We start from the raw sequence: 229,160 nt of genomic DNA, 5'->3' as shown, positions 1-229,160 counted from the left end.
ATATCACCTCCACCGGCTCGACGCTGCGTGCCAACCACCTGAAAGTGCTCCAGGACGGCGTCATCCTGCATTCGCAGGCCTGCCTCGTGCGCGCGCGCCGGGAAAACCATTCGGACGAGCCCGCCGTGCAGGCGATCATCGAAGCAGTGCGCGCGGCCCTCTGATCCCGGCCATCCAGGCACAAGAAAACCCGCCGTCGGATGACGGCGGGTTTCGTATTTGCGGGAGGATGTCTGCTGGTATCAGGCGGCCACGTAGGCGCCGCGGCGTGCGTCGATCGAATAGGCACCGGCACCGACGGTGGCGAGCAGGATGTACGCACCGGCCAGCGTGATGTTCTTCATCACCATGATCTGGTTGAGAATATTCACGAGTTCCGTGCCGCTTGCGTAGGGCAGGTGGAAGGCAACGCCCGTGAAGACACAGAAGGCGGCGAGCAGCCAGCCGGCAATGCGGACCTGGAAGCCTGTGAGAACCGCAAGGCCGGCCAGCAGTTCGAAAAGGCCGGCGGCATAGGCCAACAGGCTTGCTGCCGGCAGCCCGGCGCCGGCGATCATGCCGGCAGTACCGGCAGGATCGGTGAGCTTCATGAAGCCGGAAAGGATGAACATGAAGGAAAGAAGAATGCGGGCAATCAGGATGATGGCGTTCGACATGGATGGTCTCCGTTTGAAGGACTCTGGAGATCTGGGTGCCCCGGCACCGGTGGACCTCGTATGCCACCTATGTCGCCTTTTTCTTCTTTTATGGAAAGATAAACGAAAGGGGACAGTTCGTTCAATAATATGAAACGATGTCCTGCCCGCCGTCGCTTGCCCTTTCACGAAGCCGGTCTCTTATGGTCGGCTGATAACATGGAGAATCCAATGGCAGATCTGTCCGCATTTCCGATCACGACGCGCTGGCCAGCGAAAAATCCCGACATCATCCAGCTCTATTCCCTGCAGACCCCGAATGGGGTGAAGGTCTCGGTCGCCCTCGAAGAGCTCGGGCTCGCCTATGAGCCGCATTATATTTCCTTCGCCGCCAGCGAGCAGAAATCCCCAGAATTCGAATCCCTCAACCCGAACGGCCGCATTCCGGCGATCATCGATCCGAACGGCCCGGACGGCAAGCCGATCGGCCTGTTCGAATCCGGCGCCATCCTGCTTTATCTCGCCGAAAAAACCGGCAAGCTCATCCCTGCAGGCGCCGCCGGCCGCTACGAATGCATCCAGTGGGTGTTCTTCCAGATGGCCGGCATCGGCCCGATGTTCGGCCAGTTCGGCCATTTCTACAAATTCGCCGCCGACAAGGTCGCCAACAATTCCTATCCGGTGGAGCGCTATCGCGATGAATCCAAACGGCTGCTCGGCGTGCTGGAAGGCCGGCTGAAGGGGCGTCAGTGGATCATGGGCGATCAATATACGATCGCCGACATCACCACTTTCACCTGGGTTCGCGGCGCCGACATCTTTTATGGCGGCCGCGAGGTTCTCGACTATGCGAAATTCCCCGCCGTCATGGACTGGCTGCAGCGCTGCATCGCCCGTCCGGCAAGCGAAAGGGGCCTGAATATACCCGTCAAGCCGGAGTAGCGGACGGATCACCGGAAAATACACAGAGCGGGCCCGGGAAGGGCTTAAGATTGCTGACTGAGCCCGCGACCTTCTCGGCGAGGACGTCGCATTCGCGCGGATGCCTGCCCCTCACTCCCTAACCCTCTCCTATCGCGAACTTATGATCTGCCTTGCGTCTTCGAGCTTGAAGCGCGGAAAGAGAAAGACGCCGACCAGGCTGCCGCTGTATTTTTCCTCGAGCCCGTTCGACTCGCCCATGCAGAAGAGCGGTTGGCGTAAGCCGTTCGGCATGATGATCGTCGTCGAAAAACAGAAGGAGGAGCAGAGCGTCGCTGCCTGCTCGAACAGTTCCAAGACGTGGCTGCGGTCTTTGCGGTCATAGCAGCGGATCAGGCTCAAGAGCCCGCATTCCCGTGCGGAGAGGCCGTGCAGCATCGCGCTCCACTCGCCGAGACGGAGCATGCCGCTCGACAAATCTCCGGTCCAGGCTTCGGAAATCGAAAACTGAGCCACCATCTCGTCATTTTGATTGTGATGCTCAAGCGAGCCGGGTGTCAAAGGTACGGCTGCATTGGCTTTGGCGATCTTAAACAAGGCGTTCCCCCGTTCGCATGCAGCTCCGCCGCCGCACGTTCGGTAAACACAAAAACAGGATCACGCAGCAGCAGGCATGATGCCCGTGCTTTTACCGGCGATCGTTGCCGCGGCCATCAGGCCTGCGGAACGTCACGGATCGTCTTTCCGCGCCCGTCTGATGGCGAGTTATCGCCGGGCGCGTCGATGGCAGCGCGGATTTATAGGAGCTTTTAAACAAACGGCAACGGCTTTTTAAGGGGTGTTCGCATCGGCATTTGTGCTCGGATGCCGGCCTCTTCATGGTACTTCTCGAGGAAGCAGCGCCGAAACACCAATTTTGCGGGCTTTGGGAGCGGTTTCCCTGCCGGTCGAGCCGCAAATCATGCCTTCACCGGCGATTTCCCGCATATTTTTGCCGACGGAAAATACGCGACGACGCAAGCCTCGCGAAAGCTTGCGACTGGGGAACGGCAACGCCGTGCTGTTAAACGGTTGCGCGGCATAAAATAGGGCGCAACGGATCGAATCGCTTGGGGCAAAAAAGAAAAGGGCGACCCGAGGGCCGCCCTTCCTGTTCCGGATGCCGGAATGGTATCAGTGCAGGCTTTCGCCTATCACATCATGTCCATTCCGCCCATGCCGCCCATGCCGCCAGGCATGCCGGCAGGGGCATCCTTCTTCGGCAGTTCGGCAATCATGGCTTCGGTGGTGATCAGCAGCGATGCGACAGAAGCAGCGTTCTGCAGCGCGGTACGAACGACCTTGAGCGGGTCGACGATACCCATCGAGATCATGTCGCCGAATTCGGACGTCTGGGCGTTGTAGCCGTAGTTGTCTTCATTCTTGTCGAGCACCTTGCCGACAACGATCGAGGCTTCGTCGCCTGCGTTTTCAGCGATCTGACGAACGAGCGACTGCAGGGCGCGGCGAACGATGTTGATGCCGGCTTCCTGGTCGTCGTTTGCACCCTTGACGTTGATCTTCGTGGAGGAGCGGAGGAGAGCGATACCGCCGCCGGGGACGATACCTTCCTGAACGGCAGCGCGCGTCGCGTTGAGAGCGTCGTCGATGCGGTCCTTCTTTTCCTTCACTTCGACTTCCGTCGAGCCGCCGACGCGGATGACGGCAACGCCGCCGGCGAGCTTGGCAAGACGTTCCTGCAGCTTTTCGCGGTCGTAGTCGGAGGTGGTTTCTTCGATCTGGGCCTTGATCTGGGCAACACGGCCTTCGATGTCGGACTTGGCGCCCGAACCGTCGACGATCGTGGTGTTTTCCTTGGAGATCGAAACCTTCTTCGCACGGCCGAGCATGTCGAGCGTAACGCTCTCGAGCTTGATGCCGAGGTCTTCGGAGATCACGGTGCCGCCGGTCAGGATGGCGATGTCTTCGAGCATGGCCTTGCGGCGATCGCCGAAGCCCGGCGCCTTGACAGCAGCGATCTTGAGGCCGCCGCGCAGCTTGTTGACGACGAGCGTTGCAAGAGCTTCGCCTTCGACGTCTTCAGCGATGATCAGGAGCGGCTTGCCGGTCTGAACGACAGCTTCGAGAACCGGAAGCATCGACTGCAGGTTCGAGAGCTTCTTCTCGTGAAGGAGAATGAAGACGTCTTCGAGGTCGGCGATCATCTTTTCCGGGTTGGTCACGAAGTAGGGGCTGAGGTAGCCGCGGTCGAACTGCATGCCTTCGACGACTTCGAGTTCGGTTTCGGCGGTCTTGGCTTCTTCAACCGTGATGACGCCTTCATTGCCGACCTTCTGCATGGCTTCAGCAATGTCGAGACCGACCTGCTTGTCGCCGTTTGCTGAAATCGTGCCGACCTGTGCAACTTCCTCAGAGGTGGAGATCTTCTTGGCCTTGGCCTGGAGATCCTTCACGACGTCGGCAACAGCGAGGTCGATGCCGCGCTTCAGGTCCATCGGGTTCATGCCGGCTGCAACGGCCTTGTTGCCTTCGCGAACGATCGCCTGGGCAAGAACGGTTGCAGTGGTGGTGCCGTCGCCGGCGATGTCGTTGGTCTTCGAAGCGACTTCGCGGACCATCTGGGCGCCCATGTTTTCGAACTTGTCTTCGAGTTCGATTTCCTTGGCGACGGAAACGCCGTCCTTGGTGATGCGCGGAGCGCCGAAGGACTTGTCGATGATGACGTTACGGCCCTTCGGGCCGAGCGTTACCTTGACTGCATCGGCGAGAATGTCGACGCCACGCAGCATCTTTTCGCGCGCGGTACGACCAAACTTGATTTCTTTAGATGCCATGATTGAAACTCCTCAATTCGAGTGTCCGGGTTCTGGACCCGTCGGCTACGTCGGAAAGGCCAGCGGCTGATCAGCCGATGATGCCCATAATGTCGGCTTCCTTCATGATCAGAAGGTCTTCGCCGTCGATCTTGACTTCAGTGCCGGACCACTTGCCGAACAGGATGCGGTCGCCAGCCTTGACGTCGAGTGCGACGACCTTGCCGGACTCGTCACGAGCGCCGGAACCGACGGCGACGATTTCGCCTTCCTGCGGCTTTTCCTTGGCGGTATCGGGAATGATGATGCCACCCTTGGTCTTGGCTTCGGACTCAACGCGGCGAACAACGACGCGGTCGTGAAGGGGGCGGAAGTTGGTGCTTGCCATTGTCTAATCCCTCGATCGAATGACATTCGCGGGCCGGAGCGGCCCACATGGATAGATGTTAGCACTCCCTTGCGGTGAGTGCTAGCGACGAGCATTTAGGGATGGCTCCAAGAGGAGTCAATGAGAGCAATCACGAATTTTTGTGCCGGAATTGTGAAGAGGCCGGAGAAATGCGGAGATTGTTGCCGAAACCCGGTGTGCTGGGCCGGCAGCGAAGAAAATTGCCTTGCCATCGCCTTGCGCCTTTGCAATGTCACCGGTGACTGAGGCAAATCGGGAATTCGGAATGGCGAGGCGCATAGAAAACTTCTCGGAGATAACAGGTCATTATGACGTGGTGCTCTGCGATGTCTGGGGCGTTGTTCACAACGGTGTCGATCCGTTTCCAAAGGCGGCGGCTGCCCTTGAAGCGGCACGCGAGAGCGGCGTCGCTGTCGTCCTCATCACCAATTCGCCGCGCCTTTCCTGGCAGGTGGTCGAGCAGCTGCGCCAGATCGGGGTGCCCGACAGCGCCTATGACCGGATCGTCACCTCAGGCGACGTCACCCGCCGGCTGATCGCCGAAGGGCCGAAGACGGTCTTTCTGCTCGGTCCTGAGCGCGACAAGGCACTGCTCGAAGGCATTGGCGTCGAGCGCACCCCCGCGGGCGAAGCACAATCGCTCGTCTGCACCGGCTTCTTCGATGACGAGACTGAGAAGCCGGAGGATTACACCGACATGCTTCTGGATTTTCAGGCGCGCGAGGTGCCGATGATCTGCGCCAATCCCGACCTCGTCGTCGAGCGCGGCCATCGCATCATCCCCTGCGCCGGCGCCATGGCCGCCTATTACGAGCAGCTTGGTGGCAGCACCCGGATCGCCGGAAAACCGCACCGGCCGATCTATGAGGCGACGTTGGCCGCTGCCCGCGAGCTTCGCGGCGATTTCCCCATCGACCGTGTGCTGGCGATCGGCGACGGCATGCCGACCGATGTTCGCGGCGCCTTGAATTACGGCCTCGACCTTCTCTACATCAGCGGCGGTATCCACGCCAAGGAATACACCTTGAACGGCGAGACCGACGAGGCGATTCTCCACGCCTATCTCGATCGGGAAAAAGCCGCGCCGAAGTGGTGGATGCCACGCCTTGCATAAAGAGAAGCCTGCCGATGACCGTCTTCCACCGCAATGAAACCCGGGAACCCTTGCCTGCCCATCTGAAGGGCGGCGTCATTGCCATCGGCAATTTCGACGGCGTGCACCGTGGCCACCAGTCTGTGCTCAACCGCGCGCTCGAAATCTCCAGGGCGCGCGGCATCCCCGCCTTGGTGCTGACCTTCGAGCCGCATCCGCGCACGGTCTTCCGGCCTGAGACGCCGGTCTTCCGCCTGACGCCGGCGCCACTCAAAGCCCGCATCCTGGAGACGCTCGGTTTTAGCGCCGTCATCGAATATCCCTTCGACTACGAGTTCTCGCAGCGCTCGGCCGACGATTTCATCCATTCGATCCTCAAGGATTGGCTCGGCGCCTCCGAAGTCGTCACCGGCTTCGATTTCCATTTCGGCCGCGGCCGCGAGGGCGGTCCGGCCTTCCTGATGAACGCCGGCCAGACCTATGGCTTCGGCGTCACCCTGATCGATGCCTTCCGCGACGAAAACGCCTATGTCGTCTCTTCGAGCCATATCCGCGCGCTTTTGAAGGAAGGCAGCGTCAGCGAAGTCGCCGGCATGCTGGGTTATCGCTATACGGTCGAGGCCGAGGTGATCGACGGCGAAAAGCTCGGCCGCCAGCTGGGTTTTCCCACCGCCAACATGCGCCTGCCGCCGGAGGTCGAACTTGCCGCCGGCATTTATGCCGTCCGCTTCCGCCGCCAGGACGGCACGCTCCATGATGCCGTCGCCAGCTACGGCCGCCGCCCGACGGTCACGGAAAACGGCGCGCCGCTGCTCGAAACCTATCTTTTCGATTTCAGCGGCGATCTCTACGGCCAGCGCTGCGCCGTCTCCTTCTTCGGCTATCTTAGACCCGAACTGAAATTCGATGGCCTCGATCCGCTGGTCGCCCAGATCAAGCGCGACGAGGAAGAGGCGAGGGCGCTGCTGGCTGGTGTCAAGCCGCTTGGCGAACTCGATCGGAAGCTTTGTTTCTCCTGAGGTCGCGTCGGTCCCGAATTTTTCGGACGCAATCGAAAATTTCGCTCGCGCCGAGGGATCGCTTGCGGCGAATTCTTCTCTTCCTTTTCCCAGCAAAAACGCCTATGAACCGGCGCTATGACGAAATTTCGGCTGGCGATCACGATGCGAATTATCGGCCCGGCCTTCCGCGCGCGCTAAGCGGCCGGGAGGTCCGGGTTTTTGGCGCTCTCACATGAGCGCTTCCGTCACCAGCTTTTTCACGCCCGCAGCGCCCCTTTCCGGGCCGCCAGAAACGATTGTCCCGATATGACCGACACAGCCGAAAAGATCGATTATTCGAAGACCCTCTATTTGCCCGAAACCGATTTCCCGATGCGCGCCGGCCTGCCGCAGAAGGAGCCGGAGCTCGTCAAGCGCTGGCAGGAAATGGGTCTCTACAAAAAATTGCGCGCTTCGGCCGCCGGCCGCGAAAGGTTCGTGCTTCACGACGGCCCGCCCTATGCCAACGGCAACATCCATATCGGCCACGCGCTGAACAAGATCCTCAAGGACGTCATCAACCGCTCGTTCCAGATGCGCGGTTACGACGCCAATTACGTGCCCGGCTGGGATTGCCACGGACTTCCGATCGAATGGAAGATCGAGGAGAAGTATCGCGAGAAGGGCAGGAACAAGGACGAGGTTCCGGTCAACGAGTTCCGCAGAGAATGCCGTGAATTCGCCGCCGGCTGGATCAAGGTTCAGGCCGAAGAGTTCAAGCGTCTCGGCATCGAGGGCGACTTCGACAATCCCTATACGACGATGAATTTCCATGCGGAATCGCGCATTGCCGGCGAACTCCTGAAGATCGCCGCCAGCGGCCAGCTTTATCGCGGCTCCAAGCCGATCATGTGGTCGGTCGTCGAACGTACGGCGCTGGCCGAAGCCGAGGTCGAGTACCAGGACTATGAGAGCGATACGATCTGGGTGAAATTCCCAGTCGTCGAAGGTCCATCCGCGCTCAAGGACGCCTTCGTGGTGATCTGGACGACCACGCCCTGGACGATCCCCGGCAACCGCGCGGTCTCCTTCTCTGCACGTGTCTCCTACGGCCTTTACGAGGTGACGGCGGCCGAGAATGATTTTGGTCCGCGTCCCGGCGAAAGGCTGATCTTTGCCGATAAGCTCGCCGAGGAATCCTTCGCCAAGGCCAAGCTGCAATACAAGCGTTTGAGCGATGTTTCTGCGGCGGACTTCGCGGCGATGACCTGCGCCCATCCGTTCAAGGGTCTCGACGGCGGCTATGAATTCACTGTACCGCTGCTCGATGGCGACCACGTCACCGATGACGCCGGCACCGGCTTCGTGCATACCGCTCCGAGCCACGGTCGCGAAGACTTCGATGCCTGGATGTCGGCCGTCCGCACGCTGGAGGCGCGCGGCATCGAGACCAAGATCCCGTTCCCGGTCGATGACGGTGGCTTCTATACATCCGACGCCCCCGGCTTCGAAGGCGCCCGCGTCATCGACGACAACGGCAAGAAGGGCGATGCCAACGACCGCGTCATCAAGGAGCTGATCGCCCGCGGCGCGCTCTTTGCCCGCGGCCGGTTGAAGCATCAGTATCCGCACTCCTGGCGCTCGAAGAAGCCGGTCATCTTCCGCAACACGCCGCAATGGTTCGTCTATATGGACAAGACCCTTGCCGACGGCACGACGCTGCGTTCGCGCGCGCTGGGAGCGATCGACGACACCCGCTTCGTGCCCGCCGCCGGCCAGAACCGGTTGCGCGCCATGATCGAGGGCCGCCCGGACTGGGTTCTTTCCCGTCAAAGGGCATGGGGCGTACCGATCGCCGTCTTTGCCGACGATGAGGGCGAGGTCCTGGTCGATGACGCCGTCAATGCCCGCATTCTCGAAGCCTTCGAACATGAGGGCGCCGACGCCTGGTTTGCCGAAGGCGCCAAGGAGCGGTTCCTCGGCAATGACCACGACCATTCCCGCTGGACGCAGGTGATGGATATCCTCGACGTCTGGTTCGATTCTGGCTCGACGCACACCTTCACGCTCGAAGACCGCCCCGACCTGAAGTGGCCGGCCGATCTTTATCTCGAAGGGTCCGACCAGCACCGCGGCTGGTTCCATTCCTCGCTGCTGGAATCGGCTGCCACCCGCGGCCGTGCGCCTTACAACGCCGTCCTCACCCATGGTTTCACCATGGACGAGAAGGGCGAGAAGATGTCGAAGTCGAAGGGCAACGTCACCGCACCACAGGAAGTGATGAAGGATGCCGGCGCCGATATCCTGCGCCTCTGGGTGATGACCTCGGATTATGCCGACGACCTGCGCGTCGGCAAGACGATCATCCAGACCAATGTCGACGCCTATCGCAAGCTGCGCAACACCATCCGCTGGATGCTCGGCACGCTCGCCCACGACAAGGGCGAGGAGATCGCTCTTGCCGATCTGCCGGAGCTGGAGCAGCTGATGCTGCACCGGCTGGCCGAGCTCGACGATCTGGTGCGCGAGAATTACGACAGCTTCGACTTCAAGAAGATCGCCCGCGCATTGATCGATTTTGCCAATGTCGAGCTTTCGGCCTTCTATTTCGATGTCCGCAAGGATGCGCTCTATTGCGACGCGCCCTCGAGCCTGCGCCGGCGCGCCAGCCTGCACGTCATCCGCCAGATCTTCGATTGCATGGTGACCTGGCTTGCGCCGATGCTGCCCTTCACCACTGAGGAGGCCTGGCTGTCGCGCAACCCGGCCGCCGTTTCGGTGCATCTGGAGCAGTTTGCCCCTGTTGCCAAGGAATGGCGCAACGATGCCCTGGCCGAAAAATGGAAGAAGATCCGCGCCGTCCGCTCGGTTGTCACGGGCGCTCTGGAAATCGAGCGCAGGGATAAGCGTATCGGCTCCTCGCTGGAGGCCGCTCCCGTCGTCCACATCGCCGACCCGGAACTCGTGAAGGCGCTGGAAGGCCAGGACTTCACCGAAGTCTGCATCACCTCGGGCATCACGATTAAGGCGGACGCCGGCCCGGCTGAAGCGTTCCGCCTGGCAGAAGTGGCTGATGTCGCCGTCGTTCCGAAGCTGGCCGAAGGCGTGAAATGCGCCCGATCCTGGCGCATCACCACCGACGTCGGCGCCGATCCGGACTATCCCGATGTTTCCAAGCGTGATGCTGCCGCATTGCGCGAACTCGGCATCGGCGCCTGAAGATATTTACCGGGTGAATTGCGTTTTCGCGGTTCATCCGGTAAAAGCTGCCTGAAAATGGCCGGATTTTTGCGTCAGGGGGACGGTTGTCCGGTTGGGCAACGATTGCACCGGTGGCTGGAAGGGTTTTCATGTTCGCAACGCATTGGTTCCGTATGGGCGCCTGCCTGTCTGTTGTCATGGCGGGATGCTCCCTGGTCTCCAGCTGCGCCAGCAGCCCGACCTACGGCACCGACAAGACCGCCATGGAGCAATTGACCGACGATCTCGGCCAGTCCGTGTCGTTGACCGGGCCGGATCCCAAGAACAAGGGCGTCAAATACACGCCGCGCCCGACGCTGGTGCTGCCGGCCCAGGCGCAGAAGGAGACCCTCGTTGCGCCGCAGCCGACGGTCGCCAACAAGGACAATCCGCAATGGATTGAATCGCCGGAGGAAACTCGCGCCCGCCTCGTCGGGGAAGCTGATGCGAACTCGGACAATCCGAATTACCGCTCCCCACTCGCCAGCTCCGCCATCGAAGGCGGCCGGCGCACGACGGAAGCCCAGACCAAGGCCTATCGTGAAGCCCGCGCCCTGCAGAAGGGCTCCTATATCGATCAGCGCCGCTATATATCCGATCCGCCGCCCGGCTACCGCACCGTCGACGATCCGGCCAAGCTCGACGATCTCGGCGAACCCGAGCTCAAGAAGGCGAAGAAGCGCAAGAAAGATGCCGCAGTCGCCAACACCGGCAAGCAGTGGTGGAACTTCCTGCAATAGCAGCTTGTCCGAGCGCATTGAAGGCTGCCCCTCACCCTAACCCTCTCCCCGTAAACGGGGCGAGGGGACGTGCCACGGGAGAGCTTCGAGCGAGGGACGGAGAAGGCTGCGCCTTATCCCCTTCGCCCCGTTTACGGGGAGAAGGTGGCGGCAGCCGGATGAGGGGCTGGTGCCGACAATCTCCCCGCACCGAGATATCTTAAGATTGGCACGCGTAACGGTATGCAGGGACGCCACGCATTACGGCGCCTCTCGCTTTTGCGAAAAGAATGTCCGCAAGATCTCGGCCGACTGGACCTCGTTGAAGCCGGAGTAGACCTCCGGAGCGTGGTGGCAGGTCGCCTGCGCATAGAATCGCACGCCATTGTCGACGCCGCCGCCCTTCGGGTCCTCGGCGCCGTAATAGAGCCTGCGGATACGCGCAAAGGAGATGGCTGCCGCGCACATGGTGCAGGGTTCGAGCGTCACGTAGAGATCGGCGCCGACAAGGCGCTCCTGTCCGAGCGCGTCGCAGGCAAGCCGGATCGCGGCGATTTCGGCGTGCGCGGTGACGTCCTTGAGCTCGCGTGTGCGGTTTCCCGCGCGTGAAACGGCGATATCGTCGATGACGACGACGGCGCCGATCGGCACCTCGCCGCGGTCTCCGGCGGCACGCGCCTCTACAAGCGCCATCTCCATGAAACGATTTGTCTTCACGATCGCAAGAATTTCCACTTAACCGCAGATGCGTGACCTGATAGACAGGCCCAAAAGGCAGGCAAACAACAAATGACACCTAAAGACAAGCCAAAACGCCCGGGCGCAAAGCCGTTTTCACGGGACACCGAGCCGAAGACCGGCGGCAAGCCGCGCGGTGACAAGCCGGCAAAGGCTGCAATCGCCGCCGAGAGCGATGGCGACGCGAAGGCCGAACGTATTTCCAAGGTGATGGCGCGCGCCGGCGTTGCCTCCCGCCGCGACATCGAACGCATGATCATGGAAGGCCGGGTGACGCTGAACGGCGCGGTTCTCGACACGCCCGTAGTCAATGTCACGCTTGCCGACCGCATCGAGGTCGACGGCATGCCGATCCGCGGCATCGAGCGCACCAGACTGTGGCTCTATCATAAGCCGGCCGGCTTGGTGACCACCAATGCCGATCCCGAAGGCCGCGCGACTGTCTTCGACAACTTGCCGGAAGAACTGCCGCGCGTCATGTCGATCGGCCGCCTCGACATCAATACCGAAGGCCTGCTGCTGCTCACCAATGACGGCGGCCTTGCCCGCGCGCTCGAGCTGCCGGCGACCGGCTGGCTGCGACGCTACCGTGTCCGCGCCCATGGCGAGATCGATCAGGATGCACTCGATAGACTGAAGGACGGCATCGCCGTCGACGGTGTGCTCTACGGTTCGATCGAGGCGACGCTCGACCGCACGCAAGGCTCGAACGTCTGGATCACCATGGGTCTTCGCGAAGGCAAGAACCGCGAAATCAAGAACGTGATGGGCGCGCTCGGTCTCGACGTCAACCGCCTGATCCGCATTTCCTATGGCCCGTTCCAGCTCGGCGACCTGCCGGAAGGCCATGTCATCGAGGTGCGCGGCCGCACCTTGCGTGACCAGCTCGGCCCGCGCCTGATCGAGGAAGCCAAGGCGAATTTCGACGCGCCGATCTACAATGCGCCAGCCGTTGCCGCCGAGGAAGAGGCTGAAAGCGCAGTGCCGGAAAAGCGCGAACAGCGTCCGCGCCGCGACGAGGATAAGCGCGAACGGGCGCTAAGCCGTCTCGACACCAAGCGCGACGATCGCCGCGGTGGCGGGCGTAGAGATGACGACCGCCGCGATGGCGGCCGCTTCGACGACGAAAAGCCCAAACGTCCCCAGCCGCTCGGCCAGCGCCGCAGCGCCAATGTCTGGATGGCGCCGGGCGCCAGGCCGCTCGGCGAAAAGGCTGCGGCGAAAGCCGCCAAGAATGAGCAGACCGCGCGCCGGCGCGGCGAGCAGGCGGGGGCAAAGGGCGCCGGTTCCCACCATATCGAGGATCGCCCGCGCACGCCGATCAACCGCGTGCGCGAGGAGGACGGCGAATGGATCCGCTCGAGCGAGGAGCCCCGTCGCAAGGATGAGGGCGAAGGCTTCGGCCGCAAGCGCTCTTTCGGGGATCGTCCGTTCGGCGACAAGCCGCGGGGTGATCGCAAACCGCGTGGCGAAGGTGACGAACGTCCTCGTGCCGCCAGAGCCTCTGCCGGCGAGGGCCGTTCTGAGCGCCCGCGCGGCGACCGGCCTTACGGTGATCGCCCCTCGCGTGGCGACCGGCCCTTCGGCGACAAGCCGCGGGGTGACCGCAAGCCGCGTGACGATGGTGACGAGCGTCCACGGGCTGCCAGAACCTCCACCGGCGAGGCCCGTTCGGAGCGTCCGCGCGGCGATCGGCCTTTCGGGGATCGCCCTTCGCGTGGAGATCGTCCATTCGGCGACAAGCCGCGGGGTGATCGCAGGCCGCGCGAGGACGGTGATGAGCGCCCGCGGGCAGCCAGAAGTTATACCGGCGAAGGCCGCTCCGAGCGCCCGCGCGGCGAAAGATCATTCGGCGACAAGCCTTCGGGTGATAAGCCGCGCGGCAAGAGCTTCGGTGCCAAGCCGGGTGGGCCCAAGAATTTTTCCGGTAAGCCGAAGGGCGCCAAGTCGGGTGGTAACAAGCCGGGCGGTGAAAGGCCGGGCGGCGACAGGCCTGCGGGCGGGCCGTCCAGAGGTGGTGGCAAAGGAAAGGGAATGACGCGCGGTGCGGATCGTCGGCGGTGAGTTTCGCGGACGGCCTCTCGCCGTGCCAAAATCCAACGAGATCCGGCCGACTGCCGACCGGACGCGCGAGAGCCTGTTCAATATATTGAGCCATGCCTATCCGGAATGCGTCGACGGCACCCGGATCCTCGATCTTTTTGCCGGAACCGGCGCCGTCGGCCTCGAAGCCGTTTCGCGCGGCTGTCGCCACGCGCTCTTCGTCGAAAACAGCGTCGAGGGCAGGGCGCTGCTCTGGGAGAACATCGATGCGCTCGGCCTGCATGGCCGCACGCGCATCCTGCGCCGGGATGCGACCGATCTCGGCAGCGTCGGCAATCTCGAGCCCTTCGACGTGCTGTTTGCCGATCCGCCCTATGGCAAGGGCCTCGGCGAGAAGGCGATGGCTGCGGCCGCCGTCGGCGGCTGGCTGCGGCCGGGCGCGATCGCGGTGCTCGAAGAGCGCGGCGATATTGTCGTTTCCGTGCATCCTTCATATGTCTTCCTCGAAAACCGCATCTTTGGCGATACGAGGGTGCATTTCTTCCGGTATCAGCCGCAATAAGCGGGGCGGGGCGTGCAGCAGGCAGAGATCATTAGCCCGAAACTGCCTGCGATCAGCGATCTTCCAACGGTCGCTGTCGCTTTCGGCGGCGGCGGCGCGCGCGGGCTTGCCCATATCCATGTCATCGAGACGCTCGACGAACTGGGCATTCGCCCGGTGGCGGTATCAGGCTCGTCGATGGGGGCGATCATGGGGGCCGGCATGGCCGCCGGCATGTCGGGGGCCGAAATCCGTGAACATGCGTTGGCCACCGTCGGCAACAAGACGGCCGTTGTCAGCCGCATCTGGGGCTTGAGACCGACGACGGTGCGCGATGCCGTCGCCAAGGGCATCCGTATCGGCCAGTTCAATCTGGAGCGGATCCTGAAAGCCTTTCTGCCGGCCGAGCTGCCGGCCCGTTTCGAGGATCTGCTGGTGCCGATGAAGGTCATCACCACGGATTATTACGGGCAGTGCGAAGTCATCATCGAAGAGGGCGAGCTGTTTCCGGCACTCGCCGCTTCTTCCGCCATCCCTGCCGTCTTCATGCCGGTGCGCCTGCGCGGCCGGGTGATGATCGACGGCGGCATCAGCAATCCGGTGCCCTATGAACCGCTGATGGACCTTGCCGACATCGTCGTCGGCATCGATGTCGTCGGCGCACCGGAAGGCGACGGCACCCATATTCCGAACCGCATGGAGAGCATCTTCGGCTCCGGCCAGCTGATGATGCAGACGGCGATCACGTTGAAGCTGAAGCTGCGCCAGCCGCAAATCTTCCTGCGCCCGGCCGTCGGCCGCACCGGCGTCATGGATTTCCTCAAGGCCCGCGAAGTCTTGGCCATGTCCGTCGGCGTCAAGGACGAGCTGAAATTCGCCCTCGACCGGGAAATCGAGGCGCGGCTGAAGCGCTGATGCCCCCTTCGGTTTACGCGTCCGCCGTCGCATCCGCGGTTCCCGCCAGCGGATCGTCCTCGAAGGCATCGGCGGCGCGTTTGGGCTTGACCAGCGGTTCGGGCCGGACGGGGTGGGAAAACAGCATGTCGCGCCCGGCCTGCAATCCTTCAGACACCTGCAGCACCAGACGCGCCTCGTCGCGCTTGCGGATATCTTCGCCGATTTCATAGGCGTCGACCTCGGGAACGCCGAGCGCCTCCAGCGTCCGCCGTCCGAAGAGCAGGCCCGATTCCAGCGTTTCGCGCAGCTCGTAGTCGACGCCCTTGTTACGCAGTTCGATCGAATGGAGACGGTCGTAGGATCGCACGTAGAGCCTTGTGTGCGGATAGTCCGCCTGCACCAGCTCCACAACCTTGTCGGTGAGTTCCTTTTTCTGCGTGCAGACGAGCACGATCTTCGCCCGCTCGATGCCGGCCGAGCGCAGCACGTCCTTGCGCGCGCCGTCGCCGAAATAGATGCGGAAGCCGAAGGATGAGGCCTGGCGAATGCGGTCCGCCGAAAAATCGATGACGGTGACGCTACGCCCGCCGGCCAGCAGGATCTGGGCGGCGATCTGGCCAAAACGGGAAAAGCCGACCATCAGCACGTCGGCGCCGGCGCCCTCGAAATCCTCGTCCAGTTCCTCATGCTCATCGCCGTGCAGGAGCCGCTTCGACAGGGCCGACCCGATCGGCGTCAGGGCCATGGTCAGCGTGACGATCGCCACCAGCAGTGAGGCCGTGCTCGTCGACATCAGCCCGGCCGCACCTGCCGTGGTAAACAGCACGAAGCCGAATTCGCCGCCCTGCGGCAGCAGGAAGGCGATGCGGATCGCGTCGTCATGTGGAGAACCCGATATCCGGCAGAGCCCATAGATGATGATCGCCTTGACGGCCATGACGATTGGCACGGCGAGGATGACGAAGAGCACGTTGTCGGCGAGAACATCGAGCTCCAGCGACAGGCCGACGGCGATGAAGAAAATGGCGAGCAGCACGCCGCGGAAGGGCTCGATGTCAGCTTCCAGCTCGTGCCGATAAGAGGATTCGGCCAGCATCACGCCGGACAGGAAGGCGCCCATCGCCATCGAAAGTCCGGCAAGCTGCATCAGGCTCGCCGACCCCATGACGACGAAGAGGGCGGCCGCAATCATCGCTTCGCGCGCGCCGGTCCGGGCGATGATCTGGAAGAGCGGTGTCAGCAGGTAGCGCCCCATGACGATCATCGCCGCGACGGCGCCGATGGCGACCGCGAACCCGAGCAGCGGCGCATTGCTACCCCGGCCGCCATCGAGAATGGTGATCAGCGCCAGAAGCGGCACTATCGCCAGGTCCTGGAACAGGAGCATCGAGAAGGAACGCTGTCCGTATTTGGTGTTGACGTCGCCGTCGCCCTCGAGGATCTGCATTGCGAAGGCCGTCGAAGACAGCGCCAGGCCGAAGCCGGCGACGATGCTGCCGCGCCAGTCGAGAACCTGGGAAAACCAGGCGAGCGCGGTCAGCGCCAGCCCGGTCACCACCACCTGCGCCGTGCCGAGGCCGAAAATGTCACGCCGCATCTGCCAGAGGCGGCTGGGTTTCAATTCCAGCCCGATGATGAAGAGCAGGAAGACCACACCGAGCTCGGCGACATTGAGGATCTGTTCGCCATCGGTGATGCCGTGAAAAACCGGCCCGATGACGATGCCGGCGGCGAGATAGCCGAGCACGGTGCCGAGCCCGAGCTTTTTGAAGATCGGTGCGGCCACAACCGCTCCGCCGAGCAGCAGGATCGTTTCGGAAAAAAGGGCATTGGGCGCGGACATCAGGGCATTTTCTTTCGACGGCGGGGACAGGCAGGCCGCCCCGACAAAGAATCGGCGGCGGCGGCCTTGATGCTTGGGAGAGTGCACAATAAATGGAAGCCGAAGGAAAGGCCAAATCATGTCCTCTGAAATCGATTCCTCGACACTTCTTTCCCGCGCAAGTCAATTGATCGATCTGGCCAGGAAGGCAGGGGCGGACGCCGCCGACGCCGTCGTCGTCCGGTCGCGCTCGCAATCGGTCAGCGTCCGTCTCGGCAAGGTCGAGGGCACGGAATCCTCCGAAAGCGACGATTTTTCGCTGCGCGTCTTCATCGGCAAACGCGTCGCCAGCGTTTCGGCCAATCCGGGCTTCGATCTGCGGGCGCTTGCCGAACGCGCCGTCGCCATGGCCAAGGTCTCGCCGGAAGACCCTTTCGCTTGCCTCGCGGATGAGGCGAGCCTTGCGAAATCCTATCCCGACCTGCAATTGCTCGATACCACCGAGGTCTCCTCCGAGATGCTGCGCGAGGCAGGCCTTGCCGCCGAGGCGGCGGCCCTTGCGGTCAAGGGTGTCACCAATTCCTCCGGCGCCGGTGCCTCGGCCGGCATGGGCGGCCTGGTTCTTGCCACCTCACACGGTTTCGAAGGCAGTTACATGGCCTCGCGTTTCGGTCATTCCGTCAGCGTCATCGCAGGCGAAGGCACCGGAATGGAGCGCGATTATGATTTCGACAGCCGGCTCTATTATGCGGAGCTCGACGATCCCGCCGAGATCGGCCGCCGCGCTGGCGAACGGGTGGTCAAGCGCATCAATCCACGCCAGGTGCCGACCGGCAAGGACGTCACCGTCATCTTCGACCCGCGTGTCGCCCGCGGCTTCGTCGGCCATATCGCCGGCGCGATCAATGGCGCTGCCGTCGCCCGCAAGTCCAGCTTCCTGCGCGACAGGATGGGTCAGCAGGTGCTGAAATCAGGCCTGTCGATCACCGACGATCCTCTGATCGTGCGCGGCCCCTCCTCGCGGCCTTTCGACGGCGAGGGCGTATCGGGCGAACGGCTGGTCATGATCGAGGACGGCGTCTTGAAGCATTGGTTCCTGTCGACCTCGGCGGCTCGCGAACTTGGCCTTCAGACTAACGGCCGCGGCGTGCGCGGCGGCACCGCCGTCTCGCCGTCCTCCACCAACCTTGCCCTTGAACCTGGCGACATCACGCCGGAGGAGCTGATCCGCAGCGTCGGCAACGGTTTTTACGTCACCGAATTGATCGGCCACGGCGTCAATATGATCACCGGCGAATACAGCCGCGGCGCCACCGGCTTCTGGATCGAGAACGGCGAACTGACCTTCCCGGTCTCCGAGGTGACGATCGCCTCGAATCTGAAGGACATGTTCATGCGCCTGACGCCGGCAAACGACATCGACCGCAAGTTCGGCGTCGCAGCTCCGACCTTCGCCATCGAAGGCATGACGCTCGCAGGGCGCTAGAGCAATTCCAGCAAAAGTGTGTGAGCGGTTTCGAGCGACAGCATGCTCCCACGATTGAATTGAGAAACGGATTGATAGGATGAGCGATAGCAACAAGGACCGCTGGCAGAGCGATCTGACGCTGATCGCCGATGCCGCCAAAGAGGCGGGTGCGGTCGCTTTCGGCTTCTTCAACCAATCGCCGGAGGTCTGGTGGAAGAACGGGGATCGCTCCCCCGTCAGCGCCGCCGATTTTGCCGCCAACAAGACGCTCGAGACCATTCTGCGCAAGGCCCGGCCGGATTATGGCTGGCTGTCGGAAGAAACCGACGACGATTCTGATCGTCTCGCGCGCGAGACGACGTTCATCATCGATCCGATCGACGGCACGCGCGCCTTCCTCGGCGGGCAAAAGGTCTGGTGCGTCAGCGTCGCCGTCGTTCATCGCGGCCGGCCGGTGGCCGGCGTGCTCTATGCGCCGGCGCTCGAAGAACTCTATCAAGCCGTCGACGGCGGCGTGGCGACGAAGAATGGCGTGCCGCTCGCCGTCTCCGCCGCACGACCGGAGGAGACGAGCCGCCTTGCGATCGGCGAGGATCTATTGGCGACCTTGCCGCCGGAGTTCCGTGCCCGGGTGACGCGTCAGAAATACATTCCCTCGCTCGCCTATCGTATCGCCATGGTGGCGGACGGTCGTCTCGAAGGCACCTTCGTCAAGGGTAATTCGCACGATTGGGACCTGGCCGCCGCCGATCTCATTCTGGCTTGCGCCGGCGGTGGCCTCGTCGACCTCGAAGGCCGGCCGGTCGTCTACAACAGCGCCGACGTTACCCACAAGGTCCTCTGCGCAGCACCTGCGTCCCGCATCGATGAATTTCTCGCGGCCTTTGCGGTACGAAGAGACAGTTGACGTTTCCGTCAAAATCCCGCAGATGGGATGGCGGAGGAGAACAGGCAGAAAGAGAACAAAAAATGACTGAATCCGGTGACAAGAAGCAGCTTTTGCATCTGGTGTTTGGCGGCGAACTGGAAAGCCTCGATGACGTCCAGTTCCGTGATCTGAAAGATCTCGATATCGTCGGCATTTTCCCGGATTATGCCACGGCGCTGACGGCCTGGAAGTCGAAGGCGCAGCAGACGGTCGACAATGCGCATATGCGCTACTTTATCGTCCATATGCACCGTTTGCTCGATCCGCAGGAAAAGGCCGGAGGCAACTGACCTCGGCTAGCGATCTCGGCCAGGACCATCCGCAAGTGCTGCCGGCGACCGTTCGGCGAGCAGGGCTTTCGCGCATCGGGCGCCCGTCGTTCCGGATTGTCTGACGCATTCTGAACAAATTGATCGGTCATTGCGGCCGCAACGATAATGAGGGAATGGGTTTGATGTCGATCTTGGATCGGAGGCTGGCGCAATGAGCTCCCGGATGGCTCGGTTCGGTCTGAGCGCATACCGTCTGGCGGGAACCGTGGCCTCTCCTGTTGTCGGCCTCTACATCACCTACCGCACGGCCAAGGGCAAGGAGGACCGGGCGCGCCGCCTGGAACGCTTCGGCTATCCGAGCGCCAACCGGCCGCAGGGCCCGCTCGTCTGGTTCCATGCCGCAAGCGTCGGTGAAACCAATGCCGTCATCCCGCTGATCCGCGAAATCCGCCGCCGCGACATCCATGTCATCCTGACCACAGGCACCATCACTTCCGCCAGGCTCGCGGCCGAGCGCCTCGGCAATGAGGCGATCCACCAATACGTGCCGCTCGACCTCAAACCCTCGGTCAGCCGCTTCCTCGACTATTGGCAGCCGGACTGCGCGATCATCGCCGAATCCGAGATCTGGCCGGCAACCGTGCTGGAGCTCGGCCGCCGCCGCATTCCGCAGATCCTGATCAATGCCCGCATGTCGGACCGCTCCTTTGCCCGCTGGCGCCGCCGCCCGGCAATCGCTGAAGCCTTGTTCGAGAATCTCGCTTTGGTCATCGCCCAATCGGATATGGATGCCGAACGTTTCCGCGATCTCGGCGCCGTCCCTGTCATCACCTCCGGCAATCTGAAGGTCGATACCGACGCACCGCCCTACGACAGTGCAGTCCTTGCCCGCTACAAGAAGCAAATCGGCGACCGTAAGACCTGGGCGGCGATCTCGACCTTCGACGGCGAAGAGAATGCCGCCGCCATCGTTCACCGGGCGCTCAGGGAGCGCGATCATCAACTGACGATCATCGTGCCGCGTCACCCGGAGCGTTGCGACGAGATCGAGGCGGCTCTGGTCAAGCTGGGGCTGAAGGTCGCCCGCCGCACCCGCGACGATGTCTTGTCGGCCGATGTCGACATTTTTCTCGGCGACACGATCGGCGAAATGGGCCTTTATCTGCGCCTGACGGAAATCGCTTTCGTCGGCCGTTCGCTCTTTGCCGAAGGCGGCCAGAACCCGCTGGAGCCTGCCATGCTCGGCTGCGCCGTTCTTTCCGGCGGCCATGTGCAGAATTTCCGCGATGCCTATCAGAAGCTCGCCCGCAGCGGCAGCGCCCGCATGGTGCGCGACACCGAAATGCTGGCCAAGGGCGTGCATTACCTTTTGATCAATGACGAAGCCCGCCGCAATATGATCGAGGCCGGCATTGCCGCCGTGCACGAGATGCGCGGTGCGCTGACCGCGACCGTCAAGGGGCTGGAACCCTATATCAATCCGCTAACGGTGAAGGCGCGCCTGTTGCCCAAGGCCGTGGCCCAGCTCTGAGGATAATCATGTCGGCAGCGCCCCTTATCAAAGGCATCCTCTTCGACAAGGACGGCACGCTGCTCGATTATGACGAGAGCTGGCTGCCTGTGAACCGCGAGCTTGCCCGCATCGCCGCTGAAGGCGACCCGCTTCTCGCCGACCGATTGCTATCGGCCTGCGGCATGGATCCCGTCACCGGCCATATCGTTCCCGACAGCCTGCTAGCCGCCGGCAATACCCGACAGATTGCCGAGGGTCTGGTTGCCGCCGGTTCGATGGTCGATGTCGGCGAACTGACGCTCCGCCTCGACGACCTGTTTTCCAATGCCGCCGAATTTTCCGTGCCGGTGACCGATCTCGCCGGCTTCTTCGCAAGGCTGCATCGGCGCGGCTTCAAGCTCGGCGTCGCCTCCAGCGACAACGAGCGTTCAATCCGCCAGACAGCGGAACGCTTCGGTTTTGCCCGCTATGTCGATTATATCGCCGGATATGACAGCGGTTTCGGCGTCAAGCCGGAGCCGGGCATGGTGCTCGGCTTCTGCGCCGCAACCGGTCTTTCGCCGGAAGAGGTCGCGATGGTCGGCGACAACAATCACGATCTGCACATGGGACTGAACGCTGGAACGGGCCTCAGGATCGCGGTGCTGACCGGCACCGGTTCGCGCGATTCGCTTGCCGCCGCCGCCGATCATGTGCTCGACGATATCACCGCGCTCGAGGCGCTGCTGCCGGACTTGCAGCCGGCCTGACTGGTAAGGACTTGCATTTTCATCGGTTTTGGCTTCTCAATCCGGCCTGTCGAGAAAAGCAGGGGTCTGGCCGCAATAAAGGCGGGCAGGGGAGCAGGACGGCAAGATGATATCCGAAGCGCCGCCGTTCTGGTGGAGGAAAGCCGATTGGCGGGCATGGCTGCTGCTGCCGGTTTCCTTTCTCTACGGTCGTATCGCCGGCCATCGAATGGCGCATGCGCGCCGCGCCTCCGTTCCCATTCCGGTCATCTGCGTCGGCAATTTCACCGTCGGCGGCGCCGGCAAGACGCCGACGGCGCTGACCATCGCCCGTGCCGCGAAGGCAAAGGGGTTGAAACCGGGTTTTCTCAGCCGGGGTTACGGCGGTTCGCTCGATGTGACCACAGTGGTCGATCCCGATCATCACCGGGCGGTTGCCGTCGGCGATGAACCGCTGCTGCTGGCGCAGGAGGCGCTGACGGTGATTTCCCGAAGGCGCGTCGACGGGGCTCAGCGTCTGGTCGCCGAGGGCGCCGATCTCATCATTATGGACGACGGTTTCCAGAGCGCCCGCCTGGCGATCGATTATGCCCTGCTCGTCATCGACGCGACCCGCGGCCTCGGCAACGGCCATATCGTGCCGGGCGGCCCGGTCCGCGCGCCGATCCGCCAGCAATTGCGTTTTGCCACCGCCCTGTTGAAGGTCGGCGGCGGCAATGCCGCCGACAGGATCGTCCGCATGGCGGCTCGCGCCGCGAAACCTTATTTTACCGCATCGCTGAAAGTGCGCGGCGACAACACGCTCGCCGGCGTCAAGGTGCTCGCCTTCGCCGGCATCGCCGATCCCGCCAAATTCTTCCGCACGGTCGAATCGCGCGGCGCCGAAATTGCCGTCGCCAAGAGCTTCGGCGACCACGTGCACCTGACCGAGGACGAGATCGACGATATCCTGACGACCGCCGAGCGCCAGGGCCTGTTGATCGTCACCACCTCCAAGGATTTCGTCCGCCTCTCCGGCCATCCCGGCAAGGCGGCGCAGCTTGCCGAAAAAAGCCGAGTGATCGAGGTCGAAATGGTCTTCGAGGATCACCTCGCCGCCAGCCTGATCATCGACCGGGCAATCGTCGCCTGCCGCGAGCGGCGTCTGAAGGAAATAAAGGCTGGCGGTAAAGCAATTTCAGGAAAGGCTCAGCCGCTCTAACAGGCGGCAAAAGGTCTCCTGCACATCGGGTCTGCAGCGCTATCACGTAATCGAGTTAAGCAAAGTTTCGCGGGCGGAAGTCAGATGCAGCCGACATGCGCGGTCGATCGACGCGATATTGCGGCTTTTGAGGGCGTCGATCAGCGCGAGATGTTCCTTGATAGCGACCTCATTTCGCGCGCGTTCATCACGTTTGTTCCATTGATAGTGATAGTGGAAGACCATGGTTATCACGTCTTGGAAGCTCTCGATAAAGCGGTTTGGCGCGACGGCTGTAATCAGCCGGTGGAATCGGCTATCCAGTTCCGAGAAATCTTGAAATCGAGCGTCGATATCCGCGAGCAGTTCCAAATGTGCGGCCTGCATGGATTGGATCTGCTTCCAGACGGGCGAGTTGTCGGGCAGGGCAGCGAACAGCCGTGCCGAGCGCATTTCGAACATCTCTCTGATCTCGAACAATTCGAGTGCGAAATTGGCTGTGAACCCTTTAAAAACCCAGCCTGCATTCGGACGTTTCTCGATCAGCCCATATTTCTGAAATCGATTGAGAAACTCACGGACGATCGTTGTCCCGGCGCTGAATTGCCGAGCTAACTCTGCCTCATTGATTTCTGTGCCCGGACAGATGTCGCCGCGCAGCATCCACTCCATGAAGCTTGTCTCGACCTGTTCCGAAATTGCTAAGGTCTCTTGCTGTGGATAGCGTTCTGTCTGCAACGGCTGTTCGCGTACGATCCGCCTGTGCGCTTCCGACACGATGATGCCACGTGCCGACATCCCTGCGAGCACCTTCCGCACCGTTGTCCGGCTGACGCCAAGCTGCGCCCGCAAGGCATTTTCGGACGGCAATTCCGTTCCAGGATCGAGCGTCCGAATGATATCGATCATATCGTTGAATGCCCGCTTAAAGGTCGTATCAGTTCTCATGGCGCAACTCCCTGTATGGTTTTCTATCCATAAAAAACAAGTTGACGTACGTGTATCATATGTTTCTTATGTATAAAAAACAGGGGAGGCTAGGGGAATTTGGAAAACTCCGGAATTATGCCTCAGAATTCGTCTCGGCCTGACGGTTCGCAGGATGCAACCTTCCATCCGAGACAATCAGGCGTCACACTGGGACTGAAGCTATTGAGCCTTGGCCCGCTGCTGATCCTCATTATGCTCATCGCCGTCGTCAGTTTGATCACGCCGGCTTTCCTGAAGCCCGTTAACCTGGGGAACATCCTGGCGCAGACAGCAGTGATCGCTGTCGTGGCGATGGGTCAGCAACTCGTTATCCTGACGCGCGGCATTGACCTGTCCGTAGGCTCGAATCTTGCCCTGGCGACGGTCATCGGCGGACTTGTCTACCAGCAGGTTGATTCCTCATTCATCGTCATCATGGCCATGCTGCTGGCAGGTGCTGCGATTGGTGCAATTAACGGACTGGTCTTCGTCTATGGTCGGCTGCCACACCCCTTTATCATTACACTGGCAACCCTGAGCATCTGCCGCGGCGTGGCACTAGCATTGGCGCCCGGTCACACGACCATGCGCGGGATGCCCAATGCAGTGACCGCGATCGGTGGCAGTACCACGCTTGGTGTGCCCAATTCCTTTTTTGTCGTCGGGATGTTCGCGCTTCTTTTTCTGATCCTGACGAAGTCGATGGTCTGCGGCCGATGGATCTATGCGGTCGGCGGCTCGCCCAACGCCGCCAGAAGCATGGGCATACCGGTAAGGGGCGTTCTGCTCTCGACCTATGTCGTTTCCGGTTTTTGTGCCGGTGTCGGCGCGGTGCTGCTTGCCGGCCGGACCGGCGCCGCCTCGCCGATCTACGGCAATCTCCTGGAACTCGACACGATTGCTGCGGTGATTATCGGTGGCGCCAGCTTCCTTGGCGGACGAGGCCACCTCGGCCACGCCCTGATCGGCGCCGTGCTGATCGGCGTCATCCGCAATGCCCTTAACCTTCTCGGCGTCGACGTTTTCTTTCAGATGATTGCGATTGGGCTTGTCATCGTCATCGCCGTAGAGGCTGACGTGCTTCGTAACCATCTCGAGGCGCGTGCACGCGTGCTTCAGGCGGCGGCAGTACAATGAACCCGACATCCACCACACCGGCACTTTCGGTTCGGAACGCCCAGAAGCGCTTTGGCGCAATCCACGCCCTGAAAAATGTGAGCTTTGATGCTTATTCAGGTGAGGTAACTGCTCTCCTGGGTGACAACGGCGCCGGCAAGTCGACGCTCGTCAAATGCATTAGCGGGCTTCATAGTCTCGACGAAGGAGAGATCCTCGTGGATGGTTGTCCGGTATCGCTCCATTCAACGGCCGCTGCCCGCCGCGCCGGCATTGAAACCGTCTATCAGGACCTGGCGCTTTTCGACAATCTGACCCCCGTGCAGAATTTCTACTGCGGGCGAGAAATCTCTTTCCCCTCCTGGTTGCCGCGTCCGCTCCGCTTTCTGAGCTCGGGCGAAATGAAGCGGGAAGCAGCGAGCGTCATCGATCGCTTGAAGGTTAAGCTGCCGAGGTTCGATGCACCGGTCGCGCTGATGTCTGGGGGCCAGCGGCAAGCGATCGCGGTCGCGCGCGCCATTGTTTTTGCGCGCAAGCTGGTAATTCTTGACGAACCAACGGCAGCCCTCGGCCTTCGCGAGTCTCGCCAGGTTCTTGATATTATCAGTCAGCTCAAAGCCGACGGCAATGCCGTGATCATCATCACTCACAATATGGAGCACGTGGTCGAAATCGCTGATCGGGCGGTTGTCCTGCGGCAGGGTCGCAAGGTGGGTGAAGTGAAGCCAACGGAAGCGAACAAGCAGGACATTGTCGCGATGATTGTCGGCGCCGAGGCTTGAGGAGATCGCTGCTTCGTTCGGGCAGCGGACAACGAGATCGTTCTAGAGGAGGGCGGTCGAAACATGGGAGGTGTAATCATGAAATCGCAATCTCTTCTGGGAGCTGTTGCGCTCCTGGTCGTCGCTGTAGTCCCGTGCCTGGCGCAGGAGCCGGTGAAGCTCGGCTTTATAACCAAATTCCCTGTGCCGTTCTTCGCAACAATGGAGAACGCCGCCAAAGATTATGCAAAGAGAAATCCCGGCGTTGAGATCATCTATGGCCAAGGTACATCAGCAACCGACATTGAGGGCCAGATTGCACAGATCGAGTCCATGGTAACACGCGGCGTGCATGGCATTGCCCTCACGCCCGTCGATCCGACCGTATCCACCGCTCTGGACAAGGCGGTGGCGGCCGGTATCAAGGTCGTGCTGATGGATAATAATATTCCGGATTGGAACGGCAGAACGGCGCTGGCCACGACCAATAACTTCGCGGCAGGCAAAATCGCCGGGGAATATCTCAAAACTGTTCTTAAAGCTGGCGACACGCTCGGTATTCTCGAAGGTGTGCCTGGTGTGCCGGCGCTTGATGACCGTGTGAAGGGCATGCTTGAAGGACTAAACGGACTTGACGTCAAGATCGTCGGGAAAGGCGCAACAAACTGTACCGAGGAGCTCGGGATCAGTGTCGCCGAGGATCTGTTGACGAAAAACCCGGATCTCAAGGCCATTTATGCCGCCTGCGGCCCGCCCGCTGCGGGCGCGGCACGCGCGATCAAGAACGCTGGCACTGCCAATGACAAGATTGTCCTGGTCGGTTTCGATTTTTGCTGCGGCGAAGAGGAAGCGCTGAAGAATGGAATCGAGGATGCATCCGTAGCGCAGTTTCCCACCAAAATGGCTGAACTCGGTGTAGATGCGCTGGTAAAATCGATCCGCGGAGAGAAGGTTGAGTCTTTGATCGACTCCGGCGCTGCGCTCGTGACGCCTGAGAACATGGCAAAATTCAAGTAAGCCGTTGCCGTTCTGTGCGATTTTGCATAGGGCGCCTATGGACCTTTGTTAGACAAACGGCCCGTCCTTGATGGGGCGGGCCGGACCCCTCGAGCACGGCCGCGCTTTAGCGCCGCTGGTTCGGCAGCACGCCGGCGCGTTTGTCGGCTTCGATCGCTGAGATCACGTCGGCATAGGGTTCCTGGCGGGCGACGCTCCAGTAGCGCAGCTCGTCGAGCGGGACCTGTTTTCCCGTCATCGCGCAGACGACATAGGAGCCGGGCGAGAGAATCTGGAAATCGCCATCGAGATACCGGATCTTCGCTTCGCGGTTTCCATGCCCTTCGAACAAATTCATGCGCTCCGTTCCCTGCAGTCTTTCAAGCATGTCGCGCAAAAATGTGTCGCGGTTTTGCGATCACGACATGCGGAAAACTAAATCCTAAAGCGTAGGCCAACCGAATTTGAAAGATCGCGACACCGCTTTCGTCTGCCTTACTCCCGAACAGGCTGCTTTTCCAGCTTTTTTAGCTTCTGCCGAAAAGCCGCTCGATATCGCTGAGCTTCAATTCGATATAGGTCGGCCGGCCGTGATTGCACTGGCCGGATCCGGGCGTCACTTCCATTTCGCGCAGCAGCGCGTTCATTTCCTCCGGCCGCAGCCGCCGCCCGGAGCGCACCGAGCCGTGGCAGGCCATCGTCGCCGCCACATATTCGAGCTTGGCCGACAGGCCTGACGCCGTGTCCCATTCGGCAATCTCGTCGGCGAGCTGGCGGATCAGGCCATGCGCATCGACCTCGCCGAGCATGGCCGGCGTCTCGCGCACGGCAATCGCCCCGGGGCCGAACCGTTCGATCGCCAGGCCAAGTTCGGAAAGCTCGGCCGCATGCTGCATCAGCCGGTCGCAATCCTCTTCCGGAATGTCGATGATCTCGGGGATGAGCAGCACCTGCGAGGCCAGCCGCTTCGAATGCAGCGCCTTGCGCATCGCTTCGAACACCAGCCGCTCGTGGGCGGCATGCTGGTCGACGATGACAAGCCCGTCTTCGGTTTGGGCGACGATGTAATTGGCGTGGATCTGCGCCCGCGCGGCGCCGAGCGGATAGCGCGCGGTTGTATCGGGTGCGGCCGGCTGCGGCGAAAACTGCTGCTCGGCCCGCGCCGTCGGCATCGACAGCCCGTCGAAAGAGGCCTGCGGCCGTTCACCGAAACCTGTTGCCGGCTGGTAGGGCCGCGACGGCGAGGTCTCGGCCGACCATGCCGTCTGCGGCCGCGGCGTGTATGGCTGAAAGCCGGGGCGGAAGGAGCGCAGCATATCGCTCGCCCCGGTCGTTGCCGCCCGGCTGCCGTCGCGCGCCAGCGCCTCGCGGACCGCACCGACGATCAGGCCGCGCACCAGGCCGGGGTCGCGGAAGCGCACGTCGGATTTTGCCGGATGCACGTTGACGTCGACAAGAGCGGGGTCGAGTGTGATCGACAGCACCGCCACAGGATGGCGTCCCGATGGGATCGTCTCGGCATAGGCGCCGCGGATCGCCGACAGGATCAGCTTGTCCTGCACCGGCCGGCCGTTGACGAAGGCATATTGATGGGCGGAGTTGCCGCGGTTGAAGGTCGGCACGCCGGCAAAGCCGGTGAGCGAGATCTCCTCGCGCACGGCGTCGAGTGCGATGGCGTTGTCGCGGAATTCCTTGCCGAGCACCTGCGCCATGCGCGCCAAGTGGTCGTCGCCGGTTGCCGGAAATTCCAGCGTCGTGCGGTCGGTGCCCGACAGCACGAAGCGCACCGCGGGAAAGGCGATCGCCATGCGCTTGACGATCTCGGTAATGGCGCCGGCCTCGGCCTTCTCGGTCTTGAGGAATTTGAGCCGGGCGGGTGTGGCGAAGAACAGGTCGCGCACTTCGACGATCGTGCCGGGATTGGCGGCGGCCGGGCGCAAATGCGCGATCTTGCCGGCGTTGACGGCGATCTCGTGACCGCCGGCGCTGTCACGCCTGCGGCTGGCGATGCTGAGCCTTGCCACCGAGCCGATCGAGGGCAGCGCTTCGCCGCGGAAGCCGAGCGTGCGGATATCCTCGAGCGTGTCGGATAATTTTGAGGTGCAGTGGCGCCTGACCGCCAGTTCCAGATCGGCCGCATCCATACCCGAGCCGTTGTCGCTGACCCGCAGAAGCGCCTTGCCGCCGCCCGACGTGGCGATCTCGATGCGCGTCGCCCCCGCATCGAGCGCGTTTTCGATCAGTTCCTTGGCAGCACTCGCCGGCCGTTCGATGACTTCGCCGGCGGCGATCTGGTTGATGAGCGTTTCGGAAAGCTGTCTGATGGCCATGGGCTATTTTCAAGGATTCGTGAGCCGGAGGGAAGGGGCTTCGATAGGCTTTCCCAAAGCGCGATCCGAGGCTCCCGCAAACTTGGGGGTCGCTAATGTTAAGCCGGTTTTAACATAAAAATGGCATTTCTAATCATATACCTCCGGAAGCTTTCGAAATCGAACAGATGTGGGACGCAACAGAATGAGTGCCGGCTTCGAAAAGGCGGACACGTCATCGGAAACCGACGGGATTTCCGCCGGGGCCGATCTGCAGACGGCGCTTTTCGATGTGGTGTGCGACAGCCTTTCGGCAGCTTTCATCATCTATGACAAGAACGATCATCTGATCTTTGCCAGCCGCCAGACGCTGGAATTCTTCCCGCTGCCGCCTGAGATGCTGAAACCCGGCACGCGGCTTCGCGATTTCCTCGGCGCGGTCTACGACACCGGCATTCGCCAGCAATATGATGTGAAGCAGCGTGGCTCGCTGAGCCGTGAGGACTGGCTGTCGCAGAAAATCGCCTCGCATTGGCGCGAGCGCTTCGACGTCGTCGAGCGCCACGCTGCCGACAGCTGGGTGCGTTTCGTCAAACGCAGGCTGCCCGGCGGTTACGGCGTCACCATCATTTCCGATATTTCCGAGGACAAGAAGCGCGAAGAGCAATGGCGCTCGGATCTGGAGCGCGTGCAACTGACCGAGGACATTCTCGACAATCTGCCGTTCCCACTCTTCGTCAAGGACCGCAACCTCACCTATGTCGCGGTCAACCTCGCCTTTTGCGAGAAATATCAGACCACCGCCGACGAGGTGCTCGGGCGCAAGAGCGCCGATCTCTTCTCGGAAGAGATCGCCAAGCGCTTTGAGGAAAGCGATCGTCATGTGCTGGAGACCGGCGAGATGTCCGTCTCCCGCCAGCGGCAGATCTCCCGTGACGGCATCGAGCGCGACATTGTCAGCCGCAAGCACCGCATCGGCAAGCCGGGCCGCTATTTCCTGGTGTCAACAATGCAGGATCTGCCGCGCGAGGGCGCCGACCTCGACGAGTTCGGCCGGGCATCGGCGATCACCACCTCAAGCAATCAAAGCTATCGCCGCGCCTATGTGCCGGTACCGAGCGCCGTCGAGCGCCGCGAGCCGGCGGCTATGGAAGCGATCGTTCCGGAAAATTTCTCCGGCCGCAAGGTCCTCGTCGTCACCGCCGATCTTGCCGCCGAGACCGCCGCGCTGCGAACGCTGTCGAAATACGGCTTCGAATCCTGCGCGGTCCGCGGCGAGGACGAGGAGGAGCGGTTCCTGGAAATTGCCACGTCCTCCGGCATTTCGCTCGATCTCGTGATCATCGACAACCAGATGGGCATGCGCTGTCTTGAGCTTGCCGAGCAATACGGCATCCCGGCGCTTGTCATGGACGGTTTCCAGATCGCCAACGAGCTCACCTTTCAGATCGCCCGCCATTTCAACCGCAACAGCCGCAACGGCGGCGCCGGTCAGGATACGGATTGGGAAATCAGTATCTCCGACGACATCGTCGGCCTGCAGGTTCTCGTCGCCGAAGACAATGATATCAACCAGATCGTATTCTCGCAGATCCTCGAAGGCCTTGGTTATCGCCATATGATTGCGGCGACCGGCGACGAGGCCGTGCGCCTCTGGGCCGAGCACCGGCCTGAGATCGTGCTGATGGACATTTCGCTGCCGGGCTTCAACGGCTTCGAGGCGGCCCGCCTCATCCGGCAGATGGAAGAGACCGGCGGCACAAGCCGCACCCCGCTCATCGGCGTGCTCACCCAGGCCTTCGAACGAGACCGCGCCGAATGCGTCAAAGCAGGCATGGACGATGTCATCATGAAACCCGTCAGTCCTGATATGCTCGAGGCCATCTTCCAGAGGCATCTGATGGATGAGGCCATGCGCGCGCGCGGCTGATGCTTGTCATCCGGACGAGTGCAGCGGTTCCGACCTAACGACATAAAAGCCAGAGACTTTAGCGGGGACCCTCGTCAACTCCTGGATTCTGGGGTGGATCTAGCGGCAATGCCTGCTGATTTACTATCAAATTGTTAAGACATCGCGGTCATTCTTTGCCTGGCGCGGGAAAGCTCGGGTGGATGATGAAATCGGCGGACTTAGCTTTCTTGACCGTCGGTCAGAATGAGCTTCAGGCGATGGCCTATACCGATCCGCTGACCGGATTGGGAAACCGCAATCGCATGCGGGACAAAGTCTTGCAGATCTCTTCCGAGCGCGCCAGCGACCCGGCCCCCTTCACCATCGGCATCGCCAATCTCGATAGTTTCAAACCGATCAACGATCTTTTCGGCTCGGCCGCCGGCGATGAAATCCTGTGCCAGGTCGCCCATCGCCTCAGGGCCTGCATTCCCGATGGCGCGCTGGTCACCCGCCATGACGGAGATGAATTCGCCTTCGTGCTGCCGCTGATCTTCGAGCGGGCGAGTGCCGAGAAATTTGGCCAGATGATCCGCGAGGTGCTATCGGCACCCTATGATCTCGGCGACCGCAACGTTCGTCTCTCCGCCTCCCTCGGTTTTGCCATATATCCCTTTGCCGGAGAAGATTGCGAAGAACTGCTGAAGAGCGCTGAAACCGCGCTTTACCGCTCCAAACGGCGCGGCCGCGGCCAGGTCACCGTCTATTCGCGCGAGATCGCCCAGGAAATGAAGCGCGCGACGCAGCTGGAACAGGCGCTCAGAAATGCCATCATCTCCGACGCGATCGATGTGCATTTCCAGCCGATCGTCTCGCTCTCCAACAACCAGGTCGTCGGCTTCGAGGCGCTCGCCCGCTGGAACGATGCCGATCTCGGCTTCGTCTCGCCCGGTGTCTTCGTGCCGCTCGCCGAAGAGCGCGGTTTCATCGATGCGCTGTCGGAGGCCCTGCTGCGCAAAGCTGCCGAAGCAGCCCTATCCTGGCCGCGCGAACTCTTCCTGTCGTTCAATCTCTCCTCGGCCCAGCTGATGGATCCGGGCACCAGCGGCAGCATCCTGTCGATCCTCGGCCGCGTCGGCTTCGATCCGCATCGCCTGGAGCTTGAAATCACCGAGACCGCGGTGATGAGTTCGGCCGATACCGCCCACCGAATCATCGCCGATCTGCGCGCCGCCGGAGTGCGTATTTCGCTCGACGATTTCGGCACCGGCCAGTCGAGCCTCGGGCGCCTGCGCGATTTCATCTTCGATAAGATCAAGATTGATCGCGCCTTCGTCTCCCGCATCAATTCCGACCGCGCATCCGAACATATCATCAAGGCGATCTTGACCATGTGCGACGGCCTGGAACTGGAAGTGGTAGCTGAGGGCATTGAGGATTATGCCGAGGCGGTGAAGCTGCGCACTCTTGGCTGCGGCATGGGCCAGGGCTATCACTTCGGCCGTCCGGCGGATGGCATCGCTACGCTGCGCTTCCTGCACGAGAACTATTACGACCCGGCCATGGCGGAACGCGTCAGCGCATAAAACGACCGCACGGAAAAAAAACGATGGCGCCCCTAGGAGCACCATCGCCTACGCTATACTACCGCGCGTGGTTACGCGTGGTTTACTCGGCCCAGCCTACTTAGGAGTGGTCGAGCCGGTTGCCGTGGTGTCTGTGCCGGTCGCAGCGGGAGCCTTTTCGGCCGACTGCATGGCCAGCGTCTTGAACTCAGGTGCGGCCTTCAGCGATTCAGCCGTTTCACTGGTGGTCAGCTTGACGCTGCCGTCCTGGGTATTCTGAGCGACGGTGATCTTTTCCATCGGGACGGCGACGTTCTTTTCGCCGATACCGAGGAAGCCGCCGACACCGACGATCGCTGCAACGAAACCGCCATCCTTCTTGAGGATCAGGTCGTTGACGCTGCCGATGCTTTCATTGTTGCCATTATAGACCGACTGGCCAATATAGGTATTGGCGCTGACCTGGTCCGGAGCCTGCTCCGTGATGTAACCGGCCTGGGCCGTGTCTGCCGTCGGTGCTGCGGCGGGAGCCTGTGCGGCATCGCCTGCTGGCTTGGTGACATCAGGGTGATCGGCGGCTTCGGTGCTGCCGGATCGGCGGGAGCCGCCGTTGTCGGAGCAGCAGGATCGGCCGGCTGCGGGGTTGTCTGCGAGAATGCCGCCGGTGCGAAAGCCGTGGCAAACAGTGCGCCAGCGGCAACGGTCGTCAAGAGTTTGCGTGTCATTTCGAACCTACCTTCATTTCCCTAGAGTGGTCGTTGACCCGGCAAGGTCTGTGTCATTGCCGCGCCGGTTCGAAAGGAAAATGACTGGTGCGCCGATTGGTTCCGGTTGAAAACACGGAAAATTTCTCGATTCTCACGGAACTTTTATTGCGGAACCGCCACGAAAACGAGAAAAGGCGCCTCCGGTCGGAAGCGCCTCTGATTGTCACGGCAAGCTCTCCTCAGATCACATAAACCGGATCGAACACGCCTTTGACGTCGATGCCGAGTTCGAGCAGCGCGCCGGCGCTGGGCTGCGCCGAACGGGCGTCCTCGTCGAGGCCCTCCCAGGCGGTCGTCACCGCCAGCCGGTCGGCATTGACGCCGATGAAGGCGGGGCAGGAGGGCTGGACGGCGGGAACCTTGTAGCGCGAGATGCGCAAGCCATCGGGATTGTAGCGGTCGACGACCCCCGCACCCCAGCGCGAATTCCAGATGTAACCGTCGGCATCGACGACCGAGCCGTCGATGTCCCCGGGCTCATCGGCGCTGTCGACCAGCACAATCGGCTCGCCCGAGGGCAGGCCGGTATGCGGATCGACCATGACGCGCATCAACCGGTTGAGGCGGGAATCGGTATAATAGCCGATCGTGCCGTCAGGCGAGAAGCAGATCGAATTGGGGATGCTGATGCCGTTGAAGATCTTCGTCACTTTGCCGTGTGCGACATGATAGATGGCGCCGGCTTGGTTTTCCGCCCGCTTGCTCATCGTGCCGATCCAGAGCGCACCGGAAGGATGGGTGCGACCGTCGTTCGAACGGTTTTCCGGCCTGTCGTTTTCGAGCGCAGCGTAGAAGGTGAGGTTGCCGCTCGCTATATCGCGGACGAAGAGCCCTTCCTCCGTCGCGATCAACTGCCGTTTGGCGTCTATACGGGCAAGCACGCTCGCCATGGCAGGCAATGGATGCACCTTTTTCGCGCCCGTCGAGAGATTGAGTTCGTGCAGTTCCTTGCCGAGGATGTTGAACCACCAGACGATGTTGCTGTCCGGATCATAGGTCGGGCCTTCGCCGAGAACGGAATTGGTGTTGCAAAGGGTCTTGCCCTCGAACTCATAAATATCGGTCATAGGCTCACGCTCCCAATGGCTGCATCATAGGCGTAAATGGTCGCCTTGGCGCGGTCGGCAACCTCCGATGCGGTCATTCCCGGCTTGTAGAGGCTGGTGCCGAGGCCGAAGGCGAAGATGCCGGCCTTGGTATAATCGCCGAAATTCTTGTCCGACACGCCGCCGACGGCGGCAATCGTCAGTTCCGGCGGCAGGATCGCCCGGATCGCCGTGATGCCGGAAGGACCAAGCACGCTTGCCGGAAAGAATTTGAGACCGGTGGCGCCGGCACGCGCTGCGGCGAGCGCCTCTGTCGGCGTGAAGACGCCCGGCATCGTCACCATGCCGTATTGGCGCGCCCGGATGATCACCTCGGGCTCGACATTCGGCGTGACGAGCAGCGTGCCGCCGGCGGCATTCAGGTTGTCGACCGCCTCGACGGTCAACACCGTGCCGGCGCCAATCAGCACCTCGGCCGGCGCCATCTTGGCGGCGATCTCGATGGATTTGAACGGCTCCGGCGAGTTGAGCGGGATCTCGATCGCCGTCAGGCCATTGTCGATCAAGGCGCCGACCACGCTCTCGGTTTCGTCGGGCCGGATGCCGCGAAGGATGGCGATCAGCGGGCGTTTCATGTCGGGGAAGGGGATACGGTTCATCGTGTCGGCTTTCTCAATTCGGCCAGATGGCTTCGGCGGCGGCCGAAAGCCCGCGGCGCACAGCGGCGTCGGCATCTATGGCGGTGAAGGTCAGGGAGAGGGTTTTGAAGGCCTGTTCGTAGAGCGTCTGCAGGCGCCCGGAAGCGACCAGGGTGACGCCTGAGTTGGCCGCATCCTGCAGTGCGCCGGCGATTTCGAGGCCGATCAGCGTACCGGAGAGCCGGGCCTGCGCTGATGCGGCGGAGATCCCGTGCAGGAGCTGGCCCGAGCGGGCGGTAAAGAGCAGGTTGGAGGCAAGCGCGGGCCGCGCGAAAGCGGCCGAGACCGCCGCCTCGAAGGCTGCTGCATCGGCCGGCTGCTCGTCGGCGCCGGCGACGGCATGCGACAGGATCGTGTGTTTGCTGATGACGTCGAAAAGTTCGCCGGTCATGAAGGTCGAAAAACCGGCGACCTTGCCGTCGCTGACATGCACCCACTTCGAATGGGTTCCGGGCATGCAGACCGCCTGCGCGCCCGAGCTTGCGCTGCCGAGCGCGCCGAGAAGCTGGGTTTCCTCGCCGCGCATCACATCGGGCGTCGCCATATCCCGCTGGGCAAGGCCCGGCAGGATGCGGATGTCGCGGCTTTCGCCGCTCACGGAGACCGCTCCGGTGAGAATCGCGGCGAGCGGCGCCGGAACGTCGATATAACCCGCCTCGACCCAGCCCTGCCGTGCGCCGGCCATGCCGCAGACGATCACCGGCAGATTATCAGGCGCCTCGACAGCGGCGAGGTGGCCTGAAAGCACTTGGGAAAAGCCGGTCTTTGCAGCACTCGTCATGCCTTCGCCGCTGCGGCGCTCGGCAAGAATGCTGCCGTCCCTGGCGATCAGCCAGAGCCGGAAACTGCTGGTGCCCCAGTCCACCGCAACATAAGCGGGATGTGCCATTACAGAATGCCTCCATCGACAATCAGGGACTGGGCAGTCATTCCAGCCGCGCAGTCGGATGCAAGAAACAGGCAAGGACCGACAATCGCCTCGGGCTTGAGCGCGACCTTCAGGCACTGCTGCTCGACCGAGCGCGCAATGCTCTCTTCGGTCAGCCAGAGCTGCATCTGCCGTTCCGTGAGGACCATGCCGGGCAGGATGCAGTTGACGCGGATATTCTCCGGCCCGAGCCTGCCGGCCAAGCTCTTCGTCAGTCCGACGACCGCAGCCTTCGCCGCTGCATAGGAGGGAAAACCGCCCATGTTTAGTTTAAAGGCGATCGACGACATATTGATGATCGCACCGCCGCCGGCCGCCCGCATCGACGGTGCTGTTGCCTGGGAGGTGAAGAACACATGCTTCAGGTTGATCGCCTGATTATTGTCCCAATAGGCCTCGGTCACCGCGTCGAAATCATGACGGTCGTCCCAGGCGGCATTGTTGACCAGCACGCGGATCGGCCCTGAACTCGCAACAACGGTATCGACGGTGCGCCGGATCGCCTCGATGTCACGCAGGTCGGCATGGTGAAAGGAGACGGGATGAACCGTCTCTCGCGACAGGTTTTCGGCGAGCGCGCGGCCCGTGGCCTCGGCGATGTCGATGAAGGAGACCTTGGCCCCCTGGCGCGCGAAACCTTCGACGATCGCAGCACCGATGCCCGATCCGCCGCCGGTCACCAGCACGGTTCGGTCTTTGAACTCCGGAAATCGTGCTGGCATGACGTTGCCCTTTGAATCCCGCGATGTTCCATTATTTGGAACTATATTTGACTATATGGAATTATCAAATTATGCTGGCCTTCCTGTCAAGGGCGGATGAGACGATGACATTAAATAGCGATAGCATGGCGCAGACCCGCGAGACCGGCACGCTCGGCAAACTGATGGTTCTGCTCGATCTCGTCACCCATGCCGACGCGCCGCTGCGTTTCACCGACATCCTGGCGCTTGCCGGCCAACCGCGAGGCACCTTGCATCGCCAGCTCAGCCATCTGGTCGAGGAAGGGCTGCTTGAGTTTGAAGGCGACGGCCGTTATGCGCCGGGCCTGCGCCTGCTCGAGTTTGCCGCGCGCAGCTGGGCGCGCAACGAATTCCGCCTGATTGCCGAGCCGCACCTTGCCGATCTGCAGCAGGCAACCGGCGAAACCGTGCATCTCGGTGTTTTGAGGGGGCAGTCGATCATCTATCTCGACAAGGTCGACGGCCGCCAGCCGGTGCGCATGTATTCGCAGATAGGCAATGCCTCGCCCTGTTACTGCACCGGCGTCGGCAAGGCCGCCCTTTCGCTGCTTCCGGCCGATCTCCTCGCCGATCTTCTCGCTGGCCTAAGCTTTATCCGATTCACCGCCTCGACCCATCTCTCGGCTGAATCGCTGCTTGCCGAAATCCGCGAGATCGCCAACCAGGGCTATGCTTTCGACCGCGAGGAGCATGAGGCCGGCATCCGCTGTGTCGCCGCCCCCCTCTGGTCGCAGGATCGGACTTTTATTGGTGGCATCTCGATTACCGGCCCGGCCTACCGTCTGTCGATGGAACTTCTCAGCCAATGGGCCGTTCCAGTTCAGCTGGCGGCTGGGAGGATCATGGAAGACATGCGCATTCGGCTCGGCCCGCGCCGCTAAATGCGATCAGAGAGCATGCTTATGATGAGGGCGATATTGAGATTTGCCTGCGAATCACGACAACTGCAGATAGTCCGCGAAATCGATAACCACCCACCGGCCGACGCTGCACGCCGAGGCCGTTTCCATGTGATCCAGTCAGCGATCGTCATTCCCCGTTGCAATCGAGCCGGCCGCAGTGCCGAAGATGAAGAAATGTGATGGCACCCTTGTCGCAAACATCCCCGGAAGACGACGACTACATCAATGAAATAGCCGGCCTGAAGACCCAGTTCGACATTTTCCGGTTCCTGAAACGCGTGACGGAAGCCTATCGCAGCCGGGCCTTCATGGTTCTCAATCTGCCGCCGGTCACATCGCTGGATATCCAGGGCAGCACCGTCATCACCAGCTGGCCGGCCGAGCTTCTGGCGCTCTACGACCAGGAGAGTTTGCTGGTGAACAGCCCGGTTCTGAGGCGCTTGAGAACATCGGCGCGGCCCTTCCTTTACGACATGACGCGCGAGAACTGGTCGCGTGACGACGGCAAGTCGGTCCTCGTCGCCGCGCTGTTCGAACGTTTCAGGATGATGCGCGGCGCCTATTTTCCGACGCATGAGCCATCCGGCCTGCGCGGCGCCATCTCTTTCGCCGGCGACCGGGAGTCCTTCAGCCCGGCCGAGATGCGTGAACTCTGCTACATCGCCATCCACGTCTATGACAGGCTTGCCGAGATCCGCAACCTCGATACGCGCATCACCGAGACGCTGACCGATCGGGAAATTGATTGCCTCAACTGGACGGCAGCCGGCAAGACCAGTGCGGAAATCGCCGAAATCCTCACCCTCTCCGAGCACACGGTCAATCATTACCTCAACCGTGCCACCAAGAAGCTCGATACGGTCAACCGCACCCAGGCGGTCGCCAAGGCGCTGCGGATCGGCCTGATCAAATAAGATGCAAAAGGCTGGGCGGGCTTTCGCCGGGCGCCCAGTGCGTGGGCATATGCTGGCCGCTGGTGGCTGTCCTCATGCCGCGCTTGTGCCATTTGCGGCGATTCTCCGTCTGGCACGCTTTCTGCTTCTCTTTTGCCAGAGGCCCAGAGGGGACTTGGACCAGCGCCAGGGAAATGGCGCGGCCGGCATACCGCTGACCGACGCCGATGCCGCTTTTGCCAGGCGCCGGCGTCGGTGGCGGTTGTTGCGTTTTGGCACCGCTCGTTTCGCAGCTGTTTGCGATTCGCCCTTTTCCCGTCATTTTTCGCTGGCCTTTTTGTCGGCTTGCGCTAGTTCGCCCCGGATTGCGCCGGTTCTCGGGGAGACCGTTGCGGCCATCAGGGCGAAAGCCCAGCGGACTTGATGGCCGCAACGGATCGCCAGTTCTCTGCGGCGCTTTTTGCAAGCCGGCAAATCGATTTTCCCGCCGATGATTTTGTTTGGCGAAGGCGTCCGGCTCCACTATCTCTACTGCAAGATTTTAGGTGCTACAGCGTCCTTTGCGCGTCTTGAGAGACGTGCGGCGCAGTCGTGCGAGAAGAAGCAGTGAGGGTGGAATGACCGACGTTACCAAGGAACAGGTTCTCGAAACATTGAAGACCGTGCGTGGACCGGATCTCGAGCACGATATCGTTGCGCTCGGCATGGTGTCCGACGTCTTCATCTCCGACGGCAAGGTCTATTTCTCCATCACCGTTCCGGCTGAACGCGCCAGGGAGCTGGAGCCGCTGCGGCTCGCCGCCGAGCGCGTCATCAAGGAAATGCCGGGCGTCAAGGGTGCCCTTGTTACACTAACGGCGGACAAAAAGGCGGCCGCCGCCGCTCCCGCCTCCCGTCCAGCGCCGAACCCGCCCCATGGCCATGCCGGCCACGATCACGCCGGTCATGATCACGCCGGTCATGATCACAGGGGACACAACCACGGGGGCCCAGCGCACGCGCCGCAGCAACAGCCGTCGCGCGCCGGCAAGATCGGCGTCCCCGGCATCGGCGCCATTATCGCCGTCGCCTCGGGCAAGGGTGGGGTCGGCAAGTCGACCACCGCGGTCAACCTGGCGCTCGGCCTGCTCGCCAACGGTTTGCGCGTCGGCATCCTCGACGCCGACATCTATGGTCCCTCGATGCCGCGGCTGCTGAAGATATCCGGCCGCCCAACCCAGATCGATGGCCGGATCATCAATCCGATGGAGAATTACGGCCTTAAGGTCATGTCGATGGGCTTCCTCGTCGACGAGGAGACGGCGATGATCTGGCGCGGGCCGATGGTTCAGTCGGCGCTGTTGCAGATGCTGCGGGAAGTCGCCTGGGGTGAGCTCGATGTGCTGGTCGTCGACATGCCGCCCGGCACCGGCGACGCGCAGCTGACCATGGCCCAGCAGGTGCCGCTGGCTGGCGCCGTCATTGTTTCGACGCCGCAGGATCTGGCTCTGATCGATGCCCGCAAGGGCCTCAACATGTTCCGCAAGGTCGAGGTGCCGGTGCTCGGCATCGTCGAGAATATGAGCTATTTCATCGCGCCGGATACCGGCACCCGCTACGACATCTTCGGCCATGGCGGCGCCCGCAAGGAGGCCGAGCGCATCGGTGTGCCCTTTCTCGGCGAAGTGCCGCTGACGATGAATATCCGTGAAACCTCCGACGCCGGCACGCCGCTCGTCGCCTCCGAGCCGAACGGTATCGTCGCCGGCATCTATCGCGGCATTGCTGCCAAGGTCTGGGAGCAGGTCGGTGGCCAGCCGCAGCGTCCTGCCCCGGCGATCGTCTTCGAATAAGATCTGTCATCGGCAACGGTTCGGCATTCCGAGCGACACTCTTGGTGGCCGAATCATGTCCGCCAGTACCCCAAATTGTGGGGGAAGCGTGGTGAAAAGCCGCGCTTCACGGAAGATGTCTTGATTATTTCACGGCTTTGCTGCATATGCCGCGGCGCCATGATGGCATTTGCTGCAGATGCTCAATGACGGCCGTCCTCGTTTGGAAGATCTCGGCCCGCCTGCAAGTTCGGAGTAGTCTTGTCGATCGAAGGATTGGTCGCTGCGATGCGGTGGAGCACAATGTGCATGCCGGCCTTCGAGGTTGGATGCAGCCGGAGTTGTATGAACTTTTTTGATCCGCTTCCGTTGGGACCCGGGACGAGCGACCCTCGCTTTGCCGCGCTGGCCGCCGCATGGAAAGGCTGCCGGTGATCACCGCTTACTGTTCCAATTGCAGGTCGGTCGAGATCCGCGATCTGTCGCATGCCGGATCCTTCCCCGAGGATGTCGTATGGATCGACATGATCGAGCCGAGCCGCGACGAGGAACTCTATGTTGAGAGGGTTCTCGGCATCGAGGTTCCGACCCGGGACGACCTCAAGGATATCGAGCCCTCCGCCCGTCTCTATGTCGAAAACGACGCCGTTTTCATGACTGCCTCGCTGCTCTGGAAGGCGGAGACCGACGCGCCGACGCTGACCGATGTCGCTTTCATCCTGGCCGGAAACCGGCTGGTCACCATCCGATACGCCCATCCCAAATCCTTTGCGCTGTTCATCGCCGCCCTTCACCGTCTGCCGGAAAACTGGCGCAGCGGCGCTGCCCTTCTCGCCAAGCTGTTGGAAACGATCGTCGACCGCACCGCCGAGATCCTCGAGGTCTCCATCTCGCGCCTCGACATCTTGTCGATGCACGTCTTCGGCGACCGGGCGAAGAAGACGCGCAAGCCTTCGAACTATCTCGAGGAGAAGCTGCGCGATATCGCCGGCTATCACCGGATGATCAGCAAGGTGCGCGACAGCCTCGGGTCGCTGTCCCGCCTGCTGACCTTCTTGCACACGATCCCGGCGGTCCAGCAGGACCGCGAGACGAAGGACCTCTGCCGCACTGTCTCGCGTGATATCCAATCGCTGTCGGAGCATGCCGCCTTCGTTGCTGGCAACATCACCTTCCTGCTTGACGCTTCGCTCGGTCTGATCAACATCGAGCAGAATTCGATCATCAAGATCTTTTCGATTGCCTCCGTGGTGTTCCTGCCGCCGACATTGGTCGCCTCCATCTATGGTATGAATTTTCAGGTCATGCCGGAGTTGGCCTGGGCCGCAGGTTATCCCTATTCGCTGGCCCTGATGGTGATATCCGCCGTCGTCCCGTTTTTCTTTTTCCGCTGGAAAGGCTGGCTCTGAGGAGCCTGTTGCAACTTCATGTCCGCAGAGAGCCATCCGAACGAATCCCAGATGACGCCGAAGAAGCTGTTCTATCTCACGCTCGGTTCCGTCGGCGTCGTCTACGGCGATATTGGCACCAGCCCGCTCTACGCCTTTCGCGAGGCGCTGAAACCTGTTGCCCATGACGGCCTCACCCGTTTCGAGGTCATTAGCCTGATCTCGCTGATGATCTGGGCGCTGACCATCATCGTCACCATCAAATATGTGCTGTTTTTGCTGCGCGCCGACAATGAGGGCGAGGGCGGCACGCTGTCGCTGCTTGCTCTTCTGATGAAGACCGCCAACGGCCATACCGCCATACTGATGCTGCTCGGCCTGATGGGCGCTGCCCTCTTCCTCGGCGATGCGATGATCACGCCGGCGCTGTCGGTGCTCTCGGCCGTCGAGGGCCTGAAGCTCGTCACCCCGACCCTCTCTGAATATATCGTGCCGATCTCGGTGGTGATCCTGGCGCTGCTCTTCGTCGTGCAATCGCGCGGCACCGGCGCGGTCGCGAAATTCTTCGGCCCGATCACCGCCGTCTGGTTCCTCGTCATGGCTGCCGCCGGCATTTCCCATATTTCGGATGATTTCGGCATCCTTGCCGCCTTCAATCCCTATTATGCCGTCAGCTTCCTGCTGCATGAGGGCTTTTACGGCGTCGTCGTGCTCGGCGCCGTCTTCCTGACGGTGACGGGCGCCGAGGCGCTCTATGCCGATCTCGGCCATTTCGGCCGGCGTCCGATCCAGTGGGCCTGGTTCCTGCTGGTCTTTCCGGCGCTGACGCTGAACTATCTCGGGCAGGGCGCTCTCGTTCTCGGCAATCCCTCGACGATGTCCGATCCCTTCTATCTAATGTATCCGAAATGGGCGCTGCTGCCGGTCGTCATCCTGGCGACTGCCGCGACGATCATCGCCAGCCAGGCGGTCATCACCGGCGCTTTCTCGATGGTGCGCCAGGGCATCAACCTCGGCTTCCTGCCGCGCATGGAAATCCTCTTCACCTCGGAAACCAATACCGGGCAGATCTTCGTTCCCTCGGTCAATGCCGTGCTGTTCATCGGCGTCATCTTCCTGGTCCTGAGTTTCAAGACCTCGGACGCGCTGGCGACCGCCTATGGCATCTCGGTCACCGGTGCCATGGTCGTCACCTCGATCATGGCCTTCGAATTCGTTCGCGCCCGGTGGAACTGGTCGCTTCCGGTTGCGGTGATCGCGCTCGCGCCGCTGGTCGTGCTCGAACTGATCTTCCTCGGTGCCAACCTTTTGAAGATCCACGACGGCGGCTACATCCCGATCCTGATCGCCACCGCCTTTACCGTCGTCATGTGGACCTGGCGCCGCGGCACTGCGATCCTGATGGAAAAGACCCGCCACACCGATATTCCGCTTCCCTCCTTCGTCAGCTCGATCGAGCGCAAGAGCGAACATTCGCCGGCCCAGGTTCCGGGCACCGCGATCTTCCTGACCAGCGATCCGGAATCGGCCCCCGCCGCCTTGCTGCATAATCTCAAGCACAATCATGTGCTGCACGACCGCAACGTCATCCTGACGATCCGCACCGTCAACAAGCCGCGTGTCCCGAGCCAGGACCGCTACAAGGTCGAGCAGATTTCCGAGCGCTTCTCCCGCGTCGAGCTGCTGTTCGGCTTCATGGAATCCCAAAATGTCTCGCAGGCGCTGGCGACGCTGCGCAAAACCGGCCTGAAGTTCGACATCATGTCGACCTCCTTCTATCTCGGCCGCCGCAAGCTGGTGCCGGATGCCAAGTCGGGCATGCCCTACTGGCAGGACCGGCTCTACATCGCGCTTGCCAACGCCGCCGCCAACCCCTCGGACTACTTCCGCCTGCCGGCCAACCGCGTGGTGGAACTGGGCTCGCACGTCATTATTTGATGTGTGCGGACGCGATTGCTGACGGGGGTGGCCGCGCTTTGATGGCCCTTCCGCCATCTCAATCTCCGTCATGCTCGGCCTTGGGCCGAGCATCCACACCCCACCCACCAGCAGCTGTGGCATGGGTCCTCGGCTCAAGGCCGAGGACGACGGAGATTGAGGATGCGTTCCTGCTGAACTCGCCCTCCGATGCCACATCAATAGGTATAGGGGCAGGGGGGGCATAGCCGCTCCGTGTGGCGAAAATATCAGCCACATTAGAACATTGCAAAACTGGCATGGTCACATTCCGGCACGCCTCGTTAACCGGGCGTCAAGGTTAATGCGGGATTTATTATGGAATGTTCCCGCGTCCCATGCCCGGAGTTTGTGTTGCGTCGAAAGAGCTCTTCCCGTAGCAAGCTGCGTCTTCTTCCCGAGAATTGGGTGTCGCCCGCAATCTTCGGGCTCGCCGGCTGGCTGATCTTCCCGAGTGTCGCATCTCATGCCGATCTCGCCGCCATGCTGGCCGGTCTCGACCGGGAGGGGGAGAACTGGCGCATGGTGCTGACCAATTCGCCGGCCGGCTCCATCCATCAGGCTGAACTTGCCTTCGCCGATCCGGCGGTGACGGGTTCGATCTCCTCAGGCGCCGGCATGGTGCTTCCCGATGGTCGCAAGGTTGCCTTTAACGCCAAGGACAAGGGCCACGAGGACACGCCGGACGAGGATCGCGTCAACCGCGGCACCAAGAAAGGCCGCGTCGTCGCCGTCGAGAAGATGCAGCCGCCGAAGGATTTTTCGGCCGGCTCGATCCTCGAACGCACGAAGCTGCTCTTCACCCCGAACTTCGATCTCAAGGAGCGGTCGGCTTTCGTCAAGCCGAAGATCCAGGGCAAGGAAATCGAGATCGCCACTTCTTTCTATAAGAAGCAGCCGGTGGTGATCGATAGTGGCGTGCCGGCAATGCTCGCGAGCCTCGTCACAAGCGACAAGGCCGATGTGCTGGCCACAGCCTATGGGCCGGCGGCACCCGACTATTCCCGACAGTCGCCCTTTGATTCGATCCTGACCGATCAGGACAGCGGACGCTTCGTTCCGGAGATCGGTCCGCGCGACCATGCCTGGGCCGCCAGCATATTGTCGCCGAGCGTCTTTTCCGCCCGCGAGCAGCAATGCTTGGCCTCGGGCATCTATTTCGAGGCGCGCGGAGAATCGGTGAAGGGCCAGGCGGCCGTCGCCCAGGTCATCTTGAACCGCGTCCGCAACCCGTCCTATCCGAAAACCATTTGCGGCGTCGTCTACCAGAACGAGGATTGGCGCAACCGCTGCCAGTTTTCCTTCGCTTGTGACAGCATCAAGGACAGGGTGAACTCGCAATATCACTGGCGGATGGCCCGCGATGTGGCGATGGCGGTGACATCAGGCAAGATCTGGCTGCCGCAGGTGGGCTCGGCGACGCATTACCATGCCGTCTATGTCCGGCCGAAATGGGCAAAGACAATGGAAAAGGTCGGCCGCATCGGTCTTCACGTCTTCTATCGCACCTACGGCGGCGGCTGGAGCTGAGATACATCGCTCGGGCAAGGCGATTTCCGTGGCTTAAAAGCGGATTCTTTCCATCGAATTTAAGAGATCGACCCAAAATCGCCTTATCTCTTTGATTCGACAAAATTATTTTCTGGCTGGACAGAAGCTGTCTACGCCTTGACTATACCAATCCCTAAAACTATGTTGCGCGCGACTTCAGAACGGGCCGGAAGGGTCTCAACCTTCGCGTCCGGGGTCCGAATGACCGGGGTAGCGGGAGTGCGGGCGACGGGCAGGCGAGGAGAGATCCATGGCGGATGACCGCGAGGAAAGTCTTGAGAAGCGCCGCGCGCAACTGGAAGCGAAACTCGCGTCCAAGCGCGCTGAGGCGGGAGTGGAACATGCAAGCGAGGCCCAAGCCGAGGTAAGCCGCAAAGGTTATGCCCAGGCGATGAAGCTTTCCAGCGAGTTCATTGCCGCGATCATCGTCGGTGCCGTTCTTGGCTATGTTCTCGACCGTTTTGTTGGCACGGCGCCCTGGGGGATGATTGTTCTTCTGCTTCTCGGATTCTGTGCCGGCGTTCTGAACGTGCTGCGTTCTGCGGGGGTGGTGGCCCATCCTCTGGATGACGACAAGAAATAAGGACCGGTTCCCGGTCCAGTGCAATGACCCCGCGTCCTGCGGGCCAAAGAGAGAGAACAAGCGGTGTCCAACGATCCGACTCATCAGTTCCAGATCTTCAAGATTGTGCCGATCGAAATCGGCGGAATTGATTTTTCGTTCACCAACGCATCGCTCTTCATGGCAGCTTCCGCTGCCGTGGCTGTAGGCTTCCTCTATTTCGCGACCTCGAACCGCGCCATCGTACCGGGCCGTTCGCAGTCGATCGCGGAAATGTCTTATGAATTCATCGCCAACATGCTGAAGGAAGGCGCCGGCAAGCAGGGAATGAAGTTCTTCCCGCTGGTCTTCTCGCTCTTCATGTTCGTTCTGACGGCGAACCTGCTCGGCATGTTCCCGTATTTCTTCACGATCACCAGCCAGATCATCGTCACCTTCGCGCTGGCGATCCTCGTCATCGGCACGGTTCTCGTCTACGGCTTCTATAAGCACGGGTTCCACTTCCTGAATGTTTTCGTGCCCTCGGGTGTGCCCGGCATATTGCTGCCGCTGGTCGTCTCGATCGAAATCATTTCCTTCCTGTCCCGTCCGATTTCGCTCTCCGTTCGTCTTTTCGCCAACATGCTCGCCGGTCACATCACGCTGAAGGTGTTCGCAGGCTTCGTCGCCTCGCTTGGAGCCCTCGGTGCAGTCGGTGTCGGCGGCGCAGTTCTTCCCCTCATCATGACCGTCGCCCTGACCGGTCTCGAGTTCCTCGTCGCCTTCCTTCAGGCTTACGTCTTTGCGGTGCTGACTTGCATGTACCTCAACGACGCAATCCATCCGGGCGGGCACTAAGGATAACGACAACGACGTCTCCAGGGCGTCAGTCATTCGCCGCAACAACCATTTCAAAGGAGTTCAACATGGAAGCGGAAGCAGCAAAGTACATCGGTGCAGGCCTGGCTTGCTTTGGTATGGCCGGTACGGCTCTCGGCCTCGGCAATATTTTCGGCAGCTACCTCTCCGGCGCACTGCGCAATCCGTCTGCCGCTGACAGCCAGTTCGGCCGTCTGGTATTCGGCTTCGCCGTTACGGAAGCTCTGGGCATCTTCTCGCTGCTCGTCGCTCTCCTCCTCCTCTTCGCCGTCTGATATCGGCGAATAGATGGATCACGGCCTGCCACCGCAAGCCGTGATCCTTTGCATTTGCAGTCCACCTGGAGGTGAGAATGTTTTTTGTGACCCCGGCTTACGCTGAAGAAGCACCGGCGGCAGCGACGGGTACGGATGCGCATGCCGCTCCGGCCGCAGGCGAGGTCCATACCGAGACCGGTGTTGCCGAAGGCGAACACGCCCGCGGCCCGTTCCCGCCTTTCGATTCGACGACTTACGCATCCCAGCTGCTGTGGCTGGTGATCACGTTCGGCGTCTTCTATTTGCTCATGCAAAAGGTCATCGCGCCGCGCATCGGGGCTATCCTCGATCAGCGCCACACGCGCCTCTCCCAGGATCTGGAAGAAGCCGGCCGCCTAAAGGCGGAAGCTGACGCCGCCGTCCAGACCTATGAAGGTGAACTGGCTGCTGCCCGCGCCAAGTCGAATGCGATCGGCGCTGCTGCACGCGATGCCGCCAAGCTCAAGGCCGAAGAGGATCGCCGCGCTGTCGAGGCGAGCCTGTCGGAAAAGATCAAGGCTGCTGAGGTCCGTATCGCCGACATCAAGGCGAAGGCCTTCGCCGACGTCGGCACCATTGCCGAGGAAACAGCGGCTGCCGTGGTCGATCAGCTGATCGGCGGCACAGCCGCCAAGGCCGATGTCGCCGCCGCCGTCGCGGCCGCCAAGAAGGAGGCTTGATCGATGGAATTTCACTTTGATGCGACTTTCTTCGCCTTTGTCGGCCTCGTCCTGTTCCTGGCGCTGGTCGTCTACCTGAAGGTTCCGGGCATGATGGCACGGTCGCTCGACGACCGCGCCGACCAGATCCGCAACGAATTGGCTGAAGCCAAGCGCCTGCGCGAGGAGGCCCAGCATCTGCTCGCCGAATACCAGCGCAAGCGCAAGGAAGCGGAAGCTGAAGCGGCCCACATCGTTGCCGCTGCCGAGCGTGAAGCCGAAATGCTGACCGCCGAGGCGAAGAAGAAGACGGAAGAATTCGTCACCAACCGCACGGCGCTTTCCGAGCAGAAGATCAAGCAGGCCGAGGCCGAGGCGATGAAGGCGGTCCGTTCCGCCGCGGTCGATCTGGCGATCGCCGCTGCAGAAACGGTTCTCGCCAAGCAGGCCGACGCCAAGGTTCAGTCCGAACTCTTCGGCAATGCTGTTGGCCAGGTCAAGACACGGCTCAACTGAGCGGTATCAAATGGAATAAGCAAAGGCCGGGCATGTCCCGGCCTTTTCTTTGTGGATAGGGCTTGTGCTTTGCGCGTGCGGCGCCTTCATCCGCCGATCTGCCCCTCATCCGCCTGCCGGCACCTTCGCCCCGCAAGCGGAGAGAAGGAACAAACCCGATGGGCGGCAGATCGGCGGTCAAAAGACCCAAGGCGCTTTTCTTTGGGCCGACTATTCCGAAATCAGCTCGTCCATCTCAGGCCCGTTCTCGCCCTTGCGCAGCGGCCGGAAACTCATCCGGTGCAGCGGGCAGGGGCCGAGCTTCTCGATGCCGGCGCGGTGCTGCGCGGTGCCGTAGCCGACATGGGCGGCAAAGCCGTAATCGGGAAACACATTGTGCGCCCGCGCCATCATCCGGTCGCGCGTCACCTTGGCGACGATCGAGGCGGCGGCGATCGAGACCGAACGGGCATCACCCTTGACCACCGCCTGTCCGGGGCAGTCGAGGCCGGGCGGCACGTCGAGCCCGTCTGTCAGCACGTAGCTTGCTGGAATGGCGAGGCTGCAGATCGCGCGGCGCATGGCGTCGAGGCTCGCCTTGCGAATGTCAGTCTCGTCGATGCGCGTCGAGCTGGAGGAGGCGATGGAGACGGTGGCGGTCGCCAGGATCTGCACGAACAATTCCTCGCGCCGTTGCGCCGAAAGCTGCTTGGAATCGTTCAGTCCGTCCGGGATGCGCTTCGGATCGAGGATGACGGCGGCAGCAACGACGGGCCCGGCCAGCGGCCCGCGGCCCGCCTCGTCGGCGCCGGCGACCGGCCAGTGCCCGGCCTTGCGGGCTTTGAGTTCCAGCCGGAAGTCCGGCACGAGGGGAACCGCTTGGAAAAGCTCGGGAGAATCGGGTGGCGTGCGAGGTTTCATGCGGCTGAACCTCGCACGCCAACCCGATTGCCCGCAAGTCCCCGATCAGGGCGGCGGTCGGGGACCGGGACCGGCGGATGGTGGCGGTCAGTGCCATCCGCGGGAATTGCGCTCGGGGCTCGAAAACAGGGCGGTTTTTCTGAACAGCCGATGCGCAAGCTACAAGCAATTCCAGGAAAAGTGCAAAGCGGTTTTCCGTCCGGAATTGCGTAAAAGGCAGAAGCAATTCCAGGAAAAGTGCAAAGCGGTTTTCCGTCCGGAATTGCGTAAGAACAAAGCTAAAGCAGTGACAGCTGCACGCCGCTGCCGTCCGGCGGCACGAACAGATCGTCGCGCAGCGGCATGCCGCGTCGCGTCAGGCCGAAGCGTCTGGCGGCCATTTCAAAACGCCGGGCGATCTGCCAGGCATAGGGACCGGCGCCCTTCATGCGCTTGCCGAATTCGGCATCATAATCCTTGCCGCCGCGCATCGAGCGCACTAGCGACATTACATGCCGGTAGCGATCGGGATAATGCTGCAGCAGCCAGTCGCGGAAGAGCGGGCTAACCTCGAGCGGCAGTCTCAAGATGACATAGCTCGCCTCGGCGGCGCCGGCAGCCTTGGCCGATTCGAGAATGCGCTCCAGCTCGTGATCGTTCAACGCCGGGATCAGCGGGGCGGCCATCACAGCCGTCTGGATGCCTGCTTCCGACAGCGTGTGAATGGTCTCCAGCCGGCGCGGCGGCGTGGCGGCGCGCGGCTCCATCGTCCGGGCAAGCTTGCGGTCGAGGGTGGTTACCGAGATGCCGACGCGCACCAGGTTCTTCGCCGCCATCTCCTGCAGAATGTCGAGATCGCGCAGGATCATCGCCGATTTGGTGACGATCGATACCGGGTGGTTCGCCTTGTTCAGGACCTCGAGAAGACCGCGCATGACGCGCCATTCCTTTTCGATCGGCTGATAGGGGTCCGTATTGGTGCCGATCGCGATCGCCCGCACCTTGTAGCCCGGCTTTGCAAGTTCCCGCTCCAGCAGCTTTGCCGCATCCGGCTTGGCGAAGAGCTTCGTCTCGAAATCGAGCCCGGCGGAAAGCCCCATATAGGCGTGCGTCGGCCGGGCGAAACAATAGATGCAGCCATGCTCGCAGCCGCGATAGGGGTTGATCGAGCGGTCGAAGGCAATGTCGGGCGATTCATTGCGGGTAATGGCAGTTCGCGGCTTCTCGATCTGCACGTCCGTCTTGAACGGAGGCAGCTCTTCCAAGGTCTGCCAGCCATCGTCGAAGGTCTCGCGCTGCAGCGCCTCAAACCTGCCGGTTGGGTTCAGTCCCGCCCCGCGCCCACGCCGCCGGTCGACCTCGATCCTCAGACCGGATGACACGATCATCGCATCGGCAATATCTGCCGTATTGGCAGGCGCGAATGCGGCCTGCCCTGCCAGGGACTGCTCTCTCATCGGATTCTCCCGCGGCAAAAGCCATCGCTTCCGCCCGTTTTGATGATTAAATTCCTATCCGTAAAACAAGAACAATGCAAGAACAAAATGCGGAAAACGCCGCTGGCAATAATTTGTGCGGCGCATTATGAATGGGCAATGTTGACGGTTGTTCTCGAATGTCAGGATCAGGAAGCTGAGCTGGCGCAGACTTTATCGGTATTGGTGGCAGGCGCGGTGGAGGGGATCGTCAGCGATGTGGTCGTGCTCGATCACGGCTCGCGCGACGGTACCTCGCGGGTCGCCGACGCCGCCGGCTGCCGCTTTTATTCGCAGTGGGATATCAATGACATCGTCCGATCCGCCCGCGGCGAATGGCTGCTCTTCGTCGAACCGGGCGCACGACCTCAGGCCGGCTGGATCGATGAGATCGCCGAATATATCGCGCTGAACAAACTGCCGGCCCGCTTCACCGCTTCGCGCGGCTATCGACGGCCGTTCTTTCAGCGTATTGGCCGCGCCGCGCCGCCGCTGGAGCTTGGTTTGCTGATGCCGAAGGGCCAGGCGCTTGCGGTGGCCAAAAGCGGCATGCGACTTGCCGAATTCGCCCAGGGCCAGAAGCCGCGCAAGCTTTCCAGCGAACTGATTCCCGCCTGGGTCGCCCGGGCTGCACGCTGAGCGGTTTTCACTCTCCGTTATTCCAAAGCTTGATCCAAGGCTTGGTTGGCGCCGAAAGCTGCCCCTCACCCTAACCCTCTCCCCGTGAAAACGGGTAGAGGGGACGTGCCCTGCGAAAGGATAGCGGGGGACGGAGAGGTCGCGGCTACCCCCGTTCGCCCGGCGAGCGGGAGAAGGTGGCGGCAGCCGGATGAGGGGCTGATCTCGCTGTATAGCGCGTTAGTGGTCGCACTCCCCACCATCGCGCAAAACATGGCGCCCAATAGGATTTCGCGCTATAATTCTCCCATGGCGCCGCCGAAGCGCCTCGCTTCGTAACGGATGGCCATGGAATGCCGGTGGACGGCAGAACAGGTCGGCGACAATCTCCTCTTCTGCCGGGTTCCCGGCGAAAGGAGGTGCGTCATGGTACGCGGTATGATTTACGGCCTGCTGGCCGTCATATTGCCGATATCGCTGATCGCGCATCCGCATCCGGCAGCATCGCAGACGATGCTCAGTTGCGCAGGCCGATCCGAGGTCGTCAATTTCCTCGACAGGAATTTCGCTGAAAAGCTGACAGCGGTCGGACTGGTCAACGAGAACGCCGTTCTCGAGGTCTATGCCGCCAAAAGCGGCACCTGGACGCTCGTGGTCACGGATGTTCACGGCATAAGCTGCATTCTGCTGTCTGGTGACAGCTGGGAAACGATGCCCGCTCTGCCCGGCCTTGCCACATAGCGAATTCTATTTGGTCGCGCCGCGTTTCAGGTGCTCGTCCAGACGCGGCATGATCTCGACGAAATTGCACGGCATGTTGCGATAGTCGAGCTGCCCTTTCAGAATGCCGTCCCAGGCATCCCGGCAGGCGCCGGGCGAGCCGGGCAGCGCAAAGATGAAGGTGGCGTTGGCAACGCCTGCCGTGGCACGCGACTGGATCGTCGCCGTGCCGATCTTGTCGTAGGAAATACGGTGGAAGACGGCTGAAAAGCCGTCCATGCGCTTTTCGAACAAGGGCTCCAGCGCCTCGGGCGTCACATCGCGGCCGGTAAAGCCGGTGCCGCCTGAGGTGATGACGACGTCGATTTCGTCCCGCTCGGTCCAGGCTTTGACCGTTGCTGCGATTTTCTCGCGATCATCGGGCACGATCGCCCGGTCGACCAGCCTGTGGCCCGCCTCGCTGATTCGCGCCGCCAGCGTGTCGCCCGACTTGTCCGTCTCCGGCGTGCGCGTATCCGAGACGGTGAGAACCGCGATGCCGACGGCTATGAAGGGCCGCTTGTCGTCCAGACCTGCCATCACATGCCTCCCGATATCGTTTCCGTCGCCTGGAAATACCAGTCCGGCCGCGTGCCGTGAAGGGCCGTAGCCGCCTCTTGCGCCTCAACCATGCTCGCAAAGATCCCGAAACAGGTGGCGCCGGAACCGGACATACGGGTCAAAAGCGCACCGCGGCCCTGCAGCATCGCCGAGATCACCGCAATCTCCGGCACGAGCTGGCGCGCCGGCGGCTCCAGGTCGTTGCGGGCAGCACCGATCATTGCCAGCCAGCCGGCACTCCCAGTAAGCCCCGAAGCCAGGTTTAAAGAAGGGTTGTTCTTTGTCGCCAGCCGGCGGAACACCTCGGGCGTCGAGACACCCTTCAGCGGATTGGCGAGCACCATGGCAAAGGCCGGCAGATCAGGCACGGCCTCGATCTGTTCACCAATGCCGCGGGCAATCAGCGGCCGGCTTTCAACGCACATCGGCACGTCGGCGCCGAGCCTCAGCGCCAGGGCGGCAAGCGCCTCCGCCGGCAGGCTCATGCCCCAGAGCCGCATCAGTCCGCGCAGCGTCGCCGCCGCGTCGGCCGAGCCGCCGCCGATGCCGGAGGCAACAGGCAGGTTCTTTTCGAGGTGGATATGGACGGGAAAGGCGAGGACGCCGACCGCCTCCCTCAAAAGATCGCGTGCCCGCAGCACCAGATTGGTGCCGCTGTCGCCGGCAAGCGTTTCGCCGAAGCGGCCCGATAGGGTGAAGGCGTCGGCCTTCGCAGGCAGGAAGCCCAGCCGGTCGCCGCAATCTGCGAAGGTCACCAGCATATCGAGCAGATGATAGCCATCTGCCCGCTGGCCTGTCACATGCAAAGCGAGGTTGATCTTCGCGCGCGCCTCTTCGGTGACGCCGAAAGCCTCGGCAAAGCCCTTCTCAGGCATGCTTGCCGCCCGTCAGGATTTCTTGTCGGCCGGCGGCGGGGTGACAGGTGCGGGGTCCGGCTGCTTCTTGTCGGCCGCCTTGGCATCGTCGCTTGCCGGAGGCAGACCGTTGGCGACCTTGTCCTTGATCTTCGGGATTTCGGCGGCCTCGGGCTCGGAAGCGAGCGCCCGGTTCCACTGATAGACGGCCTCGAGCTTGCGGCCGACGCGCCAGTAGGCGTCGCCGAGATGGTCGTTGATCGTCGCGTCGCCGGCCTTGATCTGGGCTGCCCGCTCCAGCTCGTCGACGGCATCGTCGAAGCGGTTGAGCCGGAAGTAGGCCCAGCCGAGCGAATCGATGATGTAGCCGTCGTCGGGGCGAAGGTCGACGGCCTTCTTGATCATGCCGAGACCTTCGTCGAGGTTGCGGTTCATGTCGATCCAGGAATAGCCGAGATAGTTCAGCACTTGCGGCTGGTCGGGATTGAGCTCCAGCGCCTTGCGGAAGTTCGGCTCCGCCTGGTCCCACTTCTTCAGCCGCTCATAGGCGATGCCGCGCTGGAAGAAGACGCTCCAATTGGGGCGGCCGGGGAAGGGGCCGATCGCTTCGACCGCCTTGTCGTAATTGGCGGCCATCGCCTCGTAGTCCTTGGCGTCGGAGAGCACGCTGCCGTAAGCGAGGTAGCTGCGGATATCCTTCGGGTCGGAGGCGATCAGCGCCTGCAGATGCTTGCGCGCCTCGTCCACCTTGCCGCCCTGGGCAAGGGCAAGGCCGAGCTGGAGCTCGGAGATGCGCCGCATCGGCGAATTTTCCGGCACCTTCTTGTAGAGCGCGATGGCGCGGTCCATCTGGTTCTGCTTCTCGGCGATGCCGCCGAGAAGTACCAGCGTATCGGCGCTGTTCGGGTCGAGCGCATTGGCGGTCTGCAGGTAAAGCGAAACGATGTCCTCAGCGCCGTCGCGGTTCAGCGCGCCGCCGACCGAAAACAGCACGCCGGCAGCGCCTTCTTCGGCCGTCTTGACCTGCTGTTCCTGCTTCTCGTCCTTTTCGATACTGTCGCGCAGCGCGTTCAGCGGCGCGTAGTTCGGCAGCAGGTTGTCGCCGACGGATACGGCGTCGAGCGCCTTCTGCTTATTGCCTTGTGAAGCTTCGAGGCGGGCGAGCGCCATCACCGCGCGCATGAAGGTGTCGGGCGCCGTCGCACCCCCTTCCTTGTCGAGCACGGCGTCGTTCAGATGCTTCCGGGCCGATTTTACGTCGCCGGTGGCGATGGCGATCGCCCCGGCATTGTAATTCTGGAAAATGCCGACCCAGTCCGGTCCCTTCATCTTCTCGACCATGGCGAGCGCTTCCTTGCCGCGGCCCGCGCCGACGCGAGCCCAGGCGAGCAGCAGGTCGTTCATCATCCGGTCGAGGTCGTTCGGCCCCTTATATTTGAGGATGGCCTCGGCGGTCTTGTAGTCGTCACGGCGCACGGCATCCATGCCGCGCACGATCGTGGTGATGCGCTCGACGGAAGGATCGCCCTTCAGGTCGTTGGCATATTTGACGCCTTCCTTAATGTCGCCGTTGAGCAGCAGCGAGATCATCAGCCGCTGGCGAATCTCCGGATTGCCGGGCTCGATCTGCAGCGCCTTCTTGTAGAGTTCGATCGCCGTTGCATAGTCGTGATCGACATCGGCCGTGCGCGCCGCGAGGAAGGCGCCGGAGAAAGTGGTAACGCTATCGGCATCGAAGCTATCGGTCTTCTCCACATCGCCCGGCTTGGCCGCATCCTCGGCACTTACGCCGCCGACACCGCCCAGCGAAAGGACAGCGGCAAGCGCTGCACTCGTAAGAAGACGGATGGCAAATCTCTGCCGCATTAGGAAACCTTTCTTCGACAGCGTCCGACAATGGCGCCGGTCGCAAAAACCAGTGGTGCTCACTGATTCATAACAGGATGGCTTTTTTGAAGCGGCGCCGCAAGAAATTCAGCCTGCGATCAAGGACGTTTGATCAATTGACGCGCTCGATGCAGAAGTCGATCACTTCCATCAGGGAGGATTTCCATACCGTATCGGGAAGCGGCGCAAGGGCGTCCCTGGCGATCGTGCCATAATGGATCGCCCGGCCGATGGTGTCGCTGAGCGTGCCATATTTGGTAATCAGCCCCAGCGCTTTTTCGAGATTGGCGTCGGTGCTGTTGCCGGCTTCGATTGCGTCGCGCCAGAAGGCGCGCTCATCCTCGGTCCCACGGCGATAGGCGAGGATAACCGGCAAAGTGATCTTGCCTTCACGGAAATCGTCGCCGACATTCTTGCCGAGATCGGCGGCCTTGCCGCCGTAATCGAGCGCATCGTCGACCAGCTGGAAGGCCAGCCCCAGATTCATGCCGTAGGATTTCAGCGCGTTGCGGCCGGATTTGCCGGCCTCGGCGACGATCGGCCCGACTTCGGCGGCGGCGGCAAAGAGCGCCGCCGTTTTGGCCCGGATGACCGAAAGATAATCGTCCTCCGTCGTCTCCATGTTCTTGGCGACGGAAAGCTGCAGCACCTCACCTTCGGCAATGATGCAGGCGGCGGAAGACAAGACGTCGAGCGCATCGAGCGAGCCGACATCGACCATCATGCGGAAGGCCTGGCCAAGCAGAAAGTCGCCGACCAGTACGCTCGCCTGGTTGCCCCAGATCATCCGCGCCGTCGATTTGCCGCGCCGCAGGTCGCTTTCGTCGACGACGTCGTCATGCAGCAGCGTGGCGGTGTGCATGAACTCGACCGAGGTGGCGAGCTTGACGTGGTTTTCGCCGCGGTAGTCGAACAGCGAGGCTGAGGCCAGCGTCAGCATCGGCCGCAGCCGCTTGCCGCCGGATGAGATCAGATGGTTCGCCACTTCCGGGATCATCTGCACGTCGGAGCCGGCCTTCGACAGAATGAGCTGGTTCACCCGCTCCATATCCGCCCTGGTGAGATCGACCAATGGCTTGATGGATGCCAGTTTGTTTTTGCTTTCTTCAAGCGGTATGACCACGCCCAACGACCCGGACTCCTGTTCATTCTTTGCATCTGACAATAGAAAGGGGCGATGGACGCGGCAAGAGGTGAATTGTCGCGCAAGACGAAATTGGAAGGAAAACGACGGCAAATGCATGAACTTATCCGCGCCAACGACCCCGTTCTGCTCTCCTTTGCCGAAAGCTTGATGAAGGATGCGGGCATTCACTGCTTCATCGCCGATCAGGGCATGAGCGTGCTGGAAGGTTCGCTCGGTATGCTGCCGCGCCGCCTGCTGGTGGATGAGGAGATGGCCGATCAGGCGCGCCGCATCCTGATCGACGCCGGTCTCGGCGGCGAACTGCGCGACAGGACGTGAGCAGGCGATGACCGGGGAGCCTGCCGAAACCATCGATGCCTTCCATCGCGGCGCCTTTCATCTGCTGCAGCCGAAGGGCAGGGGCCATCGCGCCGGCATGGATGCGATGCTGCTTGCCGCCCTCGTCGCCGACGATCGCCCGGTCAGGGTCGCCGATCTCGGCGCCGGCGCCGGTGCGGCCGGCCTTGCCGTCGCCGCGCGGCTTGCCAAGGCGCAAGTGGTGCTGTTCGAGCGCTCTGCCGAAATGGCCGATTATGCCCGCCGCAGCATCCTCCTGCCCGAAAACGCCCATCTTGCGGGCCGCGCCAGTGTCGTCGAGGCCGATGTGACGCTGACCGCCAAGGCGCGCAACGATGCCGGCCTCATCGACGAAAGTTTCCACCACGTCATCATGAACCCGCCCTTCAACGATGCCGGCGACCGGCGCACGCCCGACGCGCTGAAGGCCGAAGCCCATGCGATGACCGACGGCCTGTTCGAAAGCTGGCTGCGCACGGCCGGCGCCATCATGATCCCGGGTGGGCAATTATCGCTGATCGCCAGGCCGCAATCGATCGCCGAGATCATTACCGCCTGCGGCCGGCGCTTCGGCGGCATCGAAATTACCGCCATCCATCCGCGCCCCGGCGAAAACGCCGTCCGCATCCTGGTGACGGGTATCAAGGGGTCGCGGGCGCGGCTGTCGCTGCGCGCGCCTTTGGTCATGCACGAAGAGGGGAGCCACAAGTTCTCCCCTCTCGTCGATGATTTCAACAATGGCCGGGCGGCCTATGTGAGGCTTTAGGGTCTCCCGCAATTCCGGACGGAAAACCGCTTCACTTTTCCTGGAATTGCTTCAGCCGGTGACGAAGTCGAAGAGCAGCTTGACGTTCAGCCCGGCAATGACGACCGCGATCAGATAGGCGAGGCCGCTCAGCCAGCGCGGCGCTACGAGCTCGCCCATCTTGGCCTTGCTGGCGGTGAACATAACGAGCGGGAAGACGGCAAAGGAAAGCTGCAGGCTGAGCACCACCTGGGTAAGGATCAAGAGCTCGGCCGTGCCCTTGTCGCCATACCAGATGGTGACGACCGCCGCCGGCACGATGGCGATGGCGCGGGTGATCAGCCGGCGCATCCACGGCTTCAGCCGGATCTTCAGGAAGCCTTCCATGACGATCTGGCCGGCAAGGGTCGCCGTGACCGTCGAGTTCAGACCGCAGCACAGCAGCGCGATGCCGAACAGCGTCGGCGCGATGGCGAGGCCGAGAAGCGGCGACAGCAGCGAATAGGCATCGCCGAGTTCGACGACGTCGGTCTTGCCGTGCGCATTGAAGGCGGCAGCCGCCAGGATCAGGATCGAGGCGTTGATCAGCAGCGCGAAACACAGCGCCACCGTCGAGTCGATCGTCGCAAAGGTCAGCGCCTCCTTCTTCTCGGGAATCGTGTGGCCATAAGCCCGCGTCTGGACGATGCCGGAATGAAGGTAGAGATTGTGGGGCATGACGGTCGCGCCGAGAATGCCGAGCGCCAGATAGAGCATCTCCGGATTGGTGACGATCTCGGTGGTCGGGAAGAAACCGGTGACGACGGCGCCCCATTGCGGGTCGGCAAGCAGGATCTGCACGCCGAAGCAGACAGCGATGACGCCGAGCAGGGCGATGATGAAGGCTTCCACCCAGCGGAAACCGAGCTTCTGCAGGAAGAGGATGACGAAAACGTCGAGCGCGGTGATCAGTACGCCGAGTTCCAGCGGGATGCCCATCAAGAGGTTAAGGCCGATTGCCGTGCCGATCACCTCGGCGATGTCGGTGGCGATGATGGCGATCTCGGCAAAGGCCCAGAGCGGCACCGAAACCCATTTCGGAAAGGCGTCACGGCAGGCCTGCGCCAGATCGCGGCCCGACGCGATCGCCAGCCGCGCGCAGAGCGATTGCAGCACGATCGCCATCAGGTTGGAAAGCAGCGCGACGGTGAGCAGCGCATAGCCGAATTTCGAGCCCCCGGCGAGTGAGGTCGCCCAGTTGCCGGGATCCATGTAGCCGACGGCGACCATGTAGCCCGGCCCGGCGAAGGCCGCCGCCCGCCGCCACCTTGAGCTGTGACGCCCGGTTCCGACGGTGCGGTAGACATCCGATAGCGACGCCTCGCCGCGTTCGTGCCGCCAGCCGCGGTTTGCATTCGGATTTAGGGCGTCCATGCGATTTCCACCTATTATTCGTAAGGGGCACTATGACGAATTAGAATGATAATGCAAGTCATTCGCAACAGGAAAATCAATCCGCTGTTTTCAGGCCCGATGTTTTCGAGAACGCGGCCATTGCGTTTGTCGTTCCAGCGCATACATGGATGCCGATCGTCATTGACGCGATCGTGCCACCCGAAGCGAAGGATGAGAGATGGCCGGATTCTGGAGAAAGCTGCTGCCGAAACGGTTCCGCAAGGACGGCATCACCATCCCGGTCGTCAGATTGCAGGGGGCGATTGTCAGCGGCGGCGGCCCGTTCCGCCCGGCTCTCAATCTCGCCAATGTCGCTCCGGTTCTGGAAAAGGCCTTCGCCATGAAGGACGCGCCGGCGGTCGCCATATCAATCAATTCGCCGGGCGGCTCGCCCGTCCAGTCCCGCCTGATCTTCACCCGCATTCGTGAGCTCGCCCGCGAGAAGCAGAAGAAGGTGCTTGTTTTCGTAGAGGATGTCGCCGCTTCCGGCGGCTATATGATTGCGCTCGCCGGCGACGAAATCATCGCCGACGCCACCTCGATCGTCGGCTCGATCGGCGTCGTCTCCGGCGGTTTCGGCTTTCCCGAACTGTTGAAGAAGATCGGCGTCGAGCGCCGCGTCTATACGGCGGGTGAAAACAAGGTGATCCTCGATCCTTTCCAGCCGGAAAAGGAAAAGGACATCGAATATCTGAAGAGCCTGCAGCTCGAAATCCACCAGGTCTTCATCTCGATGGTGCGCGAGCGCCGCGCCGGCAAGCTGAGGGATGATGCGGCGGTCTTCTCCGGCCTGTTCTGGAGCGGCACCCGCGGCCTCGAACTCGGCCTCATCGATGGCCTCGGCGACATGCGCCAGGAATTGAAGCGGCGCTACGGCCAGAAAACCAAACTGGAGCTCGTCACCGCCGGCCGCGGTCTGTTCGGCCGCCGTGTTCCCGGCGTGTCGCCGGTTTCGCTCGAAAGTGCCGCATCCGGCCTCGCGACGGGGCTTGTCGAAGCGGCGGAAGAAAGAGCATTGTGGAGCCGCTTCGGGCTTTGAGGGAGTGAGAGAGGGAAATGGCGCAGCTTATCACCATCCTGGTCCTGGTCTTCTCGGCCTGGTGGCTCTACCGCCGCTTTGTCTCCGATGCCCGCAAGCTCGCCGAAAAGTCGCGCCGCGCCGAAAAGGAGCGCCAGACCGGCGCGATCGGCACGCTGGTCAAGGACCCGGTGACGGGGGAATATCGGCTGAAGCAGGATGAGGAATAAGAGGCGTGGTGGCTGCATCAGCCCATCCAGCTGCTGCTCCGTAGGGGGTGCCTCGTCCACCCCATCACAAGGCTTGGGTGAGATGCAGCTAAATTCCGCTTCCATATTGACGTTCGACACCCCGCCGCAAAACCCTTGACCCCTGCCGCCCTCCATGGCACCTGTCGCGCCGACAGTCCCCACGCAATCGGTACCACCCATGTCAGCCATCCCAGACCATATGAACCCGAAGCGCTCCTTCCAGGCGCTGATCCTGACCCTGCATAGCTACTGGGCGGACAAGGGTTGCGCGGTGCTGCAGCCCTACGACATGGAAGTCGGCGCCGGCACCTTCCATCCGGCTACCACGCTGCGCGCCCTCGGCCCCAAGCCGTGGAAGGCCGCTTACGTCCAGCCCTCCCGCCGTCCGTCGGATGGCCGTTATGGCGAGAACCCGAACCGCCTGCAGCATTATTACCAATACCAGGTCATCCTGAAGCCGAACCCGCCCAATCTGCAGGAGCTTTATCTCGGCTCGCTGGCGGCGATCGGTCTCGATCCGCTGCTGCACGATATCCGTTTCGTCGAAGACGATTGGGAAAGCCCGACGCTCGGCGCCTGGGGCCTCGGCTGGGAATGCTGGTGCGACGGCATGGAAGTCTCGCAGTTCACCTATTTCCAGCAGGTCTGCGGAATCGAATGCGCGCCGGTCGCGGGCGAACTGACTTATGGTCTCGAGCGCCTCGCCATGTATGTCCAGGGCGTCGACAATGTCTACGACCTGAATTTCAACGGCCGCGAGGGTGACGAAAAGATCAGCTATGGCGACGTCTTCCTGCAGGCCGAACAGGAATATTCGCGCCACAATTTCGAATTCGCCAATACCGAGATGCTGCATCGCCACTTCGTCGATGCCGAGAAGGAGTGCCGGGCGCTGCTCGATGCCGGCGCTCCCGCCCAAAGCGACAACCAGCGCCTGCACAAATGCGTCTTCCCGGCCTATGACCAGTGCATCAAGGCCAGCCACGTCTTCAACCTGCTCGACGCCCGCGGTGTCATCTCGGTCACCGAGCGCCAGAGCTATATCCTGCGCGTGCGCACCCTCGCCAAGGCCTGCGGCGAAGCCTTCCTGCTGACCGATGCCGGCGGCATCAACCTGGGCAAAGCGGCGGCGTAATAGCGCCTTAAAAATTTTCTTCAGCTTCTGAAACTATGCTTCTTTTGCGTGGGCTGTCGGAACACTATCTTATCGGTGTTTCGATCAGGTATAGCTTCGGTCTGTCTTTTGAAAAGCGGCATTCTTTACTTTGAAATCACATCAGAAAATTGCGCAGCCAGCGTGCCGCGTCTGTTTTCATGGCTGATATCATGCGCGGTCCTTGTCATGCTGACTTCGTGCAGCGACTTTGACAGGGAGTTCACCGTCCAGTCGGCGAAAACCACGATCGACGTGTCCGCCGACGGCACCGCCCTGGTGTCGGAAAGCTTCGATATCTTAGTCAAGAAGGGGGAAAACTACGGCGGTGTTTACGTTGATATCCCCCAACGTTTCACGGATGTGGCCGGTTCTCACTGGCGCGATTTCGACTTGATTACCGCCCGGTGGAACGGGCGTGACGAACATTATTTCAAAGAAAACAATGTGCCGGGCTACGCGATCTATATCGGCAAATGGCATTGCAGGAACTGCCCTGCGGACCTGCCCGCCGGCCCCGGCAAGGTAGAGATCGCCTACCGATTGGGCCGCCTGGTTCGTCATGAGGGGGATCGCCAGATCCTTTCCCTACCGGCCTATATGGGGCACATTCATGATCAGGGAGCGAAAAAAGCGGTAACCCTTACGATCCCATCGGGCGGAATGCTGCGTCTTTCGCATCGCGACCCGCCGGCTTATGAGATCACGCAGAGCGCACCAAACGAGATTCTGGTTTCTATTGCGGCTGGAAAAGGGGATCGGGTGTTGCCGGACATCGAGATCGAATATCCTGAAGGAACTTTTCTGGGCGGGACGAGCGACAAGCTGGTGCGTTGGTGGCTCTCTGACCACTTTCTCGCATTCATAAGCATTTTGGGGCCGCTGATCGCAGGTGGGTTTGCTGTGTCGAGATTGGCGTCCGGCCGGCGATTGCCTGCAGCTTCGAAAGCTATCGACACCGAGATGCTCGGGAGCATATCACCGGCGCTCGCCGCCTATCTGTTCCGAAACTGGAAGGCGGACGCGGCAAAGGCAGCCTTTATGGCGTCGGTCGCCCATCTCGCGGTAAAACGAAAGTTTCGCATTTCCGGACTTGGCGAAGATGCCGAGGCTTCGGACTTGTCTGCCAAACAAGCGCGGGGGAAGCGTAAGATTACGGGAGCTAGATGGTATAGCCTTCCCGCTGCAACGCGCTTCGTCTTTGAGCGGATCGAAAAGGAACAGCCTGTCGTTGATCGGCGCAGGATTTTATATGCCTCGTATGGTGTTGAAGGCGAATTGCACAAGACAGTTCTTGCGGAATATCAGAAGATCAGGGGCAAGGATCGGTGGATTTCGCGTGCTGTTTTGTCCATTTTGGTTATCGGCGTTGCCGTCGCTTATTTTGCGGGCCTCTTGATCTTCTCAGCGGCTATATGTGGATTGCTGCTGGTTTCTTTGGCTGCTGTGGGGGTGTTGAGGGAGCCGGAGAGAATATCAAGCCCCATGGACTTCCGACAAGTATTGGGGATGTGTCTCGGTCTTCCCGGCCTGATGATTATTTCGGTTTGCTACATTGTCACCACAGAGGTGCTCAGCGAGCAACTGCCATATCTGGTAGCAATCTTGCTAGATATTGCCGGCATCCTCGTCGTCGCGGCAATGTTGCGTGTGCCGACCCCCAAGCAGCGCCAGATCCGCGATAGCGTGCTGAGTTTGGATCGTTATCTCCGCGGCGGGACCGATGGCCCGGCGATGTCGGTAGAATGTTACGAGCACTATCTCCCTTTCGCCGTTGCACTTGATGCCGAGCACTACTGGACCGAACGTTTCAATTTCTGGCAGGAGAGCGAGAAGATGGATGCCTATGCCCCTGATTGGCGGATAAATTCCTAGATTGGGCGGCAGTATCAAAGTCTCATCGAAATCCGCCGAAGAATGACCGCGCCAAGATGACTTTGTTATGCCGAATCACTAACGTGCGATCATCAAATCGGGGAGCTCATCTGCATGTACGTGATACTGGCTATTATCGTTGTCATCGCACTCTACGTCGTCTTCATCTACAACGGCCTGGTTCGCTCCCGCCAGATGGCGGAGGAAGCCTGGTCGGGCATCGACGTGCAGCTGAAGCGTCGCGCCGATCTGATCCCGAACCTGATCGAGACGGTCAAGGGTTATGCCGCCCATGAAAAGACCACGCTCGAAGAGGTAGTTGCGCTACGCAACAAGGCGCAGGCCGTGCCATCGGGCGATGTTGCCGGCAGGGCGCAGGCGGAAGGTCTGCTCGGCCAGGCGCTCGGCCGGGTCATCGCGCTCGCCGAGGCCTATCCCGATCTCAAGGCCAATCAGAACTTCGCCGAACTTCAGGCTTCGCTGGAAACCATGGAAGGCGAGCTGCAGATGGCGCGGCGCTACTATAATGGTGCGGCCCGCGACCTGAACGTCAAGGTCGAAAGCTTCCCCTCCAATCTCGTTGCCGGCCAGTTCGGTTTTGCCAAGCGGGAATATTTCGAAATCACCAACGAGGCCGATCGCGCCGTCCCCAGCGTCAAATTCTGACGATCCGGCATTTTGCCTTTGCGAGAAAGCGGTTAAGAGCAAGGGCAGATTGCGGCCGTTAAGGCTCCCCAGAACAGGATGATTTTAGGCCGGGTCGGCCTAAAATCTGAATCCTGTTCTAAATTAAAGAGTTAGAGCATGATGTCGTCCGAAAACCGCGCACACTTTTCGGCATCATGCTCTAGGGACGGAAGAAACAGCATGACACGCACAGCCAAACTCACGATCATCCCGCCGGGCAAGCCACTTTCGGGCCGCGCCATGCCGCCGGGGTCCAAGTCGATCACCAATCGCGCCCTGTTGCTCGCCGGCCTTGCCAAGGGCACGAGCCGGCTCACCGGCGCACTGAAGAGCGACGATACGCGTTATATGGCCGATGCGCTGCGTGCGATGGGTGTTGCGATCGACGAGCCCGACGACACCACCTTCGTCGTCACCGGCAGCGGCAAGCTTCTGCCGCCGAAAGCGCCGCTCTTCCTCGGCAATGCCGGTACGGCGACGCGCTTCCTGACGGCCGCGGTTGCTTCTGTCGAAGGCACGGTCGTGGTCGATGGTGACGAGCATATGCGCAAGCGGCCGATCGGTCCGCTGGTCGCAGCACTCAAGTCGCTCGGACTAGATGCCGAGGCGCCGACCGGCTGCCCACCGGTGACCGTGCGCGGCACCGGACATTTCCCTTCGGGCCGCGTCGAGATCGATGCCGGGCTGTCAAGCCAGTATGTTTCGGCGCTTCTGATGGCAGCACCGCTTGCCAAGCAGGGCGCCAACGCGCCCGTCACGGTTGCGCTCACCGGCACCGATATCGGCGCGCGCGGTTATGTCGATCTCACACTTGCCGCCATGGAAGCCTTCGGCGCCAAGGTGGAGCAGCTCGATGCCGCGACCTGGCGTGTCGAGCCGCGCGGCTACACCGCAACTGATTTCGTCGTCGAGCCGGATGCATCCGCCGCAACTTATCTCTGGGCGGCCGAAGTGCTGAGCGGTGGCCAGATCGATCTCGGCGTGCCGAACGATGCCTTCACTCAGCCGGATGCCAAGGCTTACGAGACGATCGCCAAGTTCCCGCATCTCCCGGCGGAAATCGATGGCTCGCAGATGCAGGACGCCGTTCCGACAATCGCCGTGCTTGCCGCTTTCAACGAGACGCCGGTCCGCTTCGTCGGGATCGCCAATCTGCGCGTCAAGGAATGCGACCGCATCCGGGCGCTATCCACGGGGCTCAACAATATCCGCGAAGGTCTGGCTGTCGAGGAGGGCGACGATCTGATCGTATATTCCGATCCCGCTCTCGCCGGTCAAACGCTGCCGGCCGAGATCGATACCTTTGCCGATCATCGCATCGCCATGAGCTTCGCGCTCGCCGGGTTGAAGATCGACGGCATCACCATTCTCGATCCCGATTGCGTCGGCAAAACCTACCCCGCCTATTGGCGGACGCTCGCCGCCCTCGGCGTGACATATCAGGACAATGATTGACGGAAACGCGGCCGAGGCTGCCGGCGGAGAGACTGGGATGGGGCGTCGGGTTTTCGGGTTTTGTTTTGCACTGCTCTTGATGCTCGCCGCGCCGGCCGCCTTTGCCGCCGAGGTCATCGACAGTTTCGCCTCCGACATCGCGCTCGAAAAGAGCGGCGCGATGTCGGTAGCGGAAACGATCACCGTCAATGCCGAGGGCAACCGGATCAATCACGGCATCTTCCGTGATTTCCCGCTCTATTTCACCGATGCCGAAGGCCGTCGCCGCAGCGTCGATTTCGATATGGTCTCGGTTACCCGCGACGGCGCGGACGAGCCCTGGCACACGGAATCGATTGCGGGCGGCATCCGCATCTATGCCGGTTCCGCCGATGTGACGGTGGCGCCCGGCCGTCATCGCTACGTCTTCACCTACAAGACCAACCGCCAGATCCGCTATTTCGACGATCATGACGAACTCTACTGGAACGTCACCGGCAATGGCTGGATCTTCCCGATCCGTTCGGCGACGGCGACGGTGACGCTGCCGCCGGGTGTCAGCGCGACGGAGACGGTCTTCTTTACCGGCCCGCAGGGCGCGACGGGAAAGAACGCCAGCGTCAGCGAGACCGGCACCGGCCTCACCTTTTCCACCACCGCGCCGCTTAATGCCAACGAAGGGCTGACCTTTGCGATCCGCATGCCGAAGGGGGCGATCGATCCGCCGAGCGCGGACATGGAGAGCACTTGGTGGCTGAAGGACAACCGCAATTATTTTATCGGCTTCGGCGGCTTGATCCTGGTTTTTGCCTATTATCTCAGATCATGGCTAAAGGTCGGCCGCGATCCCGCCCGCGGCGTCGTCGTGCCGCGGTGGGATGCGCCCGACGGCATCTCGCCGGCGCTGGTCAACTATATCGACAATAAGGGCTTTTCCGGCGGCGGCTGGACGGCGCTCTCCGCCACGGCGCTCAATCTTGCCGTCCGCGGCTACGTTAAGCTCGAAGACCTGAAGAATTCGATTGTCATCCGCGGCACCGGCAAGCCGCTCGGCAAGGAAAAATTCCAGGCCGGCGAGTCCGAACTGTTGAAGGTTGCCGGCGGTGAAGGCAGAACGCTGACGATCGACAAGGCCAATGGCGAGCGGGTGAAAACCGTCGGCCAGTCCTTCCGCTCGGCGATCGAGAAGGAGCATCGCGGCAAATACTATAATTCCAACCTGGGTTATACGGCGGGCGGCATCGCGCTCAGCGCCGCCGCCCTGGTGGCGCTTTTCGTCTTCGGCTCGCTGCAGCCGGACACGATCGCGCTGATGCTGGTCCCGACGGCGATCTCGGTCTTTGTTGCCGTCTTCGTCGCCGGTTTCGTCCGGTCGCTGCATCGCGGCAGCTCGCTGTTCGGCAAGATCATCGCCATTATCGCGACGGCTATCGGCGTTTTCGTCGGCATCAGCATCCTTGCGGTCGTCGTCTTGGCGCTTGCTTCGTCGCTGGTGGAACTGCACGAAACGCCGATGCTCTTTGCCGTCGGTGGTATCGTGCTCCTCAATATCCTCTATGTCTTCATCATGGGCGCACCGACGCCGCTCGGCGCCAAGATGATGGACGGCATAGACGGCTTGCGCCAATATCTGACGCTGGCCGAGAAAGACCGCATGAACACGGCTGGCGCCCCCCAAATGTCGCCGCAGCACTTCGAGACGCTTCTGCCCTATGCGGTGGCGCTCGGCGTTGAAAAACCCTGGTCGCGCACCTTCGAAACCTGGCTTGCGGCGGCTGCCGCCGGTGCGGCTGCGGCCTATGCGCCCGGCTGGTATTCCGGCAATTTCAACAGCGGCAGTTTCTCCGACCGTATCGGCGGCTTTTCCTCATCGATGGCCTCGACCATCGCCTCGACCATACCGGCGCCGCCGCCGTCGAGCTCATCCTCCGGTTTTTCCGGCGGCGGCTCGTCCGGTGGTGGCGGCGGCGGCGGGGGAGGCGGAGGCTGGTAAGCTTTCGCGCTTGACCTTTCGGCCCTTGGCCCTTAACCGCCAGAGGCAAAAGGAAAGGGTGGCGCATGAAGGTTCTGTTGATCGGATCGGGCGGACGCGAGCATGCGCTCGCCTGGAAGCTGGCGCAATCGCCGTTGCTGAGCGAATTCTTTGCTGCGCCCGGCAATCCCGGCATTGGCGAACACGCCGCCCTTGTGCCCGTTGATATTGAGGATCATGAAGCGGTCGCCGCTTTTTGTCGGGAGAAGGCGATCGATTTCATCGTCGTCGGCCCGGAGGCGCCGCTCGTCGCCGGTCTCGCCGATCGGCTGCGCGCCGATGGCCTTGTGGTTTTCGGCCCCTCGGCTGCTGCTGCCCAGCTCGAAGGCTCCAAGGGCTTCACCAAGGATATCTGCGCCCGCTACGGCATTCCGACAGGCGCCTACCAGCGCTTCAACAATGCGCCGAAGGCCAAGGCCTATATCCGCGCTGAGGGCGCACCGATCGTCGTCAAGGCCGACGGCCTTGCCGCCGGCAAGGGCGTGACGGTGGCGATGACGCTGGATGAAGCGCTTGATGCCGTTGACGACTGCTTCGAGGGCGCCTTTGGCGCTGCCGGCGCCGAGGTCGTCGTCGAAGCCTATCTCGATGGCGAGGAGGCGAGCTTCTTCTGCCTATGCGATGGAAAACATGTGCTGCCGCTCGCCACTGCCCAGGATCACAAGCGGGTGGGCGAGGGCGATACCGGCGTCAACACCGGCGGCATGGGCGCCTATTCGCCGGCGCCGGTGATGACCGCCGACATGGTCGAGCGGACCATGAAGGAGATCATCGAGCCGACGATGCGCGGCATGGCCGAGAGTGGTCATCCCTTCTCCGGCGTGTTTTTCGCCGGGCTGATGATCACCAAGAAGGGGCCGGAGCTGATCGAATACAATGTCCGCTTCGGCGATCCCGAATGCCAGGTGATGATGATGCGGTTGAAGAGTGACCTGCTGCCGCTGCTGCTTGCCACCGCCAACGGCACGCTCGATCAGGTTAGCGCCGAATGGAGCGACGATCCGGCCTTGACCGTTGTCATGGCCTCGAAGGGTTATCCCGGCGCCTATGAGAAGAACACGCCGATCCTCTCGCTGCCTGAGGCAGGCGAGGGCGAGAAGGTGTTTCATGCCGGCACGGGCCTGAAGGACGGCGCGCTGGTTTCGACCGGCGGCCGCGTGCTGAACGTCACCGCGTCGGGCGGCACGGTCGCCGCGGCCAAGGATCGCGCCTACGCGCTGCTCGACCGGGTGAAGTGGGAAAACGGCTTCTGCCGGCGCGACATCGGCTGGCGGGCAATCGAGCGCGAAGCCGGCTCGGACACAGTATAAACCGACGCGTTCTTTAAATTTTTACCCTTTCCCCTGACGGGATGGAAACAAAGCTGCGTTATACCGCTCTAACGGTAAGACGGAGGTGCGTTGATGCGTCAGATTTTCCTCGGTGCGGCAATCCTGCTGATGGCAGGTTCGGCAATGGCCTCCTCGATCGAGGTGGTCGGCAAGACCGCGGCGCCCGCTGAAGGCAGCATCGTCACCGAATCCTGCGCCGCTTGCCCGCCGCTCCAGGCCGAACTCGTCAAGAAGGACTATACGGTGCCGGAGCTGAAGCCCGGTGTCCTGCAGGCGAGCGAAGTCCGCGATGTCGGCGGCGAAAAGAAGATCTATCGCACCGAAGGCTGGATGGGCGGTTCGCCCGTCGTCTTCGTCAGCAAGGCGACCCCGGAAGCCCTGGTTGCGGCCGCGCCGTCAACCCCGCCTGCCGATGGCATCGACATGAATGCGACGACCGCAGCCGTCATCGGCGGCGATGCCAAACCTGTTGTGGCCGGCATGGCCGAGCGGCCGGCGAGCCTCGACACCTCCGAATTCAAGCTGCGTTTCTAAGCCAATTCCGGCAACGGCTGGATAAAGTTCCCTGCCCCGCCTGATCAAGGTTTCGATCGTTTGGGGTTCCACCTCAGGTGGACCGAATGCACCCTCGATGAGCAGCGGGGGTGCATTCCTGTTTTGAGGCGCCGGGCGAATGTCGGGACGAATGATCCTCGACCGCAGGATGAAGAGCCGGTGCTTTGTAAATTGCCCCTGGATTTTTAGGGAAATCGGCGTCGCGTCCAATAAAGTTAAAGTTTTATTATAAGCTTGGCGACAATTGTAACGAACCGGTCGCAGCATGTTGTTATTAGCAGCGGTTAGACGCGTCGCCTTCTTTTCCGGCGCGCTCGCACAGGCGGTAGAAGACCGCACCGGAATGCAGCCATTCATTCCCGTTGCGAGGCAACATGAAAAATTTGAAAATTTCGAAGCAACTCGTCTTGCTGGTCATTGGCCTGATGGTGGCCTTTGCCGTCGCCACGTCCCTGCAAATCCGCTCCTCGGTCGATGCGATCTACAAGGAGCGTTATGACATGCTCCGCGCCGAGGTTCAGTCGGCGGTTTCCGTGCTCAAGCTTTACCAGGCCAAGGTGACGGCGGGCGAGATGACGCTCGAGGATGCCCAGAAGCAGGCCTATGCCACCGTCAACGGAATGAAATATGATCCGGACGGCTATTTCTTCGGCTATAGCTACGACGTCCAGATGATGTTCCACTATGACGCCGCGAAAGTCGGACAGAACCTCAAGGGTCAGGCCGACAGCAAGGGCAAGCTCTATCGGGAAGAGCTGGTCAAGCTCGGGCAGCAGGGCGGCGGTCTCGTCGAATTTTATTCCACCAGCAAACCGGGACAGCCGGCCGGCGATTACCGCAAGACGGCCTACGGCCAGGCCTTCGAGCCATGGAAGGTCGTCGTCGTCACCGGCGTCTATATGGACGATCTCGATGCGCAGATAAACAGCACGATCCTGACCGCGCTGTCCGGCAGCATCATTCTGTTCTTCCTGGCCATGGCGGCCGCCTACGTCGTCATCCGCGGCATATCTGGGCCTCTCAACAGCGTCCATGCCGCCCTGAAGGCCGTCGCCGAAGAGGATGTCTCCATCGCCATCCCGCACACGACGATGAACAATGAAGTCGGCATGATGGCCAAGGCGACGCAGGCGCTGCAGGAAAAGATCCGGGAACGCCATGCGATGGCGGATCGCGAAGCGGCCCAGCAGTTGGCGCTGGAAAACGAGCGTGAAAACAATCAGCGCCAGCAGCAGGACGAGACGGCCCTCCAGGCCCGTGTGGTGGCGACGATCGGCCAGGCCCTGGAGATGATCGCCCGCGGCGATCTCACCGTGCGCTGCGCCGATCTTGGCCAGAAATACGCCGCCCTGCGCGACAACTTCAACGATGCACTGTCGCATCTCGAAGCCGCCATGGCCAAGGTCAGCGCCAAGGGCAGCGATATTGGCACCAGCAAGGAAGAGATCCGCCGCGCCTCAAACGAACTGTCGCAGCGCACCGAGCGCCAGGCCGCGAGCCTGGAAGAGACGTCGGCTGCTCTCGACGAACTCACTGTCGCCGTCCGTCAGACGGCCGATGGCGCCCATGAGGCGAGCCAGCGCGTCCACTCGGTCAGCACCGAGGCCACCCACAGCGATGCGATCGTCACTCAGGCGATCGAGGCGATGAGCGGCATCGAGAAGTCGTCCTCGGAAATCACGAAGATCATCGGCGTCATCGACGAGATCGCCTTCCAGACCAACCTGCTGGCGCTGAATGCCGGCGTCGAGGCGGCCCGCGCCGGCGAATCCGGCAAAGGTTTTGCCGTCGTCGCCCAGGAAGTGCGCGAGCTCGCCCAGCGCTCCGCCGCAGCAGCCAAGGAGATCAAGGACCAGATCGCCCGCTCCTCCAGCCAGGTCGATCACGGCGTCCGCCTGGTCGGCGAGGCAGGCGAGGCGCTGAAGCGCATCTCCGACCAGATCAAGGCTGCCAACGAGATCGTCGCCAAGATCGCCCACAGCGCCTCCGAACAGGACACGACGCTGCGCTCGATCTCCTCATCGATGAACCAGCTCGACGCCGCCACCCAGCAGAACGCCGCCATGGCCGAGGAGACGACGGCATCGGCCGAAACGCTCGCCAGCGACACCGACGAACTGCTCGACCTCATCCGCGGCTTCCGCGTCGGCGGTGCCGGGGCTGCGCCGGCCATACATCAGGGTCGCCGCGCCGCTTAAATGGCGGTAGGACAATCAGGGTTTTATCACCAAGTTAGCGGCCGTCGGTTCTCCGGCGGCCGTAGTGCTTTGGACGCCAGTCCTGTGTTGGTGTTCGAACCGACAAGCCGGCGAATGCCTGACATATTCAAGCGAAGAGCTTGCGGCATGGATACTCGGGTCAAGCCCGAGTATGACGGAGGGTGGGGAATACGGTTGGCAAGAGGCGAGACGTCTGGAGCAATTCCTAGCAGTTGCGACTGGGAACTACGCAAACAACGAATTCCAACGAAACCATCACGACTTCGCTATTTAACGCACCGGCTTCCCCACTCTCCGTCGTCCTCGGGCTTGACCCGAGGACCCATGGCCGCAAGCGCTGCGTTGGCGTTAAAGCACCCAGCCTACGCCGAACGTTACCCCGAAATCTTCGAGAAATCTGCCACCGTTCCCGTCGCTTCGCGGATCAGCCGCAGCAAGGCGAGGCGGTTGGCGCGGATGGCGGCGTCCTCGTCGTTGACGAGCACGTCCTCGAAGAAGCGGTCGACCGGGCCTCGGAGTTTGGAAAGCGCTGCCATGGCCGAGCGGAAATCTTCTCCGGCGACGGCATCGGCCGCATCCTTCGATGCAGCTGAAATCGCCGCAAACAGCTCCTTCTCGGCATCGAGCTTCAGAAGGGCGGGCGAAACGGCGTCGGCGATGACGGTGCCCTTCTTTTCCTCGGCGGCGAGCAACTGCGTCGCGCGCTTGGTGCCGGCAAGCAGGTTCTTGCCGTCCTCGGAGGTAATGAAGGCCGTCAGTGCCTCGACGCGGCGCGCCACCATCAACAGATCGTCGGCATCGGCCGTCAGCACCGCGTCGATGAGATCGTGGCGAGCGCCCTGGTCGCGCAGATAGACCTTGAGGCGGTCGTGGAAGAAGGCGAGCAGGTCGAAGAAAGTCTCGGCCGGGTCGCCTGCGAATGCAAATACCGCATCGCCCGTCTTGGCGAGCAGCGACGTCTGGCTCATGATCTTCAGCAGCGGCAGCCTGACATTGCGCTCCAGCAGGATCCTGACGACGCCGAGTGCGGCCCGCCGCAGCGCGAAGGGATCCTTCGAACCCGTCGGCTTTTCGCCGATCGCCCAGAAGCCGATCAGCGTGTCCAGTTTGTCGGCGAGCGCGACGGTGATCGCGACCTTGTCGGCGGGAACGCGGTCCGACGGACCCTGCGGCTTGTAGTGGTCCTCGATCGCTGCGGCAACCGAAGCATTCTCGCCCTGCAGCACCGCATATTTGCGGCCCATCAAGCCCTGCAGTTCCGGAAATTCGCCGACCGCTTCGGTGCGCAGATCGGCCTTTGCCAGCACGGCGGCACGATCGGTGAGAGCCGCATCGGCGCCGGTGACCCTGGCCAATTCCTCCGCCAGCGCCCGGATGCGGGCGACGCGCGCGCCCTGTGTGCCGAGCTTGGCATGGAAGGTGACGTCAAGCGCATCGAGCTTGGCCATGCGCTGGTCCAGCGGCTGCTTCAGGTCGAGGCCGAACTTTGCTGCCGAAGCCGTCAGCGTCTCCAGATCCGGCAGGTCGCCTTGGTCGCGCTTCCAGAAATGCAGTGCATCCGAAAGCCGGGCCCGCACTACCTTGCCGTTGCCGTGGACGATTTCCTTGCCGCCGTCGTGCGCCTGGATATTGGAGATCAGGATGAACTTATTCGAAAGCGTCTCTTCACCCTGTTTGCGGGTCACGAAGCACTTCTGGTTGGTCTTGATCGTCAGGCGGATGATCTCGGAGGGAATCGACAGATAATCCTCCTCGAAGCTGCCCATCAGTACCTGCGGCCATTCGACGAGGCCGGAGACTTCCTCCAGCAGGCCTTCGTCTTCCACCAGCTCGAGCCCGTTGGCAAAAGCGATGTCGCGGGCGTCGTGCAGGATGATGTCCTTGCGCCGCTCGGCGTCGAGGATGACCTTGGCCTTTTCCAGGTTCGCCGTATAATCGTCGAAGCGCCGCACCGTGATCGCCTCGGGCGCGTGGAAACGATGGCCGTAGGTGATGTTGGAAGCGGTGATGCCGTCGATCTCGAAGGGGATGACGATAGTTTCTTCATGCTCCGGGCCGAAGGTGCAGACGATCGACTGCAGCGGCCGCACCCAGCGCAGTGCGCCGGGCCTGGAAGATGCCTTGCCCCAGCGCATGGATTTCGGCCAGGGAAAATCGCGGATGATACCGGGCATCACCTCGGCGACGATCTCTTCTGCCGCGCGGCCGGGCCTGGAGATGACCGCGACGTAGAAATCGCCCTTTTTCGGATCGCTCACCACCTGCGCCTCGGAAACCGAGGCAAGGCCGGCGCCGCGCAGAAAACCTTCGATCGCCTTCTCGTTGGCGTCGGTGCGCGGCCCCTTGCGCTCCTCGCGCACATCGGCCGAGCGCGCCGTCAGGCCGTGAATGTCGAGCGCCAGCCGGCGCGGCGTCCAATATTCGCGCGCGCCCTCATAGGACAGACCCGCTTCGACAAGCGCATCGGTGACGAGCTTCTTCAGGTCGCCGGCGGCCTTGCGCTGCATGCGGGCCGGAATCTCTTCGGAGCGGAGTTCGAGAAGAAGGTTTGGCATGTCAATCTTTTCCTTGCGCCCGCGGGCAGGGCGATCCAAAAACGTTGCTTCTGCTATCAAAGAATGCCGCATCTGCACAACCGCAAAAACGGCGGAGAGCGATGGGGTGGGGCGACACACGGATGACCCCCAATCCCTTAACTTCCGCTGTGGAAACCACAGTCGGGCATTGCCTTGCCGCTTTTCGCCGCTATGGTCCCGCAACTTTCGTCGGAACAGGAAATCCCATGGCCGCTGACCTCCGTTTTCTCGCAGCCCGTATCTCGGCCGAAATCAACGCCCGGCCCGAACAGGCCAAGGCCGCCATCGAGCTGCTGGACGAGGGCGCCACCGTGCCCTTCATTGCCCGCTACCGCAAGGAAGTGACGGGTGGGCTTGACGATACGCAGCTGCGCAATCTTGCCGAGCGGCTGGTTTATCTGCGCGAACTCGAAGCCCGGCGCGACGCGATCGTCGAATCGATCACCGGCCAGGGCAAGATGACCGACGAGCTGATGGGGAAGGTCGCAGCGGCCGAAACCAAGGCCGAGCTCGAGGATCTCTATCTGCCTTACAAGCCGAAGCGCCGTACCCGCGCCGAAATCGCCCGCGAGCGCGGCCTCGGCCCGCTCGCCGAGGTGATCCTTTCCGAACGCAGCCGGGAGCCGGCGGCGCTCGCCGAAGGCTTCGTCACCGCAGACGTGCCCGATGTGAAGACGGCGCTTGAAGGTGCGCGCGACATCATCGCCGAAGGCATTGCCGAAAATGCCGACCTGCTCGGCAGACTGCGCGCCCATATGCGCCAGGCATCGCTGCTGAAGGCCAGGGTCGTCGACGGCAAGCAGGCGGCGGGCGAAAAATTTTCCGATTATTTCGACCATTCCGAACGCTGGGCGACTGCGCCGGGCCACCGCGCACTCGCCATGCTGCGCGGCTGGAACGAGGAGGTGCTGACGCTGACGATCGAGGCCGACATCGAGACCGCATCGCCGAACAAGCCGGTCGAGCGCATGATCGCAGTCGCTTACGAGATCGGCGCGAGCCGCCCCGCCGACCGCTGGCTGATGGAGGTGGCAAGCTGGACCTGGCGGGTCAAGCTGTCCATGTCGCTGTCGCTCGACCTGATGCGGGAACTGCGCGAAAGGGCCGAAGAGGAAGCGATCCATGTCTTTGCCCGTAACCTCAAGGATTTGCTCTTGGCCGCCCCGGCCGGCTCGCGCGCGACGATGGGCCTCGACCCCGGCATCCGCACCGGCGTCAAGGTCGCCGTCGTCGACGGCACCGGCAAGGTGATTGCGACCTCGACCGTCTATCCCTTCCAGCCGCGCAACGACGTGCGCGGCGCCCAGATCGAGCTCGCCTCGCTGGTCCGCAAGCACAATGTCGAGCTGATCTCGATCGGCAACGGCACCGGCAGCCGCGAGACCGAAAAGCTGGTCGCCGATATGCTCGCCGACTTGCCGGCGCCGAAGCCGACCAAGGTCATCGTCTCGGAGGCCGGCGCCTCGGTCTATTCCGCCTCGGCGACCGCAGCGGCCGAGTTTCCCGATCTCGACGTCTCGCTGCGCGGCGCCGTCTCCATCGCGCGGCGCCTGCAGGATCCGCTCGCCGAACTCGTCAAGATCGAGCCGAAGTCGATCGGCGTCGGCCAGTATCAGCACGATGTCGACCAGCAGAAGCTGTCGCGTTCGCTCGATGCTGTCGTCGAAGATGCGGTGAACGCCGTCGGCGTCGATCTCAATACCGCGTCCGCGCCGCTGCTATCCCGTGTCTCCGGCCTCGGCCCATCGATCGCCGACGCTATCGTCCGCCATCGCGACAGCGAGGGCCGCTTCGAGACGCGGCGGGATCTGTTGAAGGTCGCGAGACTCGGCGGCCGCACCTTCGAGCAATGCGCCGGCTTCCTGCGCATCCCCAACGGCAAGGAGCCGCTCGATGCTTCCTCGGTGCATCCGGAGGCCTACGGCGTCGCCAAGAAGATCGTCGCCGCCTGCGGCCGCGATCTGCGCGCATTGATGGGCGATAGCGCCGTGCTGAAATCGGTCGATCCGCGCCAGTTCATCGACGAGAAATTCGGCCTGCCCACGGTTCGCGACATCCTCGCCGAGCTGGAAAAGCCCGGCCGCGACCCGCGTCCGAGCTTCAAGACCGCGACCTTCGCCGAGGGCGTCAACGAGATTTCCGACCTGACGCCCGGCATGGTGCTGGAAGGCACGGTGACCAATGTCGCCGCCTTCGGCGCCTTCGTCGATATCGGCGTGCACCAGGATGGCCTGGTGCATGTGTCGCAGCTTGCCGATCGTTTCGTCAAGGATCCGCATGAGGTCGTCAAGGCGGGCGACGTCGTCAAGGTTCGGGTCGTCGAGGTCGATGCCAAGCGTAAGCGCATTGCTCTGTCGATGAAACGCGATGACGGTTCTTCTGCAGCCGCGCCGCGTGGTGATTCTCGCGGCAACCAGGGTTCCCGGCCGCAGACCGAGCGCCGGCCTGCGGCTCCCAAACCGGAGAGCCAGGGTGCTTTTGGTGCCGCGCTCGCTGAAGCCATGAAGCGAAAATAAGGGTTTAGGCGGTTTATCGGCAGAAATGCCACAGTTTGGCAACGTTATTTCAGGAGTGCTAAAACGGGCGCTTGTAAGGCGAAAGAGATCGCCTAAGTTGATGTGACCATCCTGTCACATTTGCGAGGCGTCCATGGCGTCGGCTTTCCTTTCGATCGTCCAGCAAATCATCCGCAAGGGTTCGTTGGAACTTACCCTCGCCAATGGCGATACCTACATGATCGGCGACGGCACCGGTGAAACCGTTGCCGCCCGCCTGGCCGATCAGGAGGCCGAGGACGCCATCCGCCGCGACCCGACGATGAAGCTCGGCGAAATGTACATGCAAGGCAGGTTCATTCTCGAACAGGGCAATATCTACGATTTTCTGTCGCTGGTGAAACAGAACACCACCAATGAGATCTTCGATTTCAAGATGGCGGCGCTGCTCGTCGGCCGCATTGCCTGGCAGCAGTTGAAGAGCCGCGTGCCGGTCAATCGCAACAAGCACAATGTCGCCCATCATTACGACCTGTCGGCCAAGCTCTTCGATCTTTTCCTCGACGAGGACTGGCAATATTCCTGCGGCTATTTCGAACCGCCGGGCATCGGTCTCGACGAGGCGCAACTCGCCAAGAAACGCCATATCGCCGCCAAGCTGCTGCTTCAGCCCAACCAGCGCATCCTGGAAATCGGCTCCGGCTGGGGCGGCATGGGCATGTATCTGACGGAGGCGACCGAGGGGGCCGATTTCACCGGCATTACGCTCAGCGAAGAGCAGCTGAAGGTTTCCCGCACCCGCGCCGAAAAGCGCGGTCTGGCCGAGCGCGTGCGTTTCGAGCTGCAGGATTATCGCAGCATGACCGGCATGAAGTTCGACCGCATCGTCTCGGTCGGCATGTTCGAACATGTCGGGATCGGCAATTACCCCAATTTCTTCCGCAAGGTCGCCGATCTGCTCGACGATAACGGCGTCATGGTGCTGCATTCGATCGGCCGCCCGAAGCCGAGCTTTGGCACCAATGCCTTCATCGAAAAGTATATTTTCCCCGGCGGTTATATTCCTTCCGTCGGCGAAGTCTTGCCGCCGCTCGAAAAGGCCGGGCTGCTGGTCAGGGATGTCGAAATCCTGCCGTTGCATTACGCCTATACGCTGCGCCACTGGCGCGAGCGTTTCGTGGCGCGCAAGGCCGAAGCGGTGGCGCTTTACGACGAGCAGTTCTTCCGCATGTGGGAATTCTATCTGGCCGGCTCGGAAATGGGCTTTCGCTGGGACGAGCTCTTCATCCTGCAGATCCAGATCGCCAAGAACCAGTTTACGGTTCCCGACAATCGCACTTACATTGCTGAGAATGAAGCCAAGCTGAAGGAATTCGAGGCGAGGCGCCCGCCGCTGGAAAAGGTGACCTTCTGAGCGGCAGCCTTTGCGCCGGCCATAATGAAAGGGCATGCCGATGAGAAGCGCGTTTCCCGAGATCTATCTCGTCCGCCACGGCGAAACCGAATGGAGCCGTTCCGGGCGCCATACCGGACGAACCGATATCCCGCTGACGGCAAACGGTGAGGCCGCCGCCGGCAAGCTCACTGATCGGCTTTCGGGCCTCACTTTCTCCGCCGTCTGGTCGAGCCCGTCGGCACGGGCCCGCAAAACCTGCGCGCTGGCCGGCTTCGGATCAGAGGCGATCATCAGGGACGATCTCGCCGAATGGGATTACGGCGCCTATGAAGGCATCACCACCAAGGAAATCCTGGCCGTGCGCCCAGGCTGGCAGCTCTTTCGCGACGGCTGCCCGAATGGAGAATTCGCCGCCGATGTCGGCGCCCGCGCCGATGCCGTCATCCACGCGCTTCGCCAAACGGCCGGCACCGTCCTGATCTTCTCCAGCTCGCATTTCCTGCGCGTGCTCGCCGCCCGCTGGCTCGGCCTGCCACCGGAAGGCGGTGTGTATTTCTCGCTCGATACGACCAGTATCAGCATGCTCGGCTACGAGCACGACCTGAGCGAACCGGTTATCCGTGGGTGGAATCAGAGATAGCGGAATTCGATAGCTGGCATCAGCCGTGTGGCCCGTAGGTCGGATGAGGGGGCTACACGGCACGCCTTTCATTCGCGCCCTTTGTTTCTCCGTGGTTAACATCGCGGTAACGACATCACGATAAGTCTAGCCACCGCCGCTCTCCGCGGCTTTGTTTTTGCGTTTTCTGGAGTGCGGACGTGTCTCATCGATCAGTCGTATCGATCTCTTTGGCTATTGCCCTTTCATCCCCAGCTTTGGCGCTCGCGCAAGAAAGCGGCCAGCCCTTCTGGTCCGGCGACTGGTATTTGAGCGTCGGCGTCGCCGGCTTCTCCGCCCCGAAATTCGAGGGCTCGTCGCATAATGAATTCAAGTTCAGCCCGCTGATTTCGGTGGGCCGCCAAGGTGCAGGCCCGCGCTTTTCCTCGCGCAACGACAATCCGTCCTTCGCCCTCATCGACAAGGGCGCCTTCCGCGCCGGCATCGTCGGCAAATTCGTCCCGTCGCGCGATGCGGGCGACGACAGCGACCTGAAGGGCTTGAGAAAGGTCAAATGGGGGGCGGAGGCCGGCGGCTTTGTCGAGGTCTACCCAACCGACTTCTTGCGCGCCCGCGCCGAAGTCCGCCAGGGCATCCGTTCCCACGACGGCGTCGTCGCCGATCTGGCCGTCGATGCCTTTACCGATATCGCGCCCAACCTGCAGCTGTCAGGCGGCCCGCGCGCGACATTTGCCACCGCTGGCTACTACGACGCCTATTACGGCGTCAGCGCCAAACACGCCGCGGCAAGCGGCCTTGATCCTTACAAGCCGTCGTCGGGCATCCAGTCTTATGGCGCCGGAACGGCCATCACCTGGAAGGCGACGGAAAACCTCTCGGCAAGCTCTTTCCTCGAATATAAGCGGCTGGCCGGTCCCGCGGCCGACAGCAGCCTGGTGCGCGACCGCGGCTCGAAGAACCAGGTCGTGATCGGCGTCTCGGCGACCTACAAGTTCAATTTCTCCCTGCAGTGATCCAATGCATGTCGCCCGGACGTGTGCAGCGGTTCCGGATAACGACATGCATAAGACAAGGAGATCGCTTCTTGACCGGATCGCCGGCCGGTCGCTAGATGGCGGCATGCAAGATACCGGCGACTTCAACGATCGCGTTTCCGACGCACCTTCCGACAACTGGGTCTACCGGATCCTGCCGCCATGGCTCTGGCCCTACGCGCAGCTGGCGCGCTGGGATCGGCCGATCGGCTGGCAGTTGCTGATGTGGCCGTGCTTCTGGTCGGCAACCCTTGCTGCCAATGCGGCGATCGGCGAGGGGCTTTATTCCGGCAGCCTGCTGGTGTCGCACCTGTTCCTTTATTTCGTCGGCGCCGTCGCCATGCGCGGCGCCGGCTGCACCTATAATGATCTCGTCGACCATGAGATCGACATGGAAGTGGCGCGCACGCGGTCGCGTCCGCTCCCCTCAGGCCGCGTCACGCGCGCCCGGGCGAAAATCTTCATCGGCCTGCAGGCGCTGGTCGGGCTGTTCGTGCTCTTGCAGTTCAACTGGTTCACCGTTTTCCTCGGCGTGCTCTCGCTCGGCATCGTCGCGCTTTATCCCTATGCCAAACGCTTTACCGACTGGCCGCAATTCTATCTCGGGCTTGCCTTTTCCTGGGGTGCGCTGATGGGCTGGGCCGGCATCTTGGGCGAAATTTCCCTCGCCTCCATCCTGCTTTACGCCGCCTCCGTCGCATGGACGATCGGTTACGATACGATCTACGCGCATCAGGACAAGGAGGATGACGAGCTGATCGGCGTCCGCTCGACCGCGCGCCTGTTCGGCGACAGGACTCGGCAATGGCTGATCGGCCTATATGGGCTGACACTGGTACTGATGTTTATGGCCTTTGCTCTCGCCGGCGCCAATCTCATCGCATTCCTGGCCTTGCTCGGCGCCGCCGGCATGTTCGCCTGGCAGATCGTCCGACTCGATATCGACGATGCCGCTCAATGCCTGGCGCTGTTCAAATCGAATAATCGCGTCGGCCTGATCATCTTCTTCGGCCTTTTCGTTTCGCTGCTGTTTGCCATTCCCTGAATGAAACGATGAATGAAACGACAAACCCGGCGCGGGCGCCGGGTTTCAAAACGATGCGAAAACGAAGTGTCGCGATATCGCTCAGTTGCGGGCGATGATTTCCTTGCCTTCGATCTTCATGGCGACGCCGAGTTGGCCGGTGGTGCGGCGCACGAGGAAGCGCGGGCGGCGATTGGCGAAATAGGAATGACGGCGGCGCGGCTTGAGATCGCTGGTGCGCAAGCCGCCGATATGATCTTCGAGCGGACGGGCGACGCCGTCGGCCTCGACCATCAGCATCGGAATGCGGAAGGCTTCCGACCAGCTGCGCCAGTCGGCGGCGATATCGCTGAGATCATGGGCGACGAGCAGCGGAATGCAGAGCTCCGGATCGGCGTGGTGAAGCTCGAGCGTGACGGTGACCTCGCCGTCGCCATGGTCGATGGCGCGGGCGGCGACACCCAAGAAGACTCTCTTCGGCAGCGCAATCGACAGCGGGAGACCGCTGGAAGGCAGGACCTTGCGCAGGACCGCGCCGCGTTCGTCGATGGTAATATTGACGTCATCCGAACAATCATGGATGGCGTAGCTGACCTGCTGGGGAAAGCGGGACGGATCGAGGCGTAACGTCGTGCCAGCCCAGGCCGGCTTCTTTACGGGATTGTTCATGTCATTCTACCCTTGTCTTACCTGAGAGCCGATTTCCGGTCTTCTCCTTGGGACTTTTCGTCCTCTATGGCCGACAATAGGGGCCTGCCCTTCCGTACAGCTTAAAAATTGCGGTTAAGAAAACTTTGCCTCCTCTGATGGTTATCAAAACCGAATCCGGCAGGGTTTCCGGAAGGTGAACAGGACGCTGTGCTGAAATGATGCATCCTGAGGTAAGTCTCAGGTAAGCTTTTCGTGGCAAAATATGCTTACCAGCAGTTCGTTCTTTTAGAGATTTTGCCGAAAAGGGCGCATTTGATGATTACGGCTTCCCTCGCTTACACGATCCTGTCGAAGGATATGACGTCGAGCCTGAACAAGGTCGCGTCGCAGGCGACGGTCAAGAAGGATGCCCAGTACTACGCCGACCATATCAATAAGGTCAAAGACGTCGACGACTTCCTCGGCGATTACAAGCTCTACAGCTATGCGATGAAAGCCTATGGTCTTGAAGACATGACCTATGCCAAGGCCTTCATGAAGAAGGTGCTGGAAAGCGATCTCACCGACCCCAACAGCTACGCCAACAAGCTCTCCGATACGCGCTACCGCGAATTCGCCGCCGCCTTCAATTTCAATGCGCCCGAGAAGGACGTGCAGACGGATGCGCAGGAGGATGATCTGATCGGCCTCTACAAGCAGTCCTTCGTCGACGCCGACAAGGCAGCGACCGCCGAGAGCACTTATTACAGCAACAATATCGACAGCGTGAAGACCGTCGACGATCTGGTCAACAACACCAGGCTTCGCACCTATGTGCTAAAGACCTTCAATATCGATCCCACCTATGCGTCGAAGGACTTTCTGCGCCAGGTGCTGACCAGCGATCTCAGCGACCCCACGAGCGTCGTCAATACGCAGGGCGGCGACAAGTATAAGGCGCTGGCCGCCCAGTTCGGCTTCAACGCCGACGGCACGGTCACCGGCACGGCCCAGACCGCGGCGCAGAAGGCTTCTGTCATCGAGACTTACACGCTGAATTCCCAGTCCGTCATCATCGACAATTCGGTTGGTTCCGACGTTGTCTACGTCAACAAGACGGCGGCCGACTACAACAAGGCCTATTATACAGCCAAGATCGGCACGATCACCAATGTCGACGATCTGGTCGCCGATAAACGTCTGACCTCCTATATTAAGACGGCTTACAGCATGGGCGCCGATTTCACCGCGGCGGCGCTGCGCACGGTCCTGACCGATCCCGGTTATGCCCAGCTGATGGGCTTTACCAATGTCTACAACGCCTTCAACTTCAAAGCCGACGGTTCGACTTCGAACACGGTGCGCGTCCAGACGCTAGACCAGGCGAACAAGCTGTCGTCGGCGGCGTCGCTCACCGCCAACTACTATAAGGTGACCTCGCAATCGAGCGGCATCACGAATGTCGACGACTTGCTCGCCGACGGAAACATGGCGCGCTACATCAAGGATGCCTATGGTCTCGGCACCGGTTTCAGCAATGCCGATCTGAAGAACATCCTGACCGACTCCGCCTATGCCGCCGCGCAGGGCCACGCCGATCTCAATGCCGATTTCAACTTCCAGTCTGATGGCTCGATCAACGGTGCGGTGATCCAGACGGACACGCAGCGCAAATCGACCACCGACAAGTCGGCAGCGAACGCGGCGCATTTCAATACCATGATCGGCGGTGTCACCAATGTCGACGGTATCATGTCCGATCCGGTTGCTGTGAGCTATCTCAGGACCAGCATGCAGATCGCCGACAGCGTCTCCGATGCGACGCTGAGGACTTTCCTCGTCGATCCCGCGGCCGCCAGCGCTCAGGGCTATAGCGACGTCCACGATCTCTTCAATTTCAAGACGGACGGTTCGGTCGCCACCCTTTACGCCTCGCAGACTGCTTCGCAAAGCGCGAGCACTGCCAGCAAGGCCGATAGTGCGGCCGTCTATTATCAGTCGACCATCGCGGGAATCTCGAACGTCGATCAGTTGCTGGCGGACCAGAAGCTGAACAATTTCGTGCGCAACGCCTTCGGCATCCCGTCCACCGTCACCGACGTCGCTCTTCGCAGCATTCTCACCGATCAGAGCGGCACCGGCACCTATGCCGACGTTGCCGCCGCCTTCAACTTCAAGGCGGATGGCTCTCTCAAGGACGGCCTGTCGGCGCAGACGGACACCCAGATCCGCAACACGAAATTTGCCGCCGGAGCGCGCACCGACGATTATTCCGCCCGGATGGCGACGATCGCCAATGTCGACGATCTCATCGCGGATCCCGCCATCACCAATTTCCTGAAGAGCACCTACAATCTGCCTCTGAATATCTCGGACGCCGACCTGAAGAGCTTCCTGACCGATGCGACGGCCGCCTCAGCTGCCGGTCATGCCGATCTTAACGCCGATTTCAACTTCGCCGCCGATGGATCGCTGCCGGTCGTCAGTTCGGTCCAGACGGCCGATCAGGCGCAGACCACCAATGACAACTATATGGCGCGCTATGACGACGAGCGCGAGGAGGCGATCGATGAGGTCGCCTCCAACTACTCGAGCATGATGGCCGACAGCAACAGCCTGCTCGATACTGCCGAGATCAAATCGGTCAACGATTTCCTGCGCAACAATGCTTCGGCCGATTTCCGGAAGAGCAACGACAATCTGCCGGATCCCTTTCATGTGGCGCTGCAGGCCTTCGGCCTGACCGACCAGGACGTGCCGCGCTCGATGATGCGCAAGATCCTGACGAGCGATGCCTATGATCCGAATGGCTATATCGCCTCGCTAAAGGACGAGCGCATCACCAATCTCGCCCGCGCCTTCAATTTCGGCCCCGACGGCAAGGCGGCATCACCCTTCCAGGCGCTGCCCGACGCGACCATGGCCAAATATGCCACCGACTACAAGGCGCATATGACCATGCTGCTGAAGGCCGGCCCGGTAAAGGACAAGGCATCCAAGGATGCAACGGCCGAAGTGGATTACTTCGCCAAGGGCATGGCCAAGGTAAAGTCGCTCGATGATTTCCTCGACGACAGCCGCCTGACAGATCTGGTGCTGAAAGCCAACAATCTCGACCCGAAGGATTACGACAAGGCGACGCTGAAGAAAATCTTCACCTCCGATCCCGACGATAAGAAGAGCTATCTGAACGCCAAGGCCGATGCCCGTTTCAAGGATATCGTCGCCGCCTTCAACTTCGACAAGGACGGCAATCTGACCCGCGCCAAGATGGGCGCCATCCAGAACAAGGCCGCCGAGGAGAACACCCAGGAGCTTTATGTCCAGCAGACGTTGGAAGCCCAGCAGGGCGAAAGCAACGACGGTGTGCGCCTGGCGCTTTATTTCAGCCGCAAGGCCCCGAGCATCACCTCGATCTATTCGATCCTCGGCGACAAGGCGCTCTATCAGGTCATCACCACAGCCTACAGCCTGCCTTCGCAGATTTCCGGCATGGACGTCGCCAAGCAGGCCGATCTGATCAACCGCTTCGTCAAGCTCGAGGATCTCCAGGACCCGAAAAAGGTCGACAAGCTGCTGCGCCGCTTCACCGCCATGTACGACGTCCAGAACAGCGCCCAGCAATCGCCGGCGCTGCAGATCCTCACCGGCGGCGGCACGCGGTAGTCATAAGGTTCGGCAGGAGCGCGGCGGCTGGCGCCGACGGCTGCCCTCATACCTCGAGGCTGACGACCTTTCCCGGGTTCATGATATCAGCCGGATCGAAGGCGCGCTTGATGCGGCGCATCAGTTCGATTTCGATCGGCGGGCGGATCGCCGCCAGTTCGTCGCGCTTCAGCTGGCCGATGCCGTGCTCGGCGGAAATCGAGCCGCCATGCGCCAGCACCAAGCCATGGACGATGTGGTTCATTTCGCGCCAGCGGCCGATGAAGGCGGCCTTGTCGGCACCGACCGGCTGGGAAATATTGTAATGGATATTGCCGTCGCCCATATGGCCGAAGGCGCAGATGCGGGCGCCCGGCATTGCCGCCATGACAGCTTCTTCGGCCTCGGCCATGAAATGCGGGATCCGTGACACCGGCACGGAAACATCGTGCTTGATCGACCCGCCTTCCGGCTTCTGGGCATCCGACATGCTCTCGCGCATGTGCCAGATCGCCTTCTGCTGCGCCACCGACGAGGCGATCGCAGCATCCAGCACCAGCCCGGCCTCAAAACCCTGTTCGAGCACGCCGTTCATCATCCGCTCGGCCGTCTCGGCCGAATCCGACGTTGAAATGTCGATCAGCACGTACCAGGGATAGGCCGCTTCCAGCGGATCGCGAACGCCGTCGATGTGGCGGGTGGTGATCTCGACGCCGAAACGCGGCATCAGCTCGAAACCGGTGAGCGAGGCGCCGCAGAGGCTGGAGGCAAGGTTGAAGAGACCGAGCGCATCCGCCACCGAGTTCAGGCCGGCGAACGCCACCTGGTGGCCGAGCGGCTGCGGAAACAGCTTCAAGACCGCGCCGGTGATGATGCCGAGCGTACCTTCGGCGCCGATAAACAAGTCGCGCAGGTCGTAGCCGGTATTGTCCTTCTTCAGGCGGCGCAACCCGTCCCAGATCTCGCCGGTCGGCAGCACCACTTCGAGGCCGAGGCAGAGCTGGCGCATATTGCCGTAGGCCAGCACCGCCGTGCCGCCGGCATTGGTCGAAAGATTGCCGCCGATGCGGCAGGAGCCCTCGGAGCCCAGCGATAGCGGAAACAGCCGCCCATGCGCTTCGGCCGCCTTCTGCACGTCGGCGAGAATGGCGCCGCCATCGGCGACCAGAACGTTGGCCACCGGATCGACGTCGCGGATCCTGTTCATGCGCTCGAGCGACAGGATGATATCGCACTTGCCGGCACGCGGCGTCTGGCCGCCGACAAGGCCGGTATTGCCGGTCTGCGGCACCATCGCCGTTCCGGTCTCCGTCGCAAGCCTCATGATAGCGGAGACTTCCTCGACCGAGCCGGGTTTCAACAGGAGCGGGGAGGAGCCGTGATAGAGCCCGCGGTTTTCGATCAGATGCGGCGCAAGATCGGCCTCGCTGGCAAGCGCGTATTTGTCGCCGACGATGGCGGCGAAGCGGTCGAGAAGGTCGGTGGAAATGTCGGTGCTCATCGGGGTCGATCCTCGGTCGATTTGATCAGATCTGTCAGTCGCGCGGAGCCGCTGCCCGCTGCAGCCGGTCGTTGATCGCTTCGCCGAGCCCCTCCTCGGGAATGGCCGAAAAGGCGATGCTCGAAGCCCCGCTGGCATCGGCCCGCTTCATATAGTCGAAGAGATTGGCCGCCGCCTCGGCCAGGTCGCCGCGCGGGCTGAGATCAAGCACGACCCGGGCGCCGTTTGCGCCGGAAACCACAGCACCGCCAAAGGCGATCAGCGCTTCGCCAGGTTCGACGGTCGTCGCATTGAGGCGCACGGCGGCACCCGGCGCGTAGTGCGAGGCGAGCATGCCGGGTGCTTCGATCGCCGCCGATGCCGTCTTCGCCCGGAGCAACGGCCGGCCGGCGACACGCTCGATCTCGCGCGCTGCCAGGCCGCCGGGCCGCAGCAGCCTTACCCGGTCGCCCTCCACCTTGACGATCGTCGATTCGACGCCGACGGTGCTTGGGCCTGCATCGAGGATCAACGGGACCTTCGCGCCGAGATCGGCATCGACATGGGTCGCACTCGTTGCGCTGATCGCGCCTGACGTGTTGGCGCTGGGGGCGGCGAGCGGCCGCCCGAAGGCGCCGATCAGCGCGCCCGCAAAACCTTTCGGCACGCGCACGCCGACGCTGTCGAGCCCGGCGGTCGCCAGCGAATGAATCGGGCTTTGCGGTTTCAGCGGCAGCACCAGCGTCAGCGGGCCGGGCCAGAAGGCAGCAGCGAGCGCCCGCGACACGGGGTCGAATTCGGCATGCTCCTCGGCCATCGCAAGGTCGGCCATGTGGCAAATCAGCGGGTTGAAACGCGGCCGGCCCTTGGTCTCGTAGATGCGGGTGATCGCCGCCGGATTGGTGGCGTCGGCGGCAAGGCCGTAGACGGTCTCGGTCGGAATGGCGATGGCAAAGCCGCCGGCGAGCGCGGCACAGGCGGCCTCAAGCGCTGCCTGCCTGTCTGCCTCTATGTCGATGATGCGTGCCATGTGCTGCCTGATTTTCCCTTCCGGCAGTCATTAGGCTTTCCCCCGCCCGCGATCAATCGCGTTTATAGCTGGCGGATGATTTCGCGCAGTTGTTCGTTGCGGGCGCCGAGCAGCAGGATGTTGCGGATCGCCGCCTGCGGATCATGGGTGCGGAAGAGCAGGCCATTGCCGCGCACCGACCGGTCGATGGCCATCTTTTCCTCGGAGTCCTCGCCCGGTTTGATGGCGACGGCGAAATACATGCGGGAATAGCCGACATCGATCCGTTCGAAGAAATTGTCGTTCTCGCCGATGTCGGAATAGAAATTGGCGATGTAGAAGGCCCAGCTCACCTCGTCATAATGGGCGAACTTCGTCCGCGCGGCGGTGACGTGGCAATAGCCGAGATGCGGGCTGTCCTCCAGCGTCCGGTGGAAGATCATCTTCGGAAACTGGATCGAGTGGTGAAAGCCGTTGATGTGCTGATGCGTCTTCTCGCCGGCCACCTGTAGCTTGCGCCCAGTCTTTGCGGCGACCTCGTCATGGGTGAAGTAGCGCTTTTCCTCGGCCAGCCAGTGGCGCCGCTCGCGGGGGATGCGGCCGGTGCGCAGGAATTCGGAATGCGCGGCAACGAGCTGCGGCTCCTGCGATCTGCTCGTTTCTTTCGCGTCGAAATACCGGAGTTTGGCCATGATTCGCGTGCTTCGTCGGTCTCGGATGCTCAGCACGATAGGACCGTATGCTTAAGGCGGTGTTAAAATGGCGCGGGTTGCCGCCTCAGTGGAGGGCCGATATCGGGCGATGTCGCAAATGCGACGATCGGGGCTATCGGGCCGCATCACTCTCTGCGGATCGGGTCTTTACGCCATGTCGCAATTGACGATAATGACCTGCACAGTCGAGTGATGGGATCGCTCCGGACGGGCCGGGCGCATCCTGTCGTCAATTTCGAAGCCGATGTCGCATTACAACCGAACGACAGCCTACCCAGATGATTAAATGGGCTCAGGTGATTAAATGGCCGCCATGAACAATTCTCCTGAAGGAGAAGGAAGCAGGCGCGCTTCCGCCGGCCTTCGGGGTAAGGGCGGCAACCGGGTGCACGAGGACATGAAGATGGATATTCGCAGCAACGTTTTGCGTCAGCTCAAGAACCGCCGGGAGGGCTTCAGCCTCGAGCGGCCGTTCTATATCGACGAGGATTATTTCCAGCTCGACATGGAGATGATCTATTATCGCGACTGGCTGTTCATCGGCCATGATTGCGAACTGCCGAAGGCGGGCGCCTATTTTACCGTCCAGATCGGCAGCTATCCCGTCGTCGTCGTCCGCGGCAAAGACAATGTCATCCGCGCCTTCCACAACAGCTGTCGTCATCGCGGCTCGCGCGTCTGCACCAAGGAGCACGGCTCCTCCGTGCGCCTCGTCTGCCCCTATCACCAGTGGACTTATGATCTTGAAGGCAAGCTCGCCTTCGCCCGCCACATGGGGGATGATTTCGACAAGACCGGCTTCAACCTGAAGCCTGTCCATTGCGAAGTCGTCGCAGGTTATGTCTTCATCTGCCTTGCCGACACCGCTCCCAATTTCCAGCCAGTGCGCGACAAGATCGAGCCCTATGTCGCCCCGCACCGGATCAGCGAGAGCAAAGTCGCCTTCCAGAGCACGATCATCGAGAAGGGCAACTGGAAGCTCGTCTGGGAAAACAACCGCGAGTGCTACCACTGCGCCGCCAATCACCCTGAACTCTGCCGCACCTATCCCGAAGCCCCGAGTGTCACCGGCACGGATGGCGGCGCTGACGATCCGGAGATCGCCGGCCATTGGGCGCGCTGCGAGGCCGCCGGCCTGCCGAGCAAGTTCCAGATTTCGCCGGACGGACAGTTCCGCACCGCCCGCATGCCGCTGATCGAAGATGCCGAGAGCTACACCATGTCGGGCAAGCGCGCTGTCGCGCGTCCGCTAGCCGACGATATCTCGATCAGCCATATCGGCACCATGCTGCTCTTCCACTACCCGACGACCTGGAACCACCTGCTCGGCGACCACGCCATCTCCTTCCGCGTGCTGCCGCTCAGCGCCAACGAGACGGCCGTGACGACCAAGTGGCTCGTCCACAAGGACGCCGTCGAAGGCGTGGATTACAATCTCGAGGAACTGACCCACGTCTGGACCGAGACCAACGACCAGGATCGCCGCATCGTCGAGGAGAATGCCTTCGGCATCCATTCCCCGGCCTATGAACCCGGCCCTTATTCTTCCCTGCACGAGGGCGGCGTCATGCAGTTCCTCGAATGGTATTCGAACTTTATGGTCAACCGCCTGCAGGGTGATCAGGCGAAAATCTCCGCCGTGGCCTAAGCACACGTCGGAAGATAGGCATTGAGCGCGGTTCATCGCGGTTAATGCCCGGTTCAGATCGATTTCTTTAAAAAGACGAAAGCAGCCGGCCCCGGCCGCTTTCGGAACCATTCGGGCACGATAGCGTTGCTGGAGCAGGCGGTTATCGCTGTTGAATGGGAGAGAAGAATGTTTAGTTTGAGTAACAAGATCGCGACCGCAGCTTTGGCCGCCGCCGTCGTTCTGACAAGCTTCGTGCCGTCGCAGGCAATCCAGATGCCGACCGCCCCGCAGGTGGAAAAATCCTCCGCCGTCGAGAACGTCCAATACCGCCGCTACTATCGCGGCGATTATTACCGGCCGGGCTATCGCCCTGGCGCCTATTATCGGCCCGGCTACGGCGGCGGCTACCGCCCCGGCTATTACGGCGGCTATCGCGGATATAGCTATTACCGCCCGGGCTACCGTCACTACAACGGCTACTGGTACCCGCTCGCCGCCTTCGGCGCCGGCGCAGTCATCGGCGGCGCCATTGTCGCCCAGCCGCGCTACGTCGAACCCGGCCCCCGTATGGGTTCGAGCCACGTCGCCTGGTGCGCCAACCGCTACCGGTCCTATCGCGCCTACGACAACACGTTCCAGCCCTATAACGGCCCGCGCCAGCAGTGCTATTCGCCCTATTGATAGGCGCCGAATGCTGCCCCTCAGCCTAACCCTCTCCCCGTAAAAACGGGGGAGAGGGGACGCGCGTCGGCTGCTAAACTCAGTGAACTACGGTGATCACCGAAATGCCAGCTTCGTCGGCGGCACGGATAAGCGCTGCTCGCGCGTCCTCAGCCGGAATTTCCCCGTGAATTGCATCCCGGCAAGCCATAATCGCCACGAGGTATTCTTCTCCATCGTCGGTCGGCCAGCCAACCGTCAGCATCTCGGCAGCCTGACCAAGGGTTGCAACAAGCTTGTATTTTTCCGGCCCACTCACAACGAGCATCAGAGGGGCAAACTCTCCGGATGTGCACCATTTCATGACATTAGCTCTCCCCACGGTAAATATATTAGTAACCGTGCAAGAACTATTCCGGGTGAGGTGGCGGCATGGACCAGCGCATCACCCGAGCGTCGATCGCTGAGATTGCCCGCCATCGCCGAGGCCAAATGTCAGATGACGAAGCGTTGCATATTGAAAGTGGCCGCGTTCCGAATGATGCGATAGGCGCAACGCCGCGCCATCCGCTACGTGGTGGCGAGTTTGGCAAGAAGGTTACCCCACCCTCCGTCATCCTCGGCCTTGAGCCACTGGTGTCCGGTTTAATTCGTCACCATTGGAGGCTCATCTGGTGGGGACTGTGTGGTGGACTGCCGGTGGGTTGCAACAGGCGGTCGATCCTGCGGCGGTGCATGAGATTGGCGCGCACGAGGCGGGCGAAGGCGAGCGGGCTTGTGATGGTGGTCTGGTCTGCCTTGGCCATCTGCAGCAGCAGGTATGCGATCAGGGCGGCGGCGATCTGGATGCGCACGGCATTCTCGCTGTTGCCGAGGAAATGGCGGATCTTCAGCGTCTGCTTGACCCAGCGGAAGAACAGCTCGATCGCCCAACGGCGCTTGTAGAGCGCGGCGATCTCTTCTGCCGGGGAATCGAGATCGTTGACGGCCAATTTGGTATGGGATTTGAGGCGCGTGACGATGCGGCAGCCGGCGGCATTGAGCTTCGCCCACCAGCCGAAATCGTAATAGCCGAGGTCGAAGACATAGGTGGCGCCCGCCTCGATCGGCATTACCTTGGCGGCGGTGATGTCGTTGACATTGGCCGGCGTCACCGCCGCATAGATCGGCCGTTCAGCATTGGCATCGTAGACGACGTGAACCTTGGCGCCACAGGCCTGATCGGAAAAGCGTGCCCAGTCCGATCCCGCCCCGGAAAGGCGCAGACTGCTGCTATCGATCAGATGGACCGCCTCGCCGACGGCCCCGCTTGAGCCCACGCCCGGCGCGGGACACCATCTGCGCGAACAGCTCGGCGAAAACCGCACTCGGGCGCAGGCCATTGGCGTCGGCAAGGGTCGAGCGTGACACCGGTTGGGCGCCGAGATGGTAAAGACCGCTGCTGTGGCTTTGCAGGCCGCCGACGATCTCGCGCAGGCTGACGGCCCCGGAAAGCTGGCCGTAGAGCAACGCGACCAACTGGCTCTTCGTCGATAGCCGCCGCACGTGCTTGTCGGCCTGATGCTCCTCCACAAGTCTTTCGAAGGCGGCCCACGGAATCCGCTTCAACAGATCATGAAAGACGCTATTCTCATGCCGCACGGTGTTGCTCCTCTTTCGTGTCCGGGATTGTCGCCAAACATCCGAATACGAGTAGAATCAACACCGTGCGCCTTGTCCACCAAATTTAAACCGGACAGCAGTGGCCTTGAGCCGAGGATCCATGCCCGCTGGTGAGGGAGGCCCACGTGGATCCTCGGCTCAAGGCCGAGGATGACGGAGGGTGAGGGGAGCTCTGTGGCAAGTACCGCGACGTTCGATGGAATAGAAGCGAACCCGAGCGCCGGGCAGGCACCTCGAACCTCACACCCTCAAAGAATATCCACGCGCCGCAGCAGCCACCAGGCAAAGGCGATCGAGGCGACGATCAGGGCGACGGCGTATTCCGTGCCGTAGTCGCCGACGGCGAAGGGCAGGTTGGCAGTGTTCATGCCGAAGAAACCGGTCACCAGGGTCGGCGGCAGCAGGAAGGCCGTCATGATCGACAGCAAATAGAGGTGGCGGTTGGTCTCGGAGGATTGTTTCGAATCGATTTCTTCGTGCAGCAGCCGCGCCCTATCCTGCAGCGCATAGATGTCGTGGTCGACCGTTTCCAGCCGGCTCGTCAGTCGCCGCGCCACATCGTCGAAGCCGAAGGGCATCTCGTCGTCGTCGGCTGCCGCAGCCCGGCGCATCAGCGCCAGCACCGTGCGCAGATGCCGATGCAATCTCACCACGGTTCGCCGCACCGGCGCCAGCCGCCGGCGTTCGTCGCGCGGCGCATTGTCGTAGACGAAATCCTCGATCAGGTTCAACTCGTCGGTGAGTTCGATGACGATCGCGATCAGGGTGCGCTGAAACTCGATCACCAGCAGCTCGAAGAGATCGACAGGCCGTGAAAATTTGCCCGGATTCTTCTCGATCAGCGCCCGCGCCCGCTCGACGCTGCGCAGCGGCTGCAGCCTCGTGGTGATGATGAAGCGGTCGGACATGGCGAAATGCAGCCAGCCGAGATTGTTGGTATCCTGGGCGAAATCGCGCTGGCAGTCGACAAGCGTGCCGTAGAGCATCTGCTCGTCGACGGTGATGGTCGCATGCGTGTCACGCGTCGTCAGCGCCGATTTCGCGTCTTCCGTCAGCCCGTCGAGCGTCTCGAGCAAGGCCGGTACGCGGGCGTCGACAAGGTTGAGGTGCAGCCAGTAGAAACAGTTGTCGGCGGTCAGTTCCGCCACCGTCGCACTGTTGTTCAGCCGCACCGCGGTCTTTTCATCCGGCGAGAAGCGATAGGCCCAGACAAAACCGGGTATGTTGACGGGCAATGTATCCATTGGTCGCCGGTCCTTTGCGAAGGCGATGTCATTCCTTAGGGAGTCTTCATGACGTCCATTTGTGCGAGGGTGCAAGTGCCAAGCGTCGTATCGGGCGAATTATCGCATGGCAGGGCGGGAAATCGAAATTGACGTTTACGTAAAAATCAATTAGCCCTTGCCTCGGAGAGGCTTTGCCCAAGGGTAAAAATGCAGGCCGGTCCCACGGAGGAAAACCATGTATCAGGCGCCCGTCGAGGAAATCGCATTTACGTTGAAGCATGTAGCCGGTATGCGCGAAGCGATATCAGAGGGGCTTCTCGGCGATCTCAACGAAGATCTCGTCGATGCCATCCTCGCCGAGGCGGGACGTTTTACCACAGAGGAAGTGGCACCCCTCGCGGACATCGGCGACCGCCAGGGCGCCCGCCTGGAGGGTGGCGAGGTCAGACTGCCGGATGGCTGGCGCGATCTCTATCGCAACTGGATCGCCGGCGGCTGGAACGGCCTGACGGCGCCCGAAGCTTTCGGCGGCCAGGCCCTGCCGCATATGCTGAACGTCGCAGCGCTGGAAATGTGGAATTCCGGTTCCATGGCCTTCGCCCTCGCCCCGACGCTGACGATGGGCGCGATCGAAGCCGTCAGCACCCATGGCAGCGCCGCACTGAAGGAGACATATCTGGAGAAGATGGTGTCCGGCGAATGGACCGGCACCATGAACCTGACCGAGCCGCATGCCGGCTCCGATCTCGGGGTGCTCAAGGCCCGCGCCGAGCGCCGCGCCGACGGCAGCTACCGCCTCTTCGGCCAGAAGATTTTCATCACCTGGGGCGAGCATGACGCGGCCGACAACATCATCCATCTGGTGCTGGCCCGCCTGCCGGATGCGCCGGCCGGCACCCGCGGCATTTCGCTCTTCCTGGTGCCGAAATTCCTGGTGAACGACGACGGCTCGCTTGGGGCCCGCAACGATCTGTTTTGTCATTCGCTGGAGCACAAGCTCGGCATCCACGGCTCGCCGACCTGCACGATGATCTATGGCGACGGCCGGTTCGGTGATGAAAAGGGGGCTGTGGGATGGCTGGTCGGCGAGGAGAACAAGGGCCTCGCTTGCATGTTCACGATGATGAACAATGCCCGCCTGGCCGTCGGCATGCAGGGCGTGGCGATTTGCGAGGCCGCCACCCAGAAGGCTGTTGCCTATTCCAAGGAGCGCACCCAGGGCAAGGCGCCCGGCTGGAGCGGCGCCGGCATGAGCCCGATCGTCGAACATCCCGATGTCGCCCGCATGCTTCTCACCATGAAGGCGCTGACCCAAGGCGCGCGCGCCATCTCCTATTCCTGCGCCCACGCGATCGACATGTCCCACCGGGCCGGCGATAGCAACCGCCACTGGCAGGAGCGCGCCGCCCTGCTGACGCCGATCGCCAAATCCTTTTCGACCGATGCCGGCGTCGACGTCGCCTCGCTCGGCATTCAGGTGCATGGCGGCATGGGCTTCATCGAGGAGACAGGTGCTGCGCGGTATTTGCGCGACGCCCGCATCGCGCCGATCTACGAGGGCACCAACGGTATCCAGGCGATCGACCTCGTCACTCGCAAGCTGACGCTCTCCGGCGGCGATCAGGTGAGAGGCTTCATCGCTGAATTGAAGGAGATCGCCGATAGCGTCCGCCGCTCCAATCTCGATGGTTTCGGCGAGACCGCCGTCAGGCTCGACGCAGCGATTTCAGATCTCGAAGCGGCGACCACCTGGCTGCTGCAGACGCTGGCCGACAACAGAGCCGCCGATGCACTTTCCGGCGCGACACCCTATCAGCGCCTGTTCGGGCTGGTGCTCACCGGCTGCTATCTCGCCAAGGGCGCTCTTGCCGAAAGCGGCGATGGCAGGGGCGAGGGGCGTATCGCGCTCTGCCGCTTCGCCGCCGAAAACCTGCTCGCCGAGACCGCAGCCCTTCGCGATCAGGTCGTCAACGGCGCGGCAAGCCTTGCCGCCGCCCGCATCCTGCTTGCCTGAGGACATCCAATGACCGATCACATCATCATCGAGCAGCCTGCCGCCCATCCCGGCGTCCAGTCCATCCGTTTCAACCGGCCGGAGAAGAAGAACGCCATCACCCGCGCCATGTATGGCGCTATGACCGATGCGCTGAAGTCGGCCAATGCCGATCCCGACATCCGCGCCACCGCCTTGCTCGGCACCGAGGGCTGCTTTTCGGCCGGCAACGACATGAACGATTTTCTCGCCGCCGCGATGGGCGGCGGCGTCATTCAGGAGATCCTCGATTTTCTCTATGCGCTGGTGAAGGCCGAAAAACCGGTCGTCTCCGGCGTTGACGGCCTGGCGATCGGCATCGGCACGACAATCCATCTCCATTGCGATCTGACCATCGCCTCCAGCCGCAGCCAGTTCCGCACCCCCTTCGTCGATCTGGCGCTGGTGCCGGAGGCGGGCTCCAGCCTGGTCGCGCCGCGGCTGATGGGCCACCAGCGCGCCTTTGCCCTGCTGGCGGCCGGCGAAGCCTTCTCGGCGGCGGAAGCGAAGGAAGCCGGCCTCATCTGGAAGATTGTCGAACCCGGCGAGGTCGATGCGCTAACGCTGGCGACCGCCGCCCGGCTGGCCGCCAAACCGCCGGAGGCGCTGCGCATCGCCCGCGATCTCATCCGCGGCGACAGCGGCGAGGTCATCGCCCGCATCGACGAAGAGGCCCGCCATTTCTCCGCCCGTCTGAAAAGCGCCGAAGCCCGGGCGGCTTTTGAGGCATTCATGCGGCGTTAGAGCGGTTCAGTTTTCGTGGAAGCGCGGAACCGCTCTAAGTCTTTGTTTTTACACAATTCCGGATGGAAAACTGCTTCGCACTTTTCCTGGAATTGCTCCGCGTCGGACGCGCCTTAGACTGCCGGCACGTCGAAGACCTCGCCGGCCCTGAGCGGCCGGAACCGTTCCGGGGGAATATCATGCTCGCGCATCGCGTCTTGCAATGCTCGTGCCGGTGCGTCGACCGCCTCATCTGTCAGTTGGAACGTCGCGAAGTGGTGCCCTGCCACATAGGCTGCATTTGCCAGCGTCATCCCGATCACCGCCTCCCGCGGATTCTGGTGCTGGCCTTTCATGAACCATCGCGGCTCATATGCGCCGAAGGGCAAAATCGCCAGGCGAAAGCCGCCATGTTTCTGCTGTGCCGCTTTGTAGTGGATGCCGTGGTGAAAGCCCGTATCTCCGACGTGATAAATCTTTCCGGCCGGCGTCGACAAGACGAACGACGCCCAGAGGGCCATCCGGCGATCGGCGGTGCCGCGGGCGGACCAATGATGCGCGGGCTCCGCATCAATGCTGATTCCGGCATGCGAGATGCGTTCGCCCCAATCCATCGTTATCGTCTGTAGATCGGGCACGGCGCGGCGGATGATCGTGTCATTGCCGAGTGGCGTCACGACACGCGGCCGATGTTTCGCCTGCAACCGCTTGAGGGTTGCGATATCGAGATGATCATAGTGATTGTGCGAGATCAGCACGAGATCGATCGGCGGCAGATCATCGAATGCGATGCCCGGTTGGACGACGCGCTTGGGGCCGGCAAAGGCGAAGGGGCTGACGCGCTCCGACCATACCGGGTCGGTCAGGATATTGAGCCCGGCGACCTGGACGAGCATTGTTGCATGGCCAACCATGGTCACCCGCAGATCTGCATCGTCAACACGTGCATCGGGTTTGGCCGCCGAATATGGACTTGGGACCGATTTCGGCCAACGCTGACGGCCGCCGCCGAACTGCCACCGCAGCAAATCGCGGAAACCAAGGGGCTCGATACCTTCGGGATTGAAGAAATGCGTGCCGTCGAAGTGATCGGACACCGGGCCGTCATAATAAGGATTGCGTCTTCTGGTCTTGCGCATTCGCAATCGGGTTCCTCCGCCTGGTGATTTTAGGCCGGTCCCTTGGCACTGACGGCGGGTTAGGCGGCGGACGGCCAGCCTATTTCTCCAGCGTCGCCACCACTTCGACATGCGAGGTCCAGAGGAACTGGTCGATCGGCGTTACCCCAGTGATCCGATAGCCGCCCTCGACGAGGATTGCGAGGTCGCGCGCCAGCGTCAGCGGATTGCAGCTGACGGCGGCGATCTTCTTCACCGCAGAGCGGGCAAGCTCCTTGCACTGGAACTCGGCGCCGGCCCGCGGCGGGTCGAAGACAACGACGTCAAAAGGTTTGAATTCCTGCGTCATCAGCGGACGGCGGAAGAGATCGCGCTTTTCGATGCTGACGGGCTTCAGCCCTTGCGTATTGCGGGCGGCGTGGTCGAGGGCTGCGAGCGCCTTTGCCTCGGCTTCGACCGCGTGCACCCGGCCGATCCGCGCCAGCCTGAGCGAAAACGTGCCGGCGCCGGCAAAGAGATCGGCGATCCGTTTGGCCTTGCCGGCATGGGCAAGGACCAGCTCGGCCATTGCCTCTTCCGCCGGCTTGGTCGCCTGGGTGAAGCCGCCTGGCGGCGGCGAAACCTGAACGCCGCCGAAATCGACCAGCGGTTTTGACGGTTCGATGAGGATTTCGCCGTTCAGCGAAACGCGGGCGATGCCACGTAGGCTGAGCACGGTCTCGACTGCCTTGCGCCGCTGCGGGTCGGAGAGTTTCTTCACCTCATCGACCGCTATGTCGAGGCCGGACAGCGTTTCGAGCACCGCGACGCGGAAGGGTTCGGCATTGGTCGCGAGTGCTAAGGCAATCGCCCGGATCGCCGGCAGCCGGGCGACGATGCCCGGAAGCGAGATCGGACATTCCTCGATGGCAACGATATGATGGCTTTCGGCCTGGTTGAAACCGATCAGCATGTCCTTCTCGGTCTTGCGCGCCGCAAACACCACGCGCCGCCGTTCACCCGGACGGGCTGGAACGATCTCGCCGACATCAGGCGTCAGCCCCTTCGATCTGAGCGCATCGATGACCAGCTGGCGCTTGAAGGCGCGGTAGGGCAGATCTGCCATATGCTGCAGCGTGCAGCCCCCACAGGTGCCGTTGACGCCGTCCGGGCCGAAATGCAGGCAGGGCGGCTCCTGCCGGTCGGGCGAGGGCGTGGTGATCGACATGATCGTGCCCTGACTTTTGACGCGGGCGATCGCCACGGTTTCGCCGGGGAGAGAAAACGGCACGTAGACAGGCCCGGCGGCGCTGCCGGCAATGCCGTCGCCCTGGGCGCCGAGCTTATCGATGGTGACGGTTTCGGTGCTCACGGTTTCAATCCTGCCAGAAGAAATTCCTGATTGCCGTCGCCGCCTGATATCGGCGATGGGATGAGGCCGAGGCTGTTCCAGCCCATGTCCTCGGTGAACCAGCGCGCGAGCTCCGCAGCGACGGCGGGAGCGGAGGAGGGGTCTTTCAACAGCCCGCCCTTGCCGATCGCCTCGCGCCCCGCCTCGAACTGCGGCTTGACCAAGAGCACGGCGACCGCACCCGGCTCGACGATGTCAAGAGCCGGCGCCAGCGCCAGCTTCAGCGAGATGAAGGAAACGTCGGAAACGATGAAGGTGGCGGGATGGCCGATATCCTCGGCCGTCAGGTTGCGGGCGTTGAGGCCTTCCCGGTTTGTCACCCGAGGATCGCCTGATATGCGCGGATGCATCTGCCCGTGGCCGACATCGATTGCGGTGACATGCTCAGCGCCGCGCAGCAGTAGCACCTCGGTGAAGCCGCCGGTGGAAGCGCCGATATCAAGACAGTGATGGCCGGCGGGATCGAGCCGGAAATGCTCGAGCGCTGCTGCAAGCTTCAATGCTGCTCGCGAGACATAGTCCTGCGCCGGGTCGTCAATCTCGATGGCTGCGTCGTCGCCGATGAGCGCCCCGGCTTTGGTGACCACCTGGCCGGCGATCCGCACGGTGCCGCGCTGCACGGCGTCGCGGGCCCGCGAGCGGCTGGCGAAAAGGCCGCGGGAGACGAGAAGTTGGTCGAGGCGTTGGCTGTTTTGTTCGGACATCGGCTGTGAATGACCGGCAAAGCCGCCGGTTGCAAGCGTTTTGTTCCAGAGAGCATCATTGACCCTCGAAAGCTTTCGGCGATAATCCTGCCGCGGCGATGACGGGGCGGCCGCAGACACGGGGGTGTTTTATGCTGAAGCTCTTCACTCTTCTTGTCGCGGCAGGGATGGCATCGCCGGCGCTGGCGAACGACACCATGGCCGAGGTCAAGACCGGCGGGCTGATCTTTGCCCAATCCGACGATGTCAGCATGGTCGAAGAGGACCTGTTCATCTCCGCTTCGCAAGTGCGGGTCGATTATGTCTTCGAAAACACCTCCGACAAGGATGTCGACAGCCTGGTCGCCTTCCCGATGCCCGACATATCGGGCCAGGTGGACAACAACTCGGCTATCTCGGATTATGACAGCGACAATTTCCTGCATTTTTCCACCGTGCAGGATGGCAGGCCGATCACCGCCAAACTGCAGCAGCGGGTCGTGTCGCTCGGCATCGACGTGACCGACGAGTTCACCAAATACGGCATTCCGGTCCTGCCCTACAGCCAGAAGACGACAGAAGCGCTCGCCAAGCTTCCCGACCCCGCCCGGAAAGACTGGATCGCCCGCGGCCTGATCTATGCCATGACAGATGCCGATCTTGTGCCGCTCTGGACGCTACGCTCGACCTATTGGTGGCGCACCACCTTTCCGGCGAAGAAGAAGGTGAGCGTCGAACACCGCTACCGGCCGGCCGTGGGCGGCACCGTCGCCATCAGCTTTCTCGAAAACGGCCAACCGAAGGGTGAGCGCTTCGAGGAATATTCCCGCAAATACTGCCTGGATGCGGATTTCGTCAGGGTCGCGCAACAGCGTGCGGGGGAGGCCGAGACGGGCGGCTCCAACTATACTGAAAGCTGGATCTCCTATGTGCTGTCGACCGGCGCCAACTGGGCGGGGCCGATCAAGCGCTTCCAACTGACGATCGATAAGGGCAAGCCGGGTAGCCTCATCAGCTTCTGCGGCAGCAACGTTCAGAAGATCGGCCCGACGACCTTCCGCATGACGGCCGAGGATTTCGATCCCGCAAAGGATTTCGACATCCTGATCCTCAATCCGCCGGAAGCGGAACCGAAGCAGCCTTAATTTAAGCAGCTTTAATCATGGCTTCGGTCGCTGCTGCTGCGCACAATTTAAACAAATCTAAAGCTCGCCCGCATAGCTTCGCCCCGATTGCAGCGGTTCGTCCGGACCGCTCGGCGCCATGACGGCGCAAGCGTTTCAACGCCGATCATGTTCTCAGTTTCAAACATCCCTGCGGTTGCGCCTCACGCGCGACCCACCTTCGCCGCGTCGACTGTCGTCAGGAGAAATTCACCGATGTCCGCCAAAAACATATCCTTGAACGGGAAGCTTGCGGCCACGTTCGCAGCCCTCATTCTTATTTTCGTTGCCGTTTCCGCCTTCGTCTACTCCAAGGCGACGGCATCCGCAGCCGCTTCTGCCGAGCAGGAAAAGTCCGAACTGCTCGTCAACCAGATCGACGATGCGCTGCAGGCGATGCTCGAGCAGGCCGTCAATCTGCGCGGCTTCATCCTCTTCCGCAGCGACAGCACCTATGGCGATGTCTTTACCAACCGCGAGCGCATGCTGAAGGCAATCGCCGCCGCCAAGCAGACAGCGGCCGGCGAACCGCAGCTGGTCGAGATGATCGACGGCATGCAGAAGGCTGCCGACCTCTATTTCCATGAACTGGCCGAGCCGCAGACCAAGGCGCGCAAGGAAACCGCCATGCCGATCGAGGAGGTCGTCAAGATCGGCGTCAACGCCACCAAGGGCCAGCTCGACGGCTTCCGCCAGGCCTCGGCCAAGATCAAGGCCAGCGCCCGCGAAAAGTCCGAAGCGCTTGCTGAAATCCGCGCCGATGCCAACAGCGATCTGAAGACGACGCTGCTTGCCGGCGGTATCGTGGCCTCGCTTGCCGCCGCCGTGCTTGCCTGGCTGATGTCGCGCACCATCGTCCGCCCGATCGTCGGCATGACCGGGGCCATGGATCGCCTCGCCGGCGGCGAGAACGATATCGAGGTTCCGGCGACCGACCGCGGTGACGAAGTCGGCCGCATGGCCCAATCGGTGCTGGTCTTCAAGCAGGCGGCGATCGAGAAGCTGCGTCTTGCCGGCGAAACCGACCGCATGCGCGACGACGCCGAGCGCCAGCGCCGGGCCGGCGACGAGCAGAAGGCCCGCGAAGAAGGCGAGATCCGCTTTGCCATCGACGCTCTGGCCGGCGGCCTTGCCGAACTTGCCAATGGCGATATGGCCGGCCGTCTCCAGACGCCGTTCGCGCCGCAATATGACAGCCTGCGCAATGACTTCAACCACGCGGTCGAAAAGCTGCAGGCAGCCCTGCAATCGGTCGGCCGCAACGCCTCGGCGATCAATGCCGGCGCCGGCGAAATCCGCTCCGCCGCCGACGATCTGGCGCACCGCACCGAACAGCAGGCCGCCGCCGTCGAACAGACCGCCGCAGCGCTCGAGCAGGTGACGACGACCGTTCGCGACAGCGCCAAGCGCGCCGAGGATGCCGGCAATCTCGTCGAGCGTACCCGCCTCGGCGCCGAAAAATCCGGCGAAGTCGTCCGCAGGGCGGTCTCCGCCATGCAGCAGATCGAAAAGTCCTCGGGCGAAATCTCCAACATCATCGGCGTCATTGACGACATCGCCTTCCAGACCAACCTCTTGGCCTTGAACGCCGGCGTCGAAGCTGCCCGCGCAGGTGATGCCGGCAAGGGCTTTGCCGTCGTTGCCCAGGAAGTCCGCGAGCTCGCTCAGCGCTCGGCCAAGGCGGCCAAGGAGATCAAGGCGCTGATCACCACGTCGGGCGAACAGGTCGTTGCCGGCGTCTCCCTCGTCGGCGAGACCGGCAAGGCGCTCGAAGCCATCGTTACCGAGGTGCAGGAGATCAACCACCACGTCAGCGCCATCGTCACCGCCACCCGCGAACAGTCGATCGGCCTGCAGGAGATCAACACCGCCGTCAACAACATGGACCAGGGCACCCAGCAGAATGCCGCCATGGTCGAGGAGCAGACTGCTGCCAGCCATGCGCTCGCCCAGGAAGCAAACGCGCTCGACGAATTGCTGCACCAGTTCAAGCTCGGCCAGACAAGGCCGGATGCCGCAGCACCGCGCGCAGCCGTCGCCAACGCCCGTCCGGTCGCTTCTCCCGCCCGCGCGCTCGCCAGCAAGGTCACCAAGGCCTTCGGCGGAAGACAGGCGAGTGCTGCGGTTGCGGTTCAAGAGGATTGGACGGAGTTCTGAGGGGGACCCTTTTAGGAAGTGACGTCAAATGCAGAGGGCGGCGCAGAGATGCGCCGCCTTTTTTGATGAGGTCCACCCTGCTGATACGAAAAATCTAATGTTATCCGCTGCTTAAAGGCGTGTACGGCTGCGGCATCTCCTCACTCTCCGTCAGCCCAGGCCTTGAGCCGAGGATCCATGCCACCACCATCGGTGAATGCGCTGTGGATGCTCGGCTCAAGGCCGAGCATGACGGAGGGTGGGGTGGCTGTTGGAGCAAGTACAGCGATGGGCGGCAGAATTGGCGGCAAAAATAGAGAATTTTGAGCACCCGCCGGTTGCGGGTCAATCTCCTTCAGCACTCGTCCCCGTCGGCGCCGGCAGGCGGATGAGGGGCCACACGGCACGCCCTCAATAATCTTTACCCCGCAACCCCAACAGCAACCCCACGCCCCAGCGCCTTGAATACTGTCGAGACGATCCCGGCGCGATCTAGCCCGGCATGGGCGTTCATCGCTTCCGGCTTGGCCTGCTCCATCCAGATATCCGGCATGACGAGCGAGCGGATCTTCAGGCCGTTGTCGAGCAGGCCCTCGCTCGAAAGATACTGCAAGACCTGGCTGCCGAAGCCGCCGACCGAGCCTTCCTCGACGGTGATCAGCATCTCGTGGTGGCGGGCAAGCTGGCGGATCAGGTCGTGGTCGAGCGGCTTGGCGAAGCGCGCATCGGCGACCGTCGTCGAAAGCCCGGCGGCATCGAGATCTTCGGCGGCCAGCAGACAATCGGCAAGCCGTGTGCCGAAGGAGAGCAGCGCCACCTTGGTGCCTTCCTTGACGATGCGTCCCTTGCCGATCTGCAGGATTTCGCCGCGCGCCGGCATGTCGACGCCGACACCTTCGCCGCGGGGATAGCGGAACGAGATCGGCCCGCCGTCATAGGCGACAGCCGTGCGCACCATGTGCTTGAGTTCGGCCTCGTCGGCCGCCGCCATCACCACGAAGCCGGGCAGGGTGGTGAGGAAGGCGGTGTCGAAGGAGCCGGCATGGGTCGGGCCGTCGGCGCCGACGAAGCCGGCGCGGTCGATCGGAAAACGCACCGGCAGTCCCTGGATCGCCACGTCGTGCACGACCTGATCGTAGGCGCGCTGCAGGAAGGTGGAGTAGAGCGCGGCGAACGGCTTGTAGCCTTCCGCGGCCAAGCCGGCGGCGAAGGTCACGGCATGCTGTTCGGCAATGCCGACATCGAAACAGCGCGACGGAAAGGCTTCGGCGAGTTTGTCGAGGCCGGTACCATTCGGCATGGCGGCGGTGATGCCGACGATCTTGTCGTCGAGGGTCGCTTCCTGCACCAGCGCTTCGGCAAAGACGCTGGTATAGCTCGGCGCATTCGGCTTCACCCGAGCTTGGGCGCCGGTAATGACGTCGAACTTGTTGACGCCGTGATATTTGTCGGCTGCGGCTTCGGCCGGCGGATAGCCCTTGCCCTTCTGGGTAACGACGTGGATCAGCACCGGTCCGCGGCCATTGTCGCGCACGTTGCGCAGCACTGGCAGCAAATGGTCGAAGGAATGCCCGTCGATCGGCCCGATATGATAAAAGCCCATCTCCTCGAACATCGTGCCGCCGGTGACGTAACCGCGGGCATGTTCGACGGCGCGGGTGATCGCCCGGTCGATATTCTTGCCGAGATAGGCCGTCAGCTTCTTGCCGAAATCGCGGAAGCCCATATAGGTGCGCCCGGAAGCAAGGCGGGCGAGATAGGCGCTCATCGCACCCGTCGGCGGCGCGATCGACATGTCGTTGTCGTTGAGGATGACGATGAGCCGTGCGTCGAGCGCCCCGGCATTGTTCAGCGCCTCATAGGCCATGCCGGCCGACATCGCGCCGTCGCCGATGACGGCGATGACACGGCGGTCTGATTTGTCGAGATCGGCGGCGATCGCCATGCCGAGGCCGGCCGAGATCGAGGTCGAGGAATGCGCCGCCCCGAATGGATCATATTCACTCTCGGCCCGGCGGGTGAAGCCGGAAAGCCCGTCTTCCTGGCGCAGCGTCCGAATGCGGTCGCGCCGGCCGGTGAGGATCTTGTGCGGATAACATTGATGGCCGACGTCGAAGATCAGCCGATCATCAGGCGTGTCGAAGACGCTGTGGATGGCGATCGTCAACTCGACCACGCCGAGACCGGCGCCGAGATGACCGCCGGTGCGCGACACCGCATCGATCATTTCGTCCCGGACCTCGCGGGCAAGCTGCGGCAGGTCGCGATCCTCGAGCTTGCGCAGGTCGGCGGGGTAAGTGACCTGGTCGAGCAGGGGGGTCTTCGGCAGTTGTGTCACGGGCGGGCGCTCTTTCTTGCTTTTCCTTGTTTCGCTTTATTCGATTAGATCGGGGCAAAACAAGTGCATTTCAGGAACCGAAGGTTTTCACCTTAGAGCATGGCGGAAAAAAGTGTGAGCGCTTTCGGACGATATCACTTTCTATTTCTGTAAGTTGCACTCGCCTGATTTGCCCGGGATCTCATACGGGCGAAGAGCCGGTGAGAAACTTGAATATGACACGGAATGGTAGCAATGTTGCCGCGCCGGATGGGGGATCAGGTCATGGGAACCATTATTGCAGCGCATGCCTATGTCAACAACGAGGTCGCCTATGTGGCCTGGGACATCGACGACAAGATCGATGGATGCCTTGGGTTTGAAGTCGTCCGCGTCTATCTCGACGAGCAGGGAAACGTCTCGAAAAGACTTGATGGCAGCGAGGACCGTGTCACTTGCGCCGCCTGGGTCGCCTTCAAGGGACAGCGCAATCCGCATTGGCTGCCGCAAACGACGTCGCTCTGGCCGGTGCAAAAATTGTCCTGGCGCGACCTGACGCTACGCAAGCGGCGCAACGAAATGAAACGGCGGCCGGACGAGGTTCGCGTGCGTTACGAAATCCGTCCGCTCGGCGATCTCAAGCCGGGCATGCAGGCCGCACCCGATCCGACGCCTCAGCTCGTCGAGATCAACAAGCGGGACAAAGACGGCAGGCCGATCAAGAAGGCTGACGGAACCTTCGAGAAAATCGCGGTCAGGGCCTATGAGGGACCGCCGCGGCCGCTCGGTTATCTCGGCCCGGCGGTCGCCTCCAATCCGGTGCATGTGACGCGCAAGCGTGGCCAGTTCGAGTCTACCTTTACCAATGGCATCCTCGCCGCGCAGTGGCTGCGAAACGTCCTGCTGGAAGATGGGGTGAAGCAGCCGAACGAACTGATCGACATGATCTCCAATCCGGAAAACGGCATCCGCAAATATCTTGCCGGCGATGTCATTCCAATGCTCAGGGAATTCATGAATGCGCCCGGCCGCTTCCTCGTCGCCCTCTACGAACTGGAGGATAGGGAACTGCTCGATCTGCTGCTTGCCTACAAGGACAGGCTTCGCATCATCCTCGCCAATACGGGAAAGGTCGGAGACGATTGGGATGTGCGCAATGCCCACGCACGCCAGGCGCTGATCGATGCCGGCGTCGAGATTCACCATCGGATGTTCAACAATTCGAGCCAGATCGGCCACAACAAATTCGTCGTGCACATCCCGCCTGGCGGCGCCGAGCGCAGCGTTTTCACCGGCAGCACCAACTGGACCGCGACGGGGCTTGCCGGCCAATCCAACAATGCGTTGATCGTCAGGAATGACGCGGTCGCCGCGGTCTATATTTCTTATTGGGAGCGGATGCTGGAAGACAATGCGACGCTGGAAGTTCCGGTCGAATTCGATGACGGCATGCCCGACAACCAGCAGAGCAAGGATTTCCGACGCGCGAACGAGGCGCCGTCTGTTGTCCCGATCGGCAACGGCGCGTCGGTCGAAGCCTGGTTTTCTCCGAACATGCAAAGCCGCAGAAAGGGCAAGGCAACGCCGCCCGATCTTCGAGAGGTCTACCGGCTGATGCGCCGGGCCGAGCACGCCGTGCTGTTCCTCGCCTTTTATCCCGGCCAGTCGGGCAGGGATTGCATCGTCGGCGAGGCAATCGATATTGGCCTCAAGGATCAGGAGCTGATCGTCACCGGCGCCGTTTCAAGCGCCCAAGCCATGCCCAATTATGTCGCCGGCAAGGACAACGACCGCGACGATCCCGACGATGATGAAGAGGCTATCTCGCCCCATACCTTCGACGAGGCGAATGTCACGATCGTCCGGGCGTCGCGCATCGATGACCGACAACTGCTGGCGGATTTCGGTGCTGAGGAACTGACGGCCAAGAAGGTCGGCGCCATCATTCACGACAAGGTGCTGGTGATCGACCCCCTGTCGGATGACTGCGTCGTCGTCCTCGGCAGCCACAATCTCGGCTTCAAGGCCTCTTACGCCAATGACGAAAACATGCTGATCGTCAAAGGCGACCGCGCGCTCGCCGAGGCCTATGCCGTCCACATCCTCGATGTCTATGATCACTATCGCTTCCGCGCCGTCGAGGCGGAATTGAAGCGACAGGGCAAAAAGGGCTGGTCCGGCTTTCTCAGCGTCGACGACAGCTGGCAGGACGGCTATGTCAACCGCACGAAAGGTGCGCTGACGCGCTATTTCGCGGCAGGCTGATTCCGCAAGGCACCGCTGCCGTCAGCCTTCCGGCAGCGGCACGAATTCCTCCTCGTCGCCGGGAACGATATCGAAGCGGCCGGTGCGCCATTCCTCCTTGGCTTTTTCGATCCGCTCCTTCGAGGAGGAGACGAAATTCCACCAGATATAACGTTTCGAATTGAGCGCCGCGCCGCCGAACAGCATCAGATGGCAGCCGTCGCTGCCGGCTTCGAGTGTGATCGGATCGCCCGGCCGGAAGACCAGCAGCTGGTCGGCGGCAAAACGGTCGCCTGCGATGACGACCTCACCGGAGAGCACGTAGACGGCGCGCTCTTCATGCGCTGTGCCGAAGGGAAACTTGGTGCCCGACTGCAGGCTGAGATCGACATAGAGCGTGTCGGAGAAAACCCCGACGGGCGATCTCATGCCTTCGAACGAGCCGATGACCACACGCCCGCGCACGCCTGGCGTTTCGATCAGCGGCATCTCGGTCTTTTCCGTATGGGCGAAGGAGGGATCGATCTCCTCCTTGTCGTCGGGTAGCGCCAGCCAGGTCTGCAGCCCCGACATCAGCAGCGGATGGCCGCGCAGATTATCCGGCGTGCGCTCCGAATGCACGATGCCGCGGCCCGCCGTCATCAGGTTGATATCGCCGGGACGAATGACCTTTTCGGTGCCGAGGCTGTCGCGATGGCGGATCTCGCCGTCGAAGAGATAAGTGACGGTGGAAAGGCCGATATGCGGATGCGGCTTCACGTCGAGCGCCTCGTTGGGCTTGAGGATCGCCGGTCCCATGCGATCGAAGAAGATGAACGGCCCGACGAGCCGCCGCTGCCGCGTCGGCAGGGCGCGGCGCACCTGGAAACCGCCGATATCGCTGCTGCGCGGAATGATCAGATTCTCGATCGCATCACAGGCGAAGGCATCGCCGGGCAGCGGATCTTTACCGGGAAAAAAGGACATGGTTGATCTCCGAACATTGCAGCGCCGCGCGTCTCTGAGAGCCGCGCATAGGACGCTGCAGCACTTTGAATTGCTGCATTATGCGGTAGGACATCGACCACAGATAGTGCCTGGAGTGCGGCGCGTCCAATCGGACCCGCTGCGCAGGCCTAATCTCAGATTGCCGTAAAGCCGTTATCGACGAAGAGGTGGGCGCCGTTGACGAAGTTGGACTCGTCGCTGGCGAGATAAAGCGCGGCCCGGGCGACGTCTTCGGGCTCGCCGATCCGCCCCTGCTGGGCGGCGATGGCGGCATCCGAAACGTCAACGCCGAGCGCCTGCAGATCGGCCACCTCGCGCAGGCCATGCGGCGTGCGGATGAAGCCGGGGCAGACGGCGTTGCAGCGGATGTTGCGGTCGCGGAATTCGACCGCAATCGCCCGGGCAAACATATGCACCGCACCCTTGGTCGTGTCGTAAAGTACCTCCATCGGCGTGGCGGCGACCGCCGAGATCGACGAGGTGCAGACGATCGATCCGCCGCCCGCGGCAATCATCTTCGGCAGCACGGCCTTGGTCATCAGGAACATCGAGCGCACATTGACGGCATGCAGCCAGTCCCATTCCTCAAGCGTCGTTTCGAGGAAGGGTTTGATGACGATGGTGCCGGCATGGTTGAAGAGCACGGTCACCGCGCCGTAGCGTTCCTCGACGCCCGCCACGGCGGTGTTGACGGCGGCTTCGTCGGAGACATCGGCCGTCCAGGAGTCGGCCTCGCCGCCGGCGTCACGGATCTGCTTGACGGTCTCGGCGGCTGCTTCGCCATTGCGGTCGATGATCGCGACACGCGCGCCTTCCGCCGCAAACAGCTTCGAGGCGGCACCGCCCATGCCGGTCGCGCCGCCCGAAATAATGGCGACCTTGCCCTTCAATCTGTCCGTCATGTGTCTGTCCCCTCAACATTCTGGAAGGGGATCATAGATCGGTCGCAAGCCGAACGCCAAGCGTCTTCGAAGAGGCGTTTCGCTGCGCCTCAGGCTCCGTCGAGCGGCTCGACGCCCTGCGGCTTGCCGGCGCGGTCGAGCCTGATTTTCTCGATGCGGTTTTCGGCGGCCGAAAGCAGCGTTTCGCAGTGTTTCTTCAGCGCTTCGCCGCGCTCATAGATCTCGATCGATTCATCCAGCGCCACATCGCCGCGTTCCAGCCGGGCGACGATGCTTTCGAGTTCGGCGACCGCCTTTTCGAAGGAAAGGCCCGATACTTCAGGCTTGGCGCTGTCAGTCATTCTCAACCCTTCATCATTCGCAGAATATGCATGCCCGCCGATTCGGCGAGGCCTTCGAGATCATAACCACCTTCGAGCAGGCTGACGACCCGGTTCTTGGCGTGACGGTCGGCCAGTTCGAGCACGCGCCCGGTCGCCCAGTCGAAATCCTCGCCGGTCAGGTTGATCTGCGCCAGCGGGTCGCGGTGATGCGCATCGAAACCGGCGGAGATGATGATGAGATCCGGCCGGAAATCGGCAACGGCTGGCAACACGCGCGATTTGAATGCCTCGCGGAAATGGTCGCTGCCGACATTCGGCGAAAGCGGCGCATTGACGATGGTGTTGTGTTTGCCCTTCTCGTCTTTGGCGCCGCTGCCGGGATACAGCGGCATCTGATGCGTCGAGCAAAACAGCACCGAGGGATCGTCCCAGAAAATATCCTGGGTGCCGTTGCCATGGTGCACGTCCCAGTCGATGATGGCGACGCGCTCGGCGCCATGTCTCTTCTGCGCATGGCGGGCGGCGATCGCCGCATTGTTGAAGAAGCAGAAACCCATCGCCGTCATCTTCTCGGCATGGTGCCCGGGCGGGCGGGCGGCGACGAAAACATTGTCGGCGGCGCCGGAGAAGACGTCGTCCACCGCCGCCATCGCGCCGCCGATGCCGGTCAATGCGGCCTGCAGGCTCCTGGCGCTGGCATAGGTGTCGGCTTCCAGCTGGTTGATCCGATCCTCTTCCTCGGGAATCTCCCGCATCACGGCGGCAAGATGTTCCTCCGGATGCGCCAGCAGCACCGAATCTTCGCTCGCCCGCGGCGCCTGCCGGCGCTCCAGTCGCTCGAAATTCGGATGTTCCAGCGCGACGTTAATGGCGCGGATCCTGTCCGATCGCTCCGGATGGCCGGCGGGCGTCACATGTTCCAGGAAGATCGGATGTTCGTAAAGACGGGTGCTCATGGAGACACTCTATCGGTCACTTATGTCATGTTCCACAGCAGATGGGGCATCGGCTGATGATTTCAACAAGCGCTGTCGCCACGCCTTCCGACTGTCCGCCGCATTGCAATTCCGGTCATTTGCGGCGTTTACTTCAACGAACGCCGTCGCTACTGTCGTTGACGGGGAATTTTGTAGGCAGAGTTGTTGATGAACCAGTCGAAACGCCCTGGGGTGGCGGAAATACACGTGCCGTTTCGCGATGTCGATATGACCGGCCAGATGTTTCTGGGCTCCTATATTTCCTACGCCGAGTCCGTCATTGCGAGCTTCTGGTCGTCGCGGCCCGATGTGGAGGACGAACCAAAATACAGCGCCACCAAGATTTCCTGCATTCTCCATCGCCCGCTGCACTACGACGAGCCGGCCATCTTCACTGCGGCCGTCGACAAGATCGGTGTTCGCTCCATCGGCTTCCTCGTCTCGATCGACACCGGCGGGGAGCGGGCCGCCGAGGTGGAGATCATCTGGCAGGCCCGCGCGGGGGAGGATCAGCTGCCAGTGTCTTTGCCGGAGGAGACCCGGGACTGGCTCTACGGTTTTCTGGATTAGAGCCCGTGATCAGGATTTGCCGCGCATCAGAGGTTGGCTGAGTATATTGATCTCGACGTTTGGATAAACCCGCTCTTCCAGCAGGGTGAGGGATCCAGCCCGCACTCTGATGGGTAAACAACCCACGTCGAAGCTTACCGCCGGCACCGGCTCTTCGGCGAAAAACCTGAACAGTGTCATATGCGCTATGCGGGGCGGGATTGGACGCCACTCGTCGAAACAGATGGCCTGTGAAATGGCCGAGCGAAGCCTGCGCAATGCCGCCGGCTCCTCGGCTTTTACGAAGACAGCAGCTTCCGAAGCCGCCACCTCGTGAAAATGAAGTTCAAACGGCGGGGTCTCGTCGATCAATCTCTCGACGATTTCCATCCATCTTTCCCCGTTCCGCTTCCAGATCTCCTCGTTCGCTATGCTGAATTGGGCCGCGGCCTTGACCAGACTGACGACCGTCATATGCAGGCTTGTGGCCGGGACGCGTGCGAGGGCCGCGGCGCTGTCTCGCTCGACACTGTCTTGCAAGGCGCAGAGCTTTGACAGCGCCTCGCGATCGGGAAGAAACTGCAGGTGAAATGCGCAACAGCGCTTGAACCACAGCGTGTCGATCTTCGTGCGGATCACGGCAGCAGGCCCTTCCACCAAACGTGGGCACGCCGCACCGACAGCGTGCAATTCCGATGCTTGCTATCACAGTGCCAAACTGTTCGCCAAGAATGGCAGACGCCTGCCGGAGATCGGTTGCTCGACTCAGTATTCGGAACCGCTTCTGTTGTTCAAATCGTGACGTTCCGTGCCTTTCAGTGGTGGATTGAAGACGCTGACGAGAATGAGGTCCTTGTCCTTGCCGCCCCGCAAATAGTGGCGGTCATGTTTATCGAGCACGTAGATGTCGCCGACGCGGATGGGAAAGACATTGCCGTCCATATCCTCTACCTCGCCTTCTCCCTGGATGCAGTAGCAGGCCTCCAGATGGTTGCGGTACTGCAGCAATGCCTGCGTGTTGGCGCGAACGACCGTGTGGCAGACGGTGAATCCCATCCCGTCATCATTCGTCAGCAGGCGATGGCTTGTGCCATTGCCCCAATCGACGAAGCGTTCGGTCTCTTCCACTTCTCTCAGACTTCTCACAAACATGTGCTTTCTCCGGAATGACGGGGATGTTTTCGATCATCCATGATCCATTAGGCACTGGAATCCACACCTGCTTCAAATGATGAAAATTGAGAATAATGTTAGAATAAGTTACAGGTATAAATTGGAACTTCGTTTCTAGCGGATCAAAGCACGTGCCGGTCATGTGAGGAATTCGAACATATGCAACTGCCGCCACTGAACGCCTTGAGGGCCTTCGAAGCGACTGCCAGGCTGATGAGCCTGTCAAAGGCTGGAGACGAACTGCATGTGACCCACGCGGCGATCAGTCATCAGCTCAAACATCTGGAGGCGTGGCTGGGACGCAAGCTGCTGCAAAAATCCGGGCGCGGCGTCGCGCTGACCCCGGCGGGCAGCGAATATTATCTGGCCGTCTCGGGCTCTCTGGCAGCCATCGCCCATGCAACGGGCAATATGCGCCGAGACCACAATATGCGTTCGATCACTGTCGGATGCATTCCTTCGATCGCGTCGCGCTGGCTGGTTCCCGCACTGCCGTCTTTCCGCGAGAGCAATCCCGATCTCGATGTCAGGATCGTCTATGCAAAAGCGGAAGAGCGCTTCGATGACGAAAGCCTGGATGTTCTGATTACCATGGGAGAAGACCTGTCGGGCGGACGGGAGAGCCGGCTGCTTTTCTCCCGCCGCAACCAGCCGGTGGCCAGCGTTCATTATCTTTTCAAGCGGAACTGGACTGTCGACAGCGTTGCCTTTGCAGCCGCCGACCTGCTGCACGACGAATCCGTGGACGGCTGGAAAGAATGGTTCCGAAAAACTGACGTAAAGGCGCCGGAGCCGGTTCGCGGGCCGATATTTCAGGACTTCAATATGCTTGCCACGGCGGTGATAGCCGGACATGGGGTCGCATTATGCCCGGTCGAAGTGTTTCGGCGAGAGATCGATCGTGGCGACCTCGTCGTGCTTTCGGATATCTCGACGGCGGAGACCCAGGGATATTACCTGATCACCAGTTCCTGGGCGAAAAAGCCGGTGCGTCGTTTTACGGAGTGGTTTACGAAGGAATGCCGATCGGATGCCGCCGATCATTGAAGCGCGCTTGTTCGAAAGTGCCCTTCATGCTAGAAAAATGATATGGACAACACCCTGATCAGCACTTTCGTGATGATGATGCCGCGCTCATAGCGTGGCGGGTTTCGTGCGTCCAGATGCACCAGCGACCGCCTTCGAGGCGGTCTTTTCATGGGTCGATCCGTCTCGCGGGCAACAATAGCCTTCGAAAGGAAACGCCGATGAACAAGATCTACGTCACCACCTCGATCCCCTATGTCAATGCCGCGCCGCATGTGGGCTTCGCCCTCGAACTCGTCCAGGCCGATGCCTATGCCCGCCATTTCAGGCTTCTCGGTCACGACGTCAGGTTTCAGTGTGGAACCGACGACAACAGCCTGAAGAATGTCAGGGCGGCGGAAGCCGCGGGACTGCAGGTGAGGGCCTTCGTCAATGCCAATGCCGACAGGTTCGAGGCTCTGGGCGGCCGGCTCGATCTCTCCAACCAGGAATTCGTCCGCACCTCACGCGATCCAAGGCATGTCGCCTGCGTCCACGCCTTGTGGCGGGCTTGCGCTGAAAACGGCGACCTCTATCGCCGAGCCTATGAGGGCCTCTACTGCGTCGGCTGCGAGCAATTCTACGAACCGTCGGAACTCGATGACGGGCGCTGCCCCGAACATGGGGTCGCTCTCGAGATCGTCCGAGAGGAGAACTGGTTCTTCCGTCTCTCCCGATATGGCGGCCGGCTGCTCGAACTCGTCGAGACTGGTGAATTTCGCATCGTTCCCGCCCATCGGCGCAATGAAATCCTTTCCTTGCTGCGGCGGGGCCTCACCGACATCAGCGTGTCGCGCAGCGCCGAACGGGCGCGAGGCTGGGGCGTTCCGGTTCCCGAGGGAGATGGCCCCGATGCGGGTGAAGTCGTCTATGTCTGGTTCGATGCCCTGGCGAACTATCTTACAGGCCTGGGGCACGGGTCCGACGAAGCGCTGGTTCAGCGCTATTGGAACGGCGCAGAACGCATCCACGTCGTCGGCAAGGGCATCTCCAAATTCCACGCCATCTACTGGCCGGCCATCCTGCTGTCGGCCGGCCTGCCACCGCCATCATTGCTTCTCGTGCACGGTTACGTCACGGTCGACGGCAGGAAGATCGGCAAGTCGGCCGGCAACGGCATCGATCCGGAAGGCATCATCGACGCCTACGGAACGCCGGACGCGCTGCGCTATTATCTGCTCCGGCATATCCGCTCGGGAGACGATGGCGATTTCTCGGCCGAGCGTCTGGAAGCCGCATGGTCGGGCGAGCTCGCGGGCCAGCTCGGCAATCTCGCCAATCGGGTGCTTGCCCTTCTAGATCAGTCGTTCGCCGGCATCGTACCGCCGGTGCCGGATACCGAGTTCGTGCAGCAGGCTCACCGCCTTCCGGGGAAGGTATCGGCGGCGTTCGATGCCTACGAGCTCCATGTCGGCCTCGCCGACATTTTCGAGTTTATCGGCGAGGCGAACCGGCGGTTTACAAAATGCGCACCATGGGTGGATGCGAAAGCGCTGCTTGGCGATCCCGTTCCGGAGGATCGCCAAGCGACCTTCGAACGTCTTGGTGCTGGCCTGGCCGAGCAGGTCTACGGCCTTGCGATCATTGCTCGCTGCCTCCTCCCATTCCTGCCGGCCGCGGCCGCAACGCTGCATTCCAGGCTGGGAATAGCGTCTCGCCTCTATCGGGATCAGCTGATCGTGAGCGGGGTCAAAGCCGCCCCGCAAGCGGTGCTCTTTCCGCAAAGAGCGGTTGCCTGAGCGTAAGCGGCCCGAGAGAAAATATTCTGCGCTGTAGGCCGGCAGCGCAGAAGAGTGTCATGAAAGTTTCATATTGGGGCCATTGCCGGTATCGCGATAATAATCTACTATTTTAATCAGGAAGCAAGATTTCCTGAAACAAAACGAAAGGATATTGATTGGATACATTTTTCTCGGATGGTGTGCTCTTCGCATGCTTCATCCTGTTTTGTGCCCTGATGATCATGGGCAGCAAGCACAAGTCGGGCAGCTCTGGCGACGGCGGTGGAGTTGGGTTCGACACCTCCCATGGCGGCTGCGACGGTGGCCACGGTGGCGGCTGTGACGGCGGGGGTGGAGACGGAGGTGGTGGAGACGGAGGTGGTGGAGATTAGATAGCCTGAAATCGATAGAATGCCCGACCGCCTCAAGGCGGTTTTTTGTTGCCCGGATTCCAGGCCATGCCGAGACGGCATAGAATCGCCGACGGACCGTGGACTTGAGGCTCACGAGCTGCGGCGACGGAGATTGGGAGGCGATCGGCGTCAACGCATAATGGCCGCCTTCGAGCCCGAGGCGGCCATTGCGATATCTGTTCCGGCAGGCCGGACTTATGGTTACGCGCGCACCGGCAGCAGGGGATAGCCGACCATGACGGCGCGGCCAAGGAGGGCGGCGACGAAAGCCTTGATCACGTCGCCTGGAATGAAGGCCATCGAGCCGACAAAGGCCTTGGTGAAGCCGAGACCGGCGACGGTTGCGAGATAGGTGATGCCGAAGGCATAGAGCACGACGATGCCGCCGGCCATGGCGGTGAGGAAGAAGCTCACCGTCTGCACGAGGGCGGATTGCTGGTCGTTGACCAGCCGCTCGCTGAGGTAGCCGGTGACGAAGGCGGCAAAGATCCAGCCGATCAGGAAGCCGGCCGTTGGCGACGCAAAGATGGCAAGCCCGCCGCGGCCGCCCGACAGCACCGGCAGGCCGATGGCGACCAGCAGCAGCACGATCAGCACGGCAATCGCGCCGCGGCGCGCGCCAAGCACGACGCCGGCCATCATGACGCCGAGCGATTGCGCGGTGATCGGCACCGGAATGAAGCCGAGGAAAATCGGCGGCAGCAGGCCGAGCGCCACGATGATTGCGGCAAAGAGGGCAGTAAGAACGAGATCGCGGGTGCTCATCATGACTTCCGTGTTTATCAATCGTTAACTTCCATGCCGCCGAATGCCGCGCGCGTCAATCGCCGCGGCGATATTATCCGCATCCTTGAGCGTCAGGATGATCAGCGGCGCAAGTAGTGTCGTCGGCCGGATTTTCAGCCCGCGAGCGATATGCGCCTCGCGGATCGCCTGGTAACGGCCGACGATTTCCGGCACGAAGCGCAGCACCAGCCCAAGCGCCAGGCCGATGTCGTCGGCCTGAACCCAACCGGTGCGTTCGAGCGGCCGGGCAAGCGCCGTCACCTCGTCGATGAAGGCGGTGATCGAGGTCGTCGCCGTCAGGGTGGCGGCAAAAAGCATCAGCGCCGTCAGCCGCAGTAGCGGTACGAGAGCCTCTTGCCAGGGATGGAAAATCAGGTTGAAGAGCGCGACGACGGCGATCGTCAGGAAGATCGGCCGCAGCCGCCTGAGCCCATCACGAAGCGGCAGGCCGACCATGCGGTAGACGATGGCAGCCAGCAGCGCGGCGATCGAAAGCAGGACGAGATTGCCGGTGACGAACAGCGCGATGCTGAAGGCCGCAAGCGACAACAGCTTTAGCCGCGGTGAAATCCGGTGCATCACGCTGTTGCCTTCGACATAGAGCGATTGCATCACGCAGCGATCTCCCGGTAGCGGGCGATTGCTTCGGCCGCCGGCGCATCCGCGGCAAGCCGGCCTTCATGAAACAACAGCACCCGCTCGAAATCGGAGATCAGCTCCAGATCGTGGGTGATGACGATGGCGCTTTCGTCAAGCCCGGCGATAATTCCTTCGACCAGGGCCCGGTTCTTCAGGTCGAGCTGGTTGGTCGGCTCGTCGAGGATGAGAATGCCGGGCCCTGTCGCCAGCACCGAGCAGAGGGCGGCCACCTGCAACTCGCCGCCGGAAAGCTCGTGCGCCCGGCGATCGGCCAGAGCCTCGGCGCCGAAGCGGGCCAGCACACCCTCGACCTTCGCCTCGATTTCCACCTTGGTGAAACCGCGCCGCTTCAGCCCGAAAGCGATGTCGTCTTTGACGATCGGCAGGATGATCTGGTTCTGCGGCGATTGGAAGATGAAGCCGACATCGGCCATTGCAGATTTCTCATCACTCGTATCGCGGCCATTGACGGTGACGCGGCCGGTGGTCGGCTTGGTCAGCCCGTTGATCAGCCGGGCGAAAGTGGTCTTGCCCGAACCGTTCAGCCCGATGACGCCGATGCGTTTGCCACTGATGCCGAGCGTCAGCGGCTGCAGCGTGACCCGCATCCCGAAACTGACCCCGGCACCTTCGAATTGTATGTCCAAGCTATTTCCTCGTATCCGGCGACGCTGGAAAGCGCCATCAATGGGCAGATCTGCGAGACCAGCCCCTCATCCGGCTGCCGCCACCTTCTCCCGCTCGCGGGGCGAAGGGACCATGCCGCGACCTCTCCATACTCCACGTGCCGCTCGCAAGGCACATCCCCTCTCCCCGTTTTTATTGGGAGAGGGTTAGGGTGAGGGGCAGCCATTGGCGTCAACTTGCGGGAATGCTTCTATACGGGGACATCGGATTGATGAAAGCACAAATCTCGCTGTCGACAGCCGAGAGCGATATCGGGTGGCTAGGAAGATTTTCCGCGTTATGATGTGGCCATGACGAATCTGCTCTCCAATTCCGACGCCCGCCGTGTCTTTCTTGCTAAGCAGGGGCTCAGCGCGCCACCGAACCGCGCCCTGACCAAGGAGGGCCTGCTGCAGCTCATCCGTGAGCTGGGTTTCGTCCAGGTGGATAGCATCCAGACGGTGGAGCGGGCCCATCATCAGATCCTGTTTTCCCGCAACCAGACCTACAGGCGCGAGCACCTGACGGCGCTGCTCGAAAAGGACGGCGCGCTGTTCGAACACTGGACGCATGACGCCTCCATTCTGCCGAGCGCCTTCTTCGTCTACTGGAAGCACAAGTTCCGTCATCAGGAGAAAGTGATCGTCGAACGCTGGCGCAAATGGCGCGGCGAGGGTTTCGAGGCGGCTTTTGCGGAAACCTATGAGCGCGTCGAGCGCGACGGCGCGATCCTGGCGCGGGACATCAAGGCCGACGGCCATGTCTCCGGCGGCTGGTGGAACTGGCATCCGAACAAGACGGCGCTCGAATATTTCTGGCACACCGGCAAGTTCGCCATCGCCGGCCGCTCGAATTTCCAGAAGATCTATGATCTGACGGAGCGCGTCATCCCGGAGGAGTTCCGTAAGCCGGAGGTGAGCCGCGAGGAATTCGTCGACTGGGCCTGCCGCAGTGCGCTCGCCCGCCTCGGCTTTGCCACCCATGGCGAAATATCGGCCTTCTGGCACCTCGTCTCGCCCGATGAGGCCAAGGCCTGGGTATCAGCCCATCGCGACGAGCTGATCGAAGTGCTGATCGAATCGGCGCTCGGGGCCAAACCGCGCCCCTCCTGGGCCTTTGCCGATTTTCTCTCGACGCTCGACAACTACCCCGGCGCGCCGCCGCGCATCCGCGTCCTCAGCCCCTTCGATCCGATGATCCGCGACCGCAACCGCACCGAACGCCTGTTCGGCTTCTTCTACCGCATCGAGATTTTCGTGCCCGAGCCGAAGCGCGAATATGGCTATTACGTCTTCCCGCTACTCGAAGGCGATAGGCTGATCGGCCGCATCGACATGAAGGCGGATCGGAGGAAGTCGACGCTCGACGTCAAGCGGCTGTGGCTGGAGCCGGGCGTGAAGCCTTCGGCCGGGCGGCTAGAGCGGCTGGAGGCGGAACTGGACCGGGTGGCGCGGTTTGCGGGGGTGGAGAAGGTTGTGCTTTTGGAGGGTTGGCGAGGGTAGCCGAATAGTTCTGCGGGTTATCGCGAACTCCCTCAGCAGATCTCCGTCTTGCTGATCTTGATCCCAAAACCTTCCAGGCCGACATAATGGCGCTCGCGGCTGGTCAGCAGTTTGATCGAGCTGACGCCGAGGTCCTTGAGGATCTGGGCGCCGAGGCCGATTTCCAGCCATTCGCTGTCGCGGCTCTGTGCTTCGGCATGGGCTTCGCGGCCCTGGCTGCGGGCCTTGCGGCCATTGTCGGTGTGGCCGACGCCGACGGAACCCTCGCGCAGATAGACGATGACGCCGCGGCCTTGCTCGGCAATCTTCTGCATATAGAAATCGACCGGGCTGTTCTTGCCGAAGAGATCCTCGGCGACATTCTCCGGATGCAAGCGTACCGGGATGTCGACGCCGTCGCGGATGTCGCCGAAGACGACGGCAAGATGCTGCATCGGGTCCCAGGGCAGGGCATAGGTGTGGGCCTTAGCCTTGCCGAACGGCGTGTCGACGTCGAAACTCGCGCCATGTTCGATCAGCGTTTCCTTGCGCTGGCGATAGGCGATGAGATCGGCGACGGAGACGAGCTTCAGCCCGTGCTGCGCGGCGAAATCGACGACCTGTGGGCCGCGCGTGACGGTGCCGTCATCGTTGACCAGTTCGGAGATGACGCCGATCGGCGGCAGGCCGGCAAGCTTGCAGAGGTCGACGGCGGCTTCGGTATGGCCGGAGCGCATCAGAACGCCGCCTTCGCGCGATACCAGCGGAAAGATGTGGCCGGGACGGACGAAATCGGCGGCGCCGACATTCGGATTGGCGAGGTTGCGCACCGTCAGCGTCCGGTCGTCGGCCGAGATGCCGGTCGTCGTGCCATGCTTGAAATCGACCGAGACAGTGAAGGCCGTCGTATGGGCCGAATCGTTTTCTGCCACCATGGCGTTGAGGTTGAGGCGCTTGGCCTCTTCCCTCGGCATCGGCGCGCAGACGATGCCCGAGGTGTGGCGCACGATGAAGGCCATCTTTTCCGGCGTCGTGTGCACGGCGGCGACGATCAGGTCACCCTCGTTCTCGCGATCATTGTCGTCCATGACGACGACGATCTCGCCGGCCTCGAAGGCCCGGATGGCGTCGACGACGCGCTTCTGGTCGTAAGACATGGGACGCTCCTATTTCAGACGGCCGGACTGGCCGCGGTCGCGAAGATAATGATCGGCGATGGCGCAGGCGACCATCGCCTCACCGATTGGCACGGCGCGGATACCGACGCAGGGGTCGTGCCGGCCCTTGGTGCGGATATCGACATTCTTGCCATCGGCATCGATCGACTGGCGCTCGGTCAGGATCGAGGAGGTCGGCTTGACGGCGAAACGCGCCACCACCGGCTGCCCGGTGGAAATACCGCCGAGAATACCGCCGGCATGGTTGGAAAGGAAGATCGGCGTGCCGTCATTGCCCATGCGCATCTCATCGGCATTGTCTTCACCTGACGTTTCGGCAGCGGCAAAACCATTGCCGATCTCCACACCCTTGACGGCGTTGATCGACATCAGCAGCGAGGCGATATCCTGGTCGAGCTTGGCATAGATCGGCGCGCCGAGGCCAGCCGGCACACCTTCGGCGACTACTTCGACGACTGCGCCGATCGAAGAGCCCGTCTTGCGGATGCCGTCGAGATATTCCTCCCAGACCGGCACGATTGCCGCATCGGGGGAGAAGAACGGGTTCTGGCCGACCTGATCCCAATCCCAGTTGCGCCGGTCGATCTTGTGCTTCCCGATCTGCACCAAGGCGCCGCGCACAGTCACACCAGGCACGACGAGGCGGGCGATGCCGCCAGCCGCGACCCTGGCTGCGGTTTCGCGCGCCGAGGAACGGCCACCGCCGCGATAATCGCGAATGCCGTATTTGAGGTCATAGGTAAAGTCGGCATGGCCGGGGCGGTATTGCCGGGCGATCTCGCCGTAATCCTTGGATCGCTGGTCGGTGTTTTCGATCAGCATGGAGATCGGCGTGCCGGTTGATGTCATCGTCTCGCCGTCGGCGTCGAGCATGACGCCGGACAGCACCTTGACCAGATCGTCCTCGCGCCGCTGCGTCACGAAGCGGGATTGGCCGGGCTTGCGCTTGTCGAGCCAGACCTGCAGCTCCTCGAGCTTGAAGCGCAGCCCCGGAGGGCAGCCGTCGACGACGCAGCCGAGTGCCGGACCATGGCTTTCGCCCCAGGTGGTTACGCGGAAGAGGTGACCGAATGTATTGTGCGACATGTGTTCCCACGGGTGGCGCGCCAAAGCCGATCGCGCCGTTGCTTGAAAAGGCGCGACACTCATAGGCCAAAAAGCCGTCGAGGCAAAAGCCTTTCTTTGCGCCAAACCGGCAGCTGCGGAAATGCTGTTTCCGTTCCTATCAAAGGAAGGCGGTCAGGATGCCAACCGCCATCCGGGTCCCGTCGCCTCGTTGGTGAAATCGTCGAAGGAGAGCGGTCGCGCGAAGGCGTAGCCCTGCAGGATGTCGCAGCCGAGATCGCGCAGCAGTTCGGCATGAGCTGCCGTTTCCACGCCTTCGGCCACGGTCTCGACACCGAGCGAGCGGGCGATCTCGATGATAGAGCGGACCAGCGCCCGCTCCTGCGAGGCGCCGACGATCGGCTGCACCAGCTGGCGATCGATCTTCAGCCGTTTCGGTTTCAGCTTCAGCAGGCTGACGATCGAGGTATGGCCGGTGCCGAAATCGTCGATCTCGATATCGATGCCGAGCGCCTTGATGCGCTCGAGATTGTGCGAGACGACGTCCTCGCTCTCGTCGAGGAAGATCGATTCCACCAGTTCGAAGGAGAGTTCGCCGGGGCGGATATGCAGATCGGCAAGCGATTCCAGCAGGCTGCCGTCATGCAGCCGCCGCGCCGAAACATTGACCGAGACCTTCGGCACGGCAATGCCCAGCGCCGTCCAGCGCATCTTGTCGCGCAGCGCCGTTTCCAGCACGATCCGGTCGAGCATCTGCACGACATTGATCTCATCGGCGATGCGCAGGAACTTGTCGGGGGCGAGCCACCCCTTGGACGGGTGCTTCCAGCGTACCAGCGCCTCGACCCCGGTCAGCTCCATCGTCCGGGCTGAGAATTGCGGCTGGTACCAGGCGGTGAATTCGCCATTGTCGATGCCGGCGAGGATCTCGTCGGCCGTGCGCTTGGTGTTGATGATATCGGCCTGGAGATTGTGATTGAAGAATTCGAAGCGGTTGCGGCCCATGCTCTTGGCGCGGTAGAGTGCGATATCGGCATTGATCAGCACCTTGCGCGCATCGACATGAATGCCGTTGGCAAGCGCCACACCGATCGACACGCCGCAGCGGCAGGAGAAACCCTGAAAATCGATCGGCTGGCGCATCTCCTCGATGATCCGCGTCGAAAGCTCGGCCATCTCCTTATCGCCGACATCGAGGGCGAGGATGACGAACTCGTCGCCGCCGATGCGCGCGACGAGATCGCTGCCGCGGACATTCCTGGCGAGCACCCTCGAGGCATGCACCAGCATCGCATCGCCGGCGGCATGGCCAAGCGTATCGTTGATGTCCTTGAAGCGGTCGAGGTCGATATGCAGGATCGAGAATTTCTGCCGCTGCCGGCGACCGTCATGCGTCAGCTCTTCCAGCGCGATATCGAGCTTGCGGCGATTGGCGAGTGCGGTTAGCGGGTCGTGCAGCGAATTGTGCTCGATCCTGTTTTTGGCAAGCTCGAGCTCGATATTCTTGGCGACCGCCTCGTCCTTGGCCGCTTTCAGCCGGATCGTCATCAGCACGTCTTCGGTGGCATCGAAGGCGATGCCCATGATCTTCATCTCGCCGGTCCCGGTCTGGTGGACCTTGCCGACCGAGCGCACATAGCGCACCGCGCCGCCGTCGACGATCACCCGGCAGACGAGCGTGTGCGTATCACCGTTCTTCTTGAAGTAACGCGCGCTTTCCAGCGCCAGTGCCCGATCCTCGGGGTGGATGCATCCAAGCCAGGTCTCCTCGGTCATGAAGCCCTTGCGTGGCGCAAGCCCATAGAGCTCGTGCATGCGCTCGTTCCAGATCGAGCCGCCGCGGTCGGGCCGTGCTTCCCAGATGCCGCATTGATAGGAATTGAGCGCCAGGTCGAGCCGGCTCGACAGTTCGGCGAGCTCTCCCTCGCGGCTGGAAAGCTCTTCAAGCGCCAGTTCCAGCTCGGCATTCTTGACCTCGCTCGTGTCCCTGGCCTTGCGCAGCGTGTCTGTCGTCTCGGCATCGGCGGTCACGTCCCAGACGATGCCGATCGTCTTGCTGACGCCGCCGGCATCGGTATAGAAGGCGCCGACCGAGCGCAGGTGGCGGATGCCGCCATCGGCAAGCAGGATGCGGTACTGCGCCGTGCAGGCAGCGCCGGCGATGCTGCAGCTGAAGAAGTGCATTTCGGCGATGTCTCGATCCTCGGGCTGGATCGCCGCCAGCCATTCGTCGAGCGCCCGGCTTCCCTCCTGCGCCGGCTTGCCGTGGAGGGCGGCGGCGCGCGCATCCCAGAGCAGGCTGCTCGAATCATCCTGCAGCTCCCAGATGCCGATATTCGAGGATTCGAGCGCCAGATCGAGCCGCTGCGACAGTTCTTTCAGTTTCGCCTCGCGTGTCTCCAACTCGGCGATGTTGCGATTGCGCTCGCCGAGCAGGAGTGTGGCGAAGAAAATCGGGATGATGATGATGCAGCCGGCGGCGGCGACGATCAGGCGCAGCTCGGTTCGGTTTTCAGGTATCGCGTCCCAGCCGCTGTTCGGAACGACCGAGAGTTCCCACTTGCCGCCGGCAAAGCCGATCTTCTGGCGCATCGGCTCCTTGTCGTCGATATCGGACGATCCGAAGAAGGGTGCCATCGCGGCCCTTGCCGGCGAGCCGATATCCCGGATGGCGATCGAAAGATGGTCGAGATGCGGATAACGTTCCCGGTTCTCGCGGTCGCGCGCCGGCATCAGCCCGGTCGCCTCGTAGAACATCTGCTGGTCGATGGCCAGTTCGACCGCTCCCCAAACCCGCCGCTGGCCGTTCTCCTTGACAAAAACCGGGAAGAATATGGCAAAGCCGTCCCGGCCGTCGGTGCTGACCGGGCCATAGAAGCGTGCCGACTGATCGCTGGCCGCTGGCGTCATTGTCTGGCGTGAAAACAGCGTTGCGCGTACGTCGCGGCCGATCTGCTCGTTGCCGGGTAGCCTGGGATAGACGTTGTCGATAATGAAATCCGGTGCGACCGCGATGTGAATGAAGGACGGATTCTGGATCAGCAGCCAGTTGATCTGCCGCTCCATCTCCTCTCCGTTTGCGGCGCTGACGGAGATCAGATTGGCAAGGTCGCGGACCATGCTGAGGTCCATATTGATCTCAGCCATGACCCGGGCGCGGATGAGATTCGCCTCGCTTTCGGTGCGGATATGCAGTTCGCGCACATAAGATTGAGTATTGGCCCGGTCGAGGCCGAAGCCGACCATGATGACGGCCAAGGCGACAAGCGAAGAAACCAGAAAAGAGACGCGGGTATTCTTCAGCACGCGCCGCAACTGCTTGTTGTCGCTCAGCCTGGATAGCAAAATGAAACTCCCATCTTCCGGGCGACTGTAGGGGGCGGGGGTTAATTTACGATTGCCCGCCGGCGATGCCAAAAATCATGGGAAGGGAAAAACAGCGGTTAACACCGTGTCTTGATTATAATTAAAATCCTATTCATCAATTGGGCGGGAAAAGCCATTCTTCCGGGCAATTTTCGCCATATTCAGGAGGCTATCTGTGACCAGTCATGTTCTCGTGCAGCGTTTCAAAAGGATTGTCGCCATGCGTTTCGTCGTCGCCACGCTTTTGGCAACAGCAAGTTTTCTGTCCCCGATGAGCGGTTTTGCCGAGAGCGCCGATGTCGAGGCGACGATTAAGAAGGTCGACACCGCCAATCTGGTGTTGACGCTCGATGACGGTAAAACCTATCAGGCGCCCGAGGAGTTCAATTTCGACGGCCTCGAAGCCGGCGTGAAGGTCATCGTCTTCTATACCGAGGTCGACGGCAAGCGCGTCATCAACGATCTCGATATCGTCAAGTAGGCAACTTTAAGAATGAGGTTTGTGCCCAAAGGCTGCCCCTTACCCTAACCCACTCCCCGCAAAAACGGGGCGAGGGGACGTGCCCCACGAGAGCTCGGTGGGGGAACGGAGAGGTTGGCGGCTTGTCGCTTCTCCCGGGGTCGAGACCCGTGGCTCGACCGCGGTCGGTGCCGGCAGGCGGATGAGGGGCAGACAGGATGTCCCGATTTTGCCTTGAGCTGCTAACGTGCCGCCAGGCGATGGTACGAATTCGCAATCTCTACAGCCAGACGATCGTCCGCTCAGCGGTGTCGATCCTGGCGATCCGGTCCTGCGGGATTGCGCCTTCCGCAGCGCTGATCTTCGGCAAGTCGGAAATCGTCTGGAAAAGCGTGCGGATGACGCCGCCATGCGTGACGCAGACCGTCGGACGGTCGACGGAGTTCAGCCAAGAGCCGGTGCGCCAGGAGAGGATCTCGTAGCTTTCCGCGTCATCGCCGGGCGGAATGAAATCCCATTTCGCGGCGTTGCGCTCCGCCACCCGCTCGCGCTGCGTCGCCTTCAGCTCCTTGAGCGTCGAGCCCTCCCAGTCGCCGAAGGATATCTCGACCAGCCTGCGATCGGTGCGATAGGCAAGCGGCGGCAAGCCCATGGCGGCGCGGACGATTTCCATGGTCGCGCGCGTGCGCTGCAGCGGGCTTGCGACGAAATCGAATTCATCGACTGTGTCGCCGAGAATTTCGCCGAGCGCCAGCCCGTTCTGGCGGGCCTGCTCCAGGCCCGTGGCATTCATCGGAATGTCCTTCTGGCCCTGCAGGCGACGCTCGGCATTCCAGTCGGTCTGACCGTGTCTGATCACGTAGATAAGCACGGTCTAGGCTCCGGGAATGCTTCAGTCCTTGACGACCGAAATGTCGGGGGCGTCGACCGCCTTCATGCCGATGACATGATAGCCGCTGTCGGCATGGTGCACTTCGCCGGTGACGGAGCGCGACAGGTCCGACAGCAGATAGAGGCCGACATCGCCGACTTCCTCGATGGTGACGGTACGGCGCAGCGGCGCGTTATATTCGTTCCACTTCAGAATATAGCGGAAATCGCCGATGCCGGAGGCGGCAAGCGTCTTGATCGGTCCGGCCGAGACGGCGTTGACGCGAATGTTCTGCGGCCCGAGGTCGACGGCCAGATATTTGACGCTCGCCTCGAGTGCTGCCTTGGCGACGCCCATGACGTTATAGTTCGGCATCACCTTTTCGGCGCCGTAATAGGTCAGCGTCAGCATGGCGCCGCCATCCGTCATCAGCTTCTCGGCGCGGCGTGCGACCGAGGTGAAGGAATAGACGGAGATTTGCATCGTCTTGGCGAAGTTGTCGGCCGAGGTGTCGACATAACGGCCGGTCAGCTCGTCCTTGTCGGAGAAGCCGATCGCATGCACGAGGAAATCGATCTTGCCCCAGAGCTTCTCGACGTTTTCGAAAACGGCGTCGATGGTTTCTTCGTCGGCAACGTCACAATGGCCGACGAGCGTCGCGTCGATTTCGGCGGCGAGCGGCTCGACGCGCTTCTTCAGCGCATCGCCCTGATAGGTGAGCGCGACTTCTCCGCCCTGCGCATGAATGGCCTTGGCAATACCCCACGCAATCGAACGATTGTTGGCGACACCCATGATGACGCCGCGTTTGCCTGCCATGAGGCCGGATGCTTGAGCCATATTTCGCTCCCTAGGAATTCTGATCGATCCTGCCTATGGCATAGGCCGCTAATCGGTTCAAGCTTGGCCTGGATCATCAACTGTTAGGTATCGTAACAAAGGGTGCGAAAGTCATAAATATTTCACAGGAACAGGCCTTCGCGCATGCTCCGCATGAGATCGGTGACCTTGTCGTCGGGTTTTTCCCACAGGATAATGCGCAATTCGACGACGAGATCGCCTCTGCCGCCCTCTTCGCGGGGCAATCCCTGGCCGGGGATTTTGATCGTCTTGTCCGAGCCCGACCAGGCGGGGATGGTAATGTCGAGCGGCCCGCTCGGCCCCTCGATGCGCGCCTCGGTGCCGAGCACGGCATTTTCGATGCTGAGCGGCAGCACAGCATGCAGATCGAAACCATCGACCGTGAAGCGCGGATCGGGCGCAATGCGAATGGCGATGACGGCATCGCCGCGCTGCATGCCCGGCAGCTTGAAGCCCTGGCCCTTGAGCCTGATTTCGTCGCCATCCCTCGTGCCTGCCGGCAATGCGAAGCCGATCTCGCGGCCTTCCGGCAGCGACGCGGTGATCCAGCTGCTCTTCAGCACGTCGTCGATCGTCACTGTCGCCGTCGTCACCTCATCGGGTGCTTTTTCGAGGCCCGTATCCTTGGCGCCGGTGAAACGGCGCACCAGGGATGTGAGGATGCTGAGCGGCAGCGGAAGATTGGCGCCGGCATTGGCTGCCGTCTCCCCGGCGTCCTCGTCGCCCGCGGCTTCAGTGGCATCGCCATCCGCGCGCCTGCCGGTCTCGCCCGCTTGCTGGTTTTGTGCCTGCTGGTTCTGGGCCTGCTGATATTGCGCCTGCTGGGTGCGACCCTGCGCCTGGCCGCCGCCGGCAGCGCGCGCCTGGGCGCCGAAAATACGCTCGACCATTTCCTCGGCCGGCTCGGCCGATCCTGCCTGCCTGGAGCCGTCGGCTGCCGCCTTCTGGGCGGCGCGCGCAAGCTCCTCCATCACGCGCTCGGCATTGGCCTGCGCCGCCTTGGCGCGCACGGCGGCCTCACGCGCTGCCTGGCGCTGCTGCATGATCGTCTGTTCCTGCTTCTTGGCTTCCGCCATCCGCACGGCATTGTCGAACAGGCTGCGTTTGCGCGGATCCTTCAGCGTTTCATAGGCGCGGCCGATCTCGGCGAACCGGGCCGTCGCCGTCGGATCGCTTTGATTATGGTCGGGATGGGCTGCCTTGGCCATATTGCGCCAAGCCGCCTTGATCTCGTCTGCTGCCGCGTCGCGGTTGACGCCCAGAATTTTATAAGGATCGCGCATGTCAAACCGCCGGTGTTGCGATGCGGGAAGCCACGTCCTTGCCCGGCATCCCCGTCCAATAAAACTTGTGCGGCGCCACCCGCCACAAAGGCAGGAAGAGCCACTTTCAACGCCGATCCTGCGGCGGAGTTGCTAATCACTTGTTATTTCTGTGGAGAGATGTGGGGTGTTTCGCGGCGAATGGTTAGCTCTTCGCTAAGCATCCGGCAGAAAGCGGTCGCGCATTAACTGTTTGGGAGGGCGTCGCGCATCTTTTCGGGGCGCGCACGCGGGAACGCAACATTTTGGAGTGTGCCTGGGAGGGCTTCGCTTACCCGCCGGATCAGCTCTCCGGCTGAAAGCTCAACAGCTGCCAGTTGCCGCCGCCGACCAAGCAGGTCTTCCCGTAGAATTTGGCGATGCCGACATAGGAATGGCGGGTCGTGCGGAACTGCCGGCACACCTGGCCTGATTCGTTGTTCTCGACGATCGTATCGATGACGCCGGCGCTGCCCGTCGATGCATTCGCCCAGGGAAGCGGTTGACCCTCGAGCCTTTGCACGTCGGCCGAGGTCACGGCGTTGCGCACGGTCATCTCGTCCGACAGCGTATCGGTGCTCGGCGGCGTCTGCGGCACGGTGCCGGTCGCCACCGACCGGTCGACCTTGGCTTCGCTCAAGAAATCCATACCGCCTGCCAGGCAGCCGGAAAGCGAAAGCATTGCAGCGCCGATGACGAAGAACGTGCTGCTGCGTCGCCGCAGGCCCTTTGTATGGCGATATGACTTTGCTATGACTTCCACCCTGCGTCCTGTCCAGTTACCAAAAGCTGGGCGAGTTTTGAAAAATCCGGGGCATTTGAACCAATATGTCGGCAAACGAGTTAACAAGCGGTGACTTTACCGAAAGTGGCGAACCCTTCAAGCTCTTTGCCGAATGGCTTGGAGAAGCGGAGGCCTCCGAGCCCAACGACCCGAACGCCGTGGCGCTGGCAACGGTCGATGAGGATGGTCTTCCCAATGTCCGCATGGTTCTCCTGAAGGGATTCGATGACGACGGTTTCGTCTTTTACACCAATTTCGAGAGCCAGAAAGGCCGTGAAATTCTGGGCCAGAAAAAGGCCGCCATGTGCTTTCACTGGAAAAGCCTGCGCCGTCAGGTAAGGCTGCGCGGCCCGGTCGAGATCGTCACCGACGCCGAAGCGGACGCCTATTTCAAGACGCGGGCGCGCGGTAGCCGCATCGGCGCCTGGGCGTCGAAACAATCCCGCCCGCTTGAAAGCCGTTTCGCGCTTGAAAAGGCCGTGGCCGAATATACCGCCCGTTATGCCATCGGCGAAATTCCGCGTCCCGCCCATTGGTCGGGCTTCCGCATCCGGCCGACCTCGATCGAATTCTGGAAGGACCAGAACTTCCGCCTGCATGACCGCATCGAATTTCGCCGGCCGTTACCGGAAGGCAAATGGGACAGGGTCAGGATGTATCCGTAAGCTGTCCTATTTTCCCATCAGCTTCAGCGGAATGCCGGAGGCGAGCGCCGAGACATAGCGTCGCTTCTGGTAGAAGCCATTCAGCGAAAAGCGCGGGAGATAACCGGTCAGCCGTGCTGCCGGCAGCCCGGGCTGGGTGGTCACCGCAAGCTGAAAGCCGAGATCGCGGGCAATCGCCGCCTCGCGGGCGGTAGCCGCCTCCGGCGTGCCGTAGGGATAGGCGATCGTCTTGGGACGGATGCCGGTCACCGCCTCGACGTAATCGGCCGAAACCTGCATTTCGATTCGCGCTTCGGCATCCGGCAGGCGGGCCAGCGCCCGATGGCTGATCGTATGGGCGCCGAGTGTGGCGAGCGGATGGCTCGCGAGCCATCGCAACTGACCAGGCCCCATGACCAGCTCGCGCGTGATATCGGTCGGCTCGATGCCGTTTTCCCGCGCCAGCATGTCGATTGCCGCCACCGCGCGCGCCTCGTCGGATCGGTGGATATACCCGGCGAAGCGGTCGAAGGCATTCCACTGCTGCTGCGGATCGTCGAGCGCTAAGCGCTCGCTGCCGCGGCCGAAATCGAAGCGGATTTCGCCCAACCGGCGCAACAGCACGGCGAGTGTCTCCCACCAGATGCTGTGGGAACCTTCGGCAAAGCCCTTTGCGACGAAAACCGTAAACGGCGCCCGATGCTGTTCGAACACCGGCAGCGCGTGCTCCAGATTGTTGATGTAGCCGTCGTCGAGCGTGAAGGCGGCAAACGGCTTGCCGCCCTCGGGCTCGGCCAGCAGCGCCGGCACATGATCGAGCGGTACGAAGCGATAGCCCTCCCGCCGCAGCCGCCGCAGCGCCGTATCGAGAAAGCCGGGGGTGATTTCGAGATGCGCATTCGGCTCGAAAGCCTGGGCCACGTGCGGCCGAACATGATGCAGCGTGAAGACCAGGCCGCGTCCGCGCGCTTGCCGCATCAGCCCGGCGGCGGCGATGAGCCAGGAAACCTCGAGCCCGGCGCCGATCGCCGCGCGTTTTGCCAGTCGCTTGAATTGTCCCGTCATGCGCCGTCCGTTGCTCTTTTCCGGGAAACTAGCAAGCGCGGCTTAAGCCTTGCTGAATCCCGATTTCACACGGCGCTTTCATTTCCTGTTAACCAAGGCGATGAAAAGACTAGAAAAATGATAGGAGTTGCCTCAAAGTCGCGCCAAACTTGCCGCTTCTGTCACATTACGGCACAAGAGCCGATCCTATCGAGAGCCGACGCATCAAGGGGAACTGCATGAGAACGCTTCTGGCGGCCGTTTTGACCGTAACGCTGGCCGTTTCGGCACCTCTTGCAGCCTTGGCCGGCAGCGCCTCGCTGATTCTCGATGCCCGGACCGGCAAGGTTCTCGCCGCCGAAAATGCCGATACGCTGAACCATCCGGCCTCGCTGACGAAGATGATGACGCTCTATCTCACCTTCGAGGCGTTGAAACGCGGCAAGATTGCCTGGGACACCCCGATCAAAATGTCGAAATACGCCGCCGCCCGGCCGCCGACCAAGCTCGGCGTCAAGGCCGGCGGCACGATCACCGTGCGCGAGGCGGTCTATGGCATGATCATCAAGTCCGCTAATGACGCCGCCTCCGCCATGGGCGAGACGCTCGGCGGCTCGGAAAGCGGTTTTGCCCGGATGATGACGGCCAAGGCCCGCCAGCTCGGTATGAGCCGCACCGTCTTCGTCAACGCCTCCGGCCTGCCGGACGGCCGCCAGGTGACCACGGCGCGCGATATGTCGACGCTCGCCATCGCGCTGATGAAGAATTATCCGAACGAATACAGGCTGTTTTCGGCGGCAAGCTTCAATTTCCGCGGCCGCACCGTGCGCGGTCACAACAATCTGATGTACCGCTACCAGGGCATGGACGGCATCAAGACCGGTTACACCAACGCCTCCGGCTTCAATCTCGTCAGCGCCGTCCGGGACGGCAACCGCCGCGTCGTCGGCGTCGTGCTCGGCGGTCGCACCGCCCGCAGCCGCGACGCCAAGATGGCCGGTCTGCTCGACCGGTATCTCGGCCGTGCCTCCTCTTCCGGCGGCGCCAAGCTGGTGGCGAGCGTTGGCGCCAGGGAGCCTGTGGAAGTGGCGTCGGCCGCCGACGCTTCCGATGTTCCGGTGCCGCTCAGCGCACCGCGCCCAGCCGACGATCTCGCGGCTAAGAGCTTGGCCTATGCCGATGACGCCGTCGTGCCGCTGGAACGTCCGGTCGCGATGGACGAAATCCTCAACGCCGGCAAGGCGCCGAAAATGTCTGCAGCAAAGACCGATGGTGACTGGCAGATCCAGATCTCGGCCGCCCCGAGCGCCGATGCAGCGCGCGCACTTCTCGCCCAGGCGAAGTCTGAAGGCGGTGCGCCGCTGGTTTCCGCCTCGCCATATACCGAGGCAGTCGGGAAGGGCGCCAACAAGATCTATCGCGCCCGTTTCGTCGGCTTCGCCAGCAAGGATGCCGCAGTCTCGGCCTGCGATGCGCTGAAGCAGCGCTCCTACGACTGCATGCTGCTGCCGGACCAAGGCTGATCGCCACCGCAGCATTCAGGCAATTCACTCTGGACAAGCATCGGGAATCAGCGTCTCCTCCATAAACAAAAGGAGAACGTTCATGTTGCGCCGTCTTGCCGACCAGTTCGAAACCTCATCCGCTGTGCATGTCGCTGCCAACAATATCGAGCGCGATGCCGACTGGTTCCTGCTGAAGCTGCAGGAGGAAATGGGCGAATTGACCCAGGCATGGAACCGGCTGACCGGCCGCGGCCGTGCGAAGGGCCGCTCTCCCGACGACATGCAGCGCGATCTCGCCGACGAGACCGCCGACGTTCTCGGTCATCTTCTGCTGTTTGCCCGTCACAACGATCTCGATCTCGCCGCCGCGATCGAACGGAAGTGGCTGTTTCGGCCGGCCGAGGTGGCGAAGAGCTGATGCATGTCGGCGAGAGTCAGCCGACCTTATAGCGGTAGAACTTGCTGTCCACCGCCATCAGCGGGAAGGAGCGGGGAAGGGCGCTCTTGGCGATCTCGGTAAAACCGTTCTTCTCGTAGAAGCGATGGGCGGCGACGAACTTGTCTGTTGTGCCGAGGAAGATATCGGTGAGGCCGGCGTCCCTGGCATGGGCGATCAGGCGGTCGAGCAGCAGCGCCGCCACGCCGTGCTCGCGGCCGCGGACCTCGGCTGAGACGAACATCTTGCGCAGCGCCGCCTGGTTGTTGCCGATATCCTTGAGCCCGAGCGTGCCGATGATCGCACCATCCTTGACGGCGACCCAGAACTCACCTTTGCCGGACTGATAGAAATCCGGAATGACCCGGAGATCCGGCTGCGCATCGGCTGATATATCGATGCCGAACTCCTCGCGCTGGATCGGCAGGATCACCGACAGCACGGCGTCGGCGTCATCGGCGGCAAAGGGTCTGATTTCGATGTCAACCATCACTCACCCCTCAGGTCTGCGTGCCGCCAACGGTGATCTGATCCATGCGCACATGCGGCTGACCGACGCCGACCGGAACCCACTGGCCGCCCTTGCCGCAATTGCCGATGCCGGTATCGAGCTTCATGTCGTTGCCGATCATCGACACCCGCTTCATCGCGTCCGGGCCGTTGCCGATCAGCATCGCGCCCTTGATCGGCGCGCCAACCTTGCCATTTTCGATCAGATAGGCCTCGGTGCAGCCGAAGACGAATTTGCCGGAGGTGATATCGACCTGGCCGCCGCCGAAGGAAACGGCATAAATGCCCTTCTTCACCGAGGCGATGATTTCCTCAGGCGTCTTGTCGCCGCCGAGCATATAGGTGTTGGTCATGCGCGGCATCGGCACATGCGCATAACCCTGTCGGCGGCCGTTGCCGGTGGGCTGCATGCCCATCAGCCGGGCGTTCTGCCGATCCTGCATATAGCCGACGAGCTTACCGTTCTCGATCAGCACGTTGTAGCCCGACGGGGTGCCCTCGTCGTCGATGGTGATCGAGCCGCGGCGATTATCGATCGTGCCGTCGTCGACGACGGTGACACCGGGGGCGGCGACCATCTGGCCGAGAAGGCCTGAAAAAGCCGACGTCTTCTTGCGGTTGAAATCGCCTTCCAGCCCGTGCCCGACGGCCTCATGCAGCATCACGCCCGGCCAGCCGGAGCCGAGCACGACGTCCATCGTGCCCGCCGGCGCATCGATCGCCTCGAGATTGACGAGCGCCTGTCGCAGCGCCTCATCGGCGCCATATTGCCAGCTGCCTTCGGCAATGAAATCGCCGAAGCCGATGCGTCCGCCGCTGCCGTAGGAGCCGCTTTCCTGCCGGTCGCCTTCGCCGACCATGACGGAGATGTTGATGCGCGTCATCGGCCTGATGTCGCGGACGCGATGCCCATCGGCGCGCAGGATGTCGACGACCTGCCAGCTCGCCGCGACCGAGGCCGTCACCTGCCGCACCTTATCGTTCTTCCCCCTGAGATAGGCGTCGATATCCTGCAGCACCTTGACCTTCTCTTCGAAGCTCGGCTGGCCGATCGGGTTCTGGTCGCCATAGAATTTCTTGTTGGTGCCCTGGGGAGCGGCGGCATAGGAGCCGGAATAACCGCGCGTCACCGCGCCGACCGCATCGGCCGCCCGTTTCAGCGCCGCCACCGAGAGATCGCCGGCATGGGCGTAACCCACCGCTTCGCCGGCAACGGCGCGTAAGCCGAAGCCTTGCTCGGTGTTGAAGCTGCCGCCCTTCAGCCGGCCGTTGTCGAAGCTCAGCGCTTCGGCCTGCGCATGCTCGATATAAAGCTCGCCGTCATCGGCGCCGGACAGCGCCTCGGCCACGTGCTTGCGCATCGTCGCTTCGTCGGCATCGAATAGCGTCAGGAGATCGGTGGTCATGATATGGCTCCAATGGGCATGCGTTCGGGAATGCGCCTATGCCTTAGATAGGGCTCCTAATGATAAGGAGTGAAGCCCTACGGTCGAATTATTATTATCGGGTAGGGCCGTCGCAGGAGATGGAATGCTCCTCGAAAGAGAAGCAAGCGATTTTATCGCTTTGCTCCTTCCGCGGCACAAGGGCGCACTAGCGGACCGATCTCCCCATGCGCCGGCGCCAAGTTTGGCTGGTGCGTCACCTCGTCCTCCGTCATCCTCGGCCTTGAGCCGAGGATCCATGTCCGGCACTGATGGATGCCGCGTGGATGCTCGGGTCAAGCCCGAGCATGACGGAGTATGAGGGGCTTCTGGAGCAAGTGCAGCGAAGACGGAATGCGAGCGGAATTGCGTTGCGCGCTTGCATGCCCTCAGGGCAGAGCGTCGAAACCTTCGGCAAAACCTTTGAGATCAACAGGAATGCCGATGCCTTCTTCCGGCGTCTGGAAGACGATGAAGGTCGCCTGGGCGCCGCTGCGGAAGGTTTTGAGCAGCTCGTCCTCGAGCACCACCTCGGCATAGCAGCCGTCGGCGAAGCAGCGCACGAAATAAGCGCGGCCGATATCCTTGCCGTCGACATTGAGCCCGAGGCCGTTCGGCAGCAGCACGCCGAGGGGTGCGAGCACGCGCAGGATCTTCGACTTGCGGTCGGCGGTCTTCAGGACGACGACGGAAAGCCCGACCTCCGGCCGATCCTCGGCGATGACATTCTGCATCAGCGCGCATTGTTCGGTCGCAGCCCCGGCCGGCTTGTCGCAGACGACGGACCATGCGCCGTGGTTGGATTTCACCGTGCCCGGCGCCTGCGGCTGGGTCTGGCCGGGCGACACCTGGATATTCGGGTTGGCCGCCGAGGGCTGCTGCGCCGGGGCAGGGGCAGGGGCCGGCGCGGCAGCCGGGGGCTTGGCTGGCGTCGGTGTGGGTTGCTGCGCGAAAACGGGCGTCGCCGCTGCGGCCGCGATGCTGGCAGTCACGAGAAGCGACTGCGCGAGGGAACGGAAACCCATGGAAACCTCTGGATATCGAATCATTTGCGGCTATTGTTGAAGCTGCCCACCAAAAATGAAAAGCCCCACCCCGTGAAAACCGGGGGACTGCGGCGGAAATTGGACCTTTCGGCAAGAATGTGCGGCGCGCGGATTGGCCGGAAAGCCGATTTTTCATATGCTGATGAAAAACTTGGGATGTTTTGCCGTTCCGGCCTGCCTATGCTTTCAGCAAAAATGCCGCATAGACAATTGCTCTGGCCTGTTGCGGCAAATGGCAAACTGTGGTTTGAAGCGCTGAAGATGGCAAGGATTCTGCGTTCTATTTTGCAGGTCAAGCGCTCGAGGGAGATAATAAGGTGATGAAGAAGGCTTATGCAGCCCTGACCACTCTGGTCTGTCTGCTTTTTGCTTCCGGCACATATGCCGACCAGCCAATGCCGTGGCAGGCGACGCTGCAGCCGGCGGCAACGCCGATTATGCGGGAAATTCACTGGTTCGAACAATATACCCTGTGGTTTATCGTTCCGATCACGCTTTTCGTTCTGGTCCTGCTCATCGTCGTCTGCGTCAAGTTCCGCGCCAGCGCGAACCCGGTCCCCTCGAGGACAAGCCACAACACGATGATCGAGATTGCCTGGACCGTGGGGCCGGTCCTGGTGCTGCTGCTGCTTGCCATTCCCTCGTTCAACCTGCTGACGGCGCAGCTGACGCTGCCTGAAAACCCCGATGTGACGATCAAGGCGACCGCCACCCAGTGGCAGTGGAACTACGAATATGAAGGTTCGGGCGACAGCCCGCTGGCCTTCGATAGCTACCTGCTCAAGGATCAGGATCGCGCAGCCGCCGGCAAGGAAGACAAGTCGGTCTATCCCAGGCTGCTCGCCGTCGACAACGAGCTGGTCCTGCCGGTCGGCAAGACGGTGCGCGTTCTCGTGACCTCGGCGCCGACCGACGTCATCCACGCTTTCGCCATGCCGTCCTTCGGGGTCAAGATCGACGCCGTGCCGGGCCGCCTGAACGAGACCTGGTTCAAGGCCGAGCGCGAAGGCCTGTTCTATGGCCAGTGTTCCGAGCTCTGCGGCAAGGACCATGCGTTCATGCCGATCGCCATCCGCGTCGTCTCCGAGGACAAGTACAAGCAGTGGCTGACGGCAGCCGCCAGCGACCTGCCCGGCGCCTACAAGACACTCATGGCCGCAACCGATGGTCCCGCAAAGACCCTCGACGTCGCCGAAGCACAGTAATTAAGGGGATCGGGACAATGGCTGGACCTTCCGCTCACGACGATCATTCTCACGGTCACGCTCATGACCACGCCCACGATGATCACGACCACCACGATCACGGGCACAAGCCGAGCTTTGCCAATCGCTGGCTGTTCTCGACCAATCACAAGGACATCGGCACACTCTATCTGATCTTCGCGATCATCGCCGGCATCATCGGCGGCGCGCTGTCGGTTGCCATGCGCATGGAGCTGCAGGAGCCTGGCATCCAGATCTTCCACGGCCTGGCCTCGATGGTCTACGGCTATGAGGGCGATGCGGCGATCGACGGCGCAAAGCAGATGTTCAACATGTTCACGACAGCGCACGCGCTGATCATGATCTTCTTCATGGTCATGCCGGCGATGATCGGTGGTTTTGCCAACTGGATGGTGCCGATCATGATCGGCGCGCCCGACATGGCTTTCCCGCGCCTGAACAACATCTCTTTCTGGCTGATAGTTCCGGCCTTCGCGCTGCTCTTGCTGTCGATGTTCGTCGAGGGCCCGGCAGGCGCCTATGGCACCGGCGGCGGCTGGACGATGTATCCGCCACTGGCGACCAGCGGTACGCCCGGTCCGGCGGTCGACCTGGCGATCTTCGCGCTCCATATTGCCGGCGCCTCGTCGATCCTCGGTGCGATCAACTTCATCACCACGATCCTCAACATGCGCGCTCCGGGCATGACGCTGCACAAGATGCCGCTGTTTGCCTGGTCGGTGCTGATCACCGCCTTTCTGCTTCTGCTGTCGCTGCCGGTTCTGGCGGGCGGCATCACCATGCTGCTCACCGACCGTAACTTCGGCACCTCCTTCTTCTCTCCGGAAGGCGGCGGCGACCCGATCCTCTACCAGCACCTGTTCTGGTTCTTCGGTCACCCCGAGGTCTACATCCTCATCCTGCCGGGCTTCGGCATGGTCAGCCACATCATCTCGACCTTCTCGAAGAAGCCGATCTTCGGTTATCTCGGCATGGCCTACGCCATGGTCGCGATCGGCGCCGTCGGCTTCGTCGTCTGGGCCCACCACATGTATACGGTCGGCCTGTCGCTCGACGCGCAGCGCTACTTCGTCTTCGCGACGATGGTCATCGCCGTTCCGACGGGTGTGAAGATCTTCTCCTGGATCGCGACGATGTGGGGCGGCTCGATCTCGTTCCGCACGCCGATGCTCTGGGCGATCGGCTTCATCTTCCTGTTCACGGTCGGCGGCGTCACCGGGGTCCAGCTCGCCAATGCCGGTCTCGACCGCTCGCTGCATGACACCTATTACGTCGTGGCCCATTTCCACTACGTTCTGTCGCTCGGCGCGGTCTTTGCGATCTTCGCCGGCTGGTACTACTGGTTCCCGAAGATGACCGGCTACATGTACAACGAGTTTGTCGGCAAGCTGCATTTCTGGATCATGTTCATCGGCGTCAACCTGGTGTTCTTCCCGCAGCATTTCCTCGGCCTTGCCGGCATGCCGCGCCGCTACATCGATTATCCGGATGCCTTTGCCGGCTGGAACTATGTGTCCTCGATCGGCTCCTACATCTCGGCCTTCGGTGTGCTGATCTTCCTCTTCGGCGTCTTCGAAGCCTTCGCCAAGAAGCGCCTCGCCGGTGACAATCCGTGGGGTGAGGGCGCAACGACGCTCGAATGGCAGCTGCCTTCGCCGCCGCCCTATCACCAGTGGGAACAGCTTCCGCGCATCAAGTAATTGCGCGGGTATCAGGACGCCGCATTTGTTACGGCGTCCTGCTATTCTGATACTCAGGACGGAATAATGACGGTCATCGACAATCACGAGGTACTTGCAAAGGACGGCGAATTGTCGGAAGCGAGTGCACGCGATTATTTCGAATTGCTGAAGCCGCGGGTGATGTCGCTCGTGGTCTTCACCGCCTTTGCCGGCCTGGTGCTGGCGCCGGGCCACATCCATCCCGTTCTCGGCCTGATCGCCATTCTCTGTATCGCCGTCGGCGCCGGCGCCTCCGGCGCGCTCAACATGTGGTACGATGCTGATATCGACGCCATCATGAGCCGCACCGCCAACCGTCCGATCCCGGCCGGCCGTATCGCGCCCTCTGAGGCTCTGGCCTTCGGCCTGGTGCTGTCTGGCTTCTCGGTCGTTATCCTCGGCCTCGCCGTCAACTGGCTCTCGGCTGGTATCCTCGCCTTCACCATCTTCTTCTATGCCGTCGTCTACACCATGTGGCTGAAGCGCTCGACGCCGCAGAACATCGTCATCGGCGGCGCCGCCGGCGCCTTCCCGCCGATGATCGGCTGGGCCTGCGTGACCAACAGCGTGACGATCGAAAGCACCGTTCTCTTCCTCATCATCTTCCTGTGGACGCCGGCGCATTTCTGGGCGCTGGCCCTGTTCAAGATGCGCGACTACGAAGCCGTCGGCGTGCCGATGCTGCCGAACGTTGCCGGCGAGCGGGCGACCAAGCATCAGATCGTCGCCTATGCGGTGCTGACCGCCGTCTGCGCGGTTTTGCCGTCCTTCCTCGGTTTTGCGAGCTTCGGTTACGGCCTGGTGGCGGCAGCCCTCGGCGCGATCTTCATCTACTGTTCCATCGCCGTCTGGCGGATGCCCGACGGCGATCTGAAGATGATCCCAGCAAAGAAGCTGTTCGCCTTCTCGATCTTCTATCTCTTCGCCGTGTTCTCCGCTCTGATGATCGACCGGCTGGCGTCGATGCTGGTCTCGCATGCGGGAGGTTGGTTCTGATGGATCTCGTCAAGCTCACCGAAAAGCAGATGAAGTCGCGCCGCAACCGCAACATCGCCCTCGGGCTGGTGCTGGCCGGCCTCGTCATTCTCTTCTACGCGATCACCATCGTGAAGATCGGCGGGGGAATGGCCGGATGAGCGACAGCCCCGCCGCACCGAAGAAACAGGGCCGCAACAACGGCGCCGTCGTCATGATGTGCCTGAGCTTCGTCTTCGGCATGGGCGCGATGAGCTATGCCGCCGTGCCGCTCTACCGGATCTTCTGCCAGGTCACCGGCTATAACGGCACGACGCAGCGCGTCGACCAGGTGTCGAGCGTCGTGCTCGACCGCACGATGCGCGTCACCTTCGACGCTAATGTCGCGCCCGGCCTGCAATGGGATTTCAAGCCGGTCGAGCGCGAGGTCAATCCGAAGATCGGCGAAACCATACAGGTGAATTTCACCGCCGAGAATCGTTCGAACGAGACGCAGCGTGGCCAGGCGGTGTTCAACGTCACGCCGGGCGAGGCGGGCGTCTATTTCAACAAGGTGCAATGTTTCTGCTTTACGGAAACGGACCTGAAGCCGGGCGAGAAGCTCGACATGCCGGTGGTGTTCTACATCGACCCTGAGATCGTCAAGGCGGTGGAATCCAAGAATATCCATACGGTGACGCTGTCATATACGTTCTACCCGAAAGAGGGTCCGAAGCCTTTGGCTTCGAATGAGGGTGGAGCGGTAAAGAGTGAAAAGAAACTTTGATCAAGGCTCGTTTCCGGCTATGCCGGGAGCGGAGTGAAGGAAGACATCCGGGGATAGCTACATGGCCGATGCTCATCAGAAGAATCACGACTACCACATCATCGATCCGAGCCCGTGGCCGATTCTCGCCTCGCTCGGCGCCTTCATCATGGCGATCGGCGGCGTCTGCTATATGCGCTACCTGAACGGCGGCTCGTTCAAGGTCGCCGGCGCCGAGCTTGCCAATCCCTGGCTCTTCTACATCGGCTTCGCGCTGGTTCTCTACGTCATGTACGGCTGGTGGGCCGATACGGTGAAGGAAGCCCATGAGGGCTCTCATACCCGCGTCGTTTCGCTGCACCTGCGCTACGGCATGATCATGTTCATCGCCTCGGAAGTGATGTTCTTCGTCGCCTGGTTCTGGGCCTATTTCGACGCCAGCCTCTATCCGAACGAGGCGATCCAGGCCTCGCGCCTGCTCTATACCGGCGGCACCTGGCCGCCGAAGGGCATCGAGGTTCTCGACCCCTGGCACCTGCCGATCTACAACACCGTTATCCTGCTGCTCTCCGGCACGACGGTCACCTGGGCGCACCATGCGCTGCTGCACAACGACCGTAAGGGCCTGATCCAGGGCCTGACGCTGACGGTGCTGCTTGGCATTTTCTTCTCCAGCGTCCAGGCCTATGAATATGCCCACGCGCCCTTCGCCTTCAAGAATTCGATCTACGGCGCGACCTTCTTCATGGCGACCGGCTTCCACGGTTTCCACGTCCTCATCGGCACCATTTTTCTGCTGGTCTGCCTGATCCGGTCGCTGCGCGGCGATTTCACCCCGAAACAGCATTTCGGCTTCGAGGCCGCCGCCTGGTACTGGCACTTCGTCGACGTCGTCTGGCTGTTCCTGTTCTTCTGCATCTACGTCTGGGGCGGCTGGGGCGCACCGGTCGCAGCCGGCTGATCAGAGCGATATACAAGCAGAAGGCGGGCCTGGTGCCCGCCTTTTTTGTTGGCGGTTCCTCCGCGCTCCGTTCTTGTCAATGAGGAAGGAAGCGGCTGCCGCAAATCTCTTCTCCCCTCGCCATCGTTGGTTTACGCGAGGCGCAGACGACAGAATGATGATTGCCTGGTATTTGAAGGTCTAGCTGGTGTGGCTGGATTGGCGATCGCTTATGTCATTGGTTCCACACCGACGGGTTACCTCGCGGGCAAACTGCTCCGCGGCATCGATATTCGCAACCAAGGCTCTGGATCCACCGGGGCGACGAACGTGTTGCGAACCCTGGGGAAATGGCCTGCCTTGGCTGTGCTCCTGGTGGATGTACTGAAAGGCGCAGGGGCGATCCTCTTTGGCCGCTGGTTTTATCCGTGGCTCCACGGATTGCTACACGACATGCCGCCGGCTGCGCTTGATCTACATGCCTGGCTTCCCTGGGCCGTTTGCCTGGCCGGACTTGCCGCATTGCTGGGGCATAGCCGTTCGATCTGGCTGAATTTCAAAGGCGGCAAATCGGTTGCGACGGGGCTCGGCCTGGTGCTCGCGATATCCTGGCCGGTGGGATTGGGTGCTCTGACGGTTTTTGGTATTGTGCTCGCCGTCTTCCGGATTGTTTCCCTTGGTTCGATGCTGGCGGCTCTGACTGCAATCGCCCTCATCTGCGGCCTGGAGCAGCCCTTACCCTATCGCTTGCTGGTGATATCAGGCGGCATTTATGTGATCGTGCGCCATCGCGCCAACATTCAGCGGCTGCTGGCAGGGACGGAGCCGCGTCTGGGACAAAGCAGCCCGGAATCGAAAACGGCAGCGCAAAGTTAGAGCGGCGATCTGGGACCGTCGCCCGATCCGCTGCCATGATCGGAGGACTGGATTTCCTTCGCCATCAGCGGGCTGATCTTGCCAGCGTCGACCATCACCCAACCCAGCTTTTCATAAAAAGGAACGGCATCCGGCGCGGCATAGACCTCCAGGCGGCTGAGGCCCCGGCTTGCCGATAATCTCTCGACCTCGGACATCAAAATCCGCCCCAGACCCTGTCTCTGATATTCCGGCATGATGGCGACAAGTCGCACGATGCCGGTCGTGCCTTCCGACAGATCGAGGCGGACCGTGCCGAGGGCGACGCCGTCTTTCCTGAGCAGCAGCGGCATATGGCCAGGTGCATGTTCATCCGGATGCGTATCATCGTAGCCGTCGAGGCCGCGCAGATCGAACAAAACGTGCCGCCGGATGGCATGATGGGCCCGCCACTCTTCGACCTTTTTCACTTGCAGAAATTCAATCCCCATCGCTATCGATCCCGCATTCTCGGCCTTCTTTTGAAACACGAAACCCTCACCGCCCGCCGGCGATCCGTTCGAAGGCCGAGGGTTCGGGAATGCCGAGATCCAATTGATGGCGGATCGCCTCGGCGCATTCGAGCGCGGTCAGGACTGATGTATCGACCTCCATGTCATAGACGCCGGGCCGGTGCACCTCGTCCTGCCAGCGCTGCACTGGCTCCGGCACGGGCGTCTCCTCGGTGGCTCTTACATATAGTGTCTCGCGGCCTTCCTGTTTGAATTCCCGCCGCCGCATGATCGTCTCGATCGGACAGCGCACGCCGACGAACAGCACTGAGAAGCCTTCCAGGCGGCGGGCGCAGTCGCCGAGAATGCCGAGCGGCTCGGAATAGCTGTCATGATGGCCGAGATCGGCCACCACATTGAGCCCCAATCCGGCATGGATGGCGATCGATTCGTACAGCGCGGCATAGAGGAACGGCACCAGCTCTTCGAGCTCCGGCCGCTCGCCGCCCGGCCTCAGGCCGATGCCGGGCAGGTAGCGCTTCGGGGTCATGGCATTGTAGCTATCGACGCCGAGGTTGATCCACGGTCCCTCGAATTCGTCCTGGATTGCGCGCGCAATGCTGGATTTGCCGCTGCGCGGCGCACCGTTCAAAATAATGATCTGTCCGGCATGGTTGTCATTGGTCATCAGTCTTCTTCTTCTGTTTGGCACGAATCGCTCAGGGGTCCGCGCAGGCATTTCCATTCGGGATGCGAATACTTTATGGGAGAGTTAAGGCAGCATGGAATTGTCAGAAGGAATGGCATGAGCGAGGACAGCGCCCACTATCCGCCGGTCGATCCGGTCAAAACAGGCATCAAGGGCTGCTGCCCGCGCTGCGGCCAGGGAAAACTGTTCGATGGCCTGCTCGGCCTGAAGCCGCGCTGCGCCTCCTGCGGCCTCGATTATTCCTTCGCCGATGCCGGCGACGGCCCCGCCGTCTTCGTCATCCTCATCGTCGGCTTCATCGTCATCGGCATGGTGCTGTGGCTGCAGGTGAATTACGCCCCGCCGATCTGGGTGCATATCCTGCTCTTTGCTCCGCTGACGATTATTCTGTCGCTCGCGACGCTGCGCTGGTTCAAGGGCATCTTGATCGCCATGCAATATCGCCACAATGCCCGCGAAGGACGCCTGAGTGACTGATACCCAACATGCCGCGCCGCGCCGCCTATTGCCTGTGGCAACCGGCATCCTGGTGCTGATCGCGCTTTCCATCCTGATTTCGCTCGGCACCTGGCAGATGGAGCGCCTCCACTGGAAGGAAGGCCTGCTTGCCGATATCGCCGCGCGCCAGGCGGCCGCTCCGGTGCCGCTCGCCGAGATCGAGGCGATGGCGGCTTCAGGCGGTGATATCGAATACCGCAAGGTCACCGCCACCGGGCGCTACATCAACAACAAGGAGCGGCACTTCTTCGCCACCTGGCAGGGCCAGACCGGCTTTTACGTCTATACCCCGCTTGAGCTTGCCGACGGGCGCACCCTCCTGGTCAATCGCGGCTTTGTTCCCTATGAAAACAAGGAGCCGGAAATGCGCATGCAGGGCCAGTTGACGGATCAGCAGACCGTCACCGGCCTGGCGCGTGCCAAACTGCCCGGCAAACCCTCCTGGGTGGTGCCAGACAACGACGTCGCCAAGAATATCTTCTACTGGAAGGATCTCGACGTGATGGCAGAGAGCGTCGGGCTGGAAAAGGCCCGCGTCATCCCGTTTTTCGTCGACGCCGATTCCACGCCCAACCCGGCCGGCCTGCCGATCGGCGGCGTCACCCAGGTCGATCTGCCGAACGACCATCTGCAATATGCCTTCACCTGGTACGGGCTTGCCGCCGTGCTTGTTGTCGTGGTGGCGATCTCCTGTTTCCGCAAACCCGGCAAGCAGCCCGCGCAATAGTATTGCTTCAATTCCCGGCCATATTGGGCTAGAGGTCGCTTATCCCGACGCGGTACGGAATTTTGACGGAAAAGACATGAATATTGCGGCGAAACCTCCCTTGACGATCAGGCTCTGCGGGCCGCGCGGCTTCTGCGCCGGCGTCGACCGGGCGATCCAGATTGTCGTGCTGGCGCTGAAATCCTATGGCGCGCCGGTCTATGTGCGCCACGAGATCGTCCATAATCGTTATGTCGTCGAGGGGCTGGAGGCCAAGGGTGCCGTCTTCGTCGAGGAACTGGACGAGATCCCGGCCGAGCACCGCGCCCAGCCGGTGGTCTTCTCCGCCCATGGCGTGCCGAAATCCGTGCCGGAGGATGCGGCGAGCCGCAATCTCTTTTATCTTGACGCCACCTGCCCGCTGGTCTCCAAGGTACACAAGCAGGCGATGCGCCACAATCGCCTCGGCCGCCATGTCGTGCTTATCGGCCATGCCGGCCACCCCGAGGTGATCGGCACGATGGGTCAACTGCCGGAGGGTTCGGTTTCGCTGATCGAGACGATCGAGGATGCCGACGCCTACGTTCCCGCCGATCCCGACAATCTCGGTTACGTCACCCAGACGACGCTGTCGGTCGACGATACGGCCGGCGTAATCGCCCGGCTGCACCAGCGCTTCCCGAACCTGACCGCGCCGGCGGCCGACTCGATCTGTTATGCGACGACCAATCGCCAGGAAGTGGTGAAGCAGGCGGCCCCCGGCTGCGATCTTTTCATCATCGTCGGCGCGCCGAATTCGTCCAATTCCAAACGCCTCGTCGAAGTGGCGCTGAGGGCAGGGGCGAAGAAATCGATCCTGGTGCAGCGCGCCGCCGAACTCGACTGGGAGGAGATCGGCGCGATTTCGACGCTCGGCCTTTCCGCCGGCGCCTCCGCCCCCGAGGTCATCGTCAACGAGATCATCGAGGCTTTCCGCGCCCGTTTCGACGCTCAGGTCGAACTGGCCGAAACGGTGCAGGAAACCGAGAATTTCCTGGTCAACCGCGAATTGCGCAGCATCGAGCTGACGGCGGCCGACATGGCCTTCGTCAACGGCTGATCTTCATCCTGAAAACCTTGTCGCGACGCCGGATGGTCGATGCGGCGGAGCCAATATCAACAGTGCAAAGACGAGACCTCCCTTGGCAGTCTATACCGATATCGCCGAAGACGATCTGAAATGGTTCCTGACGGAATATGACACGGGCACGCTGCTCTCCTATAAGGGGATCGCCGAAGGCGTCGAAAACTCCAATTTTCTGCTGCACACCTCCAAGGACCCGCTGATCCTCACGCTCTATGAGAAGCGCGTGGAAAAGACCGACCTGCCGTTCTTTCTCGGCCTGATGCAGCATCTTTCCGCCCGCGGCCTCTCCTGCCCGCTGCCGCTGCCAAGGCGCGACGGCGCGCTGCTCGGCTCACTCTCCGGCCGCCCGGCCGCGCTGATCTCCTTTCTCGAAGGCATGTGGCTGAGAAAGCCGGAGGCGAAACATTGCCGCGAGGTCGGCAGGGCCCTGGCCGAGATGCATGTGGCCGGCGATGGTTTTGCGCTCACGCGCCCGAACGCCCTGTCGATCGACGGCTGGCGCGGCCTCTGGGAAAAATCGGAAGATCGCGCCGGCGAGGTCGAGCCCGGCCTCCAGGACGAAATCCGCGGCGAACTCGATTTCCTCTCCACCGCCTGGCCGAAGAGCCTGCCGGCCGGCGTCATTCATGCCGATCTCTTCCCCGACAATGTCTTTTTCCTCGGCGATCAGCTCTCCGGCCTGATCGATTTCTATTTCGCCTGCAACGACCTGCTCTCCTATGACGTCTCGATTTGCCTGAATGCCTGGTGTTTCGAAAAGGACGGCGCCTACAACATCACCAAGGGCACGGCGATGCTCGAGGGTTATCAGAGTGTCCGGCCGTTGAGCGGCGAAGAGATCGCTGCCCTGCCGGTGCTGTCGCGCGGGTCGGCGCTACGTTTCTTCCTGACCCGGCTCTATGACTGGCTGACGACGCCTGAAGGCGCCATGGTCACCAAGAAGGACCCGCTCGAATATCTCCGCAAGCTGCGCTTCCACCGCCAGATCGGCTCGGCCGCCGAATACGGATTGAGCCTATGAAACACGTCGATATCTTCACCGACGGCGCATGCTCCGGCAATCCCGGCCCCGGCGGCTGGGGCGCCGTGCTGCGCTATGGCGACGTCGAAAAGGAGCTGTGCGGCGGCGAGGCCGACACCACCAACAACCGCATGGAACTGCTGGCGGCGATCTCCGCACTGCAGGCCCTGAAGAGCCCTTGCGAGGTCGATCTCTATACCGACAGCGCCTACGTCAAGGACGGTATCTCCAAGTGGATCTTCGGCTGGAAGAAAAACGGCTGGAAAACCGCCGACAAGAAGCCGGTGAAGAATGCCGAACTCTGGCAGGCGCTGGAGGCGGCCCGTGACCGCCACAAGGTGACGCTGCACTGGGTGAAAGGCCACGCCGGCCACCCGGAAAACGAACGCGCCGACGAACTTGCGCGCCGGGGCATGGAGCCGTTCAAGAAGGGCAAGGCGGTTTCGTTTTAGGGCGCGCGGGCGGTTTGGTTTGTGGTCTCGCACCCATGCCTATCGAAGCGCTCGCGGCATGAATGTGCCCTTCGGCCCAACCCAACCTCCGTCATGCTCGGCCTTGAGCCGAGCATCCACGCCAACATTCACCGACAGGGGCATGGATCCTCGGCTCAAGGCCGAGGATGACGGAATGTGTGCCGACGTTTCCAACCAATTCGTCGCCGGCGAAACGGAATAACGCGACTACTCCGGGACCATATCGCGCCGCACCAGATGTTGGACGCCGGCGGGCAGCGCTGCCCAGAGATTCACGAGTGGGCACCGAGTCAATTTTGATTTGAACCACCCAGAAAATTCCCGCTAAAATTACGTGGAAGTCCTCACGCAGGAGCCGCGAATGGAGCTTACCAACCGATCAGATACGTTCGAGCGGGTCCTCATTATGGGAAACGGCGGGACCGGCAAGACGTGGCTTTCCCGTCGCCTCGGTGAGCAACTTCGCCGGCCCATCATCCATCTTGACGATATCCATTGGGAACCGGGCGGTGACGGCACCGCTCGCCATAGGACACTCAGAGACGCGATGGTCAAGACGGCGGCCGAAGCGGAAAGCTGGGTTATCGAAGGGGTCTATGGCCAATTGGTGAACATGGTCCTCGGCCGCGTGACCGCGTTGATCTGGATCGATCTGCCCGTAGAGGCGTGCATCGCCAATGTCAAAGAGAGGGGGATTCAAGGCGGTGAGTCAGAGACGCAGTTTGCCGGCTTGCTCAAGTGGGTGGCGGAATACAGGATACGAAAGAACAACTGGAATTCGTTTGACGCGCATGCCCAGCTGTATTCTGGCTTTTCAGGTCCAAAGTGGCTGTTGCAGGATCGCGAAGCGGTAACGCGTTTCACCGATCGGTTGCCCAGGAGTGCCTCCGGCTTCATCGACACGGGTACTGAATTTGGAGGTGCTTAAGGTGACATCGACGCTGACGGGGGCAAATGTGACGCTCCGTCCACCCAAAGAGGGGGATATCGACTCAAGATTTCGGCTGGGAAACGACATCGACATATTCGAGATGTTCGGCATCAGCCGCGATGACGTGCCCACCGTCTCGCGGGCGTCGGCGGAAAATTGGGTACAGGGAATTGTCGAACATCCTCATGCCTGGATTATCGAGGCGAGAGAAGCGCTGCTCGGTGTGATACGGCTAGATCGGTTGGATATACATGATCGGCGAGCGTCGATGGCCATAGGCATCTATGACCGGAACGCCCTTGGCAAAGGACTGGGAAGCGAAGCAATTTCAGTTCTGCTCGGACACGCGTTCGGTCCCTTGCGACTTCATCGCATTGGCGTTCGTGTGTTGCGCTACAACCAAAGGGCAATTCGCGCCTACCGGAAATGCGGCTTTGTCGAGGAAGGCAGAGAACGCGAGGCAGCCTTTGTAAACGGCGCCTGGCACGACGATGTCATGATGGGTCTGCTGGAACACGAATTTGGCCGATGATGTCATTCCTGGGCTATATCGCGCCGCACCAGGTGTTGGACGCCGTCGGGCATAGTCTCGATCAGCTCACGCAGCGGCATTGGTTGCAGGTCGAACTGGTCGAGGGCGGCCCGGCTTGGTAAAGCCCAGCGAAATTCCAGATCGGCAGCGCCGTCGCGGACACGGTGGACGATATCGCTCTCATGGAAGGGAAGGGCGGTCATCAGCTGCGCCTCATAATAGAAACCGACTTCATGCACCCTTCGTCCGGCCGATTCGAAGAAATTCTCGATGACGAAGCGCAGCGGTCCTACTGTCGCCGGGCAGCCGATTTCCTCTTCTATTTCGCGTGCGAGCGTTTCGGCGCCCGCCTCGTGAAATTCCACGCGTCCTCCGGGCAGCACCCAGAAAATGTCGCCGACGACGCGATGAATGAGGATGTGGCCATGGGAGCGGATCAAAGCGCCGGCCCGCAACTGGAAGCGGGATTGGCTGGCATCCAGCACGATCATGGTTCGAGCGGCATCGTCCATATCACTGCATCCTCCAGGGGTATTGCGCAAAGGGCTTATATCGGGTTTTGGAAACCGACAATGGGCGGGATGGATTTGCCCTTGCTCCTACATTCTGTGTCTGTCACAGGAATCCAGAGCGCCCAAGTCCTTGGGCGCGGGGGACTCTTGTCAAACTGGCATTGAGCTATTCACCGCGCAGACGCGCGGTGGCTGGATTCCTGTGACGAGCGCAGGAATGAGGGCGGAGATGTGCGGCGCCTCACCCCTGCCGCGCCGTCGCAGCACCCTGGATCAGCCGGTGCAGATATTCGAGTTTCGCCACGACCGGCGAGGACAGCACGAAGGGGTAGGAGTCCGGCTGGCCCATGCTGCGCTGAATGGCGTTGATTGCGATGCTGAGCGGCACCCAGGCGCTGACCAGCTGTTCGGCGTTCTCTGCCCGGTAGGGGAGGAAATCCACTTCGCCGGCGATTTCCTCGTGGCCGCGCGGGTCGATGGCGATGCCGAAGGCGCGGGCGGTTTCGAGTGTGTCGACGATATGGAGGTAATGGGCGAAACATTCGGCGAAATCCTCCCAAGGGTGGGAGGCGGCATAGGCGCTGATGAAATTGTCCTGCCATCCCAAGGGCGCGCCGCCGGCATAGTGGTTTTGCAGGGCCGCGGCATAATCCTGCCGTTCGTCGCCGAAGACGGCGCGGAATTCCGCCAGGCCATCGCGGTCGCGCACCAGCTTGTTCCAGATGAAATGACCGGTCTCGTGGCGGAAGTGGCCGAGCAGGGTGCGATAGGGTTCGTTCATCGAGCTGCGCGCCTGTTCGCGCGTTGCATCGTCGGCCTCGGCGGCGCGGATGGTGATCAGCCCTTCCTCGTGGCCGGTCATGGCCGGCACGACATAACCGTTGCTCTCGATCGAATCCTCGAGGAAATCGAAGACCAGCCCGCTTTCCGGATCTTGCACCCGATCGGGATGCGGCAGCCGCCAGCGCAGCAGCGAATAAAACAGATGGCGCTGCGCCTGGCTGATGCGCCGCCAGCGATCGATGCCGTTCTGGGTATCGGTGTTCGGAACCAGCCGGTTGTGGCGGCAGGCCACGCAGAATTCGCCCGCCTCATCGCCGTCCACCAGCCAGTTGCAGATGTCGAGGCCGGCATTGGCGCAGAAGCGCACCTCCCGCTCTGGGTTGGAGACGAGCTGCCACACCGTCTCCTCGCGCGGCTCCAGCGCATGCATGGCGAGATCGCCGGGCAGGAAGCCGAGCCGATGGTTGCAGCGCACGCATTGACGGTTGTCGAAATGGACGACCTGATCGCAATTGTCGCAGGCGAAAAGCTTCATCGTGTCTATCTCTGCAGGGCATGAGGGTGCGGATTAAAAATGCCTGCCGCGCGAGGGCGCAGCAGGCATGGTTGATGACGGATAAGCCTGTGGCTCAGAGCCGGTCGACGGCGCCCTTGAGCTTGTCCTTGACCTTGCCGGTTGCGACCTGTCCCTTGCCTTTGGCTTCCTGAACGGCGCCCTTGGCCTGCATTTCGCGATTATCCGCGGCCTTGCCGACGGCCTGCTTGGTCTTGCCGGCAATTTCGTTGGCCTTGCCTGAAATCTTGTCGCTGGTGCTACCCATATGTGATGTCTCCTTCGTCAAGCATGGGGCTTTTGCCCGTGTTTGCCGAAATGAAACGTCAGTTGCGGCTATTCGTTCCCGCTATCTTCGAGCCAGCCACCTCAGGCATGGCCGGCTTCGGCCGAAAGCATGGCGGCGGTCACGCCCATGCCGGCGAGCGCCCGCTCGTATTTGTCGTCGAGGCTGCGGTCGAAGATCAGTTCCTCATTGGCCGGGCAGGTGAGCCATCCATTATTGACCACCTCGTTTTCGAGCTGGCCGGCCGACCAGGAGGAGTAGCCGAGCAGCATGGTCGCCCGCGCCGGCCCATCGCCCTTGGAGATGGCGCGCACGATATCGAGCGTCGCTGTCAGACAGATGTCGTCGCTGACGGGGATCGAGGAGTCGCTGGAATAATCGTCTGAATGCAGCACGAAGCCGCGGCCGCTTTCCACCGGGCCGCCGGTCTGGATCGGGAAGTCGCGAGCGCGCTGCGGCAGCACGATCGAATCTTCCTGCTTGATCATGTCGAGATGCAGCAGCACATCGGTGAAGGTGAGGCTCTGCGGGCGGTTGATGACGAAGCCCATGGCGCCGGCATCCGAATGCGCGCAGATATAAATCACCGTGCGCGCAAAATTGCGGTCCTCGATGCCGGGCATGGCGATGAGGAACTGGCCATCGAAGAAGCCACGTTCCCGTCTGTTCTTCAGCGTCGATAAGGACATCGTTCCTCCTGCTGCCAACCGCATTGAGGCCTTGACAAGAGAAACATGGGCCAATGTCACACATCAATCAACTGAAAATGAAGATTTAATCGCCGCGACTTCTGGCGGCGAAACCTCAGTTTCGGTAAACCGTTGTTCCATGATGATTATTTCCTCAGTCCCGCGCCGGCTTTTGATTGCGGTCATCTCAGTGGGAGCGGCCCTCGCCGCCCATCGTTCGGCCCACGCGGAAATGAGCGCCTGGGCCGAGAACGAGGGCGGCCGCATGCGCCTGGTGGCGCTGGCGCCCGATGCCGCCGGCAAAATCCGCGCCGCCCTGCAGATCGAGCCGAAACCCGGCTGGATCACCTATTGGAAAGAGCCCGGCGGCAATGGCATTCCGCCCCAGGTGACGATCGCGGCGGGCAGCGGCGTCACGCTCGATGCCATCGCCTATCCCGTTCCCAAGCATTTTTTCAACGGTGCGATCGAGGATATCGCCTATGACGCGCCGGTGACGCTGCCGCTGTCGCTCAAGGCCGCGGGCAAAGGTCCCGTCGAGATCGACGCCATGGCCTTTATCGGCATCTGCAAAGAGATCTGCATTCCCTTCCAGGCGAATTTCCAGCTGAAGCTCGGCCCTGCCATCCAGTCGCACCCGCAGGAAGAGGCGATCCTTGCGGCGGCCGATGCGAGCCTGCCGCAGCCGCCCTCGGCCGATTTCGGTGTGACCGCGCATGCGATCTCGCCCGATCGGAAAACGCTGTCGCTGACGCTCGCCTTGCCGGCGGGCAGGGCTGCGCCGGATATCATCGTCACCGGCCCGAGCGGTTATGCCTACACCAAGCAGATCGGCGGCAAACGCGACGGCGTCGCCTTCAAGACCGACATAGCAATCGGCAAACTGCCGAAGGGCTACGATATATCGGGTAAACGCTGGGGTGTGCTGGTTATCGACGGCGACAAGGCGATGGAGACCACGCTTGCCTTTGAGTAACCGGGACCTATAGTCGCCTCGACCGCTGCGGCTCCCGCCGTCACCAGGCCAGAACCCAACAAGCCGGAATTCAGGAGAAAACCATGACCATCGCAATCGGCGACAAGCTTCCTGCCGCCACCTTCAAGGAAAAGACCGCCGACGGCCCGGTCGAAATCACCACCGAACAGCTCTTTGCCGGCAAGCGCGTTGTGCTCTTCGCCGTGCCGGGCGCCTTCACGCCCACCTGTTCGCTGAACCACCTGCCCGGTTATCTCGAAAACCGCGACACCATCCTCGGCAAGGGCGTCGACGATATCGCTGTCATATCAGTCAACGACTGGCACGTCATGGGCGCCTGGGCGCAATCCTCCGGCGGCATGGGCAAGATCCACTTCCTCGCCGATTGGGACGCAGGCTTCACCAAGGCCGTCGGTCTCGATGCCGACCTCTCCGCTGGCGGCCTCGGTCTGCGCTCCAAGCGCTATTCGATGCTGGTCGAAGACGGCGTCGTCAAAGCCCTCAACATCGAGGAAAGCCCCGGCCAGGCGACGGTTTCCGGTGCGGCGGCGATGCTGGAACTGCTCTAAGCTTTCATTCCCGAGAGATGAAGGGGCGGCCGTTTCGGTCGCCCTTTTTGGTTGTTGTCTAGGCACTCGTCGCGCTGGCAAGTTGGCGGACGCACCCTTTGTCCTCCTGGGCCACGGCTGTTCCGTCGTGCGGATGCCTGCCCCTCACCCTAACCTGACCGGGGTCGAGCCAGGGGTCTCGGCGAGAGGTGGGCGAGGGACGGAGAGGTCGGGGCAGTCCCCTTCGCCCCGCGAGGCGGGGAAGGTGCCGGCAGGCGGATGAGCGGCAAGCGCCGACGGCGAGTTTGGCAGAAACGCTCCCCGCTCTCCGTCATCCCAGGCCGCCGAGCCTGGGATCCACGACCGGTGCCGATCGAGGGCAGAGTGGATCCTCGGGTCAAGCCCGAGGACGACGGTGAGTGGGGCTGCCCTTGGAGCAAGGGCAGCGATGTTTGGCATAATGCGAACGCATTGCGCCTCCGTCGATCGCCTTAGCAACCTTCACGCCTAGGCTTGACCTTGAGCACTTGTCCGCTGATGCCTGCCTCCGAAGCGCTTACTGTCAAATGGCCGCAGTTCACGAAGCCGCCTCAATCTCGCCGCAATCGTTATAACATAACCGTAATGTTATTACATTGTAGGATCAGCCATGCCCACAAGCCCCGATCGCCCTTCCGTCAGCCTGCTGGCACAGTCGGGTTTATCAAGGGTGATTGGCATGATGCTCGTCGTCGCGCTCCTCTGGCTCGTCATTGACTGGGCGGTTCGCCTGCCATGACGCCGCTGATCCGTCTCGACAATCTGACGGTCGCCTATCACCGGCACCCCGCTATCCATCATGTCTCCGGCGCCTTCGCCAAGGGCAGCCTGACGGCGATTGCCGGGCCGAATGGGGCGGGCAAATCGACGCTGCTGAAGGCGATAATGGGTGAGCTTCGGCCGGCCGAAGGCAGGGTGGAGCATCGTCTGGGGCGGGCGGAATTCGGCTACCTGCCACAGGCGGCCGAGATCGACCGGCGGTTTCCGATTTCGGTGATCGATACGGTGATGCTCGGCGCTTGGAAGAAGACGGGGGCTTTCGGCCGCATCGCGGCTGCCGAGGTAAAAGGGCAGGCGAGGCGCTATCGGCCGTCGGGCTCGAGGGCTTCGGAAAGCGGCATGTCGGCTCGCTGTCTTCAGGCCAGTTCCAGCGTGTGCTGTTTGCCCGCCTGCTGCTGCAGGATGCCGGCATCATTCTGCTCGACGAGCCGTTTACCGCGATCGATGCCCGCACCACCAAGGATCTCATCGATATCGTCAGCCGCTGGCACGGCGAGGGCCGCACCATCATCGCCGTGCTGCATGATTTCGAGCTCGTCCGGGCGCATTTCCCGGACACGCTGCTGCTTGCCCGCGAACTGGTCGGCTGGGGGCCGACTGCCGACGTCATGTCCTCTGCCAATCTCATGAAGGCGCGCGCCATGGCCGAGCGCTGGGATGAGGATGCCGAGACCTGTGACCCGCAAGAGGTGCCGGCGGCATGACGGCTTACGATCTCTTCCTCGCGCCTTTTGCCGATTTCGGTTTCATGCGCCGCGCCCTTGTCGCCTGCCTTTGCCTCGGGCTCGGCTCGGGTCCGATCGGCGTCTTTCTGATGCTCAGGCGCATGAGCCTGATGGGCGACGCCATGAGCCATGCCGTGCTGCCCGGGGCGGCGATCGGTTATCTCGTCGCGGGCTCCTTGTCGCTGACGGCGATGGGCCTCGGCGGCCTTGTCGCCGGCCTGTCGGTGGCGCTGCTATCGGGCGCCGTCAGCCGAATGACCGTGCTGCAGGAGGATGCGAGTTTTGCCAGCTTCTATCTCGCATCCCTGGCGCTCGGCGTGCTGATCGTCTCGCTGCGCGGCTCGAATATCGATCTGCTGCATGTACTCTTCGGCACCATCCTGGCGATCGATGCTTCGGCGCTTTATCTGATCGGCGCGATCGCCTCGCTGACCCTTATCGTCCTTGCCGTTATCTACCGGCCGCTGGTGGCCGAATGCTTCGATCCGGGTTTCCTGCGCGCCGTCGGCGGCCGCGGGCCCGTCTATCATGTGCTCTTCCTGCTGCTGGTGGTGTTGAACCTCGTCGCCAGTTTCCAGGCGCTCGGCACGCTGATGGCGGTCGGGCTGATGATGCTGCCGGCGGCCGTCGCCCAGCTCTGGTCGCGCAGCCTGCCCGTGATGATGGCGATTGCGGCCGTCAGTGCGGCCGCTTCCGGCTATCTCGGCCTGATCGCTTCCTACCATCTCGAACTCGCCTCCGGCCCGACGATCATCATGACGGCGGCGATCTTTTACGGCTTTTCCATTCTTTTCGCGCCCTCCGGCCTTCTCAGGCGCTTCTTTCCCCGCCCGCATCTGAAGGGCTGACCCCAAGGAGACTTCGATGACCCCGCACAGACTGCTTCTCTCCGCAGCAATCCCTGCTTTGATGGCGCTATCGGCCATGCCCGCCTCCGCGCAAACGCTGAAGGTGGTGGCCTCCTTCACCGTGCTTGCCGATGTCGTCAAGCAGGTCGGCGGCGACCATGTCAAGGTGACGAGCCTGGTCGGGCCGAACGGCGATCCCCACGAATTCGAGCCGTCGCCGGCCGACGCCAAGAATCTGAACGCGGCTGAGGTGACCTTCGTCAGCGGCGAAGGGCTGGAAGGTTGGATGGACCGGCTGATCACCGCCTCGGGCTATAAGGGCAAGCCGGTCACGGTCTCCGAGGGCATCGACGTCAGCACCATGGAAGAGGACGGCGAAAAAATCACCGATCCGCATGTCTGGAACAGCCCGGTCAACGTCAAGATCTGGGTCGCCAATATCGAAAAGGCGCTGTCATCGGCCGATCCGGCCGACGCTGCAGCCTTCAAGGCCAATGCCGAGAAATATATCAAGACGCTGGACGAGCTGAACGCTTACGCCCACGCGAAATTCGACGGCATCGCCGAGGATCGCCGCAAGGTGCTGACCAGCCATGATGCCTTCGCCTATTTCGGCCGCGAATATAATGTCAGCTTCCTGGCGCCGCTTGGCCTGTCTACCAAAAGCGAGGCCTCTGCCGCCGACGTCGCCAAGCTGATCGAACAGATCAAAACCGAACACGTGAAGGCCTATTTCTTCGAGAATTCCAACGATCCGCGCCTTGTCAAACAGGTGGCCAAGGCAACCGGCGCGGAGCCGGGCGGCGAGCTCTATGTCGAATCGCTCTCCGACGCCAAGGGGCCGGCGCCGACCTACGAGAAGATGTTCCGCTACAATGTCGATCAGCTCGCCGCCGCCATGGCGAAATCGAGCTGATAATCGAGGGCCAAGAGCCGTGCGCCGATCGCCGCTTATCAAGCAATCTCTCGGCCCTCGACACCCTTGGCAGCCAAAATATCGTCAACGGCAGTGGCGAACCTCCACAGCAGTTCAGCAGCTTCCGCGTCCCTTGAAACGACGCGGATGCCGATGGCGAGATCGATAGAACTTTGGAGTTATGCCGGAAACCGGCCGGCAGGCATCGCGTCGGGTGCGGCGCCGGCTGGCCTCAGATGTTGAGGTCGAAGACCAAAATGCCGGCAAGGCCGCCGTCTGTCGACGAGACGATGCGTTCGCCGACGATCACATGTTCGGGATGGATGAGATAGGCATCGCGCGCCTCGGGGCTTTCGAAGGTGACGGCAAAACCGTCGACGAAGCCGGCATGCAGGCCCTCGGGTGAAACATTCGGCCCGTATTTGATATCCAATATGCCGGGAATGACTTGTTTCAGGGCGACGATGGCTTCGAACAGCGACTGCTTGTCCTCGTTCGTCATCGCGGTCTTCAGCCGCAGGAATACGCAGTGCAGGATCATCCGTGGTCCTCCCGATTCTGTGTCGGCAGAATAGCGGCGAAAGCCGGGAGGGCAATGAGATTTATTTTCACGGAGACGTTGCGGCGGCGAGCCCCGGCCGCAAAGGCGCTGATGCCAATCGATGCCCGCCCGACATTGCGCCGCCCAGGCCGAAGCGGCAGACGACGGCGGCGAGGTTATCGGTTTTCCTCGGGAAGATTACATCTGATCGGTGGTGACCATGGGGCGCTTGTAGATCTTCTGCACGAGGTCGCGAGACAAGGCGCGGGCTTGATCTTTCTCGGCCGGCGTCATCGGCCGGCAGGTGTTCCTGAGGTTGGAACCATCGAGCACGGTCGCAGCGCCTGAATTGGCGATGACGAGGTGCCAGCTGCAGGAAGCGACCCTGTCGATGGCAACGGCACCATGGCAGCTTGTCGACAGGCAGAAGGCAACGGTCTCCTGGGCGCCGTGGTCACCCTTATGCGCCAGGTCCATGGCTGTCTTGAAATCCTTGACCCAGCGCTCGCAGTGCACCTGTTTTGCCCCCGGCAGGCAAGTCTTGGTGACCGGAGTGATGTCGCCGGCTTGAAGCGGCGAGACGCAAAAAACACCCAAGGAGAGGGTGAGCAGAAACTTGAGCATCGGATTTTCCTTGTGCAAGCCATGAGAGGTGCACATCGCAGGCCGTTGGTCAATGATTTGTCGGAGGCGGTTGCAAATGCTCTCCTCCACCCGCGTAATGCGGACGGCGGGCCGCGACCGATCGGATGTCAGTTTGCCCCCAGACGTCTGCGAACAATGCTCGCGTGGAAATTGGCGCCATGCAGCAGTCCGGCGTCGTTGAAATCGTAGTTCGGATTGTGAAGCGGCGCGGACCCTTCGCCATTGCCCAGGAAGACGAAGCAGCCGGGGACATGGTCGAGGAAGCGCGCGAAATCTTCCGATCCGGTCATCGGTTCACGCCGGACCTTGATGTTCTCGGCGGGGAAGACGTCGCGGGCTGCGGCAAAGGCTTCCTCGACCAGGGCGGGATCATTGAGCAGCGGAACGAATTCTCTCGTATAGGTCACCTCGGCCGAAACATTGTGGGCGAGGGCTGTACCCTCCGCGATGAGGCGCATCTGCTTTTCGATCGCCGCGCTGACCTCGGGGCGGAAGCTGCGGGCGTCGCCCAGAATGCGCGCCAGTCCCGGCAGCGCGTTGCGGGTGCCGTCGGTCAGCAGTTCCGTCACCGAGACGACGCCGATATCGGTGGGGTCGAGCCTGCGGGAAACGATTGTCTGCAGGTTGGTCACCAGCGCGCAGGCGGCAACCAGGACTTCGTTGCCGGAGTGGGGGCGCGCGGCATGTCCGCCGACGCCCTTGAGCACGATTTCGAAATTGTCTTCCGCCGACATGATCGGGCCGACGCGGGTCTGGAAGACGCCGACCGCAAGACCCGGCATATTGTGCAGCCCGTAGATCTCGTCGAAGGGAAAGCGCGTCATCAGCCCATCGCCGAGCATCGCCAACGCGCCCTTGCCCCACTCCTCGGCAGGCTGAAAAATGAACCGCACGGTGCCGTCGAAATCGCCGTCCGCCGACAGCATCCTGGCGGCGCCGAGCAGCATCGCGGTATGGCCGTCATGGCCGCAGGCGTGCATCACACCGGCGGTCTGCGAACGATAGGATTTATCGCCCTGTTCGGTGATTCTGAGGGCATCCATGTCGGCGCGCAGCGCGATGGAACGGTTGCCGCCGCCACGCTTGAGGGTTCCGACAACCCCTGTGCCGCCAACACCTTCGACAACCTCGTCGAGCCCGAACTCTCTGAGTTTTTGCGCGACGAAAGCCGCCGTCCGCTTCTCCTCGAAACCGAACTCGGGATGGCTGTGAAGGTCGCGCCGCCAGGCGATCATGTCCTGTTCCAGGATCTTGTCGTCGACGCTCATTTCGGCAGTTCCCCTGTTGCAAGCCCGCAAACGACGTCGAGCAGGATATTGGCTCCCGCGACGAGGTCCTCATCGGCGGTGAATTCCTTCGGATTGTGACTGATGCCACTGCGGCTCGGCACGAAGATCATCGCGCTCGGCGCGATACGGGCGATCATCTGGGCGTCGTGGCCAGCCCCTGATGTCATGCGCCTGCACGCCAGTCCCCGATCCCTGGCGGCAGCCTCGATCAGGCGAACGATCGCCACGTCGAACTTGACCGGCTCGAACCTTGCCAATCGTTCGACGGAGACGCCCACCTTCTCGTCGGCCGCCAACAGCTCGAGGAATGCAGCGAGCGCCTCTTCCTCTTGCCTGAGGCGGTCGTCGTCCGGATCACGCAGATCGATCGTGAACGTCGCGCGTGAAGGTATGACATTGACGGCATTCGGTTCGAAGGCGATGCAGCCGACGGTCGCGACAGTCGGGGTGTTCGACGCTTTCGCGCGGTCGCGCAGAAAGGTGATGACACGGGCAGCCGCATAGCCGGCGTCGCGGCGCATCGAGATCGGTGTCGTACCTGCATGGTTGGCATCGCCGTCGATGGTCACTTTCTGCCAGGAAATACCCTGCAGATCCTCGACCGCTCCGACCGACATGCCCTCCCGCTCGAGAACAGGGCCCTGCTCGATATGCAGTTCGACATAGGCGTGCGGCGTCATGAAGCCGGGCGCATGGTTGCCGGCATAGCCGATCCGCGCCAGTTCATCGCCGAGCACCGTCCCGTCGGTCCCCACCGTCGCCAGCGCAGCAGCCACATCGAGGCCGCCGGAATAGACCAGCGAACCCATCATGTCGGGGGCATAGCGCACCCCTTCCTCATTGGTGAAGGCGGCAACGACAATCGGGCGCGACGGTTCGAAGCCTTGGCTTTTCAGCGTCTGGATCACCTCGAGGCCGGCCAGCACGCCATAACATCCATCATAGATGCCGGCATTGATGACCGTGTCGATGTGGGAACCGATCATGATCGGCTCTTCCCCGACGCCGGCGGCATTCCAGATGCCGAAGACATTGCCGATCCTGTCGACGGCGACGTCCAGCCCGGCTTCCTCAAGCCAGGAGACCAACCGATCGCGTCCAAGCTTTTCGCTATCCGACGCCGCCAATCGGACAAGCCTGCCATCGGCATCGCGGCCGATCTCGCCGAGTTCGGAGATGCGCCCGAGCAGACGAGAGGCATCGATCGAACGCTTGCTCATTGCGACGCTCCGGTCCTGGCTTTCGCGGCGACCGCGGCGGGTGATAACCCGACGATCTCTCGATATTTGCCGGGATCGGTCGCGCCTTCGGTATTCACCAGGAAGATGCGGGATTGTCCATGGAGCGACAATGCCTTCTTGATCTCGGGATTGCCGACGGCGCTGATCAGCCCGGCAAGCCCGACGCCGCCGCTTTCGCCGGCGACGATCGCCGGATCGTTTCCGGCGGGATCGGCCAGTCGCCTCATCACCGAGATCGCGTTGTCTTCATCCACCGTCATGAATGCATCGGCAACCCGGGAGAGAATACGCCAGGCAATGAGCGAAGGTTCGTAACATTCGAGCATCGCCATCACGGTCGGTTCGCCATGGGCGACGGTCACCGGATGTCCGGCTCGCGCCGTTTCGAACAGGCAGGCGGCGCGGGCGGGATCGACAACGATGAAGGTCGGACGTCGGTCGCCGAAGGCGATGGCCATGTGGCCTGCGACAGCGGCGGCGATCCCGCCGACACCGGCCTGAACGAAGACATGAGTGGGCTGCTGCGGCATAGCTCTCAGGGCCTCCCGGACAAGGGCGGTATAGCCCTGCATCACCAGTCCGGGAATGCGCTCATAACCCGGCCATGAGGTGTCCGACACGATTGTCCAGCCTTTTTCTTCGGCAATACGCGCGGCCTGGCGAACTGAATCGTCATAGGTCCCGTCCACACGGATCATCTCCGCGCCGAAGCGGGCGATGGCGGCGACGCGTTCGTCGCTGACACCGGAATGCACGAAAATCGCCGCCCGGGCGCCCACAAGCTGCGCGCCTTGGGCAACAGACCGGCCGTGATTGCCATCCGTGGCGCAGGCGACTGTCATCGTCTCGGCGGTATTGCGGACATGCGAAGAATGCAATTCCGAGATATCGATCGCGCGGCCCAGCCGATTTGTCGCCTCATCGAGGACGAGCCGGATCACCGCGTAGGCGCCGCCAAGCGCCTTGAAGCTCCCGAGGCCGAGGCGATGGCCTTCGTCTTTCATATGAATCGAGCCGACACCGAGTTCGGCTGCCAGCCCTGGCAGAGCGAGCAGAGGCGTTTCCGCATGGTTTTCCCGGAATGCCAGGTGGCGCTCGACTGCGGCGGCGGCCTCCAGGCCGAGGATTTCGGCGTCGCGCGGGTCGAGCGGGCGACGATAGTCGGAATTGCTGTTCAACAGAAACATGCGCACCTCACTTGCCTTGTCGGTTGAAACATATTGCAGGCGACATGAAAAAGGCGCTGTATTTCGAGGGTGATTTTGCAAGTTTGTTTCGTTGGAGCCTCAATTTGAGCCGACCGGTCAAATCCCCGCAGCTGGATGTTTTCGACCGCAAGATCCTGGCGATCCTCCAGAGGGACAATACGACGCCGCAGCGGACGATCGGCGAAGCCGTCGGCCTGTCAGCGCCTGCCGTCCAACGCCGGATCAAACGCATGGCGGAGGATGGGATCATCCAGGCGAACGTCGCCGTTCTCGACCCGACGGCGCTCGGCCAATCGATCACCATCTTCGTGGAGGTCGAGGTCATCAGCGAAACATCGGAACAGATCGAACAGGCAAAAAGCCAATTCGCGGCCGCGCCCGAAATCCAGCAGTGTTACTACGTCACCGGCGAGGTGGATTTCATTCTGGTCATCGTCGTCCCCACAATGGCGGATTACGAGGCTCTGACGCGGCGGCTGTTTTTCGGCAACAACAACGTCAAGCGCTTTCGCACATTCGTGGCGATGGACCGGGTGAAGGTCGGATTAAGCGTTCCTGTCGAACGCTGAGAACCGGCCGCCCGGTCACGCCCGCTTGGTCAGCGGAAAGCGCTCGCGAAGCAGCCGCAGCACCGATTCCGACGGGATCGGCGGCCCGAAGAGATAGCTCTGTCCGTAGCTGCAGCCCATCTTGGCGAGTTCGATCGCATCCTCGTTGGATTCGATCCCCTCGGCCACCACCTTCATCTCCAGTTCGCGCGCCATCGAGATGACCGATCGGAGCACGGTTGCCTTCTTGTCGCTGCCATCCCGCACCAGGGACTTGTCGAGCTTGATCATGTCGAAGGGAAAGCGCGTGAGATAGGACAGCGAGGAATAGCCGGTGCCGAAGTCGTCGAGCGCCAGCCCGATGCCGGCTTCTTTCAGCTTTTGCAGCACCAGCCGGGCCTGTTCCGGGTTTTCCATCACCATGGATTCCGTCAGTTCGAGCTTGATGCGCGAGGGCTGGCAATGCGTCTTGGCGAGAACCGAGCGCACATCGTCATAGAGCTCGTTGTTGAGCAACTGGACGCTCGACAGATTGATCGACACGAAGATCGGCAATTCGCCGGTCTGGTTCTGCCAGCTCATCAGATCGTTGGTCGCCTGTTCCAGCGCGAACATGCCGAGCGGGCCGATGAGATCGGAGGCCTCGGCGATCGGAATGAATTCGGATGGCGGGATATTGCCGCGCTTGGGATGTTCCCAGCGCATCAGCGCCTCGAAGCCGGCGACCTCGACATCTTCAAGCCGGGCGATCGGCTGATAGACCATCGACAATTCCTTGCGCTCGATGGCGCGGCGCAGGTCCGTTTCGAGCTGCAGCCGGTCGGTGCCGAAATCGCGGAAGGCCGGCTGGAACGGCTCGACACGGTTGCCGCCGGCGCGTTTTGCCCGGTACATGGCAAGCTCGGCGTCGCTGAGCAGGCCGGTGGCGCTCTCCTGCCGGTCCACCCAGGAGGCGAGCCCGATCGAGGCCGTCAGGATGATCTCGCGGTTGGCGAAGTTGATCGGCACCATGATCGCCTTGCTGACCGCATCGGCGAAATCGGCGACCTTGGCCGGATTGTGCTCGGACACCAGGATGAGGCCGAACTGGTCGCCGGCAAGCCGCGCCAGCGTGTCCTGCGGTTTCATCAGCCGGCGCAGGCGCCGCGTCAGCGCGATGAGGATATTGTCGCCGGCGGCCACCCCGAGCGCATCATTGACCAGCTTGTAGCGGTCGATGTCGATCACCATCACCGTCGGCCTCAGCGTATCGCCGCCCGGCGCCAGCGCCAGCACCGACTGCAGCCGATCGAGGAACACCTGCCGGTTCGGCAATCCGGTGAGATTGTCGTGCAGCGCATCGTGCAACAGCCGCTCGACCGAGTTCTTCTGCTCGGTCACGTCGACGATCGTGCCGACGCAGCGGATGATCTCGCCGTTGGAGCCGAGCACCGGCCGGGCGCGGATTAGCAGCCAGTGGAAATGCCCGTCCTCGGCGCGGATGCGGAACTCGTGGTTCAGTCGCCCGCGCCGGTGTTCGAGAAGCACGTCGAGCGTGGCGCGGAAGCGGTCGCGGTCGTCTGGATGCAGCCGCGGCAGCCAGTTGCGGGCCGCCCCATGCATGGTGCCCGGCGACAGGCCGAGCTTGACCGAAACGTCGGGAATGGTGACGACGCGGTCGCGCGCCACGTCCCAATCCCACACCATGTCGCCGGAGCCGGTCAGCGCCAGCGATTGCCGTTCGAGATCGGAAAACAATCCCTGCTGGAAGGCGCCGCCGGCAAAAGCATGCTGCATGACGGTGAAGCCGATCAGCAGCACGATGAGCACCAGGCCGCCGCCGAGTGCCGGCTGGATGATGTCATTGTCGAGCCGGCCAGTGACCGTCAGCCACGCCCCGAACAGCCAGACGAGCGTCAGCGCCCAGGCGGGCACCAGGAGGATGGCGCGGTCATAGCGGTTGAAGCCGAGATAGATGATCAGCAGCAGGCCGGTCGCCGCCGTCAGCGCGAAGGACAGCCTGGCGATGCCGGCCGCGATCGACGGATCGTAGATCGCCACGCCGAAGAGCAGGGCAAGGCCTAGTACCCAGGCAAGTGTGGCGTAACCGAGATGCGCATGCCAGCGGTTGAGGTTGAGATAGGTGAACAGGAAGATGACGAAACTCGAGGCCAGCGCCACTTCGGCGCAGGCGCGCCATATTCGCTGGTCGGCCGAGGCGACGCTGATCAGCTTGCCGAGAAAACCGAAGTCGACGCAGATATAGCCGAGCACCGCCCAGGCAAGCGCGGCCGTCGCCGGCAGCATCGAGGTGCCCTTGACGACGAAGAGGATGGTCAGGAACACGGCGAGCAGCCCCGCAATGCCGAGCACGATGCCGCGATAGAGCGTGAAGGCGTTGATCGTGTCCTTGTAGGCGTTCGGTTCCCAGAGATAGATCTGCGGCAGTTCCGGCGTCGACAGCTCGGCGACGAAGGTGATGACGGCGCCGGGATTGAGCGTGATGCGGAAGACGTCGGCCTCGTCGCTCGGCTGCCGATCAAGCGCAAAACCTTCGCTCGGCGTGATGGCGCTGATGCGCTGCGAGCCGAGATCCGGCCAGAACAGCTTGGAATTGACCAAGCGGAAATGCGGCGCGACGATGACGCGCTCGAGCTGCTCCTCCGAGACATTGGCAAGCGCAAACACCGCCCAGTCACCCTGGTGGTTCTCCGAGCTTGCCCTGACCTCGATGCGGCGGCGGATGCCGTCGGCGCCGGCAGCCGTCGAAACCTGGAAAGCCTCGCCCTGGTTGACGTAGATTTCGGTGGTCGCCGTCAGGTCGAGCGCAGTATCGTCACGGGAAATCTTCACCGGTTCGGCCGCCTGGGCAGCACCCGCCACCAAGGCGAACGCTGCCAGCAAAAGGGCTGCGATCACCGCGATCACTCGTCCGGACGGTGACTTGGGCAGCATGCGGTCTCTGGTCATCGGCTGTCGGTTTTCCTGCCTTTATCCGTATCGGTGGCGAGACGTGAAAACATCACATGGTCATGCCACTGACCGTTGATCTTCAAGTATCCGCGCAGATAGCCTTCCTGCTGAAACCCGGCCTTTTCTAGCAGGCGAATGCTGCGCGCGTTATCTGGAATACAGGCTGCTTCGATACGGTGCAACTCAAGCCCGGCGAAGATGTAAGGAATAACCAATTGAAGGGCGGCGAACATATGCCCCTGGCCGGCATGGCGTTCGCCCATCCAGTAGCCGATCATGCAGCTTTGTGCCGCACCCCGCCTGATATAGCCGATGGTGATGCCGCCGACGAGCGTCATGTCGTCTTTCAGGAAAATGAACAGCGGGATTGCCTGGCCCGAGGCATATTCCTGCTTGCCGCGGATGACGCGGGCGCGATAGGCGCCCTCCGTCAGCTCGTCGCGCCGCCAGGTCGGCTCCCAGGGTTCCAGGAACTTGCGGCTTTCGGCGCGCAGCCGGTGCCACTGGTTGAAATCCTGGTAGCGCGGCAGGCGCAAGAAATATCTGTCGTTCTGCAGCTCCACCGCTTCCGGTTGCCGCGACAGAAACCGAAACACCGATTTTGGCATCGATCACTCCCGGCAGGACGAACGCCGGCTCAGCGGCCGGCCTGCATCGTCTTCGGTGCCGGGACCGAAAGCGAAGCGGTGATGTCTTCCATCGGCGCGAGCTGTTCCAGCGGCCCGATCGCCGAAAGCGTCGGCACCGTGTCGTAGAACAGCCGGCCGGCGAGATCGGTCAGCCGGTCGATAGTGATGCCCTCAAGCCGTTCCATCATCTCCGTATTGGAGATCGGCCGGCCGTACAGCATCATCTGCCTGGCGATCTGGCCGGCGCGCGAGGCCGGGCTTTCCTGGCCCATCAGCAATTGGGCGCGGATCTGGGCGCGGGCGCGCTCGATTTCCTTCTGGTGGATCTGCTCGGCGGATTTGTGCAGCTCGTCGATGATGACGGGCACCAGCTCCGGCAGGTTTTCGCCGCCGGTCGCCGCATGAATGCCGAAGATGCCGGTATCGGAAAAGCCCCAGTGGAAGGCATAGACGGAATAACAGAGGCCGCGGAATTCGCGCACTTCCTGGAACAGCCTGGAGGACATGCCGCCGCCAAGGATATTGGCAAGGATCTGCGAACAGTAGAAATCGCGGGCGTGATAGGGTTTGCCCTCGAAGCCGAGCAGGATCTGCGCGTCCATCAGGTCGCGCGGTTCGCGCACGCTGCCGCCGATATAACGCGCCGCTTCCATCACCGGCGGCGCGGAAGGCGCAGTCGGCAGGCTGGCAAAACGATCCTCGACCATGCGCAGGAATTCTTCATGCTCGACGGCGCCGGTGGCGACGACGAACATGCGATCGGTGGTGTAGTTGCGGCCGAGATAGGCGCGGATCTGCTGCGGCGTGAAGGAGACGACGGTCTCCGGCGTGCCGAGGATGGCCCGGCCGAGCGTCTGGTCGCGATAGGCTACCTCGGAGAACCGGTCGAATACCACGTCGTCTGGCGTGTCGTTGGCGGCGTTGATCTCCTGCAGGATCACCTGCTTCTCACGTTCCAGCTCCTCTTCCTCGAAGGCCGATTCCGTCAGAATGTCGGCGAGGATGTCGACGGCGAGCGGTACGTAGTCCTTCAGCACACGGGCGTAATAGGAGGTCGTTTCGGTCGATGTCGCGGCATTGACTTCGCCGCCGACATCCTCGATTTCCTCGGCGATCTCACGGGCGCTGCGACGCGCCGTGCCCTTGAAAGCCATGTGTTCGAGCAGGTGGGCGATGCCGTGCTCGTCTTCCGTCTCGTTACGCGATCCCGATTTGATCCAGACTCCGAGCGCAACACTTTCAAGGTGCGGCATGGTTTCTGTCACTACTGTCAGCCCGGATTTCAGCCGGGTGCACTCAACTGTCATTGGCTATCTTTCTGCGCCTGCCGTCGTCTTGCCGCGGGCGTGTTTGCCGATAAAGGTCTCTACGGCTTTCAGGTCCGGTTCGATGATCTGGAAGCGCTCCTCCCTGTGCATCAGATCAGCAAGCCACGTCGGAAGCGCCGGGTCAATACCGCAGGCCGATTTTACGGCGGCGGGGAATTTCGCTGGATGCGCGGTCGAAAGCGTCACCATCGGCGTATTCGGCTTTTCCTTCTTCTTGGCGACGAAGACGCCGATCGCCGAATGCGGATCGAGCAGATAGCCGGTCTCGGCATGGGTCTTGCGGATCGTCTCGGCCACTTGCCTCTCGCTGGCGCGGCCGGCCCGGAAGTCGCGGCGGATCGCCTTCAGCGCTTGGCTGCCGATCTCGAAACCGCTGGATTGCTTGAGGCTTTCCATCGCCGCGCGCACCTTCGATGCGTCGCGACCATAGGCTTCGAACAGCAGCCGCTCGAAGTTCGACGAGATCTGGATGTCCATCGACGGCGACGTGGTCGCCTTGACCGCCTTCATGTCGTAACGGCCGCTCTTCAGCGTCCGCGCCAGAATGTCGTTTTCGTTGGTGGCGATAACAAGCCGGTCGATCGGCAGGCCCATGCGCTTGGCGCAGTAGCCGGCGAAGATATCGCCGAAATTGCCTGTCGGCACCGTGAACGAGATCTTCCGGTCCGGCCCGCCGAGCGCCACCGCCGCGGTGAAATAATAGACGATCTGGGCCATGATGCGCGCCCAGTTGATCGAGTTGACGCCTGATAGATTGACCTTGTCGCGGAAGGCCACGTCGTTGAACATCGCTTTGACGAGGTTCTGGCAATCGTCGAAATTGCCCTCGACGGCCAGTGCATGCACGTTTGACGACGTCGAGGTCGTCATCTGCCGCTGCTGCACCGGCGAGACCTTGCCGTGCGGGAAGAGGATGAAGATGTCGGTGCGCTCGCGCCCTGCAAAGGCGTCGATCGCCGCGCCGCCGGTATCGCCCGAGGTGGCGCCCACAATCGTCGCCCGATCGCCGCGCTTTTCCAGCGCATAATCCATCAGCCGCGCCAGCAGCTGCATCGCCACATCCTTGAAGGCGAGCGTCGTGCCGTGGAACAGCTCCATGACGAAGCTGTTCGGCCCGGTCTGGACGAGCGGCGCGATCGCCGGATGGCGGAAGGTGCCGTAGGCCTCGTCGATCATCGCCCGGAAGGTCGCCTCGGGGATCTCGCCATTGGTGAAGGGCGACAGGATGGTAAAGGCGATCTCCTGATAGGTCTTGCCCCTGAGCGCCCGGATCTGTTTCTTGGAAAAGCTCGGCCATTCCCGGGGAACGTAGAGCCCGCCGTCGCGCGCCAGCCCGGTCAGCAGGGCATCGCAAAAGCCGAGGGCAGGGGCCTCGCCGCGGGTCGAGATATAGTCCACGTTCGTCATCCTTGATCTATCGCTGAAGGAAATCCGGCTGGGTCGAGTCGAGGCCGGATCCGTCGGAAACCGGCAAGGGGCTGCCTTCTGGCCACACCATCGCCGTTATCTTGTTGAAGTTGCCCGCATCCGGCGGCGAAAAGTGCATCAAAACGGCGCGTACCCAATCGATTTTTGTTTGCGCCGCTGATATAGACCATCGCAAACCGTCATGAAAGGCCTCGCGGAAAAGACATGGGGCCTCCAAGAAACGCTTGTACAAGGGATGGAATATGGTGCTCGGCAAGGTCTCGCGTCTCATCGTCTCCGCATCTGTTCTTGCCCTGCTCACTGGTTGCAACTCGCTCGGCATAGGCGGCGATAGCAAGTCGGCTGCGCCAGCGCAGGCCAATGGCACCGCCCAGATCATGCCGCTGGCGCCCGCCAACCCATCCTCGAACAATCCTTCGATCGGCACGGCCAAGACGGCACAGGGCGCCGTCGCTCCCGTCGTCCAGGGCGCCTGCCCGCAGATCTTCATGCGTGACCAGGATGCGATCTTCCGCACCTATGCCAAGGGCAAGAAAGACGATCCGCAGCAGATCGTCTTCCAGGCTTCCTTCGGGGATTACACCCGCCAGTGCACGCTGAACGAAACGAACCTGACGATGACCGTCGTCGCCCAGCTGCGCCTCATCACCGGCCCGGCCGGCAATCCTGGCGCGGTGACCCTGCCGATCCGCGTCACCATCGTCGACGGCGAGACCGTGCTCTATTCCGAGGTCACCAAATTCCCGACCGAGATCCCGGCCGGCGCGCCGGGCACCCAGGTGATCTTCCGCAAGGACGGCATCAAGATGCCGGTCGGCGCCGGCGCCCTGGTGCGGGTCAACATCGGCTTTGACACTCAGCCGGCAAAGACCAAGAAGAGCAGCTGAGTTATTCCCGGGCACACGGGAGCAGTTCTACGCGACGTGAGGCAAAGAGAAAGAGCATTTCCTGACGTGAAGAAGGGGCATTGCTCGTTCCAGAGGTCTCGCCTCTTGCCAATCGTCCCCTTCAACCTCCGTCAAGCCCGAGGATGACGGAACGTGGGGAGGGCTTGAGAGCAATACAGTAAAGTGCCGGTGCGATAGCAATTGTATGCTCCGCGATGCCGTTAGCGCCTCGGGCCTCTACAAAACGCCTTCCCAGGCCGCCAGCGCGGCAACAACGCCCGGCAGGTCGTTCATGCGGGAAATCGCCGTTTCGGCGCCGGCATCGGTCAGCTTGTCTGCATGGGCGGGATAGCTGTGCGAGGCGCCGGTGAAGCCGATGACGCGCATTCCGGCGGCGCGGGCCGCATGCACGCCGTGCACGGAATCCTCGACCACAACAACCTTGTCGGGCGAAACCCCCATCTGGCTGGCGCCGTGCAGGAAGATGTCGGGTTTCGGCTTGGCCCGGTCGGGGCCGAGATCCTTGGCGGAGAAGATATTCGGCGCAAACAGCGGCTTCAGCCCCACCTTGCTCAGCATCATGTCGAGCCGCTTGCTGCTCGAATTCGAGCAGATGCAGCGCTTCATCGGCAGCCTGGAGACGGCGAATTCGACGCCAGGAATGGCCTTGACGTCATTCGCCAGCCTGGTGTCGAGCAACTGTTCTGACTTCTCAAGCAGCGAGGCCGAAAACGGGATGCTCGCTTCGCGCTCGATCTGCAGCAGGATGTTGCGCCATGTCATGCCGGCGAAACGCTCGCCCATTTCTTCGACGCCGATCGGATATCCGGCCTCCGTCAGCAGCGCGGATTCGACTTCCGCGGCGATGATTTCCGAGTCGACGAGTACGCCGTCGCAGTCGAAGATGATGAGGTCGAAGCCGTCCATATGTTCACGCCTTGCTGAAAGTCTGGGTCTTGTCCGGGAATGCTGCGGCTTTACACGATGCCCGGTCAAAGCTCAACCTGATCCCGAGCATGGCTGCGATGCGGCAAGCGACCGGCTCCGTGAACCCACTTCACCGAACGAACGTAAAGCGCGCTCGTTCAGCTCGCTCCAGCCTTTCCCGCCACTTCGTAGCGCGCACGGCTCAGGCTGACCAAGCTTGATATGGCAGCGCAGCTGGCGGCAATGACGATCGCAAAGTTGAGTGCGGTCGACAGCGGCAACGTTGCGAAGGTGATCGACATGGAGATCCCGCCGAGCGTCTGGCCGAGAAGCCGCGCCGTGCCCTGCATGGCGCCGGCCGCACCGCTTCTGGCTTTGGGTGCGGAGAGAAGGAGAATGCGGTTGTTCGGCGTCTGGAACAGTCCGAAACCGAAGCCGGCGAGCACCGTGCCGACGAGAAAAGCGATGCCTTTCGGGTCGGGCGGGGTCAGGCCCGCCACCAGAAGGCCGAGCGCCAGCAGCGCCCCGCCGATGGCGCAAAGCCATGCCGTCTTGACGCGGTTTGCCAAGCGCCCCGAGATCGGCGCGATGATCGCGGTCGCGGCCGGCCAGGGCATCATGTAGAGCCCGGCCTGAACCGGCGTCATGTGCAGCGTGTGTTGCAGATAGAATGGGAGCGCGATGGTGCTCAGCATCTGGCCGCAGAAGCAGCATATCGAGGCGATGACAGCCACGCGGAATGCCGGTGTCGCCAAAAGGTCGGTCGGGATGAGTGGGACGTCGCTGTTGCGTTCGAGGCGCAGCAGGCCGAAAAGACAGGCGAGCGACGCCGCGATGAGGGCGGCACCGCTGACCGGCGCGGTCGCAATTCGATCGGCGCCGGAGAAGAACAGGATGAACATCGCCGTATTGGCGAGCAACGCCTTGACCTTCAGCTTCCGCTTCGCGCCTTCGACGTGTCCCAGCAGGCCGCCGCCGAAGAGAACGAGAATGCCGAGCGGTATATTGACCGCAAACAGCCAGGGCCAGCTGGTGACGGAAAGGATGGCGCCGGCAATGCCCGGACCGGCAGCAGACGAAATGGCGATGACCATGGCATTGATGCCGATGATCGGGCCCAGCATGTGCTGCGGCAAGGCCTGGCGCAGGTTCATCATCGCCAATGCCATGATCGCGCCGGCGCCAAGCCCCTGGGCGAAACGCGCCAGGATCAACAAGGGCAGGTCGCCGGCCAGGGCACAGGCCGCCGACGCGGCTGTAAACAGCGCGACGCCGATCAGGAAAACCCGCCGCGCGCCGTAGATTTCGCCGAGCGCCCCACAGGGAAGAATGGCGACGAGCACGGCCAGCTGATAGGCCGAGACGACCCAGACGGTGCTCTCGGCTTGCGCCTGCAGTGAAAGCGCGATCGAGGGCAGGGCGACGTTGGCGATCGCACCGTCCAGAACGACAAGAACAATCGTAAGAAGCAGTAGGGCAACGGCCAGATACCGGCGCGGCGACGCCAGGCCGTCTTGAGCGATCGGGGCGGTGTAGGTGAGGGACATGGGAACTCCTCGGCGCTTATGGGATGGCCGATTCATTAGCCCTCGTCGATCTCCTGCGCCAGACGCAACTGAAGCAATTGACCGTTGCGTATGGCGCCATGCCTGATAGGATTGGGCCATGTCCGATCTCGATTTCAATCTGCTGGTGGCGCTCGATGCGCTGCTGCGCGAACAGAGCGTCTCGGCCGCCGCTCGCCGGCTTGGCCTCAGCACATCGGCCATGAGCCGGACGCTGTCGCGCTTGCGGATGGCGCTCGGCGATCCGATCCTCGTGCCGGCCGGGCGCGGCATGGTCGCCACACACCATGCCTTGGCGATTGCCGAAGAGGTGCAGGTGTTAAAGGACGCCGTGAAAGCGGTGCTCAGCCCGCCATCGCCCGTGGAGATCCGCGAGGTGCGCCGCCACTTCACCATCCGTGCCAACGAAGCCTTCGTGCTTCTTTACGCCGCCGACCTCAGCGCCGCCGTGACCAACGCCGCGCCGGGGATCAGGCTTCGCTTTGCGCCGAGATCGGACAAGGACGTTCAGGCTTTGCGGGACGCGGCGGTCGATCTGGATATCGGTGTGCTCCCGCGCGACGGCGGCGAGCTGCGCTGCCAGACCCTGTTCGAAGATCGGTTTGTCGGTGTCGCCAGGGCAGGGCATCCGATCTTCGATGCCGGGATAACGGCTGAACACTATGCCGCATTGGGCCATGTGGTCTTCTCGCCGCACGCAGACTATGTCGGCCCGGTCGACCGGGCGCTCGCCGAACTCGGCCATGAGCGTGATGTCAGGCTGATCGTGCCGAGCTTTCCGGCGGTCATTGCCGTTGCGGCGGCATCCGATCTGATCGGCTCGGTTCCAAAGTCCTATTGCAAGTCCGCTGTGATAAGCGAGATCAGGACCTTCGACCTGCCGGTCGCCGTGCCGGGTTTCAACATCGTCCAGGCTTGGCACCCTCGCATGGATGCAGATCCCGCGCATCGCTGGCTGAGGGCGCTGATTTTCGAGACGTTCCACTCAATGAGCTGAGTGAGCCCAGCCAAAGCTAGCGCTGCGCCCGGTTTCGCTGGAATGAGCGATCGTGTCCAGGCGCAGCGCTTTTTTCAACGAAGCCGTCAAGCGGCCCACTGCGCGCGGCCGGCTGCAGATTGAGCCGAATCCGTCGCACGGAGCTTGAACCGGGACACGAGTTCCCGAAGCTTGGCGGCCTCCTGCGCAAGCTGACCGGATGCGGCAGTCGATTGCTCGACCATCGCGGCGTTCTGCTGGGTCACCTGGTCCATCGAATTGACGGCGGTATTGACTTCGGCAAGGCCGGTCGACTGCTCCCTTGCCGATACGGCGATGGCATCCATGTGCTGGTTGATGCGGGCGATCTGCTCGCTGATCGCGCTCAGAACCTGGCTGGTGTCGAGAACCAGCTTGACGCCGCTTTCCACTTCCACCGACGATTTCTGGATGTGGCCCTTGATTTCCTTTGCCGCCTGCGCCGAGCGCTGGGCGAGCTCGCGAACTTCCTGGGCCACTACCGCAAAGCCCTTGCCCGCCTCGCCGGCGCGCGCCGCTTCGACGCCGGCATTCAAGGCCAGCAGATTGGTCTGGAAGGCGATTTCGTCGATTACGCCAATAATGCTGGAGATCTGCTGCGACGAGGCCTCGATGCGGCGCATGGCTTCTTCGGCATGCGACACGACCTCCGCGGATTTGGCGGCGTTGCGGTTGGCGTCCGTCGCCTCGGTGCGTGCCTCGTCGGTGCGTTTGCTCGAATTCGAGACATTGGCGGTGATCTGGTCGAGCGCTGCGGCGGTTTCTTCGAGAGACGCCGCTTGCTGCTCGGTCCGTTTCGACAGATCGCCGGCCCCGGATGCGATTTCCCTTGTGCCATCGTCGATCGCCGCAATGGCAGCCGCGATAGCGCTAAGCGTCTGGTCGAGCTGCCTGGTCGACATGTTGAAATCATGCCGCAGGCTCTCGAAGTCAGGGGCGAAGGGCTCTTCGATCTGGAAGGCGAGATCGCCTGCGGCAAGCCGCTTCAAGCCGGCGGCAAGCCCCGAGGTCGCTGCCCGCAGCCGTTCGGCGGCATCCTCGTCAGCCTGTTTGCGGGCTGTGATGCGCTCGGCTTCGCCCTGCAGGCGGGCTGTCTCGGCGTCCTGTTCGAGTTGCTTGTTGGCAATCGCCGCCTGGCGGAAAACTTCGACGGCCGATGCCATCGCGCCGATTTCATCGTTGCGGCCGATTGCCGTGCTGGCGATGGCAGTGTCGCCGCCGGCGAGCCTTTGCATATCGGTGGAAAGGGCGAGGATGGGTTCGGTGACGCTCTTGCGTGTCAGGAAATATAGGCCGATCGCGAAGGTGGCGGCCAGGGCCAGAATTGCTTTCAGAATCATGCCCACCGAGGCTTTTACCTCAGCGCTGCGCTTGGAAATATCGTCGGATGTCGCGGTGATCTGATCGCCGGTCTCTTCCATTCCCGTTTCCAACGCGGAAAACTGCGCCATGAATTCGGGCAAGGCTTTCAATGCCGCCGCCGGGTCCTGACCGGCAAGATCGATAATCTTCGTGGCGCTTTCGACATAGGCAATGAGGGGTGGTTCAATACCGGCAAGGATGGTTTTGGTCTTTTCGTCGGTGGCCAGAGCTCTATTGGCGTCGACCATCTCCCGGAACGATGCCTTGTGCTCCGCCAGATCCGCCTTTACTGCACCGGCGTCGATGCCGGCGGCCGGGTTAGACGCCAACATGGCAGCCAGCACGTCGGCGCGCAGCGCGTCATGCATCATATCTGCCTGCATGTGGTTGCGCAGAATTTGCGCTGACTGGGCGACATCGGCGCTGTTTGCGGAGAGGGTGGACGCGGACCAGATGCCAACCTCTGTGGCGCCGCCGGCCAAAGCGAAAATCGCGATGCTTGCAATGATGATCTTATTCTGGATCGACGCCATGATGGGGCTCTCACGTTAATGTAGAACCTGAGAATATCGAAACATGCTTAATGATTTCTCAGCACGGCGCGAAGCCGCGTAAAAACAAGAGGTTGCAGATGTGGACTCATTCGATGAAGGGTTGAATGCGCAGCGGGATTGGCTTGGAGAAGGGCCGGCTGCAATCGCGCCAAACAGGGGCTCACCTCTGTCTCGAGGCGAGCCCATCAACTTATTGTTGCGGCAGAATGATCTTCTGATTGGTGGTGTTCTTGACCGGCTTCTCGCCGGGCACATGCGACATGGTGCGGGTCGTGCTATCAAGCGTCTCGCCGTCGGTGCTGGTCTTGGTGCGGGACTTGCTGAATGTACCTTTGTCGACGGCCTGGGCTTTGGTCTGCGCTTTGAGCTTGTCGCCATTGTCGTTGATACGGGTCTTGCTTTGCGCCTTGCCGTCGGTGGTGGCGGCACTGCCGCCCGAGCCGATCGAGGAGGTCGTGCCGTCGTCGGTCCGACAAGTGCCCGCCGTTCCCACAGAGCTCGCCGACGTGCCGCCTGCCGAAGCGCTGCCGCCCGTTCCCACAGTTCCGGCCGCCTGGCAATCCTCTGCAAGAACTGCCGAACTCGAGGCGAGAAGCGCGATCGCGGCGGCGGCGATAAGGTTGAGATGTTTCATGGTCCTCTCCTATTTCGTCGGTTTCGTCATTGAGCAGGTTCCGTCGGAGCGTTTGGTGATGACGGTGCCGTCAGGCCGGGTGATGCTCGCGGTGGAAAAGCTGTCGACGCTTCCCGAGCCGGCCGAAGACCCGGCGGAGGCGGATGACGAGGAGGAGCCGGCCGTGCCGCTGCCGGTGGTGGTCGATGAGGAGACATGGCCGTTGCCCGCCGTCACGGTGGTGGACGAACCGCCGGCCTGTGACTGGACGATCGTGCATGTCGTTCCATCGTCGAGCTTGATCTCCTCCGACATCGTCTGCCCGGCGATCAAGACCAGGCAAGCGCTCAGTGCGATTGTGGAAAATTGGGTCATTGTCTTATCTCCAAGGGTTTGGCCGACGCCGCAAAGGCGCCGGCCGATACCGTCAGCAGCCCTTGGTGCCGGCGGCATCCTTCTTGACCTGGCCAGGTGCGCAGCCCTTCTTGCCCTTGCTGTCGTGCGAGGTTCCGGCCGCAGAGCCGCCGGTGCCGACAGTGCTGCCCGTCTTGTCGCCATCCGCAGACGAAGCACCGGTTCCGACACTCGAGGCCGAGTTCGCGTCGCCCGAACCCGCGGCAGAACCACCGGTGCCCACCGAACTGCTCGAGGTACCGCCGCCGGCCGACGAACCACCGGTGCCGAGCGTCGACGCAGAGCCCGAGCCGGATCCGGAGCCGGAGGCAGAGCCGCCGGTGCCCACCGTGCTGCTCGAGGTACCGCCACCAGCCGATGAGCCGCCGGTGCCGACCGTCGATGACGAACCGGAATTGCAGTTGGTTGCGCCGGCCGGGCAGGTGCCCCCGGCAGAGCTGCCACCAGTACCGACGGTGCTGCTCGCAGTTCCGCCGCCGGCTGACGAACCGCCGGTGCCGACCGTGCTTGACGATTGAGCAAAGCCGGAAACCGTCGTGCCGGCCAGAAATGCCGCTGCCAATGCGAGATGTGTTACCTTCATCATGATGTATTCCTCCGTTTGTTTTTGAGCTGCTATTGCATCCGGAGTGGATGGATAGCTGCCTGACAAACTTCGGTTAAACCTCACTGTTCCTCTCCTAAGCCCTCAGTCGGATAGGCGCCGGACCTTGGTCTGGCCGCGCCGGTATAGGTTATCTTCGAGCAAGACGGGGCGCTTTCCGATCTGCCCGGCTGGCCGGATTGAGCGATCTCGGACGGCGCCACACCCTCGTCATTGCGGGCTTACGGGCTTGGGCGTACCATGCCAGGCAATAGGAGAGGGACCATGACGCTGTCAGCTCTTGTTCGACTGGCGGCAGCCGTAGCGCTGCTATTTGCCTTCATACCCACCGATGTCACTGCCAAGGGCAACCACAGAAGCTGTGCAGAGCTGCAGGCGATGAAGGATCATGGTCTGACCGGCGGAAAACATGCCGGAGATGGGCCCGAAAAGAGGGCCAAGATCGAACGGAAGATGAGGAAGAAGGGCTGCTCGACTAGGCTATAGGTCGCCTACGAAAGCCGCCGACGGATGCCGCTCTGGCAGCCGACCTCCATTGCAGAGACCGAAGGGAATTCGACCGGGAGGTGCGCAGCAGCCTGTTACCCAGCGGGCGCGAGATCGATGAAATCCGCATGATCACCGGCTTATCACGAGGCGAGCAGGCGGGGAAAGCCGGCGGGCATGTCGAGCCGCTTGACTTGGAGCCTATAGTCCATAGGGCCCTCCGTGCCTTGATGCTGGCGACCACAAATGAGTGACGGCTGGGTCGGCGGGCTCAGCGGCGGACGCGGTAGCGGATGTGCGTGGCCTCGGGTGTATCGATCACCCGAACGATCTCCAACTCGACGCGCGATGGCAAGACTTCGAACAATCGGCGGCCACGTCCGAACAAGACTGGAACCTGGTGTATTTGCAGTTCGTCGAGCACGCCAGCTTCCAGCGCCCGTTGCGCCGTATACGCGCCAAGCATCAACACGTCCCGGTCCCCAGCGGCGGTCTTCGCCTGCGCCATTGCGCTCGCGATCCCGTCGCTCACGTATTTGACCAAGGGATAATTCGCGACGGATGGCCCGGGCGGCCTGTGACTGGGTACGAAGATCGGCACACCGTGATTGTCACCGCCCCAGTGATCGACCTGCTCCACGGTTCGCCGACCCGCCAGAATCGCACCTGGCGCGTTCCATTCGTCCCACAATTGTCCCACGAGTCCGGTCGGTCGGCAAAAATCCCCGTACCACTCGTGCAACCGCATAAAGTCGTCGCCGCCGGGATTGCCCACTTCATCGTTGGGCCCCGCGATATACCCGTCCAGTGACATGGACATGAAGAGCACTGATGCAGACACTTTTATCTCCTATGGTCTTTTTCCAAACTGGGGCGGACGGTCTTGATGTTCCCAAGGACGCTCGAACGGCGCTGACGCCGACATCCCGAAGACGGATTTTGGGTACTGCCCTATCTCACAAGGGGTCGAACCATGCTCGAGCCGACTGGTTTGGTCCGGCTCCCTATCCGGGAACCCTATTCCGTCACACAATGGGATCAGACAACCAGGATATAGGCGGGTCGACTAAGGAAGGTGAAAAGAGGGCGGGTGCCTAAAGCAGCACCAGCCGGGACTGCGCCGGAAGCATGTGCAGATCCGCAGCAAACCTACGCTTCCACCGGAAACAGCTTCAGAAACCGCCGGTCGCCTTCCGGAGAAAACATGATCGAGCGGCTTTCCGCCGTGCGCCGCGCCCAGCCCTTGTCGAGGAAGCTTGAGAGCAGGGCCTTGCCGAGGCTCCCGGCAAGATGGGCACGTCTTTCGCTCCAGTCGAGGCAGGAACGGCAGAGCGGCCGGCGCGACGATCTGAGATCGCCGACATTAATGCCGATGCGCTTCAGATCGCTTTCGCCTTTTTCGGTCAGCGCCAGGCCGTCTCCGATCGCGTCGATCGCGCCTGACGCAATCAGGCTGTCGAGCATGCGCACGCCGTAATCGCCCGCCAGGTGATCGTAGCAGATGCGCGCCTTGCGCAGCGCCGGCTCCTTCGGCCCCGGCCGGTGGCGCAGATGCCCGCGTCCGGCGGCAAAACCCATCATGCTTTCGATCAGCCGGGCGACGGCCTCGTCGGCCAGCGTGAAATAACGGTGGCGCCCCTGTTTGCGCTGGGTTAGCAGCCCGCCGGCTTCGAGCTTGGCGAGATGCGTGCTTGCCGTCTGCACGGTGATGCCGCCGACGCCGGCAAGCTCGGTCGCCGTCAGCGCCCGCCCGCCGGTCAGCGCCGCCAGCATGTTGGCCCGCGCCGGATCGCCGATCAGCGCGCCGATTTGCGCAATGTCAGGTCCTTCCTTCATAGTTCGATCGTAACCGAAGCATCGCCGTCCGGCAATGTGCGAAAACGGCCCCAGGAGAGCACTGAGAGAGCACTGAGACAGCAAAGGAGAAACCGATGATCACCTGCTTCATTCGCTACGAAATCGACCCCTTCAAGAAGGAAGCCTTCGCCGAATATGCCCGCAACTGGGGCCAGGCGATCCCTCAGAATGGCGCCGACCTGATCGGCTATTTCGGTCCGCACGAGGGTTCGGCGACGACGGCTTATGGCGTCTACAACATCGAAAGCCTCGCCGCCTACGAAGCCTATCGCGCCAGGCTGGCCGCCGACCCGCGCGGCCGCGACAATTACGAATTTGCCAGACGCGAAGGCTTTATCCTGAAGGAGGACCGCATCTTCCTCAAAAACGTCTCCGCCCCTCACGCCAAGCTGGTGCTGCCATGATCGCCGTCATTTTCGAAGTCGTGCCCTATATGGGCGAACGCCACAAATATCTCGATCTGGCCGGCGAATTGCGCGGCGAGCTGGAAAAGATCGACGGTTTCCTCTCGAGCGAGCGTTTCGAGAGCCTGACGACCCGCGGCAAGCTTTTGTCGCTCTCCTTCTTCCGTGATGAGGAGGCCGTGAAGGAATGGCGCAATCTCGAGGCGCACCGGGCCGCCCAGCAAGCCGGCCGCGGCGGCATCTTCGCCGATTACCGCCTGCGCATTGCCAGTGTGGTGCGCGATTACGGCATGTTCGAACGCGAGGAAGCGCCGGCCGACAGCCGTGAGGTTCACGATGCGGCTTGATCGAAAGGCGCAATAAAATCCCAAAATCGGCCACGGCTTCAGGCTTTGGTAACTAAGTTGGGTAACCATAACGGAGAGTTAAGCGTCAAGCGTATGAGTGAGTATCAGAATGGCATCAGTTTTTCCGCTTGCCGACCTCAAGGCTTCCGTCAAGGCGGATTCCCGGCCGGGATCTAGGTCGGACTCTTGGGTCGACACGATCATCAAGGGCGATTGCGTCAGTGCCCTCGAGGCTTTGCCCACCCACTCCGTCGATGTCATCTTCGCCGACCCGCCGTATAACCTCCAGCTCGGCGGAACGCTGCATCGGCCCGACCAGTCGCTGGTCGATGCGGTCGATGACGAATGGGATCAGTTCGCTTCGTTCGAGGCCTATGATGCCTTCACCCGCGCCTGGCTGCTCGCCTGCCGCCGCGTGCTGAAGCCCACCGGCTCGATCTGGGTGATCGGCTCCTATCACAATATCTTCCGCGTCGGCGCCACGCTGCAGGATCTGAATTTCTGGATCCTGAATGACATCATCTGGCGCAAGACCAATCCGATGCCGAATTTCAAGGGCCGCCGTTTCCAGAACGCCCACGAGACGATGATCTGGGCAAGCCCGAATGCCAAGGCCAAGGGCTATACCTTCAACTACGATGCGATGAAGGCCGCCAATGATGACGTGCAGATGCGCTCGGACTGGCTCTTCCCGATCTGCAACGGCAATGAGCGGCTGAAGGGCGAGGACGGCAAGAAGGTGCATCCCACCCAGAAGCCGGAAGCCCTGCTTGCCCGTGTGATCATGGCCTCGACCAAACCCGGCGATATCGTGCTCGATCCTTTCTTCGGCTCGGGAACGACGGGCGCCGTCGCCAAGCGCCTCGGCCGCCACTTCGTCGGCATCGAACGCGAACAGGATTATATCGACGCGGCCGCAGCCCGCATCGCCGCCGTCGAGCCGCTCGGCAAGGCGGAACTGACGGTCATGACCGGCAAGAAGGCCGAGGTTCGCGTCGCCTTCAACGTGCTGGTCGAAAGCGGCCTGATCAAGCCCGGCCAGGTGCTGACCGATGCCAAGCGCCGCTATAGCGCCATCGTCCGCGCTGACGGCACGGTCGCCTCGGGCGGCGATGCCGGCTCCATTCATCGTCTCGGCGCCAAGGTGCAGGGCCTCGATGCATGCAACGGATGGACCTTCTGGCATTTCGAAGACGGGCAGTCCCTGCGCCCGATCGACGATCTCAGGTCCGTCATCCGCAGTGATCTGGCAAAGGTGGAGTGAGCACCACCTTCGCAGGATCGAAATACCTTCTTCCGGTTTCCTCCAGTTGCGGGAGAAGGCCAAGGCGCCCGAGGCTTCAACCTCGGGCGTCTTCTATTTCTGAGGTGCTGTTTCAGAAATCCTTGTAATCGGTAACCTCGACCCGCGTGATGCGGCCGTCTTCATTGAAGGTGATCGTCTCCTCGCCGTCGCGCACCAGCGGCTTGCCGGTCTGGCTGTGAGTGGCCCTGAGCGACCAGACGGCACGACCGGAAAGCGGCGTCAGGCTTTCCACCAGCGAATTATCCGCTGTCTGATCGGGATAATCGTCGAAGTAACGACGGAAGGCGGCCATGATCTCGGCACGGCCGGAAAGGCTGCCGACGCCATTCGAGACATAGGTGGCATTCTCGGCGAAATAGGCCTCGATTGCGGGAAAATCCAGCGCGTTGATGGCGGCGTGGAAGCGTTCGATTTCTTCTGCCGGGTCGAAAGCCATGGGTCTCAGACCTTCACGCCATAGGCAGCGAGATCGCTGCGCAGCTTTTCAGCGCCCCAATACAGCACCGCATTCCAGCCGTAGGCCTTGGCGCCTTCGACATTGACTGGCGCGTCGTCGATGAAGATGGTCGCCTTGGGATTGAGGCCGAAGCTCTTCGTATGGGTTTCGTAGATGGCGATATCCGGCTTGATCAGGCCGACATCGCCGGAGACGGTGACGCCGCGCGGTTTGGTCAGGAACGGGAAACGTTGCTGCGCTTCGCGAAACGTGTCGGAGGCGAAATTGGTCAGCATGGTCACGTCGCGGCCCTCGGCGATCAACCCTTCCATGATCGCAACGCTGTCCTCATAGGCGTGCGGCACCATCTCGTGCCAGTATTTGCGGAAGGCGCGGATGTGCTCTTCGCGGGCCGGGTGCTCAGCGATCAGCAGCGCTTCGGCTTCCGCCCAGGTGCGGCCGCGGTCCTGCTCGATGTTCCAGTCATGGGTGCAGATATTGGCGAAAAACCAGTTGCGCTCGCTCTCATCGGGGATGAGGCGGCTGAAAGGAAGATGCGGATCGTAGTGAATGAGGACTTTGCCGATGTCGAAAACAATATGCTGTATGTCGGTGGTCATGGTCATCCCTTGGATGTTTTGAACGCAAGTGGAATAGCCGCTGCGATCGCTTTTTTCATGATGGTCGGCAGCGCCTGGGCTTCAAGATTTGTAACCGGCTCCCACCATCCGTCATTCGGGCCGTCATCCCGGGCGACCTGGCCGGCGATCGCGGCGCGCCAGATCGAAAGTCTGAGCTCGAAATGGGTGAAGACATGGATGACGGTGCCGGAGAACTGCCATGCCGCCTCGAACGGCGCGGCGGAGACTGATGTTTCGCCGTCGAGGCGCGCCGTCCACGCCGTTGTCGGCACCTCGGTCATGCCGCCGAGCAGGCCGCTTTCGGCGCGCCGCCTGAGCAGGATCTCGCCATCGCCTGTTACCGCGATGAAAGCCGCGCCGTGGCGCACCGGCTTTTCCTTCTTCGCCGCCTTGACCGGAAAGAGTTCGGGATCGGAAAGCTTCAGCGCCTCGCAGCCGCCCCGGAACGGACAGAGCGAACAGGCCGGCCGCTTCGGCGTACAGATCGTCGCCCCGAGATCCATCATCGCCTGGGCAAAATCGCCGGGCCGCGCGGCCGGCGTCAGCAGCGCCACCTTTTCTCTCATCAGCGGCTTTGCCGCAGGAAGCGGCGTGTCGATCGCATAGAGCCTGGAGATCACCCGCTCGACATTACCGTCCATGACTGCCGCCGGCCGGTCGAAGGCGATGGCGGCGACGGCGGCTGCCGTATAGTCGCCGATGCCGGGCAGCGACTTCAGCCCTTCTTCGGTATCGGGAAAGATGCCGCCATATTCCCTAGCCACCGCCTCGGCGCATTTCTTCAGATTGCGGGCGCGGGCGTAATAGCCGAGCCCGGCCCAGGCGGCCATCACCTCGTCGTTCTCGGCCGCGGCAAGATCGGTCACCTTTGGCCAGCGCTGAAGAAACTTCTCGAAATAGGGTTTGACCGCCTGCACCGTCGTCTGCTGCAGCATCACTTCGGAAAGCCAGACGCGATAGGGATCGGTTTTGACGCCGCTCGCCGTCATGCCGGGCGACACACGCCAGGGCAGGTCGCGGTGGTGGCGGTCGTACCAGTCGAGCAGGGGCTTTGCTAAGGGCGTGTCGAGGGTGATCGTCATGATTTGCCGGGATCGGGGGAAGTGCCTATACTTGGCGAAGCAATGCCGCGCGATCAAGTCGGTCCCGTCAATTCCCTGTGCGATTGGTAGGGTGCCCAAGGTTTTCGATGAGTTATCCACGCAAAGGTGCAAAGCAGATTTCCGAGCTGGCGAACGGGCTGATCGATCCCGTCCTCGCGCGCCGCGCCGGCATCAACACGGCGCTGCTCGGCTCCTGGAGCGAAATCGCCGGCGAGGATTTCGCCGACTGCACCCGGCCGGAAAAGATCGCCTGGGCCCGCGGCGGCGATGAGACCGGCGGCTTCCGCCCCGGCGTGCTGACGATTGCCTGCGAAGGCGCGCGCGCGCTGTTCCTCACCCATGCCCAGGGCGAACTCATACAGCGCATCAATAGCTTCTTCGGCTTTTCCGCCGTCCACCAGATCCGCATCGTCCAGAAGCCGGTCTCCCAGGCCGTCCGCCGCTCCCGCACCCCGCCGCCGCTGAAGGGCGAAGCCGCCCGCAAGCTCGAAGGCATGATGGAAGGGATAGAGAACGACAAGTTGCGCCAGGCGATTGAGCGACTGGGGACGGCGGTGATGGGCAAGCGGGGACGATAAATGTGAGCGTGCTCGATCGGAGCCGATGAAATCCACAGGCGGACGAATCTCGCACAGGTCACGCCTTCAAGCGTTCCCGCGACCTGGAGACGTTTCAGACCATCGCTAAACCACACCCTTCTTCAGGATGAAATTTCCATAGGGCCGTGTTTCGCCCGTCTGAACCACCGCGAAGCAGGCTTCTGCGATCGGATAGTAGGCGAAGCGTTCGACGGGCTTGCTCTTGATGCCGCGTTGTTCGGCCGTCGAGCAAAGCAATTCCACATCCGAATGAACGGGCAGTAATATCCCGGCCTGATCCGGATCCTCCATGTGCATGAGCGGCTGTTCGACGAAATGGTCGAGCGGCATGACCGCTAGGATCGCTTCTATGGTGTCCGTGGCGCTGGCCGCGTTCATCGATATGAGTTTGCCGCTTACGGTCTTTTTCGACACGCGGGACCCCGAGAAATTCTTGTCGACGATGGCGATCTCGTCGCCATGGCCCATCGCGCTCAGTATCCACAAAAGATCCGGGCAAAGGATCCCGGGGATGTTTTTCAGTGCCATGTGAGTGCCTCCCTTCAGCCCTGTATACCACATAAACAGGCAAAGAAAACGCTTGCGCAAACGTTTCGATGATCATACTTTGGTTGTGACTGTTTCATTGGAGGATGAAACGGACAGCCAGCGACCGAAAGGCTGCGGCTTGTTCGGGATCGCCCGGACATTTCGATTTCGTTCGGAGGAGGCGACGCGGCGACAGCTTGAATCTGTTGCGTCGGGCGCGATGGGGGAGTTCTGCAATCATGGCGACAATCACTGACGTTGCACGCGTCGCGGGCGTCTCGGTCTCTACCGTGTCGCACGTCGTCAACGGCACGCGACATGTGAATGACGCGACGGCGGCGCTCGTCAGGCAGGCGATCGAAACCCTCGGATTCGTGCCGAATGCGGTGGCCCGGTCACTGGTGCGATCATCGACGGATGCCGTCGGTATCGCGATCTCGATCAGCACCAACTACTATTTCAACGATATCGTCTCCTCTATCGAAAGAGCCTGCGCCGCCATCGGCCAGCTCGTCTTTCTCTGCGACACGCAGAACGATCCGGAGACCGAGCTGCGGCTGGTCCGTGAACTTGTTCAGCGACGGGTGGATGGGGTGATTCTGGCTCCCTCCGGCGATCCGGAAAACCGCGCCATCGACTATCTCAAATCGTCTCGCATGCCCTTCGTGCTCGTCGACCGTCTGACGGTTGCCGATGCGGACGGGGTTTGCCTGGACAACGAGGCGGCCATGGAGACGCTGATCGACCACCTCGTGGGCCACGGCCACCGTCGCATCGGCCTCATCGCCGGCGAGCCCGGGCTGCTTTCCACGATCGAACGCGTGCGTGGATACGTCGGCGCCATGCGCAGGCACGGGCTGGAGATTGATCGCAGCCTGATGAGCGAAGGCAATGCCAACAGCGCGGATGCCCGCCAATCGGCGCTTGAGATCTTAAGTCGGGCGGACCGACCGACGGCGATCGCCTCGGGCAACAATCTGGCCACGATCGGCGTCATGCGCGCAGTGCGCGACCTTGGCTTGCGCATCGCTGAGGATCTGGCGCTGATCGGCTTTGACGATTTCGATTGGGCCGACTGCTTCGAGCCGCGGCTGACCGTCATGGCGCAGCCGAGCGAGATGATCGGCATGCAGGCTGCGGAAATGCTGTCCAGGCGGATCAAATCGGGCACGGAAGACGTGCGGCAGGTTCGTCTACCGGCAAAACTGGTAATTCGCCGCTCGTGCGGCTGCGGAGGGCATTGAAATGACGTCGGCATTGGCTCTTGCTGGGATCACCAAATCCTTTCCGGGCGTGCGGGCCCTGAAAGGTGTGTCGTTTTCTCTGCAGCCGGGAGAAATCAGGGCGTTGGTGGGTGAGAACGGGGCCGGAAAATCGACGCTGATGAAGATCCTTTCCGGTGCCTATTCCGCCGATGAGGGGCGTATCGAGCTTTTTGGGGAAGAGGTCCTCGATCCGACGCCAGCGGGAATGATCGCCCGGGGTGTTGCGGTTATCTATCAGGAACTGGCTCAGGCGCCGCACCTGACCGTAGCCGAAAACGTTCTGATGGGACGATTGCCGCGCAAGGGTGCCCTGATCGACTGGGGCGAAGCAAAGCGCCGGACCAGCGCGGTTGTCGACCGGCTTGGTTTCGATGTCGATCCAACAGCCCGGATCGGAACGCTTTCCGTTGCCAAACGACAGATGGTTGAGATCGCTAAGGCGCTGGCGCGCAACGCGAAGATCATTGTTCTCGACGAGCCGTCGGCGGTGTTGGCGCAGGCGGAGATCGACCAGCTGTTCCGGGTTGTCAGGCAGCTGGCGCGCGAAAGCGGCGTAGCTTTCGTTTATATATCGCATCGCCTGCGCGAAGTTTTTGAACTGAGCGACACGGTCACCGTTCTGCGCGATGGCACCGTCATCCACAATGGACCCTCTAACGGCCTGACGACGGACGATCTCATTCGCAGCATGGTGGGCCGGGACGTGGGCGACGTCTTTCCCAAGCGTACGCCCCGGATCGGCGAGGAAGCCCTGTCCGCCAGGGGTATTTCGACGCAAGCGCTGCTTAGAAACGTCAGCATCCACGTTCGAAAAGGCGAGATCGTCGGTCTGTTCGGACTGGCGGGCGCCGGCCGCACGGAGCTTTTGCGCGCCATCTACGGGGCCGACCCGCGCGATGCCGGCGACGTTAGCATCAACGGCGCCATGACCAGCATCGGTTCGCCGCGCGCCGGCATCAGCAAGGGGCTCGGTCTCGTGCCGGAAGACCGCAAGACGGAGGGCCTTTTCCTGATACAGAGCGTCGGCTTCAACATCATGTCGGCGAGCCTGGCGCAGATCGTCCGTTTCGGGCTTCTTTCTCTGCGCCGGGAGCGCAGAATAGTCAGCGGTCTCATCGAGCGGCTGCGGATCAGGACGCCGAATGCCGCGGCGGCGACGCAGAACCTTTCGGGCGGCAATCAGCAGAAATGCGTGCTGGCGAGGCTTGTCAGCGCCGGATGCGAGATCCTGCTGGCCGACGAGCCCACACGCGGCGTCGATGTGGGGGCCAAGCGCGAGATCTACGATCTGCTGGTCGAGCTGGCGGAAGCCCGCGGGCTGGCGATCGTCATCGCTTCTTCCGAATTACCGGAAATCCTGGGTCTGTGCGACCGGCTGTATGTTTTGAGAGAGGGCGAAATAACGGCCGAACTCGACGCACGCACCGCAACTGAAGAAGACGTCATGCACTTTGCGGCGCTACATTAATGAGGGGACTATAATGAAAAATCTTCCGCGCGGAACGGGGCTTGCCGGTGCATTGATCGGACTGATCATCGCCGCCTCGCTGATCTCTCCTCATTTCCTCAATCCCATCAATATTCTGAACGTTCTGAGGCAGGTCGCGCTCTATGGGATCCTCGGCATCGGCATGACATTCGTGATCCTCACCAAGGGGATCGATCTTTCGGTGGGCTCGATTGTCGCGCTGGTCGGCGTCACCGGCGCGGTCCTGATGGAACAGGGCATGTCCATCCCGCTGATGGTGCTGATCTGTCTGTCCATCGGCGCGCTCGTCGGCTGCGTCAACGGCTTTGGCATTTCCCACTTCCGCATTCCGGCCTTCATCATGACGCTGGGCTGCATGGTGATGGTGCGCGGCTTCGCGCTGATGATTGCCGACGGCGGAACCGTCAATCCGGGAAAGCTCGCCGACAGCTTCTTCGTGCTCGGCGGCGGCTATATTCTTGGCGTGCCGACACCGATCTATGTCTTTGCGATCGTCTGCATCATCGCTGCCATCGTGCTGAGCTTTACCTCGTTCGGCCGGGCGATCTATGCGGTTGGCAGCAATGAGGAAGCGGCGAGGCTGTCCGGTATCAATGTGCCGCTCGTCATTTTCAGCGTCTACATCATCTGCGGCGTGCTGGCGGCGCTTTCCGGCCTGATCTTCCTGTCCCGCCTTTCCGTCGGCGACCCGAATTCCGGTCTCGGCCTCGAACTGGAAGCGATCACGATCGCGGTGATCGGCGGCACGTCGCTCTTTGGCGGCGAAGGCACGGTTCTGGGCACGATGGGAGGCGCCATGGTGCTGGCAATCATCGCAAACATTCTCAATCTCGCAGGCGTTTCACCATTCTCACAACAGGTGGTGAAGGGCGGGATCATCGTTCTTGCCGTGCTGCTCGAAGCCGGAAGAAAGCCACGCAGCTAGCGTGTTAACCAGAGGGAGGACTTAAAATGCTCAATATCACCAGACGCATGCTCATTATCTCCGCCGGCCTCGCCACCGTCCTGACGGCGGCCCCCGCCTTCAGCGCGGACAAGATCGTCATCGGCTTCTCGCAGGCGAGCTCGAACTCGGCCCATCGCAACACGATGACCAAACGCAACCAGGCCTATGCCGCCGAACACTTCAAGGATGTCGATCTGATCGTCACCAATGCGGAAGGCAAGTCCGCGAAGCAGATTTCGGATGTCGAAAGCCTGATGGTGCAAGGCATGAAGGTTCTGATGATCTCGGCTCAGGATGGCGCCGCGATCGCTCCGACCGTCAAGCAGGTGCTGGCCGCCGGCATTCCGGTCATCACGCTCGAGCGCAGCCTCGATATTCCTGTCACGCTGCACGTCGGCCCCCACAACAAACCCATCGGCACCCTTGCGGGCAAGTACATAGCCGAGGCGCTGAAGGGCAAGGGCAATGTCGTGGAGATCAAGGGCGACCCGGCTGTCGCTCCCGCGGTTGAGCGCCACGAAGGTTTTGCCGAAGCCATCGCCGGCACCGAAATCAAGGTGATCGCCGAAACCCATGCCGACTGGGACCAGGAAAAGGCCCTGAAGTTCATGGAAGACACGCTTCAGCGTTTCCCAGCCGGGCAGATTCAGGCCGTTTACGCCCATAACGACAACATGGCTTTTGGTGCACTGCGGGCGATCCAGGCGGCAGGCCGTGACAAGGAAGGCATCCTCATCATCGGCATCGACGGCGAGAATGCCGCCATCCGCGCCGTTGCCAAGGGCGATCTGACCGCGACCTTCACCTACTCCACCGTCGCGCCTGAAGGCGTCATTGCCGCGCATGCGCTTGCCACCAACGACACGGCAGCGCTGGAAAAGCTTGGAACCTTGACCAAGAAGGACGACGGCTCGATGGAAATCGAGATTGCGTCAAAGATGATCACCAAGGAAAATGCAGCCGAGTTCTTCTGCAAGGGCTTCGGCGACGACCCTGAATGCAAGTGATCCGGTAGACTTCGAAGTCCGGCGCGACAATAGAAGCGCCGGACTTTCGTTTGAGATCCGAGAATTCACAAGCTCGCGAGTGACAGGAAATTCGACTCTGCCCGAGGGATAGGCGCTAGCGCGGGTTCTTCCGATCCACGTGTCCGCCAGCCGGAGCCATGGATCCCAGGCTCAAGGCCTGGGATGACGGAGATTAAGGAGGGCGACAGCCTGGAGGGGCACCGGGCTCCGCTTGCGCCCGAGCAGCCGAGCGAGAGCTTGGGAACGCGCATGCTCTGATTGGCAACCGCCGCGATGTCTATCGATGAGTCCACATGCGCACCCACCGCAATTTTTGGCTGGCGGTCCCATCACGGTCACAATTCTTTGAAGGAAGTTGGCCAACCGTGGCTTGTGAGTGGCCGTCAGCCGTTATATCGCACAGTCATGCCGTCACTCTCATTAGTTATGGGGAATCCATGCAGATGTCCGAAATGCAACTGACGAAACGCCGCCTGCTCAGCGGTATCGCCATCGCCGCAGCTGCCGTAGCGCTTGTCGCCTGCAACGACAGCAAGGACGCTGCCGATGCTTCGTCCTCCGGCAAGACCATGGCCGACGGCACCAATGTCGATACCATGCAGACGGCGGCGACGTCGGCGACCGAAATGCCGCAGTCCGACGGCGATGTCGATATGGCTGAGGTGCTGAAGCCCGGCGTGCTGCCCGAGATGGCGCTTGGTAAGGCCGATGCCCCGGTCAAGATCGTCGAATATATGTCGATGACCTGCCCGCATTGCGCCCATTTCCACAACACCACCTTTGACGCCATCAAGCAGAAATATGTCGACGCCGGCAAGGTGCAGTTCATCATCCGCGAATTCCCCTTCGATCCGCGTGCGGCCGCCGCCTTCATGCTTGCCCGCTGCAGCGCCTCCAATCCGGAGCAGCTGAGTACGCCGGAACAGTATTTCCCAATGGTATCGATGCTGTTCAAGCAGCAGCAGGTCTGGGCCGCCGCCGATGACGGGCGCGCCGCCTTGCTTCAGATGTCGAAGCTTGCCGGATTTACTGAGGATAGCTTCACGAAATGCTTGACGAACCAGAAGCTTCTGGATGAAGTGAACGCCACGCGGGAAAGAGGTTCCAAGGATTTTGGCGTCAATGCCACGCCGACTTTCCTGATCAATGGCAAGCGCTACTCTGGAGACATGCCGGTTGACACCCTGTCGGCGCTCATCGACAGCCTCATCTGAACCGGATCGTTTCGAAACGACGGGCGACGGTGAAAGCCGTGCGCCCGTTTTTTTGTGGCTAGGTGGCGGCAGGGGTACTACCTCCAACCTCCGCCGCGGAGCTTCCGCATGAAGTTCAACAAGCTGCGTCTGGTCGGCTTCAAATCCTTCGTCGAGCCGACGGAATTCATCATCGAGCGGGGGCTGACCGGCGTCGTCGGGCCGAACGGCTGCGGCAAGTCGAACCTCGTCGAGGCGCTGCGCTGGGTGATGGGCGAGAATTCCTACAAGAACATGCGCGCCTCCGGCATGGACGATGTGATCTTTTCGGGCTCGGGAAACCGCCCGGCCCGCAACACCGCCGAAGTGGCGCTCTATCTCGACAATTCGACGCGCACCGCTCCCGCCGGCTTCAACGACAGCGACGAGATCCAGGTCACCCGCCGCATTGAGCGCGAACAAGGCTCGCTCTATCGCATCAACGGCAAGGAGAGCCGCGCCAAGGACGTGCAGCTGCTGTTTGCCGATGCTTCCACCGGCGCCCGTTCGCCGTCGATGGTCGGCCAGGGCCGCATCGGCGAGCTGATCCAGGCCAAGCCGCAGGCCCGCCGCCAGCTCTTGGAAGAGGCGGCCGGCATTTCGGGCCTGCATTCGCGCCGCCACGAGGCCGAACTGCGGCTGCGCGCCGCCGAAGGCAATCTCGAACGTCTCGACGACGTCACCTCGCAGCTCGAAAGCCAGATCGAGAGCCTGAAGCGCCAGGCCCGCCAGGCCAACCGCTTCAAGACGCTGTCGGCCGATATCCGCGCCCGCGAGGCGATGCTGCTGCATATCCGCTGGGTGCAGGCCAAGGAGGCCGAGGCCGAGGCCGACAGCGCCCTCAACCAGGCGACCTCTGTCGTCGCCGAAAAGGCGCAGATGCAGATGGAGGCGGCGAAGAACCAGGCTATCGCCAGCCTGAAGCTGCCGGAGTTGCGCGAGGGCGAAGCCCGTGCGGCGGCTGCCCTGCAGCGCCTGCAGATTGCCAGAAGCCAGCTGGAGGAGGATGCCGGCCGCATCCTGCGCCGCCGCGATGAGCTGACCCGCCGGCTTGCCCAGCTTGCCGAGGATATCAGCCGCGAGGAGCGGCTGGTCGCCGACAATGCCGTCATTCTGGCCAAGCTCGATGCCGAAGAGGCCGAGATTTCAGAGGTGCTGGCCGATTCCGGCCGTTATGCCGAGGAAACCCGCGAGGCCTTCGAGGGGGCGGCGGCCAAACTTGCCGACAGCGAGCGCATCTTCACCCAGCTGACCGCCGAGCGCGCCGAGGCGGCGGCCGGCCGCAACCAGCTGGAACGCGCCATCCGCGATCTCACCGATCGCCGCATGCGCCTCGGACGCCAGATGGACGAGGCAAACCACGAACTCTCCGCCATCGGCGAAAAGATATCAGGTCTGCCCGATCCGGACGAAAAACGCGCCATCGTCGAAGCCGGCGAAATCGCCCTTGCCGATGCCGAAGCCGCCGTCCAGGCGGTCGAGCAGGCGTTGGCCGGCGCCCGCCAGGCCGAGGCGCTGTCGCGCGCCCCGGTCGATCAGGCCCGCTCGAGCCTGAATGCGCTGGAAACCGAGGCCCGCACCATTTCCCGCATGCTCGCCGCCGGTGCCGCCGCCGGCAAATTTCCGCCGGTGGCCGAGGAGCTGAAGGTCGATCGCGGCTTCGAAACCGCGCTGGGTGCGGCCCTCGGCGACGATCTGGAATCGCCGCTCGATGCCGAGGCGCCGGCCCATTGGTCGGACAATGGCGACGGCGCCGGCGACCCGGCGCTTCCACCCGGCGTCACACCGCTGCTGACCCATATCAGCGCGCCCGCCGCACTGACCCGTCGCCTGCGCCAGATCGGCCTGGTCGGCGAGGGCGAGGCCGGGCGATTGATGGCGGCGCTGAAGCCCGGTCAGCGGCTGGTGACCAAAGACGGCGCCGTCTATCGCTGGGACGGCCATGTTACCGGTGCCGACGCCCCGAGTGCCGCAGCCTTGCGCCTTGCCCAGAAGAACCGCTTGGCCGAACTCGAAAGCGAAGCAGCCCTTGCCCGCGACGTGCTCGCCGAAGCCGAGGAGCGGCAGGCGGAGGCCGCCGAGGCGATCCGCGGGCAGGAGGCAAGGCTTGCCGAGGCCCGCGACATGAGCCGCCTGTCGGCTCGTCATCTTACTGAGGCCCGCGAGGCGCTGGCTGCGGCCGAGCGGGCCTCCGGCGATCTGATCCGCCGCCGCGATGTCGTCAGCGAGGCCGTCAGCCAGTTGCAGTCGCAGCTGGAGGAGATTGCCGTCCAGGAAGAAAATGCCCGCATCGAGCTGGAGGATGCGCCCGATCTGACGACGATTGACGAGCGGTTGCGCTTCCAGCAGGCGGAAGTGGCGACCGATCGCGGTGCGCTTGCCGAAAGCCGCGCCCGCCACGAAAGCCTGGCGCGGGAAAACGAGGCCCGCCAGCGCCGCATCATGGCGATCGGCCAGGAGCGCGAAACCTGGCGCCAGCGGGCGGCAAGCGGCGAAGATCATGTCGCCACACTGCGCGAGCGTGAGGAAGAGGCGCGCGACGAGGCAGCCGAGCTCGAATTGGCGCCGGATGAATTCGACGACAAACGCCGCGCCCTGCTCAACGAATTGCAGAAGGCCGAGGAGGCGCGCCGCAATTCCGGCGACCTGCTGGCCGAGGCCGAACGCATCCAGCGCGAAGCCGATCACAAGGCGACGACCGCACTGTCGGAACTTGCCGAATGCCGTGAACGCCGCGGCCGCGCCGAGGAGCGCCTGGTCTCCGCCCGCGAGAAGCGGCAGGAAAGCGAAGGCCGCATCCGCGAGGTGCTGAATGTCGCCCCGCACGAGGCGCTGCAACTCACAGGGCGCCCGACCATGCAGGCGCTTCCCGATCTGCGCGAGGTCGAGCGCGAGCTCGAACGCCTGAAGATCGAGCGCGAGCGGCTCGGCGCCGTCAACCTGCGCGCCGACGAGGAGCAGAAGGAACTGAGCGAGAAGCTCGAAGCGCTGATCAAGGAACGCGACGACGTCATCGATGCGATCCGCAAGCTGCGCGGTGCGATCCAGAGCCTCAACCGCGAAGGCCGCGAGCGGTTGATCGCCGCCTTCGACGTCGTCAACGCCCAGTTCCAGCGGCTGTTCACCCATCTGTTCGGCGGCGGCACCGCCGAGCTGCAGCTGATCGAATCCGACGATCCGCTGGAAGCGGGCCTCGAAATCCTGGCGCGGCCACCCGGCAAGAAGCCGCAGACCATGACTCTGCTGTCAGGCGGCGAACAGGCGCTGACGGCGATGGCACTGATCTTCGCCGTCTTCCTCACCAATCCGGCGCCGATCTGCGTGCTCGACGAAGTCGACGCGCCGCTCGACGACCACAATGTCGAGCGCTATTGCAACCTGATGGACGAAATGGCGGCGTCGACCGAAACCCGCTTCGTCATCATCACCCACAACCCCATCACCATGGCCCGCATGAACCGCCTCTTCGGCGTCACCATGGCCGAACAAGGCGTCTCCACCCTCGTCTCCGTCGACCTGCAGACGGCGGAGCGCCTGCGCGAAATTGCCTGAGCTTTTGCGGGGAGCATGGATCCCAGGCTCAAGGACCACGGCTGTCTCAGGCCCGATGCCCCGTTCGGACGGGGAGAGGGGACGTGCCAAAAGCAACGTCGAGACGGAGGAAGCCGGTGCAGCATATCCCTTCGCCCCGCCTGCGGGGAGACGGTGGCGGCAGCCGGATGAGGGGCTGCTCTCGGCGATCTTCGGGGCGGAGATGTCGCATGACACTGCACTCCCTCGTGCTGCCGCGGTCACCTCATCCTCCGTCCTCCTCGGGCTTGACCCTTCGCCTCCATCACCAGCAGCGGCGTGGCCGACTCGAGGCCTGGGACGGGCGGCCGACACGGACCAGCGGGAAGCGCATTCATATTGCGTAACACCTCGCCATATGGCGTGATATCCAGCGCACGGAAGAGTTGCGTCTGATGAGCTGAGACAATCGGGCTGACGGCCGGAAGCGGCTGAAAAGGCCTGCACTTTCGCCGGAATTTTCTTAAGCACCAAAAAAGGTCGGCTTCTTTGCGGTCTCTACCCCATTTGGGTGATGCTCTTTGCGATGACTTGCATTAGAAGTTGTTTCAACGCAACCTGATTGCTTCTGTGGAAACGCGGGCGGTCAAGGAGCGTATTGTCGAATTTGCATGCGGTTTTCCGGCCAGAGGGCAAGAGCCGGGAAATCGGGGGCAATTCCAGGAAACGCGCGGAAGCGGCTTTCGCAGGAATTGCGTGAAGACGGAGCGATAGGGCATTCCATTACTTGAGGAAAGTGCCCTGGGTTGAGGGACCCCCCGTCCGGTTTTCCTGGCCGGACGGAAATAAGGCTTTGCGGGACCTGTTGCAGTCCCGCAAAGCTTTTTTTATGCACGCCTTCGTGCCGGATGATGTTTCAATCGTTTCGGAGCGAAGATTTATTGTGCAATGCAACATTCTGCCGCATTTGTCGATTTTCATTTCAACACCAACGGATTAAGCTAATCCCGGTTTGGTGTTGGGGGGAAGATGACCAAGTGGGTCTATACGTTCGGCGACGGGCAGGCTGAGGGCCGGGCGCGCGATCACGAGATTCTGGGCGGCAAGGGTGCCAATCTGGCGGAGATGTGCGCCCTTGGGCTGCCGGTTCCGCCGGGGCTGACGATCGTCGGCGATGCCTGCCATACCTACTACAAGAACGGCCGCCATATCGAGGACGGGCTGAAGGCCGAGGTGCGCGCCGGCATATCCGGGATCGAGGCGATCACCGGCCGCCGCTTCGGCTCCACCAGCCAGCCGCTGCTGCTCTCTGTGCGCTCCGGCGCCCGCGTCTCGATGCCGGGCATGATGGACACCGTGCTCAATCTCGGCCTCAACGACGAAACGGTGCAGGCGCTCGGCCACGATGCCGGCGACGCCCGGTTTGCCTGGGACAGCTACCGCCGCTTCATCCAGATGTATGCCGATGTCGTCATGGGTCTCGGCAACGATGCCTTCGAGGAGATCCTCGAGGATGAGAAGGCCAAGCTCGGCCACGAATTCGATACCGAACTCAGCGCCTCCGAATGGCAGCATATCGTTTCGCTCTATAAGAGGCTGATCGAGGAGGAGCTGGAGCAGGAATTCCCGCAGGATCCCGAAGTCCAGCTCTGGGGCGCGGTCGGCGCGGTGTTTTCCAGCTGGATGAGCGCGCGCGCCGTCACTTACCGCCAGCTCCACAATATTCCGGAAGCCTGGGGCACGGCCGTCAATATCCAGGCGATGGTGTTCGGCAATCTCGGCAATTCGTCGGCCACCGGCGTCGCCTTCACCCGCAACCCCTCGACCGGCGAAAGGGCGCTTTACGGCGAATTCCTCGTCAATGCCCAGGGCGAGGATGTCGTTGCCGGCATCCGCACGCCGCAAAGCATCACCGAGGAGGGACGGATTTCCTCCGGCTCCGAAAAACCGTCGATGGAAAAACTGATGCCGGAGGCGTTTCGCGAGCTCTGCCGCATCTGCACCGAGCTCGAGATCCATTACCGCGACATGCAGGATATCGAATTCACCATCGAGCGCGGCCGGCTGTGGATGCTGCAGACACGCTCGGGCAAACGCTCGACCCGGGCGGCAATGAAGATCGCCGTCGACATGGTCGATGAGAAGGTGATCACCGAGGAAGAGGCGGTGCTGCGCATCGAGCCCTCGAGCCTCGACCAGCTCTTGCATCCGACGATCGATCCGCGCGTTACCCGCCAGGTGATCGGCACCGGCCTGCCGGCCTCGCCGGGTGCTGCGACCGGCGCCATCGTCTTTACCGCCGAAGAGGCGGTGGAGGCGGAAGCCGAGGGCCGCAAGGTCATTCTGCTCCGCGTCGAGACCAGCCCGGAGGATATTCACGGCATGCATGCCGCCGAAGGCATCCTGACGACGCGCGGCGGCATGACCAGCCATGCGGCGGTCGTTGCCCGCGGCATGGGCATCCCCTGCGTCGTCGGCGCCGGCACCATGCGCATCGATCAGCGCAACGAGCGGCTGCTCGGCGTCGGCGTGACGATGAAGAAGGGCGATATCATCACCATCGACGGCTCGGCCGGCCAGGTGCTGAAGGGCGAGGTGCCGATGATCCAGCCGGAGCTGTCGGGCGATTTCGGCCGCATCATGGGCTGGGCCGACCGGGCCAGGCGGATGACGGTGCGCACCAACGCCGATACCCCGGCCGATGCGCGCGCCGCCCGCTCCTTCGGCGCCGAAGGCATCGGCCTTTGCCGCACCGAGCACATGTTCTTCGAGGGAGAGCGCATCCATGTGATGCGCGAGATGATTCTCGCCGAAGATGAAAAGGGCAGGCGGTTGGCGCTCGACAAGCTCTTGCCGATGCAGCGCCTGGATTTCACCGGCCTCTTCACCGTCATGCACGGCCTGCCGGTGACGATCCGCCTGCTCGATCCGCCGCTGCACGAATTCCTGCCGAAGACCGATGACGAGGTGGCCGAAGTCGCCTTCGCCATGGGCATGGAGCCCTTAGCGCTGCGCCAGCGTGTCGATGCGCTGCACGAGTTCAATCCGATGCTCGGCCATCGCGGCTGCCGGTTGGCGATCTCCTATCCTGAAATCGTCGAGATGCAGGCCCGCGCCATCTTCGAGGCGGCGGTGGCCGCAGCCAAGGAGACCGGGGCGGCCGTGGTGCCGGAGATCATGGTTCCGCTGGTCGGCCTGCGCACCGAGCTCGATTACGTCAAGGCCTGCATTGACGCCATCGCTGGCAATGTCATGGCCGAGGCCGGCATGAAGATTGATTATCTCGTCGGCACGATGATCGAGCTGCCGCGTGCGGCCCTTCGCGCCCATGTGATTGCCGAAGCCGCCGAATTCTTCTCCTTCGGCACCAACGACCTGACGCAGACCACTTTCGGCATCTCGCGCGACGACGCTTCCGCCTTCATCCCCACCTATCAGCGCAAGGGCATCATCGAGCACGATCCCTTCATCTCGCTCGATTTCGACGGGGTGGGGGAACTGATCAGCATCGCCGCCGAACGCGGCCGGCGCACCCGCAACGACATGAAGCTCGGCATCTGCGGCGAACATGGCGGCGACCCGGCCTCGATCCGCTTCTGCGAGACAATCGGGCTGGACTATGTCTCCTGCTCGCCGTTCCGCGTGCCGATCGCGAGGTTGGCGGCAGCGCAGGCGGTCATTTCAAGCGGGCTGGACGAAATCCGGCGCAGCCCGAAAGACCTCCGGGCTAGCTCGTAAAATACCGCGGAGTTTGGGGCAGGGTGCCCGCGGCGCTCAATGATGATGCCGCCAGTGATCGTGGTAGATATAGGGCCCGTTCAGATCCCAGGCCATGCGGTCCATCATCTCCGCACTGTTCGCCCGCGATTCGGCCCGCCGGTCGAGATCGATGCGCTGCAGGCAGGTGGCAAAACCATCCGTGCCGCGGCGAAAACCATAACTCAGGCACCGCTGCTCATCCGCCGCCCGCCGCTCCTCCGGCGTCATCGTCTGGCAGGCGGAAAGGCCGGCGAGGGTGGCGAGCAGGGTGACGAGGATGGGGATGCGCATTGGTTTGGTCCTTGGCATGATCGCGCTGAGGAAATGCCATTCGGGCGAGGGCGTCAAGTGACGAGACCTCTCGTCCCTTGCGAGTCGGCCTAGGTCGGGACCTGTCCGGTTTCGCCAGTGTATGGTTTACATAAGGCGTCTACCCCGGAACTGTTTCTCCTGCGCATCCCAATCTTCGTCATGCTGGGCCTTGAGCTGCTGGGGATCCAGCCTCGCATGCGGCCTCAATCAATCTCCCCGCAATGCCAGCCGCATGGATCCCAGGGTCAAGCCCTGGGATGACGGAGGAGAGGTGGTGCCTGCATCCATCGACTCCGCCGCGGCGATGAAGCGATGGCAGAAGCGACGCCGCTTAAATTGCACCGCCCAGGAGTTTGGCGAAAAAGCCACCCCAAACTCCGTCATCCCAGGGCTTGACCCTGGGATCCACAACCAAGCACACGGCTTTAATTACTTACGACGAAATGCCATCGCTCCTCACACGGTGCCGGCCGCTCAAGGCCTGGGATGACGGAGAGTGTGGTGGGCGTTGTCGCCGCCTTCAAGCCGCCCCCGCCGGATCCCCGATCGGCAGCAGCGCCGGATCCAGTGGCGGGTCTTGCGGGTTTTTCGTATCGGCCGGGTCCTGCGCCGGGGTCAGCGGTGGTTTTTGCTGGATGGGGTCGGGAATGCCGGGGCTCGGCGTCGGGCCGCGCGGGGTGTCGGCATTGGGCGTGGGTATGGGGTCTCTGTTGGGCATGATCGCCTCCTTTTCGAAAAAGGAACGGCAGCGCCTGCACTTGGTTCCACTTTCGCTGCCCGGCATTCCCTTGTATGAGGGGTCCACGGCCTCTCCACGAGAGGCCGGGAAACACTGGAACGAGCATGGCCATCCGCGATCGATTTTCGAAGAAACTGAACTGTCCGCAATGCGGCAATGAGGGCTTTGCCGAAGCCTCCGAGATCGACGATCCCAAGCGCAAGCACCCGGATTTCAAGGTCGATCAGCTGCCGCGCGGTTTTGGCGTGCAGCGGCCGTCGAACCACCAGGAAAACTTCATGATCAAGTGCGAATGTGGGCGCAAGTTTCCCTTCCGCAGCCTTGCGGAAGCCGCGGCCGACCGACGCTAAAACTGCCGCTGAAGCTCAGATCCGCTCCAGCACCTCGATGAAGGCTTCGGCGAAACGCTTGAGATGCGCGGTCTCTTCATCCGGCGACTGGATGCGGATTTCCGTGCCGGCATAATCGAGCAGCGCCAGCACGACACGCGTGCCGCTGCCGTGATCGGGAATGCGCAGCACGGCGATGCGCCGGCAATCCTCGATAAGACCGCCGGCCGGCAGGTCGAACAGCAGTTCGCCGCCGGAACGGCTGGCCGCCTGGCGCACCGCCTCGCAAAAGCCGGCATCGCCGCCGGCATAACCTTCGAGCGAAAGTTCGAGCTCGACGAGCTCCATCGGCAGCATCGGCTCGGTGTGATCGATGCCGCCAAGCGCAGACGCCTGCGGCCTTGCTGCTATCTCGGGTGAAATCATCCCGTCTCTCCTTGCCTTTGAATTCGGAGATGAAACCCCGCCAGAATGGCCTTTTTTGGCCATATCAGCAAGGGCTCACGAAATGGCCGGCCTTTCGCCCCGTCCACTGCCCGAATTCCATTGGATATTCCGAGACAACAGTTTCAATTCAGCCGAATCTTGCCTCAAAGAAATAGAGCATGATGCCGTCCGAAAACCGCTTCACACTTTTCGGCATCATGCTCTAAACAGGGTTATGGCGATTTGCGTGGTTGAGTGCGCGGCGCTGACGAGCAACCGGTAAGTTTGATGGCCATCCGCTTCGACCGTCCCGTTTCCAGCGCCGCCCGCTTTTCGCGGCTGCTCGGGGCGTTTTCCCTGGTGCTGGCGCTGGCGGTGCTGATTGCCCATCGCTTCGGCGGGCTGGCCACCCCCTATCTCGTGCTGCTGCTGATCGCCGCCGCCGGCTTCGCGCTGCTTTCCGCCATGCTGGCCGCAGTCGGACTGCGCAGCCTCTGGGTATCCGGCGCCGAAGGCGGGCTGGCGGCGCTTGCCGCGCTGATCTATGCCGCCTTTCCGCTTGGTATCGGCGCGATGGCCACCGAGCGATATATGACGCTGCCGGATATTTACGACGTCTCCACCGATCCGGTCTCGGCGCCGGACTGGCTGTCGGCCCCGAAAGCCGATCAGATCTGGCTGAAGCGCAATCTGGTGACGCCGGAAGATCGCGAACAGCAGATGGCGGCCTATCCCGAGCTCACCGGCCGGCGTTACGAGGGCGCGCTCGACCGCGTGCTGGAGGCGGTGCGCAAGGTCGCCAAACAGAGCGGCTTCACGATCGTCAGGACGACCGGCACAACCGAGCCGGACCGCGACCTCGAGGACAAGCCGGCAAAACCTGCGCCCGGCGACGACGCCGTTGCCGATGCGCCCGGCCTCATCCCGGTGCCGACGCCGCGCCCCTATGACGACGATGTCGCCAAGCTGATCCGCGGCGCCAACGGTGTGACGCTGCAGGCAACCAACCGCACGCTGATCCTCGGGCTGCGCTTCGATATCCTCATCCGGCTGCGCGAAGAGGCCGAAACCACCTTCGTCGACATCCGCGTCGCCTCCCGCTACGGCCAACACGACCTCGGCTTCAGCGCCGAGGTTGCCGGCGATTATCTGAAGGCGCTCGACGCCGAACTCTTAGGAATTGCGGGTGGGTGAGCAACGGTGGCGCAAAGCGCCAGCAATCGATCCGGCGAATCGATTGCAGTTGCGAACGCCCTGAGCCCAAGCGAAGGGCCGGGATAGGGCGCGGCAAACGCGACCCGCGTACCGGTGCGCCGCAGGCGGCAGCAATCGATCCAGATTGCAGCGGCGAACGCCCTGAGCCCAAAGCGAAGGGCCGGGATAGGGCGCGGCAGGCTCGACATTCTTACGGTGCCGAAAATTCGGCGTCCCTGCTATATCGTCCCATCAAGCCCAGTACACGAAGAGGGGATTGTAGGCAGTGTTCGACCCTGAGAGGCAGCGTTTCGGCGTGCGATCCTATACTGTGATCGCGTGGTCGGTCGTTTCACTGTTTGCCATCGTCACTTTGGCATCCTTGCCCACCTGCTCAGGGCGCCACTGGACTTCGGCATTGCCGCCGCAATTTGAGATAGGCCAGCGCCTTTCCTACGGTTCGAGACAGAATGGTGCCGGAACCTGCGGAGCCGTGATTTATCAGTTGTCTTACGCCCAAACTCAAAAAGTCCGCCGCCGCGGTATCGAAGCGTTTCCGGCTGATCTGAAGGGCCCCGATGGGTTGCAATATGAGCAATGGGCAGAGACGCCAGTGCCCAATGAGTTACACGAACGCTATATTTTGAATACCGCCGGTCTTCCCGTTGGACTGGACTGCAGCCATGGCACCTGGGAGAAGGAGTGGCGCGCGAACGCCGAGCAGTCCGGGAACTACTACACAACCAATGGAAAGGCTTTGATCCTCTTGCAGGTCTCAGACTTGCAAGTGCATCCAAATTATCTGGCCGCGGTGGGATATTTTTATAACCCCTAAGGCGAGCGCCGATCACCCCTCACTCCACCACCAACCACCCCGAATACCGCACCACCAGCCCCGTCAGCCGCCCGCCGATCTCGACGTTGAAATGAAACCGCCCATCACGCTCCTCCTCATAAGTATCCCCACCCGGCGCCAGGAACAGCGGCAGGGGAATGCCGCAAAAGCGCCAGCCGCGCACGGCGAGCCTGAGCTTCTGCCCCTCCGGCACCAGCGCCAGCAGCACCCGGAACGGCCCGAACACCTCGGCAAGCAGCGGCTGGTCGCCGCCCTTGTCCGCGGCCTGCCAGCTGCGGAACGTCTTGCCGCCGAAACTGCGCGTCCAGATCTCCCGGTCGCCATCGGTCACAAACCGCACCGCCACCGGCACATCCTCGCCGGCGGCGGGAAAGCCGATGAGGCCGGCAATCAGCCGGGCGATGAGCCCGCCGCCGCGCTCGATCCGCGCCCGGCCGGAGGCAAGGCGGGTGCCGCCGCCATGGATTGCCGCAAGCGCCGGCGGCAGCTTCTGCCAGGCGTCGCCGAGGACGCGCCGGTAGAGCGGCTGGGCCTCCTCCTGGTAATCCAGCCGGATGCCCGAGCTGATCGAAAAACGCTGGAAGGCCGCTTCGAAATCGGCAAGCCGCAATTCCCCCGCCGCCGGCCGGGCGCCGCTTTGCGGCCGCTGGCCTTCGAGCAGCCGGCGCACCAGCGCCTCGACTGCGATGACCGGAATGAACGGCCCGTCATCGCCTTCGGCAATCAGCGACCAGTCGGCGGTCAGCCGCCGCCCGTCGCGATCGAGCCCGCCGGCGCGCACGAACATGCCGCCGCGATGGGCGCCGAGGGCGAGGCGATGGCTGGCCGCCTGCAGCACCCAGGAAAACGGCTTGAGCGAGGGCAGCAGCCGCAGCTTCACCAGCTGCGCGGCAAAGCCCAGCAGCCGCTGCAGCGCCTGCGGCTCGGTGCCGACGCCGGTGAAGGTGGATTGCAGGCCGGCAATGTGCTGGGGCAGCAGCGCCAGATCCGGCGCATCGACCAGCAGGAAGGTCCGGCTGGCGAGCGGCGCCACACCGGGCGGGGCGATCGTCACCCGCATCTGATCGATCAGCCCGCGCCCCTCGGCCGGCTGGCCCTGGCGCAGCACCGCCACCGGCTTGCCGGCATAACTTGATATGGCTCTGACGACATTGAGGCCGATCTTCACATGCGCCGACGGGGCAATGCCGGCCGCCACGCTTTCGATGCGGGAAAACTGCGGCGCCATCGCCTCCAGCGCCGCGAAGGAGAGCGCCGGCAGGCTGCTGAGCCCCGAAAGCACGAAGGTGCCCTTGGCCTTCGCCTCGGCATCGAGCCCGCCGATGCCGGCGACGAAGCCGCTGCTGTCGGCGAGATCGGCATAATCGATGCCGAGCTCGATGCAGGCCCGCACCACCTTGTAGCCATCGCCGGTGAAGCTCTGGAACGGCCCCGAGGCATCGACGACGAGATTGGGCCTCAGCCGAGTCAGCTGCTCCCGGAGGTCGCCGTCGCGATCGAAGGTCACAGCCTGCAGCCAGGCGCCGAGATCGTTGCTGCCGAGCCGCCCGGCGCCGCCTTTCGGCGAGCGGAGATCGAAGACGAAATCATCGGCCTTTTCGAGCGAGCGGCCGGCGATCAGCAGCCTGAGCCGCGGCTCCTCGCCGAGCAGCCGGGCGAGCCGGCCGCCGAAGGCGCCGTAGCCGCCGATGATCAGCAGGGAAAAGGTGCCGCCGCTCATGCGATGAAGCGGCTGCGCTGCTCCGGTGTCGGCACCATGCAGCTCTGCCGTCCGGCGATCTTCAGCCTGTTGCGGGCGATGAATTCATAAAGCGCGTCCGCCGCGCGCCGCGGCAGCAGCCGAAAGAGCTTCGCCAGGGAATAGGGAAAGCCGAGGCTTGCCACCATGCGGATCGTGCCGTCGGATTTGAAGAAGGCGCGGCCGCCTTCGATGAGCATGTTGGTTTCGTAGTCGCGCGTATCGAGGCCGTAATGCCGGTAAAGCGCTTCGCCGAGCGGCGTCTGCGCCGCGAGGAACCGGTATCGCCGCTGCCTGTCGTGCTTCAGCGCGAATTTCACCCAGCCGGAGCAGAAGACGCATTCGCCATCGAAGACGATGAGCGGCCGGTCATCGGCAAAGGCGGGAACGGCGGGATCGGTGCGATAGCTGTAATCGGCGCGGCCCATGCTCATCTCCCCTACGCCTCTCCTTTACGCCGGCCGGTAGCGCGCGGCAAGCGAAGGCGGCCCATCCGCGGCAATCGCGCCGCGCTCCATGAGATGCTCGATATGGGCGAGCACGGAAAGCGCCGCCGCCCCATGCAGCTTCGGATCGGTATCGCGATAGATCGCCTTCACCATCTCCGCAATGGCGTGATCGCCGGCCGCGACCCGCGCCAGCACCGCCTGCTCGCGCCTGAGGCGATGCGCCTTCAGCGCCGGCAGGAAAGTTTTCGGCTCGTTGACCGGCCCTCCATGGCCGGGCAGCAGCAGGCCGTCCTCCCGCGCGATCAGCTTGTCGAGCGAGGCCATGTAATCCGCCATCGCCCCATCCGGCGGCGCGACGATCGAGGTCGACCAGGCCATGACATGATCGCCTGAAAACAGGATCTCCCGGCCTTCGAGCGCGAAGGCGGCATGATTGGCCGTATGCCCCGGCGTCAGCACCGCTGTCAGCGCCCAGCCATCACCCGTTATCATCTCGCCATCGCCGAGCGCGATATCCGGCACGAAATCCATATCCGCGCTTTCGGCAAAGGGATTGACCTCGCCCTCCCGCAGCCGCCGCGCCGGCCGGTGCGGCCCTTGCCCCACCGTCACCGCCCCGGTTGCCGCCTGCAGCCGGCGGGCTAGCGGCGAGTGATCGCGATGGGTATGGCTGACGAAGATATGCGTCACCTCCCGCCCGCCGATAGCCGCCATCAGCGCTAGATAATGCGCCTCGTCCTCCGGCCCGGGATCGATGACGCCAAGCGAGGAGGAGCCGACGAGATAGCTGTTGGTGCCGAAAAAGGTGAAGGGCCCGGGATTTTCCGCCGTGATGCGCTCGACATCGGGAGCAACCGGCACGGCGCGCCCATAGGCCGGCTCGAAAGCAAGGTCAAATACGGGACTTTCCATGCGGGACGATGATCTCAGGTTGATAATATCGCGGCATGCTAGCACGCCGCCCGCCACTTCGCGCGGATAAATCTGCCGCAGGCGCAACTTAGTCATTGTGACAGGCAAAGAGCTTTGCTAATCAGGCGTCGATTTGTGAGCAAGCGGTTCGCCGCTCAAGCTCTGGTGGGGCGTAGCCAAGCGGTAAGGCAGCGGTTTTTGGTACCGCCATCCCCTGGTTCGAATCCAGGCGCCCCAGCCAAGCTTTAAGTCTAATAATCAGCTGCTTAAGCTATATGTTGCGGAGACGATACACCTAGTTCGTACATCGCTCGTCGACAACTAAGACTTGCCTTTCCTCCTTTACACAGCACGCTTCCCTGCTATCGTCGGCCCAATTATTGGGAGCGCATGCGTGGCAAAAGAGAATAATGGTTACCTCGGCTTTACGGCCGAGCTTTTTAAGGCTGCAGATAAGCTTAGGGGCAATCTGGAGCCCTCGGAATACAAACATGTGGCGCTCGGCCTCATCTTCCTGAAATACATCTCGGACGCCTTTGATGGTCTTCATGCCAAGCTTGAGGCAGATGAATATGCCGACGCGGAAGACCCGGAGGAATATCTCGCCGAAAACGTCTTCTGGGTGCCGAAGGAGGCCCGTTGGGGTCATCTTCAGGCCAGCGCCAAGCGGCCCGAGATCGGCAAGCTGATCGATGAGGCGATGGAGGCCATCGAGCGGTTCCCGTCGAACGAGGGGCTGAAGGGCGTTCTGCCGAAGAACTACGCTCGACCAACGCTGAACAAAACCATGTTGGGGGAACTGATTGATCTCTTCTCCAACATCGGGCTGCATGACAGTTCCGACACGGCGAAGGATCTGCTGGGCCGGGTATACGAATATTTCCTCTCCGGCTTTGCAAGCTCCGAAGGCAAGCGCGGCGGCGAGTTCTTTACGCCACGGTCCGTGGTGCGAACGCTGGTCGAGATGCTGGAGCCCTACAAGGGCCGGGTCTATGACCCGTGCTGCGGCTCGGGTGGCATGTTTGTGCAGTCGGAAAAGTTCATCGAGGAACATGGCGGACGGCGCAATGATATTGCCGTCTATGGCCAGGAGATCAACCACACCACCTGGCGTCTGGCCAAGATGAACCTCGCGGTTCAAGGCATCGATGCCGATATCCGCTGGAACAACGAAGGCAGTTTTCACCGCGACGAACTGCCGGACCTGAAGGCCGATTTCATTCTCGCCAACCCGCCCTTCAACATCTCCGATTGGGGCGGCGAGAGACTGGCGGAGGATGCCCGCTGGAAGTTCGGCATTCCGCCCAAGGGCAATGCCAATTTCGGCTGGCTGCAGCACATCATCCACCACCTTGCCCCGCGCGGCACGGCGGGCGTGGTGCTGGCGAATGGCTCCATGTCCTCGCAACAGTCAGGCGAAGGCGAGATCCGCAAGGAGATGATAGAGGCGGATCAGGTGGATTGCATGGTCGCCCTGCCGGGCCAGCTCTTCTATTCCACCCAGATCCCCGCCTGCCTCTGGATCTTGGCTCGCGACAAGAGCGCAAATGGCCACCGCGACCGGCGCGGCGAAATCCTCTTCATCGACGCCCGCAAGCTGGGCTTCATGGTGGACCGTGTGCGCCGCGAGTTCACGGCAGAAGATGTAGAGAAGATCGCGGGCGTCTATCACCGCTGGCGCTCGAAGCCGGAAAAGCGGGCGGCGCATGGCTGGGCGGACTATACGGACGAGCCGGGTTTCTGCAAATCGGCCAGCCTGGCGGAGGTGCGGGGCCACGGCCATGTGCTGACGCCCGGCCGCTACGTGGGCGCGGTGGATGCTGAAGATGATGGGATCTCGTTCGCCGAGAAGTTTGAGGGGCTGAGGGAAACACTAGGGGCTCAATTCGCAGAGGGGCGGGCTTTGGAGGATATAGTCGAGCGAGCGCTTGCAATGGTGTCCACCTATGAATGACTGGCAAACCGTTACACTCGCGGACCTCGGGCCGATTACTACAGGAAAAACTCCACCAAGTGGGACAGACGGCTATTTCGGTGGTCAAATCCCTTTCGTAACTCCAAGCGACATGAACGGTCAGCGATATATCGATGTTACCGGGCGCTCACTGACGAACGAAGGTCTGAAGGCTGTGTCTCGTCGCATGCTTCCGCCCGGCTCAATTCTCGTGTCATGCATAGGTTCGGACATGGGGAAGACGCATATCGCCCGACATGGTTGCTACACTAACCAGCAGATTAATACCATTGAGGTTGTTTCACCAAACGCGAACCCCTTGTTTGTGTACTACAACCTCTCTGCCCGGAAAGACGAACTTCAACGGTTGGCTTCCGGCAGTTCGGCGCAACCAATCCTTAACAAGTCAAATTTTTCACGGATCGCAATCGCTCTACCGTCTCTACGCGACCAAGACGCAATCGCAAATCTATTAGGCTCCCTCGACGACAAGATCGAGCTGAACCGGCGGATAAACGAGACCCTGGAGGCGATGGCGCAAGCGATCTTCCGCGACTGGTTCGTGAATTTCGGCCCCACCCGCCGCAAGTTGGAGGGCGCCGCTGATCCCCTCACCATCATGGGCGGCCTCGTGCAGGACGCTCAGCGGGCACAAGCCCTTGCCGATCTGTTCCCCGATGTGCTGATGGATGATGGGCTGCCGGAAGGGTGGAGGGAAACAAGTCTTGGTGCAGTTGCCAAAGCGATCGGAGGTATTGTCCAAACAGGGCCCTTTGGCAGCCAACTTCATCAATCGGATTACGTGTCCGCAGGACTTCCTGTGGTGATGCCGGCAAACTTGACTTACTCGGGATTCCGCCAAGGTAATTTTTCATACGTCTCCCCAGAGACGACGGAACGCCTGAACAAGCACCGCCTGAAGACTGGCGACATCATTTATGGCCGAAGAGGCGATATTGGGCGAAAGGCATTGATCGGAAAGTATAATGAAGGATGGTTGTGTGGCACGGGATGCCTCAAAATCAGCTTTCCCGCTAAGCCGATTCCCGCTGAGTACCTCTTTTACTCTCTCGACCATCAAAACACCGTAGATTGGATACGCGCTCGCGCGATCGGGGCGACGATGCCCAACCTAAACACATCTACGTTAGCTGACATGCCTCTTCTCTATCCCAGCGATGCATCGCTTGCAGCGTTTGAGCAAATGGTTCAACCGACCTTGGCGTTGCGAGAAGAGAATGATCAGCAGAATGGCACACTCTCCGCGACCCGCGACCTCCTCCTCCCCAAGCTCATATCTGGAGAAATCCGCTTGTCTGAGGCGGAAGACTTGATGGAGGCTGCGCAGTGAGTCTGGACATAAACTTCAAGAAGCAGGTTGAACGGCTACTTGACCAAGCGGGGAGAGAGCACCGTTCGAAGCACCAAGGCGTCTATGCCAATCGATACGTCATCCAGGTGACCGGAGGGGTCCCCTTCGACTTGATGTTCGAGAAAGGCGCCAAGACACCGCCCAATATCTGGTGCCTCGCCAAGGTAGCCGAGCACGTAGAGGATGTGGAGTGCGAGATCGATCGCGCCGATCGGCTCCGCCAGGTTCCTGGACAGTATGGTCGCCACAGCGCCTTGGAACACATGCCCCAACTCGCCAACGCCGACTTGGCCAAATTCGTGCCAAAGACCCTGACCGACGTTCGGGCGATCATCGACGCCATCAAAGCCCTTTCCGAAAATCCTGAAACGTCAACCTCAGTCAGAGCGCCATCATGAAAATCAGCAGCATTCTGGAAAAGATCGACGAACGGCAACTCTTCGTCCCGGCCTTTCAGCGCGAATATGTCTGGAAAAAGAAGGATGCCAAGCTGCTGATCGACTCGATGATCAAAGGCTATCCGACGGGCACCATTTTGACGTGGGATACCAACCAGCCGCCGGAGCTGAAAGGTGCGCACATCTACGATCCGCTTCAGGGGGCAATCAAGATCCTGCTCGACGGCCAGCAGCGCGTGACGACGCTTTACATGCTGATCCGCGGCGAACTGCCGCCCTACTACACGCTTGAGGAGATTTCCGAGGATACGCGCGGGCTGCATGTTCACGTTCAGACGCGCGAGGTCGAATATCGGCAGAAGCGCATGGAAAATGACCCGCGCTGGATCAACCTGACCGACATTTTCAAGAAGAAAGTCCGGGCCAAGGACATTGATAAGGCGCTGGGAGAAGCGGGACGGCAACTCACAGATGAAGAGTATGATCGCATCGACGATACGTTCGCCGCGGTCCAAGGAATATTGGACCGGGACTTTCCCGAGCAAAATATTCCGATTAAAGCGTCTCTACGTGAGGCCATCGACATTTTCTACATCGTCAACGCCGGCGGTGTGGCGCTGACGGACGCCGAACTCGCGCTGGCCCAGATCTCCGGATACTGGCCGCAGGCCCGCGAGGCCTTCAAGAAGAAGCTCGATACGCTGAAGACAAACGGCTTCATCTTCAAACTGGATTTCATCGTCTACGCGCTGCTTGCCATTCTGCATCAGGGCGGCTCCGATATGCGCAAGCTGCACTCGGTGGACAACAACGATGCGATCCGCGACGTCTGGAAGGCGCTTGACGGCAAGGTCCTGGATTATGTGGCAAACCTGCTGCGCGGCCATGCCTTCGTCGACCATACCGATGAGATCAACTCGATTTATGCGGTCATCCCGATCGTCGCCTACTGCCACCGGATGAACTGCAATCTCAGCCACAACGACATCCAGAAAGTGGTGAAGTGGTTTTATTATTCGCAGGTTCGCCGGCGGTACGTCAGCCAGCTTCCGCAGAAGCTGGATCATGACCTCAAGATCGTCGCGACATCAGAAACGCCCTTTGATCGATTGCTGGATGTGATCCGCGAGGATCGCGGCGGCAACATCGCGATCACGCCGGACGAATTCGTGGGCAGCGCCGTCCAAAACCCTCTGTTCGGGCTGTTGCGCTGGCATCTGAAGAGCCGGGGCGCAAAATGCCTGACTACAGGTGTTTCCATTCACCTGCCCATGGGCGAGAAATACAAGCTGGAATACGACCACATCTTCGCCTTTGCCAACTTGAAGGCAGCCGGATATGGCCAGGAGAACAGGCTTCGCTATCAATTAGCGCAGGAACTGACAAACCGCGCAATTCTCACCCAGACCGCCAACCGATCCAAGGGTGCGAAGGAAACGGAGGCCTATCTCTACGGCGTTGCGCAGAACCAGCCAAATGCGCTTGGCCTGCAGCTTATCCCGGAAGACAAAGAGCTCTGGCAACTCGACAATTACGAGCTCTTCCTCAAGACTCGCCGCAAGATGCTTGCCGACAGCCTGAATGCCTGGCTTGAGGGGTTGGCTGAGACCCATGCGGTCGCCGAAAAGGTCTCGCTTGAGGATATGATCGCCGAGGGGGAGAACGAAGAGGTCGAGTTCAAGCAGACCTTGCGCTGGGACATCAAGCTCGGCACCGTGAACAAGGAGTTGGAGGGCGTGATCATGAAAACGATTGCCGCCTTCGCGAATGCCCATGGCGGCACACTTCTGATCGGGGTCGCCGACAATGGTGAGATCGCGGGTCTGGACAATGACTACAAATCGCTCAACGGCGGCAATCGCGACAAGTTTGAACTCCATCTGAAGACCCTGATCATCAATACGTTCGGAGAGGCGTTCGCGGCAACCAAGCTCAAGCTTGCTTTTCCCGAAGTTGACGAGAAAGAAATCTGCCGGGTTGAGATCCTGCAGGCCAACAAGCCGATCTACATCAAGCTGGCAGACAAGGGTGGGGCTGCCCAAGATCGGTTCTACGTCCGCAATGGCAATTCCTCGCGCGAAATGACTGGCGACCAAGCCATCACCTACATCAAGGAGCGCTTCGTCTGAGAGAGGCGGCGGGGAGAGGCTCATGGAAGATATTGTCTATCAGCAAGCTGCGCCATCACCTTCCGGTTTCTCCGAAGGCCTTGTCGAAGACGTCGTTCTTTCGACCTTCCAGGAGTTGGGCTACCTCTACCAGCCTTCGCAGGTCATTTCACCCGATGGCTCCGCTCCAGGTCGTCTGGCCTATGGCGATGTGCTGCTTACGGATGTGCTGGCCGCCGCCGTCGAGCGCCTGAACCCAAACATTCCGCCAGAGGCACGCGAACAGGCTATCCGACAGCTTTCCATCAGCGAAACACCGTCTCTTGTTGAGGAGAACCGACGCATCCACCGCCTGCTCACCGAGGGGGTCGATGTCGAATTCAATATCGGCGATGGAGAGGTGAAGGGCGACAAGCTATGGCTGATCGACTTTGAGCACCCGGAGAGCAACGACTTCTGGGTGACCAACCAGTTCACCGTGGCGGAGAGCAAATATACCAGGCGCCCTGATGTCATAGTTTTCGTCAACGGCTTGCCACTTGGCATTATCGAGCTCAAAAACGCGGCAAGCGAAAACGCCACGATCCATGAAGCCTATAATCAACTACAGACCTACAGGGAGCAAATCCCCTCGCTGTTTCGAACCAATGCGGTGATGGTGGCGTCTGATGGAATGCTGGCGCGGATCGGCTCGCTGACGGCAGACGAAGAGCGATTCATGCCCTGGCGATCGGTGACTGGCGCAGAAGGTGATTTCACGCCCCACGGCCCCTACGAGATGGACACGCTGCTCAGGGGCGTCTTCGACAAGGAGCGCTTCCTCGCTTTGATCCGCGACTTCACCGTGTTCGGCGATCGTGGCGAAGGGCCGTTCAAGATCCTTGGCGGCTATCACCAGTTCCACGGAGCCCGAAAGGCCATCACCAGTGCCATTGAGGCAGTGAAGCCTGACGGCGATCGCAGGATCGGCGTGATCTGGCACACCCAGGGCTCCGGCAAGAGCTTGCTGATGGCCTTTCTCGGCGGGCTGATTGTGCGCTCGCGTGCACTGGAAAATCCCACGCTGATCGTGTTGACCGATCGCAACGATCTGGATGATCAGCTCTTCGGCACATTCAGTCTCTGCAAGGATCTGATCCGCCAAACGCCGGAACAGGCCGATAGCCGCGATGATCTGCGCAAGCTCCTGAACCGGGCGTCCGGTGGCGTGATCTTCACGACAGTGCAGAAGTTCACACCGGAAAGGGGCGAAGAAGTGTTTCCGGTGCTGACCGAGCGCCATAACGTCATCGTCATGGCCGACGAGGCGCACCGCAGCCAGTACGGCTTTGATGCCAAGCTGAACCGGGAAACCGGTGAGCGTCGATATGGCTACGCCCACTACATCCGTCAGGCGCTGCCGAATGCCTCCTTCATGGGCTTCACGGGGACGCCGATTGAAGCGGCGGATGTGAACACGCCTGCCATCTTCGGCAAATATATCGATATCTACGACATCAGCCGCGCGGTGGAAGATGGGGCGACCATTCCGATCTACTACGAGAGCCGTCTCGCCCGGATCGAGCTGAACGAGGATGAGAAGCCGAAGATCGACGCCGAGATCGAGGCCATGCTCGAAGATGAAGGTCTGACGGAACAGGAAAAGCAGAAGGCGCAATGGACGACGGTCGAGCGGCTGGTCGGCTCGAAGAAGCGACTGGCACAGGTCGCTGCCGATCTGGTGGCGCATCTGGAAAAGCGTATCGAAGGATTGCCCGGCAAGGCCATGGCCGTCTGCATGAGCCGCCGCATCTGCGTCGATCTTTACAACGAGATCGTGGCACTCCGGCCCGAATGGCATTCGGACGATGACGACAAGGGGGCGATCAAGATCGTCATGACCGGATCGGCCTCCGATCCGCTCGACTGGCAACCGCATATCGGCAACAAGAGACGCCGGGATGATCTCGCCAAGCGGGCGCGTAAGCTTGATGATCCCCTGAAGCTGGTGATCGTTCGTGACATGTGGCTGACGGGTTTTGACGCGCCGTGTATGCACACCATGTATATCGACAAGCCGATGCGCGGTCATGGGCTGATGCAGGCTATTGCCCGCGTGAACCGTGTGTTCAAGGAGAAGCCAGGCGGCCTGGTGGTCGACTATATCGGCATCGCCACCAACTTGAAGAAGGCGCTCGCCCAGTATTCGCAATCCGACCGCGACAAGACGGGGATTGATGAAGAGGAAGCCGTTGCCCTTCTGCTGGAGAAATACGACGTCGTGCGGGGCATGTTTGCCGGGCACGATTACAGCCTCGGCGTGACTGGTAAACCGGTGGAGCGGCTGAAGGCGCTGGCGGACGGCATCGATTGGATCTTGAAATGGCAGCAGGCTGAGGCTGCCAAGGTGGAGAGCGCGGAAGCCAAGAAACAGGCGCATCGCCGTTACCAGGATGCCGTTCTTGAACTCAGCAAGGCTTATGCCCTGGCGTCTGCCAGCGATGCCGCTGGCGAGATCCGCGATGAAGTCGGCTTCTTCCAGGCCGTCCGCGCTGCCCTAGTGAAAACCACGGCCACCGGCAAGATGTCAGACAAGGCCAAGTCGCTCGCCGTCGAGCAGCTTCTCAATCAGGCCGTGGCCAATGCCGAGATCGTCGACATCCTAAAGGCGGCTGGGTTGCAGTCGCCGGATATCTCCGTTCTCTCCGATCAGTTCCTGATGGACGTCCAGAAGATGGAGAAGAAGAATCTGGCGCTGGAGGCGCTGAAGAAGCTTCTGAACGGGGAAATCAAGAGCCGGTCCAAGACCAACGTAGTGCAAGCCAAAACTTTCTCGCGGCGCCTCGAGGAAGCTGTTGCCCGCTACCATGCGAACGCGATTTCAACCGTCGAGATGATTCAAGAATTGATTGGCTTGGCAAAGGAGATGCAAGCGGCAGCTGCCCGAGGCGATGAACTGGGACTTTCCCCTGAAGAGATTGCGTTTTACGACGCCCTCGCTGGTAATGAAACAGCGGTGCAAGTTATGGGCAGCGAGCAATTGCGCGTGATCGCCCATGAGTTGGTGGAGCAAATGCGGGGCTCTGTCACGGTAGACTGGCAGCACAAGGCGAGCGCGAGAGCGAAAATGCGGGTCCTGGTGAAGCGCATACTCAAGAAATTCGGCTACCCGCCCGATCTGGAGCAGGAGGCCGTTCAAACTGTGCTGGCGCAAGCCGAGGTGCTGCTGAGGGAAATGACCGCCGCATAACAGGCGAAAAGGCATTGTCAGGTTGGGGGAAATGTATGGGGAGCAAGTCTCAGGTTAGGTCGATGCAACGCGGTGCTGCAAAATATGATCGCTCGCCGCCTGACAAGACGCCCGACTATTCTGAGGTCAAGCCTCAGCTTCGAAAAGAGGACATGGCGCATCTCGGTCTGACGGAGGACAGATTTGATCAGCTTGCCCTCAGGCTGCGGGAGAAGGTTATTGGGTATGCGAAAGCGGGGTTTAAGAAGCCCGCGCAAGTGTCCCATCTCTTGAACAAGGAGAAGATTCGCACCGGGGCGGGCAGCGAATGGAACCCACGCCTTGTTTATTTTCTTTTAGCAAAGATTTACAGCCGTGAGGCAGAGCGTGCTGTTGCCCGTATCGTATCGCCTTCGATGCCCAAGAGCATGGAGGGATCGATCACGAGGAGCAAAAACGAACACCGGAACTCTCGACCCAAAGCAGCTATCGCCCCAGTGATGAGTGCGCCCCTCACTACAGAGGAAATGGGCCGCCGACTCGAGGCCCTCCGCGCGCATTTCAACGAGCGTTGATGGCCTCTGGACTGTGCTCTGGAAGCTGCTTGGCCAAGTGTGAAAGCGCCGGGAACAACCAGCCGCTTTTCCGATCGTGCTCCAGCTTGGCCGCTGGCGAGGATCTGTATGATGGCAGCGTTCCTTTGGCTATTTTTCGGTCGCTCGCCGTAAACACCTTGGCTCTTGCTCTGGTGATGCCTTAGTCTCGGAGATGTCTGCGGACCTTGTTGTCCTTGCGGGGATTGCTGCCAGCATATCGAGCATCATCCTGTTGATGGCATCATCGAGCCTGCGGCTCCGAACGTCGTCCTTGTCAGCGGTGGTCATCGATAGACATTACAACCTAGGCGTACCTAGATCGATGCAAATATTTGCGCTGCTATCTGCCTGTGCATTTCATTTGACGGGTGAAAGTGGATCTCCGTCTGGAACAACGGCCACTGACCAGCCTGCCGGATGAGGAAAACCACCTCCGCTTCCACCGTTTCCATATCAAGATGAGACCGGTTCACAGCGTCCTCATGCGCCCAGATGTGCAGTTTTGCTTCCGCCCCCGAGTGACGCCACTGATAGCCGTAGTACCCGGTCTTTCCTGCCGCTTTCCACCCCAAGCGCATTCGGTCTCCCATAGGACGCTTGGTAACACCGACGTATACGGGGGCGCCGTTGATAATAGCGATATAGAGCTTAGGTGTTTTGGACGATGCAACGCCTGAGAATCTGGGGCGGTTACTCGAGCACAGCACTCTGTAGTTGTCAGGAGTGTACTTGATTGAATATACTTCAGGCCCGATTATCTTCATTTGTCAATTCTTCCCACATTGTCGACGTTGGCGAGGGTGAAGCAGGAGAAGTGCTCATAGTGGCTCCGTGTCGAACTTGGATCGCAATAACAAGTGTTGGTTGTTGATCCGTTAGCTTGGGGCCAAAAAGCTCAACACGCGCCTTAGAGAGGTTCGGCACCCTCTTCAAACAACCGCACACCCGTCAAATCCTCCAGCCTCTCCACCAGCGCCTCCTGAAACCCAACATCATTCACCTCCGCCGCCGCCTCCCGCTGCTGGCGATGATACCAATACCCGCCGCTCACCTTCGCCGCTTCGTCCTCGCTCGTCGCGAGCCATGTCTGCGTCAGATGCCCCATCTCCAGATCATCCGGCGCGCTGGCGCCGCCCATCTTTGTTGGCACCCAGCCGGGGTCGACAGCGTTGCTCAGCACGTCGGGCCAGTGGCGGGCGATGGCGGCGGAAAGCGTGGCGATGTAGAGCTTGCTTTCGGAATAGGCCTGGCTGGCGCTCCAGGGGCGCTTCTTCCAGTCGATATCGTCCAGCGCGCTGCTGCCGCTGCGGTGCATGCCGCTGGTGAGATAGATCAGGCGGTGGGGACGGGTGATCCAGGCGGTGAGGAGATAGGGGGCGAGCGTGTTGACCGCCAGCGTTTTGGCGTGGCCTTCGGGCGTTTGGCCGCGGCTGCGCTCGAGGTAGATGCCGGCATTGTGGATGACGGCGTCCATGCGGCCGATGGCGTTGACCTGCTCGGCGATCGAGCGGGTTTCGGCGGCGCTGGCGAGATCGCCGATGACGAGGCCGATGGCGGCGGCGGAGGTTTCGGCGATTGCCGCGGCGCGGTCGCGGGAGCGGGCGTGGAGGACGACCTCGTGGCCTTCGCGGATGAGGGTGCGGGCGGCGGCGAGGCCGAGACCATCGGTGGAACCGGTGATGAAGATGCGACTCATGGGGGTTCCTTTCGCGGGGCGTGGGTGGGCGCAGAGTGATAGGGTGGGGGTGCTTGGGTCAAGCCCGAGGACGATCGGCAAGAGGAGAGATAGTGGAGCAATTCCACCAGCGTGTCGGTGCGGTTCTGCCCCTCACCCTAGCCCTCTCCCCGTTCTGACGGGGAGAGGGGACGTGCCCTGCGGAGCGCGGGAGAGGAACGGAGAGGGTGCGGCATATCCCCCTCGCCCCGTTTACGGGGAGAAGGTGCCGGCAGGCGGATGAGGGGCGTTTTTCGCGGTGATTTCAGCAGGTTGTCGCCAATACCCGTCGAGATCCTGGGTGGCGGGCGTGGATCCTCGGCTCAAGGCCGAGGATGACGGAGAGTGGGGTGGGGCTGAGGCTGGAACCGCAAGGCGGGTAATCAGATGATACCGCTTCCTCTCGACGTCATTCTACCAAACACCGCTCTTTCGACGTCCGCTCGTCCTCCGACCTCACTCCACCCCAGACCACCTCACATCCCCTGCCGCCGCAGCTCCGCGCCCGCCGCAATCGTCTTCACCAGCTCGTCCACCTCGCGTGCCAGCCGCTCCAGCGGCAGGCCCACGAAGCGGCCCTCGAGGCTGATGCTGACGACGCCGTGGACGGCGCCGAAGAGGGTGCGGGCGCGGATGGCGCGGTCTTCGGCGGGCATGTCGGGTTGCAGTTCGGCGAGCGGTTCGGCGATCACGTCCATCAGGAAGAGGTGTTCGTCGAGGTGCCATTGAGGCGTCGGGCTGGTGGCGGGGGGGAAGTGGTCGAACAGCGCCTTCCAGAGATTGCGGTGCTCCACCGCGAAGGCGAGGTAGCCCTGGGCGAGGTTGCGCAGGCGATCGGTCGGGCTTTTGCCCCTGGCCTCGTCAAGCGTCAGCCGGGCCTCCAGCGCCTTCAGCGTTGCGGAATTCACATGGATGACGAGCTCGGCGAGGTCGGTGAAGACGGTGTAGAGGCCGCCCAGCGCGCAGCCGGCATCCTGGGTGATGTCGCGGGCGCGCAGGTTGGCAAGGCCGTCGCGGGCGATGCGCTCGCGCGCCGCCTCGATCAGCCGGGTCTTCAGGTCCTCGCGTTTTTCTTCTCGTCTGCCGGCCATCAACCATTTCCCTTCGAAATTTTGAACGACGTTCAAAAATTATCTTGAACGTCGTTCATGATTCTGGCATAACTCGTCTCGTGAACAACGTTCATAAACCGGAGGAAGGAAATGTTCAAATTGATTTCCACATTGCTGCGGGGCAGGGCGTATGATGCCGAGCAGGCCTTTGCCGATCGCCACGCCGTGCCGCTGCTTGCCCAGCAGATCCGCGATGCCGCCCAGTCGATCCAGTCGGCGCGCCGCAGCGTCGCCGTCGCAATCGGCCAGAACGAGCAGGAGAAGGCGCAGCATCAGACGATCCTCGCCCGCATCGCCGATCTCGAGACCCGCGCCACCGCGGCGCTCACCAAGGGCAATGAAGGGCTGGCGCGGGAAGCGGCCGAGGCGATCGCCTTTCTTGAGGCCGAGCGCGATGCGTCGGAACAGGCGCAGAGCCAGTTCACCACTGGTATCGCCAAGCTGAAGGGCATCGTCAGGGATGCCGAGGCGCGGCTGCAGGCGCTGCAGCGCGGTGAGCGGCTGGCCCGCGCAACGCAAGAGGCGCAGAAGCTCGATATCGCAGTCGCCGGCTCCGGGTTGGCCACCCTCGACGAGGCCGAGGAGACGCTCGCCAGGCTGCGCCTGCGCCAGAGCCAGAACGAGCTGACGGCGGCGGCGCTGAAGGAGATGGAAAGCGCCACGCGGCCGGCCGGCATCATCGAAAAGCTTGCCAATGCCGGCTGCGGCGCGCCGCTCACCTCATCGGCCGATGAGGTGCTCGCCCGGCTGAAGAGCCGCATCACGCCGGCCGCCTGACATTGTCATCCCACCATCCACCCCTAGAAATCAAAGGGCTACTGATATGAACGACAGTTTCCAGAAACATTCCGCCAGCTGGGTCAGCTTCTCCTACTTCTCCTTCGGCGCCGCCGCCTTCATGCTGGCGCTCGGCCTTTACATGATGCCGCTCGATCTCTGGGGCAAAGGCTATCTCGCCATGGGCATATTGATGCTGGTGCAGACGACGGTGAACATCACCAAGACGCTGCGCGACAACGCCGAATCCGAGAAGCTGATCCGCAAGGTCGAAGATGCCCGCACCGAAAAGCTGCTGGTCAAATTCAATCGTAGCGATGAAGATTGATCTTCCTTAACCACATCGCAGAGTTGTTATCGCACTCAACTTTTGCGTAACAACTCTGTGGCCTTCTCTGCCAATCGATAGAGGGTCTCGCCGTGCAAACCAATCTGATGACATCGCGGAAATTCGCGCCGCTGTTCTGGACGCAGTTCCTGACCGCCTTCAACGACAATTTCCTCAAGAATACGCTCGTCTTCCTCATCCTCTTCAAGATGTCGGCGAGCGAGGGGGCAGCACTGGTGACGCTTGCCGGCGTCATCCTCATCGTGCCCTTCCTGCTGCTTTCGGCGCTCGGCGGCGAAATCGCCGACAAGCACGACAAGGCCAAGATTGCCGAGCTGTTGAAACGCTGCGAGATCGGCATTGCCGCCCTTGCCGTTATCGGTCTCGCCTTCTCCTCCATCTTCGTCCTGATGGCGGCCCTCTTCGGCTTCGGCGTCGTCTCGGCGCTGTTCGGGCCGATCAAATACGGCATCCTGCCCGATCATCTCGAACGCCGCGACCTGCCGAAGGCCAATGCCTGGATCGAGGGCGGCACCTTCATCGCCATCCTCGGCGGCACGATCATCGCCGCCCTTGCCTTCTCCAGTGGCGACAATGTGCTGCTGTTCGGCTCGATGATGATGGGGTTGTCGGTGCTCTGCTGGCTCTCGGCGCGGATGATCCCGGCGACCGGCTCCAAGGCGCCGGATCTTGAGATCGACCGCAACGTCATCCGCTCCAGCTACAGGCTCGTCATGGAAATCCGCGAGGACAAGCGGCTGTGGCGCTCGGCGCTGATGAACTGCTGGTTCTGGCTGGTCGGCGCCTTCACCCTCTCCATCCTGCCGACCATGGTGACCGAGCTGCTCGGCGGCTCCGAGCTCGTCGTGCCGGCCTATCTCACTGTCTTTGCCATTGCGGTCGCCGTTGGTTCCGGCATCGCCGCCTGGATGTCGTCCGGCCGCATCGTGCTCTTGCCGGCCCCGGTCGGCACCGCGCTGCTCGGCCTCTTCAGCCTCGATCTCGCCTGGAACCTCTGGGGCCTCACCTCGACCTCGCACGCGACGACCATCCTTGCGTTCTTCGCCGGGCAAAATACCATCCGCGTCGCCATCGATCTTACCGGCATGGCGATCTCGGGCGCCTTCATCGCGGTGCCGACTTTCGCCGGCCTACAGACGTGGGCGCACGAGGATCGCCGCGCCCGCGTCATCGGTGCGGCCAATGTGCTTTCGGCGCTGTTCATCACCGTCGGCCTCGGTCTCGTCGCCGTCATCCAGGCGCTCGGCGCCAGCATTCCTCAGATCCTGATCGGCCTCGGCATGGTCAATTTCGTCGTCGCCTGGCTGATGCTGAAGACGCTGCCGACCAATGCCTTCCGCGATTTCATCTCGATCCTGTTCCGCGCCTTCATGCGCCTGGAGGTCGAGGGGCTGGAGAATATCAAGAAGGCCGGCCCGGCGCCGATCATCGCGCTCAACCATGTCAGCCTGCTCGACGGTGCGCTCGCGCTCGCCATCACCGAGGAGGAGCCCACCTTTGCCGTCGATTACAAGATCGCCCAGGCCTGGTGGGTGCGGCCCTTCCTGAAAATGTGCAAGTTCCTGCCGCTCGACCCGACCAAGCCGATGGCGACGCGCTCGCTGATCAAGGTGGCGCAGGAAGGCAACCCGATCGGCATCTTCCCCGAAGGCCGGCTGACGGTGACCGGCACGCTGATGAAGGTCTATGACGGCGCGGCCATGGTCGCCGACAAGACAGGCTCGATGGTGGTGCCGGTCAAGATCGACGGGCTGGAGAAGACCTATTTCTCCTATCTCGATAACGGCAAGATCCGCCGCCGGCTGTTTCCCAAGGTCAAGGTCACCATTCTCGAGCCGGTGAAGCTCGAAGTGCCGGCGGAGCTGAAAGGCCGCAAGCGCCGCACGGCGGCCGGTGCCGCCCTCTACCAGGTGATGTCGAACCTGTTGTTCCGCACCGCCGACACCTCCTCGACCGTGCTCGAGCGCGTCATCCAGGCCGGTCACGAATTCGGCATGAAAAAACTCGCGGTCGAAGATCCGGTCACCGGCCGGCTGACCTATGGCAAGCTTTTGACCGGGGCTGCCGTGCTCGGTGCAAAATTCCGCGCCCGCTTCCCGGAACAGAACCTCGGCGTCATGCTGCCGAATGCCAATGGCTCCGCCGCCACCATTCTCGGCGTCATGACGGCGGGCAAGGTGCCGGCGATGCTGAATTTCACCGCCGGTGCTGCCAATATCCTCTCTGCCTGCAGGGCGGCGGAGGTCAAACATGTGCTGACCTCGCGCGCCTTCGTCACCCAGGCCAAGCTCGGCCCTGTGATCGAGGAGCTGGAAAAGCAGCTGGCGATCGTCTGGCTCGATGATCTCAGAGCCGAAATCTCATTCAAGGACAAGCTCATCGGCCTTCTGCGAAAGGCGCGGCCGCTCGCCAAACGCCAGGCCGACGACCCGGCCGTCATCCTCTTCACCTCCGGCTCGGAAGGCACGCCGAAGGGCGTGGTGCTGACCCACCGCAACGTGCTGTCGAACGCCGCCCAGGCCGCCGCCCGCATCGATTTCCACAGCGGCGACAAGGTGTTCAACATCCTGCCGGTCTTCCATTCCTTCGGGCTGACGGCCGGCACCGTGCTGCCGCTGATCTCGGGCGTGCCGGTCTATTTCTATCCCTCGCCGCTGCATTACCGCATCGTGCCGGAGCTGATCTATGTCTCCAACGCCACGATCATCTTCGGCACCGATACCTTCCTCAACGGCTATGCGAGGACGGCGCACCCTTATGATTTCCGCTCGATCCGCTATATCTTCGCCGGCGCCGAGCCGGTGAAGGCTTCGACCCGCCAGACCTACATGGAAAAATTCGGCCTGCGCATTCTCGAAGGCTACGGCGTCACCGAGACGGCGCCGGTGATTTCGATCAACACGCCGATGTACAACCGCTCCGGCACGGTCGGCAAAATCCTGCCGGGCATGGAATGGAAGCTCGAGCCGGTGCCGGGCATCGACGAGGGCGGCCGCCTGCATGTGCGCGGCGCCAATGTCATGGCCGGATACCTCCGCGCCGAAAAGCCCGGCGTGCTCGAACCGCTCGCCGATGGCTGGCACGACACCGGCGACATCGTCAGCATCGACGAGGACGGCTTCGTCAAGATCCGCGGCCGCGCCAAGCGCTTCGCCAAGATCGGCGGCGAAATGGTGTCGCTGGCGGCGATCGAGGCGCTCGCCGCCGAGCTCTGGCCGGGCGCACTCTCGGTCGTCTCATCGCTGCCCGACCCCAAGAAGGGCGAGCGCCTGGTGCTGCTCACCGACGCCCCGACCGCCACCCGCGCCGAATTCCTCGCCTTCGCCAAATCCAAGGGCGCCATGGACATGATGGTCCCGGCCGAGGTCACGATCGGCAAGGTGCCGGTGCTGGGGTCGGGAAAGGTGGATTTTGTGGCGGCGCGGAGGCTGGCGGAGGGTGCGGCTCAGAAGGAGGAGGCGGCGTAGACGAAGGTTAGGGGGCATCGTGTGGCACCCCCCTCTGCCCTGCCGGGCATCTCCCCCACAAGGAGGGAGATCGGCTGGGCTCACGGGCTTCGCCAAACAGCAATCGCTTGCATCAGCCTACCGCTAGAGAGGGACGAGGTGTTCGCTTCTTGCCAATCTCCCCCCTTGTGGGGGAGATGTCCGGCAGGACAGAGGGGGGTGCCACACGCACCGCAGTGACTATTCCGGCAATCCAATGCATGTTGCCCGCGCAGCGTCCCCGACCATGCCAAGTGAACCCGGAGCAAACCGACATGGCCGAAATCGACGTCTTCGACGGGCACAATGACGCGGCTCAATTCATTGCCGAATACACGCCCTCCGGCCGCGACTTTCTGCTGCGGTCGGAAACCGGCCATCTCGATCTGCCGAGAGCCCGCGAGGGCGGCCTGGTCGGCGGCTTGTTTGCACTGCATGCGGCCCCGGAGCGTCCGCCGGAAAACGACCTGATCATCACCGACAACGGCTACGAGGTCGTCTATGCCGAAACCGTCGATCCGCTCTATGCCCGCCAGCAGATCGAGGCCGAGCGTCTGGCGCTGGAAAGCTTGATCCGTCGCTCCGACGGGCAAATGCGCCTGGCGATCGATGTCGAGGAGATCAGGGCGGCAAGGGCCCAGGGCGCCCTTGCCGTCGTGCTTCATATGGAAGGGGCCGAAGCGCTGGATCGGGATTTCGACTATCTCCATCACCTGCATGCAGCCGGCCTGCGCTCGCTGGGGCCGGTCTGGAGCCGCCCGAATATGTTCGGCTACGGCGTTCCCTTCGCCTATCCCAGGTCGCCGGATACCGGCCCCGGGCTGACCGAGATCGGCAAGGATTTGGTCAGGACCTGCAATCGGCTCGGCATCATGATCGACCTGGCGCATCTGAACGAAAAGGGTTTCTGGGATGTGGCGGCCTTGAGCGACGCCCCGCTGGTCGCCACCCATGCCTGCGCCCACGCCATCTGTCCCTCCACCCGCAATCTCACCGACCGGCAACTCGACGCCATCCGCGATACCGACGGCGTGATCGGCTTCAACCTCTCGGTCAACGACATCCGCGCCGATGGCGACCTGAATGACGATACGCCGCTCGATGCCGTCGTTCGCCATATCGACTATCTCGTCAACCGCGTCGGCGAAAACCGGGTCGCCCTCGGATCCGATTTCGACGGCGCGGTCATCCCCCGCAGGATCAAGGACGCCAGCGGCCTGCCGCAGCTGTTCGAGGCGATGCGCAAAAGCGGCTTCGACAGCGAGAGCCTGTCGAAACTCGCCTTCGACAACTGGCTGCGTGTGTTTGGGCTGACGTGGAAGAACAGCTCGAAATTATTGAAGCCGAGTGCCGGTGGTGGATCCCAGGGTCAAGCCCTGGGATGACGGAGAGTGGGGTTGCGTTCTCGCCAAACGCACCGGCGATGCAGCGTGTGATGCCTCCGCTTTTGCCGCCGTTCCATCAGCTGCGGAGCCGCAGCTTTATCGCGCCGGTGAGGCCTGTGCGTCCCGGCACCACCTCTCCTCCGTCATCCCAGGGCTTGACCTGGGATCCACGCGGCTGGCTCTGCGCGAACAGCATCACCACAGCGTCAGATAGAGATCGTCCCACTCGGGATTCATGGCCTCGACCAGATCGATCTTCCATTGCCGGTTCCATCGCTTCAATGACTTTTCGCGCTGGATCGCGGTGCCGATATCCCAATGCTCCTCGTACCAGACGAGGCGAGTGCAGCCGTATTTCCAGGCAAAGCCCGGCGTCAGCCCTTCGCGATGCTCATAGATGCGGCGCTCCAGATCGGATGTCACGCCGATATAGAGCGTGCCGTTTTTCTGGTTGGTGACGATGTAAACATAGCCTGCCATTCCGGCAGAGTGCTTGGTTGTGGATCCCAGGGTCAAGCCCTGGGATGACGGAGAGTGGGGTTGGCTAGGTTGCCAAACGCACCGCGGGCGCAGCTTGTGAGGCGCCGCGTCTGCCGAAGCGTCATCGCTGCCGCCGAGCCGATGCCTCACGGCGCTACCTCTGCTGCGCGCTGGCGGGCTTATGCGCCGCGGCACCACCTCTCCTCCGCGCCGGCGTTATGCATCCCGGCACCACCTCTCCTCCGTCATCCCAGGGCTTGACCCTGGGATCCATGCGGCTGGCACCGCGGGAAGAGCGCTGGCATCTTCTCGTAGGGAAGGAATTGAAGCCGCGTGCTTGGCTGTGGATCCCAGGGTCAAGCCCTGGGACGACGGAGTGTGGGGTTGGCGTTCTCGCCACACGCACCGCCCGCAGCAGCGGTTCAGCCCGCCGGCTGCGACGCCGCCGCCTTCAGCCCGAGACCGAGAACCAGCGGCACGGCGAGCGCATAGACCGCGACGACCGAGAGCCAGATGGCGCCCGGCCACTCCCGCCGGACGAGGAAATAGACGCTGGAGAAGCCGAGCGGCGCGATGATCGAGGCGAGGCTGACGACTGAGGCCAGCACGCCCTGGAACTGGCCTTGGCTGTTTTCATCGACCTGCCGGCTGGCGAGCGATTGAAGCGCCGGCACGCCGATGCCGCCGAGCGTGAAGACCGGCATGATCGCGAAGATCATCCAGCTCCGCTCGGCAAAGGCCATGACGGTGAGCGCGATCGAGACGCCGGCGACACCGGTCAGGATCGCCCCGCGTTCGCCGAGCAGTCTGACGGCCGGTCCGGGCAGGAAGGCCTGGGCCAGCGCCTGGCAGAGACCGAAGGCGCCGAGCGAAAGGCCGATCGACAGCCCGTTCCAGTGGAAGGCGTCGCTGCCCCAGAGCGCCCAGCAGGTGCCGTAGGCCTCGCCGGTGGCGCTGAAGATGAAGAAGAGGATGATCACAGGCAGCAGGCTTTTGACCTCCAGCACCGTGCGCAGCGGCCGGAGCGGATTGAGGGCGGTCAGATCGATCTTCTCGCGGCTGCCGGGGCGCGATTCCGGCAGGACGAAGAAGGCAAGCAGCAGGTTGGCGCCATTGAGCACGGCCGCCGCGATGAAGGGCAGCCGCAGCCAGTAATCGCCGAGCACGCCGCCGGCGACCGGGCCGATGATGAAGCCGAGGCCGAACATGGCATTGAAGAGGCCGAAGCGGCGGGCGCGCGTCTCCTCCGGTGAGATGTCGGTGATATAGGCAGTCGCCACCGACATGTTGGCGCTGGTCAGCCCGGCAATGGCGCGGCCGAGAAACAGCATGAGGAGATTGGGCGCGGAGGCGAGGAACAGATAGTTGACGGCGGCGCCGGCAAGCGAAATCAGCAGCACCGGCCGGCGGCCGAGCCGGTCGCTGAGTGCGCCGAGCACCGGCGCAAAGATGAACTGCATGACGGCGTAAAGAGCGGTCAGCGCGCCGATAAAAGGGGCGACGTTTTCGGCATGGGTGACATCGCGCAGCAGCGACGGCAGGATCGGGAAAATCAGCCCGATGCCGACGGCATCGAGGATGATGGCGGTGAAGATGACAATAAGGGATCTGGTCATGGTGCGTTCCGGGTCGACGCAAGCCGGCAGGATCGTCGCGCTTCCCTGATTTCGTTGAATCACGGAATTGCGTCGGGACGCCGAGGGCTCACGATGAGGCCTGACGCTATGTCAGGCGTTTTGGTTTCTGGGAGTGCTGGCCGAACCGTGCTTGAAATGCATGGATGGCCTGTGCTCGACCGCCTGGACGACCATTCGTCCACCTGTTTACTCCGCCACTGAGCGGATCAAGGGAAGCAGTCGCTTTTCGCGACGGGCAAGACATACGCCGGATGGTTGAGTGCGGCAAGTCTGTTTTTGTGCGGGGATGGTTACGGCTGTGACCCTTTGTGACACCGCGCTCGCGGTTCGCTTCATCGCCCTGGCGAGGGCTTTTGGTCCCCGGCACTACCTCTCCTCCTCCATCCCGGGCACCACTTCTCCTCCGTCATCCCAGGGCTTGACCCTGGGATCCATGCGGCTGGCACGAGGTGGATAGGGGCAGAGAAATAGAAGTCCGCGTCCTTGGTTGTGGATCCCAGGGTCAAGCCCTGGGATGACGGAGAGTGTGGTTGGCTTTGTTGCCAGACGCACCGGCGATGCAGCTCGCGGCACCACCTCTGCTCCTTCATCGGCAGCACCACTTCTCCTCCGTCATCCCAGTACCGCCGATCTCCAGGCAGGAACGCGCGTCGCGTCCCCCCACCCATCGCGCCATCATCAACGATACCCCGATGACGCGTTTGGCCTGTCGTTCGGCGCATATGAGGTTGTGTCGCCGGGGCTGTCGCTTCACCATGAAGGCAACTTCAGCTCCGGACAGAGACAGGCAGGCAATGACAGATATCGCGCACATGCAGGTACAGCGATTGAACGCCCTTCGACAGACCGCGTCGGGTGCGCCGAGACTGCCGTCCAACCCATTCTTCGGCGTCGGGCCGATCACCGATGCGACGACCGATGAGGTGGATAGCCGCCTGCGGCGCATCGCCTTCGATGCCTGGATCGAAAAGACCTATCGCAAGTTCGACGACCGCGGCAACGATATCGGCGGCTTCACCACCGCCGAAATTTCCCGCAGCATGCATCGCGGCTATCCGGCCGACAAGATCCTGACCGACATGATGCGGGCGATCCATCGTTATTTCGGCTTTCCCAAGGTCAACCGCATGGCGGTCGGCCTCGGCGGTGGCCATAGCGGTTTCACCGTCTGCATCCAGCACCTGATGAATGCCAACGATGCCGGCCAGCGCGTCTATGTCGATACGCCGCGGCCGGAGAGCGATCCGTCCAAGGCGGCCGGCTTCTTCCGCCAGTCCTGGGCGACACAACTGATCGAGATGCAGCGCTTCGCCGAAAAGGGCTGCGAGAGCCGCATCCATTTTGCCGCCTCCGAAGGCGTGATCCCGACCGCGGCCGAACTGACGGCGCTCGGCGTGTCGATCTTCGTCGGCGTCGGCCACGAAACCACAGGGGCCAATGCCTATACCAGCAGCGAAATCCACGAATTGTTGAACTGGCTCGACGGCGATCCAGCCAACCGCCATGCGGTGTTCGACGCCACCTCGATGCTCGGCGCCATGCCCTGGGAGCCTGAACTGGTCAGCGCCGTGATGGCAAAATGCTGCCTGTTCATGCCGTTCCAGAAGGCGATCGGCGGCATCTCCGGCTATTTCGTCGCCTCCTTCACGCCGCATGCCCTGGCGCTGATCGAGAAGAACCAGCAGGATCCGGCCTGGGCGATCCCGCGGCAGCTGAAGATCGCGCCGCCGATCGACCCGCGCCAGCCGTTTTCGGCCAAGCGCTCCGTCGATGCCGGCCCGTTCTACGATCCGGCCGAAGACCGCATGCTCGGCGGCGTCATCAACACCTATAGCGCGCTCGCCTTCGCCGAGACCACCTTCGGCCTGTTGCAGTCGGAGGCCCGGGTCGGCTCCGTCGTCGAGCTCAACCGCCGCTCCGCCGCCAACCGCGCCGTGATCGACGAATGGGTCAAGTCGCATCCGCTGCTGTCGCTGACCGTCACCGATGCCGATCGGCGCGGTGCGGCGGTGACGCTGCTGAAGGTCGAGGACGACATCACCGATGCCGGCATCCACGCCCGCATCATCGCCCGTTCGAAACAGCTGCTCGGTTATGAGGGCATCACCCATCCGAACGGCGAATATGAGCCGGGCCTCGACGCGGCCCGCTACGTCAATGCCTTCCCCGGCACGCCGGGCGATTACCGCGCCTGGGTCGGCGGCATCCGCGAGCCCGAAGATGTCGTGGCACTTCTGGAAAACCTGCAATACGCTTATCTCAGAGCCAAGATCGTCGTTCTCGAAGAGGAACTGGCAAAACACGGCGTGACCTTCGACGCCGCGGCCAAGGCCGATGGCGCCGTGCGCAAGGATGATCCGAACCACGCCTATACGGTGCTGATCGCCGATCTGGTCGGCCTGCGCTTCGGCGCTAATGGCGAGCCTGATTACAGCGAGATCAAGGCCTATATCGAGGAGAAGGGCGGCAGCTTCCATCTCGGGCCGCTCAGTGATCGCGCCGGGCTTGAAAAAGGCCGCATCCATTTCTTCTACCAGCCGAACCTCAGCACCGAGGCAGAGATCCTGCCGCAGACCGACAAGGGCCAGTACGACGCGCTGATCGCGGCGGCGACCTTCATCCCGAAGGCTGCGGTCTTCCCGCTCGGCGGCGTGCGCATCGGCGCCGGCACCGGCAATATGGGCTCGGCCTCCTGGGGCGGCGGCAATGGCGAGGGCGGTACTGCGGCGCTGATGAACACGCCCGGCATCAACAGCCGCGCGACCGCCCAGATGGCCGTGAAGGCAATCCTCAAGGTCGTTCCCGATCTGCCGGTCGACCGGCTGCACCGGATGGTCGCCGGCGGCGATTTCGATACCGGCCGCCAGCTTAAGGATTTCCCGACGGCAAAGCTCGAGGGCCGCAAACTCGCCGTTCTCGGCTACGGCAATATCGGCCGTGAAGTCGCCAAGCTCGCCAAGGCTTTCGGCATGCAGGTGGCGATCTACGCCCGCGAGCATCACCGGCGCTGGATCGAGGCGGAAGGCTTTAACTATGCCGCAAGCCCGGTCGAAGCGGCAAGCGGCGCCGACGTGCTCTCCGTCCATATCGGCCTCGGCCGCCTGGATGCATCGACCGGCATCTATTCCAATGCCGGCACTGTCGATGCGAAGGTGCTCGGTGCGATGAAGGACGGCGCGGTGCTGGTCAATTACGACCGCGGCGAAGTCGTCGATACCAATGCGCTCGACGCAGCCCTTGCCTCCGGTAAGATCGCCCATGCGGCCATCGACGCCGACCTCTTCAGCGATGCCGCGACCGGCACGCTGAGCGGCCCGATGCTGCCCTATCTGCCGCTCGAGCAGCGCCACAAGGGCAAGCTCGAACTCTTGCCGCATGCCGCCGCCGACACCGACCACCCGTCGCGGGTGACCGGCGCCAAGCAGGCGGTCGACCAGATCTTCGACGTCATCCGCTTCAAATCCGTCGTCAATCTCAAGGGCGACCTGCCGGAAGGCTATGTCTCGGCCGGCAGCCGCACGCCGGCCGGCATCGGCAAGGTGACGAAGCAAGTCGTCGCGGAAGCCGGCGGCAAGGCAAAGCTGCTGGAAGAACTGCGCCAGGCCTCGGAAAGGATCGCCGCCATCACAGGCGCGCTGTCGGCCGTCTCCGACCCGGCTCACCGCGGACGCATCGTCGAACGCTACACCAGCCTCCTGGTCGAAAACGCCGACCGGCAGCGCACGCTTCTCGAGCAGCTCGGCCTTTACGGGCCGGCGGAGGGGTGAGCTTTAGTGGTGGTTCGGCGCCGACGGTCTCCTGTCTTTATCGGAACGAGGGACTGCGGCATCACGATCCCGATTATCGAGACCACTCAGCGCGTGGGCAGACGTGGGCGTCGCATCCTGTGGACCCCCCTCTGCCCTGCCGGGCATCTCCCCCACACGGGGGGAGATTGGTAGGAGGCGAACACTTCGTCCCTCGCTGACCGATGCGCAGATTCGTCTGAAAAGACGAGCGGTGTTGTAAACGGGAAACCCTAAAGCCCATCCGATCGCCCCCTTGTGGGGGAGATGCCCGGCAGGGCAGAGGGTACCGGCGGTCCCAGGCGGCACCAGGCCGCCTGTCCCCATATGCCGGACAAACCGTCCGTTACTTCTGTTCGGGCGCCAGGAACTCGGCGCAATAGGACGGACCGTTGACGCCGGGAATGTCGGCGACGGTGCGGATGTCGCGGATCGTGTAATCGGAGCTGGTGGTGATTTCGGCCTGGCAGCGCAGATAGGCGGTGCGGGCGGCGGAAATCTGCTTGCCGCGCTTGCCGTCGGCGCCTTCGGCATATTTTGCCGGAATGCGCACGGTCTTGTAGCCGCCGCGCCAGGTATAGACGGTGGTGGCGCCTTGCTCGCTGTCGCTGATCGGCGGTCCGTAGGCGGCAAAGAAGATTCCGGCCGATTTGCCGACCCAGCGGGCCTCGATCGGATTGCCGGCGGAAGGTATGGTCGTGCATCCGGCAAGCCCAATTGCAAGCCCGGCCGCGGTGATGGTGCGGAGTTTCATCGTGTTGTCCCTGGTCTCTAGCGCAGTGGCTGCGAATCCGCTGTTTACGGGCGGTTTCGCCTGTCCCGTCGAGCCCTTTAGCGCGGAACCCGGCAAAAGAAAATTGCCCCTGTGGCAGTTCCCGACGATTTGCTCCGAGTGTGTCTTTTTGCAGCAGCAGTGGCGCGCCGGGTCTGTCATCAACCCGTCAAAAATTCCGCCTGATTTTTGGAATTTGGTGCTTGTGCAACCAGATAGGCTGTTCTATAGAAGCGCCGCTGGTCACGGAGTGTAGCGCAGTCTGGTAGCGCACCACGTTCGGGACGTGGGGGTCGAGTGTTCGAATCACTCCACTCCGACCAGTCGTAACCATCGGTCATTATTGCCGAAAATCATGGTTGCTAATGTTTCCCGAAATTTTCTATCCCATGAAATACCGAACGATACGTCTGTCAGCTCGGCTGATAACGATCCTTTGGTTCATGCATACTCGTGAAAAGCTGATACGCAAACGAGCCTTACGCAGCTTTCGTGAGGCTGTGAATAATTTCGTCCCACATCTTCGCCGCCTCTGAGATCGCGTCGTCTACGCGCCACAGAGCTGGCTCGAATGACGCGGAAGACTTTGCCGCTAATAATCGTCATTGGCGCTTCGCGGACGTTATAACC

The 229,160-nt window shown here is 62.1% G+C and carries 205 protein-coding genes, 2 tRNA genes and 3 pseudogenes (1 of these 210 only partly in view); 117 read left to right on the top strand and 93 right to left on the bottom strand.

The genetic code is table 11. The features are described from left to right. Positions 1–164, top strand: the 3' end of a protein-coding gene (gene hisG, locus FFM81_RS16880) for an ATP phosphoribosyltransferase (protein ID WP_097534842.1). It extends 532 nt beyond the left edge of the window; only the last 164 of its 696 coding nucleotides appear in the window; its start codon lies off the left edge, out of view; the stop codon is at positions 162–164. A gap of 78 nt (positions 165–242) precedes the next feature. On the opposite strand, the gene FFM81_RS16875 is transcribed toward hisG, so the two are convergent. Next, positions 243–656, bottom strand: a complete 414-nt coding sequence (locus FFM81_RS16875) for a DoxX family protein (RefSeq protein ID WP_003570071.1) — start codon at positions 654–656, stop codon at positions 243–245. Positions 657–866: 210 nt separating this feature from the next. On the opposite strand from FFM81_RS16875, the gene FFM81_RS16870 reads away from it, so the two are divergent. Next, complete coding sequence (locus FFM81_RS16870) at positions 867–1,577, top strand: glutathione binding-like protein (RefSeq protein WP_138385072.1); 711 nt, start codon at positions 867–869, stop codon at positions 1,575–1,577. A 129-nt stretch (positions 1,578–1,706) separates the two neighbouring features. Here FFM81_RS16870 and FFM81_RS16865 read toward each other — a convergent pair whose 3' ends face one another. The 3 genes from FFM81_RS16865 to groES form a co-directional block, all read right to left on the bottom strand. Then, a complete protein-coding gene (locus tag FFM81_RS16865; RefSeq protein WP_003570069.1) occupies positions 1,707–2,153 on the bottom strand; it encodes a hypothetical protein in 447 nt (148 codons plus the stop codon). A 596-nt stretch (positions 2,154–2,749) separates the two neighbouring features. Then, positions 2,750–4,390, bottom strand: a complete 1,641-nt coding sequence (gene groL, locus FFM81_RS16860) for a chaperonin GroEL (RefSeq protein WP_003570068.1) — start codon at positions 4,388–4,390, stop codon at positions 2,750–2,752. A 70-nt stretch (positions 4,391–4,460) separates the two neighbouring features. Next, entirely contained in the window at positions 4,461–4,757 is a 297-nt protein-coding gene (gene groES, locus FFM81_RS16855) for a co-chaperone GroES (protein WP_003545797.1), read from the bottom strand. Between the two features lie 286 nt (positions 4,758–5,043). Between groES and FFM81_RS16850 the strand changes: the two genes are divergently transcribed. The 4 genes from FFM81_RS16850 to FFM81_RS16835 all read left to right on the top strand — a co-directional run bounded on the left by FFM81_RS16850 (position 5,044) and on the right by FFM81_RS16835 (position 10,831). Next, a complete protein-coding gene (locus FFM81_RS16850) occupies positions 5,044–5,892 on the top strand; it encodes a TIGR01459 family HAD-type hydrolase (protein ID WP_025415432.1) in 849 nt (282 codons plus the stop codon). A 14-nt stretch (positions 5,893–5,906) separates the two neighbouring features. Continuing rightward, positions 5,907–6,890, top strand: coding sequence for a bifunctional riboflavin kinase/FAD synthetase (locus FFM81_RS16845; RefSeq protein WP_003570066.1), 984 nt, complete (start codon positions 5,907–5,909; stop codon positions 6,888–6,890). Between the two features lie 288 nt (positions 6,891–7,178). Next, entirely contained in the window at positions 7,179–10,070 is a 2,892-nt protein-coding gene (gene ileS, locus FFM81_RS16840) for an isoleucine--tRNA ligase (RefSeq protein WP_138385073.1), read from the top strand. Between the two features lie 131 nt (positions 10,071–10,201). Further along, complete coding sequence (locus tag FFM81_RS16835; RefSeq protein ID WP_003570063.1) at positions 10,202–10,831, top strand: hypothetical protein; 630 nt, start codon at positions 10,202–10,204, stop codon at positions 10,829–10,831. 240 nt (positions 10,832–11,071) lie between these two features. On the opposite strand, the gene FFM81_RS16830 is transcribed toward FFM81_RS16835, so the two are convergent. Beyond that, positions 11,072–11,509, bottom strand: a complete 438-nt coding sequence (locus tag FFM81_RS16830; RefSeq protein ID WP_138385195.1) for a nucleoside deaminase — start codon at positions 11,507–11,509, stop codon at positions 11,072–11,074. A gap of 90 nt (positions 11,510–11,599) precedes the next feature. Here FFM81_RS16830 and FFM81_RS16825 point away from each other — a divergent pair, with 90 nt between their 5' ends. From FFM81_RS16825 to FFM81_RS16815, 3 genes are read left to right on the top strand one after another with little or no spacing between them, the layout of a single operon-like run. After that, positions 11,600–13,612, top strand: coding sequence for a pseudouridine synthase (locus tag FFM81_RS16825; RefSeq protein WP_138385074.1), 2,013 nt, complete (start codon positions 11,600–11,602; stop codon positions 13,610–13,612). Next, entirely contained in the window at positions 13,593–14,153 is a 561-nt protein-coding gene (gene rsmD, locus FFM81_RS16820; protein ID WP_025415436.1) for a 16S rRNA (guanine(966)-N(2))-methyltransferase RsmD, read from the top strand. Before FFM81_RS16825 ends, rsmD begins: the two co-directional genes overlap by 20 nt. Before the next feature lie 12 nt (positions 14,154–14,165). After that, positions 14,166–15,047, top strand: coding sequence for a patatin-like phospholipase family protein (locus FFM81_RS16815; RefSeq protein WP_138385075.1), 882 nt, complete (start codon positions 14,166–14,168; stop codon positions 15,045–15,047). 13 nt (positions 15,048–15,060) lie between these two features. Here the strand turns inward: FFM81_RS16815 and FFM81_RS16810 are convergent, their stop codons facing one another. Beyond that, positions 15,061–16,872 carry a monovalent cation:proton antiporter-2 (CPA2) family protein gene (locus FFM81_RS16810; protein WP_097534946.1) on the bottom strand — a complete coding sequence of 604 codons (1,812 nt, stop codon included), beginning with the start codon at positions 16,870–16,872 and terminating at the stop codon, positions 15,061–15,063. A gap of 118 nt (positions 16,873–16,990) precedes the next feature. Between FFM81_RS16810 and FFM81_RS16805 the strand changes: the two genes are divergently transcribed. From FFM81_RS16805 to lpxK, 6 genes are all read left to right on the top strand, one after another. Continuing rightward, positions 16,991–18,337 carry a TldD/PmbA family protein gene (locus FFM81_RS16805; protein WP_025415438.1) on the top strand — a complete coding sequence of 449 codons (1,347 nt, stop codon included), beginning with the start codon at positions 16,991–16,993 and terminating at the stop codon, positions 18,335–18,337. A gap of 79 nt (positions 18,338–18,416) precedes the next feature. Continuing rightward, entirely contained in the window at positions 18,417–19,226 is an 810-nt protein-coding gene (locus tag FFM81_RS16800) for a 3'(2'),5'-bisphosphate nucleotidase CysQ (RefSeq protein WP_003570050.1), read from the top strand. A 62-nt stretch (positions 19,227–19,288) separates the two neighbouring features. Then, a complete protein-coding gene (locus tag FFM81_RS16795) occupies positions 19,289–19,537 on the top strand; it encodes a DUF4170 domain-containing protein (RefSeq protein ID WP_003570048.1) in 249 nt (82 codons plus the stop codon). 193 nt (positions 19,538–19,730) lie between these two features. Then, complete coding sequence (gene waaA / locus FFM81_RS16790; RefSeq protein ID WP_003570046.1) at positions 19,731–21,050, top strand: lipid IV(A) 3-deoxy-D-manno-octulosonic acid transferase; 1,320 nt, start codon at positions 19,731–19,733, stop codon at positions 21,048–21,050. Between the two features lie 8 nt (positions 21,051–21,058). Continuing rightward, the gene (locus tag FFM81_RS16785) at positions 21,059–21,781 is read left to right on the top strand and encodes an HAD family hydrolase (RefSeq protein WP_003570044.1); all 723 of its coding nucleotides are present in this window, start codon (positions 21,059–21,061) and stop codon (positions 21,779–21,781) included. A 106-nt stretch (positions 21,782–21,887) separates the two neighbouring features. Further along, a complete protein-coding gene (gene lpxK / locus FFM81_RS16780; RefSeq protein WP_138385076.1) occupies positions 21,888–22,961 on the top strand; it encodes a tetraacyldisaccharide 4'-kinase in 1,074 nt (357 codons plus the stop codon). A 42-nt stretch (positions 22,962–23,003) separates the two neighbouring features. On the opposite strand, the gene FFM81_RS16775 is transcribed toward lpxK, so the two are convergent. Further along, the gene (locus tag FFM81_RS16775; protein ID WP_138385077.1) at positions 23,004–23,888 is read right to left on the bottom strand and encodes a GntR family transcriptional regulator; all 885 of its coding nucleotides are present in this window, start codon (positions 23,886–23,888) and stop codon (positions 23,004–23,006) included. A 99-nt stretch (positions 23,889–23,987) separates the two neighbouring features. On the opposite strand from FFM81_RS16775, the gene FFM81_RS16770 reads away from it, so the two are divergent. The 3 genes from FFM81_RS16770 (at position 23,988) to FFM81_RS16760 (ending at position 26,803) form a co-directional block, all read left to right on the top strand. Next, positions 23,988–25,046, top strand: a complete 1,059-nt coding sequence (locus FFM81_RS16770; RefSeq protein WP_003570037.1) for an ABC transporter permease — start codon at positions 23,988–23,990, stop codon at positions 25,044–25,046. Further along, positions 25,043–25,807, top strand: a complete 765-nt coding sequence (locus FFM81_RS16765) for an ATP-binding cassette domain-containing protein (RefSeq protein ID WP_003570036.1) — start codon at positions 25,043–25,045, stop codon at positions 25,805–25,807. The genes FFM81_RS16770 and FFM81_RS16765 overlap by 4 nt, the downstream gene beginning before the upstream one ends. A gap of 78 nt (positions 25,808–25,885) precedes the next feature. Then, positions 25,886–26,803: a sugar ABC transporter substrate-binding protein gene (locus FFM81_RS16760; protein ID WP_138385078.1), complete on the top strand. Its 918-nt coding sequence runs from the start codon at positions 25,886–25,888 to the stop codon at positions 26,801–26,803. Positions 26,804–26,909: 106 nt separating this feature from the next. On the opposite strand, the gene FFM81_RS16755 is transcribed toward FFM81_RS16760, so the two are convergent. After that, positions 26,910–27,140 carry a DUF2093 domain-containing protein gene (locus FFM81_RS16755; protein ID WP_003570032.1) on the bottom strand — a complete coding sequence of 77 codons (231 nt, stop codon included), beginning with the start codon at positions 27,138–27,140 and terminating at the stop codon, positions 26,910–26,912. A 169-nt stretch (positions 27,141–27,309) separates the two neighbouring features. Next, on the bottom strand, positions 27,310–29,112 hold the full coding sequence (mutL, locus tag FFM81_RS16750; RefSeq protein WP_003570029.1) for a DNA mismatch repair endonuclease MutL: 1,803 nt from the start codon (positions 29,110–29,112) through the stop codon (positions 27,310–27,312). 184 nt (positions 29,113–29,296) lie between these two features. Between mutL and FFM81_RS16745 the strand changes: the two genes are divergently transcribed. Together FFM81_RS16745 and FFM81_RS16740 are read left to right on the top strand one after the other, a co-directional pair. Continuing rightward, on the top strand, positions 29,297–31,021 hold the full coding sequence (locus FFM81_RS16745; protein WP_138385079.1) for a response regulator: 1,725 nt from the start codon (positions 29,297–29,299) through the stop codon (positions 31,019–31,021). 182 nt (positions 31,022–31,203) lie between these two features. After that, positions 31,204–32,568 (top strand): putative bifunctional diguanylate cyclase/phosphodiesterase, encoded by a 1,365-nt coding sequence (locus FFM81_RS16740; RefSeq protein ID WP_003570025.1) that lies wholly within the window; start codon positions 31,204–31,206, stop codon positions 32,566–32,568. Positions 32,569–32,664: 96 nt separating this feature from the next. Here the strand turns inward: FFM81_RS16740 and FFM81_RS16735 are convergent. From FFM81_RS16735 to FFM81_RS16715, 5 genes and pseudogenes are all read right to left on the bottom strand, one after another. Then, positions 32,665–33,272 (bottom strand): annotated as a pseudogene (locus FFM81_RS16735) (PRC-barrel domain-containing protein). A 221-nt stretch (positions 33,273–33,493) separates the two neighbouring features. Then, entirely contained in the window at positions 33,494–34,381 is an 888-nt protein-coding gene (locus FFM81_RS16730; RefSeq protein WP_138385081.1) for an SMP-30/gluconolactonase/LRE family protein, read from the bottom strand. Further along, positions 34,378–35,019: a 2-dehydro-3-deoxy-6-phosphogalactonate aldolase gene (locus tag FFM81_RS16725; protein ID WP_025415445.1), complete on the bottom strand. Its 642-nt coding sequence runs from the start codon at positions 35,017–35,019 to the stop codon at positions 34,378–34,380. The genes FFM81_RS16730 and FFM81_RS16725 overlap by 4 nt, the downstream gene beginning before the upstream one ends. A 13-nt stretch (positions 35,020–35,032) precedes the next feature. Beyond that, positions 35,033–35,947, bottom strand: a complete 915-nt coding sequence (locus FFM81_RS16720) for a 2-dehydro-3-deoxygalactonokinase (RefSeq protein ID WP_138385082.1) — start codon at positions 35,945–35,947, stop codon at positions 35,033–35,035. Beyond that, entirely contained in the window at positions 35,947–36,708 is a 762-nt protein-coding gene (locus tag FFM81_RS16715) for an SDR family NAD(P)-dependent oxidoreductase (protein ID WP_138385083.1), read from the bottom strand. The genes FFM81_RS16720 and FFM81_RS16715 overlap by 1 nt, the downstream gene beginning before the upstream one ends. A 104-nt stretch (positions 36,709–36,812) precedes the next feature. On the opposite strand from FFM81_RS16715, the gene FFM81_RS16710 reads away from it, so the two are divergent. Both FFM81_RS16710 and FFM81_RS16705 read left to right on the top strand, forming a co-directional pair. Continuing rightward, complete coding sequence (locus FFM81_RS16710; protein WP_025415448.1) at positions 36,813–37,610, top strand: IclR family transcriptional regulator; 798 nt, start codon at positions 36,813–36,815, stop codon at positions 37,608–37,610. A 200-nt stretch (positions 37,611–37,810) separates the two neighbouring features. Further along, positions 37,811–38,545 carry a LuxR family transcriptional regulator gene (locus FFM81_RS16705; protein ID WP_003570013.1) on the top strand — a complete coding sequence of 245 codons (735 nt, stop codon included), beginning with the start codon at positions 37,811–37,813 and terminating at the stop codon, positions 38,543–38,545. Here the strand turns inward: FFM81_RS16705 and FFM81_RS16700 are convergent. Beyond that, positions 38,538–39,047, bottom strand: coding sequence for a hypothetical protein (locus FFM81_RS16700; protein WP_165779380.1), 510 nt, complete (start codon positions 39,045–39,047; stop codon positions 38,538–38,540). The two genes, FFM81_RS16705 and FFM81_RS16700, sit on opposite strands and share 8 nt — an antisense overlap. Positions 39,048–39,141: 94 nt before the next feature. Between FFM81_RS16700 and FFM81_RS16695 the strand changes: the two genes are divergently transcribed. From FFM81_RS16695 to FFM81_RS16655, 9 genes are all read left to right on the top strand, one after another. Next, positions 39,142–40,356, top strand: coding sequence for an Mrp/NBP35 family ATP-binding protein (locus tag FFM81_RS16695; protein WP_003570009.1), 1,215 nt, complete (start codon positions 39,142–39,144; stop codon positions 40,354–40,356). A gap of 410 nt (positions 40,357–40,766) precedes the next feature. Beyond that, positions 40,767–41,744, top strand: a complete 978-nt coding sequence (locus tag FFM81_RS16690) for a magnesium transporter CorA family protein (RefSeq protein ID WP_025415451.1) — start codon at positions 40,767–40,769, stop codon at positions 41,742–41,744. 18 nt (positions 41,745–41,762) lie between these two features. Then, positions 41,763–43,661 (top strand): potassium transporter Kup, encoded by a 1,899-nt coding sequence (locus FFM81_RS16685; protein ID WP_003570004.1) that lies wholly within the window; start codon positions 41,763–41,765, stop codon positions 43,659–43,661. A gap of 336 nt (positions 43,662–43,997) precedes the next feature. Then, a complete protein-coding gene (locus FFM81_RS16680) occupies positions 43,998–45,209 on the top strand; it encodes a cell wall hydrolase (RefSeq protein ID WP_138385084.1) in 1,212 nt (403 codons plus the stop codon). Positions 45,210–45,480: 271 nt separating this feature from the next. After that, positions 45,481–45,813 carry an AtpZ/AtpI family protein gene (locus FFM81_RS16675; protein ID WP_138385085.1) on the top strand — a complete coding sequence of 111 codons (333 nt, stop codon included), beginning with the start codon at positions 45,481–45,483 and terminating at the stop codon, positions 45,811–45,813. Between the two features lie 63 nt (positions 45,814–45,876). Then, entirely contained in the window at positions 45,877–46,629 is a 753-nt protein-coding gene (locus tag FFM81_RS16670) for a F0F1 ATP synthase subunit A (protein ID WP_003569999.1), read from the top strand. 68 nt (positions 46,630–46,697) lie between these two features. Beyond that, positions 46,698–46,925, top strand: a complete 228-nt coding sequence (locus FFM81_RS16665) for a F0F1 ATP synthase subunit C (protein WP_003545854.1) — start codon at positions 46,698–46,700, stop codon at positions 46,923–46,925. A gap of 77 nt (positions 46,926–47,002) precedes the next feature. Then, positions 47,003–47,626: a F0F1 ATP synthase subunit B gene (locus FFM81_RS16660; RefSeq protein WP_003569997.1), complete on the top strand. Its 624-nt coding sequence runs from the start codon at positions 47,003–47,005 to the stop codon at positions 47,624–47,626. 3 nt (positions 47,627–47,629) lie between these two features. After that, positions 47,630–48,121: a F0F1 ATP synthase subunit B gene (locus FFM81_RS16655; protein WP_003569995.1), complete on the top strand. Its 492-nt coding sequence runs from the start codon at positions 47,630–47,632 to the stop codon at positions 48,119–48,121. Between the two features lie 210 nt (positions 48,122–48,331). On the opposite strand, the gene FFM81_RS16650 is transcribed toward FFM81_RS16655, so the two are convergent. After that, on the bottom strand, positions 48,332–49,021 hold the full coding sequence (locus FFM81_RS16650) for a ribonuclease HII (protein WP_003569993.1): 690 nt from the start codon (positions 49,019–49,021) through the stop codon (positions 48,332–48,334). A gap of 278 nt (positions 49,022–49,299) precedes the next feature. Further along, the gene (locus FFM81_RS16645; RefSeq protein WP_003569991.1) at positions 49,300–50,457 is read right to left on the bottom strand and encodes a PA0069 family radical SAM protein; all 1,158 of its coding nucleotides are present in this window, start codon (positions 50,455–50,457) and stop codon (positions 49,300–49,302) included. 138 nt (positions 50,458–50,595) lie between these two features. On the opposite strand from FFM81_RS16645, the gene FFM81_RS16640 reads away from it, so the two are divergent. Both FFM81_RS16640 and FFM81_RS16635 read left to right on the top strand, forming a co-directional pair. Next, a complete protein-coding gene (locus tag FFM81_RS16640; protein WP_025415453.1) occupies positions 50,596–51,114 on the top strand; it encodes a glycosyltransferase family 2 protein in 519 nt (172 codons plus the stop codon). 405 nt (positions 51,115–51,519) lie between these two features. Further along, the gene (locus FFM81_RS16635; RefSeq protein WP_003569987.1) at positions 51,520–51,834 is read left to right on the top strand and encodes a hypothetical protein; all 315 of its coding nucleotides are present in this window, start codon (positions 51,520–51,522) and stop codon (positions 51,832–51,834) included. A gap of 6 nt (positions 51,835–51,840) precedes the next feature. On the opposite strand, the gene moaB is transcribed toward FFM81_RS16635, so the two are convergent. The 4 genes from moaB to FFM81_RS16615 form a co-directional block, all read right to left on the bottom strand. Beyond that, positions 51,841–52,392, bottom strand: coding sequence for a molybdenum cofactor biosynthesis protein B (gene moaB / locus FFM81_RS16630; RefSeq protein WP_003569985.1), 552 nt, complete (start codon positions 52,390–52,392; stop codon positions 51,841–51,843). After that, positions 52,392–53,288 carry a 4-(cytidine 5'-diphospho)-2-C-methyl-D-erythritol kinase gene (locus FFM81_RS16625; protein ID WP_003569983.1) on the bottom strand — a complete coding sequence of 299 codons (897 nt, stop codon included), beginning with the start codon at positions 53,286–53,288 and terminating at the stop codon, positions 52,392–52,394. The genes moaB and FFM81_RS16625 overlap by 1 nt, the downstream gene beginning before the upstream one ends. 12 nt (positions 53,289–53,300) lie before the next feature. Continuing rightward, entirely contained in the window at positions 53,301–55,133 is a 1,833-nt protein-coding gene (locus FFM81_RS16620) for a tetratricopeptide repeat protein (protein WP_003569982.1), read from the bottom strand. A 133-nt stretch (positions 55,134–55,266) separates the two neighbouring features. Next, a complete protein-coding gene (locus FFM81_RS16615) occupies positions 55,267–56,283 on the bottom strand; it encodes a polyprenyl synthetase family protein (protein WP_003569980.1) in 1,017 nt (338 codons plus the stop codon). A 108-nt stretch (positions 56,284–56,391) separates the two neighbouring features. On the opposite strand from FFM81_RS16615, the gene FFM81_RS16610 reads away from it, so the two are divergent. Both FFM81_RS16610 and FFM81_RS16605 read left to right on the top strand, forming a co-directional pair. Beyond that, on the top strand, positions 56,392–56,619 hold the full coding sequence (locus FFM81_RS16610; RefSeq protein ID WP_003569978.1) for a putative signal transducing protein: 228 nt from the start codon (positions 56,392–56,394) through the stop codon (positions 56,617–56,619). Positions 56,620–56,626: 7 nt separating this feature from the next. Then, positions 56,627–57,403, top strand: coding sequence for a tRNA1(Val) (adenine(37)-N6)-methyltransferase (locus FFM81_RS16605; RefSeq protein WP_003569977.1), 777 nt, complete (start codon positions 56,627–56,629; stop codon positions 57,401–57,403). A 51-nt stretch (positions 57,404–57,454) separates the two neighbouring features. Here the strand turns inward: FFM81_RS16605 and FFM81_RS16600 are convergent, their stop codons facing one another. After that, positions 57,455–58,795, bottom strand: coding sequence for an Nramp family divalent metal transporter (locus FFM81_RS16600; RefSeq protein ID WP_003569975.1), 1,341 nt, complete (start codon positions 58,793–58,795; stop codon positions 57,455–57,457). A 199-nt stretch (positions 58,796–58,994) separates the two neighbouring features. Between FFM81_RS16600 and FFM81_RS16595 the strand changes: the two genes are divergently transcribed. The 10 genes from FFM81_RS16595 (at position 58,995) to FFM81_RS16545 (ending at position 71,350) form a co-directional block, all read left to right on the top strand. Next, positions 58,995–59,855 (top strand): S49 family peptidase, encoded by an 861-nt coding sequence (locus tag FFM81_RS16595; protein WP_003569972.1) that lies wholly within the window; start codon positions 58,995–58,997, stop codon positions 59,853–59,855. A 17-nt stretch (positions 59,856–59,872) separates the two neighbouring features. After that, complete coding sequence (locus FFM81_RS16590) at positions 59,873–60,064, top strand: hypothetical protein (protein WP_003569970.1); 192 nt, start codon at positions 59,873–59,875, stop codon at positions 60,062–60,064. Between the two features lie 199 nt (positions 60,065–60,263). Beyond that, positions 60,264–61,220 (top strand): glycine--tRNA ligase subunit alpha, encoded by a 957-nt coding sequence (locus FFM81_RS16580; RefSeq protein ID WP_138385086.1) that lies wholly within the window; start codon positions 60,264–60,266, stop codon positions 61,218–61,220. A 162-nt stretch (positions 61,221–61,382) separates the two neighbouring features. After that, a complete protein-coding gene (locus FFM81_RS16575; protein WP_138385196.1) occupies positions 61,383–63,113 on the top strand; it encodes a DUF2207 family protein in 1,731 nt (576 codons plus the stop codon). 114 nt (positions 63,114–63,227) lie between these two features. Further along, positions 63,228–63,779: a LemA family protein gene (locus FFM81_RS16570; RefSeq protein ID WP_003569966.1), complete on the top strand. Its 552-nt coding sequence runs from the start codon at positions 63,228–63,230 to the stop codon at positions 63,777–63,779. Positions 63,780–63,980: 201 nt separating this feature from the next. Continuing rightward, complete coding sequence (locus FFM81_RS16565; RefSeq protein WP_138385087.1) at positions 63,981–65,255, top strand: 3-phosphoshikimate 1-carboxyvinyltransferase; 1,275 nt, start codon at positions 63,981–63,983, stop codon at positions 65,253–65,255. Positions 65,256–65,292: 37 nt separating this feature from the next. Beyond that, on the top strand, positions 65,293–67,227 hold the full coding sequence (locus tag FFM81_RS16560) for a DUF2207 domain-containing protein (protein ID WP_138385088.1): 1,935 nt from the start codon (positions 65,293–65,295) through the stop codon (positions 67,225–67,227). 65 nt (positions 67,228–67,292) lie between these two features. Further along, positions 67,293–68,576, top strand: a complete 1,284-nt coding sequence (purD, locus tag FFM81_RS16555) for a phosphoribosylamine--glycine ligase (protein WP_138385089.1) — start codon at positions 67,293–67,295, stop codon at positions 68,574–68,576. 93 nt (positions 68,577–68,669) lie between these two features. Next, entirely contained in the window at positions 68,670–69,131 is a 462-nt protein-coding gene (locus FFM81_RS16550; protein WP_138385090.1) for a plant virulence effector HPE1-like domain-containing protein, read from the top strand. Positions 69,132–69,526: 395 nt separating this feature from the next. Then, entirely contained in the window at positions 69,527–71,350 is a 1,824-nt protein-coding gene (locus FFM81_RS16545; RefSeq protein ID WP_138385091.1) for a methyl-accepting chemotaxis protein, read from the top strand. A 395-nt stretch (positions 71,351–71,745) separates the two neighbouring features. Here the strand turns inward: FFM81_RS16545 and glyS are convergent, their stop codons facing one another. Then, complete coding sequence (gene glyS / locus FFM81_RS16540; protein ID WP_138385092.1) at positions 71,746–73,926, bottom strand: glycine--tRNA ligase subunit beta; 2,181 nt, start codon at positions 73,924–73,926, stop codon at positions 71,746–71,748. Positions 73,927–74,153: 227 nt separating this feature from the next. Here glyS and FFM81_RS16535 point away from each other — a divergent pair, with 227 nt between their 5' ends. The 5 genes from FFM81_RS16535 (at position 74,154) to ubiA (ending at position 80,536) form a co-directional block, all read left to right on the top strand. Beyond that, on the top strand, positions 74,154–76,463 hold the full coding sequence (locus tag FFM81_RS16535; protein WP_138385093.1) for a Tex family protein: 2,310 nt from the start codon (positions 74,154–74,156) through the stop codon (positions 76,461–76,463). 133 nt (positions 76,464–76,596) lie between these two features. After that, complete coding sequence (locus tag FFM81_RS16530) at positions 76,597–77,856, top strand: cyclopropane fatty acid synthase (RefSeq protein ID WP_003569953.1); 1,260 nt, start codon at positions 76,597–76,599, stop codon at positions 77,854–77,856. A 40-nt stretch (positions 77,857–77,896) separates the two neighbouring features. Continuing rightward, a complete protein-coding gene (locus FFM81_RS16525; RefSeq protein ID WP_138385094.1) occupies positions 77,897–78,478 on the top strand; it encodes a histidine phosphatase family protein in 582 nt (193 codons plus the stop codon). Positions 78,479–78,657: 179 nt separating this feature from the next. Further along, positions 78,658–79,470: a MipA/OmpV family protein gene (locus FFM81_RS16520; RefSeq protein WP_003569950.1), complete on the top strand. Its 813-nt coding sequence runs from the start codon at positions 78,658–78,660 to the stop codon at positions 79,468–79,470. A 106-nt stretch (positions 79,471–79,576) separates the two neighbouring features. After that, the gene (gene ubiA, locus FFM81_RS16515) at positions 79,577–80,536 is read left to right on the top strand and encodes a 4-hydroxybenzoate octaprenyltransferase (RefSeq protein ID WP_025415469.1); all 960 of its coding nucleotides are present in this window, start codon (positions 79,577–79,579) and stop codon (positions 80,534–80,536) included. 81 nt (positions 80,537–80,617) lie between these two features. On the opposite strand, the gene FFM81_RS16510 is transcribed toward ubiA, so the two are convergent. Beyond that, positions 80,618–81,184: a DUF6101 family protein gene (locus tag FFM81_RS16510; RefSeq protein WP_003569946.1), complete on the bottom strand. Its 567-nt coding sequence runs from the start codon at positions 81,182–81,184 to the stop codon at positions 80,618–80,620. A 297-nt stretch (positions 81,185–81,481) separates the two neighbouring features. On the opposite strand from FFM81_RS16510, the gene FFM81_RS16505 reads away from it, so the two are divergent. Further along, a complete protein-coding gene (locus FFM81_RS16505) occupies positions 81,482–84,811 on the top strand; it encodes a DUF1217 domain-containing protein (RefSeq protein ID WP_003569945.1) in 3,330 nt (1,109 codons plus the stop codon). 46 nt (positions 84,812–84,857) lie between these two features. Here FFM81_RS16505 and FFM81_RS16500 read toward each other — a convergent pair whose 3' ends face one another. The 3 genes from FFM81_RS16500 to FFM81_RS16490 form a co-directional block, all read right to left on the bottom strand. Beyond that, the gene (locus FFM81_RS16500) at positions 84,858–86,291 is read right to left on the bottom strand and encodes an FAD-binding oxidoreductase (protein WP_128399895.1); all 1,434 of its coding nucleotides are present in this window, start codon (positions 86,289–86,291) and stop codon (positions 84,858–84,860) included. A gap of 34 nt (positions 86,292–86,325) precedes the next feature. Beyond that, complete coding sequence (locus FFM81_RS16495; RefSeq protein ID WP_025415472.1) at positions 86,326–87,300, bottom strand: L-threonylcarbamoyladenylate synthase; 975 nt, start codon at positions 87,298–87,300, stop codon at positions 86,326–86,328. A 62-nt stretch (positions 87,301–87,362) separates the two neighbouring features. After that, positions 87,363–87,971, bottom strand: a complete 609-nt coding sequence (locus tag FFM81_RS16490) for a DUF6656 family protein (RefSeq protein ID WP_138385095.1) — start codon at positions 87,969–87,971, stop codon at positions 87,363–87,365. Positions 87,972–88,395: 424 nt separating this feature from the next. Here FFM81_RS16490 and FFM81_RS16485 point away from each other — a divergent pair, with 424 nt between their 5' ends. Together FFM81_RS16485 and FFM81_RS16480 are read left to right on the top strand one after the other, a co-directional pair. Beyond that, a complete protein-coding gene (locus tag FFM81_RS16485) occupies positions 88,396–89,640 on the top strand; it encodes an aromatic ring-hydroxylating oxygenase subunit alpha (RefSeq protein ID WP_025415474.1) in 1,245 nt (414 codons plus the stop codon). 168 nt (positions 89,641–89,808) lie between these two features. After that, complete coding sequence (locus tag FFM81_RS16480) at positions 89,809–90,303, top strand: BA14K family protein (protein ID WP_025415475.1); 495 nt, start codon at positions 89,809–89,811, stop codon at positions 90,301–90,303. Between the two features lie 79 nt (positions 90,304–90,382). Here FFM81_RS16480 and FFM81_RS16475 read toward each other — a convergent pair whose 3' ends face one another. The 3 genes and pseudogenes from FFM81_RS16475 to FFM81_RS16465 form a co-directional block, all read right to left on the bottom strand. Next, complete coding sequence (locus FFM81_RS16475) at positions 90,383–90,646, bottom strand: DUF982 domain-containing protein (RefSeq protein ID WP_003569934.1); 264 nt, start codon at positions 90,644–90,646, stop codon at positions 90,383–90,385. 289 nt (positions 90,647–90,935) lie between these two features. Further along, positions 90,936–91,923: pseudogene (locus FFM81_RS16470) on the bottom strand (IS4 family transposase). A 269-nt stretch (positions 91,924–92,192) separates the two neighbouring features. After that, on the bottom strand, positions 92,193–93,188 hold the full coding sequence (locus FFM81_RS16465) for a transporter (RefSeq protein WP_003584639.1): 996 nt from the start codon (positions 93,186–93,188) through the stop codon (positions 92,193–92,195). Positions 93,189–93,405: 217 nt separating this feature from the next. Between FFM81_RS16465 and FFM81_RS16460 the strand changes: the two genes are divergently transcribed. Both FFM81_RS16460 and FFM81_RS16455 read left to right on the top strand, forming a co-directional pair. Then, positions 93,406–95,184, top strand: a complete 1,779-nt coding sequence (locus FFM81_RS16460) for an acyl-CoA dehydrogenase family protein (protein WP_138385096.1) — start codon at positions 93,406–93,408, stop codon at positions 95,182–95,184. Positions 95,185–95,193: 9 nt separating this feature from the next. Further along, entirely contained in the window at positions 95,194–95,946 is a 753-nt protein-coding gene (locus FFM81_RS16455; protein WP_138385097.1) for a crotonase/enoyl-CoA hydratase family protein, read from the top strand. A gap of 113 nt (positions 95,947–96,059) precedes the next feature. Here FFM81_RS16455 and FFM81_RS16450 read toward each other — a convergent pair whose 3' ends face one another. The 3 genes from FFM81_RS16450 to FFM81_RS16440 form a co-directional block, all read right to left on the bottom strand. Further along, entirely contained in the window at positions 96,060–97,064 is a 1,005-nt protein-coding gene (locus FFM81_RS16450) for an MBL fold metallo-hydrolase (RefSeq protein WP_128399955.1), read from the bottom strand. Positions 97,065–97,143: 79 nt separating this feature from the next. Further along, positions 97,144–98,394 carry a class I SAM-dependent RNA methyltransferase gene (locus tag FFM81_RS16445; RefSeq protein WP_138385098.1) on the bottom strand — a complete coding sequence of 417 codons (1,251 nt, stop codon included), beginning with the start codon at positions 98,392–98,394 and terminating at the stop codon, positions 97,144–97,146. Continuing rightward, positions 98,391–99,137, bottom strand: coding sequence for a TlyA family RNA methyltransferase (locus FFM81_RS16440; RefSeq protein ID WP_138385099.1), 747 nt, complete (start codon positions 99,135–99,137; stop codon positions 98,391–98,393). The genes FFM81_RS16445 and FFM81_RS16440 overlap by 4 nt, the downstream gene beginning before the upstream one ends. A gap of 131 nt (positions 99,138–99,268) precedes the next feature. Between FFM81_RS16440 and FFM81_RS16435 the strand changes: the two genes are divergently transcribed. Continuing rightward, complete coding sequence (locus tag FFM81_RS16435; RefSeq protein ID WP_138385100.1) at positions 99,269–100,261, top strand: DUF4424 domain-containing protein; 993 nt, start codon at positions 99,269–99,271, stop codon at positions 100,259–100,261. A gap of 234 nt (positions 100,262–100,495) precedes the next feature. Next, the gene (locus FFM81_RS16430) at positions 100,496–102,436 is read left to right on the top strand and encodes a methyl-accepting chemotaxis protein (RefSeq protein ID WP_138385101.1); all 1,941 of its coding nucleotides are present in this window, start codon (positions 100,496–100,498) and stop codon (positions 102,434–102,436) included. Between the two features lie 400 nt (positions 102,437–102,836). Here the strand turns inward: FFM81_RS16430 and dxs are convergent, their stop codons facing one another. Continuing rightward, positions 102,837–104,753, bottom strand: coding sequence for a 1-deoxy-D-xylulose-5-phosphate synthase (gene dxs, locus FFM81_RS16425; RefSeq protein ID WP_003569913.1), 1,917 nt, complete (start codon positions 104,751–104,753; stop codon positions 102,837–102,839). Positions 104,754–105,017: 264 nt separating this feature from the next. On the opposite strand from dxs, the gene FFM81_RS16420 reads away from it, so the two are divergent. Next, positions 105,018–106,997 (top strand): phospholipase D-like domain-containing protein, encoded by a 1,980-nt coding sequence (locus FFM81_RS16420; protein WP_138385102.1) that lies wholly within the window; start codon positions 105,018–105,020, stop codon positions 106,995–106,997. Between the two features lie 21 nt (positions 106,998–107,018). Here FFM81_RS16420 and FFM81_RS16415 read toward each other — a convergent pair whose 3' ends face one another. The 4 genes from FFM81_RS16415 to FFM81_RS16400 form a co-directional block, all read right to left on the bottom strand. After that, positions 107,019–107,942, bottom strand: coding sequence for a pirin family protein (locus tag FFM81_RS16415; RefSeq protein WP_003569909.1), 924 nt, complete (start codon positions 107,940–107,942; stop codon positions 107,019–107,021). 155 nt (positions 107,943–108,097) lie between these two features. Further along, the gene (locus FFM81_RS16410) at positions 108,098–108,865 is read right to left on the bottom strand and encodes an SDR family NAD(P)-dependent oxidoreductase (protein WP_003569907.1); all 768 of its coding nucleotides are present in this window, start codon (positions 108,863–108,865) and stop codon (positions 108,098–108,100) included. Positions 108,866–108,954: 89 nt separating this feature from the next. Then, entirely contained in the window at positions 108,955–109,206 is a 252-nt protein-coding gene (locus FFM81_RS16405; RefSeq protein ID WP_003545921.1) for an exodeoxyribonuclease VII small subunit, read from the bottom strand. 2 nt (positions 109,207–109,208) lie between these two features. Beyond that, positions 109,209–110,144: a histone deacetylase family protein gene (locus tag FFM81_RS16400; RefSeq protein ID WP_138385103.1), complete on the bottom strand. Its 936-nt coding sequence runs from the start codon at positions 110,142–110,144 to the stop codon at positions 109,209–109,211. 189 nt (positions 110,145–110,333) lie between these two features. Between FFM81_RS16400 and FFM81_RS16395 the strand changes: the two genes are divergently transcribed. Continuing rightward, positions 110,334–110,735: a hotdog family protein gene (locus tag FFM81_RS16395; RefSeq protein WP_138385104.1), complete on the top strand. Its 402-nt coding sequence runs from the start codon at positions 110,334–110,336 to the stop codon at positions 110,733–110,735. A gap of 9 nt (positions 110,736–110,744) precedes the next feature. Here FFM81_RS16395 and FFM81_RS16390 read toward each other — a convergent pair whose 3' ends face one another. Both FFM81_RS16390 and FFM81_RS16385 read right to left on the bottom strand, forming a co-directional pair. Further along, positions 110,745–111,353 (bottom strand): 2'-5' RNA ligase family protein, encoded by a 609-nt coding sequence (locus tag FFM81_RS16390; protein WP_025415487.1) that lies wholly within the window; start codon positions 111,351–111,353, stop codon positions 110,745–110,747. A gap of 126 nt (positions 111,354–111,479) precedes the next feature. Continuing rightward, on the bottom strand, positions 111,480–111,866 hold the full coding sequence (locus tag FFM81_RS16385; RefSeq protein ID WP_003569901.1) for an ectoine synthase: 387 nt from the start codon (positions 111,864–111,866) through the stop codon (positions 111,480–111,482). Positions 111,867–112,046: 180 nt separating this feature from the next. Between FFM81_RS16385 and FFM81_RS16380 the strand changes: the two genes are divergently transcribed. Beyond that, complete coding sequence (locus FFM81_RS16380; RefSeq protein ID WP_128399283.1) at positions 112,047–112,934, top strand: LysR substrate-binding domain-containing protein; 888 nt, start codon at positions 112,047–112,049, stop codon at positions 112,932–112,934. A gap of 200 nt (positions 112,935–113,134) precedes the next feature. Continuing rightward, positions 113,135–114,691 (top strand): methionine--tRNA ligase, encoded by a 1,557-nt coding sequence (metG, locus tag FFM81_RS16375; RefSeq protein ID WP_138385105.1) that lies wholly within the window; start codon positions 113,135–113,137, stop codon positions 114,689–114,691. 596 nt (positions 114,692–115,287) lie between these two features. Here metG and FFM81_RS16370 read toward each other — a convergent pair. From FFM81_RS16370 to FFM81_RS16360, 3 genes are read right to left on the bottom strand one after another with little or no spacing between them, the layout of a single operon-like run. Beyond that, positions 115,288–115,851 carry a biotin transporter BioY gene (locus FFM81_RS16370; RefSeq protein WP_025415490.1) on the bottom strand — a complete coding sequence of 188 codons (564 nt, stop codon included), beginning with the start codon at positions 115,849–115,851 and terminating at the stop codon, positions 115,288–115,290. Between the two features lie 24 nt (positions 115,852–115,875). Further along, positions 115,876–116,484 carry an energy-coupling factor transporter transmembrane component T family protein gene (locus FFM81_RS16365; protein WP_025415491.1) on the bottom strand — a complete coding sequence of 203 codons (609 nt, stop codon included), beginning with the start codon at positions 116,482–116,484 and terminating at the stop codon, positions 115,876–115,878. Further along, a complete protein-coding gene (locus FFM81_RS16360; protein ID WP_003569895.1) occupies positions 116,484–117,158 on the bottom strand; it encodes an energy-coupling factor ABC transporter ATP-binding protein in 675 nt (224 codons plus the stop codon). The genes FFM81_RS16365 and FFM81_RS16360 overlap by 1 nt, the downstream gene beginning before the upstream one ends. 330 nt (positions 117,159–117,488) lie before the next feature. Between FFM81_RS16360 and FFM81_RS16355 the strand changes: the two genes are divergently transcribed. Further along, positions 117,489–118,679 carry a winged helix-turn-helix domain-containing protein gene (locus FFM81_RS16355; protein ID WP_003569894.1) on the top strand — a complete coding sequence of 397 codons (1,191 nt, stop codon included), beginning with the start codon at positions 117,489–117,491 and terminating at the stop codon, positions 118,677–118,679. A gap of 32 nt (positions 118,680–118,711) precedes the next feature. Here FFM81_RS16355 and ribB read toward each other — a convergent pair whose 3' ends face one another. From ribB to FFM81_RS16340, 3 genes are all read right to left on the bottom strand, one after another. Further along, entirely contained in the window at positions 118,712–119,815 is a 1,104-nt protein-coding gene (ribB, locus tag FFM81_RS16350) for a 3,4-dihydroxy-2-butanone-4-phosphate synthase (RefSeq protein ID WP_003569892.1), read from the bottom strand. Positions 119,816–119,824: 9 nt separating this feature from the next. After that, positions 119,825–120,922 (bottom strand): chorismate synthase, encoded by a 1,098-nt coding sequence (gene aroC / locus FFM81_RS16345; RefSeq protein ID WP_138385106.1) that lies wholly within the window; start codon positions 120,920–120,922, stop codon positions 119,825–119,827. A 153-nt stretch (positions 120,923–121,075) separates the two neighbouring features. Beyond that, the gene (locus FFM81_RS16340; RefSeq protein WP_138385107.1) at positions 121,076–124,246 is read right to left on the bottom strand and encodes a bifunctional diguanylate cyclase/phosphodiesterase; all 3,171 of its coding nucleotides are present in this window, start codon (positions 124,244–124,246) and stop codon (positions 121,076–121,078) included. A 241-nt stretch (positions 124,247–124,487) separates the two neighbouring features. Here FFM81_RS16340 and FFM81_RS16335 point away from each other — a divergent pair, with 241 nt between their 5' ends. Continuing rightward, positions 124,488–124,748 carry a DUF1344 domain-containing protein gene (locus FFM81_RS16335; RefSeq protein WP_003569889.1) on the top strand — a complete coding sequence of 87 codons (261 nt, stop codon included), beginning with the start codon at positions 124,488–124,490 and terminating at the stop codon, positions 124,746–124,748. A 259-nt stretch (positions 124,749–125,007) separates the two neighbouring features. Here FFM81_RS16335 and FFM81_RS16330 read toward each other — a convergent pair whose 3' ends face one another. From FFM81_RS16330 to FFM81_RS16315, 4 genes are all read right to left on the bottom strand, one after another. Then, positions 125,008–125,598 (bottom strand): histidine phosphatase family protein, encoded by a 591-nt coding sequence (locus FFM81_RS16330; RefSeq protein WP_025415494.1) that lies wholly within the window; start codon positions 125,596–125,598, stop codon positions 125,008–125,010. A gap of 21 nt (positions 125,599–125,619) precedes the next feature. Continuing rightward, positions 125,620–126,438 (bottom strand): enoyl-ACP reductase FabI, encoded by an 819-nt coding sequence (fabI, locus tag FFM81_RS16325; protein ID WP_003569881.1) that lies wholly within the window; start codon positions 126,436–126,438, stop codon positions 125,620–125,622. Between the two features lie 122 nt (positions 126,439–126,560). After that, positions 126,561–127,742: a DnaJ C-terminal domain-containing protein gene (locus FFM81_RS16320; RefSeq protein WP_097534748.1), complete on the bottom strand. Its 1,182-nt coding sequence runs from the start codon at positions 127,740–127,742 to the stop codon at positions 126,561–126,563. A gap of 322 nt (positions 127,743–128,064) precedes the next feature. Further along, on the bottom strand, positions 128,065–128,523 hold the full coding sequence (locus tag FFM81_RS16315) for an RT0821/Lpp0805 family surface protein (protein ID WP_003588112.1): 459 nt from the start codon (positions 128,521–128,523) through the stop codon (positions 128,065–128,067). Between the two features lie 65 nt (positions 128,524–128,588). On the opposite strand from FFM81_RS16315, the gene pdxH reads away from it, so the two are divergent. Beyond that, the gene (gene pdxH, locus FFM81_RS16310) at positions 128,589–129,209 is read left to right on the top strand and encodes a pyridoxamine 5'-phosphate oxidase (RefSeq protein WP_003569876.1); all 621 of its coding nucleotides are present in this window, start codon (positions 128,589–128,591) and stop codon (positions 129,207–129,209) included. Between the two features lie 6 nt (positions 129,210–129,215). Here pdxH and FFM81_RS16305 read toward each other — a convergent pair whose 3' ends face one another. Next, positions 129,216–130,253 carry a polysaccharide deacetylase family protein gene (locus FFM81_RS16305; protein WP_025415496.1) on the bottom strand — a complete coding sequence of 346 codons (1,038 nt, stop codon included), beginning with the start codon at positions 130,251–130,253 and terminating at the stop codon, positions 129,216–129,218. Positions 130,254–130,471: 218 nt separating this feature from the next. Here FFM81_RS16305 and FFM81_RS16300 point away from each other — a divergent pair, with 218 nt between their 5' ends. Together FFM81_RS16300 and FFM81_RS16295 are read left to right on the top strand one after the other, a co-directional pair. After that, entirely contained in the window at positions 130,472–131,755 is a 1,284-nt protein-coding gene (locus tag FFM81_RS16300; protein ID WP_138385108.1) for a D-alanyl-D-alanine carboxypeptidase family protein, read from the top strand. 82 nt (positions 131,756–131,837) lie between these two features. After that, the gene (locus FFM81_RS16295; RefSeq protein ID WP_138385109.1) at positions 131,838–132,155 is read left to right on the top strand and encodes a nucleoside triphosphate pyrophosphohydrolase family protein; all 318 of its coding nucleotides are present in this window, start codon (positions 131,838–131,840) and stop codon (positions 132,153–132,155) included. A gap of 16 nt (positions 132,156–132,171) precedes the next feature. On the opposite strand, the gene FFM81_RS16290 is transcribed toward FFM81_RS16295, so the two are convergent. The 3 genes from FFM81_RS16290 to FFM81_RS16280 all read right to left on the bottom strand — a co-directional run bounded on the left by FFM81_RS16290 (position 132,172) and on the right by FFM81_RS16280 (position 135,156). Beyond that, positions 132,172–132,663, bottom strand: coding sequence for a GNAT family N-acetyltransferase (locus FFM81_RS16290; RefSeq protein WP_138385110.1), 492 nt, complete (start codon positions 132,661–132,663; stop codon positions 132,172–132,174). 10 nt (positions 132,664–132,673) lie between these two features. After that, the gene (gene tldD, locus FFM81_RS16285; protein ID WP_138385111.1) at positions 132,674–134,089 is read right to left on the bottom strand and encodes a metalloprotease TldD; all 1,416 of its coding nucleotides are present in this window, start codon (positions 134,087–134,089) and stop codon (positions 132,674–132,676) included. A 407-nt stretch (positions 134,090–134,496) separates the two neighbouring features. Beyond that, positions 134,497–135,156: an invasion associated locus B family protein gene (locus tag FFM81_RS16280; RefSeq protein ID WP_173883794.1), complete on the bottom strand. Its 660-nt coding sequence runs from the start codon at positions 135,154–135,156 to the stop codon at positions 134,497–134,499. Positions 135,157–135,168: 12 nt separating this feature from the next. Between FFM81_RS16280 and FFM81_RS16275 the strand changes: the two genes are divergently transcribed. The 8 genes from FFM81_RS16275 to plsY all read left to right on the top strand — a co-directional run bounded on the left by FFM81_RS16275 (position 135,169) and on the right by plsY (position 141,636). Further along, positions 135,169–135,474 (top strand): hypothetical protein, encoded by a 306-nt coding sequence (locus FFM81_RS16275; protein ID WP_128399274.1) that lies wholly within the window; start codon positions 135,169–135,171, stop codon positions 135,472–135,474. Continuing rightward, positions 135,474–136,358 (top strand): cytochrome c oxidase subunit II, encoded by an 885-nt coding sequence (gene coxB, locus FFM81_RS16270; protein ID WP_003569863.1) that lies wholly within the window; start codon positions 135,474–135,476, stop codon positions 136,356–136,358. Before FFM81_RS16275 ends, coxB begins: the two co-directional genes overlap by 1 nt. 17 nt (positions 136,359–136,375) lie before the next feature. Beyond that, positions 136,376–138,079 carry a cytochrome c oxidase subunit I gene (gene ctaD, locus FFM81_RS16265; protein ID WP_003569861.1) on the top strand — a complete coding sequence of 568 codons (1,704 nt, stop codon included), beginning with the start codon at positions 136,376–136,378 and terminating at the stop codon, positions 138,077–138,079. 66 nt (positions 138,080–138,145) lie between these two features. Continuing rightward, a complete protein-coding gene (locus FFM81_RS16260) occupies positions 138,146–139,096 on the top strand; it encodes a heme o synthase (protein WP_003569859.1) in 951 nt (316 codons plus the stop codon). Further along, positions 139,096–139,236: a hypothetical protein gene (locus FFM81_RS16255; RefSeq protein ID WP_003569857.1), complete on the top strand. Its 141-nt coding sequence runs from the start codon at positions 139,096–139,098 to the stop codon at positions 139,234–139,236. The genes FFM81_RS16260 and FFM81_RS16255 overlap by 1 nt, the downstream gene beginning before the upstream one ends. After that, a complete protein-coding gene (locus tag FFM81_RS16250; protein WP_025415503.1) occupies positions 139,233–139,841 on the top strand; it encodes a cytochrome c oxidase assembly protein in 609 nt (202 codons plus the stop codon). Before FFM81_RS16255 ends, FFM81_RS16250 begins: the two co-directional genes overlap by 4 nt. Before the next feature lie 61 nt (positions 139,842–139,902). Then, positions 139,903–140,781: a cytochrome c oxidase subunit 3 gene (locus tag FFM81_RS16245; protein ID WP_003569853.1), complete on the top strand. Its 879-nt coding sequence runs from the start codon at positions 139,903–139,905 to the stop codon at positions 140,779–140,781. A gap of 165 nt (positions 140,782–140,946) precedes the next feature. Continuing rightward, a complete protein-coding gene (gene plsY, locus FFM81_RS16240) occupies positions 140,947–141,636 on the top strand; it encodes a glycerol-3-phosphate 1-O-acyltransferase PlsY (RefSeq protein ID WP_138385197.1) in 690 nt (229 codons plus the stop codon). Here plsY and FFM81_RS16235 read toward each other — a convergent pair. After that, positions 141,633–142,106: a GNAT family N-acetyltransferase gene (locus tag FFM81_RS16235; RefSeq protein ID WP_138385112.1), complete on the bottom strand. Its 474-nt coding sequence runs from the start codon at positions 142,104–142,106 to the stop codon at positions 141,633–141,635. The two genes, plsY and FFM81_RS16235, sit on opposite strands and share 4 nt — an antisense overlap. A gap of 46 nt (positions 142,107–142,152) precedes the next feature. Beyond that, the gene (locus FFM81_RS16230) at positions 142,153–142,794 is read right to left on the bottom strand and encodes a chloramphenicol phosphotransferase CPT family protein (protein ID WP_003569845.1); all 642 of its coding nucleotides are present in this window, start codon (positions 142,792–142,794) and stop codon (positions 142,153–142,155) included. Between the two features lie 117 nt (positions 142,795–142,911). On the opposite strand from FFM81_RS16230, the gene FFM81_RS16225 reads away from it, so the two are divergent. From FFM81_RS16225 to FFM81_RS16195, 7 genes are all read left to right on the top strand, one after another. After that, the gene (locus FFM81_RS16225) at positions 142,912–143,292 is read left to right on the top strand and encodes a DUF983 domain-containing protein (RefSeq protein ID WP_097534740.1); all 381 of its coding nucleotides are present in this window, start codon (positions 142,912–142,914) and stop codon (positions 143,290–143,292) included. Next, the gene (locus FFM81_RS16220; protein ID WP_138385113.1) at positions 143,285–144,040 is read left to right on the top strand and encodes an SURF1 family protein; all 756 of its coding nucleotides are present in this window, start codon (positions 143,285–143,287) and stop codon (positions 144,038–144,040) included. The genes FFM81_RS16225 and FFM81_RS16220 overlap by 8 nt, the downstream gene beginning before the upstream one ends. 76 nt (positions 144,041–144,116) lie before the next feature. Then, the gene (gene ispH / locus FFM81_RS16215; RefSeq protein ID WP_003569840.1) at positions 144,117–145,118 is read left to right on the top strand and encodes a 4-hydroxy-3-methylbut-2-enyl diphosphate reductase; all 1,002 of its coding nucleotides are present in this window, start codon (positions 144,117–144,119) and stop codon (positions 145,116–145,118) included. An 82-nt stretch (positions 145,119–145,200) separates the two neighbouring features. Then, on the top strand, positions 145,201–146,166 hold the full coding sequence (locus tag FFM81_RS16210) for a homoserine kinase (RefSeq protein WP_097534736.1): 966 nt from the start codon (positions 145,201–145,203) through the stop codon (positions 146,164–146,166). Then, positions 146,163–146,618, top strand: a complete 456-nt coding sequence (gene rnhA / locus FFM81_RS16205; protein WP_025415509.1) for a ribonuclease HI — start codon at positions 146,163–146,165, stop codon at positions 146,616–146,618. The genes FFM81_RS16210 and rnhA overlap by 4 nt, the downstream gene beginning before the upstream one ends. A gap of 382 nt (positions 146,619–147,000) precedes the next feature. Then, positions 147,001–147,567, top strand: a complete 567-nt coding sequence (locus tag FFM81_RS16200; RefSeq protein ID WP_138385114.1) for a P-loop NTPase family protein — start codon at positions 147,001–147,003, stop codon at positions 147,565–147,567. Position 147,568: 1 nt separating this feature from the next. Beyond that, complete coding sequence (locus tag FFM81_RS16195; protein WP_138385115.1) at positions 147,569–148,102, top strand: GNAT family N-acetyltransferase; 534 nt, start codon at positions 147,569–147,571, stop codon at positions 148,100–148,102. A 2-nt stretch (positions 148,103–148,104) separates the two neighbouring features. Here FFM81_RS16195 and FFM81_RS16190 read toward each other — a convergent pair whose 3' ends face one another. From FFM81_RS16190 to FFM81_RS16175, 4 genes are all read right to left on the bottom strand, one after another. Continuing rightward, complete coding sequence (locus FFM81_RS16190; protein ID WP_138385116.1) at positions 148,105–148,614, bottom strand: NUDIX hydrolase; 510 nt, start codon at positions 148,612–148,614, stop codon at positions 148,105–148,107. Positions 148,615–148,855: 241 nt separating this feature from the next. Then, entirely contained in the window at positions 148,856–149,932 is a 1,077-nt protein-coding gene (locus tag FFM81_RS16185; RefSeq protein ID WP_003569832.1) for a zinc-binding metallopeptidase family protein, read from the bottom strand. 94 nt (positions 149,933–150,026) lie between these two features. Next, complete coding sequence (locus FFM81_RS16180) at positions 150,027–150,218, bottom strand: CsbD family protein (RefSeq protein ID WP_003569831.1); 192 nt, start codon at positions 150,216–150,218, stop codon at positions 150,027–150,029. Between the two features lie 101 nt (positions 150,219–150,319). Further along, the gene (locus FFM81_RS16175; RefSeq protein WP_003569829.1) at positions 150,320–150,925 is read right to left on the bottom strand and encodes a YqgE/AlgH family protein; all 606 of its coding nucleotides are present in this window, start codon (positions 150,923–150,925) and stop codon (positions 150,320–150,322) included. Positions 150,926–151,064: 139 nt separating this feature from the next. Here FFM81_RS16175 and FFM81_RS16170 point away from each other — a divergent pair, with 139 nt between their 5' ends. The 5 genes and pseudogenes from FFM81_RS16170 to FFM81_RS16150 all read left to right on the top strand — a co-directional run bounded on the left by FFM81_RS16170 (position 151,065) and on the right by FFM81_RS16150 (position 155,757). Continuing rightward, entirely contained in the window at positions 151,065–151,901 is an 837-nt protein-coding gene (locus tag FFM81_RS16170; protein ID WP_003569827.1) for a protein-disulfide reductase DsbD domain-containing protein, read from the top strand. Positions 151,902–151,984: 83 nt separating this feature from the next. Continuing rightward, positions 151,985–152,470: a peroxiredoxin gene (locus FFM81_RS16165; RefSeq protein ID WP_003569825.1), complete on the top strand. Its 486-nt coding sequence runs from the start codon at positions 151,985–151,987 to the stop codon at positions 152,468–152,470. Positions 152,471–153,223: 753 nt separating this feature from the next. Next, positions 153,224–153,972 (top strand): annotated as a pseudogene (locus FFM81_RS16160) (metal ABC transporter ATP-binding protein). Next, complete coding sequence (locus tag FFM81_RS16155) at positions 153,969–154,841, top strand: metal ABC transporter permease (RefSeq protein ID WP_025415514.1); 873 nt, start codon at positions 153,969–153,971, stop codon at positions 154,839–154,841. The pseudogene FFM81_RS16160 and the gene FFM81_RS16155 overlap by 4 nt, the downstream one beginning before the upstream one ends. Before the next feature lie 16 nt (positions 154,842–154,857). After that, positions 154,858–155,757: a metal ABC transporter solute-binding protein, Zn/Mn family gene (locus FFM81_RS16150; protein WP_138385118.1), complete on the top strand. Its 900-nt coding sequence runs from the start codon at positions 154,858–154,860 to the stop codon at positions 155,755–155,757. A 232-nt stretch (positions 155,758–155,989) separates the two neighbouring features. On the opposite strand, the gene FFM81_RS16145 is transcribed toward FFM81_RS16150, so the two are convergent. From FFM81_RS16145 to FFM81_RS16125, 5 genes are all read right to left on the bottom strand, one after another. Beyond that, positions 155,990–156,298 (bottom strand): Dabb family protein, encoded by a 309-nt coding sequence (locus FFM81_RS16145; protein ID WP_003569818.1) that lies wholly within the window; start codon positions 156,296–156,298, stop codon positions 155,990–155,992. A 198-nt stretch (positions 156,299–156,496) separates the two neighbouring features. Beyond that, positions 156,497–156,922 carry a hypothetical protein gene (locus FFM81_RS16140; protein ID WP_003569817.1) on the bottom strand — a complete coding sequence of 142 codons (426 nt, stop codon included), beginning with the start codon at positions 156,920–156,922 and terminating at the stop codon, positions 156,497–156,499. A gap of 128 nt (positions 156,923–157,050) precedes the next feature. After that, the gene (locus FFM81_RS16135; protein WP_138385119.1) at positions 157,051–158,211 is read right to left on the bottom strand and encodes a M20 aminoacylase family protein; all 1,161 of its coding nucleotides are present in this window, start codon (positions 158,209–158,211) and stop codon (positions 157,051–157,053) included. After that, complete coding sequence (locus tag FFM81_RS16130) at positions 158,208–159,452, bottom strand: Zn-dependent hydrolase (protein WP_138385120.1); 1,245 nt, start codon at positions 159,450–159,452, stop codon at positions 158,208–158,210. Before FFM81_RS16130 ends, FFM81_RS16135 begins: the two co-directional genes overlap by 4 nt. Beyond that, on the bottom strand, positions 159,449–160,660 hold the full coding sequence (locus FFM81_RS16125; protein ID WP_138385121.1) for a diaminopropionate ammonia-lyase: 1,212 nt from the start codon (positions 160,658–160,660) through the stop codon (positions 159,449–159,451). The genes FFM81_RS16130 and FFM81_RS16125 overlap by 4 nt, the downstream gene beginning before the upstream one ends. A 104-nt stretch (positions 160,661–160,764) precedes the next feature. Between FFM81_RS16125 and FFM81_RS16120 the strand changes: the two genes are divergently transcribed. Further along, positions 160,765–161,250, top strand: a complete 486-nt coding sequence (locus FFM81_RS16120; RefSeq protein ID WP_097537286.1) for an Lrp/AsnC family transcriptional regulator — start codon at positions 160,765–160,767, stop codon at positions 161,248–161,250. 15 nt (positions 161,251–161,265) lie between these two features. Here FFM81_RS16120 and FFM81_RS16115 read toward each other — a convergent pair whose 3' ends face one another. The 4 genes from FFM81_RS16115 to thrC are packed head-to-tail and all read right to left on the bottom strand — an operon-like array spanning position 161,266 to position 167,545. Further along, positions 161,266–164,178, bottom strand: a complete 2,913-nt coding sequence (locus FFM81_RS16115; RefSeq protein ID WP_025415520.1) for a sensor domain-containing phosphodiesterase — start codon at positions 164,176–164,178, stop codon at positions 161,266–161,268. Next, on the bottom strand, positions 164,175–164,789 hold the full coding sequence (locus FFM81_RS16110) for a GNAT family N-acetyltransferase (RefSeq protein ID WP_003569810.1): 615 nt from the start codon (positions 164,787–164,789) through the stop codon (positions 164,175–164,177). The genes FFM81_RS16115 and FFM81_RS16110 overlap by 4 nt, the downstream gene beginning before the upstream one ends. Positions 164,790–164,818: 29 nt before the next feature. Beyond that, complete coding sequence (locus FFM81_RS16105; protein ID WP_003569808.1) at positions 164,819–166,117, bottom strand: M16 family metallopeptidase; 1,299 nt, start codon at positions 166,115–166,117, stop codon at positions 164,819–164,821. A 3-nt stretch (positions 166,118–166,120) separates the two neighbouring features. Then, positions 166,121–167,545, bottom strand: coding sequence for a threonine synthase (gene thrC / locus FFM81_RS16100; RefSeq protein WP_025415521.1), 1,425 nt, complete (start codon positions 167,543–167,545; stop codon positions 166,121–166,123). 263 nt (positions 167,546–167,808) lie between these two features. On the opposite strand from thrC, the gene FFM81_RS16095 reads away from it, so the two are divergent. Continuing rightward, complete coding sequence (locus FFM81_RS16095) at positions 167,809–168,453, top strand: hypothetical protein (protein ID WP_003569804.1); 645 nt, start codon at positions 167,809–167,811, stop codon at positions 168,451–168,453. 237 nt (positions 168,454–168,690) lie between these two features. On the opposite strand, the gene FFM81_RS16090 is transcribed toward FFM81_RS16095, so the two are convergent. Continuing rightward, positions 168,691–169,380, bottom strand: a complete 690-nt coding sequence (locus tag FFM81_RS16090) for an HAD family hydrolase (RefSeq protein ID WP_003569801.1) — start codon at positions 169,378–169,380, stop codon at positions 168,691–168,693. A 158-nt stretch (positions 169,381–169,538) separates the two neighbouring features. Further along, complete coding sequence (locus tag FFM81_RS16085; RefSeq protein WP_173883793.1) at positions 169,539–170,927, bottom strand: MFS transporter; 1,389 nt, start codon at positions 170,925–170,927, stop codon at positions 169,539–169,541. A 118-nt stretch (positions 170,928–171,045) separates the two neighbouring features. On the opposite strand from FFM81_RS16085, the gene FFM81_RS16080 reads away from it, so the two are divergent. Continuing rightward, on the top strand, positions 171,046–171,942 hold the full coding sequence (locus tag FFM81_RS16080; RefSeq protein WP_138385122.1) for a LysR family transcriptional regulator: 897 nt from the start codon (positions 171,046–171,048) through the stop codon (positions 171,940–171,942). A gap of 86 nt (positions 171,943–172,028) precedes the next feature. On the opposite strand, the gene FFM81_RS16075 is transcribed toward FFM81_RS16080, so the two are convergent. From FFM81_RS16075 to FFM81_RS16060, 4 genes are all read right to left on the bottom strand, one after another. Then, complete coding sequence (locus FFM81_RS16075; protein ID WP_138385123.1) at positions 172,029–173,855, bottom strand: methyl-accepting chemotaxis protein; 1,827 nt, start codon at positions 173,853–173,855, stop codon at positions 172,029–172,031. Between the two features lie 211 nt (positions 173,856–174,066). Next, a complete protein-coding gene (locus FFM81_RS16070) occupies positions 174,067–174,510 on the bottom strand; it encodes a hypothetical protein (RefSeq protein WP_003569793.1) in 444 nt (147 codons plus the stop codon). A 9-nt stretch (positions 174,511–174,519) separates the two neighbouring features. Further along, on the bottom strand, positions 174,520–174,864 hold the full coding sequence (locus FFM81_RS16065) for a hypothetical protein (protein ID WP_025415525.1): 345 nt from the start codon (positions 174,862–174,864) through the stop codon (positions 174,520–174,522). A gap of 52 nt (positions 174,865–174,916) precedes the next feature. Then, entirely contained in the window at positions 174,917–175,489 is a 573-nt protein-coding gene (locus tag FFM81_RS16060; protein ID WP_003569788.1) for a hypothetical protein, read from the bottom strand. Between the two features lie 282 nt (positions 175,490–175,771). Between FFM81_RS16060 and FFM81_RS16055 the strand changes: the two genes are divergently transcribed. Continuing rightward, positions 175,772–175,993, top strand: a complete 222-nt coding sequence (locus FFM81_RS16055; protein WP_138385124.1) for a hypothetical protein — start codon at positions 175,772–175,774, stop codon at positions 175,991–175,993. Positions 175,994–176,264: 271 nt separating this feature from the next. Here the strand turns inward: FFM81_RS16055 and FFM81_RS16050 are convergent, their stop codons facing one another. Further along, a complete protein-coding gene (locus tag FFM81_RS16050; RefSeq protein ID WP_173883821.1) occupies positions 176,265–176,822 on the bottom strand; it encodes a dihydrofolate reductase family protein in 558 nt (185 codons plus the stop codon). Between the two features lie 320 nt (positions 176,823–177,142). Continuing rightward, on the bottom strand, positions 177,143–177,829 hold the full coding sequence (locus FFM81_RS16045) for an ArsR/SmtB family transcription factor (RefSeq protein WP_138385126.1): 687 nt from the start codon (positions 177,827–177,829) through the stop codon (positions 177,143–177,145). Positions 177,830–177,924: 95 nt separating this feature from the next. Here FFM81_RS16045 and FFM81_RS16040 point away from each other — a divergent pair, with 95 nt between their 5' ends. The 3 genes from FFM81_RS16040 (at position 177,925) to FFM81_RS16030 (ending at position 179,865) form a co-directional block, all read left to right on the top strand. Continuing rightward, complete coding sequence (locus FFM81_RS16040; RefSeq protein WP_003569781.1) at positions 177,925–178,254, top strand: NIPSNAP family protein; 330 nt, start codon at positions 177,925–177,927, stop codon at positions 178,252–178,254. After that, on the top strand, positions 178,251–178,601 hold the full coding sequence (locus tag FFM81_RS16035; RefSeq protein ID WP_138385127.1) for an antibiotic biosynthesis monooxygenase family protein: 351 nt from the start codon (positions 178,251–178,253) through the stop codon (positions 178,599–178,601). The genes FFM81_RS16040 and FFM81_RS16035 overlap by 4 nt, the downstream gene beginning before the upstream one ends. Positions 178,602–178,710: 109 nt before the next feature. Next, the gene (locus FFM81_RS16030) at positions 178,711–179,865 is read left to right on the top strand and encodes a site-specific DNA-methyltransferase (RefSeq protein ID WP_138385128.1); all 1,155 of its coding nucleotides are present in this window, start codon (positions 178,711–178,713) and stop codon (positions 179,863–179,865) included. A gap of 112 nt (positions 179,866–179,977) precedes the next feature. Here the strand turns inward: FFM81_RS16030 and FFM81_RS16025 are convergent, their stop codons facing one another. Genes FFM81_RS16025 through mutY form a run of 3 tightly spaced genes read right to left on the bottom strand, consistent with a single transcriptional unit; the run spans position 179,978 to position 182,066 of the window. Beyond that, on the bottom strand, positions 179,978–180,343 hold the full coding sequence (locus FFM81_RS16025; RefSeq protein WP_025415530.1) for a nuclear transport factor 2 family protein: 366 nt from the start codon (positions 180,341–180,343) through the stop codon (positions 179,978–179,980). A 5-nt stretch (positions 180,344–180,348) separates the two neighbouring features. Next, positions 180,349–180,963 (bottom strand): HAD family hydrolase, encoded by a 615-nt coding sequence (locus tag FFM81_RS16020; protein ID WP_138385129.1) that lies wholly within the window; start codon positions 180,961–180,963, stop codon positions 180,349–180,351. A 2-nt stretch (positions 180,964–180,965) separates the two neighbouring features. Further along, positions 180,966–182,066 (bottom strand): A/G-specific adenine glycosylase, encoded by a 1,101-nt coding sequence (gene mutY, locus FFM81_RS16015; protein WP_138385130.1) that lies wholly within the window; start codon positions 182,064–182,066, stop codon positions 180,966–180,968. Between the two features lie 107 nt (positions 182,067–182,173). Between mutY and FFM81_RS16010 the strand changes: the two genes are divergently transcribed. Then, positions 182,174–182,665, top strand: a complete 492-nt coding sequence (locus FFM81_RS16010; protein WP_003569770.1) for a DUF721 domain-containing protein — start codon at positions 182,174–182,176, stop codon at positions 182,663–182,665. 105 nt (positions 182,666–182,770) lie between these two features. Here the strand turns inward: FFM81_RS16010 and FFM81_RS16005 are convergent, their stop codons facing one another. Next, positions 182,771–183,214: an RbsD/FucU family protein gene (locus FFM81_RS16005; RefSeq protein ID WP_003569767.1), complete on the bottom strand. Its 444-nt coding sequence runs from the start codon at positions 183,212–183,214 to the stop codon at positions 182,771–182,773. 239 nt (positions 183,215–183,453) lie between these two features. Between FFM81_RS16005 and FFM81_RS16000 the strand changes: the two genes are divergently transcribed. The 7 genes from FFM81_RS16000 (at position 183,454) to ppdK (ending at position 196,422) form a co-directional block, all read left to right on the top strand. Then, positions 183,454–184,458: a LacI family DNA-binding transcriptional regulator gene (locus FFM81_RS16000; protein WP_003569764.1), complete on the top strand. Its 1,005-nt coding sequence runs from the start codon at positions 183,454–183,456 to the stop codon at positions 184,456–184,458. A gap of 1 nt (position 184,459) precedes the next feature. Continuing rightward, a complete protein-coding gene (locus tag FFM81_RS15995; RefSeq protein WP_097537282.1) occupies positions 184,460–185,947 on the top strand; it encodes a sugar ABC transporter ATP-binding protein in 1,488 nt (495 codons plus the stop codon). A 13-nt stretch (positions 185,948–185,960) separates the two neighbouring features. Next, entirely contained in the window at positions 185,961–186,893 is a 933-nt protein-coding gene (locus FFM81_RS15990; protein WP_003569761.1) for an ABC transporter permease, read from the top strand. 26 nt (positions 186,894–186,919) lie between these two features. Next, on the top strand, positions 186,920–187,921 hold the full coding sequence (locus FFM81_RS15985) for a substrate-binding domain-containing protein (protein WP_003569758.1): 1,002 nt from the start codon (positions 186,920–186,922) through the stop codon (positions 187,919–187,921). Positions 187,922–188,385: 464 nt separating this feature from the next. Continuing rightward, complete coding sequence (locus FFM81_RS15980) at positions 188,386–189,156, top strand: DsbA family protein (protein WP_375165028.1); 771 nt, start codon at positions 188,386–188,388, stop codon at positions 189,154–189,156. Positions 189,157–189,264: 108 nt separating this feature from the next. Next, a complete protein-coding gene (locus FFM81_RS15975) occupies positions 189,265–192,726 on the top strand; it encodes a chromosome segregation SMC family protein (protein WP_138385131.1) in 3,462 nt (1,153 codons plus the stop codon). 987 nt (positions 192,727–193,713) lie between these two features. Next, complete coding sequence (gene ppdK, locus FFM81_RS15970; RefSeq protein WP_138385132.1) at positions 193,714–196,422, top strand: pyruvate, phosphate dikinase; 2,709 nt, start codon at positions 193,714–193,716, stop codon at positions 196,420–196,422. 36 nt (positions 196,423–196,458) lie between these two features. Here ppdK and FFM81_RS15965 read toward each other — a convergent pair whose 3' ends face one another. Together FFM81_RS15965 and FFM81_RS15960 are read right to left on the bottom strand one after the other, a co-directional pair. After that, a complete protein-coding gene (locus tag FFM81_RS15965; RefSeq protein ID WP_025415536.1) occupies positions 196,459–196,734 on the bottom strand; it encodes a hypothetical protein in 276 nt (91 codons plus the stop codon). Positions 196,735–197,275: 541 nt separating this feature from the next. Beyond that, positions 197,276–197,473 (bottom strand): hypothetical protein, encoded by a 198-nt coding sequence (locus FFM81_RS15960; protein ID WP_003569739.1) that lies wholly within the window; start codon positions 197,471–197,473, stop codon positions 197,276–197,278. Positions 197,474–197,598: 125 nt separating this feature from the next. Here FFM81_RS15960 and FFM81_RS15955 point away from each other — a divergent pair, with 125 nt between their 5' ends. Further along, positions 197,599–197,844, top strand: a complete 246-nt coding sequence (locus FFM81_RS15955; protein WP_003569745.1) for a hypothetical protein — start codon at positions 197,599–197,601, stop codon at positions 197,842–197,844. A 15-nt stretch (positions 197,845–197,859) separates the two neighbouring features. Here FFM81_RS15955 and FFM81_RS15950 read toward each other — a convergent pair whose 3' ends face one another. Then, positions 197,860–198,249, bottom strand: coding sequence for a hypothetical protein (locus FFM81_RS15950; RefSeq protein ID WP_097537542.1), 390 nt, complete (start codon positions 198,247–198,249; stop codon positions 197,860–197,862). Between the two features lie 288 nt (positions 198,250–198,537). On the opposite strand from FFM81_RS15950, the gene FFM81_RS15945 reads away from it, so the two are divergent. Both FFM81_RS15945 and FFM81_RS15940 read left to right on the top strand, forming a co-directional pair. Beyond that, positions 198,538–199,443: a DUF1499 domain-containing protein gene (locus FFM81_RS15945; protein ID WP_138385133.1), complete on the top strand. Its 906-nt coding sequence runs from the start codon at positions 198,538–198,540 to the stop codon at positions 199,441–199,443. Positions 199,444–199,729: 286 nt separating this feature from the next. Next, entirely contained in the window at positions 199,730–200,278 is a 549-nt protein-coding gene (locus FFM81_RS15940; RefSeq protein ID WP_138385134.1) for a hypothetical protein, read from the top strand. Between the two features lie 19 nt (positions 200,279–200,297). On the opposite strand, the gene FFM81_RS15935 is transcribed toward FFM81_RS15940, so the two are convergent. Genes FFM81_RS15935 through FFM81_RS15925 form a run of 3 tightly spaced genes read right to left on the bottom strand, consistent with a single transcriptional unit; the run spans position 200,298 to position 203,398 of the window. Further along, on the bottom strand, positions 200,298–202,019 hold the full coding sequence (locus FFM81_RS15935; RefSeq protein ID WP_138385135.1) for a saccharopine dehydrogenase family protein: 1,722 nt from the start codon (positions 202,017–202,019) through the stop codon (positions 200,298–200,300). After that, positions 202,016–202,465, bottom strand: coding sequence for a thiol-disulfide oxidoreductase DCC family protein (locus tag FFM81_RS15930; protein WP_138385136.1), 450 nt, complete (start codon positions 202,463–202,465; stop codon positions 202,016–202,018). Before FFM81_RS15930 ends, FFM81_RS15935 begins: the two co-directional genes overlap by 4 nt. A 24-nt stretch (positions 202,466–202,489) precedes the next feature. Next, the gene (locus FFM81_RS15925) at positions 202,490–203,398 is read right to left on the bottom strand and encodes an MBL fold metallo-hydrolase (RefSeq protein WP_138385137.1); all 909 of its coding nucleotides are present in this window, start codon (positions 203,396–203,398) and stop codon (positions 202,490–202,492) included. A gap of 166 nt (positions 203,399–203,564) precedes the next feature. On the opposite strand from FFM81_RS15925, the gene FFM81_RS15920 reads away from it, so the two are divergent. The 7 genes from FFM81_RS15920 to FFM81_RS15890 all read left to right on the top strand — a co-directional run bounded on the left by FFM81_RS15920 (position 203,565) and on the right by FFM81_RS15890 (position 213,013). Continuing rightward, a tRNA-Gln gene (locus FFM81_RS15920) sits at positions 203,565–203,639 on the top strand. A 153-nt stretch (positions 203,640–203,792) separates the two neighbouring features. Next, positions 203,793–205,352: a class I SAM-dependent DNA methyltransferase gene (locus FFM81_RS15915; RefSeq protein ID WP_138385138.1), complete on the top strand. Its 1,560-nt coding sequence runs from the start codon at positions 203,793–203,795 to the stop codon at positions 205,350–205,352. Then, complete coding sequence (locus FFM81_RS15910; RefSeq protein WP_138385139.1) at positions 205,345–206,703, top strand: restriction endonuclease subunit S; 1,359 nt, start codon at positions 205,345–205,347, stop codon at positions 206,701–206,703. The genes FFM81_RS15915 and FFM81_RS15910 overlap by 8 nt, the downstream gene beginning before the upstream one ends. Then, positions 206,700–207,122 (top strand): hypothetical protein, encoded by a 423-nt coding sequence (locus FFM81_RS15905; protein ID WP_138385140.1) that lies wholly within the window; start codon positions 206,700–206,702, stop codon positions 207,120–207,122. Before FFM81_RS15910 ends, FFM81_RS15905 begins: the two co-directional genes overlap by 4 nt. Next, positions 207,119–209,251, top strand: a complete 2,133-nt coding sequence (locus FFM81_RS15900; protein WP_138385141.1) for a GmrSD restriction endonuclease domain-containing protein — start codon at positions 207,119–207,121, stop codon at positions 209,249–209,251. The genes FFM81_RS15905 and FFM81_RS15900 overlap by 4 nt, the downstream gene beginning before the upstream one ends. A gap of 22 nt (positions 209,252–209,273) precedes the next feature. Continuing rightward, complete coding sequence (locus FFM81_RS15895) at positions 209,274–212,459, top strand: type I restriction endonuclease subunit R (RefSeq protein ID WP_138385142.1); 3,186 nt, start codon at positions 209,274–209,276, stop codon at positions 212,457–212,459. A gap of 62 nt (positions 212,460–212,521) precedes the next feature. Next, a complete protein-coding gene (locus tag FFM81_RS15890; RefSeq protein ID WP_138385143.1) occupies positions 212,522–213,013 on the top strand; it encodes a hypothetical protein in 492 nt (163 codons plus the stop codon). Between the two features lie 335 nt (positions 213,014–213,348). Here the strand turns inward: FFM81_RS15890 and FFM81_RS32765 are convergent, their stop codons facing one another. The 3 genes from FFM81_RS32765 to FFM81_RS15875 form a co-directional block, all read right to left on the bottom strand. Continuing rightward, positions 213,349–213,612, bottom strand: coding sequence for a hypothetical protein (locus FFM81_RS32765; RefSeq protein WP_246401118.1), 264 nt, complete (start codon positions 213,610–213,612; stop codon positions 213,349–213,351). Between the two features lie 329 nt (positions 213,613–213,941). Further along, entirely contained in the window at positions 213,942–214,730 is a 789-nt protein-coding gene (locus FFM81_RS15880) for an SDR family NAD(P)-dependent oxidoreductase (RefSeq protein WP_138385145.1), read from the bottom strand. A gap of 494 nt (positions 214,731–215,224) precedes the next feature. Beyond that, positions 215,225–215,839: a TetR/AcrR family transcriptional regulator gene (locus FFM81_RS15875; protein ID WP_138385146.1), complete on the bottom strand. Its 615-nt coding sequence runs from the start codon at positions 215,837–215,839 to the stop codon at positions 215,225–215,227. Between the two features lie 111 nt (positions 215,840–215,950). Between FFM81_RS15875 and FFM81_RS15870 the strand changes: the two genes are divergently transcribed. The 4 genes from FFM81_RS15870 (at position 215,951) to FFM81_RS15855 (ending at position 221,856) form a co-directional block, all read left to right on the top strand. Next, complete coding sequence (locus FFM81_RS15870) at positions 215,951–216,637, top strand: PspA/IM30 family protein (protein WP_138385147.1); 687 nt, start codon at positions 215,951–215,953, stop codon at positions 216,635–216,637. A gap of 46 nt (positions 216,638–216,683) precedes the next feature. Further along, complete coding sequence (locus FFM81_RS15865) at positions 216,684–216,965, top strand: YiaA/YiaB family inner membrane protein (protein ID WP_085777270.1); 282 nt, start codon at positions 216,684–216,686, stop codon at positions 216,963–216,965. A gap of 92 nt (positions 216,966–217,057) precedes the next feature. Further along, positions 217,058–220,453, top strand: a complete 3,396-nt coding sequence (locus FFM81_RS15860) for an acyl-[ACP]--phospholipid O-acyltransferase (RefSeq protein WP_138385148.1) — start codon at positions 217,058–217,060, stop codon at positions 220,451–220,453. A 293-nt stretch (positions 220,454–220,746) separates the two neighbouring features. Continuing rightward, positions 220,747–221,856: a dipeptidase gene (locus FFM81_RS15855; RefSeq protein ID WP_138385149.1), complete on the top strand. Its 1,110-nt coding sequence runs from the start codon at positions 220,747–220,749 to the stop codon at positions 221,854–221,856. Between the two features lie 195 nt (positions 221,857–222,051). Here FFM81_RS15855 and FFM81_RS15850 read toward each other — a convergent pair whose 3' ends face one another. Continuing rightward, on the bottom strand, positions 222,052–222,336 hold the full coding sequence (locus FFM81_RS15850; protein ID WP_128399714.1) for a GIY-YIG nuclease family protein: 285 nt from the start codon (positions 222,334–222,336) through the stop codon (positions 222,052–222,054). A 422-nt stretch (positions 222,337–222,758) separates the two neighbouring features. Then, a complete protein-coding gene (locus tag FFM81_RS15845) occupies positions 222,759–223,952 on the bottom strand; it encodes a TCR/Tet family MFS transporter (protein ID WP_138385150.1) in 1,194 nt (397 codons plus the stop codon). Between the two features lie 815 nt (positions 223,953–224,767). Here FFM81_RS15845 and FFM81_RS15840 point away from each other — a divergent pair. Next, entirely contained in the window at positions 224,768–227,740 is a 2,973-nt protein-coding gene (locus tag FFM81_RS15840) for an NAD(P)-dependent oxidoreductase (RefSeq protein WP_138385151.1), read from the top strand. A 364-nt stretch (positions 227,741–228,104) separates the two neighbouring features. Here FFM81_RS15840 and FFM81_RS15835 read toward each other — a convergent pair whose 3' ends face one another. Further along, positions 228,105–228,512 carry a hypothetical protein gene (locus FFM81_RS15835; RefSeq protein WP_003569691.1) on the bottom strand — a complete coding sequence of 136 codons (408 nt, stop codon included), beginning with the start codon at positions 228,510–228,512 and terminating at the stop codon, positions 228,105–228,107. Between the two features lie 264 nt (positions 228,513–228,776). On the opposite strand from FFM81_RS15835, the gene FFM81_RS15830 reads away from it, so the two are divergent. After that, positions 228,777–228,853 (top strand) — tRNA-Pro (locus FFM81_RS15830). Positions 228,854–229,160: the final 307 nt, after the last annotated feature.

The sequence above is a fragment of the Rhizobium hidalgonense genome, from assembly GCF_005862185.2.
Classification (GTDB): domain Bacteria; phylum Pseudomonadota; class Alphaproteobacteria; order Rhizobiales; family Rhizobiaceae; genus Rhizobium; species Rhizobium hidalgonense.
Note: the sequence above shows the minus strand (reverse complement) of the source record. Positions and strands in the feature narration are given on the sequence as shown.

Bases quoted from the DNA above. Each gene is read 5' to 3' on its own strand.
- FFM81_RS16875 (WP_003570071.1), bottom strand. From the start codon at position 656: ATGTCGAACGCCATCATCCTGATTGCCCGCATTCTTCTTTCCTTCATG.
- FFM81_RS16870 (WP_138385072.1), top strand. From the start codon at position 867: ATGGCAGATCTGTCCGCATTTCCGATCACGACGCGCTGGCCAGCGAAA.
- groL (WP_003570068.1), bottom strand. From the start codon at position 4,390: ATGGCATCTAAAGAAATCAAGTTTGGTCGTACCGCGCGCGAAAAGATG.
- groES (WP_003545797.1), bottom strand. From the start codon at position 4,757: ATGGCAAGCACCAACTTCCGCCCCCTTCACGACCGCGTCGTTGTTCGC.
- FFM81_RS16850 (WP_025415432.1), top strand. From the start codon at position 5,044: ATGGCGAGGCGCATAGAAAACTTCTCGGAGATAACAGGTCATTATGAC.
- FFM81_RS16845 (WP_003570066.1), top strand. From the start codon at position 5,907: ATGACCGTCTTCCACCGCAATGAAACCCGGGAACCCTTGCCTGCCCAT.
- ileS (WP_138385073.1), top strand. From the start codon at position 7,179: ATGACCGACACAGCCGAAAAGATCGATTATTCGAAGACCCTCTATTTG.
- FFM81_RS16835 (WP_003570063.1), top strand. From the start codon at position 10,202: ATGTTCGCAACGCATTGGTTCCGTATGGGCGCCTGCCTGTCTGTTGTC.
- FFM81_RS16830 (WP_138385195.1), bottom strand. From the start codon at position 11,509: ATGGAGATGGCGCTTGTAGAGGCGCGTGCCGCCGGAGACCGCGGCGAG.
- FFM81_RS16825 (WP_138385074.1), top strand. From the start codon at position 11,600: ATGACACCTAAAGACAAGCCAAAACGCCCGGGCGCAAAGCCGTTTTCA.
- FFM81_RS16810 (WP_097534946.1), bottom strand. From the start codon at position 16,872: ATGTCCGCGCCCAATGCCCTTTTTTCCGAAACGATCCTGCTGCTCGGC.
- FFM81_RS16805 (WP_025415438.1), top strand. From the start codon at position 16,991: ATGTCCTCTGAAATCGATTCCTCGACACTTCTTTCCCGCGCAAGTCAA.
- FFM81_RS16800 (WP_003570050.1), top strand. From the start codon at position 18,417: ATGAGCGATAGCAACAAGGACCGCTGGCAGAGCGATCTGACGCTGATC.
- FFM81_RS16795 (WP_003570048.1), top strand. From the start codon at position 19,289: ATGACTGAATCCGGTGACAAGAAGCAGCTTTTGCATCTGGTGTTTGGC.
- waaA (WP_003570046.1), top strand. From the start codon at position 19,731: ATGAGCTCCCGGATGGCTCGGTTCGGTCTGAGCGCATACCGTCTGGCG.
- FFM81_RS16785 (WP_003570044.1), top strand. From the start codon at position 21,059: ATGTCGGCAGCGCCCCTTATCAAAGGCATCCTCTTCGACAAGGACGGC.
- lpxK (WP_138385076.1), top strand. From the start codon at position 21,888: ATGATATCCGAAGCGCCGCCGTTCTGGTGGAGGAAAGCCGATTGGCGG.
- FFM81_RS16775 (WP_138385077.1), bottom strand. From the start codon at position 23,888: ATGAGAACTGATACGACCTTTAAGCGGGCATTCAACGATATGATCGAT.
- FFM81_RS16765 (WP_003570036.1), top strand. From the start codon at position 25,043: ATGAACCCGACATCCACCACACCGGCACTTTCGGTTCGGAACGCCCAG.
- FFM81_RS16760 (WP_138385078.1), top strand. From the start codon at position 25,886: ATGAAATCGCAATCTCTTCTGGGAGCTGTTGCGCTCCTGGTCGTCGCT.
- FFM81_RS16755 (WP_003570032.1), bottom strand. From the start codon at position 27,140: ATGAATTTGTTCGAAGGGCATGGAAACCGCGAAGCGAAGATCCGGTAT.
- mutL (WP_003570029.1), bottom strand. From the start codon at position 29,112: ATGGCCATCAGACAGCTTTCCGAAACGCTCATCAACCAGATCGCCGCC.
- FFM81_RS16745 (WP_138385079.1), top strand. From the start codon at position 29,297: ATGAGTGCCGGCTTCGAAAAGGCGGACACGTCATCGGAAACCGACGGG.
- FFM81_RS16740 (WP_003570025.1), top strand. From the start codon at position 31,204: ATGATGAAATCGGCGGACTTAGCTTTCTTGACCGTCGGTCAGAATGAG.
- FFM81_RS16730 (WP_138385081.1), bottom strand. From the start codon at position 34,381: ATGACCGATATTTATGAGTTCGAGGGCAAGACCCTTTGCAACACCAAT.
- FFM81_RS16725 (WP_025415445.1), bottom strand. From the start codon at position 35,019: ATGAACCGTATCCCCTTCCCCGACATGAAACGCCCGCTGATCGCCATC.
- FFM81_RS16720 (WP_138385082.1), bottom strand. From the start codon at position 35,947: ATGGCACATCCCGCTTATGTTGCGGTGGACTGGGGCACCAGCAGTTTC.
- FFM81_RS16715 (WP_138385083.1), bottom strand. From the start codon at position 36,708: ATGCCAGCACGATTTCCGGAGTTCAAAGACCGAACCGTGCTGGTGACC.
- FFM81_RS16710 (WP_025415448.1), top strand. From the start codon at position 36,813: ATGACATTAAATAGCGATAGCATGGCGCAGACCCGCGAGACCGGCACG.
- FFM81_RS16705 (WP_003570013.1), top strand. From the start codon at position 37,811: ATGGCACCCTTGTCGCAAACATCCCCGGAAGACGACGACTACATCAAT.
- FFM81_RS16695 (WP_003570009.1), top strand. From the start codon at position 39,142: ATGACCGACGTTACCAAGGAACAGGTTCTCGAAACATTGAAGACCGTG.
- FFM81_RS16685 (WP_003570004.1), top strand. From the start codon at position 41,763: ATGTCCGCAGAGAGCCATCCGAACGAATCCCAGATGACGCCGAAGAAG.
- FFM81_RS16680 (WP_138385084.1), top strand. From the start codon at position 43,998: ATGGAATGTTCCCGCGTCCCATGCCCGGAGTTTGTGTTGCGTCGAAAG.
- FFM81_RS16675 (WP_138385085.1), top strand. From the start codon at position 45,481: ATGGCGGATGACCGCGAGGAAAGTCTTGAGAAGCGCCGCGCGCAACTG.
- FFM81_RS16665 (WP_003545854.1), top strand. From the start codon at position 46,698: ATGGAAGCGGAAGCAGCAAAGTACATCGGTGCAGGCCTGGCTTGCTTT.
- FFM81_RS16660 (WP_003569997.1), top strand. From the start codon at position 47,003: ATGTTTTTTGTGACCCCGGCTTACGCTGAAGAAGCACCGGCGGCAGCG.
- FFM81_RS16655 (WP_003569995.1), top strand. From the start codon at position 47,630: ATGGAATTTCACTTTGATGCGACTTTCTTCGCCTTTGTCGGCCTCGTC.
- FFM81_RS16650 (WP_003569993.1), bottom strand. From the start codon at position 49,021: ATGAAACCTCGCACGCCACCCGATTCTCCCGAGCTTTTCCAAGCGGTT.
- FFM81_RS16645 (WP_003569991.1), bottom strand. From the start codon at position 50,457: ATGAGAGAGCAGTCCCTGGCAGGGCAGGCCGCATTCGCGCCTGCCAAT.
- FFM81_RS16640 (WP_025415453.1), top strand. From the start codon at position 50,596: ATGTTGACGGTTGTTCTCGAATGTCAGGATCAGGAAGCTGAGCTGGCG.
- FFM81_RS16635 (WP_003569987.1), top strand. From the start codon at position 51,520: ATGGTACGCGGTATGATTTACGGCCTGCTGGCCGTCATATTGCCGATA.
- moaB (WP_003569985.1), bottom strand. From the start codon at position 52,392: ATGGCAGGTCTGGACGACAAGCGGCCCTTCATAGCCGTCGGCATCGCG.
- FFM81_RS16625 (WP_003569983.1), bottom strand. From the start codon at position 53,288: ATGCCTGAGAAGGGCTTTGCCGAGGCTTTCGGCGTCACCGAAGAGGCG.
- FFM81_RS16620 (WP_003569982.1), bottom strand. From the start codon at position 55,133: ATGCGGCAGAGATTTGCCATCCGTCTTCTTACGAGTGCAGCGCTTGCC.
- FFM81_RS16610 (WP_003569978.1), top strand. From the start codon at position 56,392: ATGCATGAACTTATCCGCGCCAACGACCCCGTTCTGCTCTCCTTTGCC.
- FFM81_RS16605 (WP_003569977.1), top strand. From the start codon at position 56,627: ATGACCGGGGAGCCTGCCGAAACCATCGATGCCTTCCATCGCGGCGCC.
- FFM81_RS16600 (WP_003569975.1), bottom strand. From the start codon at position 58,795: ATGGACGCCCTAAATCCGAATGCAAACCGCGGCTGGCGGCACGAACGC.
- FFM81_RS16595 (WP_003569972.1), top strand. From the start codon at position 58,995: ATGGCCGGATTCTGGAGAAAGCTGCTGCCGAAACGGTTCCGCAAGGAC.
- FFM81_RS16590 (WP_003569970.1), top strand. From the start codon at position 59,873: ATGGCGCAGCTTATCACCATCCTGGTCCTGGTCTTCTCGGCCTGGTGG.
- FFM81_RS16580 (WP_138385086.1), top strand. From the start codon at position 60,264: ATGTCAGCCATCCCAGACCATATGAACCCGAAGCGCTCCTTCCAGGCG.
- FFM81_RS16570 (WP_003569966.1), top strand. From the start codon at position 63,228: ATGTACGTGATACTGGCTATTATCGTTGTCATCGCACTCTACGTCGTC.
- FFM81_RS16565 (WP_138385087.1), top strand. From the start codon at position 63,981: ATGACACGCACAGCCAAACTCACGATCATCCCGCCGGGCAAGCCACTT.
- FFM81_RS16560 (WP_138385088.1), top strand. From the start codon at position 65,293: ATGGGGCGTCGGGTTTTCGGGTTTTGTTTTGCACTGCTCTTGATGCTC.
- purD (WP_138385089.1), top strand. From the start codon at position 67,293: ATGAAGGTTCTGTTGATCGGATCGGGCGGACGCGAGCATGCGCTCGCC.
- FFM81_RS16550 (WP_138385090.1), top strand. From the start codon at position 68,670: ATGCGTCAGATTTTCCTCGGTGCGGCAATCCTGCTGATGGCAGGTTCG.
- FFM81_RS16545 (WP_138385091.1), top strand. From the start codon at position 69,527: ATGAAAAATTTGAAAATTTCGAAGCAACTCGTCTTGCTGGTCATTGGC.
- glyS (WP_138385092.1), bottom strand. From the start codon at position 73,926: ATGCCAAACCTTCTTCTCGAACTCCGCTCCGAAGAGATTCCGGCCCGC.
- FFM81_RS16535 (WP_138385093.1), top strand. From the start codon at position 74,154: ATGGCCGCTGACCTCCGTTTTCTCGCAGCCCGTATCTCGGCCGAAATC.
- FFM81_RS16530 (WP_003569953.1), top strand. From the start codon at position 76,597: ATGGCGTCGGCTTTCCTTTCGATCGTCCAGCAAATCATCCGCAAGGGT.
- FFM81_RS16525 (WP_138385094.1), top strand. From the start codon at position 77,897: ATGAGAAGCGCGTTTCCCGAGATCTATCTCGTCCGCCACGGCGAAACC.
- ubiA (WP_025415469.1), top strand. From the start codon at position 79,577: ATGCAAGATACCGGCGACTTCAACGATCGCGTTTCCGACGCACCTTCC.
- FFM81_RS16510 (WP_003569946.1), bottom strand. From the start codon at position 81,184: ATGAACAATCCCGTAAAGAAGCCGGCCTGGGCTGGCACGACGTTACGC.
- FFM81_RS16505 (WP_003569945.1), top strand. From the start codon at position 81,482: ATGATTACGGCTTCCCTCGCTTACACGATCCTGTCGAAGGATATGACG.
- FFM81_RS16500 (WP_128399895.1), bottom strand. From the start codon at position 86,291: ATGAGCACCGACATTTCCACCGACCTTCTCGACCGCTTCGCCGCCATC.
- FFM81_RS16495 (WP_025415472.1), bottom strand. From the start codon at position 87,300: ATGGCACGCATCATCGACATAGAGGCAGACAGGCAGGCAGCGCTTGAG.
- FFM81_RS16490 (WP_138385095.1), bottom strand. From the start codon at position 87,971: ATGGCCAAACTCCGGTATTTCGACGCGAAAGAAACGAGCAGATCGCAG.
- FFM81_RS16485 (WP_025415474.1), top strand. From the start codon at position 88,396: ATGGATATTCGCAGCAACGTTTTGCGTCAGCTCAAGAACCGCCGGGAG.
- FFM81_RS16480 (WP_025415475.1), top strand. From the start codon at position 89,809: ATGTTTAGTTTGAGTAACAAGATCGCGACCGCAGCTTTGGCCGCCGCC.
- FFM81_RS16475 (WP_003569934.1), bottom strand. From the start codon at position 90,646: ATGAAATGGTGCACATCCGGAGAGTTTGCCCCTCTGATGCTCGTTGTG.
- FFM81_RS16465 (WP_003584639.1), bottom strand. From the start codon at position 93,188: ATGGATACATTGCCCGTCAACATACCCGGTTTTGTCTGGGCCTATCGC.
- FFM81_RS16460 (WP_138385096.1), top strand. From the start codon at position 93,406: ATGTATCAGGCGCCCGTCGAGGAAATCGCATTTACGTTGAAGCATGTA.
- FFM81_RS16455 (WP_138385097.1), top strand. From the start codon at position 95,194: ATGACCGATCACATCATCATCGAGCAGCCTGCCGCCCATCCCGGCGTC.
- FFM81_RS16450 (WP_128399955.1), bottom strand. From the start codon at position 97,064: ATGCGCAAGACCAGAAGACGCAATCCTTATTATGACGGCCCGGTGTCC.
- FFM81_RS16440 (WP_138385099.1), bottom strand. From the start codon at position 99,137: ATGTCCGAACAAAACAGCCAACGCCTCGACCAACTTCTCGTCTCCCGC.
- FFM81_RS16435 (WP_138385100.1), top strand. From the start codon at position 99,269: ATGCTGAAGCTCTTCACTCTTCTTGTCGCGGCAGGGATGGCATCGCCG.
- FFM81_RS16430 (WP_138385101.1), top strand. From the start codon at position 100,496: ATGTCCGCCAAAAACATATCCTTGAACGGGAAGCTTGCGGCCACGTTC.
- FFM81_RS16420 (WP_138385102.1), top strand. From the start codon at position 105,018: ATGGGAACCATTATTGCAGCGCATGCCTATGTCAACAACGAGGTCGCC.
- FFM81_RS16415 (WP_003569909.1), bottom strand. From the start codon at position 107,942: ATGTCCTTTTTTCCCGGTAAAGATCCGCTGCCCGGCGATGCCTTCGCC.
- FFM81_RS16410 (WP_003569907.1), bottom strand. From the start codon at position 108,865: ATGACGGACAGATTGAAGGGCAAGGTCGCCATTATTTCGGGCGGCGCG.
- FFM81_RS16405 (WP_003545921.1), bottom strand. From the start codon at position 109,206: ATGACTGACAGCGCCAAGCCTGAAGTATCGGGCCTTTCCTTCGAAAAG.
- FFM81_RS16400 (WP_138385103.1), bottom strand. From the start codon at position 110,144: ATGAGCACCCGTCTTTACGAACATCCGATCTTCCTGGAACATGTGACG.
- FFM81_RS16395 (WP_138385104.1), top strand. From the start codon at position 110,334: ATGAACCAGTCGAAACGCCCTGGGGTGGCGGAAATACACGTGCCGTTT.
- FFM81_RS16385 (WP_003569901.1), bottom strand. From the start codon at position 111,866: ATGTTTGTGAGAAGTCTGAGAGAAGTGGAAGAGACCGAACGCTTCGTC.
- FFM81_RS16380 (WP_128399283.1), top strand. From the start codon at position 112,047: ATGCAACTGCCGCCACTGAACGCCTTGAGGGCCTTCGAAGCGACTGCC.
- metG (WP_138385105.1), top strand. From the start codon at position 113,135: ATGAACAAGATCTACGTCACCACCTCGATCCCCTATGTCAATGCCGCG.
- FFM81_RS16370 (WP_025415490.1), bottom strand. From the start codon at position 115,851: ATGAGCACCCGCGATCTCGTTCTTACTGCCCTCTTTGCCGCAATCATC.
- FFM81_RS16365 (WP_025415491.1), bottom strand. From the start codon at position 116,484: ATGCAATCGCTCTATGTCGAAGGCAACAGCGTGATGCACCGGATTTCA.
- FFM81_RS16355 (WP_003569894.1), top strand. From the start codon at position 117,489: ATGACGAATCTGCTCTCCAATTCCGACGCCCGCCGTGTCTTTCTTGCT.
- ribB (WP_003569892.1), bottom strand. From the start codon at position 119,815: ATGTCTTACGACCAGAAGCGCGTCGTCGACGCCATCCGGGCCTTCGAG.
- aroC (WP_138385106.1), bottom strand. From the start codon at position 120,922: ATGTCGCACAATACATTCGGTCACCTCTTCCGCGTAACCACCTGGGGC.
- FFM81_RS16335 (WP_003569889.1), top strand. From the start codon at position 124,488: ATGCGTTTCGTCGTCGCCACGCTTTTGGCAACAGCAAGTTTTCTGTCC.
- fabI (WP_003569881.1), bottom strand. From the start codon at position 126,438: ATGGCTCAAGCATCCGGCCTCATGGCAGGCAAACGCGGCGTCATCATG.
- FFM81_RS16320 (WP_097534748.1), bottom strand. From the start codon at position 127,742: ATGCGCGATCCTTATAAAATTCTGGGCGTCAACCGCGACGCGGCAGCA.
- pdxH (WP_003569876.1), top strand. From the start codon at position 128,589: ATGTCGGCAAACGAGTTAACAAGCGGTGACTTTACCGAAAGTGGCGAA.
- FFM81_RS16305 (WP_025415496.1), bottom strand. From the start codon at position 130,253: ATGACGGGACAATTCAAGCGACTGGCAAAACGCGCGGCGATCGGCGCC.
- FFM81_RS16300 (WP_138385108.1), top strand. From the start codon at position 130,472: ATGAGAACGCTTCTGGCGGCCGTTTTGACCGTAACGCTGGCCGTTTCG.
- FFM81_RS16295 (WP_138385109.1), top strand. From the start codon at position 131,838: ATGTTGCGCCGTCTTGCCGACCAGTTCGAAACCTCATCCGCTGTGCAT.
- FFM81_RS16290 (WP_138385110.1), bottom strand. From the start codon at position 132,663: ATGGTTGACATCGAAATCAGACCCTTTGCCGCCGATGACGCCGACGCC.
- tldD (WP_138385111.1), bottom strand. From the start codon at position 134,089: ATGACCACCGATCTCCTGACGCTATTCGATGCCGACGAAGCGACGATG.
- FFM81_RS16280 (WP_173883794.1), bottom strand. From the start codon at position 135,156: ATGATTCGATATCCAGAGGTTTCCATGGGTTTCCGTTCCCTCGCGCAG.
- coxB (WP_003569863.1), top strand. From the start codon at position 135,474: ATGAAGAAGGCTTATGCAGCCCTGACCACTCTGGTCTGTCTGCTTTTT.
- ctaD (WP_003569861.1), top strand. From the start codon at position 136,376: ATGGCTGGACCTTCCGCTCACGACGATCATTCTCACGGTCACGCTCAT.
- FFM81_RS16260 (WP_003569859.1), top strand. From the start codon at position 138,146: ATGACGGTCATCGACAATCACGAGGTACTTGCAAAGGACGGCGAATTG.
- FFM81_RS16255 (WP_003569857.1), top strand. From the start codon at position 139,096: ATGGATCTCGTCAAGCTCACCGAAAAGCAGATGAAGTCGCGCCGCAAC.
- FFM81_RS16250 (WP_025415503.1), top strand. From the start codon at position 139,233: ATGAGCGACAGCCCCGCCGCACCGAAGAAACAGGGCCGCAACAACGGC.
- FFM81_RS16245 (WP_003569853.1), top strand. From the start codon at position 139,903: ATGGCCGATGCTCATCAGAAGAATCACGACTACCACATCATCGATCCG.
- FFM81_RS16235 (WP_138385112.1), bottom strand. From the start codon at position 142,106: ATGGGGATTGAATTTCTGCAAGTGAAAAAGGTCGAAGAGTGGCGGGCC.
- FFM81_RS16230 (WP_003569845.1), bottom strand. From the start codon at position 142,794: ATGACCAATGACAACCATGCCGGACAGATCATTATTTTGAACGGTGCG.
- FFM81_RS16225 (WP_097534740.1), top strand. From the start codon at position 142,912: ATGAGCGAGGACAGCGCCCACTATCCGCCGGTCGATCCGGTCAAAACA.
- ispH (WP_003569840.1), top strand. From the start codon at position 144,117: ATGAATATTGCGGCGAAACCTCCCTTGACGATCAGGCTCTGCGGGCCG.
- rnhA (WP_025415509.1), top strand. From the start codon at position 146,163: ATGAAACACGTCGATATCTTCACCGACGGCGCATGCTCCGGCAATCCC.
- FFM81_RS16200 (WP_138385114.1), top strand. From the start codon at position 147,001: ATGGAGCTTACCAACCGATCAGATACGTTCGAGCGGGTCCTCATTATG.
- FFM81_RS16190 (WP_138385116.1), bottom strand. From the start codon at position 148,614: ATGGACGATGCCGCTCGAACCATGATCGTGCTGGATGCCAGCCAATCC.
- FFM81_RS16185 (WP_003569832.1), bottom strand. From the start codon at position 149,932: ATGAAGCTTTTCGCCTGCGACAATTGCGATCAGGTCGTCCATTTCGAC.
- FFM81_RS16180 (WP_003569831.1), bottom strand. From the start codon at position 150,218: ATGGGTAGCACCAGCGACAAGATTTCAGGCAAGGCCAACGAAATTGCC.
- FFM81_RS16175 (WP_003569829.1), bottom strand. From the start codon at position 150,925: ATGTCCTTATCGACGCTGAAGAACAGACGGGAACGTGGCTTCTTCGAT.
- FFM81_RS16170 (WP_003569827.1), top strand. From the start codon at position 151,065: ATGATGATTATTTCCTCAGTCCCGCGCCGGCTTTTGATTGCGGTCATC.
- FFM81_RS16165 (WP_003569825.1), top strand. From the start codon at position 151,985: ATGACCATCGCAATCGGCGACAAGCTTCCTGCCGCCACCTTCAAGGAA.
- FFM81_RS16155 (WP_025415514.1), top strand. From the start codon at position 153,969: ATGACGGCTTACGATCTCTTCCTCGCGCCTTTTGCCGATTTCGGTTTC.
- FFM81_RS16150 (WP_138385118.1), top strand. From the start codon at position 154,858: ATGACCCCGCACAGACTGCTTCTCTCCGCAGCAATCCCTGCTTTGATG.
- FFM81_RS16145 (WP_003569818.1), bottom strand. From the start codon at position 156,298: ATGATCCTGCACTGCGTATTCCTGCGGCTGAAGACCGCGATGACGAAC.
- FFM81_RS16140 (WP_003569817.1), bottom strand. From the start codon at position 156,922: ATGCTCAAGTTTCTGCTCACCCTCTCCTTGGGTGTTTTTTGCGTCTCG.
- FFM81_RS16135 (WP_138385119.1), bottom strand. From the start codon at position 158,211: ATGAGCGTCGACGACAAGATCCTGGAACAGGACATGATCGCCTGGCGG.
- FFM81_RS16130 (WP_138385120.1), bottom strand. From the start codon at position 159,452: ATGAGCAAGCGTTCGATCGATGCCTCTCGTCTGCTCGGGCGCATCTCC.
- FFM81_RS16125 (WP_138385121.1), bottom strand. From the start codon at position 160,660: ATGTTTCTGTTGAACAGCAATTCCGACTATCGTCGCCCGCTCGACCCG.
- FFM81_RS16115 (WP_025415520.1), bottom strand. From the start codon at position 164,178: ATGACCAGAGACCGCATGCTGCCCAAGTCACCGTCCGGACGAGTGATC.
- FFM81_RS16110 (WP_003569810.1), bottom strand. From the start codon at position 164,789: ATGCCAAAATCGGTGTTTCGGTTTCTGTCGCGGCAACCGGAAGCGGTG.
- FFM81_RS16105 (WP_003569808.1), bottom strand. From the start codon at position 166,117: ATGACAGTTGAGTGCACCCGGCTGAAATCCGGGCTGACAGTAGTGACA.
- thrC (WP_025415521.1), bottom strand. From the start codon at position 167,545: ATGACGAACGTGGACTATATCTCGACCCGCGGCGAGGCCCCTGCCCTC.
- FFM81_RS16095 (WP_003569804.1), top strand. From the start codon at position 167,809: ATGGTGCTCGGCAAGGTCTCGCGTCTCATCGTCTCCGCATCTGTTCTT.
- FFM81_RS16090 (WP_003569801.1), bottom strand. From the start codon at position 169,380: ATGGACGGCTTCGACCTCATCATCTTCGACTGCGACGGCGTACTCGTC.
- FFM81_RS16085 (WP_173883793.1), bottom strand. From the start codon at position 170,927: ATGTCCCTCACCTACACCGCCCCGATCGCTCAAGACGGCCTGGCGTCG.
- FFM81_RS16080 (WP_138385122.1), top strand. From the start codon at position 171,046: ATGTCCGATCTCGATTTCAATCTGCTGGTGGCGCTCGATGCGCTGCTG.
- FFM81_RS16075 (WP_138385123.1), bottom strand. From the start codon at position 173,855: ATGGCGTCGATCCAGAATAAGATCATCATTGCAAGCATCGCGATTTTC.
- FFM81_RS16070 (WP_003569793.1), bottom strand. From the start codon at position 174,510: ATGAAACATCTCAACCTTATCGCCGCCGCCGCGATCGCGCTTCTCGCC.
- FFM81_RS16065 (WP_025415525.1), bottom strand. From the start codon at position 174,864: ATGACCCAATTTTCCACAATCGCACTGAGCGCTTGCCTGGTCTTGATC.
- FFM81_RS16060 (WP_003569788.1), bottom strand. From the start codon at position 175,489: ATGATGAAGGTAACACATCTCGCATTGGCAGCGGCATTTCTGGCCGGC.
- FFM81_RS16055 (WP_138385124.1), top strand. From the start codon at position 175,772: ATGACGCTGTCAGCTCTTGTTCGACTGGCGGCAGCCGTAGCGCTGCTA.
- FFM81_RS16045 (WP_138385126.1), bottom strand. From the start codon at position 177,829: ATGAAGGAAGGACCTGACATTGCGCAAATCGGCGCGCTGATCGGCGAT.
- FFM81_RS16040 (WP_003569781.1), top strand. From the start codon at position 177,925: ATGATCACCTGCTTCATTCGCTACGAAATCGACCCCTTCAAGAAGGAA.
- FFM81_RS16035 (WP_138385127.1), top strand. From the start codon at position 178,251: ATGATCGCCGTCATTTTCGAAGTCGTGCCCTATATGGGCGAACGCCAC.
- FFM81_RS16030 (WP_138385128.1), top strand. From the start codon at position 178,711: ATGGCATCAGTTTTTCCGCTTGCCGACCTCAAGGCTTCCGTCAAGGCG.
- FFM81_RS16025 (WP_025415530.1), bottom strand. From the start codon at position 180,343: ATGGCTTTCGACCCGGCAGAAGAAATCGAACGCTTCCACGCCGCCATC.
- FFM81_RS16020 (WP_138385129.1), bottom strand. From the start codon at position 180,963: ATGACCACCGACATACAGCATATTGTTTTCGACATCGGCAAAGTCCTC.
- mutY (WP_138385130.1), bottom strand. From the start codon at position 182,066: ATGACGATCACCCTCGACACGCCCTTAGCAAAGCCCCTGCTCGACTGG.
- FFM81_RS16010 (WP_003569770.1), top strand. From the start codon at position 182,174: ATGAGTTATCCACGCAAAGGTGCAAAGCAGATTTCCGAGCTGGCGAAC.
- FFM81_RS16005 (WP_003569767.1), bottom strand. From the start codon at position 183,214: ATGGCACTGAAAAACATCCCCGGGATCCTTTGCCCGGATCTTTTGTGG.
- FFM81_RS16000 (WP_003569764.1), top strand. From the start codon at position 183,454: ATGGCGACAATCACTGACGTTGCACGCGTCGCGGGCGTCTCGGTCTCT.
- FFM81_RS15995 (WP_097537282.1), top strand. From the start codon at position 184,460: ATGACGTCGGCATTGGCTCTTGCTGGGATCACCAAATCCTTTCCGGGC.
- FFM81_RS15990 (WP_003569761.1), top strand. From the start codon at position 185,961: ATGAAAAATCTTCCGCGCGGAACGGGGCTTGCCGGTGCATTGATCGGA.
- FFM81_RS15985 (WP_003569758.1), top strand. From the start codon at position 186,920: ATGCTCAATATCACCAGACGCATGCTCATTATCTCCGCCGGCCTCGCC.
- FFM81_RS15980 (WP_375165028.1), top strand. From the start codon at position 188,386: ATGTCCGAAATGCAACTGACGAAACGCCGCCTGCTCAGCGGTATCGCC.
- FFM81_RS15975 (WP_138385131.1), top strand. From the start codon at position 189,265: ATGAAGTTCAACAAGCTGCGTCTGGTCGGCTTCAAATCCTTCGTCGAG.
- ppdK (WP_138385132.1), top strand. From the start codon at position 193,714: ATGACCAAGTGGGTCTATACGTTCGGCGACGGGCAGGCTGAGGGCCGG.
- FFM81_RS15965 (WP_025415536.1), bottom strand. From the start codon at position 196,734: ATGCGCATCCCCATCCTCGTCACCCTGCTCGCCACCCTCGCCGGCCTT.
- FFM81_RS15960 (WP_003569739.1), bottom strand. From the start codon at position 197,473: ATGCCCAACAGAGACCCCATACCCACGCCCAATGCCGACACCCCGCGC.
- FFM81_RS15955 (WP_003569745.1), top strand. From the start codon at position 197,599: ATGGCCATCCGCGATCGATTTTCGAAGAAACTGAACTGTCCGCAATGC.
- FFM81_RS15950 (WP_097537542.1), bottom strand. From the start codon at position 198,249: ATGATTTCACCCGAGATAGCAGCAAGGCCGCAGGCGTCTGCGCTTGGC.
- FFM81_RS15945 (WP_138385133.1), top strand. From the start codon at position 198,538: ATGGCCATCCGCTTCGACCGTCCCGTTTCCAGCGCCGCCCGCTTTTCG.
- FFM81_RS15935 (WP_138385135.1), bottom strand. From the start codon at position 202,019: ATGAGCGGCGGCACCTTTTCCCTGCTGATCATCGGCGGCTACGGCGCC.
- FFM81_RS15930 (WP_138385136.1), bottom strand. From the start codon at position 202,465: ATGGGCCGCGCCGATTACAGCTATCGCACCGATCCCGCCGTTCCCGCC.
- FFM81_RS15925 (WP_138385137.1), bottom strand. From the start codon at position 203,398: ATGGAAAGTCCCGTATTTGACCTTGCTTTCGAGCCGGCCTATGGGCGC.
- FFM81_RS15910 (WP_138385139.1), top strand. From the start codon at position 205,345: ATGAATGACTGGCAAACCGTTACACTCGCGGACCTCGGGCCGATTACT.
- FFM81_RS15900 (WP_138385141.1), top strand. From the start codon at position 207,119: ATGAAAATCAGCAGCATTCTGGAAAAGATCGACGAACGGCAACTCTTC.
- FFM81_RS15895 (WP_138385142.1), top strand. From the start codon at position 209,274: ATGGAAGATATTGTCTATCAGCAAGCTGCGCCATCACCTTCCGGTTTC.
- FFM81_RS15890 (WP_138385143.1), top strand. From the start codon at position 212,522: ATGCAACGCGGTGCTGCAAAATATGATCGCTCGCCGCCTGACAAGACG.
- FFM81_RS32765 (WP_246401118.1), bottom strand. From the start codon at position 213,612: ATGCGCTTGGGGTGGAAAGCGGCAGGAAAGACCGGGTACTACGGCTAT.
- FFM81_RS15880 (WP_138385145.1), bottom strand. From the start codon at position 214,730: ATGAGTCGCATCTTCATCACCGGTTCCACCGATGGTCTCGGCCTCGCC.
- FFM81_RS15875 (WP_138385146.1), bottom strand. From the start codon at position 215,839: ATGGCCGGCAGACGAGAAGAAAAACGCGAGGACCTGAAGACCCGGCTG.
- FFM81_RS15870 (WP_138385147.1), top strand. From the start codon at position 215,951: ATGTTCAAATTGATTTCCACATTGCTGCGGGGCAGGGCGTATGATGCC.
- FFM81_RS15865 (WP_085777270.1), top strand. From the start codon at position 216,684: ATGAACGACAGTTTCCAGAAACATTCCGCCAGCTGGGTCAGCTTCTCC.
- FFM81_RS15855 (WP_138385149.1), top strand. From the start codon at position 220,747: ATGGCCGAAATCGACGTCTTCGACGGGCACAATGACGCGGCTCAATTC.
- FFM81_RS15850 (WP_128399714.1), bottom strand. From the start codon at position 222,336: ATGGCAGGCTATGTTTACATCGTCACCAACCAGAAAAACGGCACGCTC.
- FFM81_RS15845 (WP_138385150.1), bottom strand. From the start codon at position 223,952: ATGACCAGATCCCTTATTGTCATCTTCACCGCCATCATCCTCGATGCC.
- FFM81_RS15840 (WP_138385151.1), top strand. From the start codon at position 224,768: ATGACAGATATCGCGCACATGCAGGTACAGCGATTGAACGCCCTTCGA.
- FFM81_RS15835 (WP_003569691.1), bottom strand. From the start codon at position 228,512: ATGAAACTCCGCACCATCACCGCGGCCGGGCTTGCAATTGGGCTTGCC.